The sequence below is a fragment of the Mycobacterium sp. 20KCMC460 genome, from assembly GCF_022179425.1.
Lineage (GTDB): Bacteria > Actinomycetota > Actinomycetes > Mycobacteriales > Mycobacteriaceae > Mycobacterium > Mycobacterium kiyosense.
Map to the genome: position 1 here is coordinate 1884724 of NZ_AP025524.1, position 226076 is coordinate 2110799.

General features: G+C 66.7%; 218 protein-coding genes, 1 tRNA gene, 1 other RNA gene and 12 pseudogenes (2 of these 232 only partly in view). 118 read left to right on the plus strand and 114 right to left on the minus strand.

Annotated elements, in window-relative coordinates:
* Positions 1-581, minus strand: a pseudogene (locus tag MKCMC460_RS31705) (PE family protein) (it extends 1876 nt beyond the left edge of the window).
* Positions 582-740: 159 nt separating this feature from the next.
* Between MKCMC460_RS31705 and MKCMC460_RS08760 the strand changes: the two are divergent.
* Positions 741-1601 (plus strand): oxidoreductase, encoded by an 861-nt coding sequence (locus tag MKCMC460_RS08760; RefSeq protein WP_236981529.1) that lies wholly within the window; start codon positions 741-743, stop codon positions 1599-1601.
* A complete protein-coding gene (locus MKCMC460_RS08765) occupies positions 1601-2140 on the plus strand; it encodes a GNAT family N-acetyltransferase (RefSeq protein ID WP_236981530.1) in 540 nt (179 codons plus the stop codon). Before MKCMC460_RS08760 ends, MKCMC460_RS08765 begins: the two co-directional genes overlap by 1 nt.
* A 56-nt stretch (positions 2141-2196) precedes the next feature.
* Here MKCMC460_RS08765 and MKCMC460_RS08770 read toward each other — a convergent pair whose 3' ends face one another.
* Complete coding sequence (locus tag MKCMC460_RS08770) at positions 2197-3225, minus strand: amidohydrolase family protein (protein WP_236981531.1); 1029 nt, start codon at positions 3223-3225, stop codon at positions 2197-2199.
* A gap of 75 nt (positions 3226-3300) precedes the next feature.
* Between MKCMC460_RS08770 and MKCMC460_RS08775 the strand changes: the two genes are divergently transcribed.
* Positions 3301-3948: a TetR/AcrR family transcriptional regulator gene (locus tag MKCMC460_RS08775; protein ID WP_236981532.1), complete on the plus strand. Its 648-nt coding sequence runs from the start codon at positions 3301-3303 to the stop codon at positions 3946-3948.
* On the opposite strand, the gene MKCMC460_RS08780 is transcribed toward MKCMC460_RS08775, so the two are convergent.
* The 3 genes from MKCMC460_RS08780 to hisN form a co-directional block, all read right to left on the minus strand.
* On the minus strand, positions 3941-5143 hold the full coding sequence (locus tag MKCMC460_RS08780) for an acyl-CoA dehydrogenase family protein (RefSeq protein ID WP_238305560.1): 1203 nt from the start codon (positions 5141-5143) through the stop codon (positions 3941-3943). The two genes, MKCMC460_RS08775 and MKCMC460_RS08780, sit on opposite strands and share 8 nt — an antisense overlap.
* A 55-nt stretch (positions 5144-5198) precedes the next feature.
* Positions 5199-6596, minus strand: a complete 1398-nt coding sequence (locus tag MKCMC460_RS08785) for an acyl-CoA dehydrogenase family protein (RefSeq protein ID WP_236981533.1) — start codon at positions 6594-6596, stop codon at positions 5199-5201.
* Positions 6597-6672: 76 nt separating this feature from the next.
* Positions 6673-7464: a histidinol-phosphatase gene (gene hisN, locus MKCMC460_RS08790; protein WP_236981534.1), complete on the minus strand. Its 792-nt coding sequence runs from the start codon at positions 7462-7464 to the stop codon at positions 6673-6675.
* 23 nt (positions 7465-7487) lie between these two features.
* Between hisN and MKCMC460_RS08795 the strand changes: the two genes are divergently transcribed.
* Positions 7488-7838: a hypothetical protein gene (locus tag MKCMC460_RS08795; protein ID WP_236981535.1), complete on the plus strand. Its 351-nt coding sequence runs from the start codon at positions 7488-7490 to the stop codon at positions 7836-7838.
* Here MKCMC460_RS08795 and MKCMC460_RS08800 read toward each other — a convergent pair.
* The 3 genes from MKCMC460_RS08800 to MKCMC460_RS08810 are packed head-to-tail and all read right to left on the minus strand — an operon-like array spanning position 7826 to position 11571.
* A complete protein-coding gene (locus tag MKCMC460_RS08800) occupies positions 7826-8623 on the minus strand; it encodes a slipin family protein (RefSeq protein ID WP_370653094.1) in 798 nt (265 codons plus the stop codon). The genes MKCMC460_RS08795 and MKCMC460_RS08800 overlap by 13 nt on opposite strands.
* Complete coding sequence (locus MKCMC460_RS08805; RefSeq protein WP_236981536.1) at positions 8620-9243, minus strand: hypothetical protein; 624 nt, start codon at positions 9241-9243, stop codon at positions 8620-8622. Before MKCMC460_RS08805 ends, MKCMC460_RS08800 begins: the two co-directional genes overlap by 4 nt.
* A gap of 3 nt (positions 9244-9246) precedes the next feature.
* Entirely contained in the window at positions 9247-11571 is a 2325-nt protein-coding gene (locus MKCMC460_RS08810; protein ID WP_238305561.1) for a nitric-oxide reductase large subunit, read from the minus strand.
* A 233-nt stretch (positions 11572-11804) separates the two neighbouring features.
* On the opposite strand from MKCMC460_RS08810, the gene MKCMC460_RS08815 reads away from it, so the two are divergent.
* The 3 genes from MKCMC460_RS08815 to MKCMC460_RS08825 are packed head-to-tail and all read left to right on the plus strand — an operon-like array spanning position 11805 to position 15009.
* Positions 11805-12602, plus strand: a complete 798-nt coding sequence (locus MKCMC460_RS08815) for a universal stress protein (RefSeq protein WP_236981537.1) — start codon at positions 11805-11807, stop codon at positions 12600-12602.
* Between the two features lie 36 nt (positions 12603-12638).
* Entirely contained in the window at positions 12639-13289 is a 651-nt protein-coding gene (devR, locus tag MKCMC460_RS08820; RefSeq protein ID WP_236981538.1) for a two-component system response regulator DevR, read from the plus strand.
* Positions 13282-15009: a GAF domain-containing sensor histidine kinase gene (locus MKCMC460_RS08825; RefSeq protein ID WP_238305563.1), complete on the plus strand. Its 1728-nt coding sequence runs from the start codon at positions 13282-13284 to the stop codon at positions 15007-15009. The genes devR and MKCMC460_RS08825 overlap by 8 nt, the downstream gene beginning before the upstream one ends.
* Here the strand turns inward: MKCMC460_RS08825 and MKCMC460_RS08830 are convergent.
* From MKCMC460_RS08830 to MKCMC460_RS08840, 3 genes are all read right to left on the minus strand, one after another.
* A complete protein-coding gene (locus MKCMC460_RS08830) occupies positions 14989-15987 on the minus strand; it encodes an NAD(P)H nitroreductase (RefSeq protein WP_236983900.1) in 999 nt (332 codons plus the stop codon). The genes MKCMC460_RS08825 and MKCMC460_RS08830 overlap by 21 nt on opposite strands.
* A gap of 314 nt (positions 15988-16301) precedes the next feature.
* Positions 16302-16730, minus strand: coding sequence for a pyridoxamine 5'-phosphate oxidase family protein (locus MKCMC460_RS08835; protein ID WP_236981539.1), 429 nt, complete (start codon positions 16728-16730; stop codon positions 16302-16304).
* Positions 16727-17716 (minus strand): NAD(P)H nitroreductase, encoded by a 990-nt coding sequence (locus MKCMC460_RS08840; protein WP_236981540.1) that lies wholly within the window; start codon positions 17714-17716, stop codon positions 16727-16729. The genes MKCMC460_RS08835 and MKCMC460_RS08840 overlap by 4 nt, the downstream gene beginning before the upstream one ends.
* 171 nt (positions 17717-17887) lie before the next feature.
* On the opposite strand from MKCMC460_RS08840, the gene MKCMC460_RS08845 reads away from it, so the two are divergent.
* Positions 17888-18091, plus strand: a complete 204-nt coding sequence (locus MKCMC460_RS08845; RefSeq protein ID WP_236981541.1) for a hypothetical protein — start codon at positions 17888-17890, stop codon at positions 18089-18091.
* Between the two features lie 10 nt (positions 18092-18101).
* On the plus strand, positions 18102-19694 hold the full coding sequence (locus MKCMC460_RS08850; protein WP_236981542.1) for an FAD-binding oxidoreductase: 1593 nt from the start codon (positions 18102-18104) through the stop codon (positions 19692-19694).
* Between the two features lie 11 nt (positions 19695-19705).
* On the opposite strand, the gene MKCMC460_RS08855 is transcribed toward MKCMC460_RS08850, so the two are convergent.
* Complete coding sequence (locus MKCMC460_RS08855; protein ID WP_236981543.1) at positions 19706-21076, minus strand: FAD-dependent oxidoreductase; 1371 nt, start codon at positions 21074-21076, stop codon at positions 19706-19708.
* 121 nt (positions 21077-21197) lie between these two features.
* Here MKCMC460_RS08855 and prfB point away from each other — a divergent pair, with 121 nt between their 5' ends.
* From prfB to MKCMC460_RS08915, 11 genes are all read left to right on the plus strand, one after another.
* On the plus strand, positions 21198-22313 hold the full coding sequence (gene prfB, locus MKCMC460_RS08860; protein ID WP_236981544.1) for a peptide chain release factor 2: 1116 nt from the start codon (positions 21198-21200) through the stop codon (positions 22311-22313).
* The gene (locus tag MKCMC460_RS08865) at positions 22303-23304 is read left to right on the plus strand and encodes a mechanosensitive ion channel family protein (RefSeq protein ID WP_236981545.1); all 1002 of its coding nucleotides are present in this window, start codon (positions 22303-22305) and stop codon (positions 23302-23304) included. The genes prfB and MKCMC460_RS08865 overlap by 11 nt, the downstream gene beginning before the upstream one ends.
* A complete protein-coding gene (locus MKCMC460_RS08870; protein WP_236981546.1) occupies positions 23301-23774 on the plus strand; it encodes a hypothetical protein in 474 nt (157 codons plus the stop codon). The genes MKCMC460_RS08865 and MKCMC460_RS08870 overlap by 4 nt, the downstream gene beginning before the upstream one ends.
* A gap of 44 nt (positions 23775-23818) precedes the next feature.
* A complete protein-coding gene (gene ftsE, locus MKCMC460_RS08875) occupies positions 23819-24511 on the plus strand; it encodes a cell division ATP-binding protein FtsE (protein WP_236983902.1) in 693 nt (230 codons plus the stop codon).
* A complete protein-coding gene (gene ftsX / locus MKCMC460_RS08880) occupies positions 24512-25408 on the plus strand; it encodes a permease-like cell division protein FtsX (RefSeq protein ID WP_236981547.1) in 897 nt (298 codons plus the stop codon).
* A 2-nt stretch (positions 25409-25410) separates the two neighbouring features.
* Positions 25411-25911 (plus strand): SsrA-binding protein SmpB, encoded by a 501-nt coding sequence (smpB, locus tag MKCMC460_RS08885; RefSeq protein ID WP_236981548.1) that lies wholly within the window; start codon positions 25411-25413, stop codon positions 25909-25911.
* Between the two features lie 30 nt (positions 25912-25941).
* The gene (locus tag MKCMC460_RS08890; protein WP_236981549.1) at positions 25942-26787 is read left to right on the plus strand and encodes a maleylpyruvate isomerase family mycothiol-dependent enzyme; all 846 of its coding nucleotides are present in this window, start codon (positions 25942-25944) and stop codon (positions 26785-26787) included.
* A 158-nt stretch (positions 26788-26945) separates the two neighbouring features.
* Complete coding sequence (locus MKCMC460_RS08895) at positions 26946-27908, plus strand: ferritin-like domain-containing protein (RefSeq protein ID WP_238305564.1); 963 nt, start codon at positions 26946-26948, stop codon at positions 27906-27908.
* Positions 27909-28067: 159 nt separating this feature from the next.
* Positions 28068-28435: a transfer-messenger RNA gene (ssrA, locus tag MKCMC460_RS08900) on the plus strand.
* Positions 28436-28865: 430 nt separating this feature from the next.
* Positions 28866-29903 carry an ISL3 family transposase gene (locus MKCMC460_RS08905; protein ID WP_238305566.1) on the plus strand — a complete coding sequence of 346 codons (1038 nt, stop codon included), beginning with the start codon at positions 28866-28868 and terminating at the stop codon, positions 29901-29903.
* 310 nt (positions 29904-30213) lie between these two features.
* Positions 30214-30783, plus strand: coding sequence for a hypothetical protein (locus tag MKCMC460_RS08915; protein WP_236981550.1), 570 nt, complete (start codon positions 30214-30216; stop codon positions 30781-30783).
* A gap of 442 nt (positions 30784-31225) precedes the next feature.
* Here MKCMC460_RS08915 and MKCMC460_RS08920 read toward each other — a convergent pair whose 3' ends face one another.
* The 4 genes from MKCMC460_RS08920 to MKCMC460_RS08935 all read right to left on the minus strand — a co-directional run bounded on the left by MKCMC460_RS08920 (position 31226) and on the right by MKCMC460_RS08935 (position 34721).
* A complete protein-coding gene (locus tag MKCMC460_RS08920; protein ID WP_236981551.1) occupies positions 31226-32545 on the minus strand; it encodes a hypothetical protein in 1320 nt (439 codons plus the stop codon).
* A 30-nt stretch (positions 32546-32575) separates the two neighbouring features.
* Entirely contained in the window at positions 32576-33100 is a 525-nt protein-coding gene (locus MKCMC460_RS08925) for a hypothetical protein (RefSeq protein WP_236981552.1), read from the minus strand.
* A gap of 996 nt (positions 33101-34096) precedes the next feature.
* Complete coding sequence (locus MKCMC460_RS08930) at positions 34097-34531, minus strand: type II toxin-antitoxin system VapC family toxin (RefSeq protein ID WP_236981553.1); 435 nt, start codon at positions 34529-34531, stop codon at positions 34097-34099.
* A complete protein-coding gene (locus MKCMC460_RS08935; protein ID WP_236981554.1) occupies positions 34467-34721 on the minus strand; it encodes a type II toxin-antitoxin system Phd/YefM family antitoxin in 255 nt (84 codons plus the stop codon). The genes MKCMC460_RS08930 and MKCMC460_RS08935 overlap by 65 nt, the downstream gene beginning before the upstream one ends.
* 161 nt (positions 34722-34882) lie before the next feature.
* Between MKCMC460_RS08935 and MKCMC460_RS08940 the strand changes: the two genes are divergently transcribed.
* Positions 34883-36934, plus strand: coding sequence for a M13 family metallopeptidase (locus tag MKCMC460_RS08940; protein WP_238305570.1), 2052 nt, complete (start codon positions 34883-34885; stop codon positions 36932-36934).
* A gap of 198 nt (positions 36935-37132) precedes the next feature.
* Positions 37133-37603, plus strand: a complete 471-nt coding sequence (locus tag MKCMC460_RS08945; protein WP_238305572.1) for a CHAP domain-containing protein — start codon at positions 37133-37135, stop codon at positions 37601-37603.
* A 23-nt stretch (positions 37604-37626) separates the two neighbouring features.
* On the opposite strand, the gene MKCMC460_RS08950 is transcribed toward MKCMC460_RS08945, so the two are convergent.
* Together MKCMC460_RS08950 and MKCMC460_RS08955 are read right to left on the minus strand one after the other, a co-directional pair.
* Entirely contained in the window at positions 37627-38073 is a 447-nt protein-coding gene (locus MKCMC460_RS08950) for a PE family protein (RefSeq protein ID WP_236981557.1), read from the minus strand.
* A 67-nt stretch (positions 38074-38140) separates the two neighbouring features.
* The gene (locus MKCMC460_RS08955) at positions 38141-39028 is read right to left on the minus strand and encodes a universal stress protein (RefSeq protein ID WP_236981558.1); all 888 of its coding nucleotides are present in this window, start codon (positions 39026-39028) and stop codon (positions 38141-38143) included.
* 244 nt (positions 39029-39272) lie between these two features.
* Between MKCMC460_RS08955 and MKCMC460_RS08960 the strand changes: the two genes are divergently transcribed.
* The 7 genes and pseudogenes from MKCMC460_RS08960 to MKCMC460_RS08980 all read left to right on the plus strand — a co-directional run bounded on the left by MKCMC460_RS08960 (position 39273) and on the right by MKCMC460_RS08980 (position 44686).
* On the plus strand, positions 39273-39572 hold the full coding sequence (locus MKCMC460_RS08960) for a DUF732 domain-containing protein (RefSeq protein ID WP_236981559.1): 300 nt from the start codon (positions 39273-39275) through the stop codon (positions 39570-39572).
* A 17-nt stretch (positions 39573-39589) separates the two neighbouring features.
* Positions 39590-39832 carry a hypothetical protein gene (locus tag MKCMC460_RS08965; RefSeq protein WP_236981560.1) on the plus strand — a complete coding sequence of 81 codons (243 nt, stop codon included), beginning with the start codon at positions 39590-39592 and terminating at the stop codon, positions 39830-39832.
* A 220-nt stretch (positions 39833-40052) separates the two neighbouring features.
* Positions 40053-40304: pseudogene (locus MKCMC460_RS31710) on the plus strand (PE family protein); the annotation flags it as partial.
* Positions 40305-40412: 108 nt separating this feature from the next.
* Positions 40413-41438, plus strand: coding sequence for an alpha/beta hydrolase fold domain-containing protein (locus MKCMC460_RS08970; RefSeq protein WP_370653153.1), 1026 nt, complete (start codon positions 40413-40415; stop codon positions 41436-41438).
* Between the two features lie 31 nt (positions 41439-41469).
* Positions 41470-42168 (plus strand): annotated as a pseudogene (locus tag MKCMC460_RS31715) (N-acetylglucosamine kinase); the annotation flags it as partial.
* Positions 42169-42276: 108 nt separating this feature from the next.
* Positions 42277-43179, plus strand: coding sequence for an N-acetylmuramic acid 6-phosphate etherase (murQ, locus tag MKCMC460_RS31720; RefSeq protein WP_370653155.1), 903 nt, complete (start codon positions 42277-42279; stop codon positions 43177-43179).
* The gene (locus tag MKCMC460_RS08980) at positions 43172-44686 is read left to right on the plus strand and encodes a serine hydrolase (RefSeq protein ID WP_236981562.1); all 1515 of its coding nucleotides are present in this window, start codon (positions 43172-43174) and stop codon (positions 44684-44686) included. Before murQ ends, MKCMC460_RS08980 begins: the two co-directional genes overlap by 8 nt.
* Before the next feature lie 11 nt (positions 44687-44697).
* Here the strand turns inward: MKCMC460_RS08980 and MKCMC460_RS08985 are convergent, their stop codons facing one another.
* From MKCMC460_RS08985 to MKCMC460_RS09010, 6 genes are all read right to left on the minus strand, one after another.
* Positions 44698-45420, minus strand: coding sequence for a M15 family metallopeptidase (locus tag MKCMC460_RS08985; RefSeq protein ID WP_238305578.1), 723 nt, complete (start codon positions 45418-45420; stop codon positions 44698-44700).
* Positions 45417-46646 carry an amidohydrolase family protein gene (locus MKCMC460_RS08990; protein ID WP_236981563.1) on the minus strand — a complete coding sequence of 410 codons (1230 nt, stop codon included), beginning with the start codon at positions 46644-46646 and terminating at the stop codon, positions 45417-45419. Before MKCMC460_RS08990 ends, MKCMC460_RS08985 begins: the two co-directional genes overlap by 4 nt.
* A gap of 165 nt (positions 46647-46811) precedes the next feature.
* Positions 46812-48545 carry a serine/threonine-protein kinase gene (locus MKCMC460_RS08995; protein WP_238305581.1) on the minus strand — a complete coding sequence of 578 codons (1734 nt, stop codon included), beginning with the start codon at positions 48543-48545 and terminating at the stop codon, positions 46812-46814.
* A 26-nt stretch (positions 48546-48571) separates the two neighbouring features.
* Positions 48572-49435: a phytanoyl-CoA dioxygenase family protein gene (locus tag MKCMC460_RS09000; RefSeq protein WP_236981564.1), complete on the minus strand. Its 864-nt coding sequence runs from the start codon at positions 49433-49435 to the stop codon at positions 48572-48574.
* 52 nt (positions 49436-49487) lie between these two features.
* On the minus strand, positions 49488-50276 hold the full coding sequence (locus tag MKCMC460_RS09005; RefSeq protein ID WP_236981565.1) for a carboxymuconolactone decarboxylase family protein: 789 nt from the start codon (positions 50274-50276) through the stop codon (positions 49488-49490).
* A 23-nt stretch (positions 50277-50299) separates the two neighbouring features.
* Complete coding sequence (locus MKCMC460_RS09010; RefSeq protein WP_236981566.1) at positions 50300-51073, minus strand: SDR family oxidoreductase; 774 nt, start codon at positions 51071-51073, stop codon at positions 50300-50302.
* Between the two features lie 168 nt (positions 51074-51241).
* On the opposite strand from MKCMC460_RS09010, the gene MKCMC460_RS09015 reads away from it, so the two are divergent.
* Genes MKCMC460_RS09015 through MKCMC460_RS09035 form a run of 5 tightly spaced genes read left to right on the plus strand, consistent with a single transcriptional unit; the run spans position 51242 to position 55706 of the window.
* A complete protein-coding gene (locus tag MKCMC460_RS09015; protein ID WP_238305583.1) occupies positions 51242-52696 on the plus strand; it encodes an aldehyde dehydrogenase in 1455 nt (484 codons plus the stop codon).
* The gene (locus MKCMC460_RS09020; RefSeq protein ID WP_236981567.1) at positions 52693-53496 is read left to right on the plus strand and encodes an SDR family oxidoreductase; all 804 of its coding nucleotides are present in this window, start codon (positions 52693-52695) and stop codon (positions 53494-53496) included. The genes MKCMC460_RS09015 and MKCMC460_RS09020 overlap by 4 nt, the downstream gene beginning before the upstream one ends.
* On the plus strand, positions 53493-54311 hold the full coding sequence (locus tag MKCMC460_RS09025) for an NAD(P)-dependent oxidoreductase (protein WP_236981568.1): 819 nt from the start codon (positions 53493-53495) through the stop codon (positions 54309-54311). The genes MKCMC460_RS09020 and MKCMC460_RS09025 overlap by 4 nt, the downstream gene beginning before the upstream one ends.
* Positions 54308-54958, plus strand: a complete 651-nt coding sequence (locus tag MKCMC460_RS09030) for a TetR/AcrR family transcriptional regulator (protein ID WP_236981569.1) — start codon at positions 54308-54310, stop codon at positions 54956-54958. Before MKCMC460_RS09025 ends, MKCMC460_RS09030 begins: the two co-directional genes overlap by 4 nt.
* Before the next feature lie 43 nt (positions 54959-55001).
* Positions 55002-55706 (plus strand): zf-HC2 domain-containing protein, encoded by a 705-nt coding sequence (locus MKCMC460_RS09035; protein ID WP_236981570.1) that lies wholly within the window; start codon positions 55002-55004, stop codon positions 55704-55706.
* Positions 55707-55728: 22 nt separating this feature from the next.
* On the opposite strand, the gene sigC is transcribed toward MKCMC460_RS09035, so the two are convergent.
* A complete protein-coding gene (gene sigC / locus MKCMC460_RS09040) occupies positions 55729-56289 on the minus strand; it encodes an RNA polymerase sigma factor SigC (protein ID WP_236981571.1) in 561 nt (186 codons plus the stop codon).
* Positions 56290-56404: 115 nt separating this feature from the next.
* Here sigC and MKCMC460_RS09045 point away from each other — a divergent pair, with 115 nt between their 5' ends.
* Entirely contained in the window at positions 56405-58648 is a 2244-nt protein-coding gene (locus MKCMC460_RS09045; protein WP_236981572.1) for a cation-translocating P-type ATPase, read from the plus strand.
* Here the strand turns inward: MKCMC460_RS09045 and MKCMC460_RS09050 are convergent.
* Genes MKCMC460_RS09050 through MKCMC460_RS09075 form a run of 6 tightly spaced genes read right to left on the minus strand, consistent with a single transcriptional unit; the run spans position 58601 to position 67423 of the window.
* Positions 58601-62692, minus strand: coding sequence for an AMP-binding protein (locus tag MKCMC460_RS09050; protein WP_238305585.1), 4092 nt, complete (start codon positions 62690-62692; stop codon positions 58601-58603). The genes MKCMC460_RS09045 and MKCMC460_RS09050 overlap by 48 nt on opposite strands.
* The gene (locus MKCMC460_RS09055; protein WP_236983906.1) at positions 62689-62928 is read right to left on the minus strand and encodes an acyl carrier protein; all 240 of its coding nucleotides are present in this window, start codon (positions 62926-62928) and stop codon (positions 62689-62691) included. Before MKCMC460_RS09055 ends, MKCMC460_RS09050 begins: the two co-directional genes overlap by 4 nt.
* Before the next feature lie 4 nt (positions 62929-62932).
* On the minus strand, positions 62933-64498 hold the full coding sequence (gene fadD10, locus MKCMC460_RS09060) for a fatty acid--CoA ligase FadD10 (protein WP_236981574.1): 1566 nt from the start codon (positions 64496-64498) through the stop codon (positions 62933-62935).
* 25 nt (positions 64499-64523) lie between these two features.
* Positions 64524-65084: an FcoT family thioesterase gene (locus tag MKCMC460_RS09065; RefSeq protein ID WP_236981575.1), complete on the minus strand. Its 561-nt coding sequence runs from the start codon at positions 65082-65084 to the stop codon at positions 64524-64526.
* A complete protein-coding gene (locus MKCMC460_RS09070) occupies positions 65081-65950 on the minus strand; it encodes a TauD/TfdA family dioxygenase (RefSeq protein WP_236981576.1) in 870 nt (289 codons plus the stop codon). The genes MKCMC460_RS09065 and MKCMC460_RS09070 overlap by 4 nt, the downstream gene beginning before the upstream one ends.
* 54 nt (positions 65951-66004) lie before the next feature.
* Positions 66005-67423 (minus strand): PPE domain-containing protein, encoded by a 1419-nt coding sequence (locus tag MKCMC460_RS09075; protein ID WP_238305586.1) that lies wholly within the window; start codon positions 67421-67423, stop codon positions 66005-66007.
* A 146-nt stretch (positions 67424-67569) separates the two neighbouring features.
* Between MKCMC460_RS09075 and MKCMC460_RS09080 the strand changes: the two genes are divergently transcribed.
* The 3 genes from MKCMC460_RS09080 (at position 67570) to MKCMC460_RS09090 (ending at position 71506) form a co-directional block, all read left to right on the plus strand.
* Positions 67570-68379 (plus strand): class I SAM-dependent methyltransferase, encoded by an 810-nt coding sequence (locus MKCMC460_RS09080; RefSeq protein ID WP_238305588.1) that lies wholly within the window; start codon positions 67570-67572, stop codon positions 68377-68379.
* A gap of 10 nt (positions 68380-68389) precedes the next feature.
* A complete protein-coding gene (locus MKCMC460_RS09085; RefSeq protein WP_236981577.1) occupies positions 68390-69271 on the plus strand; it encodes a TIGR03854 family LLM class F420-dependent oxidoreductase in 882 nt (293 codons plus the stop codon).
* 117 nt (positions 69272-69388) lie between these two features.
* Positions 69389-71506, plus strand: a complete 2118-nt coding sequence (locus MKCMC460_RS09090) for a hypothetical protein (RefSeq protein WP_238305589.1) — start codon at positions 69389-69391, stop codon at positions 71504-71506.
* 86 nt (positions 71507-71592) lie between these two features.
* Here the strand turns inward: MKCMC460_RS09090 and MKCMC460_RS09095 are convergent, their stop codons facing one another.
* The gene (locus MKCMC460_RS09095) at positions 71593-72264 is read right to left on the minus strand and encodes an SDR family oxidoreductase (RefSeq protein ID WP_238305591.1); all 672 of its coding nucleotides are present in this window, start codon (positions 72262-72264) and stop codon (positions 71593-71595) included.
* Between the two features lie 382 nt (positions 72265-72646).
* Here MKCMC460_RS09095 and MKCMC460_RS09100 point away from each other — a divergent pair, with 382 nt between their 5' ends.
* The 3 genes from MKCMC460_RS09100 to MKCMC460_RS09110 are packed head-to-tail and all read left to right on the plus strand — an operon-like array spanning position 72647 to position 76318.
* The gene (locus tag MKCMC460_RS09100) at positions 72647-73954 is read left to right on the plus strand and encodes an LLM class flavin-dependent oxidoreductase (RefSeq protein WP_255735595.1); all 1308 of its coding nucleotides are present in this window, start codon (positions 72647-72649) and stop codon (positions 73952-73954) included.
* Positions 73951-74970 carry a 2'-hydroxybiphenyl-2-sulfinate desulfinase gene (locus tag MKCMC460_RS09105; protein ID WP_305071302.1) on the plus strand — a complete coding sequence of 340 codons (1020 nt, stop codon included), beginning with the start codon at positions 73951-73953 and terminating at the stop codon, positions 74968-74970. The genes MKCMC460_RS09100 and MKCMC460_RS09105 overlap by 4 nt, the downstream gene beginning before the upstream one ends.
* Positions 74876-76318 carry an acyl-CoA dehydrogenase family protein gene (locus MKCMC460_RS09110; RefSeq protein WP_305071303.1) on the plus strand — a complete coding sequence of 481 codons (1443 nt, stop codon included), beginning with the start codon at positions 74876-74878 and terminating at the stop codon, positions 76316-76318. Before MKCMC460_RS09105 ends, MKCMC460_RS09110 begins: the two co-directional genes overlap by 95 nt.
* Here MKCMC460_RS09110 and MKCMC460_RS31725 read toward each other — a convergent pair.
* The 6 genes and pseudogenes from MKCMC460_RS31725 to MKCMC460_RS09125 form a co-directional block, all read right to left on the minus strand.
* Complete coding sequence (locus MKCMC460_RS31725; protein ID WP_370653095.1) at positions 76275-76760, minus strand: transposase; 486 nt, start codon at positions 76758-76760, stop codon at positions 76275-76277. The two genes, MKCMC460_RS09110 and MKCMC460_RS31725, sit on opposite strands and share 44 nt — an antisense overlap.
* Entirely contained in the window at positions 76670-77170 is a 501-nt protein-coding gene (locus tag MKCMC460_RS09115) for a transposase (protein WP_255735948.1), read from the minus strand. Before MKCMC460_RS09115 ends, MKCMC460_RS31725 begins: the two co-directional genes overlap by 91 nt.
* A gap of 22 nt (positions 77171-77192) precedes the next feature.
* A pseudogene (locus MKCMC460_RS31730) lies at positions 77193-77345 on the minus strand (transposase); the annotation flags it as partial.
* An 88-nt stretch (positions 77346-77433) separates the two neighbouring features.
* Positions 77434-77691 (minus strand): annotated as a pseudogene (locus tag MKCMC460_RS31735) (hypothetical protein); the annotation flags it as partial.
* A 68-nt stretch (positions 77692-77759) separates the two neighbouring features.
* A pseudogene (locus tag MKCMC460_RS09120) lies at positions 77760-77993 on the minus strand (SDR family NAD(P)-dependent oxidoreductase); the annotation flags it as partial.
* Between the two features lie 54 nt (positions 77994-78047).
* Positions 78048-78869 carry a peptidoglycan recognition family protein gene (locus MKCMC460_RS09125; RefSeq protein ID WP_238305594.1) on the minus strand — a complete coding sequence of 274 codons (822 nt, stop codon included), beginning with the start codon at positions 78867-78869 and terminating at the stop codon, positions 78048-78050.
* 136 nt (positions 78870-79005) lie between these two features.
* On the opposite strand from MKCMC460_RS09125, the gene MKCMC460_RS09130 reads away from it, so the two are divergent.
* From MKCMC460_RS09130 to MKCMC460_RS09140, 3 genes are all read left to right on the plus strand, one after another.
* A complete protein-coding gene (locus MKCMC460_RS09130; protein WP_236981582.1) occupies positions 79006-79626 on the plus strand; it encodes a hypothetical protein in 621 nt (206 codons plus the stop codon).
* An 8-nt stretch (positions 79627-79634) separates the two neighbouring features.
* Positions 79635-80474: an NAD(P)-dependent oxidoreductase gene (locus tag MKCMC460_RS09135; protein ID WP_236981583.1), complete on the plus strand. Its 840-nt coding sequence runs from the start codon at positions 79635-79637 to the stop codon at positions 80472-80474.
* A 95-nt stretch (positions 80475-80569) separates the two neighbouring features.
* Positions 80570-82027: a phospholipase D-like domain-containing protein gene (locus MKCMC460_RS09140; protein WP_236981584.1), complete on the plus strand. Its 1458-nt coding sequence runs from the start codon at positions 80570-80572 to the stop codon at positions 82025-82027.
* Here the strand turns inward: MKCMC460_RS09140 and MKCMC460_RS09145 are convergent.
* Positions 82024-82677 (minus strand): TetR/AcrR family transcriptional regulator, encoded by a 654-nt coding sequence (locus MKCMC460_RS09145; RefSeq protein ID WP_236981585.1) that lies wholly within the window; start codon positions 82675-82677, stop codon positions 82024-82026. The two genes, MKCMC460_RS09140 and MKCMC460_RS09145, sit on opposite strands and share 4 nt — an antisense overlap.
* 172 nt (positions 82678-82849) lie before the next feature.
* Here MKCMC460_RS09145 and MKCMC460_RS09150 point away from each other — a divergent pair, with 172 nt between their 5' ends.
* Positions 82850-83635, plus strand: coding sequence for a spirocyclase AveC family protein (locus MKCMC460_RS09150; protein WP_238305598.1), 786 nt, complete (start codon positions 82850-82852; stop codon positions 83633-83635).
* Positions 83636-83657: 22 nt separating this feature from the next.
* Here MKCMC460_RS09150 and MKCMC460_RS09155 read toward each other — a convergent pair whose 3' ends face one another.
* Positions 83658-85364 carry an NAD-binding protein gene (locus MKCMC460_RS09155; protein ID WP_236981587.1) on the minus strand — a complete coding sequence of 569 codons (1707 nt, stop codon included), beginning with the start codon at positions 85362-85364 and terminating at the stop codon, positions 83658-83660.
* A 373-nt stretch (positions 85365-85737) separates the two neighbouring features.
* Here MKCMC460_RS09155 and MKCMC460_RS09160 point away from each other — a divergent pair, with 373 nt between their 5' ends.
* Positions 85738-86208, plus strand: a complete 471-nt coding sequence (locus MKCMC460_RS09160; protein WP_236981588.1) for an LppP/LprE family lipoprotein — start codon at positions 85738-85740, stop codon at positions 86206-86208.
* 188 nt (positions 86209-86396) lie between these two features.
* Entirely contained in the window at positions 86397-87278 is an 882-nt protein-coding gene (locus MKCMC460_RS09165) for a transglycosylase SLT domain-containing protein (protein WP_370653096.1), read from the plus strand.
* Positions 87279-87286: 8 nt separating this feature from the next.
* On the opposite strand, the gene MKCMC460_RS09170 is transcribed toward MKCMC460_RS09165, so the two are convergent.
* Positions 87287-87511: a hypothetical protein gene (locus tag MKCMC460_RS09170; protein ID WP_236983907.1), complete on the minus strand. Its 225-nt coding sequence runs from the start codon at positions 87509-87511 to the stop codon at positions 87287-87289.
* A 141-nt stretch (positions 87512-87652) separates the two neighbouring features.
* Between MKCMC460_RS09170 and MKCMC460_RS09175 the strand changes: the two genes are divergently transcribed.
* The 5 genes from MKCMC460_RS09175 to MKCMC460_RS09195 all read left to right on the plus strand — a co-directional run bounded on the left by MKCMC460_RS09175 (position 87653) and on the right by MKCMC460_RS09195 (position 92223).
* Complete coding sequence (locus MKCMC460_RS09175) at positions 87653-88573, plus strand: oxygenase MpaB family protein (protein ID WP_236981590.1); 921 nt, start codon at positions 87653-87655, stop codon at positions 88571-88573.
* Positions 88574-88840: a hypothetical protein gene (locus MKCMC460_RS09180; RefSeq protein WP_236981591.1), complete on the plus strand. Its 267-nt coding sequence runs from the start codon at positions 88574-88576 to the stop codon at positions 88838-88840. It abuts the gene before it with no gap.
* A 238-nt stretch (positions 88841-89078) separates the two neighbouring features.
* Complete coding sequence (locus MKCMC460_RS09185; RefSeq protein WP_236981592.1) at positions 89079-90101, plus strand: TIGR03617 family F420-dependent LLM class oxidoreductase; 1023 nt, start codon at positions 89079-89081, stop codon at positions 90099-90101.
* Entirely contained in the window at positions 90098-91255 is a 1158-nt protein-coding gene (locus MKCMC460_RS09190) for an acyl-CoA dehydrogenase family protein (RefSeq protein WP_236981593.1), read from the plus strand. The genes MKCMC460_RS09185 and MKCMC460_RS09190 overlap by 4 nt, the downstream gene beginning before the upstream one ends.
* A gap of 8 nt (positions 91256-91263) precedes the next feature.
* Positions 91264-92223 (plus strand): LLM class F420-dependent oxidoreductase, encoded by a 960-nt coding sequence (locus MKCMC460_RS09195; RefSeq protein WP_236983908.1) that lies wholly within the window; start codon positions 91264-91266, stop codon positions 92221-92223.
* Between the two features lie 30 nt (positions 92224-92253).
* On the opposite strand, the gene MKCMC460_RS09200 is transcribed toward MKCMC460_RS09195, so the two are convergent.
* Entirely contained in the window at positions 92254-93333 is a 1080-nt protein-coding gene (locus tag MKCMC460_RS09200) for a dihydrodipicolinate reductase (protein ID WP_238305602.1), read from the minus strand.
* Between the two features lie 13 nt (positions 93334-93346).
* Complete coding sequence (locus MKCMC460_RS09205; protein WP_236981594.1) at positions 93347-94375, minus strand: Rieske 2Fe-2S domain-containing protein; 1029 nt, start codon at positions 94373-94375, stop codon at positions 93347-93349.
* Between the two features lie 91 nt (positions 94376-94466).
* On the opposite strand from MKCMC460_RS09205, the gene MKCMC460_RS09210 reads away from it, so the two are divergent.
* Positions 94467-95108, plus strand: a complete 642-nt coding sequence (locus MKCMC460_RS09210; protein ID WP_236981595.1) for a TetR/AcrR family transcriptional regulator — start codon at positions 94467-94469, stop codon at positions 95106-95108.
* Here the strand turns inward: MKCMC460_RS09210 and MKCMC460_RS09215 are convergent.
* Entirely contained in the window at positions 95101-96435 is a 1335-nt protein-coding gene (locus MKCMC460_RS09215) for a phenylacetate--CoA ligase family protein (protein ID WP_236981596.1), read from the minus strand. The two genes, MKCMC460_RS09210 and MKCMC460_RS09215, sit on opposite strands and share 8 nt — an antisense overlap.
* Before the next feature lie 26 nt (positions 96436-96461).
* On the minus strand, positions 96462-97073 hold the full coding sequence (locus tag MKCMC460_RS09220; RefSeq protein WP_236981597.1) for a TetR/AcrR family transcriptional regulator: 612 nt from the start codon (positions 97071-97073) through the stop codon (positions 96462-96464).
* A 90-nt stretch (positions 97074-97163) separates the two neighbouring features.
* Here MKCMC460_RS09220 and MKCMC460_RS09225 point away from each other — a divergent pair, with 90 nt between their 5' ends.
* Positions 97164-98144 carry a tocopherol cyclase family protein gene (locus tag MKCMC460_RS09225; protein ID WP_236981598.1) on the plus strand — a complete coding sequence of 327 codons (981 nt, stop codon included), beginning with the start codon at positions 97164-97166 and terminating at the stop codon, positions 98142-98144.
* A 43-nt stretch (positions 98145-98187) separates the two neighbouring features.
* The gene (locus MKCMC460_RS09230) at positions 98188-99102 is read left to right on the plus strand and encodes a DUF808 domain-containing protein (RefSeq protein ID WP_236981599.1); all 915 of its coding nucleotides are present in this window, start codon (positions 98188-98190) and stop codon (positions 99100-99102) included.
* On the opposite strand, the gene MKCMC460_RS09235 is transcribed toward MKCMC460_RS09230, so the two are convergent.
* Positions 99078-99533: a GAF domain-containing protein gene (locus MKCMC460_RS09235; protein WP_236981600.1), complete on the minus strand. Its 456-nt coding sequence runs from the start codon at positions 99531-99533 to the stop codon at positions 99078-99080. The genes MKCMC460_RS09230 and MKCMC460_RS09235 overlap by 25 nt on opposite strands.
* A gap of 47 nt (positions 99534-99580) precedes the next feature.
* Between MKCMC460_RS09235 and MKCMC460_RS09240 the strand changes: the two genes are divergently transcribed.
* On the plus strand, positions 99581-99799 hold the full coding sequence (locus MKCMC460_RS09240) for a hypothetical protein (RefSeq protein ID WP_238305603.1): 219 nt from the start codon (positions 99581-99583) through the stop codon (positions 99797-99799).
* Here the strand turns inward: MKCMC460_RS09240 and MKCMC460_RS09245 are convergent.
* The 4 genes from MKCMC460_RS09245 to MKCMC460_RS09260 all read right to left on the minus strand — a co-directional run bounded on the left by MKCMC460_RS09245 (position 99775) and on the right by MKCMC460_RS09260 (position 103279).
* The gene (locus MKCMC460_RS09245) at positions 99775-101229 is read right to left on the minus strand and encodes a YdiU family protein (protein WP_238305605.1); all 1455 of its coding nucleotides are present in this window, start codon (positions 101227-101229) and stop codon (positions 99775-99777) included. The two genes, MKCMC460_RS09240 and MKCMC460_RS09245, sit on opposite strands and share 25 nt — an antisense overlap.
* A gap of 22 nt (positions 101230-101251) precedes the next feature.
* Positions 101252-101818 carry a hemerythrin domain-containing protein gene (locus MKCMC460_RS09250; RefSeq protein ID WP_236981602.1) on the minus strand — a complete coding sequence of 189 codons (567 nt, stop codon included), beginning with the start codon at positions 101816-101818 and terminating at the stop codon, positions 101252-101254.
* A gap of 74 nt (positions 101819-101892) precedes the next feature.
* Positions 101893-102657: an LLM class F420-dependent oxidoreductase gene (locus MKCMC460_RS09255; RefSeq protein WP_236981603.1), complete on the minus strand. Its 765-nt coding sequence runs from the start codon at positions 102655-102657 to the stop codon at positions 101893-101895.
* A 7-nt stretch (positions 102658-102664) separates the two neighbouring features.
* Positions 102665-103279, minus strand: coding sequence for a TetR/AcrR family transcriptional regulator (locus MKCMC460_RS09260; protein WP_236981604.1), 615 nt, complete (start codon positions 103277-103279; stop codon positions 102665-102667).
* A gap of 70 nt (positions 103280-103349) precedes the next feature.
* Between MKCMC460_RS09260 and MKCMC460_RS09265 the strand changes: the two genes are divergently transcribed.
* Positions 103350-104540, plus strand: coding sequence for a spirocyclase AveC family protein (locus MKCMC460_RS09265; RefSeq protein WP_236981605.1), 1191 nt, complete (start codon positions 103350-103352; stop codon positions 104538-104540).
* Positions 104541-104610: 70 nt separating this feature from the next.
* Here the strand turns inward: MKCMC460_RS09265 and MKCMC460_RS09270 are convergent, their stop codons facing one another.
* The 8 genes from MKCMC460_RS09270 to MKCMC460_RS09300 all read right to left on the minus strand — a co-directional run bounded on the left by MKCMC460_RS09270 (position 104611) and on the right by MKCMC460_RS09300 (position 110860).
* Complete coding sequence (locus tag MKCMC460_RS09270) at positions 104611-105681, minus strand: dihydrodipicolinate reductase (protein ID WP_236981606.1); 1071 nt, start codon at positions 105679-105681, stop codon at positions 104611-104613.
* Positions 105678-106106 (minus strand): hypothetical protein, encoded by a 429-nt coding sequence (locus tag MKCMC460_RS09275; protein WP_236981607.1) that lies wholly within the window; start codon positions 106104-106106, stop codon positions 105678-105680. Before MKCMC460_RS09275 ends, MKCMC460_RS09270 begins: the two co-directional genes overlap by 4 nt.
* Positions 106107-106140: 34 nt before the next feature.
* Positions 106141-106842: a hypothetical protein gene (locus tag MKCMC460_RS09280; RefSeq protein ID WP_236981608.1), complete on the minus strand. Its 702-nt coding sequence runs from the start codon at positions 106840-106842 to the stop codon at positions 106141-106143.
* Positions 106839-106970 carry a hypothetical protein gene (locus MKCMC460_RS31390; RefSeq protein WP_255735617.1) on the minus strand — a complete coding sequence of 44 codons (132 nt, stop codon included), beginning with the start codon at positions 106968-106970 and terminating at the stop codon, positions 106839-106841. Before MKCMC460_RS31390 ends, MKCMC460_RS09280 begins: the two co-directional genes overlap by 4 nt.
* Before the next feature lie 14 nt (positions 106971-106984).
* Entirely contained in the window at positions 106985-107782 is a 798-nt protein-coding gene (locus MKCMC460_RS09285) for a CbbQ/NirQ/NorQ/GpvN family protein (protein ID WP_236981609.1), read from the minus strand.
* A gap of 16 nt (positions 107783-107798) precedes the next feature.
* Positions 107799-109301 (minus strand): nitric oxide reductase activation protein NorD, encoded by a 1503-nt coding sequence (locus MKCMC460_RS09290; RefSeq protein ID WP_370653156.1) that lies wholly within the window; start codon positions 109299-109301, stop codon positions 107799-107801.
* Between the two features lie 167 nt (positions 109302-109468).
* On the minus strand, positions 109469-110197 hold the full coding sequence (locus MKCMC460_RS09295) for a hypothetical protein (protein WP_236981611.1): 729 nt from the start codon (positions 110195-110197) through the stop codon (positions 109469-109471).
* A gap of 60 nt (positions 110198-110257) precedes the next feature.
* Positions 110258-110860 (minus strand): TetR/AcrR family transcriptional regulator, encoded by a 603-nt coding sequence (locus MKCMC460_RS09300; protein ID WP_236981612.1) that lies wholly within the window; start codon positions 110858-110860, stop codon positions 110258-110260.
* A gap of 164 nt (positions 110861-111024) precedes the next feature.
* On the opposite strand from MKCMC460_RS09300, the gene MKCMC460_RS09305 reads away from it, so the two are divergent.
* Positions 111025-112278 carry an HNH endonuclease signature motif containing protein gene (locus MKCMC460_RS09305; protein ID WP_238305607.1) on the plus strand — a complete coding sequence of 418 codons (1254 nt, stop codon included), beginning with the start codon at positions 111025-111027 and terminating at the stop codon, positions 112276-112278.
* A 12-nt stretch (positions 112279-112290) separates the two neighbouring features.
* Here MKCMC460_RS09305 and MKCMC460_RS09310 read toward each other — a convergent pair whose 3' ends face one another.
* Positions 112291-112923, minus strand: a complete 633-nt coding sequence (locus MKCMC460_RS09310) for a TetR/AcrR family transcriptional regulator (protein ID WP_236981634.1) — start codon at positions 112921-112923, stop codon at positions 112291-112293.
* Between the two features lie 41 nt (positions 112924-112964).
* On the opposite strand from MKCMC460_RS09310, the gene MKCMC460_RS09315 reads away from it, so the two are divergent.
* The 3 genes from MKCMC460_RS09315 (at position 112965) to glnA (ending at position 117203) form a co-directional block, all read left to right on the plus strand.
* Positions 112965-114116: an ABC transporter substrate-binding protein gene (locus tag MKCMC460_RS09315; RefSeq protein ID WP_238305608.1), complete on the plus strand. Its 1152-nt coding sequence runs from the start codon at positions 112965-112967 to the stop codon at positions 114114-114116.
* A 95-nt stretch (positions 114117-114211) separates the two neighbouring features.
* The gene (locus MKCMC460_RS09320) at positions 114212-115684 is read left to right on the plus strand and encodes a class I adenylate-forming enzyme family protein (protein ID WP_370653157.1); all 1473 of its coding nucleotides are present in this window, start codon (positions 114212-114214) and stop codon (positions 115682-115684) included.
* 82 nt (positions 115685-115766) lie between these two features.
* Complete coding sequence (gene glnA, locus MKCMC460_RS09325) at positions 115767-117203, plus strand: type I glutamate--ammonia ligase (protein ID WP_236983913.1); 1437 nt, start codon at positions 115767-115769, stop codon at positions 117201-117203.
* Between the two features lie 5 nt (positions 117204-117208).
* On the opposite strand, the gene MKCMC460_RS09330 is transcribed toward glnA, so the two are convergent.
* Complete coding sequence (locus MKCMC460_RS09330) at positions 117209-119017, minus strand: NAD-binding protein (RefSeq protein ID WP_236981635.1); 1809 nt, start codon at positions 119015-119017, stop codon at positions 117209-117211.
* A gap of 187 nt (positions 119018-119204) precedes the next feature.
* A complete protein-coding gene (locus tag MKCMC460_RS09335) occupies positions 119205-120374 on the minus strand; it encodes an NDMA-dependent alcohol dehydrogenase (protein WP_236981636.1) in 1170 nt (389 codons plus the stop codon).
* A 187-nt stretch (positions 120375-120561) separates the two neighbouring features.
* Here MKCMC460_RS09335 and MKCMC460_RS09340 point away from each other — a divergent pair, with 187 nt between their 5' ends.
* Positions 120562-121497 (plus strand): TIGR03619 family F420-dependent LLM class oxidoreductase, encoded by a 936-nt coding sequence (locus MKCMC460_RS09340; RefSeq protein WP_236981637.1) that lies wholly within the window; start codon positions 120562-120564, stop codon positions 121495-121497.
* A gap of 19 nt (positions 121498-121516) precedes the next feature.
* Here MKCMC460_RS09340 and MKCMC460_RS09345 read toward each other — a convergent pair whose 3' ends face one another.
* From MKCMC460_RS09345 to MKCMC460_RS09360, 4 genes are all read right to left on the minus strand, one after another.
* Positions 121517-122113, minus strand: a complete 597-nt coding sequence (locus MKCMC460_RS09345) for a DUF732 domain-containing protein (RefSeq protein WP_236981638.1) — start codon at positions 122111-122113, stop codon at positions 121517-121519.
* Positions 122114-122144: 31 nt separating this feature from the next.
* The gene (locus MKCMC460_RS09350; RefSeq protein ID WP_236981639.1) at positions 122145-123863 is read right to left on the minus strand and encodes a patatin-like phospholipase family protein; all 1719 of its coding nucleotides are present in this window, start codon (positions 123861-123863) and stop codon (positions 122145-122147) included.
* A 151-nt stretch (positions 123864-124014) separates the two neighbouring features.
* Positions 124015-125214, minus strand: a complete 1200-nt coding sequence (locus MKCMC460_RS09355) for a cytochrome P450 (protein ID WP_236981640.1) — start codon at positions 125212-125214, stop codon at positions 124015-124017.
* Positions 125211-126044: a mycofactocin-coupled SDR family oxidoreductase gene (locus MKCMC460_RS09360; protein ID WP_236981641.1), complete on the minus strand. Its 834-nt coding sequence runs from the start codon at positions 126042-126044 to the stop codon at positions 125211-125213. The genes MKCMC460_RS09355 and MKCMC460_RS09360 overlap by 4 nt, the downstream gene beginning before the upstream one ends.
* A gap of 76 nt (positions 126045-126120) precedes the next feature.
* On the opposite strand from MKCMC460_RS09360, the gene MKCMC460_RS09365 reads away from it, so the two are divergent.
* Complete coding sequence (locus MKCMC460_RS09365; RefSeq protein ID WP_236981642.1) at positions 126121-126714, plus strand: TetR family transcriptional regulator; 594 nt, start codon at positions 126121-126123, stop codon at positions 126712-126714.
* Here the strand turns inward: MKCMC460_RS09365 and MKCMC460_RS09370 are convergent.
* Positions 126695-127123 carry a nitroreductase family deazaflavin-dependent oxidoreductase gene (locus MKCMC460_RS09370; protein WP_236983915.1) on the minus strand — a complete coding sequence of 143 codons (429 nt, stop codon included), beginning with the start codon at positions 127121-127123 and terminating at the stop codon, positions 126695-126697. The genes MKCMC460_RS09365 and MKCMC460_RS09370 overlap by 20 nt on opposite strands.
* Before the next feature lie 104 nt (positions 127124-127227).
* Positions 127228-127461: a hypothetical protein gene (locus tag MKCMC460_RS09375; RefSeq protein WP_236981643.1), complete on the minus strand. Its 234-nt coding sequence runs from the start codon at positions 127459-127461 to the stop codon at positions 127228-127230.
* Between the two features lie 268 nt (positions 127462-127729).
* Between MKCMC460_RS09375 and MKCMC460_RS09380 the strand changes: the two genes are divergently transcribed.
* Positions 127730-128194, plus strand: a complete 465-nt coding sequence (locus MKCMC460_RS09380; protein ID WP_236981644.1) for a DUF5994 family protein — start codon at positions 127730-127732, stop codon at positions 128192-128194.
* Between the two features lie 41 nt (positions 128195-128235).
* On the opposite strand, the gene MKCMC460_RS09385 is transcribed toward MKCMC460_RS09380, so the two are convergent.
* Both MKCMC460_RS09385 and MKCMC460_RS09390 read right to left on the minus strand, forming a co-directional pair.
* On the minus strand, positions 128236-130035 hold the full coding sequence (locus MKCMC460_RS09385) for a sulfatase-like hydrolase/transferase (protein ID WP_238305611.1): 1800 nt from the start codon (positions 130033-130035) through the stop codon (positions 128236-128238).
* On the minus strand, positions 130028-130477 hold the full coding sequence (locus MKCMC460_RS09390; RefSeq protein ID WP_236981645.1) for an SRPBCC family protein: 450 nt from the start codon (positions 130475-130477) through the stop codon (positions 130028-130030). The genes MKCMC460_RS09385 and MKCMC460_RS09390 overlap by 8 nt, the downstream gene beginning before the upstream one ends.
* 124 nt (positions 130478-130601) lie before the next feature.
* On the opposite strand from MKCMC460_RS09390, the gene MKCMC460_RS09395 reads away from it, so the two are divergent.
* Together MKCMC460_RS09395 and MKCMC460_RS09400 are read left to right on the plus strand one after the other, a co-directional pair.
* Entirely contained in the window at positions 130602-132056 is a 1455-nt protein-coding gene (locus tag MKCMC460_RS09395; RefSeq protein ID WP_236981646.1) for an aldehyde dehydrogenase, read from the plus strand.
* A 20-nt stretch (positions 132057-132076) separates the two neighbouring features.
* Positions 132077-132994, plus strand: a complete 918-nt coding sequence (locus MKCMC460_RS09400) for a CoA ester lyase (RefSeq protein WP_238305613.1) — start codon at positions 132077-132079, stop codon at positions 132992-132994.
* Here MKCMC460_RS09400 and MKCMC460_RS09405 read toward each other — a convergent pair.
* The 4 genes from MKCMC460_RS09405 to crcB (MKCMC460_RS09420) form a co-directional block, all read right to left on the minus strand.
* Entirely contained in the window at positions 132988-134010 is a 1023-nt protein-coding gene (locus MKCMC460_RS09405) for an ecdysteroid 22-kinase family protein (protein WP_238305987.1), read from the minus strand. The genes MKCMC460_RS09400 and MKCMC460_RS09405 overlap by 7 nt on opposite strands.
* An 87-nt stretch (positions 134011-134097) precedes the next feature.
* Entirely contained in the window at positions 134098-135195 is a 1098-nt protein-coding gene (locus MKCMC460_RS09410; RefSeq protein ID WP_236981647.1) for a DUF190 domain-containing protein, read from the minus strand.
* The gene (gene crcB, locus MKCMC460_RS09415; RefSeq protein WP_236981648.1) at positions 135192-135560 is read right to left on the minus strand and encodes a fluoride efflux transporter CrcB; all 369 of its coding nucleotides are present in this window, start codon (positions 135558-135560) and stop codon (positions 135192-135194) included. Before crcB (MKCMC460_RS09415) ends, MKCMC460_RS09410 begins: the two co-directional genes overlap by 4 nt.
* Positions 135557-135952: a fluoride efflux transporter CrcB gene (gene crcB, locus MKCMC460_RS09420; RefSeq protein WP_236981649.1), complete on the minus strand. Its 396-nt coding sequence runs from the start codon at positions 135950-135952 to the stop codon at positions 135557-135559. The genes crcB (MKCMC460_RS09415) and crcB (MKCMC460_RS09420) overlap by 4 nt, the downstream gene beginning before the upstream one ends.
* Positions 135953-136031: 79 nt before the next feature.
* Between crcB (MKCMC460_RS09420) and pgm the strand changes: the two genes are divergently transcribed.
* The 3 genes from pgm (at position 136032) to MKCMC460_RS09435 (ending at position 138256) form a co-directional block, all read left to right on the plus strand.
* Positions 136032-137660, plus strand: a complete 1629-nt coding sequence (gene pgm / locus MKCMC460_RS09425; RefSeq protein WP_236981650.1) for a phosphoglucomutase (alpha-D-glucose-1,6-bisphosphate-dependent) — start codon at positions 136032-136034, stop codon at positions 137658-137660.
* 129 nt (positions 137661-137789) lie between these two features.
* A tRNA-Ala gene (locus tag MKCMC460_RS09430) sits at positions 137790-137865 on the plus strand.
* A 178-nt stretch (positions 137866-138043) separates the two neighbouring features.
* Positions 138044-138256 (plus strand): hypothetical protein, encoded by a 213-nt coding sequence (locus MKCMC460_RS09435; RefSeq protein WP_236981651.1) that lies wholly within the window; start codon positions 138044-138046, stop codon positions 138254-138256.
* A gap of 258 nt (positions 138257-138514) precedes the next feature.
* Here MKCMC460_RS09435 and MKCMC460_RS09440 read toward each other — a convergent pair.
* Together MKCMC460_RS09440 and MKCMC460_RS09445 are read right to left on the minus strand one after the other, a co-directional pair.
* Positions 138515-139579, minus strand: a pseudogene (locus MKCMC460_RS09440) (recombinase family protein); the annotation flags it as partial.
* Positions 139546-140196 (minus strand): helix-turn-helix domain-containing protein, encoded by a 651-nt coding sequence (locus MKCMC460_RS09445; protein WP_238305988.1) that lies wholly within the window; start codon positions 140194-140196, stop codon positions 139546-139548. The pseudogene MKCMC460_RS09440 and the gene MKCMC460_RS09445, both read right to left, overlap by 34 nt.
* Before the next feature lie 284 nt (positions 140197-140480).
* On the opposite strand from MKCMC460_RS09445, the gene MKCMC460_RS09450 reads away from it, so the two are divergent.
* Positions 140481-141044, plus strand: coding sequence for a DUF4185 domain-containing protein (locus MKCMC460_RS09450; protein WP_238305614.1), 564 nt, complete (start codon positions 140481-140483; stop codon positions 141042-141044).
* A 10-nt stretch (positions 141045-141054) separates the two neighbouring features.
* Complete coding sequence (locus MKCMC460_RS09455) at positions 141055-141570, plus strand: hypothetical protein (protein WP_236981655.1); 516 nt, start codon at positions 141055-141057, stop codon at positions 141568-141570.
* A gap of 691 nt (positions 141571-142261) precedes the next feature.
* On the opposite strand, the gene MKCMC460_RS31740 is transcribed toward MKCMC460_RS09455, so the two are convergent.
* Positions 142262-142717: a GTP-binding protein gene (locus tag MKCMC460_RS31740; RefSeq protein ID WP_370653097.1), complete on the minus strand. Its 456-nt coding sequence runs from the start codon at positions 142715-142717 to the stop codon at positions 142262-142264.
* Between MKCMC460_RS31740 and MKCMC460_RS09465 the strand changes: the two are divergent.
* Positions 142644-143919 (plus strand): annotated as a pseudogene (locus MKCMC460_RS09465) (ISL3 family transposase). The gene MKCMC460_RS31740 and the pseudogene MKCMC460_RS09465 overlap by 74 nt on opposite strands.
* 93 nt (positions 143920-144012) lie before the next feature.
* The gene (locus MKCMC460_RS09470) at positions 144013-144399 is read left to right on the plus strand and encodes a hypothetical protein (RefSeq protein ID WP_238305616.1); all 387 of its coding nucleotides are present in this window, start codon (positions 144013-144015) and stop codon (positions 144397-144399) included.
* 290 nt (positions 144400-144689) lie between these two features.
* Here the strand turns inward: MKCMC460_RS09470 and MKCMC460_RS09475 are convergent, their stop codons facing one another.
* Together MKCMC460_RS09475 and MKCMC460_RS09480 are read right to left on the minus strand one after the other, a co-directional pair.
* Positions 144690-145508 (minus strand): DUF1906 domain-containing protein, encoded by an 819-nt coding sequence (locus tag MKCMC460_RS09475; RefSeq protein ID WP_238305617.1) that lies wholly within the window; start codon positions 145506-145508, stop codon positions 144690-144692.
* A gap of 125 nt (positions 145509-145633) precedes the next feature.
* Positions 145634-146281 (minus strand): DUF732 domain-containing protein, encoded by a 648-nt coding sequence (locus tag MKCMC460_RS09480; protein ID WP_238305619.1) that lies wholly within the window; start codon positions 146279-146281, stop codon positions 145634-145636.
* A gap of 609 nt (positions 146282-146890) precedes the next feature.
* Between MKCMC460_RS09480 and MKCMC460_RS09485 the strand changes: the two genes are divergently transcribed.
* Positions 146891-147637 (plus strand): adenosylcobinamide amidohydrolase, encoded by a 747-nt coding sequence (locus MKCMC460_RS09485; RefSeq protein ID WP_236981659.1) that lies wholly within the window; start codon positions 146891-146893, stop codon positions 147635-147637.
* Between the two features lie 103 nt (positions 147638-147740).
* Here the strand turns inward: MKCMC460_RS09485 and MKCMC460_RS09490 are convergent, their stop codons facing one another.
* Both MKCMC460_RS09490 and MKCMC460_RS09495 read right to left on the minus strand, forming a co-directional pair.
* Positions 147741-148436 carry a DUF4352 domain-containing protein gene (locus tag MKCMC460_RS09490; protein ID WP_236981660.1) on the minus strand — a complete coding sequence of 232 codons (696 nt, stop codon included), beginning with the start codon at positions 148434-148436 and terminating at the stop codon, positions 147741-147743.
* Positions 148437-148990: 554 nt separating this feature from the next.
* The gene (locus tag MKCMC460_RS09495) at positions 148991-149203 is read right to left on the minus strand and encodes an excalibur calcium-binding domain-containing protein (protein WP_236981661.1); all 213 of its coding nucleotides are present in this window, start codon (positions 149201-149203) and stop codon (positions 148991-148993) included.
* A 556-nt stretch (positions 149204-149759) separates the two neighbouring features.
* Here MKCMC460_RS09495 and MKCMC460_RS09500 point away from each other — a divergent pair.
* Positions 149760-151064, plus strand: coding sequence for an FAD-dependent oxidoreductase (locus tag MKCMC460_RS09500; RefSeq protein WP_238305621.1), 1305 nt, complete (start codon positions 149760-149762; stop codon positions 151062-151064).
* Positions 151065-151086: 22 nt separating this feature from the next.
* Here MKCMC460_RS09500 and MKCMC460_RS09505 read toward each other — a convergent pair whose 3' ends face one another.
* Positions 151087-151833, minus strand: coding sequence for an alpha/beta fold hydrolase (locus MKCMC460_RS09505; RefSeq protein WP_236981663.1), 747 nt, complete (start codon positions 151831-151833; stop codon positions 151087-151089).
* A 106-nt stretch (positions 151834-151939) separates the two neighbouring features.
* Here MKCMC460_RS09505 and MKCMC460_RS09510 point away from each other — a divergent pair.
* The 3 genes and pseudogenes from MKCMC460_RS09510 to MKCMC460_RS09520 all read left to right on the plus strand — a co-directional run bounded on the left by MKCMC460_RS09510 (position 151940) and on the right by MKCMC460_RS09520 (position 153486).
* Positions 151940-152217 (plus strand): annotated as a pseudogene (locus tag MKCMC460_RS09510) (TerD family protein).
* A gap of 32 nt (positions 152218-152249) precedes the next feature.
* Complete coding sequence (locus tag MKCMC460_RS09515; RefSeq protein WP_236981664.1) at positions 152250-153134, plus strand: CoA ester lyase; 885 nt, start codon at positions 152250-152252, stop codon at positions 153132-153134.
* A 145-nt stretch (positions 153135-153279) separates the two neighbouring features.
* On the plus strand, positions 153280-153486 hold the full coding sequence (locus tag MKCMC460_RS09520; RefSeq protein ID WP_236981665.1) for a long chain fatty acid-CoA synthetase Faa4p: 207 nt from the start codon (positions 153280-153282) through the stop codon (positions 153484-153486).
* A 31-nt stretch (positions 153487-153517) separates the two neighbouring features.
* Here the strand turns inward: MKCMC460_RS09520 and MKCMC460_RS09525 are convergent, their stop codons facing one another.
* From MKCMC460_RS09525 to MKCMC460_RS09535, 3 genes are all read right to left on the minus strand, one after another.
* A complete protein-coding gene (locus MKCMC460_RS09525; RefSeq protein ID WP_236983917.1) occupies positions 153518-156001 on the minus strand; it encodes a glycogen/starch/alpha-glucan phosphorylase in 2484 nt (827 codons plus the stop codon).
* 176 nt (positions 156002-156177) lie between these two features.
* Complete coding sequence (helR, locus tag MKCMC460_RS09530) at positions 156178-158388, minus strand: RNA polymerase recycling motor ATPase HelR (RefSeq protein WP_236981666.1); 2211 nt, start codon at positions 158386-158388, stop codon at positions 156178-156180.
* 100 nt (positions 158389-158488) lie between these two features.
* Complete coding sequence (locus MKCMC460_RS09535; RefSeq protein WP_236983919.1) at positions 158489-158815, minus strand: multidrug efflux SMR transporter; 327 nt, start codon at positions 158813-158815, stop codon at positions 158489-158491.
* A 94-nt stretch (positions 158816-158909) separates the two neighbouring features.
* Here MKCMC460_RS09535 and MKCMC460_RS09540 point away from each other — a divergent pair, with 94 nt between their 5' ends.
* Positions 158910-159344: a DoxX family protein gene (locus MKCMC460_RS09540; protein WP_236981667.1), complete on the plus strand. Its 435-nt coding sequence runs from the start codon at positions 158910-158912 to the stop codon at positions 159342-159344.
* A 12-nt stretch (positions 159345-159356) separates the two neighbouring features.
* On the opposite strand, the gene MKCMC460_RS09545 is transcribed toward MKCMC460_RS09540, so the two are convergent.
* The 3 genes from MKCMC460_RS09545 to MKCMC460_RS09555 all read right to left on the minus strand — a co-directional run bounded on the left by MKCMC460_RS09545 (position 159357) and on the right by MKCMC460_RS09555 (position 161394).
* A complete protein-coding gene (locus tag MKCMC460_RS09545) occupies positions 159357-160199 on the minus strand; it encodes a hypothetical protein (protein WP_236981668.1) in 843 nt (280 codons plus the stop codon).
* 4 nt (positions 160200-160203) lie between these two features.
* Positions 160204-161034 carry an oxidoreductase gene (locus tag MKCMC460_RS09550; protein ID WP_236981669.1) on the minus strand — a complete coding sequence of 277 codons (831 nt, stop codon included), beginning with the start codon at positions 161032-161034 and terminating at the stop codon, positions 160204-160206.
* An 87-nt stretch (positions 161035-161121) separates the two neighbouring features.
* On the minus strand, positions 161122-161394 hold the full coding sequence (locus tag MKCMC460_RS09555) for a hypothetical protein (RefSeq protein ID WP_236981670.1): 273 nt from the start codon (positions 161392-161394) through the stop codon (positions 161122-161124).
* 183 nt (positions 161395-161577) lie between these two features.
* On the opposite strand from MKCMC460_RS09555, the gene MKCMC460_RS09560 reads away from it, so the two are divergent.
* Positions 161578-162273: an MspA family porin gene (locus tag MKCMC460_RS09560; protein WP_236983921.1), complete on the plus strand. Its 696-nt coding sequence runs from the start codon at positions 161578-161580 to the stop codon at positions 162271-162273.
* Between the two features lie 7 nt (positions 162274-162280).
* On the opposite strand, the gene MKCMC460_RS09565 is transcribed toward MKCMC460_RS09560, so the two are convergent.
* The 4 genes from MKCMC460_RS09565 to MKCMC460_RS09580 form a co-directional block, all read right to left on the minus strand.
* Positions 162281-162946, minus strand: a complete 666-nt coding sequence (locus MKCMC460_RS09565) for a nitroreductase family protein (RefSeq protein ID WP_236981671.1) — start codon at positions 162944-162946, stop codon at positions 162281-162283.
* Between the two features lie 5 nt (positions 162947-162951).
* Positions 162952-164481, minus strand: a complete 1530-nt coding sequence (locus tag MKCMC460_RS09570) for an Hsp70 family protein (RefSeq protein WP_238305623.1) — start codon at positions 164479-164481, stop codon at positions 162952-162954.
* 11 nt (positions 164482-164492) lie between these two features.
* A complete protein-coding gene (locus MKCMC460_RS09575) occupies positions 164493-166742 on the minus strand; it encodes a carbon starvation CstA family protein (RefSeq protein ID WP_370653098.1) in 2250 nt (749 codons plus the stop codon).
* Between the two features lie 89 nt (positions 166743-166831).
* Entirely contained in the window at positions 166832-168355 is a 1524-nt protein-coding gene (locus tag MKCMC460_RS09580; protein ID WP_236981672.1) for an ATP-dependent DNA ligase, read from the minus strand.
* A 112-nt stretch (positions 168356-168467) separates the two neighbouring features.
* Here MKCMC460_RS09580 and MKCMC460_RS09585 point away from each other — a divergent pair, with 112 nt between their 5' ends.
* Both MKCMC460_RS09585 and MKCMC460_RS09590 read left to right on the plus strand, forming a co-directional pair.
* Positions 168468-169226: an SDR family NAD(P)-dependent oxidoreductase gene (locus MKCMC460_RS09585; protein WP_236981673.1), complete on the plus strand. Its 759-nt coding sequence runs from the start codon at positions 168468-168470 to the stop codon at positions 169224-169226.
* 98 nt (positions 169227-169324) lie between these two features.
* The gene (locus MKCMC460_RS09590) at positions 169325-171487 is read left to right on the plus strand and encodes an acyl-CoA dehydrogenase (protein WP_236981674.1); all 2163 of its coding nucleotides are present in this window, start codon (positions 169325-169327) and stop codon (positions 171485-171487) included.
* On the opposite strand, the gene MKCMC460_RS09595 is transcribed toward MKCMC460_RS09590, so the two are convergent.
* Positions 171480-171836 (minus strand): Zn-ribbon domain-containing OB-fold protein, encoded by a 357-nt coding sequence (locus MKCMC460_RS09595; RefSeq protein WP_238305626.1) that lies wholly within the window; start codon positions 171834-171836, stop codon positions 171480-171482. The genes MKCMC460_RS09590 and MKCMC460_RS09595 overlap by 8 nt on opposite strands.
* A gap of 75 nt (positions 171837-171911) precedes the next feature.
* Here MKCMC460_RS09595 and MKCMC460_RS09600 point away from each other — a divergent pair, with 75 nt between their 5' ends.
* Complete coding sequence (locus tag MKCMC460_RS09600; protein WP_238305628.1) at positions 171912-173108, plus strand: thiolase family protein; 1197 nt, start codon at positions 171912-171914, stop codon at positions 173106-173108.
* A 328-nt stretch (positions 173109-173436) separates the two neighbouring features.
* Here MKCMC460_RS09600 and MKCMC460_RS09605 read toward each other — a convergent pair whose 3' ends face one another.
* The gene (locus MKCMC460_RS09605) at positions 173437-173574 is read right to left on the minus strand and encodes a hypothetical protein (protein ID WP_236981676.1); all 138 of its coding nucleotides are present in this window, start codon (positions 173572-173574) and stop codon (positions 173437-173439) included.
* A 325-nt stretch (positions 173575-173899) separates the two neighbouring features.
* Between MKCMC460_RS09605 and MKCMC460_RS09610 the strand changes: the two genes are divergently transcribed.
* On the plus strand, positions 173900-174400 hold the full coding sequence (locus tag MKCMC460_RS09610) for a homocitrate synthase (RefSeq protein WP_236981677.1): 501 nt from the start codon (positions 173900-173902) through the stop codon (positions 174398-174400).
* A 1-nt stretch (position 174401) separates the two neighbouring features.
* Here the strand turns inward: MKCMC460_RS09610 and MKCMC460_RS09615 are convergent, their stop codons facing one another.
* Positions 174402-175883, minus strand: coding sequence for a cytochrome P450 (locus tag MKCMC460_RS09615; protein ID WP_236981678.1), 1482 nt, complete (start codon positions 175881-175883; stop codon positions 174402-174404).
* 116 nt (positions 175884-175999) lie between these two features.
* Between MKCMC460_RS09615 and MKCMC460_RS09620 the strand changes: the two genes are divergently transcribed.
* Positions 176000-176647 (plus strand): TetR/AcrR family transcriptional regulator, encoded by a 648-nt coding sequence (locus MKCMC460_RS09620; protein WP_370653099.1) that lies wholly within the window; start codon positions 176000-176002, stop codon positions 176645-176647.
* 47 nt (positions 176648-176694) lie between these two features.
* Entirely contained in the window at positions 176695-177585 is an 891-nt protein-coding gene (locus MKCMC460_RS09625) for an SDR family oxidoreductase (protein WP_236981679.1), read from the plus strand.
* Here MKCMC460_RS09625 and MKCMC460_RS09630 read toward each other — a convergent pair.
* The gene (locus MKCMC460_RS09630) at positions 177582-178616 is read right to left on the minus strand and encodes a DNA polymerase IV (RefSeq protein ID WP_236983928.1); all 1035 of its coding nucleotides are present in this window, start codon (positions 178614-178616) and stop codon (positions 177582-177584) included. The two genes, MKCMC460_RS09625 and MKCMC460_RS09630, sit on opposite strands and share 4 nt — an antisense overlap.
* Positions 178617-178627: 11 nt before the next feature.
* On the minus strand, positions 178628-179227 hold the full coding sequence (locus MKCMC460_RS09635; protein WP_236981680.1) for a TetR/AcrR family transcriptional regulator: 600 nt from the start codon (positions 179225-179227) through the stop codon (positions 178628-178630).
* 91 nt (positions 179228-179318) lie between these two features.
* Here MKCMC460_RS09635 and MKCMC460_RS09640 point away from each other — a divergent pair, with 91 nt between their 5' ends.
* From MKCMC460_RS09640 to MKCMC460_RS09665, 8 genes and pseudogenes are all read left to right on the plus strand, one after another.
* Positions 179319-179876 carry an NAD(P)H-dependent oxidoreductase gene (locus tag MKCMC460_RS09640; RefSeq protein ID WP_370653100.1) on the plus strand — a complete coding sequence of 186 codons (558 nt, stop codon included), beginning with the start codon at positions 179319-179321 and terminating at the stop codon, positions 179874-179876.
* 480 nt (positions 179877-180356) lie between these two features.
* Positions 180357-180596: a redoxin NrdH gene (locus tag MKCMC460_RS09645; protein ID WP_236981682.1), complete on the plus strand. Its 240-nt coding sequence runs from the start codon at positions 180357-180359 to the stop codon at positions 180594-180596.
* A gap of 29 nt (positions 180597-180625) precedes the next feature.
* Positions 180626-181078, plus strand: a complete 453-nt coding sequence (gene nrdI, locus MKCMC460_RS09650; protein ID WP_236981683.1) for a class Ib ribonucleoside-diphosphate reductase assembly flavoprotein NrdI — start codon at positions 180626-180628, stop codon at positions 181076-181078.
* Positions 181048-181605, plus strand: a pseudogene (locus tag MKCMC460_RS31745) (ribonucleotide reductase N-terminal alpha domain-containing protein); the annotation flags it as partial. The gene nrdI and the pseudogene MKCMC460_RS31745, both read left to right, overlap by 31 nt.
* Before the next feature lie 6 nt (positions 181606-181611).
* Positions 181612-182799: pseudogene (locus MKCMC460_RS31750) on the plus strand (LAGLIDADG family homing endonuclease); the annotation flags it as partial.
* Positions 182800-182823: 24 nt separating this feature from the next.
* A pseudogene (gene nrdE, locus MKCMC460_RS31755) lies at positions 182824-184440 on the plus strand (class 1b ribonucleoside-diphosphate reductase subunit alpha); the annotation flags it as partial.
* A 109-nt stretch (positions 184441-184549) separates the two neighbouring features.
* Complete coding sequence (locus tag MKCMC460_RS09660) at positions 184550-185293, plus strand: TetR/AcrR family transcriptional regulator (protein ID WP_236981685.1); 744 nt, start codon at positions 184550-184552, stop codon at positions 185291-185293.
* Positions 185294-185397: 104 nt separating this feature from the next.
* Positions 185398-186945 carry an NAD(P)/FAD-dependent oxidoreductase gene (locus MKCMC460_RS09665; RefSeq protein ID WP_236981686.1) on the plus strand — a complete coding sequence of 516 codons (1548 nt, stop codon included), beginning with the start codon at positions 185398-185400 and terminating at the stop codon, positions 186943-186945.
* On the opposite strand, the gene MKCMC460_RS09670 is transcribed toward MKCMC460_RS09665, so the two are convergent.
* Positions 186931-187470, minus strand: coding sequence for a TetR/AcrR family transcriptional regulator (locus tag MKCMC460_RS09670; protein ID WP_236981687.1), 540 nt, complete (start codon positions 187468-187470; stop codon positions 186931-186933). The two genes, MKCMC460_RS09665 and MKCMC460_RS09670, sit on opposite strands and share 15 nt — an antisense overlap.
* Positions 187454-187900 carry an SRPBCC family protein gene (locus MKCMC460_RS09675; protein WP_236981688.1) on the minus strand — a complete coding sequence of 149 codons (447 nt, stop codon included), beginning with the start codon at positions 187898-187900 and terminating at the stop codon, positions 187454-187456. The genes MKCMC460_RS09670 and MKCMC460_RS09675 overlap by 17 nt, the downstream gene beginning before the upstream one ends.
* Positions 187901-188080: 180 nt before the next feature.
* On the opposite strand from MKCMC460_RS09675, the gene MKCMC460_RS09680 reads away from it, so the two are divergent.
* A complete protein-coding gene (locus tag MKCMC460_RS09680) occupies positions 188081-189223 on the plus strand; it encodes a glutathione-independent formaldehyde dehydrogenase (protein WP_236981689.1) in 1143 nt (380 codons plus the stop codon).
* A gap of 297 nt (positions 189224-189520) precedes the next feature.
* Complete coding sequence (gene nrdF, locus MKCMC460_RS09685) at positions 189521-190495, plus strand: class 1b ribonucleoside-diphosphate reductase subunit beta (RefSeq protein WP_236981690.1); 975 nt, start codon at positions 189521-189523, stop codon at positions 190493-190495.
* A 55-nt stretch (positions 190496-190550) separates the two neighbouring features.
* Here nrdF and MKCMC460_RS09690 read toward each other — a convergent pair whose 3' ends face one another.
* Positions 190551-191108 (minus strand): restriction endonuclease, encoded by a 558-nt coding sequence (locus MKCMC460_RS09690; protein ID WP_236981691.1) that lies wholly within the window; start codon positions 191106-191108, stop codon positions 190551-190553.
* A 142-nt stretch (positions 191109-191250) separates the two neighbouring features.
* On the opposite strand from MKCMC460_RS09690, the gene MKCMC460_RS09695 reads away from it, so the two are divergent.
* Positions 191251-191667, plus strand: a complete 417-nt coding sequence (locus MKCMC460_RS09695; RefSeq protein WP_236981692.1) for a DUF3349 domain-containing protein — start codon at positions 191251-191253, stop codon at positions 191665-191667.
* On the opposite strand, the gene MKCMC460_RS09700 is transcribed toward MKCMC460_RS09695, so the two are convergent.
* The gene (locus MKCMC460_RS09700; RefSeq protein WP_238305633.1) at positions 191656-192696 is read right to left on the minus strand and encodes an NAD(P)-dependent alcohol dehydrogenase; all 1041 of its coding nucleotides are present in this window, start codon (positions 192694-192696) and stop codon (positions 191656-191658) included. The two genes, MKCMC460_RS09695 and MKCMC460_RS09700, sit on opposite strands and share 12 nt — an antisense overlap.
* Before the next feature lie 219 nt (positions 192697-192915).
* Positions 192916-194013: an iron-siderophore ABC transporter substrate-binding protein gene (locus MKCMC460_RS09705; protein WP_236981694.1), complete on the minus strand. Its 1098-nt coding sequence runs from the start codon at positions 194011-194013 to the stop codon at positions 192916-192918.
* Between the two features lie 185 nt (positions 194014-194198).
* Between MKCMC460_RS09705 and ctaD the strand changes: the two genes are divergently transcribed.
* The 15 genes from ctaD (at position 194199) to MKCMC460_RS09780 (ending at position 210054) form a co-directional block, all read left to right on the plus strand.
* Entirely contained in the window at positions 194199-195944 is a 1746-nt protein-coding gene (ctaD, locus tag MKCMC460_RS09710; protein WP_236981695.1) for a cytochrome c oxidase subunit I, read from the plus strand.
* A 19-nt stretch (positions 195945-195963) separates the two neighbouring features.
* Positions 195964-197193, plus strand: coding sequence for a phosphoserine phosphatase SerB (gene serB / locus MKCMC460_RS09715; RefSeq protein WP_236981696.1), 1230 nt, complete (start codon positions 195964-195966; stop codon positions 197191-197193).
* A 93-nt stretch (positions 197194-197286) separates the two neighbouring features.
* Positions 197287-197634 carry a helix-turn-helix transcriptional regulator gene (locus MKCMC460_RS09720; protein ID WP_236981697.1) on the plus strand — a complete coding sequence of 116 codons (348 nt, stop codon included), beginning with the start codon at positions 197287-197289 and terminating at the stop codon, positions 197632-197634.
* Positions 197635-197645: 11 nt separating this feature from the next.
* Positions 197646-198125 carry an NADH-quinone oxidoreductase subunit B family protein gene (locus tag MKCMC460_RS09725; protein WP_236981698.1) on the plus strand — a complete coding sequence of 160 codons (480 nt, stop codon included), beginning with the start codon at positions 197646-197648 and terminating at the stop codon, positions 198123-198125.
* Positions 198122-200065 carry a proton-conducting transporter membrane subunit gene (locus tag MKCMC460_RS09730; RefSeq protein WP_236981699.1) on the plus strand — a complete coding sequence of 648 codons (1944 nt, stop codon included), beginning with the start codon at positions 198122-198124 and terminating at the stop codon, positions 200063-200065. Before MKCMC460_RS09725 ends, MKCMC460_RS09730 begins: the two co-directional genes overlap by 4 nt.
* Before the next feature lie 5 nt (positions 200066-200070).
* Positions 200071-201024: a respiratory chain complex I subunit 1 family protein gene (locus MKCMC460_RS09735; protein ID WP_236983930.1), complete on the plus strand. Its 954-nt coding sequence runs from the start codon at positions 200071-200073 to the stop codon at positions 201022-201024.
* A gap of 1 nt (position 201025) precedes the next feature.
* Positions 201026-201682, plus strand: coding sequence for a hypothetical protein (locus MKCMC460_RS09740; RefSeq protein ID WP_236981700.1), 657 nt, complete (start codon positions 201026-201028; stop codon positions 201680-201682).
* Entirely contained in the window at positions 201682-203148 is a 1467-nt protein-coding gene (locus tag MKCMC460_RS09745) for a proton-conducting transporter membrane subunit (RefSeq protein WP_236981701.1), read from the plus strand. Before MKCMC460_RS09740 ends, MKCMC460_RS09745 begins: the two co-directional genes overlap by 1 nt.
* Positions 203145-204617: an NADH-quinone oxidoreductase subunit C gene (locus tag MKCMC460_RS09750; RefSeq protein ID WP_370653101.1), complete on the plus strand. Its 1473-nt coding sequence runs from the start codon at positions 203145-203147 to the stop codon at positions 204615-204617. The genes MKCMC460_RS09745 and MKCMC460_RS09750 overlap by 4 nt, the downstream gene beginning before the upstream one ends.
* Positions 204598-205524, plus strand: a complete 927-nt coding sequence (locus MKCMC460_RS09755; protein WP_236981702.1) for an ABC transporter ATP-binding protein — start codon at positions 204598-204600, stop codon at positions 205522-205524. The genes MKCMC460_RS09750 and MKCMC460_RS09755 overlap by 20 nt, the downstream gene beginning before the upstream one ends.
* Positions 205521-206351 (plus strand): NUDIX domain-containing protein, encoded by an 831-nt coding sequence (locus MKCMC460_RS09760; protein WP_238305634.1) that lies wholly within the window; start codon positions 205521-205523, stop codon positions 206349-206351. Before MKCMC460_RS09755 ends, MKCMC460_RS09760 begins: the two co-directional genes overlap by 4 nt.
* Entirely contained in the window at positions 206348-207115 is a 768-nt protein-coding gene (locus tag MKCMC460_RS09765; protein WP_236981704.1) for an enoyl-CoA hydratase, read from the plus strand. The genes MKCMC460_RS09760 and MKCMC460_RS09765 overlap by 4 nt, the downstream gene beginning before the upstream one ends.
* A gap of 11 nt (positions 207116-207126) precedes the next feature.
* Positions 207127-208122 (plus strand): class I SAM-dependent methyltransferase, encoded by a 996-nt coding sequence (locus MKCMC460_RS09770; protein ID WP_236981705.1) that lies wholly within the window; start codon positions 207127-207129, stop codon positions 208120-208122.
* Positions 208123-208124: 2 nt separating this feature from the next.
* Positions 208125-209297 (plus strand): class I SAM-dependent methyltransferase, encoded by a 1173-nt coding sequence (locus MKCMC460_RS09775; RefSeq protein ID WP_236983934.1) that lies wholly within the window; start codon positions 208125-208127, stop codon positions 209295-209297.
* 70 nt (positions 209298-209367) lie between these two features.
* Positions 209368-210054 (plus strand): esterase, encoded by a 687-nt coding sequence (locus tag MKCMC460_RS09780; RefSeq protein ID WP_236981706.1) that lies wholly within the window; start codon positions 209368-209370, stop codon positions 210052-210054.
* 106 nt (positions 210055-210160) lie between these two features.
* Here MKCMC460_RS09780 and MKCMC460_RS09785 read toward each other — a convergent pair whose 3' ends face one another.
* Positions 210161-211450, minus strand: a complete 1290-nt coding sequence (locus MKCMC460_RS09785) for a PQQ-binding-like beta-propeller repeat protein (RefSeq protein ID WP_236981707.1) — start codon at positions 211448-211450, stop codon at positions 210161-210163.
* Between the two features lie 65 nt (positions 211451-211515).
* On the opposite strand from MKCMC460_RS09785, the gene MKCMC460_RS09790 reads away from it, so the two are divergent.
* Complete coding sequence (locus MKCMC460_RS09790) at positions 211516-212256, plus strand: acyltransferase (protein WP_236981708.1); 741 nt, start codon at positions 211516-211518, stop codon at positions 212254-212256.
* A 96-nt stretch (positions 212257-212352) separates the two neighbouring features.
* On the plus strand, positions 212353-212979 hold the full coding sequence (locus tag MKCMC460_RS09795) for a hypothetical protein (protein ID WP_236981709.1): 627 nt from the start codon (positions 212353-212355) through the stop codon (positions 212977-212979).
* Positions 212980-213053: 74 nt separating this feature from the next.
* Here MKCMC460_RS09795 and MKCMC460_RS09800 read toward each other — a convergent pair whose 3' ends face one another.
* Genes MKCMC460_RS09800 through MKCMC460_RS09810 form a run of 3 tightly spaced genes read right to left on the minus strand, consistent with a single transcriptional unit; the run spans position 213054 to position 216946 of the window.
* Positions 213054-214394, minus strand: a complete 1341-nt coding sequence (locus MKCMC460_RS09800) for a deoxyribodipyrimidine photo-lyase (RefSeq protein WP_236981710.1) — start codon at positions 214392-214394, stop codon at positions 213054-213056.
* A 3-nt stretch (positions 214395-214397) separates the two neighbouring features.
* On the minus strand, positions 214398-214877 hold the full coding sequence (locus MKCMC460_RS09805; protein WP_236981711.1) for a TspO/MBR family protein: 480 nt from the start codon (positions 214875-214877) through the stop codon (positions 214398-214400).
* The gene (locus tag MKCMC460_RS09810) at positions 214874-216946 is read right to left on the minus strand and encodes an MMPL family transporter (protein WP_236981712.1); all 2073 of its coding nucleotides are present in this window, start codon (positions 216944-216946) and stop codon (positions 214874-214876) included. Before MKCMC460_RS09810 ends, MKCMC460_RS09805 begins: the two co-directional genes overlap by 4 nt.
* Before the next feature lie 73 nt (positions 216947-217019).
* On the opposite strand from MKCMC460_RS09810, the gene MKCMC460_RS09815 reads away from it, so the two are divergent.
* Complete coding sequence (locus MKCMC460_RS09815) at positions 217020-217514, plus strand: MarR family winged helix-turn-helix transcriptional regulator (protein ID WP_236981713.1); 495 nt, start codon at positions 217020-217022, stop codon at positions 217512-217514.
* A 16-nt stretch (positions 217515-217530) separates the two neighbouring features.
* Here MKCMC460_RS09815 and MKCMC460_RS09820 read toward each other — a convergent pair whose 3' ends face one another.
* Entirely contained in the window at positions 217531-217839 is a 309-nt protein-coding gene (locus MKCMC460_RS09820) for an STAS domain-containing protein (protein WP_236981714.1), read from the minus strand.
* 280 nt (positions 217840-218119) lie between these two features.
* Here MKCMC460_RS09820 and MKCMC460_RS09825 point away from each other — a divergent pair, with 280 nt between their 5' ends.
* Genes MKCMC460_RS09825 through MKCMC460_RS09835 form a run of 3 tightly spaced genes read left to right on the plus strand, consistent with a single transcriptional unit; the run spans position 218120 to position 221139 of the window.
* A complete protein-coding gene (locus tag MKCMC460_RS09825; RefSeq protein WP_236981715.1) occupies positions 218120-218770 on the plus strand; it encodes a heme-binding protein in 651 nt (216 codons plus the stop codon).
* Positions 218767-219810, plus strand: a complete 1044-nt coding sequence (gene fni, locus MKCMC460_RS09830) for a type 2 isopentenyl-diphosphate Delta-isomerase (RefSeq protein ID WP_236981716.1) — start codon at positions 218767-218769, stop codon at positions 219808-219810. The genes MKCMC460_RS09825 and fni overlap by 4 nt, the downstream gene beginning before the upstream one ends.
* 9 nt (positions 219811-219819) lie before the next feature.
* The gene (locus MKCMC460_RS09835; protein WP_236981717.1) at positions 219820-221139 is read left to right on the plus strand and encodes a glycosyltransferase; all 1320 of its coding nucleotides are present in this window, start codon (positions 219820-219822) and stop codon (positions 221137-221139) included.
* Here MKCMC460_RS09835 and MKCMC460_RS09840 read toward each other — a convergent pair.
* The 8 genes in view from MKCMC460_RS09840 to MKCMC460_RS09875 are tightly spaced (at most 45 nt apart) and all read right to left on the minus strand, a layout consistent with a single transcriptional unit that may run on beyond the window.
* Positions 221066-221626 carry a MarR family winged helix-turn-helix transcriptional regulator gene (locus MKCMC460_RS09840; RefSeq protein WP_238305635.1) on the minus strand — a complete coding sequence of 187 codons (561 nt, stop codon included), beginning with the start codon at positions 221624-221626 and terminating at the stop codon, positions 221066-221068. The genes MKCMC460_RS09835 and MKCMC460_RS09840 overlap by 74 nt on opposite strands.
* Positions 221627-221671: 45 nt before the next feature.
* Positions 221672-222058: a DUF2784 domain-containing protein gene (locus tag MKCMC460_RS09845; protein WP_236981719.1), complete on the minus strand. Its 387-nt coding sequence runs from the start codon at positions 222056-222058 to the stop codon at positions 221672-221674.
* Positions 222059-222098: 40 nt separating this feature from the next.
* Positions 222099-223088: a DUF5914 domain-containing protein gene (locus MKCMC460_RS09850; RefSeq protein WP_236981720.1), complete on the minus strand. Its 990-nt coding sequence runs from the start codon at positions 223086-223088 to the stop codon at positions 222099-222101.
* Positions 223085-224608, minus strand: coding sequence for an NAD(P)/FAD-dependent oxidoreductase (locus MKCMC460_RS09855; RefSeq protein ID WP_238305638.1), 1524 nt, complete (start codon positions 224606-224608; stop codon positions 223085-223087). Before MKCMC460_RS09855 ends, MKCMC460_RS09850 begins: the two co-directional genes overlap by 4 nt.
* Positions 224605-225339: a trans-aconitate 2-methyltransferase gene (locus MKCMC460_RS09860; RefSeq protein ID WP_236981721.1), complete on the minus strand. Its 735-nt coding sequence runs from the start codon at positions 225337-225339 to the stop codon at positions 224605-224607. Before MKCMC460_RS09860 ends, MKCMC460_RS09855 begins: the two co-directional genes overlap by 4 nt.
* Entirely contained in the window at positions 225332-225637 is a 306-nt protein-coding gene (locus MKCMC460_RS09865; protein WP_236983936.1) for a lycopene cyclase domain-containing protein, read from the minus strand. Before MKCMC460_RS09865 ends, MKCMC460_RS09860 begins: the two co-directional genes overlap by 8 nt.
* A complete protein-coding gene (locus MKCMC460_RS09870) occupies positions 225634-225957 on the minus strand; it encodes a lycopene cyclase domain-containing protein (protein ID WP_236981722.1) in 324 nt (107 codons plus the stop codon). Before MKCMC460_RS09870 ends, MKCMC460_RS09865 begins: the two co-directional genes overlap by 4 nt.
* A protein-coding gene (locus tag MKCMC460_RS09875; RefSeq protein ID WP_236981723.1) for a phytoene/squalene synthase family protein crosses the window boundary here: on the minus strand, positions 225954-226076 show its end. The gene runs 828 nt beyond the window's last position; 123 of the gene's 951 nt are visible here — the last part of the coding sequence; its start codon lies off the right edge, out of view; its stop codon occupies positions 225954-225956. The genes MKCMC460_RS09870 and MKCMC460_RS09875 overlap by 4 nt, the downstream gene beginning before the upstream one ends.

Below are 226076 nucleotides of genomic sequence, written 5' to 3' on the forward strand. Positions count from 1 at the left end.
GAGTAGCCGGTGCCGCCGTCGCCGAAGAGGAACCCGCCGGCGCCGCCGGTCGGGCTTGCCGCCGTACCGGCGGCACCGTTACCGATCAGCGCCCGCCCGAACAACAAGTTCGTGGGCGCATTGATAATCGGGTCGAGTGCCTGCCCGATCGGGCTATTGATCCAGGCCTGGCCGGCTGAGTGGATCGGACCGTAGACGAAAGTCTGGAAGCCACTCGAGATCGGCGCCCCGAGGCTGGCCAGCTCACCGGCGGCGCTGCCGATCAGCGGCGTCGCCAGCAACGCTTGCACGGAGGCGGCGCTCGCCGCCTCCGCACTCCCATACGATGCGGCCGCCGCGGTCAAGGTTCGCACAAACTGCTGGTGAAAAGCAGCTGCCTGGGCGGACGCGCCTTGATATGCGTGGCCGTGCGCTCCGAAAAGCGCTGCAATGGCCGCCGACACCTCGTCGGCGGCCGCCGCGGCTACCGTCGTCGTCGGCAGGAGTGCAGCGAGATTGCCTTCCTGCAGGGTCGCGGCGATCTGCGCTAAATCTGCCACTGCCGTGTCTAATAATTGCGGTCCTACCAGCACAAATGACATCAAGACTCCATCCCCCGACAGACATCGTTTGTTCGCAATTGTTAGGTCGGGCCGACCGGCCAAAGAAGTGCCGAAAGTCCCAAGAGTGGAGGTTCGGCTGGGCGGATTCGTGGCGAGCGCAAGAAATTACCTGGTGGGCATCGCCGCTAGTGTCGACCTATGGATCGCTTTCCACTCGGTCAGTTTTCAGTCGCCCGCGTCGGCTTCGGGGCGATGCAACTCCCGGGTCCGGGGGTGTTCGGGCCGCCGCGCGACCGCGACGAGGCGCTGGCGGTGCTGCGCCGGGCCGTCGAACTCGGTGTCGACCACATCGACACCGCCCAGTTCTACGGCCCGAAAGTGGCCAACGAGCTGATCCGGGAGGCGCTGCATCCCTATCCGGAAAACCTGGCCCTGGTCAGCAAGGTGGGCGGACGTCGCGATGACGCCGGCGCGTGGCTGCCGTTGTCCGACCCGGCCGAGCTGCGCCGCGACCTGGAAGCTAACCTACGCACCCTCGGCGTCGACCAACTTGCGGCGGTCAATCTGCGACTTTTCGAAAGCGAAGGACCCGACCGGCTTTTCGATGAGCAGCTCTCGGTCCTGATCGCCGCCCGCGACGAAGGTCTGATCGGCGGCATCGGGCTCAGCGAAATCACCCGCGACCACCTGCTGCACGCACTTGAGCGCACCGAAATCGTCTGTGTGCAAAACGTTTTCAACCTCGTGCACCGGGTCTCCAAGCCGGTGCTGGACGAATGCTCAGCTCGGGGAATAGCTTTCGTGCCGTTCTTCCCGCTCGGCTCGGCGTTCAGCGGACCCAACAATCCGGTGCTCAACAACGAGCTGGTGCGCAGCGCCGCGCAGCGGTTGGGACATACCCCGGCTCAGATCGCGCTGGCGTGGACGCTGAGCGTGGCTCCCAACGTGTTGCTGATCCCGGGCACGTCGTCGGTGCGCCACCTGGAAGAGAACCTGGCCGTCGCCGACATCGAACTCGACGACGAGCTGCGCGCCCAGCTCGACTCCGTCGCCGGCTGATGCTGGTCCGGTCGGCGACAGTGGCCGACGCCGCGGCGTGCGTCGAGGTCTATCGGCCATACGTGCTGGACACCGTGATCTCCTTCGAGACCGACGTGCCCACCGTCGAGACCATGGCGGCGCGAATCGAGGCCGCCTTGGCGCGCTACGAATGGCTGGTGCTGGAGATCGACGGCACGGTCGCGGGTTATGCCTATGCGAGCCAATTCCATTCGCGCGACGCCTACCGGTGGGCGGTCGAGACCAGCGTCTACCTGGCGCAGCACCGGGCTCGCGCCGGCGGCGGACGGATGCTCTACACCGAACTACTCGGCCGACTAGCCGCGCGCGGCTTCCGGCGGGCATTCGCCTGCATCGCTCACCCGCACCCGGCCAGCTACGCGTTCCACGAGGCTTTCGGCTTCGAGCCGGTGGGGCACTTCCGCCGGGTCGGATGGAAACACGGTGCCTGGCACGACGTGCAATGGTGGCAGCGCGACCTGCTCGCCGACGAGACCGACCCGCCCACCGAGATCAGAGCTTCGCCGAGCGTGCAATGACGGCGGAAATCGCGAGAAATCGTCCCTCAGTTGACATTTGGTGATAGCGGGTGGTGTCAGCGCGCGTTGATCAGCTTGGTCACGCCGCGCATCACCGAACGGCTCACCGCACGCCGGATCCGCTGACCGACCGGTGCCGGCGTTGCCGGCTGCGGTGGGCCCAGCCGGGGGAACAGTGCGAGCGCATTCGTCCGCTCGATCGCCGTGCGGGTTTGCGGATCGATGCCCGGGTAGGTTTCCAGGCCCGCGGCGAACAGCTTGCCGACCGCAACCGGGGCGAATGGCCAGTCGGATCCGAAGGTGAGGTGTCCCGGCTTGGCGAAGGCCAACAGGCTGGGCAGCGCGGCGGCGCTGGACGACAACGCGGTGTCGAAGTAGAAGCCGGCGAAGTCGTCCAAGGCGTCGGCCGGACTGCGGCCGGTATCGCCGGTGATCGCGATCGCCATCCGGTGGGCGGAGTAGGGCACGAAACCGCCGGCATGGCTCAGGATGAACTTGATATTCGGGTAACGCTGTCGTATCCCGTTGCGCACCAACAAATATGCGGCGCGGGTGGTGTCGAGCAAGAAGTCGACGGCAAACGGCACCACGCCTGGCACCTGCGGTCCGGGCAGGTCGGCGGGATGGATGAAGACCACCGCCGAACGCGCGTCCAGGGCGGCGAACAACTCGTCCTGCCCCTCCTGGCCCAGGTACTGCCCGGCGTTATTGGCAAGCAGCACCACCCCGTCGGCGCGCAACGTGTCCAACGCGCGCACCGCCTCTGCCGAAGCCGCCTCGACGTTTGGCATCGCGACGGTGGCGAAGAAGCCGAAACGTGGTTCGGCGGCCACGAGTTCGGCGCCGTAGTCGTTCAGGTCGCGGGCCAGTGCGACGGCATCAGCGGGTTTGGACAGAAACGTGGTGCCGGGGGTGGACACCGACAGGATGGCAGTGGCGACGTCGAGTTCGGCCATCGTCTGCAGTGACCCCTCGGGGCTCCAGTCCGGCATGGCTCGCCCGCCTGCGGCCTCGATCCCTGCCTTCCGCAATGCGTCGCGGTAGAAGTCGGGAACCATGTGGTGGTGCGTGTCGATCCGGGGCATGCCGCTCCTCAAGCCTGTAGTGTAGTGATCACTACGGTAACTATAGGTGCCGGCGCGGGATCAAGGGGAGGTGGCATGACCGACAAGAGTGCGGCGTCCGAGCAGAAGGCCGAGCGGGCGCGCAAACGCCGCGCCGACGGTGAGCTGTCCCGCACCCGGATCCTGGATGCGGCCACCGAAATCGCAGCCGAACGCGGCTACGAAGGCACCAGCATCGGTCTGGTGAGCAAGAAGTGCGGGTTGCCGGCGAGCTCGATCTACTGGCACTTCAAGGATAAAGACGACCTGATCGCGGCCGTCATCGAGCGCAGTTTCGGCGCGTGGCTGTCCGCCTGGCAGCTCCCCGACGAAGGCAGCCTCGAAGAACGGACCATCGGACTCGCCACGCAAGCCGCCAAGGCGTTCCTGGAGGCACCGGACTTCATCCGGCTCGGGTTGATGCTGGCCCTGGAACGCCGGCCCATCGAACCGCGCGCCCGCACGATGTTCCTTCAGGTTCGCGCCCAGGCGTTCCAGCAGATGGTGCGCAACTTCACCGAGTACGCCGGCGGACTCACCGCCGCCCAGATCCACCATTTGGCGACGTACGCGGTGGCGGGTGCCGACGGACTCTTCATCGCCAGCGAGATCGGCGGTGATGCGGTCGACATGATCGCCCTGTTCGAGATGCACGGGCGCGCCATCTATGGACTGGCCCGCAGCATGCTCGACGGGACTACTTGAGCTCGGCCGACGACAGGCCCAGCAGGCGCCGGGCGACCACCAGTTGCTGGATCTGCTGGGTTCCCTCGAAGATGTCCAGGATCTTGGAGTCGCGTCCCCACTTCTCCAGCAGCATCTGCTCCGAATAGCCTGTGGTGCCGGCCAATTCGACCGACTTCAAGGTGACGTCGGTAGCCATCCGGCCGGCCTTGGCCTTACTCATCGACGCCTCTTTGGAGTTCGGGATGCTGTTGTCGGCCTGCCATGCCGCGCGCAGCGCCAACAAATAGCTGGCCTCCCAGTCCGACTCCATTCGCAGGAACTCCGCGGCGGCCGCGCTCTGGGCGTGCGACGGCCGGTCGTAGTCGATCTCCACTCCGGCCTCAGTGAGAATCCGGCGGATCTCTTCCAGGGCGGCGCGCCCGATCCCCACGGCCATGGCCGCGACGATCGGCCGGGTGTTGTCGAAGGTCTCCATCACCCCGGAAAAGCCCTTGCCTTCTTGGATTTCCGGGTCGCCGAGAATGTTGTCCTTGGGAATGCGGACGTTGTCGAAGCGGATCACCGCGGTGTCGGAGCCCTTGATGCCCAGCTTGTGCTCGAGGCGCTCCACGGTGACACCGGGATGCTCGCGCGGCACGATGAACGACTTGATCGCCGCCCGGCCCTTGGACTTGTCCAGCGTCGCCCACACCACGATGTGGGTGGCGCGCGAACCGGCCGTGACGAAGATCTTCTCGCCGTTGATCACGTACTCGTCGCCGTCGAGGGTCGCGGTCGTCGACACCGCCGCCGAGTCCGAGCCGAAACCTGGTTCGGTGATTGCCATTGCGGCCCATACCTTGCCGAGGCGCTCCAGTTGCTCGTCGGTCGCGACCGCGGAGATGGCCGCATTGCCCAGCCCCTGATAGGGGATGGACAGCATCATCGCCACGTCGCCCCAGCTGGCTTCCATGGTCTGTACCAGCGCGGCCATGTTGGCGCCGTTGTGGTTGTCCTCCTTGGTCGCCGCCCCGCGGAGTTCGTCGGCGCCGGCGAAGCTGAACGACTCCGAGGCCCCCTCGAAGAGGGCGATCAGGGTGTCGAGTTCGACCGGGTAGGCGTGTTCCTTCAGGTCGTACTTGCGGGCGATCGGGCGCACCATCTCGGCGATACCCTGATGCGTCTTGGTGATCACCGCTTGCAACTTGCCCGGAAGCTCCAGATTGATTGCCATGATTGATCTTTCGCTCGAAGAAGTATGTTCTCTAGCCGACCCGTCAGCTGACCACTCAGATGACTACGACGCCCTCGGCGACGCCGATGGCCCGCAGGTCGCGGTACCAGCGTTCGACCGGGTGCTCTTTGGTGTAGCCGTGGCCACCGAGCAACTGCACGCCGTCCAGGCCGATCTGCATGCCCTTGTCGGTGCCGAATCGCTTGGCGAGCGCGGCTTCCCGGGCGAACGGCAGACCCTGCTCGGCACGGGAGGCACCGCGCCAGGTGATCAGGCGCAGCCCGTCCAGCTCGATGGCGATGTTGGCGCACATGAACGCGACGGCTTGACGACGGGCGATCGGCTCGCCGAACGCCTCGCGCTCCTTGACATAGGGGATGACGTAGTCGAGCACCGCGTGCGAGGTACCCACTGCCAGGGCGGCCCACCCCAATCGGGCCAGGGCGATGGCCTCGGAGTAGTCCTCGTCGCACGCCTGGTCCTCGCCGAGACGGGCGCTGCGCGGCACCGTGACGCCGGACAGCTCAACCTGGCCCAGCGCCGCGGCGCGGATACCCATGCTCGGGTCGGACTTGACGGACAGGCCTGTGGCGGACGACTCGACGACGAACAGCGCCGGCTTGCCGTTGAGCTGCGCGCCGATCACGAAGAGTTCGGCCTCGGCCGCGGCGGGCACCAGTGATTTCACACCGTCGAGGCGATAGCCGGACGGGGTGCGCACCGCGGTGGTCCGCAACCGGGTGGGGTCGAACAGCGGATGCGGTTCGGCGATCGCCACGCATGCCTGCGGCACATTCTCGCCGGCAAACTCCTTCAGGTAGGTGGCCTGCTGGTCGGCGCTGCCCCAGTGCGTCAGCGCGGCAGCCACACCGCCGGGGGCCAGGATCGGCAGCGCCTGACCCATGTCGCCGTACGCCAACGCCTCGGCCACCAGCGCGTTGGTCACCGTGGAGCGGTGCTCGGCGATGCCGTCGAAGTCCTCGGGGATGTTGATCGCGGTGATGCCCAACTCGGCGGCCTTGGCGAGCAGGCCGTCCGGGTAGTGGGTGGCCTCGTCGGCGTCGTGCGCGGCCGGACGCAGGATCTCGGCGGCGAATTCTTCGACGGTCTCGACGATCATCTTCTGGTCGTCGTCCGGTGTGAGGTCGAAGTAGTTCTTGCCGCTGGACTTCAGCCGGGTCGGCGCGCCACGCAGGTTCTGCACTCGCTTGAACTGCCGGGTGGCGGCAGTGGTGGTGGAAAACATCTGCTTGGCGCCGTACCGCAGGGTGCGGTTCAGCGGGGCGCGCAGGTGGTGCTTGTCCAGGAATTCCTGGCCGACGACGGGGGTCAGCAACGCCAGCGCGACGTCGATTCCGGTGCGCTTGTGGGGCTTCATCCCGATCGTCGTCTGGTCCTCACCACGCTTTTTGGCGCGGGAACGGGAAGCGGAAGCGGGAAGTGTCTCGGTCATATCGGCAGCCTCTGTCGGTGGGGCGATGCGTACCACCCTATCTTACTGCGGAGTAAGATAGTTAGGGCGGTGTTAGCTAACTCACATCGTCGCGCAGGCGGTTCAGCACCCGCCCGTGCAGCGGGCCGTTGGTGGCAACGGCGCTGCCGCCATGTGGCCCCGGCGTGCCATCGAGGCTGGTGAAACGGCCACCGGCCTCGCGCACCAACACGTCGAGTGCGGCCAGGTCCCATACCGACACTTCCGGTTCGGCGGCGATGTCCACCGCGCCTTCGGCCAGTAGGCAATAAGACAGGAAGTCGCCGTAGCCGCGCACCCGCCACACCGCGTCGGTCAGTTCGATGAACCGGTCGCGCAATCCGAGTTGCGCCCACCCCGACAGGCTGGAGAACGACAGGCTGGCCGAATCCAGTTCAGCCACCGCCGAAACGGACACTCGGCGCGGCTGGGCATCGTCGACCGCGGCGTAGGCGCCGGCGCCTTGCGCGGCCCACCACCGGCGCCGCAACGCCGGCGCGCTCACCACACCGACAATCGGCACGCCGTCCTGCAACAGCGCGATCAAGCTGGCCCACACCGGTACCCCGCGCACGAAGTTCTTGGTGCCGTCGATCGGGTCGATGATCCACTGCCGTCCGGTGAATGCGGGGGTGCCGCCGAACTCCTCGCCGAGCACGTCGTCACCGGGCCGGCCGACCGCGATGGCACCGCGCAGCTCGGATTCCACGTCGCGGTCGGCGTCGGTGACCGGAGTCAGGTCAGGTTTGGTCTCGACCCGCAGGTCCAGTGCGCCGAAGCGGGCCCGGGTCAACTCGTCGGCCCGGTCGGCGAGCTCCAGTGCGAACTCGAGATCATCGTTGCGGCCCATGCCAGCAGTCCTACCATGGCCTGATGTGGGAATTCATGATGCTGCTCCTGCTGGTAGGGGTGTTGGTGCTGCTGCTGGCACCGCGCTTCCGGCGGCCCGGCCCGCGCGGGGCGCGCGCCGGCGGCACGTTGCTGGTGACCGGCGTCAGCCCCCGACCGGACGCCGTCGGTGAGCAGTTCGTGACCATCGCCGGGGTCATCAACGGGCCCACCGTCAACGAACACCCCGTGCACCGGCAGCTGGCCGTCGACGTCGCCCAATGGCCGGTGGTCGGACAGCAATTCCCCGTCGTCTACTCACCGAACAACCCGGACAACTGGAATTTCGCCCCCGCGGAGCCGCCGCCCGGACAAGACCAGGACTACCCGTGGTGATTCACCTTGTCGATCGCGTCCCGCAGCACGTCGGGGTTGCGCAGGAACGGCGTGATGATGTCGACCGGCAGCGGGAAGACCACCGTCGAGTTCTGGTCGGCTCCCAGCTCCAAAAGTGTTTGCAGATAACGCAGTTGCAATGATGCCGGGCTCTTCGAGAGCGTCTCGGCGGCTTCGCGCAGTTCCTCGGATGCCTGTAGTTCACCGCGCGCGTTGATCACCTTCGCGCGCCGCTCCCGCTCGGCTTCGGCTTCGCGCGCCATGGCGCGCTGCATCGACTCGGGGATCTCGACGTCCTTGATCTCGACCACCCGCACCTGCACACCCCACGGCTCGGTCATCTTCTCGATGATGGTGCGCAGGTCGCTGTTGAGGTCCTCGCGATGGGCCAGCAAGGTGTCCAGGTCGACGCGGCCCAGCAGCGACCGCAACGTGGTCTGGGCGATCTGCGAGGTGGCCACCGCGTAGTTCTCCACCGCCAGAATGGCTTTCAGTGGATCGGTCACCGCGAACATGACGACGGCATTCACCCGGGCGGGCACGTTGTCGCGGGTGATCACCTCCTGGGGCGGGATGGTCAGCGTCACCAGCCGCTGGTCGACCCGAATCATCCTGTCCACCAAGGGAATCAGCAGCCGCAAACCGGGCTGGTACAGCGGGCGCACATGGCCCATCCGGAACACCACCCCGCGCTCGTACTCGCGCAGCACCGCCAACGAGACCATGGCGAGCCCCGCCAAGATCACCACGACGACGGCGAGGGCCCCCATCGCCACACCCGTCATGCCTTGTCCTCCTTGCCTTCCCAGCCGCCCCAGCGGGTGGAGTACCGGTCGACCGCGGCCGCCACCTGGTCCTCGATGGCGGTGCGGTGCGGCAGATAGTCGGGCGCGTTGGCCGGGGTGTGCCACAGATGGCGAGCCAACGGCAGGCCCAGCAGCCCGACCACCAGGATGGTACCCGCCAGCACCAGCACGTCGGCGACGGAGTGGTCGGCGAACAACATCGCCGACGGCAGCACGATGCCGAATGCGGCTACAGCGCAGGCGATTCCACGGTGAAAGCGACCCGCCTCCGAATGCGGCCACGGGTCGATCTCCCGGCTGATCTCGCGGCCGTGATCGGAGGTGGTGCAGGTGGACTTGACCGGGCAGCTGTTACACACCACCGGCAGCGCCCGGTACCGCATCACCCGGTGCTTGGGGTCGAACGAACTCGGCCACAGCCAGTGATCCTGCGGGCACACCCAGGCGTCGTGATCCGGGCGGTACCTGAATTGCCCGGTGCGCCACGCCGCCGCACGCGCCGAAGCGTGTCGGGCCATCGCGTCGAAGCACCAACCGATGCCCAACAGCACCAGCGCGTAACCGGCTGTCAGCCAAACCGTGGTCGCCGGTGCGGCCATAACTCAGGCCTTCGCCGCCGGTTGCGCTTGCACCTCGGTGTACAGCGGGTGCTCGGGCAACTCGTCGACGGTGGTGCCGGAGCGGAAGTTACGCAACGCCGTCCACGCGATCCAGACGAACGGCAACACCCCACCGACGATCAGGATGACATCGCCCGGCATTCGCAGCCATTCCAGCACCGCGTTGCCCGGCTTGGTGATGTAACCCAGCGCCCGCGCCTCGTAGTAGCCGTCGCCGACGGAGTGGTAGAGCTGCATCACGCCGAGCGGCAGCAAGGTCACGAACACCATCCAGGCCAGCCCGATGTTCATGCACCAGAACGAGATTCGGGCCAGCTTCTCCGGCCACTTGTCGGCCGGGATGACATAGCGGAATGCGAACATCGCCAGTCCGACGGCGAGCATGCCGTACACGCCCATCATGGCCGCGTGCCCGTGATTGGCCGTCAGCGCCGTGCCGATCTGGTAGTAGGACACCACCGGCAGGTTGATCAGGAACCCGAAGATGCCCGCCCCCAGGAAGTTCCAGAATCCGACCGCCACCAGGAACATCACCGCCCAGCGGTGCGGGAAGGGGTTGGCGTCACCGCTCTGCTGGCGCGCACCGAGCTGCAGGAACGCCCACGCCTCGACCGTCAGGAACGTCAGCGGAATCACTTCAGCCGCGGAGAAGAACGCGCCGAGTGCCATGTGTTCCACCGGAGTTCCGGAGAAGTACAGATGGTGCATGGTCCCGATCACGCCACCAGCCGAGTACAGGATCACATCCAGGAAGATCACGCCCAGCGCGATACGTTCACGCACCACGCCGAGCAACACGAACATGTAGGCCACCATCACGGTGGTGAACAACTCGAGGAAATCCTCGACCCACAGGTGCACCACCCAGAACCGCCAGAAGTCGGCGACGGTGTAATGGGTGTCGCTGGTGGCGAGCAGTCCGACCGCGTAGAACATCGGGATCGCCAGGCCGGAGAAGAAGAACAGCCAGGGCATGTTCATCTTCGACTCGCCCTTGAGCCTGGCCCGCATGCCGCGCCAGATGATCGCGATCCAGATGAACAGGCCGGCCACCAGCAGGATCTGCCACAGCCGCGGCAGGTCGAGGTACTCCCACTGCTGCGACAACAGGCCACCCTCGGGGATCACCCCGTAGATGGACAGCGCTTCACAGGTCAGTGAGCCGAACACCACCAGCGCGACCGCGCCCAACAGGATGTAGGCCAGCAGCCCTTGGCGTTTGGGCTCCCGGCGCGCGATGAACGGCACCAGGAAGATCCCGCCGGCCAGGAATGCGGCCGCCGTCCAGAACAGCGCCAGCTGCAGATGCCAGGTGCGGGCCAGGTTGTAGGGCAGGACGCGGGCCAGGTCGAGCCCGAAGAACGTGGACAGGTCGGCCCGATAATGCTCGGCCGCCGCGCCCAGCAGCGTCTGCGCCAGAAACAGCACGGATACCACCGCGAAGAACCAGATGCAGGCGCGTTGCGCCCGGGTCAACGGCACCTCGCCGGGCTGGCGGAACGACAGCGTCGAGGTCTCGGCACCGTGCCAGCCGACCTTCTGGCTCCAGCGGCCGTAGACGGCGAACATGACCCCGATGCCGCCCAGCAGCGCGATCAGCGACAGCGCCGACCACACGATCACCGCTGCGGTCGGCCCATTGTCCACGCGCTGCTCGGCCGGCCAGTTGTTGGTGTAGGAGTACTTATGGCCGGGCCGTTCGGCCGCCGCGGCCCAGGCGGTCCACGCGAAGAATGCCGTCAACTGCCGGATCTGGGTTTTGTCGGTGATCAGCTGCGGCAACAACCCGTACTTGGTGGAGTTCTCGCCGAAATATGCCGCATAGTGACCCTGGATGCGCTCGAATGCGGCCGTTTGCTTATCGGTGAAGACCAGCGTCTTGGTATCGGGGTTGTAGCGGTTGGTGCGGAACTCGGCGACCACCCGTTCGTGCGGGTTGGCGACACCCTCGGCGCGGAACTGGCCGGTGACGTCGTCGGTGGCCAGCCGCAGATATTCGGCGGTGTAATCGGGTCCCAGGTAGGCGCCGTGGCCCAGCACCGACCCGTACTGCATCAGGCCACGGGCCTGGTACAACTCCTGCCCCCTGGTGATGTCCTCGCTGGTGAACAACACCTGCCCCGATGCACTGACCACCTTGTCCGGCATCGGCATTGCTGCGGTGTAGGTCCGGTAGGCCAGGATTCCCATCACCAGGAAGCCGAAGATCATCACCAGCGCGACGCCCTGAATCCACCCTTTCCCAACCAGCGGTTGAGCCGAGGGATGACCGGAACCGGGCGACGAAGAAACCTCTTGAACAGCCATTCACAGGACTCCTGTCTAGGCGATTTTCTGGGCGATGGGCTGATCGCCGGGACGTCGGTGCGGGATTTTCACAGCGCGTCCGGTGAATATCCAATTCGTATCCGGCGTCCCTCGCAAGAGGAGATTCGCCGGTTTCAAGGACCAATGGCACTGGACGGGTGACCAACGCCCCTGGGACCCGCAGGTCGACCGCAATAACGTTCGAATTGAGCACGGATGGAAGGGAGACGGCGATGAGGAACCTCAAGCCAGGACCGGCCGTCGTCGTCGGTGTCGACGGATCCAGGGCGGCAGTACACGCCGCCGTCTGGGCGGTCGACGAGGCGGCCAGCCGCGACATCCCGTTGCGATTGGTCTGCGTCGTCGATCCGATGCAACCGGCCGGGTCCAGCGTTCTCGACGTGCGGCAGGCGGCCGCGCGTTCGGCCCTCTACGACGCGTACCGGGCGGTCGAGGCCACCGGCACACCGGTCAAGGTCGAAACCGAGATCCTGTGGGGCAAGCCGCTGAACAAGCTGATGGCCGAATCACGCTCGGCGACGATGATCTGCGTCGGCTCGATGGGCATCAACCATGCCCGGTGCGGCAAGGGTTCGGTTGCCGGCGCGCTGGCCGGTGCGGCGCTGTGCCCGGTGGCGGTCATCCACCGCGCGGCCGATGCTGCAGCCCCCCAGATCAAGCGGGTGGTCGCCGAAGTGGACAATGGTGCGGTGTTGCGACACGCGTTCGAGGAGGCGCGGCTACGCGGCGTTCCGCTGCGCGCCATCTCGGTGTGCCCCTCCCACGAGGTCGACACCGGCGACGGAAGCCCGTCGGCTCGGGCGCAACTGGATCGGCGGCTGGCCCGCTGGACCCGGCTCTACCCCGACGTGCGGGTCGAGTCGAAGATCGTCCGGGGACACGCCACCCGTTACATGGCCGAGCAGTCTGAACCGGGCCAGCTGTTCGTCACCGATACGCACGCCGCGCAGGTGTGCAGCGTTTACAACGCGGGTTCATCGGTATTGACTGTGCGGTGCGGGAACTTGTAACGCACCCGGTGAGGGGGACCCAAAAGGAGTGTTGGCTTGGTAAAGGTCTTCTTGGTCGATGACCATGAAGTGGTACGACGAGGCCTGATCGACTTGCTCGGTGCCGACCCCGAACTGGATGTGGTGGGGGAGGCCGGCTCGGTTGCCGAAGCGATGGCGAGGATTCCGGCCGCCAATCCGGACGTCGCGGTCCTCGACGTCCGGCTGCCCGATGGCAACGGCATCGAACTGTGCCGTGACCTGTTGTCGCGCATGCCCGACCTGCGTTGCCTGATCCTCACCTCATACACCTCCGACGAGGCGATGCTGGATGCGATCCTGGCCGGCGCCAGCGGATACGTGGTGAAGGACATCAAGGGGATGGAATTGGCGCGTGCGGTCAAAGACGTGGGTGCCGGCCGGTCGTTGCTGGACAACCGCGCCGCGGCCGCGCTGATGTCCAAGCTGCGCGACGCCAGCGAGCGGCCGGACCCGTTGTCGGGCTTGACCGATCAGGAACGCACCCTGCTGAGCCTGCTCAGTGAGGGCCTGACCAACAAACAGATCGCGGACCGTATGTTCCTGGCCGAGAAGACGGTGAAGAACTACGTCTCGCGGCTGCTGGCGAAGCTGGGTATGGAACGCCGGACGCAAGCCGCAGTGTTCGCCACGGAATTGAAACGCACCCGGCCTCCCGGCAATGCCTGACGAAACCCCCGACTCGGCGCTGCACCCGTTGCGGCAAACGCTGTCCCAGCTTCGGCTGCGCGAGCTGCTGGCCGAGGTGCAGGACCGCGTCGAGCAGATCGTCGAGGGCCGCGACCGCCTCGACGGACTCCTGGACGCGATGCTGGTGGTCACCTCGGGTCTGGAACTCAACGCCACCCTGCGCGCAATCGTGCACTCGGCGACCGAGCTGGTCGACGCCCGCTACGGCGCCCTGGAGGTTCACGACCGCGACAACCGCGTGATGAGCTTCGTCCACGAAGGCATTGACGAAAAGACCGTGCGCCTCATCGGCCACCTGCCCGAGGGGCTGGGCCTGATCCGACTGCTCATCGACGAGCCCAAACCGCTACGGCTGGACGATCTTTCGCAGCACCCGTCCTCGGTGGGCTTTCCGGCGCACCACCCGCCGATGCGAACCTTCCTCGGCGTGCCGGTGCGGGTGCGCGGTCAATCGTTCGGGACGTTGTATCTGACCGACAAGGAAAACGGACAACCGTTCAGCGACGATGACGAGGTGCTGGTGCAGGCACTGGCCGCGGCTGCGGGGATCGCGATTGCCAATGCGCGGCTGTACCAGCAGGCCAAGGCCCGCCAGGCTTGGATCGAGGCCACCCGCGACATCACCACCGAACTGCTCTCCGGCACCGAACCGGCTACGGTTTTCCGGCTGGTCGCCGAGGAAGCGATGAAGTTGACCAAAGCCGACGCCGCGCTGGTCGCCGTACCGCTGGATGAGAGCCTGCCGGCCGCCGAGGTTGCCGAGCTGCTGGTGATCGAAACGGTCGGTAGCGCAGTGGAATTCGTTGAAGGAGAGACGATCTCGATCGCGGATACGGTACTCGGCGAGGTGCTCGTGGACGGGGCGCCGCGCCGGCTCGACCTGATCGATATGGACGGCCTCACCGGGGCCGGCCCGGCGCTGCTGCTGCCGTTGCGGGCCGCCGACGCCGACACGGTCGCGGGCGTCGTGGTGCTGCTGCGCCAAGGTGGTCCGGCACCGTTCGGCAGCGAACAACTCGAGATGATGGCCGCTTTCGCCGACCAGGCGGCGCTGGCGCTACAGCTGGCCACCTCACAGCGCCGGATGCGTGAACTGGACGTGTTGGCCGATCGTGACCGCATCGCTCGCGATCTGCACGACCACGTCATCCAGCGACTGTTCGCCGTCGGGCTGTCGTTGCAGGGAACCGTGCCCAGAACCAGGGAAACTGAAGTGCAACAACGACTTTCAGAGGCAGTCGACGATCTGCAGGCGGTGATCCAGGAGATCCGGACAGCCATTTTCGACCTGCACGGCGCGTCCCAGGGCATCACCCGGTTGCGTCAGCGGATCGACGCCGCGGTCGGGCAGTTCGCCGGATCGGGCTTGCGCACCACGGTGCAGTACATCGGACCAGTGTCGGTGGTCGACAGCGGATTGGCCGACCATGCCGAAGCGGTGGTGCGCGAAGCCGTCAGCAACGCTGCCCGGCATGCGCAGGCCACCACGTTGACCGTCCGGATCAGGGTCGAGGACGATCTGACCATCGAGGTCAGCGACAACGGCTGCGGCATGCCCGACCTGGAATCCGACGGGATAACCACCAGCGGCCTGACCAACCTGCGCCGCCGCGCCGAGGAACTCGGCGGCAAGTTCACCATCACCAAGCAGCCCACTGGGGGAACGTTGCTGCGCTGGTCAGCGCCGCTCGTCCAATAGCTGCTCGGGCCAGTCGACGACCCGCACCAACCGGCGCCGCGGCGTAGCGGGCAGCGGATCGGCGTTGATCGGCGCCCAACCCACCCGGAGCAGCATCTGGGGGTAGCCGCTGGCCCCGAACACGTCGGCGCGTACCGCCGCACGCGTTTCCGGGATTTCCAGCGGTTCGGTGATCGGGCAGCACGCCAGCCCCATCGCCGTCGCGGTCAGCAGCACCACACTGGTCGCCTCGCCGGCGCGCAGTCGCGCCAGCGTGTCGTCGCGCTCGGTGCCGAGCGCCAGCAGCGCGGCACTGTCGTCGGCGGGCGAGATACCGGACGGCTGCGCCAGGCCGGCGCCGGCGAACAAGCGACCGGGAATCGGGGCGGCGGGGTCCGCCTGGGGAGCGCTGCGGGCCGGGACACCGGCCACCGAACCGTACCGCCCGCTCCACGTGGTGAGCTCGCGCATGTACGCGTCATCGGTCATATGGTCCAAACCGGCTTGCGCCACAATGTTTTTCATTCTGTCTACGGAGTCGACCTGGCGCAGCATGACGCCGCAGCGGGCCGCCCGGGCAGCCATCTGGGCGATGTCGCCCCCCGGCACGGGCCAGGAACTGTAGGCGCGCCGGTCGGTGCGTCGACGTGGAATGGCGGCCGCCAGCGCGATGTCGTTCTGGTCGGGAACCTGGGCCACCACCTCGATGGCGGCCAGGTGACGCGGATTGTCGGGGTCGGGAAGCCTACTGACCTTGGCGCGCCAGCCCATCGATGCCAGCGCGACCACACAGTGATGCAGCGCGACGCCGCAACTGATGATCAGATCACGACCGTCGGGGTCGGTGCTCCGCAGTTGCATGTCGGGTTCGCAGAACAGTTGCAGGCTGGTGGGCTCCACCCGCCACCGCCACGGCTGGGTGTTGTGGATCGACGGCGCGCGTGTGGCCAGGGTGAGCACCGTCCGCAGGGTTTCGGCATCCGGAAATCGGGCGTTCATCGCTACCGGGCCTTTCCTGTCGATGACTGTGGTCATCCTCCAAGGATCGTCCGCGGACGGCCGCGGCGGCAGGGCATGAAGCCCCGGCCGGGTGGGACCTTTGGCCCTGCTGGAACCGCCGCCCACCGGCGGCTGGTGGTGCTTAGGAATCCGGCCGGTGCCCGATGACGACCACGGCCGATTTCTCTGGAGGCGGTGCCGTTTCGCGCCCGGCGCCGGCACGCTAGGCGTGCACCAGAATTAACCTCGGAATACCTTCCACCGCAAGCAATTTCGTCCGATGGCTGGGCGGTGCACGCCGAGGCCGGTCCGGCCTACGACACGGTCTCGTTGGCGTCGGGCTCCGGGCCGAAAACGAAACGGCGCCCGGTGATGTCGGTGGGGGTGATCCGCACGTAATTGGGCTTGCGGGTCGCGATCCACGGATACAGCCCCGCGCGATCGGCTTCCTGGATATCGGCATCGGTCTTCAACAGGTGCGCGCGACCCCGGACGATCACACTCCAGCCTTCGGCGACGTTGTGGTCGTCGGCCTCGAAGATGACGGTGCGGTTGCCCACGGCCGAGAACAATTTGGTGCCTTCGGCGGTGCGGAACAGAATGCTCTCGCCCTGCACCACATAGTTGACCGGAAAGATCTCCGGCTCCCCGGCGAAGTTGGTCACCAGGCGGCCCAGCGCGGCCGTGCCCAGCAGATCCCAACTCTCACTTGCTGACAGAACGGTGAACGGCTCGTCGGTCATCGGCTCAACCTATCTTGTGTCTGGCGGATTTCAAGCACGTCATGGAGCGGTCGCCGGGGAGTGGGAGCGCCGAGCGGTTCCATCGCCGGACTGATGCCGACCCGAACCAGGGCCTGTGGCTCGCCCCGGCCGCCGATCAGCGCGCGCACGATGTCCCGGCTCTGCTCCGATTCGATCAAATGGGTCAGGGTGCAGGTCGCCATGCCGGCGATGGTGCATTCCAGTAGCACGGTCGAAAGCACCTCGCCACAGCGCAGCACGTCGGCCGCGGTGTCTTGGGGAGTCGACAGCACAAGGATTTTCGACCAGTCCGCTGCGATTCCGGGGCGCCGGTTTTGGCGGCCGCGGACGGGAAAATCCCGGCCCACCTCGACCCGTCGGTTTTCGGTGTCGGACGCCAGCGCGGCCGGCGGCACCCCTTCGGACAACGCGAACGGCGAAGTCCACCAATCGAGTTCGGCGTGATAGGACGGGTCGTCACGGCGCAGCGCCTCGGTGAGTCGCGACGCCTCGACCAGTTGCCGTCGCTGATGGTCGGCGAGCACGTCGATGGTGGCGACGTCGTCGTCGAACATGCCGCGCAACATCGGTTCGAACCCGTCCCAGAATGCCGGCCGGTCCAGCGGCAGCCGATCGGTTCGACGATGCAGGATCGCCTCGGCGCGATTGCGCTGCGCCGCGGTGACGTCAGTGGTCGGCGTGAAGGCGACGCTGGCGAGCAGACCAGTGTTACCGGGATCGGGAAAGCGAGTGGTGCGCGAGTTCCACCCCAGGGCAGCCATCGCGATGCGGAGGTGGTCGAGCGCGGCACCACAGCTGATGAGCGCCTCTCGACCGGAATGGTCTGTGGCGGGCACGGTTCGGCTGCGGTCGACGAACAGGTGGACGGTGTCGTCCTCGGCCAGGAACTTCCACGGCTGACTGTTGTGCACCGACGGCGCCCGGCCGGCCAGCCGGATCGCGGTCCGCAGGACCTCTGTGTCCATGGCGACGACGTTACGGGGGAGCTCAACAGACCGGTAGAGCCTTTGGTCATCACGTCAAAAACCTTGTGCCTGGCCGGATCTGGGCTATCGCGCTGACGCGTCGAACAGGCGAACCGCTCGATGTGCCGTCGTCGCGCTTGCATTGTGCTGCTGACCTGGCATTCTGAACGGATGGCAGGCAAGGAAATCGACCCGATCCGGGCCAAGAGTGCGTTGGCGGTGATCAGGCAGAACCCGGGGATCGTGCTGTTCGCGGTGTCGCCGCTGGTTGCGCTGGTGGCCGTCACCTGGATCTTCGCCGGCACCGGCTGGGGCATCCTACTGGCGCTGGCGCTGGTGGTCGCCGCCGGCGCCGTCGTCCTGCTCAGGCGCTGACGCCGCCGGGATGCGTTCGTGGTGGGGCTGGGGGACCCTGGAGGAAGCCCTCACCGAGAGGGAGACGAAAGATCTGGTGGCGCGCGTGGCAGCGCTGCTGCCCGGCCATGACCTGACCGACCACCGGCCGCCGGACCCGACCGCGCTCGGGTTACCGGGTCCGCGGATCGCCCCGCCCGCGACGCTGGGCGGGCTGTGCTCGGCGCAGATCGTCGACCGGGCCGGCCATGCGCGGGGCAAGGCGTTTCGCGACGTGGCGCGCAACCTGCAGGGCCGCCTGGATCATCTGCCCGACCTGGTGGTGCGGCCGCGACGCGAGCAGGACGTGGTCGATGTGCTGGATTGGTGTGCGCGCGAAGGGATTCCGGTCATCCCGTACGGCGGCGGCAGTTCGGTGGTGGGTGGGGTGGAGCCGCGCTTCGAGGAACCGGCGGTGACGCTGGACGTCAGCGCGATGAGCGCGGTTGTCGAAGTCGACCAGGTCAGCCGCGCGGCGCGGATCCAGGCCGGGGCGCTGGGCCCGTGGATCGAGGACCAACTCCGCCGGCATGACCTGACGCTGCGGCACTTCCCGCAGTCGTTCGCGTTCTCCAGCCTCGGTGGCTGGTTGGCCACCCGCGCCGGCGGCCACTTCGCCACCCTGTACACCCACATCGACGACCTGACCGAGTCGGTGCGCGTGGTCACCCCCGCCGGGATCAGCGAGTCGCGACGGCTGCCCGGGTCGGGCGCGGGTCCGTCCCCGGACCGGCTGTTCATCGGCTCGGAAGGCACCCTCGGCGTCATCACCGAGGCGTGGATGCGGCTGCAGAACCGGCCGCGCTGGCAGGTCACCGCGTCGGTGTCGTTCGGCAGCTGGGCCGCCGCGGTCGCCGCGACCCGCATCATCGCGCAAGCGGGCCTCTACCCGGCCAACTGCCGACTGCTCGACCCGGCCGAGGCGTTCCTGAACGCCGGCACGTCGGTCAACGGCGGCTTGCTGGTGCTGGCTTTCGAGTCGGCGGATCATCCGATCGACCCGTGGCTGGACCGGGCGCTGGAAATCGCGGCCGACCACGGCGGCACCGTGGTCGCGCGCCGGAGCCGAGACACCGCGGGTGACAACCCCGAACGGGGCGCCGGCGACGCCGCCGCGAACTGGCGCTCGGCGTTCCTGCGGATGCCCTACCAGCGCGACGCCATGGCCCGCCGGGGCGTCATCCTGGAAACCTTCGAAACCGCTTGCACCTGGGGTGGATTCGACGACCTGCACGCCGCGGTCACCAGCGCTGCCCGGGCCGCGATCGAAAAGGTATGCGGCACCGGGGTGGTGACCTGCCGGTTCACCCACGTGTACCCCGACGGGCCCGCACCCTACTACGGCATCTATGCCGCGGGCCGGTGGGGCTCCCTGGACGCGCAGTGGGACGAGATGAAAGCCGCTGTCTCCGAAGCGATCAGCACCACCGGTGGCACCATCACCCATCACCACGCGGTCGGTCGCGACCACCGTCCCTGGTATGACCGGCAACGACCGGGCCCGTTCGCGGCCGCGCTGCGCGCCGTCAAACAAACCCTGGATCCGTCCGGAATCCTCAATCCCGGAGTGCTTTTCGACCCGTGATCGACCGTGCCCTACCCGTGGCCTATGTGCAGCAGCCGGGCCAGGTTGGCCAGCTTCACCCGTGGGCGCCCGTGCGGCTCGCCGGCCGCCCGCTCGAAGGTGTCGATGACCTCCCAGTGCGCCGAGGTGACCACTTTGGGCTGGCGTTCGGTCAGCCAAGCGGCGAGCTGGTCGCGGTGATCGTCGGGGAAGTCGGCCAGGTTGCCTTGCCCGGCCGCGGCGGCCAGATCGGCGAGCAGCGTGTCGACGGTGTCCTGCGAGTCGGATTTGTTGGTGCCGATGACCCCGGTCGGTCCGCGCTTGATCCAGCCGACGACGTACTCGTTGCGGCTCTCCTCGATCCGGCCGTTGCGGTGCGGGATGGTGCCGCGCTTGTCGTCGAACGGCAGCCCGGGAGTGGGTGTGCCGCGGTAGCCGACCGAGCGGACCACCAGCTGCGCCGGAAGTTCTTCGCGCTCACCGGTGTCTTTGGCTGAGACCCAACCACTTTCGTCGGTGACCAGCTCGTTGCGGCCCAGCACGATGCTCTCGACGCGGTCGGTGCCCTTGATCTCGATCGGGGATGTCAAGAAGCGGAACACGATTCGGCGGTGGCCGGGCCGTGGCTCACGCTCGCTGTAACCGCGCAGCACCTTGATGTTCTGTTTGGTGGTCTTGCCGGCCGCCTCGGCATCCTCGTCGGTGATGCCCTCGAACTGCGCCGGGTCGACGATCACGTCCACACCCTCGAGCTCGCCGAGTTCGCGCAGTTCCAGCGTGGTGAACGCGGTCTGCAGCGGTCCGCGCCGACCGATGATCACCACCTCTTCGACGCCCTTGGGACGCAGCGACTCCAGCGCGTGGTCGGCGATGTCGGTCTGTGCCAGCACGTCGGGATCGGTGACCAAAATCCGGGCGACGTCGATGGCGACGTTGCCGTTGCCGACGACCACCGCGCGGGTCCCGGACAGGTTCGGCGTCTTTTCCTCGAAATGCGGGTGCGCGTTGTACCAGCCGACGAAGTCGACCGCGGAGATACTGCCGGGCAGGTCCTCGCCGGGAATGTTGAGCGGCTTGTCGGACTGCGCGCCCACGGCGTAGACCACCGCGTCGTACTTGTCGGCCAGCTCACTGGACTGGACGTGCTCGCCCACCACCACGTTGCCGAAGAACCGGAACCGCGCGTCGGCCGCCGTTTTCTCGAACTGTTTGCTGATCGACTTGATCTTCGGGTGGTCGGGCGCGACGCCGGAACGCACCAACCCCCACGGCGTGGGCAGCATCTCCAGCATGTCGACGACCACCTCGACGTCGTCACCGGCGTCGGCGGCCTTGAGCAGGGAAGCGGCGGCGAAGAATCCGGACGGTCCGGAGCCGACGATCGCAACATGATACGGACGCATGTCGTGCCTTCTGTTCGAGCCCGGCTGCGGCGCAAGGGGGCTGAGCTCGGGCTGAGCGTCGCAGTCGTGCGGTGCACTGGTCTCCTGATGCTAGACCGTGCGGCCGGTAACGTGTTCGCCTGTGGAACCTGACCGTCAAGCCGATATTGCCGCCCTCGACTCCACCCTGACCACGGTGGAACGGGTGCTGGATGTGGAGGGTCTGAAGAGCCGGATCGAGAAACTCGAGCAGCAGGCGTCCGACCCGAATCTGTGGGACGACCAGGCGCACGCGCAGAAGGTAACCAGCGAGTTATCCCACACCCAGGGTGAGCTGCGCCGTATCGAGGAGTTGCGGCAGCGCCTCGACGACCTGCCGGTGCTCTACGAACTGGCCGACGAAGAGGACGGCCCGGCGGCCGAATCCGCGCGTGCCGAGGCCGACGCCGAACTCAAAGCTTTGCGCGCCGACATCGAAGCCACCGAAGTGCGCACTTTGCTGTCCGGTGAGTACGACGAACGTGAGGCTTTGGTCACAATTCGCTCGGGCGCCGGCGGAGTCGACGCCGCCGACTGGGCCGAGATGCTGATGCGGATGTACATCCGCTGGGCTGAGCAGCACAAATACCCCGTCGAGGTGTTCGACACGTCCTACGCGGAAGAGGCCGGGATCAAAAGCGCCACCTTCGCCGTGCACGCGCCGTTCGCCTACGGCACCTTGTCGGTCGAACAGGGCACCCACCGGCTGGTGCGGATCAGCCCGTTCGACAACCAAAGCCGACGTCAGACGTCGTTCGCGGAGGTCGAAGTGCTGCCCGTGGTGGAGACCACCGACCACATCGAAATCCCGGAAGGCGACATCCGCGTCGACGTCTACCGGTCCAGCGGTCCGGGCGGCCAATCGGTGAACACCACCGACTCGGCGGTTCGACTCACCCACATCCCGACCGGTATCGTCGTCACTTGCCAGAACGAGAAGTCGCAACTGCAGAACAAAGTTTCGGCGTTACGAGTGCTTCAGGCAAAGTTGTTGGAGCGCAAGCGTTCCGAGGAACGCGCGGAGCTGGACGCCTTGAAGGGCGACGGCGGCAGCTCCTGGGGCAACCAGATGCGGTCCTACGTACTGCACCCCTATCAGATGGTCAAGGACCTGCGCACCGAGCACGAGGTGGGCAATCCCGCGGCTGTCCTGGACGGAGACATCGACGGGTTCCTGGAAGCAGGGATCCGTTGGCGCAACAGAAAAGATGACGACTAACACCACGTTCCATGCCATGAACCTGGCCACCGCAGCTTCGCGGTGGCACAACTTTTGGCGCGGCCACATCGGCGAGTGGATCCTCACCCGGGGTCTGCGGGTGGCCATGCTGATCATCGCCGCGATCCTGGCGGCCCGATTCGTCAACTGGGTGGCCCAGCGGGTGACCCGCAGCCTCGACGAGGGTTTCGCCGAAAGCGACGCGCTGGTGCGCTCGGAGGCCACCAAACACCGTCAGGCGGTCGCCTCGGTCATCTCGTGGGTGTCGATCGTCATCATCGCCATCTTCGTGATGATGCAGATCAGCGCCATCCTCCAGTTCTCGATCGGCGGCCTGGTCGCGCCGGCGACCGTGGTGGGCGCCGCGCTGGGTTTCGGTGCCCAGCAGCTGGTCAAGGACCTATTGGCGGGTTTCTTCATCATCGTGGAACGGCAATACGGCTTCGGTGACCTGGTGTCGTTGACGGTGTCGGGGATCGCCGCCGAAGCCCGCGGCACCGTCGAGAACGTGACCTTGCGGGTCACCCGGCTGCGGTCGTCGGACGGTGAGCTGTTCACCATTCCGAACGGCACCATCGTCAAGACAGTCAACCTGTCCAAGGACTGGGCGCGCGCGGTGGTGGACATCCCCGTGTCGACCAGCACCGACCTCAACCGCGTCAACGAGGTGCTGCACCAAGAGTGTGAGCGCGCCATGGACAACCCACTGCTGGGCGAACTGCTGTTGGATGCGCCCACCGTGATGGGCGTGGAAAGCATCGAGATCAACACCGTCACGCTGCGGCTGGTGGCCCGCACGCTGCCCGGTAAGCAGTTCGAGGCTGGCCGTCAGTTGCGGGTGCTGGTGATCCGGGCCCTGGCCCGCGCCGGCATCGTCACGGCGGCAGACGCCAAGGTCGGCGTCGTCGACGACGCGGGAATCAGCGCCCCCGACGTCGAGGAGATCGACGCCGACGCGGAGCAGTCCTCGGGTCCGGTGAAGCAGCGATGAAGCTTCAACTGAACCTGCTGCAGCGGCGGCGGGACGCCGAGCGGCGTACCCCGACGCACCTGTTCGGCGGTAGGGTCCGAACCTCGACGCTGGTGCTGATCGTGGCGTTCGCCGCGCTGTGGTGGACCTATGAGACCTACAGCCCGCAGGAAAAACCCGCGAGCACCACGCCCTCCCAGGTGGTGCCGCCGGGCTTTGTGCCCGACCCGAACTACACGTGGGTGCCGCGCACCCGGCTGCAACAGCCCACCACCACGTGGACACCGCCACCTGCCACCACCACGACCACGAAGCCGCCGCCGACGACCACGACGACCACCACGCCGTCGCCGTCGCCGCCCCCGTGCCTGCTGCCGCCGCCGTTCTGCCCGGCGACGTCAACTCCGTCGCCGACCCCCTCGCCTCAGCAACCGGAGCCGGGGCAGACGCCGACGCCCACGTCGGCCCCGGCGGCCCCACCCGGTCGCTGATTTTCGCGCCCGGCTCAGACACCCCGCTACACTGGCGTGCCGTGATGATTGCCCTGGAACATGTCACCAAGCAGTACAAATCGTCGGCACGCCCGGCCTTGGATGACATCAACGTGAAGATCGACAAGGGTGAGTTCGTCTTCCTCATCGGTCCGTCGGGTTCAGGCAAGTCGACGTTCATGCGGCTGCTGCTGGCCGCCGAGACACCGACCTCCGGGGACATCCGGGTATCGAAGTTCCACGTCAACAAGCTGCGCGGGCGCAACGTGCCCAAGCTGCGGCAGGTGATGGGCTGCGTCTTCCAGGACTTCCGGTTGCTGCAGCAGAAGTCGGTTTACGACAACGTCGCGTTCGCGCTGGAAGTCATCGGCAGACGCGCCGACACGATCAACCGGGTGGTGCCGGAAGTGCTCGAAACGGTGGGCCTGTCCGGCAAAGCCAACCGGTTGCCGCACGAGCTGTCCGGCGGCGAGCAGCAACGGGTGGCGATCGCCCGCGCGTACGTCAACAAGCCGCTGGTCCTGCTGGCAGACGAGCCCACCGGCAACCTGGACCCGGACACCAGTAAGGACATCATGGATTTGTTGGAGAAGATCAACCGTATCGGCGGGACGACCGTCGTGATGGCCACCCACGACCACAACATCGTGGACGCGATGCGCCAGCGCGTGGTCGAGTTGTCGCTGGGCAGGCTGGTCCGCGACGAACAGGGCGGCGTCTACGGGATGGATCGCTAAGTGCGCTTCGGATTCCTGGTCAACGAGGTCCTGACGGGGCTTCGCCGCAACGTCACGATGACGATCGCGATGATCCTGACCACCGCGATCTCCATCGGCTTGTTCGGCGGCGGTCTGCTGATGGTCCGGCTCGCCGACAAGTCCCGCGCCATCTATCTCGACCGCGTCGAGACGCAGGTGTTCCTCACCGAGGACATCTCGGCTAACGACCCCGATTGCAGCGGGGCGGTGTGCAAGGCGCTGCGCGACAAGATCGAGCGACGCCAGGACGTCAAGGCGGTGCGGTTCGTCAACCAGGAGGCGGCCTATACCTCGGCGATGAAGAAGTTCCCCGAGTTCAAGGAATACGCCGGAAAGGACTCCTTCCCGGCCTCGTTCATCGTCAAGCTCGCCAGCCCTGACCAGCACACCGAGTTCGCTGCCGCGATGGAGGGCCAACCCGGTGTGCGCGGCACCCTCAACGAGAAACAGCTGATCGACCGGTTGTTCGCGGTGTTGGACGGCTTGAGCAACGCGGCGTTCGCGGTGGCGCTGGTGCAGGCGATCGGAGCGATCCTGCTGATCGCGAACATGGTGCAGGTCGCCGCCTATACCCGAAGAACCGAGATCGGCATCATGCGATTAGTGGGCGCCAGCCGCTGGTATACCCAGCTGCCGTTCCTGGTGGAGGCGGTGTTCGCCGCCACCATCGGGGTGGTGATCGCGATCCTGGGCCTGATCGCGGTCCGCGCTTGGTTCCTCGAAGATGCGCTGAGCGAGTTCTACAACGCCCACCTGATCGCCAGAGTGGACTACGGCGACATCTTCTTCCCGGTCTCGCTGATCCTGCTCGCCCTCGGGGTGGCGATGTCCGGGCTGACGGCCTACACCACGCTGCGCGTCTACATACGGCGGTAGCGGTGGCCAACAAGTCGCAGTCCAAGCGACGCGCAGACGGCAGACAGATCATTGCCAGCAACCGCAAGGCCCGGCACAACTATGCGATCCTCGAGGTGTTCGAGGCCGGTGTGGCCTTGCAGGGCACTGAGGTCAAGAGCCTGCGCGAAGGGCATGCGTCGCTGGTCGACGCGTTCGCAACGGTCGACGACGGCGAGATCTGGCTGCGCAACGTGCACATCCCGGAATACCGGCACGGCAGCTGGACCAATCACGAGCCGCGGCGCAACCGCAAACTGCTGCTGCACCGCCGCCAGATCGACACGCTGATCGGCAAGATCCGCGAAGGCAACTACGCCCTGGTGCCGTTGTCGATGTACTTCTCCGAGGGCAAGGTCAAGGTCGAATTGGCGCTGGGACGAGGCAAGCAGGCGCACGACAAACGTCAGGACATGGCCAAGCGCGACGCCCAGCGCGAGGTGGTCCGGGAGCTGGGCCGGCGGGCCAAGGGGATGGGTTCCTGACCTGCCGCAGCGGGGCCTACTATCCCGAACATGGCCGACCGCCCCCTGACCCTGCTCGACAAGCGCGACGTGCTCGACGGACTTTTCGCCGTGTGGGACGACCTGGATGCGCTGCTGGACGGTTTGGATGAGACGGACTGGCAGGCGCCGAGCGCGCTGGCCGGCTGGGACGTCAAGGCCGTGGTGTCGCACATCATCGGCACGGAGTCGTTTCTGTCCGGGGTGTCCGCGCCCGAACCGGATATCGACGTCAAGGCGCTCGACCACGTGCGCAACGACATCGGCGTGATGAACGAGTGCTGGGTGCGTCACCTGAGCGCAGAACCGGGTGCCGAGGTGCTGCGGCGGTTCCGGGACGTGACCGCTGCACGACGCGGGGTGCTCGAGGCGATGTCTGACGACGAGTGGAACGCGCAGTCGTTCACCCCGGCCGGGCCGGACAGCTACGGACGGTTCATGCGGATCCGGGTGTTCGACTGCTGGATGCATGAGCAGGACATCCGGGTGGGATTGCAGCGGCCACCTACCGACGACGAACTCGTCGGACCGGCCGCCCGACTGTCGCTCGACGAGATGGCGGCGTCAATGGGGTTCGTCGTCGGCAAGCTGGGTAAAGCCCCGGCGGGTTCGCGGGTGTTGTTCGACCTGACCGGTCGGTTGGCGCGCGCCGTGCGGGTCAGCGTAGACGGCCGCGCCCAGGTGGTCGACGACTTCGGTGGTGCCGAGCCGACCGCGACGATCCGGGTGGACGCACTGCAGTTCACCCGGCTGGCCGGGGGACGGCCGATGTGCCCCGCACGCAGCCAAAACATCGAATTGGGCGGGGACGCCGAAGTGGCCCGACGCATCGTTGAAAACCTGAATTACGTTATCTGACAAGCCAAATCGGTGCGGTGGCCGGTGGACGGCCGCATATGCGATACATGTCACAAGATCGCCGCCTGTGTTGATCTTGCGCATTCCTGGGTAGCCGGTCTAGAGGGGCGCCGTTCGGCGCAGACACCCACCAAGTCAATCTAGGAGGCACCACGGTAATGACTGCCACGGATACGACCAAGCTGCTCGCGCAACTGCGAACGCTGCTCGACCTGACCCACACCGAGATCCAGATCGCCGAAACCCGCATTGTGCAGGCCCGCACCGAAGCCGTCCGCCGCGAGCTGGAGCAGAACGCCACCAACGCCCGCGAGCGCGCAGTGGCGATCGGCAACGCCATTCGCGACCTCGGCGGCTTCCCGGACGTGATCGGACCCTTCCTGGGCCGCGCGGCTGCCGCGGTGAAGGCGCTCACCGAGCAGGCGCAACCGTTCGACGAGGCGCTGCTGGGTGACCTCGCGCTCGAGGATCAGCTGCTCGATCGGGCCCGCTACGCCAAGGCCCTGGCCGTGGCCGCCAAGCAGAAGGACATCGAGAGCCTGGCAGACCGCCTGATCACCGCCCACTCGGCGACGGTGGACTGGCTCACCACGGTGCTCGCCGAAGACGCGCTGGGCGGTCCCGCGGCGCTGCGCCGCACCCCGCTGCAAGCAGCCGCGGGCACCGCGGTGAAGCTGGTCAACCTGCCGGTCAACTGGTCGGTTCGCGGGCTGGACCGGGCCTTAGACGCACTGCGCTCCGCCGGCCCGGCGTTCAACGAGCTGGTCGAGCGCAGCGGCAACGCGACCGAGATCGCCGCCAAGGCGCTCACTGCATCCCGGGACGCCGCCCTCGAGGCGGCCGAGAAGGTGACTCGCCGCGAAGGGGCCGACCGGGCCGCCGACGTGCTGCACTCCGGGCGGGCCGCGGCGGGCGTGTTGGATGCCGCGGAGCTGCCGGTCGCCGACTACGACGACCTCAATGTCAGCGAGGCCGTGGCCGCGGTGAAGGAGCTCGACGAGCCGGGGGATCTGCGCGCGATCATCGCCTACGAAGAGGCGCACAAGAACCGTCAGCGCGTCGTCTCGGCGGGCCAGACCAGGGTTGCCGCGATTGCGCAGGAGGTCGTCGGCATCAGTTAGCCGCTGTTGCCACCGAGTGCCCCCAGCCGGCGGGTTGGGGGCACTCGGTTGGGCGCTGTCGGTGCCCGGGAACAAAATGAGGTTGCTGCCGGTTGATGGCGGCGTACCATAGATTGTCCTGCCGAGAATCGGTAGGGATGCTCGAAGTAGTAAAGACAAGGGGCTGAACGGTTTCGACTTCGCGCATCGAATCAAGGGAAGCGTGCCGGTGCAGGCAAGAGACCACCGTAAGCGTCGATGCAACCAATTAAGCGCCGAGTCACATCAGCGCGACTACGCCCTCGCTGCCTAAGCGACGGCTAGTCTGTCGGACCGGGAACGCCCTCGCCCCGGACCCCGGCATCAGCTAGAGGGATCCACCGATGAGTTCGGTCGCGGGACTCATCGGGACACCAACAGCGACTGGGATCGTCATCCTGGCTGGTTCGCGTGACCAGGAGATCCGAGTAGAGGCATAGCGAACTGCGCACGGAGAAGCCTTGAGGGTATGCCGTAGGACCCGGGTTCGATTCCCGGCAGCTCCACCATTAAATAGGCTCTTCGTGAACGAGAGTGCGTCGGTGATCGGCGGATTGCCGGGAATGTTGTCGTGTCGGTGAGCTGAGGTGGGCCCTCGGCGGGTGACGATTCGGGTTCCTACACCTGCCACAACCACCACACCGAGGGAGCCCGTGCCTGAGGCTACTGCCTGCTCGCCGTCTGTTGTTGCCGGCACGATCATGCGCACCATCGAGTTGGGGGTGACGATCACTGACGCCGCAGTCGACGAGAAGCAGACCACGATCTTTTGCACGCCGGTGGCCCGTGATCCCCGCTGCCCGGACTGTGGCCACGACGGCCGCTATCGCGACACGGTCGTGCGGCCGTTGACCGATCTGCCGGTGGCCGGCTGCCCTCCTGGTGCTCAGGGTCGCAATCCCGCGCTACCGTTGTCTCACACCACAGTGCGGGCGGGCGGTGTTCAACCAGAACCTCGACAAACTTGCCGCCCCACGCTCGTCGACGACCCGTCGGTGTGCCCGATATGTATTGCGGCGGTTAATGATCGACCGCACGACCATTTCGGCGATCGCAGGCGAACTCGGGGTGTCCTGGCATACCGTCAGCACGATCGCCGTGCGCACCGTTGCGGCTGTGATCGCCGCGGCCGGACCCGATCGGCTTGACGGTGTGCGGGTCATCGGGGTCGATGAGCACCGCTGGGCTCCACGGCGACGCGGCACCGCAGGGTTCGTCACGTTGATCATCGACCTCACCCCGGTCCGCGACGGCACCGGGCCAGCACGGCTGCTTGACCTTGTCGAAGGGCGCTCCGCTGCAGCACTGAAGGCTTGGCTGGCCGATCAGACTGCCGGCGTTTCGCGAGCAGGTCGAGGTCATCGCCATGGACGGCTTCGGCGGCTACAGACCGCCGCCACCGAGGAACTGCCCGACGCCACCGCGGTCATGGATCCGTTCCACGTCGTCGCGCTGGCGGGCCTGAAGTTGGATCTGTGCCGCCAACGCATCCAGCAGCTGACCTGCGGGCACCGGGGTCGCACCGGCGATCCGCTCTACGGAGTACGCCGCTCCCTGCGCACCCGGGTGCCGTTGCTAAGCGCCCGGCAACGGGCACGATTGGAAGCGGTGTTCGCCGATGACGATCATCTCGGGGTCATGGTGACCTGGAGCGTCTATCAGCGCATCATCGCCGCCTACAGCCACCCCGACCGACGCCGCGGCAAGACCATGATGACCGCGATCATCAACTCGTTACGCCGCGGCGTCCCCGCGATCCTCGCCGAACTGGCCCAACTCGGCCGTACCCTGCACCGCCGCCGCGCCGACATCCTGGCGTTCTTCGACCACCGCGCCTCTAACGGGCCCACCGAGGCCATCAACGGCCGCCTGGAAGCCCTGCGCCGCAACGCCCTTGGCTTCCGAAATCTCCCCCACTACCGATGGCGCTCACTGCTACACAGTGGCGCCTTGCACTCACTGGTCGATGCACTCTGAATTACGAAGAGCCACTAAATATGCAACATACGGGCAGGTCAGGGCATGTTTTCGTCCTGGCCTGTTTCGTTTGTGGGCACATTTTGGGCACACTTTTTCGTCGGTTCGCCTACGAGGTCGTCCATCTTCGTCGCCACGTCGTCTAGATCGTCAGGGAACAGGTGCCCCTATTGATCGAGCGTCATCGTCGCCGTTTTGTGGCCCAACTGGGCCTGCACCGTCTTGACGTTGGCACCGCTGGCAATCATCAACGACGCCGCCAGGCGAATAACCGATGCCGTCGGCACCGAGCTACGCCACGCCCGAGGAAATGACGCACTACATCGGTGAAGCGGTAGCCGCTGATACTGCCGAACTGACCTTGACCGTCGAGACAGCGTCACGGTCGGTAGATCGGGCGTGTGATCGCCAGTTCGGCAGTGTTGATCAGCCGCAAGCCCGGTACTACACCGCCCACTACGACCGGCACCGCCGTGTGTGGATCATTCCGACCGACGACTTCGCCACGACGGACGGCCTGGTGGTCGAAACCGTTGCGGGGAAGCTGTTTACGCCCGTGGCGGGTTATCTGCCTGCGCCGGTCAACGCCGTGGTCGACGGCACGGTCTGGACTAGCCTAGTCATCGGTTCGGGGGCACCCGTGACCCCGAATGGGAGCGAAAACGGCTTGCGAATCACCGCGAAATGGGGTTGGCCGGCAGTCCCGGCACCCGTCAAGCTCGCCACCCTAATTCAAGCGTCCCGGCTCTACGCCCGCAAAAACGCGCCGTTCGGCATCGCGGGCAACCTCGACGTGGGCGAAATGCGGTTACTTGAACGGCTCGACGTGGACCTCATGACCAGCGTCCGACCCTATGCGCGCATCTGGGGAGCGGTGTAGTCATGGCCCGCCAGGTTGGACGACGCCGCGTCGGTAACGCGGTGTTGCGCGGTCATCGTCGTGGTGCGCCGCGCCGGTCGCCGCCGCGTGACAGGCGGGGCCGGTTCGCCTCGACCGGGGCCGCGCCTGCTGGCGGGTCAGCCGAGGCGCACCCGAAGCGCAACCGCCGCCGCGCTGCTGCCGGGACGGTCGTGGCCGTCGGGGCCGTGGCCGCGAGCCAGGCGCGTCGGGGCAGCCGGGTCCGTACCGCGCCCGCACGTCGCCGGGTTCGGCGCGCTCATGAGCGCCGGGTGCTGCGCGATCACGGCGGGATGGCGCTGCATCGAGGCACGCCGTTCGACTACGGGCGTGCGCGCAAGGTAGCCCGTGCCGAGTACAAGTCGCTGGCGAAGCACTACCGGAAACAGGCGCGAATCGACCGGAAACGGGCTCGAAAGCGGCGTTAGGGCTGATCTGCGTCCTCTTCCCCGGGGTCAATATCATCCGGAATTTTCGATGCCAGGTAAGCAAGGAATAACTCAGCCCCGACACCGAGGTCTCGCAACCTGCGATATGCCTCCTGCGGGGTCATTTCGTATTCGACTTTCAGGCGATTAGTCAACCTCCGTTCGCGTGACCGCACGAGGGTGATCAAACTACCGAATGCTGCGTCGTCCTTTGACTGCCGAAAGGTCATGACGATTTGTGCACCCAAAGACAGAATGAAAATCGGTCCGTAGACAGCTGCAATTGTGGCAATCGCAAGTGCAATATCGCCGGCGGCGGTGATCTGCGAAACAGTGTTACCGTAGAGCGAAGTCGTGGAGTAGAACAGGAACCGGATAATCGATGGCGACCCTGTCACGGCATACTGCTCTGGCGCAGCAACGAAAACACAACGGTTTATTAGCGTGAATAGCGCTATGGACTGAAAGAGAAGCCACAGGTACGAAAGAACGTTGAGAAATATAAGAGCGTGACTTCTCCGGTACTGCTGCAGAAGTGAGGCGTAGAAGGACATCACTTTGACAGTAAGAAGCCCCATCGAAACGCTGTTCGAAAACTTCTGCAGTTGCTCGTAATTGAAACGCTCGACCTCATCACTTCGGAGTTCCGGGTCGATCTGCAAACTTTCAAACCGGGTTCTGCCGGTCATGGTGCGCACAATTTTCTGCTGGTAACCCACAAATTTGGATGCGCGGATTCCCGCTGCAATCGTCTGTGCGTAGTGGTAGATCAACGCGATTGACAGCAGAACCGCGCAACCTGCGGCGATCGGTCCCGTCGTAGTCACAATCGCGACAACCACCACGGTGAATTCGACAGCGCGGATGAAGAACCTACGGCGGAAATGTGACGACAACGATGTAACGACGGTTGTCAAAGCTAAGATGACGTTCCAGCTTTTCAGCCAAATCAGAAACCGAGGCAGTTTCCAGAGTAGGACGATAAGGGGGAAAGCTGCGGCGTACGCCACCACAAATAGAGCCTTCTTGTGCGCCAGAAGAATTATTGCAACAACAAGCAGGATTACTAGGAACCGAAATTGAACCAGATAGCTCCACGGGCTGCCCAACTTATTGGCCAGATAGACATCGAAATCAAAGACAAAAAGCTTCAGAAAGCCTAGAACCCAGATGGCCAACCCGGCGAAGTCGCCTAGGCGGGCCATGCGCCGCCATTTTCCGTCGGACAATCCTGTTTTCCAAGGAGGCGCGAAGGGGTTACCCTCCGTCGCCTGCGCTACAGACGCGTCTACTTTGTCCCAAACTGATGATGGCATTACTCGGCCGCCTCCGACGGTTGGCTCGCTTTATCGCTTACGCCTGAAACATGACCATATTTTCCAGGGCCGATAGCTTCTCCATACGAGCGCAGAAACCGACTCGAACATGTCAGCGGGTAAATTTTGCTCTCGTAGATACTGTTGGGTCAGATTGTTGACGCGACGACGATACGTTCGCCATCGAAGTGCCACTATTATAATCACGACCATTATGGCGATCGAGTAGCGCCAGAATGCGCCGGAGTTAGGTGCCGTGAGTGCTGTCAACGCAATGACTCCAGCGAATATTGCGAAGTCGGACAACTCATCAAACGCGATGTAGCGCACGAAACTTTCGGTCGGGAGCAGCAACGCGCGGTTGTCGGCGTACGTTACGAGAACTTCTTTCGCACGCGAACCTTCTGGTAGCTTCTCCGCGATGTCGAGATCCTGAAGAATCTGCGCGCGTTGATCGCGCCGATCTTTCGTGTATCCAATGAAGGCGGCAATAAGAGTCGCCGCTGCGGCGATGATTGCCACCGATACGGGCACGATCCAAGCGCTCGACTGCACTGTATGACGCTATCGACCCGGGCCGACAGCCTGGTTGACCGCCACGCCGCGTTGTCGGGCCTTCAGTCCGCCTATTTAGCTCGGTCCGTGGTCGGACGGCTGGGCTTGCGTCGCACCCGCCAGCAACGTCCGCAGCTTGCTTCGCGATGGTTGTGGGGACGAAATCAACACCGCCGTGGCTAGGCTGTCCACCGTGTGCTGCGAGGTTGATTTGAAGGCAGCGTCGACACCGCGCCATGGGCGCATCCGTGGGCACACTTTGGGCACAGTTACACATAAATCGGGTGCATTCCGGTGAACCCCGGTGAACCTCAAATGCCTGGTCAGCGCGTTTCCAACCCTCTGGCCAGCAGGTCAAAACGGGTTCGATTCCCGGCAGCTCCACCACTCTGACCTGCACATGCTAACAACAGACCAATCAGGCTCCAGCAACAAGATCCTCAGACCGTGGTCGTCGTTCACCCGCCGGTAGCGCAATGAGCAATTTCGCTGTTGCGAAACGGGCTCGGTGGTGGTTCGTCGCTGCCGCGACACTGCTTGCCGGTTCATTGGTGGCGCTATATGTGGGTGCACGGCGAGTTGACGCCTGGGTGCATCAGCTGGAGAGCAATCACTGCGCCACGCCCTGGCCGCCTACACCAAACCTCACCGCGCCGGGGTGGGCGACCGTCGGGCTTGTTGTCCCCAACATGTTCTGCCTAGTTGCTGCGTTAGTGCTAGTCCTTATCGGAGCACACCGGTGGTGGCTGAAAGTTCTTGCGACACTTGGCGTGTTGGGTGTTCTATTGGTGACGCTGTTTATCCTGCTCATCGGGTACAGCGACGCGACCTCCGGTGTGGACCGGTACACGGTGAGTGGCAGCGATGGAGGACCGTTGTGTCCGGCTTCGTCACCGGGCAGAAGTTAGTGGCTTTGGCGGACTCGCTGAAGCGCGAGATGGAATCGACGATCACCAGGTTGGCCGGAACACCGCACGCCGCGGAAGATCGCGCACCTTATCTTGTGGCGTCCAGGATGAACTCCCGGCGAAGACCGAGCAGCACGCTGTCGGCAGTGAGCAGGCGCAATCCGGTCCGCTCGGCTTGGGCGACGAGGAGCCGATCGAACGGGTCGTGCCGGGCCAACTCCGGATAGTCGCGGATTGCTTCGGCGTGCTCGGCTGTGATGTTTAGCAACACCAGACCTTGACCTGTCAGGGCTGCGGACAACTCCGCCGGGACAGAGATCTTGCCGAGCATCGCCTTGATGGTCAATTCCCACACAGTGGCCGCGGATACATGCACACCTTGCGCCGAAGCGATCGCCCTCCGTGCCTCCGGTCCAAGCCGCGGGTTGTCATCGAGCAGCCACAGCAGCGCCTGGCTGTCAAGAAGCAGCATCGCGGCGGTGATCAGGGCCGTAGAACATCTCCTGAATATCAGGGTCCACATCGAAGCAGGAGTCGTCGTAGGCGAGCTGGCCGCGCAAGCCGCCGAACGCCACATCGACCGCTTGATGCGGTACCAGATCCGCCACCGGCTTGCCGGCCTTCGAGATGACGACGCGCTCGCCGGCGGCCACCCGCTCGAGTAGGCGAGAGAGATGTGTCTTCGCCTCGTGGATATTCACGTTCACCGTCACCGATCGATCGTAGGCAAATAGACTAAGTCTGGTCTAGTCGGCGCAGGATGCCGATCGAGGTGACTTCGGCGCCATCGGAGACTCTCCCGCGTATCCCGCCGCTCGCGCACGTCGGTCACGCACAGCTAAGCTTCGTTGGCCTGACGAGGGAGGGGTCTGCGGTGCGCGTGTTCGTACGTACGGCGGCAGTGCCATTGGCTGCCGCTCTGGTGTTCGTCGGCTGCAGCCACAAGACCGAACAGCCGCCCAAACCCAAGGTCGGCAGCTGGGGCGTGGACATGACCCAGATGGACACCTCGGTGCGGCCCGGCAACGACTTCTTCGCCTATGCCGTCGGCTCCTGGGTGAAGAACGCGAAGATCCCCGCCGACAAAGTGTGCGCGGGCGTCAATCTCGACATCCAGAACCAGCTCAACGCCGACCTGCGGGCCATCGTCGAGGGCGCCGCCGCCAAACACGCACCCGCCGGCGACATCGCCCAACAGATCGGCGATCTGTTCGCGTCCTACATGGACGAGGCGACGCTGAACAAGAACGGCGTCGAGCCGGTGCGGCCGCTGCTGGCGTCGATCGACGCCGTCAACGACCGGGTCGCGCTCAACGGGGTGCTGGTGTCGTTCAACGGCAAGACCCGGGTGGACGACCCGTTCCCGGTGTCGGTGGACATCGACCCGAACAACCCGACCCGCTACCTGCCCAATATCTGGCAGGGCGGCCTGTCGCTCGGCGACCGCGGCTACTACGTGAATACCGACCCGGAGTCGGTCGAGCTGCGCAACAAATTCGTCGCTCACGTCGCGCGGCTGCTCGGCCTGGCCGGCTACACCGATTCCCAACAGCAGGCCGAACGGCTGCTGGCGCTGGAAACCAAGCTGGCCCAAGTGCAGCTGCCCCGCGAGGATGCGCGCAACGTCGACAAGACGAACAACATCATGCCGCGCGCCGACGTCGAGCAGCTCGGCCAGGGCGCGCCCCTGCACGACATGTTCGAGGCCCTGAAACTGCCGGCGAACATCGATTTCCGGGTCGGCATGCCCGACGTATTGCGGCAGACCGCACAGCTTTTCGCCACCGAGCCGCTGGACTCGTGGCAGGCCTACATGCGCTACCAGGTTCTCGACGCCTACGGCGGCGACCTGTCGACACCGTTCGCCGACGAGCTGTTCGACTTCTACGGACGAACGATGGGCGGCGCGGAGGAACGCGCCCCACGCGTCGAGCGTGGAGTCACCCGGGTGAGCAACGGACTCGGTGACCCGGTCGGCGAACTCTACGTCGGCGCGCACTTCAGTCAGCAGACTCGCGACAAGGCGCGGGCGCTGGTGGAGAATCTGCGCAAGGCATACAGCCAGCGCATCGACGCCGCGTCGTGGATGGCGCCGGAAACCAAGAAGGAAGCCCAGGCCAAGCTCGCCGCCCTGGTCGCCAAGATCGGCTATCCCGACCACTGGAAGTTTTACGCGTCGGTCAAGATCAGCGCGGCCGACCTGATCGGCAACGACAACGCCCTCGCGGTGTGGTCGTGGAACGACGACGTCAGTAAGCTGCCCAAGCCCATCGACCGCACCGAATGGGACATGACGCCGCAGACCAACAACGCCTACTACTCGCCGCGGCTCAACGACATCGTGTTCCCCGCGGCGATCCTGCAGCCGCCCAACTTCGATCCCGCCGCTGATCCCGCGGCGAACTACGGGGCCATCGGCGCCACCATCGGGCACGAGATGAGCCACGCGTTCGACGACCAGGGTCGCAAGAGCGACGGCACCGGCATGCAGCGCGACTGGTGGACCCCCGCCGACGCCGAACGCTACGTGCGGGAGTCGAACAAGCTCGTCGCGCAGTTCAACGGGTACGAGCCGCTGCCGGGCAACCACATCAACGGGGCGGTCACGCTCGGGGAGAACACCGCCGACCTGGCCGGGCTGCGCATCGCCTACGACGCCTACAAGCTGTCACTCGGCGGCAAGGAGGCCCCGAAGATCGACGGCCTCACCGGTGACCAGCGGTTCTTCCTGGCCTTCGCGGCGAGCTGGCGGGAGATCTGCCGTCCGGAGAGCGAACGAAACCAACTGCTGTCGGACGTGCACAGCCCCGCGAAGTTCCGGGTCAACGGAATCGTCCGCAACATGGACGAGTGGTACGCGGCGTTCAACGTCCAGCCCGGCGACGCTCTGTACCTCAAGCCCGAGGACCGCGTCCGGGTCTGGTGACCCACTTAGCGCGCCCTGGAACGACTTAGCGCACCCTGGAACGACTTAGCGCACCCTGGAACGACTTAGCGCAACCTGAAACGAATTCACGGCGCCAGGCGATAACCCGAACGTACGGTTTCATGCCGCCGCGGTCAGGGAGCGCCGAAGTTGACGAAAACCAAGAGATTCAAGGCGGCCTGCAGAACGACCGTCGCGGTGAGCAGCGCGATCTCACTGGCCGCCGTCATCGCGATCGCCCCCTCCGAAGCGGACACCGCCACCGACCGGACCAAAGGCGCCACCACCGACCACAACCCCTTCAGCGGCGCCTACGAGGGCTATTGCACCTGGGGCGCCCAGGAGCAGATTCGGCTGCACACCGGCTATTACATCGCCGCGCTTACCGGTAATGCCGAAGACTGGGCCGCGCAGGCTCAGCGGGCGGGCTGGACTGTGGTGGACGAGCCGGCGCCCCGGTCGATCGCCGTCTACAGCCGCGCGATCGTGGGCGGCGTCGGACACGTTGCCTGGGTCGAGGCGTTCGACGGCGCGGGCGTCACGATCACCGAAATGAATTCCGGGGTAGGCGCCACGGCGGCCAACGGCTACCGGGGCTCCGGGTTCCACGTATTCGACACCCGCACGGTCCGCGACATCCCGGGGGTGCGCTACATCCTGATCCCGTGAGCGCCGATCCCGTGAGCGGCCGGTCAGCCGAAGGCGGCGCTCAAGAACTGCACGGCCCAGTAGGTGGCCAGGGCAGTGGACAGGGTGCCCAACAGCGCGATGACGATGAACGGCGACAGGACCAGGGCACCCAACTGCACCAGCGTGACCCAGCCGTTGTCCTCGGCGGGCAGCGCGGCCGCCGACAGCGCTGCCACGTTGGCGGCCTCGGCGTTCGCGTAGGTGTTGGCGCCCGCGGTCAGCGTTTGGACGAACTGGTCGTGGAAAGCGGTTGCCTGTCCGACCAGCTTTTGGAAGTCCTCGCCATGTGAGGCGAATACGGTGGCGATCGCCGCCGAGACTTCGTCGGCGGCGGCGGTGGCGATGTTGGTTGTCGGCGCGGCCGCCGAGATCTGGGCGAATTTCACGTCGGACCCGATGGCGGCGAGATCGCGTGCCGTGGTGATCAGGTTCTCTGGGATGACCTGCATCTTCGCGATGCTATCCACCTGGGTGCCACCGTGGCAGCGTATTTGCTGAATCTGTAGGACCGGATCGCTAGGCCGGACGGGCGACGATCACCGGAACCCTGGCCCTGTCGACGACTGCCGCCCCGACCGAGCCCAACAGCATGCCCGCGAACCCGCCCCGACCGTGGCTGCCGACCACGACTAGTTGCGCCCGTTTGGCTGCCTCGATCAGCGGACTCGCCGGGTCGCCGATCTCGATCCTGCGGCGGACGTCCACCTCGGGATACCGTTCCTGCCAGCCCGCCAGCCGCTCGGCGAGCGTCTCCTCCTCTTCGGATAGCTTGGCGTCCCAGTTGACGTTGGAGAACACCTCTTTGAAGTCGGACACGCGCAGATCCGTCCACGCGTGCAGGGCTACCAAACCGACACCTCGTCGCGATGCTTCGTCGAATGCAATCGCGGTTGCCGTTTCGGACGCCGAGGAGCCGTCGATGCCCACCAGCACCGGCGCCCGGGCGGGATCGGCGACCATCGGTTCCCCGTCGTGTACCACCGCGACCGGACAATGCGCGTGATAGACCAGCCCAGAACTCACCGAGCCGAGGAAGTTGCGGACCAGCACGCCGCCGTGTCCTCGGTAGCCCACCACGACCATCTCCGCGCCCTTGGAGAGCTCGACCAGCGTCGGCACGGTGGCCGCACAGACCACCTTGGTGTCGATCCGCAGCTCACCAGAGCGCTGTTCGGCGACTGCGATCGCCGTGTCGATGAAATCGTGCGCCCGCTTGTCCTGCCAGCGCCGCAGACCGGCGGGCGCGGGAAGCTGCGCCCAGGTCAGCGGGGCGTTGACGACATGGACCAAGGTCAGGGGGCTGTTGCGCAGCGCGGCGTCGTTTGCCGCCCAGCGGACGGCGGCCAGCGCGTCTGGCGAACCGTCGACGCCTACCACAACCGCACGACGTGACGGCTGCACCATGTCAGCTCATTTCTGATCGGCGCATCGCCGGCGCCGCGGGTGCATAGTCGGCTCCGGATCCAGGGACTTTGGACACTAGTTGCTGCAGCATCCCGTCGGTAATCTTGCCGTCTGTTGCACAGTTGGGTCTAGCGCCGGGGGTTCAGCCGTGATGGCCACCTTAGGATTCCGGGCCGGTCGAGCGCTTTCGCTGCTGGCTGCCACATTTTTGGTTGCGGTGTCAATCTCGGTCCACGCGGTGCTCATGGCACCTGAAGCTGCGGCGAATTGCAGCCTGAGTGCCGACGAGGCCGCTTTCGTGGCTTTGTTGTCGGAGCGGGGCATCTCTCCGGCTCCCGGGGCGACCGGCTGCGACCTGGCGATGGGTGGACACGTCGTCGCCTACGACATCCGTCACGGCGTGTCACCGGCCGCGGAGGCGCGCAAGGTCTACCTGAACACCAACCTCAGCACGGAGCAGTCCATGTGGTTCGTCGCAACCGCGGTCGTGGTCTTCGCTCCCGAGATGGTTCCCAGCCAGACGTCGACCGTTCCCATCACGTGATCGAGGAGAAGTTTCCGATGAAAAAGTTCGTGGTCAGCGGCGTTGTCGCGGTCGGGATTGCGGTGGGATTGGCGGCAGCCGCGTCAGCCGATCCCGCGCCGAACCCTGAGCCGAACCCGTTCGGCGGCGCCGGCTGCGCCGATCCTGCCGCCTGTGTGCGTCCATACGCCGGCGCACCGGCAGTCGGCGACGACGAGATGAATGCGCAGATGCAGGACGCCCTGGCTGCGCTGCAAGCTCTGCCCCGTCCCGGCAACTGAACCTAGCGCCGAGATATCCACTCCGGATGTAGCGACCGGGGACGAGTCGCGGCGTTCCCGGCTGCGGAAAGCGAACGGGATTCTGCCAATCTGCTGACGGCGCCGCGACGCTGACGATAGATTTTCGTTCGGGTATGCACGACGCGTTTCGTTGAGGCGCTGCAGCTGTCGCTTCTCGAGCGCAACAAAGGGTGGGAGCGGCGCGGTGTCATATGTTTTCGTGGTAACCGAGACGATGTCCGCGGCGGCAGCGGACGCGACCTCGATAGCTTCGGTGGTTGCGACCGCCAACCGGGATGTAGCGGGTGCCACGACCACGGTGCTGGCCGCTGCCGAGGACGAGGTTTCCGCGGCGATCGCGGCGCTGTTCTCCGCCCACGGCCAGGGATATCAGGCCCTCAGCGCGCAAGCCGCCGCCTTCCATCAGCAGTTCGTGCAGGCGCTGACCAACGCCAGTGGGGCATACGCCGCCGCGGAGGCGGCCGGCGCCGCACCCCTGGCGGCGATCGAGGACGTCTTCGCGGTTCTCCAGCAGGACGTTGCCGCTGCCCCTGCGGCGCTGTTCAACGGATTCGCCCGGGTGGGCAACGAGATCTTCACAACCATCTTCGGTGCGCCCGCCGCACCGCCCGTCCCGGCCGGGCAACCCGGGGGTTTCACCGGCACACCGTCGCTGATCACCCGGTTCGAAGAGGCTCTGCTGTACCCGGTGAAGCCGTTGTTGAATTTGTCCGGGCTCGAAACCTATATCGCGACGCCGGGCAACCCGGTATTGCAGCTGCTGGCCAGCGACATCCCGCCGCTTTCGTGGTTCATCGGCAACTCCCCGCCGCCATTGTTGAATCTGCTGCTCGGCGAGACGGTCTCGTATTCCACGTCCAACGGGATGAGCATCGTGCAGATCTCGCCGGCGCACCCGACCGGGGATTACGTGGTCGCCATCCACGGCGGCGCATTCATATTCCCGCCCTCTTTCCTGCACTGGATTCACTACTCGGTGATGGCGTATTCAACCGGGGCGACCATCGAGGTGCCGATCTATCCGTTGCTGCAGCAGGGCGGCACCGCCGGCCTGGTGGTTCCCATGATGGCCAACTTCATCGCGTCGCAAACCCAGTTGCACGGCACCCCGCACGTCAGCGTGATCGGCGACTCCGCGGGCGGCAACCTCGCCCTGGCGGCCGTCGAATACATGGCGCACAACATGACCAATACCGCCCTGCCGTCGTCCATGGTTTTGCTGTCGCCGTGGCTGGACCTGGGTATGACGAATCCGAATATCGGCTTCGTTCAGGATCCGCTGCTGCCGGTGGGACTTGCCCAGCAGTTCGGTAAACAGTGGGCGGGCGGCCTATCCATCACCAACCCCCAGGTGAGCCCGCTGTACGGCAACCTGACCGGCCTGCCGCCGACCACGGTCTACACCGGCAACCTGGACATCTTGTCGCCCGACGCAATCTTGCTGAAGCAGCTTGCAGCCGACCAGCACGTGACCAATATGAGCTTCGTGCTGGCCAACGGCCAAATCCACGACTGGCTGATTCTCACCCTGGACGGCCCGCAGTACTGGTCGCAGATCAACCAGGAACTCGGTATCGCGGCCTGATCCCGGGCCCCGCGCGGCAGACAATGGTCAGGTGATTCTTTCCATCGACCTGGGCAAGACTGCCTGCCGGGCCGCCTGCGCCGGCCGCCGGGTCGACGGTCCGGGCGCGCCGGGACTCGCATTTCCCGGCGGGGTACCGGCGGCCGAAGCTGCCATCCTCAACGTCGCGCGGCAGTTCGGGCCGATCGACGAGCTCATCGTCGGCGCGGCCGGGGCGCTGACGGCGCCCGACGCAACCCGGGCACTCGGCGAGTCGCTGCTGACTTCGTTACGCCCGCAGCGGGTTTCGGTGACCAGCGATGCCGTCATCGCCCACGCCGGAGCTCTGGACGGAAAGCCGGGCACCGTGCTCATCGTCGGTACCGGAGTGGTGGCGCTGGCGGTCGACGCCGACGGCGAACTGCGCACCACCGACGGCTGGGGTCCCTGGCTGGGGGACGAGGGCGGCGGCGCATGGATCGGCTCGGCGGGGCTGCGTGCCGCACTGCGCGCCCTCGACGGTCGTGGCCCCCGCACCGTGCTGACCGATGCCGCCGTCGCCCGGTTCGGGCCGCCCCCCACCTGGCCGGCGCAACTCACCGGTGCTGCGACGCTCGCGTCGTTCGCGCCCGACGTGCTCGCCGCGGATCAGGACCCGGTCGCAGCGGGGATCGTCGAGAAAGCCGCCGCGAAGCTCGCCGCGACCGCCCGCGCGGCCGGCGACGGGCCGGTGGCGATGGTCGGCGGCCTGGCCGGAGTACCGGCGCTGCGCAGCGGGCTCGACCTGATCCCGGCTACCGGCAACGCGCTGGACGGAACGCTGCGGCTGAGCTCGATCCACGAACCGCACGTGATCCGGTTGCACGCGCAACACGCCGGGAACCGGCTCGACACGCTGGCGACCGAGGCCGCCCGCCCCGACCTGGACGACCTCGACGCCCGGCCGGTCGCCGACGTCGTCGCACTGCTGGTCGCCGCGGAAGGGCAGGCGCACGCCGCGATTGCGGCCGCACTTCCGCAGATCACGGCGGCAGCCGAGCGAATCGCCGAACGGCTCGAAGCTGGCGGCCGGCTGATCTACGCCGGCGCCGGCACGCCCGGGCGCCTCGGCGTGCTCGACGCGGCCGAATGCGGGCCGACCTTCGACACCGACCTGGTGCGTGGCGTGATCGCCGGCGGCCCGGCGGCGCTGACCCAGGCGATCGACGGCGCCGAAGACTTCTTCGATCCGGCTGATCTCGCCGGCCTGGCCGCGGCCGACGCCGTGGTCGGAATCACCGCGTCGGGCCGCACACCGTATGTGCTCGGCGCGCTCGACCACGCCCGCAAGACGGGCGCGCTGACCGTCGCGATCGTCAACAACGCGCACAGCGAGGCCGTCGCCGACATCACCATCGAGTTGTTGACCGGACCGGAGGTGCTGGCCGGGTCCACCCGGCTCACTGCGGGGACGGCCCAGAAGGTGGTGCTCAACACGCTCTCGACGGCCGTGATGATCGTGCTCGGCAAGGCATACGGCCCACGGATGGTCGACGTGCGCGCCACCAACGCGAAGCTGCGCCGCCGCATGGTGCGCATCGTCCGGGATGCCGCCGGGGTCGACGAGGAAGCAGCTGCTGCCGCGCTGGCCGCCGCCGACGGGCACGCCAAGACCGCGATCGTCGCGCTGCTGACCGGCACCGACCCGGCCGAGGCCGCCGCGCGGCTGGACCGGGCGCGGGGGCGGGTGCGCGACGCGGTGGCGGGTGAGCCCGATGCGTAAGGCCATCGCGACCGTCCTGATTGCCCTCGTCGCGGCGTGCTCGCACGACAAGCCGGCACATCCGGCAGCAGCCACCCCCGCGCCGCCGCGGGCACCGACCTTGAGCAGCGCACCGGCGGCCAAGCCGCCCGAGCCGGCCCAGGCGCCCACCCCGCCCGCGTTCCAGCCGGTCTCCAAGCTGATCGACGACGCGATCAAGGCGGAGAAGCTGCCGGGAGCGGTGTTGCTGGTCGGGCACGGCGGGGAGATCGCCTTCCATCACGCTTACGGCGTACGCAGACTGGCCAGCGAGCCCGGGCTGGACGGTTCGCCGGCACCCGCGGACCCGATGACCGAGGACACCATCTTCGACCTGGCGTCGTTGACGAAGATTCTCGCCACCGCGACGGCGGTCATGCAGTTCTACGAACAGGGCGCCGTCGCGTTCGACGACCCGGTGCAGCAGTATCTGCCCGACTTCAACCCGGCGAACGATCCGCGGCGGGCGAAGGTGACGATTCGCATGCTGCTCACGCACACCTCGGGCGAGACGGGCGACGTCGAACTCAAAGATCCGTGGGGACTGGAGCACCCCGACAAAGCCGAAGGCTTGCACCGCGCGCTGACCACCCCGCTGGAGTCCGAGCCCGGTACCGGTTTCCGCTACTCCGACATCAACTTCATCCTGCTCGGGGCGCTGGTGGAGAAGCTGGGCGGCGAGCCCGAAGACGTCTACGTCCATCAGCACGTGTTCGCGCCGCTCGGGATGGACGAGACCCGCTATCTGCCGGTGGCCAAAGCCTGCGGCCCGCACACGGTTCGCGGCGCGGCCATCGGCTGGGCCCCCGCGCCGGCTACCGGCTCGACGGTCGACTGTCCCGCGGATTCCTGGAGCACTGAGCTGCTGCCGCGCATCGCACCGACCGCGCGGGACGAAGAGAGCCGAGCCGATCCGGGCAAGAATCCCGACCTCGACCACCTGTTGTGGGGCACCGTGCACGACATGACGGCGCGGCGGATGGGTGGGGTGGCCGGGCATGCCGGGGTGTTCTCGACGGCACACGACGTCGGCGTCTTCGCGCAAGCCTTACTCGACCGGCTGGCCGGCCGGCCGAGCACGTTTCCGTTGACGCAAGCGTCCCTGGAGTTGATGACCAGCCCGCAGCAGCCCGGACACTCTCCCACGCAACTCGACGCGGCCAACGCCGCCACCCGGGAGGCGGTCGCTAAGCGGCCGAATGCCAGGGATCCGCTACTGGCGCCGCGCTATCCGGCGATTCCAGGGCAGAACCTGCGGGGCTTCGGCTGGGACATCGACACGCCCCTGTCCGGGACTCGCGGCCTGATATTCCCGATCGGCAGCTTCGGACACACCGGCTTCACCGGCACCTCGATCTGGATCGACCCGGCTTCGAACACGTACATCGTGCTGTTCGCCAACTCGATCCACACCCGAGGCAGTCCACCGATGTCGGATCTGCGCGGTGAGGTGGCGACCGCGACGGCCCGGGCGCTGGGACTGCGCTAACGGGCGTCGAATCAGGTCCGTTCGAAGTGCTGGTAGTCGGGCGTCCGCCAGTACCCGCCCCACTGCCAGCCGCGATCGGTGAACGCGCGCTCGGCCGGGTCGCCGCCGTGGATGAGACCCGGGTCGGTGCGGCTGCGGTCCAGGTAGACCGCCGCGTTGCGCGGTTCGAAGTACCCGCTGCTGTACAGGCACGGGTTGATCAGGGGGTTGATGTCGACGGCCCGCCCGTAGGCGTGGGGCGACCAGTCGCCGCTGTCGGGGATGCGCCGGCAGTTGAACGCCGAGGTGTTGTTGTCCTCCATCGACAGCTCGTCGTCGGCGTCGGAATAGTTGTCGACGGTGCGGATCTTCTCGACCGGATATCCCAGCCGCAGCAGCTGCCCGAAAATCGCGACCACGTCGGCCACCAGGTCCTCATGCACGATCAGTCCGCCGCGGTGGGTCTGGCCGTCGAAACCCAGGTAGTCGACGTCGACCCGGCGCAGTTGTTCGGGTTGCACCGGACATTCCGGGCGCCAGGTGGTGCCGAGGTCCGCGGCGGTGATCGGCTGCCCGGTCGCCGCTGCGGGAGCGGGCGTTGCGTTGGCTGACGGGCTCGGCGGCACGCTCGTTGAGGTGACGGTGGTCGCCGGCGAGGACGGATGCGGCGGCGCTGCGGCGCACTGCACCAGCAGCACAGCCGCAACCGTCAGCCACGCCGGCAGGGCAACGCGCCGCTGCCCGATGCAGGTCAAGTCAGGACGAGCTCGGGCACGTCCGGCTTGTGGACGATCTCGTTGGGCACCTTGAACAGGTCGATCATGTTGCCGCCCATCACTTTCCGGACGCCTTCTTCGTCCAGGCCGTGCTTTTCCAGGTCGTCGACCAGGCTGATCGGGTCGGACAGCCCCTCCGGGTGCGGCCAGTCCGAGCCGAACATGACGCGGTCGATGCCGCACAGGTCGGCGATCTGCTTGAAGTCGTCCTCCCAGAAGGGGGCGACGTACACGCAGCGCTTGAACGCCTGGATCGGGTCCTCGAGGAAGTCGTGCGGAATCTTGGCGTAGACGCCCTCGAATTGGTGCAACAGATAGGGCACCCAGGAAGCGCCGTTCTCGACCGACAACACGCGCAGGTCGGGGTTGCGGGTCAGGGCTCCGTGGCAGACCAGGGCGGCCATGGTGTCCTCGATGGGCCGCTTACCCATCGCGACCATCCGGAACGCGGTCGGCTTGAACGGTTTGAACTCGTCGCCGGGCTCCCAGTCGTTGAGGTATTCGGAGTAGCCGCTGTCCGAAGCGTGCATCGACACCGGGATCCCGGCCTTGACGCAGGCATCCCAGAACGGGTCGAATTCCGGCAGTCCGAGCGAGCGGGTGCCGCGGAAGCCGGGCACCGGCGCGGGCCGCACCAGGATGGTCTTGGCGCCGCGCTGCAGGCACCAGTCGAGTTCCTCGAGGGCGCGGTCGACGATGGCCAGGTTGATCACCGGAGTGGAGAAGATGCGGTCCTCGTAGTTGAACTGCCAGGTCTCATACATCCACTGGTTGAGCCCGTGGATGATGTCCAGAATCAGTTCGGGATCGTCCTTGAGGCGTTCCTCGACCAGCGAGGCCAGCGTAGGGAACATCAGCGTGTAGTCCAGGCCGAGGCTGTCGAGGACCTCGAGACGGGCCGCGGGATCGCGGAACGCCGGAATGGCCTTCATCGGCTTGCCCATCACCTCGCGGAAGCTCTTGCCGCCGCTGCCGTGCCGGAAGTACTCCTCCTGGGCGCCGGGCCGGGCGACCACCTCGAACGTCGGGTTGGGGATGTAGTCGCTGACCACGTTGCGAACCATGATCTTGGTGCGGCCCCGGACGTCGATGTAGTCGATCACACCTTTGCGGTGGTCCGGCAGGAACTGGGTCAGCGCTTCCTTGGGCTCGTAGAAGTGGTTGTCGGCGTCGAACACCGGGTAGGGAAGGTGGCGTGACGGCATGGCTGTCTCCTGGCGGTCTTGATGGCGCGGAGCGGTAATGGCTGGACGCCGCTCCGGTAATGAGGTTACCACTCCGGGTGGCGATGCAATGCGGGTGTAGGGCAATTTCCGAACGCTATTGACGTAGCGAGAATTGTGTTACCGGCGGATGACCGGTCGGGGGGTTCAGCCGGCGGCCTGCAACGTGATCTCGGAGATCTGCGTACGGCTCTGGCCGTTGGTGGTGCCCAGGGTGGAGATCCATACCAACACGTTGGAAGAAGTCTTGACGCGGCCGTGCACTTCGATCCGGTTGTGGCCCGGCTGCAACGTCGTCGTCGGGGTCAGCTCGGTGGTGTCGGACAGCTTGGCGGGGGACTCCGACGGCGAGGAACGGATCTGCACCTGGGTGCCGGTGCTGGGGACGTCAATGGTCACCACACTCAGCGCCGTCGGTTCGGACAGGTGCAGCAGCAGGCCCATTCCCGAGATGAATTTCGGGAACGGAACGCTGTCCTGATAGGTGACCGTCGACCAGGCCGTGTCGGGGTTTCCGTCGATCGCCAGCTTGGCGTCCTGCGGGTTGTCGGGGGCGCCGTCGGGGGAGAACACCGTGGCGCTGACCGGCTTGACCATCGGTCCCGGACGCGCAGCGGTGCCGAAGAAGTCGGTGAAATAAAGCACCGCGACAGCGGTCAGCGCAAGCACTGCGACGACGGCGCCGACGACCGCGATCCGGGTCCCCCAGCGCGTCGGTGGCTTGCGCGGGGCGTCGTCGGCCGGCGGGAGCCGCGGTTTCGAGCGGTCGGCGGCGGAGAGGTTGACGACTTTATCTGCGTCGAGGGTGTCGCCGTCCCAGACGCCGCTGACCTCGATCTGGTCACCGTCCTCGAGGCGGCCGCCCAGATCGGTCGGCATCTCGACCGGCAGGGGAGCGCGGCGGGATCCCGGGAGATCGTGCTGGACGATCTGGAACGTCAGGACCCCGATCTGATCGTGGCCACCGACGGCGCTCTGCTGCACGTGGCGGGCGGTGCCCTGCACAACGACACGCTCGAGGGGTTGGGTGTGCGGACGGTCGGCGCGGGCGCCACTGCGCAGCGCCGCGGCGAACTCGACGCAACTGGGGTAACGGTCGTCGGGGTCTTTGGCCAGCGCCCGCGCCAGCACCGCGTCCAGATGCGCGAGTTCGGGCCGGCGGTCCGATATCCGCGGCGGCGGCGTGCTGAGGTGGTGGCTGACGACGACGGCGCGATTGGTGTCCTGGAACGGCGGCGCCCCGGTGAGCAGATGAAACGTCGTCGCCGCCAGCGCGTACTGGTCCGCGCGGCCGTCCAGCTGCTTGCCCAGCAGCTGTTCGGGCGCCACGTAGCTGATGGTTCCCATGGCGACGTTGGCGTCGGTGAGGTTGCTGACGTCGTCGATCCGGCGTGCGATGCCGAAGTCGGTCAGCAGCACCCGGCGGCGGTTGCCGTTACCCGCGGTGACCAGGATGTTCTCCGGTTTGACGTCGCGGTGCAGCAGTAGCCGCTCGTGCCCGAAGTCGAGTGCCTCGGCCACCGCCGACACGATTTCGACGACGTCGTTCTCCGGCATGCCGTCGCGGTAGTGCTCCCGGATGAGCCGGCCGGCGTCGGTGCCGTCGACGTATTCCATCGAGATCCACAACCGGCCGTTGAACTCGCCGCGGTCCAGGACGCTGACGATGTGTGGGTTCCACAGCGTGGCCGCCAGTTCGGCTTCCCGGTTGAACCTGGCCCGGAACTCCACATCGTCGGTGGCGGCCAGCGACAAGACCTTGAGGGCGTCGTGTCGGGGGAGGCGGGGATGGTGGGCGAGGTACACCTCGCCCATGCCGCCGGCGCCGAGTAGGCGCTCGATGGTGTAGCCGGCGAAGACCTCGCCGTTGGTCAACGGCATGCCCGAAAGCCTACAAACCGGCGCGGCTACGCGTCGGGGCCGGTTTCCAACAGCCGTAACGGGTGCAGGCCGTCGACGGCGCCGACGAACGGCGGGTGGATGCTGTAGCCGATCATGCGGCGGATGTCCGCGGAGACCGTTCGGGCGATGTCGCGTGAGATCGACAGGGTGTAGGCCTCCATCGGTCGCAGCCACGGCTGGCAGTACTGCGCGGTGATGGCAAGACGCTCACGGTCGGTGGCGTTGGCGCCGCCGCCATGCCAGAGGGTGCCCACGAAGAAGACGCAGGACCCCGCGGGCATCACCACCGGGACCGCGCGGTCACCGGCGCCCGGACGGCGCTTGCCCCAGCGGTGGCTGCCCGGATACAGCACGGTGGCGCCGTTGTCCGCGGTGAAGTCGTCGATCGCCCAGATCGTCGCCGCCGCCAGCGGCCCGCGCGGCCGCGGAATCGGGTAGAACCCGTCGTCGTGGTGGGCCAGCTGCGCGGCCTCGCCGGGCAGGATGTTGATCGCCTGCAACGCCGACAGCAGGTAGTTGGGCATCAACAACCGGTCGAGGCAGGCCAGCACCCGCGGATGGTCGGCGAGCCGGTCGCAGACCCGGGTCCGGCTCAGCACGCTGTAAATGCGCTGGGTGCGCCGGCCTTCGAAGGAATTGCGTCCGGTATGTCCCAACCACGGGCCGACCACCGCGCGGATCTGCCCGCACTGATCGGCGCTGAGCAGGTTCTCCCAGATCACATAACCCTCGCGGTCCAGGGCGGTCAGGTCGGCATCGACGATCGCGGTGTCGACAGAGCTTCCGCCCGTTGGCGTCCGCCGGTGGCGCTGCGCCAGATCGCCGCGCAGATCCTCCAGTGTGGTGACGGGTTCGTCGTCGATCGTCATCGTCAGTCCTACGTCGCAATCAACTGCTCTCCTGCGACCACACTAGGCCCGACTACGGCTTGGCGGTGCCCGCCACGGCGACCAGCAGATCATCCAGTCGCCGCGCCAGGTTCCAGCCTTGATAGACGGCGAAGTGAATCACCAGCTCCGCCAAATCCTTTCGAGTCATATCGCCGAGTTCCAGTGCCGCGCGTAGATGCTCGCGGACCTCTTCGTCGATCGCGCTGGACGCCGCGCTGCAGATGCTGATGATGCGCCGGTCGCGCCGAGTCAGGTACTTGTCCCGGCTCCAGACCTCGCCGTAGAGGTAGTCCAGGCGGGCGCACCCCTGGAAGGCGGTCGAGGCGTCGGGTGGCAACGCGCCATGGACCTGCTGGTAGGCCGCGATCCCGCGGGCCCGGCGCACATCGTCGTCCACCGGTTCGGCCCAGAGCTCGAAGTCGTTGGGGCCCAACGCTTGTCCGGATTCTTCCTGGATCTTATAGGCCGCCATCATCCCGTACATCTGCAGCACCGACGCTTTGGGCCAGCCGGCCTGGGTGGCGAAGTGCAGCACGAACTCGTCGTACTCCGGGTAGCTGACGTCGCCGCTTTTCAGGGCGGCGTAGACGTGCGTCTCGATCGGGACGACGGCGCCGGCCAGCCCGACGCAGGTCAGGGTGATCCAGCGGCGGTCCCGGGGCGTCAGGACGCCTCGGCGCCACATCTCACCGAAGACGAATCCGATCACCCCCGACTCGATGTAGGCGCCGCTGGGCTCGGGGCTCGGGGTGGTCATGATGTGCTCGTACTCGGCTCGCGCGACCGCCTGCCGCTCTTCGCGAGTTGTCCACTCCGCCAACGTTTTTCCTTTCCTAGAAGCCCTCAGAGCCGCATGATCCAGCCGCCGTCGACCGAGATGGTCTGCCCGTTGATCCATTCGCCGGCCGGGGAGCACAGCAACAGCATGGTGCCGACCAGGTCGGCCGGCGGCCCGGAGGTCTTGCCGGGGATCTGCGCGGCGAGAATGTCGCGGAACGGCGAATCCCTGGGCAGGCTGACGTATCCGCTTTCGCTGGCCACCAGACCCGGCGCGATCCCGTTGACGTTGATGCCGCGCGACCCGAGTTCGGTGGCCAGGTTGCAGGTCAAGCCGTGCAGCGCATACTTCGACACACCGTAGATCCCGCCCGGCATGAACGCCCCGGCCGACAAACCGTTGACGACCCGCCCGCCGCCGCGCCGGGTCATCGACTCGATCACGGCCTGTGTGCATACCAGCGGTCCGCGCAGGTTCACGTTCAGCACCCGGTCCCAGTCCGGCATCGGCATGTCGGACAGGCCGAACGGAGGCAGGTCGGTCATGACCGCCGCGTTGTTGATCAGGATGTCGATGCCGCCGAAGGCCGCTACCGCGGCGTCCGCCATCGCCGCCGCCGACTCCGGCGACGTGACGTCCAAGCGCACGGCGATTGCCGAAAATCCCTGTTGCACAAGCCCGTCGGCGCATTCCCGGGCGGCGTCGAGGTTGATGTCGGCGACCACCACCGATGCCCCGGTCGCGCACAGCGCCTCGGCGTAGGTCCGGCCGATGTCGCCGGCGCCGCCGGTGACCACGGCGACCTTGCCGGTGAGGTCGAACAGTTGCGTCACATCCATTCGAGCATTAAGCACCCCTTGACCAATGAAGTCAAGTGCCTTAATGATAAGTAATCTGTCTTAAAAACCGTCCGTTGATTCTGCGCCGAGGGCGTGCTCCATTCGCACCTTTGCGCCGTAGCCGCAGAGTCAACGGCCTTGAGCCCCCTGGGATCGGAGGACCGAACGATGACCGTTGACCTGACCGTTCCCGAAGTGCATCTGCACATCGGCGGCGAGGCACGAACGCAGGGCTCGGGCGGCGTGCACCAGCACGTGTTTCCGGCCACTGGTCAGATCCAGGGACCGGTGCCGTTGGCCGGTCCCGACGACGTCGACGCCGCCGTGCGCGCCGCGCACACCGCGTACCCGACGTGGCGCGGCTGGCGGCCTGCGCAGCGGGCCCGGGTGCTGCGCCGGCTCGGTGAGCTGATGGAGCGCGACGCCGCGGAAATCGCCCGGCTCTCGGTGCTCGACAACGGGATGTCGGTGACCATGAGCCGGCCCCTGGTCGACATCATGGCCAACTGGACGTCCTACTACGCCGGCTGGGCCGACAAGATCGAGGGCCGGGTCACCTCGTTCCCCGCCAACCAGCGCGAATTGGCCTACTCGATGCCCGAACCGTATGGCGTCGTCGGCATCATCCTGACCTGGAACGGCCCGGTCGTCTCGATCGGCATGAAACTCATCCCGGCGCTGGCCGCCGGCAATACCGTGGTGATGAAACCGTCCGAGCTGACGCCGTATGCCACCGAGCACCTGATGGGCCTGATCAAGGAGGCCGAAATCCCGGACGGCGTGGTCAATCTCGTGCTCGGTGGCCCCGACACCGGCGACGCACTGGTGCGCCACCCGCTGGTGCAGAAAGTCAGCTTCACCGGCGGGCCCGCCACCGCCCGCAAGATCCTGGCCGCCTGCGCCGAATCGCTCAAGCCGGCCGTCCTCGAACTCGGCGGCAAGTCCGCCAACGTGCTGTTCCCCGATGCCGACCTGGACACCGCGGTCGCCGTCAACGCCTTCAGTGTGCTGGGCACCCTGGCCGGGCAGGGCTGTGCGATTCCGTCGCGGATGATCGTGCACGACGACATCTACGACGACGTCGTGGGGCGGGTGCTGGGGATCGTCGCGGCCATGCGCTGCGGTGACCCGTTCGACCCGGCGGTGGTGATCAGCCCCGTGGTGACCCGCGCCGCCCAGCAACGGATTCTGGCCATGATCGAGCGGGCCGAGTCCGACGGCGCGAAGCTGCTGACCGGGGGCCGGGCTCCCAGCCAGCTACCGGATGGCTTCTTCGTCGAACCGACCGTGCTCGGGGACGTCGACCCCGATTCCGAACTCGGTCAGGTCGAGGTGTTCGGGCCGGTGCTCTCGCTGATGCGGTTCGACACCGAGGAACAGGCAATCGCGATGGCGAACTGCACCGACTACGGCCTGGCCTCCTACCTGTACACCAAGGACGTGGACCGTATCCAGCGGATGGTGACGGCGTTGCGGGCCGGCGGGGTGTACGTGAACGGCGCCAGCCCGGTGGTCGGCTGCGAGCTCGCATTCGGCGGCATCGGCATCTCCGGGTTCGGCCGGGAAGGCGGGCAGGAAGGCCTGTTCGAATTCCTGCGCACCAAGGCGGTCGGCATCGCATGAGCAGGCCACTACAGCTCGACGGCGCGGTGGCCGTGCTGACCGGCGCAGGCAGCGGCATCGGCCGCGCAACCGCGCTGGAATTCGCTCGGCGCGGCGCATCGGTGGTGGTCAGCGACCTGTCGGCGGACCGCGTCGCCGAGGTCGTCGAGCAGCTCCGGGCGCTCGACCGGCCGGTCGCCGGGCTGCCGGCCGACGTCACCGTCGAAGCAGATCTGGTGCGCCTGCGCGACGCGACCCTCGGCCGCTTCGGCTGCATCGATGTGGTGATGAACAATGTCGGGGTGCTCGCCATCGGCGCCCCGGAAACCCTGCCCGACGAGGCGTGGAACCGCACTCTCGACGTCAACCTGCTCAGCATCGCCCGCAGCAACCGTGTGTTCCTGCCGGGACTGATCGCCCAGGGCAGCGGTCACGTGGTCAACACCGCCTCGGCCTCGGGGCTGCTCAGCTACGGCTTCGACCGGCTGCCCTACCTCGCCTCCAAACACGCGATCGTCGGGATCACCGAGGCGCTGGCGACCTACCTCGGACCCAAAGGCATTGGTGTGACCTGTCTTTGCCCCTCCGGGGTGATCACCAATATCCTCGAGGGCATCACCTGCTACGGGGACGCACCCGCGACGCCGCGGGCTCCGGCGCACCGGATCGTGAGTGCCGAAGACGTTGCAACGCTCACCGCCGACGCGGTCGAACAGGGCCGATTCCTGGTGCTGACCGCACCCGAGGTGCGCGACGAACTGCTGCAGCGGGCCACCGATATCGAGGCCTACGTACGCGCGGCCATCGAGGCGCAATCATGACCGGTCTTCGAATCGGCTTCGTGGGCTTGGGATCTCAGGGCGGCCCGATGGCGCGGCGGATTATCGAGGACGGGTTCCCGACCACGTTGTGGGCGCGCCGGCCGGAGTCGCTGAAGCCCTATGACGGCAGCGGAGCCCACTACGCCGCGGACCGCCGCGCGCTGGGCACCGCCTCGGATGTGTTGTGCCTCTGCGTAGTCGGCGACGTCGACGTCGATGAGGTGTTGCGCGGCGACGACGGGGCGTTGGCGACGATGGCGCCGGGCAGCATCGTGGTGATCCACAGCACCGTGCATCCCGAAACCTGTCGTCGATTGCAAAAAGATTATCCTGCAATACATTTCGTCGACGCTCCGGTCTCCGGCGGCGGGCATGCGGCGGCCGCCAGATCGCTGCTGGTGATGGTGGGTGGCGACGACGAGCCGATCGCGCGGTGCCGCCCGGTGCTGGACACGTTCGCCGACCCGGTGGTCCGGTTGGGACCGTTGGGTGCGGGCCAAGCCGCCAAGCTACTGAACAACTCGCTGTTCACCGCGCAGCTCGGCCTGGCCGCCAGCACCTTCGCGGTCGCCCGCGACCTCGGCGTCGACCTGGACGCGCTGACCGAGATCCTGTCCACCGGCAGCGCCCGCAGCTACGCCGCGGAGGTGATCGCCAATTCGGGCCACACCCTGGCCGTGATGGCGGAGCTGGCCGGAACACTGCTGGCCAAGGATGTCGGGATCCTCACCGACGTGGTCGGGGACCAACCGCCGCCCGAGTTGATCCGAGTAGCCGCCGCCACCATCGCCGCCATGCAGTTGGACGGCCGGTGACCACCCGGACGCCCCCGGCGACGGCGCTGCAGTTGCTGTTGGCCGCCGAGCGGTTGTTCGCCGAGCACGGCCTGGCCGGGGTGTCGCTACGGCAGATCTCGGTGGAAGCGGGCTCGTCGAACAACTCCGCGATCCGCTACCACTTCGGCTCCAAAGACGAGCTGCTGCGCGCGATCTTCGCCTACCGGCTGGGCGACCTGACCCAGCGCCGCGCCCTGCTCAAGGCCCGGGCGAACCCCGATGACCTGCGGGCCCAGCTCGAGGCCCACATCCTTCCGCTGCTGGAGCTGGCCGAGTCGCCCGACAGCTCGTACGTGTCGTTCATCGAGCAACTGCAGCGCGCGGGCGCGGTCGAGGTCTTCCTGCACCAGGCGAACGCGATGAAGTCTCAGGACGAGTTCGGTTCGGTGCTGCGCCGGCTGCTGGCGCACCTGCCGGAACCGGCCCGTACGCTGCGCATCCAGCAGGTCCAGGACCTCGGGGTGCACCTGGCCGCCGAACGAGAGCGCGCGGTCCGCCGCGGCGACGCCGTCGTGCCGTTCGCGTTGTTCGTCAGCGGGGTCGTCGACGGCCTCGCCGGCTTCCTCGGCGCGCCGGCCTCCGCAGAGACCGAACGGCTCGTCGCGCGCGACAATCCGGGGCCCTGACTCGGCGGGAACAAACCACCGGTCGTGCGCGACTATTAGAGACGTGTACTGCGAGGTGGCCCGCGAAGCGCTCTCGGCGCGGCTGGACGGCGAACGCGAGCCGGTCCCGGCGGCGCGGGTCGACGAGCACCTCGAAGGCTGCGCCGAGTGCCGCGCCTGGTTCGAGCAGGTGCAGACCCAGGCCGACGAGCTGAGCCGGATGCTGCAGTCGCGGCCGGTCATCGCGCCGCTCGCCCCGCTCGACCTCGGTCCGGTGCGGGCGCGGCGACGCGTCGGGCTCGGTTGGCGGCGCTGGGCGCTGCTGGGGGTCGGCGCGGCGCAGCTCGCGTTGTCCACTGTGCAGGGGCTCGGCCTCGAGCTGGGTCTGACCCACGAGCACGGCATGGGTCCGGGCCATCATCTGCTCAACGAGTCCACGGCATGGTCGCTGGCGCTGGGCGTGGTCATGGTGGTGGCCGCGCTGTGGCCGGCGGCCGCGGCCGGTCTCGCCGGCGTCCTGACCGTGTTCGTCGGGGTGCTGGCCGTCTACGTCGTGGCCGACGCCCTGTCCGGCGCGGTCACCCTCACCCGGATCGGCACCCACATCCCGGTGCTGCTGGGCGCGGTGCTGGCCACCCTGGTGTGGCGGCGCGACACCGCGCCGCCGCCCGACGGCGTCACCTCAGAGCCCGATATCGTGTTGCCGCCCAACGCATCTCGCGGCCGGCGTCGTGGCCACCTGTGGCCGACGGACGGCTCGGCGGCCTAGCTCGTCGAACCGGCCCGCCTGCTCAACCGACGTCGTCGGTCGCCTGAGCCGCCTGCAGCAGATCGCTGCGGGCCCGCGCCACCCGCGACCGGATGGTGCCGATTGGGCACCCACCGACCTCGGCCGCCTCCGCATAGGACAGGCCCAGCACCTGCGTCAGCACAAAGGCCTCCCGCCGTTCGGGGTCCAGCCCGTCCAGCAGCATCCGGATCTCCACGACGTTCTCGATCCGGCTGGCGTAGCGGCCCTGGCTCAGCACCTCATCGAGATCGCGGACCTGCGTGGTGCGGGGTCGGGCGCTGTTGTGCCGAATCTGGTCGACGACCACCCGCCGCGCGATCGACAGCAGCCAGGTCCGGGCGGTGGACCGGCCGCTGAACCGGGGCAGCGACCGGATCGCCCGCAGAAAGGTCTCCTGAGTCAGGTCGTCGGCGCTGCCCGGGTCGGCCAGGTAGGCCACAGTGCGCCAGACGTCGCGCTGGGTGGCCGCGATGAACTGCGACAGCGCGACCTGGTCGCCCCGTCCCGCAGCTTTCGCGAGCTGCGTGATCAGGTCCTCCTCGCCGACCGTGCCTGTCGCCACGGATACTGAGGGTAGGCCATGGATGGCTGGAACTTATCGCCAGCCCGCAACGACTTATCTCTCTGGATCTCTTTGGATCCGGGATCAGAGGAGGTGGACGGCCACGATGTCGTCGATGACCGCGGCAACAGACGAGCTGCCCGCGCGTGTTCAGCGGGTGCAACTCGAGGTCAGCGGTATGTCCTGCGCCGCGTGCGCGCGGCGGGTGGAGTCGGCGCTGAACAAGGTGGCCGGGGTGCGGGCCTCGGTGAACTTCGCCACCCGGGTGGCGACCGTGGACGCCGGGGAGGACATCGGAGCCGACGAACTCTGCGCGGTGGTGGAGCGTGCCGGATACCGGGCCGAGCCGCGCCGCGCCGGTGCGTTCGACGCCGACCCTGACGCCGACCAGGCGCGCTACCTGCTGATCCGGCTGGCGGTCGCCGCGGTCCTGTTCATCCCGTTGGCGCATCTGTCGGTGATGTTCGCCGTCGTGCCCAGCACCCGGTTCACCGGCTGGGAGTGGGTGCTGACCGCGCTGGCGCTCCCGGTGGTGACCTGGGCGGCGCTGCCATTCCACCGGGTCGCGATGAACAACCTGCACGCCGGCACCGCGTCGATGGAGACGCTGATCTCGGTCGGCATCATCGCCGCCACCGTCTGGTCGTTCTACACCGTCTTCGGCGAGCACCCCCATGTCGAGCATCGCGGCGTGTGGCAGGCGCTGCTGGGCAGCGACGCCATCTACTTCGAGGTCGCCGCCGGCGTCACGGTTTTCGTGTTGGCCGGCCGGTTCTTCGAGGCCCGCGCGAAGTCGAAGACGGGCAGTGCGTTGCGCGCGCTGGCGGCGTTGAGCGCCAAGGACGTCGCGGTGCTGCAGCCCGACGGGTCCGAGCTCGTCATCCCGGCCGACGAGCTCGAGGAGCAGCAGCGTTTCGTGGTGCGTCCGGGTCAGACGATCGCCGCCGACGGCCTGGTGGTCGACGGGTCGGCCGCGGTGGACATGAGCGCGATGACCGGTGAGGCACGCCCGGTGCGGGTGCAGCCCGGCGCGAACGTCATCGGCGGCACCGCGGTGCTCGACGGCCGGCTGATCGTGGAGGCGGCCGCCGTCGGCGCCGACACCCAGTTCGCCGGCATGGTCCGCCTCGTCGAGCAGGCGCAGGCGCAGAAGGCCAATGCGCAGCGGCTGGCCGACCGCATCTCCGCGGTGTTCGTGCCGTGCGTCTTCGCCGTCGCGGCGCTGACGACGCTGGGCTGGCTGGTCGCCGGCGGCGGGCTGGACCGAGCCTTCTCCGCCGGGTTGGCGGTGCTGGTCATCGCGTGCCCGTGCGCGCTGGGACTCGCCACCCCGACGGCCATGCTGGTCGCTTCCGGGCGTGGCGCCCAGCTCGGCATCTTCCTCAAGGGGCACAGTTCGCTGGAGGCGACTCGCGCGGTGGACACCGTGGTGTTCGACAAGACCGGCACCCTGACGTCGGGCCAGTTGGCGGTCGGCGCGGTGGTGGGCGCGCCGGGCTGGGATGCGGCCGAGGTGCAGCGGTTGGCTGCGGCGGTGGAGGCGGCTTCCGAGCACGCGGTGGCGCTGGCGATCGCCGCGTCGACGACGGCGCCGGGGGCACCCGAACCCGTCACCGACTTCCGGGCGGTGCCCGGCCGCGGCGTCAGCGGCACCGTGGCCGGTCGTGCGGTGCGGGTCGGCAAACCGTCCTGGATCGCCCCGGCCTGCACCACCGCCGAACTTCTCAACGCCCGCCGGGACGCCGAATCACGAGGCGAGACACCGGTTTTCGTGGAGGTGGACGGTGTCCCCTGCGGGGTGATCGCGGTGTCGGACGCGGTCAAGGAATCGGCGGCCGGTGCGGTGGCGGCGTTGCATCGGCACGGCTTCCGGACGGTGCTGCTGACCGGTGACAATCCAGCCTCGGCGGCCGCGGTGGCCGCGCAGGTGGGCATCGACGAGGTGATCGCCGATGTGCTGCCCGAAGGCAAGGTCGACATCATCGAGCAACTGCGCGACGGCGGGCGGGTGGTCGCGATGGTCGGCGACGGCATCAACGACGCGCCCGCGCTGGCGTGTGCCGACCTGGGAATGGCCATGGGCCGTGGCACCGACGTGGCGATCGAGGCGGCCGACATCATCCTGGTCCGCGACGACCTGGACGTGGTGCCGCTGGCGCTGGACCTGGCCGCGGCCACCATGCGCACCATCCGGATGAACATGGTGTGGGCGTTCGGCTACAACATCGCCGCGATCCCGGTGGCCGCCGCCGGGCTGCTGAATCCCTTGATCGCCGGTGCCGCGATGGCGTTCTCGTCGTTCTTCGTCGTGTCAAACAGCTTGCGGTTGCGCAACTTTGCTACGTCCGCGCGCCAGTAGGGCGCGCAGTGGCTGCGGCTGAGCGTTGACTTCGGCGACGGTATCGATGGCCAGCTCGACCGTCGGGCGGTCCGACAGGTATTGGGCGTAGCTGCGCTCACCCAAGCGTGCGCCCAGGCTGACCCAGCCGTCCAGCACCGACCACTGCCGCGGGTTGCGCCGGGCCCAGTCGCTGCGATCGAGCCGCGCCTTCCATTCGGCGACCCCGACTTCCTCGAGCCCGTACCCGTCAAGAAATCCGTTGTAGGACACCGGCTCGCCGCGCAGTACGGTGAGCCCGCCGCCCAGCGCGCCCGATCGGGACGCAAGGTCCACGATGGCCGCCGCCGCGGCCGCGCCGGTGGTGATCTCTTCGGTCAGCGTCAGGGCAGGGTAGGCGCCCACCGCCAGACACGCGTCGACCAGCGACACGAATATGTCGGTGGAATTGGCCAATTGGTGTTCGTCACCCAGCACCCGGGGCAGGCGCACGAGGGTGAAATCCAGCGCGGGCGCTGCCGCGGTCACCACGAGTTCGGCGAGCGACTTGGCAGCCGCGTACGGATACGGTGCGTGCCGGGGATCGGTGACGCACGGCTGGGTGACGTCGGCGTTGACGACCAACGTCGACAGATGCACCAATCGGGCACCCTGCCGTGTGCAGGCTGAGGTGAGGGCAGTAACGAATTCGACGTTGGCCGAACGGAGTTCACGGTAGGGCACCAGCACATTGGTGTTGCCGACGCAGTTGATGACGGTGCGCGCGCCGCGCAGCAACGCGTCGAGTTCGTCGGAGTCGAACCGGTCCAGCGGTTGCAGCCGGATCCGGTCGGCGCCGCGCAGCGAATCCCACGGCTCGCGATGGGGGAGGGCGGATCTGGCGGCGAAGACCACGTCGGGCAGGGACGCCCCCGACCGCGTCAGGTCGAGGACCGCGCGCGCGAATCCGGTGCCGAGGATGCCCGAGGCGCCCAGCACCACGATCGACCCCGCGTCGCGATGCTGTGCAAGGCCGGCAGTTTGCGGTCTGCGCAGCAATGCGAGATCGCACTCGATCTGGGCTGCGGTGCCGGCGTCCAGCCAGCCCTGCGCGGCTTGGTCCTCGATCAGGTTGGCGGCGGTGTCGGCGCTGATCAGATCCAGCAGGGTGAGCGGGCGCCCCAGGTATGCGCGGGTCTGCGGCAGGATCCGGATCAGGTCCACCGAACCGACACCCGCCGCGAGCAGCGACGTGTCGGCCCGGATCGGCTGGTCGAGCTGCCGACTCCACATCCCGGCCAGCGCGGCCGCGGTGCCTGACGCGGTATCGGTTGCAGCGCAGTCATTTTGGGGCAAGTCGGGTAGGTTTTCGCTGTCCACCTTGCCGTTGGGCCGGCGCGGGAGGTCGGCGACGGCGACCACGAAGAACGACGGCACCCCAAGGTCGTGCAGCAGCAGCCTGATGCGGGCCGCCGCCGCGGAGTCCGTGCCGGTGCTGCGGGTCTGTCCGGTTTGGAACCAGACCCCGAGCCGACCGTCACGGGGCTCGACCGCAAGGTCGGATACCGCGGGGTCGGCGCAGACGCGCGCGAGGACCTCGGCGGTGTCGACCCGCTTGCCGCCGATCTTGACGATCGCGTCTTTGCGCCCGGAGAAGACCGGGAACCCTGCGGCGTCAAGCGATACCCGATCGGCGGTGGCGAAGGCGCGGCGCAGCGTCCCGTCGGCGGCGGCGACGATGCCGAAGCCACCGCCCTCGATCCCGAGGTAGCCCGCCGAGACCAGGTCGCCTACCACGACGACTTCGCCGAAGGCGGTGAACACCGAGCCGGGCAGCATGGGACGACCCACCCGGTTGCTGCCGGCACCGGTGATCGGCAGGTAGGTGACGACGACCGTCGTTTCGGTCGGGCCGTAGCTGGACACCAGCGAAATCCGCTGTGCTACAGCGTGCGCCAACCATTTGTCGATGGCGGTGGCGCGAACGGGTTCGCCCCCGACGACGAGCTGCCGCAGCGTCGAGCGACTGAGCGCCTCCAGCGCCGCGTCGTCGTCACACAGCAGCTGCCACCCGGCGGTCGGTAGGTCGGCCACCGTCACCCGAAAGGCGAGAAGGTCCCGGATCAGCGTGTCCAGCTCGCCGGACTTCATGCCCGCGGAGCGCACCAGTTCCGCCCCGCAGGACGCGGCGCCGAAGATCTCCTCGACACTGATGTCCGATGTCAGTGGGGCGCTTTGCAGGATGGTGTCGTTCGGCCCCCATCCGTAGGCGCGCCGGACCGCACGGCAGAACGCACCAAGGGAACCGTGCGTCACCCGCACCAGCTTGGGCTGCCCGGTTGATCCCGAGGTGGGCATCACGTAAGCGGTTCCGGTGGCGAGCCCCGGCGCGCGCCGCGCTGTTTCGAGGCGCCCGTCGACGACTTCGCGCCGGGCATCGTCGAGGACGGGCAGAGCAGCGGTTTGCAGATCGACGACGTGTGCGGTGTGCCCGGCGGCGGTGATGGCGGCGGCGCGCGGCGGCAGCTCCTCGACGCGGTCGCACACGCTGTAGCCGCAACCGGCGAGGTGGCAGGCGACCAGCAGGTCGATGGTCCGGTCGGTGTCGTCGTCGCAGCACACCACGACGTCGCCGAGTGCGACGCCGTGGTCGACCAGCCAGCCGACCCAGGGGCGCACGAACATTCGCCGTTGCACGAATCGGTCGACTGCTGGATCGGTGAACCATGCGGTGGCCGTTGGTGTTTCGGGTGGGCTGGCGTGGTTTCCCGGCCGCCGGGCGCCGTCGGCGTCGATGATGAACCAGTCGTCGACCGTCATCGCGATCGGCTGGCGCCACAGCTTGGGCATCGCCTGCAACGCGTCGGCGAGGCGTTGGGCGACCGCGGGTGGTCGCCCGTCACCCGACAGGTCCGCCCGGTCCCAGACGGCCAGCTGCAGGCACCGCTGCGCTTCGTCCTGTACGCATGCCACGGTCATGCCCTCGACGGGGCCGATGCGGGTCGCCACCGGCGCCTCGGTCAGCCACGGTCGAAGCTGCGGCGCGCACGACTGGCGGATGAAGTTGAGCGTCAACGCTTGCACCCCGGTGGTGCGGTTGATCGCCAGGTACATGCGGCGGTACTGCTCCTCGCGCAGCCAGCGCCGCCGGACCGCCTTGACATAGCTGCGGTCCAGCATCGCGACCACGTCGGCGACCGAGGCGAACGGCTGGAACCGGACCGGGTGCGCCACCGAGTTGACCAGGCATGTCGCCACATTCAGCTCGGGATCGCCGAACCGGTTGTCCACTGCGTGGACGACCAGGGATTCGGTGCTCTGGTGCAGGCTCGCGTCCACGGCCACCGCGGCGGCGGCCACCAACACGTTGAGCGGAATGTGCTCGGACTCGGAGAGGGCGACAAGCTCGTCGTAGCGGTCACCGCAGATCTGCACCGATTCGCGCAGCACCGCACGGCCGGCCGACACCGGCGCCCCACCCGGCACCGGCGGCTCCTGGGCCAGTTCGCGCTGCACCGTCGCGGACAGGCGCTGCAATGCGTCCACCACTTTGGTCGCTTCGCGCCGATGAGCCGCCGCAACCTTGGTCAGACCATCTGTGGCGCAGGGCTTCTCGGCGGCCTGCGCCAGGTGGCGGGCCAGGTCGGCCTCGATGATTCCCGTTGCGCCCCCGTCGAGCAGAATGTGGTGGGAGTCGACGTCCATCCCGCACACAGCGCCGTCGCCGTCGGTCCGCACGGTGTACCGCACCAGTGGCCGGCCCAGAATGCCGGACCGCCAGGTGCTGCTGAGTTCGTCGTCGTCCTGCGCGAACCGCACCAGGTCGGCGACCCCCAGCCGCGGCACCAGATCGGGGAAGCCGTCCCCGCCGGGCGCGGCCTGCAGAACGCAAAGCTGAATCGGATTGTCCAGCACCGAGGCTTCCAGCGCGGCGAGGAATCGGGCGGCCGGGAGGGGGCGGAACCGGTACCGCTTGCCGATCAGATACAACGAAGGATCGGCGTCCTGCTGCACCCCGTGATAGATGTTGCGTTGCGAGTAGGTCAGTGGAATGCGTTGCGCGCGAGCATGATCGGATTCGATCACGGCGCGGCTTCCAGCTCGGTCCCGGCCAGCTCCGCGACCCAGCCGGCGATCGACAGATTCTCCGCCAACCGGGCGGGCAACGCCGACTCGCGATCCACCCCAAGCCTTTTCATCAGCAGCACGCATCGCACCGAATCCAACCCGAGATCCCGCAGATCAGTGGCGTCGCCGTCGACGAGGTCGGTTTCGTCCACGTACAGCACCTCACAGACGGCGGCAAGGATGGTGTCGCGCAGGCGCTCAGCCACGGGCCATCGCTCCCACTGGTGCGTCGATCACCTTGGCCGCCAGCGAGGTTCGCATGACTTTGCCGGACTGCGTCCGGGGGATGTCGCTGACCAGCACGATGGTCGACGGACGGGCCGCCGCCTCGGACTCCTGCCGGAAGCGGGCTGCGATGGCCTGCTGCAGCTGTCGCCGGCCGGCTTCGTCGCATGCCGCCGCGGGTACCACCGCCAAACCGACCAGCGCCCCGAATTCGGCGTCGGGAATCTCGTAGCACGCCGCCTCCCGCACGCCCGGCACACACTCCGCGATCCGGTCCACTTCGTCGGGCGCGACGTTCACCCCGCCGCAGATGATCATCTCCGACGAGCGGCCCTTGATGTAGAAGAAGCCGTCGTCGTGGCGCTCCAGCAGGTCGCCGGTGTTCACCCAGCCGTCGCTGAGTACCTCGGCGGTGCGGTCCGGATTGTTCCAGTACCCCAGCATGTTGGCCGGGGACTTGATCCACAGCGTGCCGAACGAAGCCGAATCGGCGGCCCCGAAGCTTGGTGGCCGTTCGCCGTCGGCGGCGAGATAGACCTCGACGCCCGGGTAGGGCCGACCCACGGCGCCCGCCTCGATCCTGGTGATGGAACCGTCGTCGGTGGGCAGACACAATGCGGTGCAACCGGTTTCGCTCAGTCCATATACTTGCGCGGTGCGGACGCCGGTGGCCTCGACGAATCGCACATCGGCCGCGATCGCGCGGGAACCGCCGTAGCCGAGCAGCCGCAGCGACGGCAGCGTCGCGTCGTTAGCCTTGAGCTCCGAGACCAGTTTCGCCAGCAGCGTCGGCACCAGGCAAGTCGATGCCACGGCATTGCTAGCAAGGATCTGCAGCAATGACGTGGTGTTCTCGCCGCCGGTGATACAGCATCCGCCGCGTATCAGGCAGGTCAGAATCCACCAGAGTCCGCCGATATGGGTGGCGGGTAGCGGCGAATACGTGGTTTCGCCGTCCACCCAGCTGATCCAGTTCAATCCCTCGTTGCGCAGAATGTCCGGGATGGCATAGAACGTGCGGTTGGCCAGCAGCACCGCCTTCGGTTCGCCGGTGGTGCCGCTGGTGAAGATCATCGCCAGCGGATCCTCCGCCCCGAGGTCGGGGTAGTCCACGTCCGCGAAGTCCCCGGAAGAGGCGGAACCGGTTTCCACCGCGACGGTCGGCAGGTCGGCCAACGCGTCGGGCATATCCCTGGCGCCGGGGGTTGCCAGAACCGCGGTGGGCCCGGTGATTTCGGCGAAGCGGGTGATGGTTGCCGGCGGCAGGTTCGCATCGACCATGACGGCGATGGCCCCGAGCCTCGCGCAGGTCAGCACCGACAGGTAGGTCTGCGGCCCGTTGTCGGAGACGACCAGCACCCGGTGTCCTCGAGAGACACCTTGCGAGGCAAGGGTTTCAGCGTACCGCTCCAGTTCGGTGAACAGTGTTCCGTAGCGCAACACGGCGGTGCCGTCGACACGGCGCAGCGCGATCGCCTCGGGTCGTAGTCGTGCCTGATCGCGGACACGTTGCAGCACGGTGGGTGCTAACTGGGACATGACGTTTGACTTTTCTGCCGGAGGGTCAGGGGATGTTCAGGGCGGCCAGCTCGACCTCACCGGAGGCCGAACCGCCGTACTCGTCCCAGAACTCGATGGCGCACGGGACCGACAGGTAGCGCAAGGTGCGGTCGATGACTTTGAAGTTCTGGCACAACAGCCGCGCGGAGAACTTCTGGGCGTTGATCGGCCTGCGGAACCGCGAGGCGGTGTTCTTGATAAGCATGCTGGGCAGCTGCAGGTCGAAGTAATCGGAGATCGACCAGCCCCGCAGCACGGGAATCTCCTCGTTGAGGATGGCCGGCGCGAAGGCGCTGTAGGCGAGCTGGTTGAAGCACAGGATCAGCTCGGCGGCGTTGAAATGCCCGGTGCTGCGGATATAGGCGGATTCCTCGATGCGAAAATTGCCGACGGCGTAGACCGAGTCGGCGGTCGCCTGATATTCGGCGTCGAGCAGGTAGCGGCAGCCCTTGTAGGAATACGGCTCGAGTACCCGGACCAGCAGATCCTCGGGAATCGGCGCCGTGACTGCGGATTCCGGCGAAATCGCGGGCTGCGCGGTGGCCGGCACTTCGATGTGAGTCATGCCGCGTACCCCGGCGTCGCAAGGCCGTCCAGCATGGTCAGCCGGTGGGTGGTCAGCGTTCCCGAGGCGGTGCCGTGTTTGGCCCGGTGCATCAGAACCCGGTTGTCCCACAACACGATGTCGCCGACTTCGTAGTGCTGGGTGTGGATGAAGGGGGACTTGTATTCGGTGTCGAGCTGGCCGGTGGCCTCCATCAGCTCCTGCAGCACCGCAGGATCGAGCGGGTCGCCGTTGCGGTCCTCGATCTTGGTGGTGCCCGAGGCGCAGATGTAGAGAATCTCTTCCCCGGTCTTGGGGTGCCGGATGATGGTCGGCCACTTGATCGGCGGTGTGGTCCGGCTGATCTCGGCCCAGACTTCGCCGATCGGCCGGTATACGTCGCTGGGTCGAATCTTGATGTGGCGCCGCGGATCATGGGTGCTGACCGTCCCGCGGACCGGCTGCTGCTTGGCCGCGGGCAGCGACTCCCATACCTGGTTGAGGTCGATGAAGTAGGTGCCGCGGTCGTGGCCGGGCACGGCCAGCGGAACCACCATGGAGAAGGCGAACGGTTCCGGCATGAACATGTAGTCGATGTGCCAGAACGCCCCGGTCTTGGGAACGCCATGGCCTTCCTCGGTGGAGGAGACAAAGATCTCGGGATGCTGCGCGTGGTGGTACATCGGCTCGTAGTAGGGCACGATTTGTCCGACGATCCGTCCGAGCCGGATGAATTGCTCCGGGGTCGGGTGCACGTCCTTGAGGATCACCAGCTTGTTTTGGTAGACGATGTCGCGAATCTCTTCGGTGCTGATGTCGTCCAGGTTGCTGGGATCGATACCCGTGACTTGCGCCCCGAGTCCCTTGCCTTTCACGTTGAGCGTCATATCGTTTTTAACTCCTCGTTTGATTCCGGTTCATCTGCGTAGCGTTTGTGGTGGTCAGCCGGTCCTCCTGTCCGCCGATGTCTCGTCCGGGCGCCAGCCGGCGGGCAGCAGGGGAACGGTGACATCGGTTGCCGTCGAGGATGTTTGGACAATTCCGGTGGCCTGTGCGCCCGGGGCGGGGACGGTTCCGGCGAAACCGAGCGGGCCCGCGCCCCGATCGCTTCCGGTGGGTGCGGCAGCGGGTTGCGAGGCGGGAAGGTCGGCGGCGGCGTCGACGGTCGCGTCCAGGAATTCGTCGCGATGTCCGCGCACGCCCGCCCGGGCGCGCTGCCGGCGCCGGGCACGGACCGCAGCCTGGCTCGTCGTCGCCGCGGCGGCGGACCCGATGCGGTCGGCAACGTCGTCGGACGCTTTCGCCCCGGCCCGCGGGCCGAATCCGGTGCCCGGTGGCGCCAGGCCGGCGACGGCGTAGCTCAGCTCCGGCGGGGCGGGCGGTGTGCTCGCCGAAGCCGTGCCGGGTGTGCCGGGCGCGGAGTTACCGGCGCTGGAGCCGGGGCCCGACACAGTCGAAATACTCTGTACCACAGCGATATTCGGACTCGGCCCGCCGTGCCCGGCGGTCCCCGCCACGGCGGGGGCCTGCAGCGGCTCGGTCACCGGGCTCACATCGAACCGATGGGTCAGCAGGCTCAGGGCGCTCAACGCGCTGAGTGCGGGCGTGAAGAAGGGCAGCAACAGCAGCGAATACGACGCGTAGTACGGGTACCAGAGCACGTCGTACAAGAACAGCGCGATGACCGCCAGCGCGATGGTGGTGGCGGGGCTGAAGCCGAATTGCTGGAAGAAATCCAGGAAATGCTGGTACGGATCGGCGATGAAGTTCGTGATGTTCTGGACCAGTTGACCGAGGCCGCCGACGAGCTGGCTCGGGTCGGCCTGCGCCTCGGCAGCCGGCTTGAGGATCTGCGGTGCGGGCTGAGCCGGCGGGCTCGCCGCGGTCGCCGCTTCGGTCACGGCCTGATACGCCGCCATGGTGTCGGCCGCCTGAACCCACATGCGGGCGTAGTCGGCCTCGTTGACCGCGATCGGGATGGTGTTGATGCCGAAGAAATTCGTGGCCACCAAGGCGCCGTGCAGCAGGTGGTTGGCGGCCAGTTCGGCCAGGGTAGGCATCGCGGCGAGCGCGCTGCCGAACGCGGTGGCGGCCGTCTGATGAGCGGCAGCCCGCAGTGCGCTGTCGGCCGCGGATTGTTCGAGCCAGGCCAGGTAGGGGGCGTGCGCCGCCGCATATGCGGCACCCGAGCTGCCCGCCCAGCTGGCGCCGTGCACCTCGGCCAGCAGGCCGCTCAACTCGGTGGCCGCCAGCGTGTACTGCATGCTGAGCTGCTGCCACTGATCGGCGGCAGCAAGCAGCGCCCCCGGACCGTGCCCAGCGCTCAACAACGCCGAATGCACCTCCGGGGGCGACGCCATCCAAATGGGGGCTGTCAGGACCCGACCTCACTCTCCCGTCTGCGAGGTAGTCGGCCCGGACGAGCAGAAAGTTCCCGGCTTGTCGGTCTCGCGGAGAGTTGCACGCATGTTCCGGACGGCCTCTCGGCGCTCTCTATAGTGCAGCCATGCCAGTGATCGACGCCCGCCATCTGGCAGGCATCTCCGAGACCGCCTTGCTGACGCTGTATCAGCGCGCGAGCGAGGCGGCCCGGCCCGACGGCATCATCGAGGACCCCTTGGCCATCGCACTGCGCGACAGCCTCGACTACGACTACCAGAACTTCGGCAAGACCCATCAAGCAACGGCGTGGCGGTCGGTGATCTTCGACAACGCCGCTCGCGAGTATCTGCAGGCCTATCCCAAGGCCCACGTCGTCGCGTTGGCCGAAGGGTTGCAGACCAGCTTCTGGCGTCTGGACAACGGCGAGTTGTCTTGGTTGTCAGTCGATCTGGAGCCGATCGTGCGGCTTCGCCAGCAGTTGCTGCCCAGTTGCGAACGGCTGCATCATTGCGCGCAGTCCGCGCTGGACTACACCTGGATGGACCGGGTCGAGCGCACCGGCGGTGTGCTGATCACCGTCGAGGGCCTGCTGCAATACCTGCAGCGGGACACCGCTTTCGACCTGATCGCGGCCTGCGCCAAGCGGTTTCCCGGTGGCCGGCTGATCTTCGACAGCGTGCCCCGCTTGTTGAGCGCGTATTCGCGGCGATTCGGCGTCAAGCTCAGCGAGCACTACACGGCTCCGCCGATGCCGTTCTGGTTCACCGCGCGGCAATATGACGAGCTGCGGGCGCTTGCGGGTGTCCGGGCGGTGCGCGAGCTGCCGGTGCCGGCGGTGCGTGGCCGATTCCTGGCGCCGGCTACCGCGCTGCTTTACCGGCGGCCGCAATTCGAACGGTTCCGGGCCGCTCATACACTCGTCGAATTCGGCTGAGGGGTCCGCGGTGAAGGTGCGTTTCGGGGTGGGGCTGGGCGCGGACACCACGCCGGGGCGACTCGCCGACGTGGTCGACGCCCTGGAGTTCAGCGGTGTCGACTCGCTGTGGTTCTCCGAGCTGGTCTACTCACCGGCGGTCGATCCGATCGTCGGGATGGCCTACGCGCTGGCCCGCACCAGCCGGCTGAAGGTGGGCACCTCGGTGGCGGTGCTGCCGGGGCGGCATCCGGTGCTGGTCGCCAAGCAGTTGGCGTCGCTGGCGGCACTCGCCCCCAAACGCGTGTTGCCGGTGTTCGGTCTGCGCTCGGCGATTCCGGCGGAGCGGGAGGTGTTCGTCGTCCCCGACGGCCAGCGCGCGGCGGTGTTCGACGAGTCGCTGCGGGTGCTGCGCGCAGTGCTCGTCGAGGAATCAGCCAGCTACCACGGCAGGTTCTTCACGGTCAGCGCGGCCGCGGTCGCGCCCCGGCCGCAGCCCCCGCTGGACATCTGGGTGGGCGGTTCCTCGGCCGCGGCGTACCGCCGCATCGGCGCCCTGGCCGACGGCTGGCTGGGCAGTTTCCTGACGCCGGCCGAAGCGAGGCAGGGACGCGAAGCGATCCAGCGGGCCGCCGAGGACGCGGGACGGGAGATCGACCCGGACCACCTCGGCATCTCACTGGCCGTCGCCGACGGCGAGTTGCCCACTGAACTGGCCGCGGCCGTTCGGGCGCGCCGCCCCGACGTCGACCCGGCCGAGCTGGTCGCCGCCGGCTGGGATCGGCTGCACCGGCAACTGGACGGCTACCTGGACGCCGGGCTGACCAAGTTCGTCATCAGGCCGGTCGGCCGGGCCCCGCTGGACGGCTTCATCGACCGTTTCGTCGCCGAGTTGGTCGGCCGCCAGAACTGACCGTGGGTGGCACGCCAACGGCGTCGAACGATTCGGCCGGCCGGGCGGATCCGCCGTTGATCGTGGTGCGTTTGCGGGTACAGCATCGGCAAGCGCCGGCCAGGATTGGAGTCAGTCATGCAACGCCCCGACACCATGATCGAGATTCATCGTGAGCGCGTCCAGGATCAGACCGTCGAGATGTTCAGCGGCGACCGGTACACCGAGTCCGTCGACGGCACCGGCTACTCCGCCACCGCCACCCTGGACCTCACCTTGGACCGGGTGTGGTTTCTGCTGGACGCGGGTCAGCGATTGTGGCAGGAGCAAACCGAGGGCGAAACCCGGGATCCACTAAGGCATTTCGCGATCGACCTGGCGATCTTCGACTCGAAAATCGTGATCGACTCGGTGACCTGCATTCCGCTGGTGCAGCTGCCGCCGGCGACGATCACCGTCCCAGACGGTCCGCGGGCCGGGAAGGCACGCGAGATCCCGTACAACGAGATCCCGTTGTTCGGCCGGCTGACCATGCACGACCATGTCGAACCGCACGAGCTGGAGCCGGGTAAGCAGACGATCGCGCTGAACTTCTCCGCGCAGGACGCGCCGGTGCTGGTGGCGCCCGCCCCGGCCGACCCGTACGCGCCACGGCTGTTCGGGCGCGACGTCGAGCGCCTGCCCGACGGCACCACCGCGTTCGGGGGTCAGGACCCGCGGATCTGCTGGGAACTCGACCACGCCCAGGCTTACTGGATCACCCACAGCATCGCCGGGGAGCTGCTGGTGAACCTGGAGAAGGTGCAGCATCCCACCATCTCCGACGACGAAGCCCGGGTCAGGGTGCTCGATTCGCTGGCCGCCCAGATCGCCGACGCGGTCCGCCCGAAGCTGGCCGAGATGGGCGAGGACGGCATCGTGGCGCTGTTGCCGACTCCGGTCGAGGTGGACCCCGACGCGCAGGACGACAGCACGTTCAAGGCCCTCGACGCCGTCGTGCAGCGGTTCGACGTCGGCGAGACCACCCACGAATCGTTGGTGGTCCAGTTGCAGACGTTGCGCTCCCTGCCGGCCGGCGAGGAGTTGCCGGCGTCGATTCTCGCCGAGAACCCCGATGAGAAGGCCGGGTTGGCGGTCACCGGCTGGAGCATCCTGCGGCAGGTGCGCGACAGCGTCCAGAACAGTTTCGGCCTACAGGACAGCGACTTCGCCGCCGACGAACCGTGCCTGCTGGCGGGACCGAAGACCATCAGCGTCGGCGGTCAGGATCGCAGCCTGGACGCCTTGAGCGCCGACATCGTGCCGCGCACTGCGGACGGCCGGTTGGTGATCAACGGCACGGTGAGCGCCGAAACCAATCTCTACGATTTCTCCGCCGCGTTCGAGGTCGTCTACGAGATGGGTCTGGACGACATCCCGCGCGACTGGAAGGAGGGCGAAAACCCGCCCGCCGATCCCGATTCCATCGAAAGCCTCGAGCAGGCGCTGGGCGCCGCCCGCGACAGGAAGCGTGCGGGCGAACTCGGTGACCAGGACTACGAGGCAGAAGTCAAGCGGGTCAACGAGCGGTTCCAGGCGCTACCGCGGACGGTCGGGGTGCGACCGACGCAGCATCCCGCTGAGCCGAAGGTGAACTCGGACTTCAGCCTGACGGTGGCGGGCAAGGCCGCCGCGGCCGTCGGCGCCGCGGCCCTGGTGGGTCTGCTGGCGCTGCCGGTCACCTGGGCCGCCGGGGCCGCCGGGGTGGGGGTGGCCGGCGCGGGCGGCCTGCTCGGCCTGGCGATCGTGCAGTACCTCACCACCGTGCTGAGCATCGACTGGTTCGGCGCGGGAATCGGTTCCCGGCAGGTCAAGAAGTCGCTGGACGACCGTCCCGAGGGCACCTCCCTGCCGCCGATCGGGATGCCGGTGGATGTGGATCTCAACCGTCAGCGGCTGGCCGTCTACTTCCGGCCGGTGCCCGCCAAGTTGTGGCTCGGCTGCGCAGTTCCCGCCGAGGGGCCCGACGCCGATCCCAACGACCTGAGCCTCGTCGGCGGCCGCTGGCCGTCAGATGGGTTGCCCTGGAAGCTTTCTCACGACGACGCGATGTTGTACGTGGATTCTGGGGAGCTGCAGCTGCGCGTCGATCCCGACTGCGTTGACGGCGCGGAGTTCGACGTCCGGGTCGTCACCACCGCCGAGGGGCGCCGGCAACTGCGGGTGGACGGCCAGGCACCCGATTTGTTGCGCGGGCTTCCGCGTTGCCAGGACTGAACCGGGCCCGAACGGCCCACGCGAGTGTGAATCCCACCACGCCGCAACGTGTCGCGTCGTGGAATTCCCGCTCGGCAGGGCGAGTTTCAGAATTTCGCCACGGCGCCGGCGTCGACCGGCAGGGCCGCCCCGGTGATGTACTGCGCTTCGTCGGAGGCCAGGAAGAGCACGGCGTTGCTGACGGCGCGCGCCTCGATCAGTGGTGTGGGCAGCAGGTGGAACTGCCCGATGATCTCCGCGGCGTCGTGCACGGTCGGGTTGGGCAGATCGGGCCGTAGTGTGCGGCAGAACGGCTCGTTGTCCAGCATCGGTGTCAAGATGTTGCCCGGATGAATCGAGTTGACCCGGATCCATTGCGGCGCAAGCTCATTGGCAAGCGAATTCATCAGCCCTACCACCGCGTGTTTGGCCGCTGCGTAGTGGGCCATGTAGCCGCCGCCGCGGATCCCCAGCATCGAGCTGACCAGGATGATCGATCCGCCGCCGTTGGTCATGTGCGGCAACGCCGCTGTCACGGTCTGCCACACCCCGGTCAGGTTGATGTCCAGCATCGTCTGCCACGCGGACCGCTCGATCTGCGCCGCGGGGGCGGGCGAACCGCTGATCCCGGCGTTGGCGACCACGATGTCGACCGGGCCCACGCCGGCCACGCCCTGTTCGAGTGCCGCGCGCAGGCTGTCCAGGTCTCGGACGTCGGCCTTGGCGGTGACGATGCGCCGGCCGGTGATGTCCCAGGAGCGGTGTAAAAGGGGCGTCACGTAGGCTCCCTGTTTTGCGTTGGTGATTTTATGCGATCGCTGACGAATTGGATGCCGCCACGGCGAGCATGTCTTGGTCTTACTTAGATCGCCTCAATGCTCACTGACGCCGGTTTCGGATTGCCGGTCGAATCCGTTGCAGCAGTTGGAAGTCCCGTCGGTGGCAAGTCGACCGTTGTGTCCGACAGACCGTGCATCCGATCACCCCGGCGCGATGGAAAGGAATCACCGGAATCATCGAGGTTTTAACCCTGTGCTGCTGATGGCTCGTGAATAGATACTCGATCGGACCGCCCACTCCTCGAACGGGAGGACATCTTTGACCACGACCGTGCCCCAAGGCCGTCAACTGCACCTCGCTGGGTTTTTCTCGGCTGGCAACGTGACCCACGCCCACGGTGCGTGGCGTCACGTGGGCGCTACGAATGGCTTTCTCAGCGGTGAGTATTACAAGCGGATCGCTCGGACGTTGGAACGCGGGAAGTTCGATTTGTTGTTTTTGCCGGACGGTTTGGCGATCGAAGACAGTTACGGTGGGATCTTCAGACCGGCGTCGGCCTGGGCGGTCAAGGCGCGATCGCCCTGGAACCGACCAGTGTTGTTGCAACAATGGCCGCGGCGACCGACAGATTCGGGTTTGGGCGCGACGGTTTCCACGACGTACTACCCGCCCTACCACGTCGCGCGGATCTTCGCGACGCTGGACCATCTGTCGGATGGCCGGGTGTCCTGGAATGTGGTGACGTCGCTTAACGACTCGGAGGCGCGCAATTTCGGGGTCGACAAGCACCTAGAACACGATATCCGCTACGACCGTGCCGACGAGTTCCTTGAGGTCGTGAAGAAGCTGTGGAACTCCTGGGGCGACGATGCTCTGCTGTTGGACAAGGCGGGCGGGCGGTTTGCCGACCCGAAAAAGGTCCAATACGTTGGGCACCAGGGCAAATGGTTGTCGGTTCGCGGCCCGTTGCAGGTCCCCAGGTCACCGCAGGGCGAGCCGGTTATCCTGCAGGCGGGATTGTCACCGCGCGGTCGGCGCTTCGCCGGGCGGTGGGCCGAAGCGGTGTTTAGTATCTCGCCGAATCTGGACATCATGCGTGCGACCTATCAGGACCTCAAGGCGAATGTGGCCGCCGCTGGCCGCGATCCGGACCAGACGAAGGTTTTCACGGCGATCATGCCGGTCCTCGGAGAGACTGCGGCCATCGCCCGAGACCGGCTGGAATACATCAACTCGCTGGTGCATCCTGAGGTCGGTCTGTCGACCCTGTCGAGTCATAGCGGGATTGATCTCTCGGCGTATCCGTTGGACACCAAGTACGCCGATATCGTGGCCGACCTTGGTGACCGGCATGTGCCGACCATGTTGCAGATGTTTTCCGCGACCGCTGGCGGCAGCGACTTGTCGCTCGGGGAACTGGGACGGCGATACGGGACCAACGTCGGGTTCGTGCCGCAGTGGGCGGGAACAGCCGAGCACATCGCCGAGCAACTCGTCAGCCATTTCGAGGCTGGTGCCGCAGACGGGTTCATCATCTCTGCGGCCTATCTGCCCGGCGTCTACGACGAGTTCGTTGATCAGGTGGTGCCGTTGCTGCAGGAGCGCGGAGTGTTCCGCACCGAGTACGAGGGAACTACCTTGCGCGAGCATCTCGGGTTGAGCCGCCCCACCGGTAGGAGCGTGCAATGACCACGACTCCGGTCGAGCGTGATGTCCTGGCCTACAGTAACTGCCCGGTTCCCAATGCGCTGCTGACCGCCTTGGAAGCGGGTTTGTTGGCGCAGGAGGGTATCGCCCTGGAGGTGTTGAGCGGCGCCCAGGGCGCTTTACACTTCACCTACGACCATCCCGCCTACACCAGGTTCGGTGGGGAGATCCCGCCGTTAGTCAGCGAGGGGCTGCGGGCACCGGGGCGTACCCGCCTGCTGGGCGTCACCCGCTTCGCCGGGCCTCAGGGCTTTTACGTGTGCGCGGACAGTCCGGTGCGGTCGCCCGCCGAGTTGGCGGGCCGCCGGGTCGGGGTCTCGGCGGCGGCGATTCGCATCTTGCGCCGCGAGCTGGGTGACTATCGCCAGCTCGACCCGTGGCGGCAGACATTGATCGCCCTGGGCACCTGGGAGGCTCGGGGCCTGCTGTCCACGCTGGAGCGCGGCGGTGTGAAACTGGGCGATGTCGACCTGGTCGCCATCGAGACTCCCGGCGTGGATCTGCCCGCGGACCGGTTGAGCGCCGCCACCAGCGTCAAGGGCGCCGATCTGTTCCCCGCGGTGGCCCGCCGCCAAGCCGAGCGTCCTGAGACGCTGGCACAGTCGACGCGCTGTTCGAGCTGGTTGCCGTGGGCTGCCGAACTGGAAGATCTCTACGGCGCTCGTGTACTGGCCGACCTCAGCGGCGACCAACGCAACCTATACGCCAGCGTCTGGACGGTCAGCGCGCAGCTGGTCGAGACCCACCCCGATCTGGTGCAGCGGCTCGTCGACGCCGCGGTGCGCGCTGGCCAGTGGTCCCGTCACCACCACGACGAGGTGGTGACAATCCATGCCGCCAACCTCGGCGTGGCGCCCGCGGCGATCGACCGAGGATTCGGCCCCGACTTCGCTGAGCACCTCAGTGCCACGCCTGGACGAATCCGCCATCAACCTGCTGGACCAGACACAGCGGTTCCTCCTCGACAACGACCTGATCGATCACCCGGTCGATCTTGAGCAATGGGCCGCACCGGAGTTCTTCAGCCGCAAGCCTGAACCGATCGACACCAGGAAACGGATCATGACACTGACGACCAACACCGCGAAGCCCCGGCCAGCCGACCTCGCCGACCCCGTTGCCGTAGCGCGTGATCTGGCCCGGACATGGCAGGACGGCCTCATCGAGCGCGACCGTGCCGGCGGATCGGCCACCACCGAACGCGAGGACCTGCGCGCCAGCGGCCTACTGTCGCTGGCAGTTCCGCAACGGTTCGGGGGATGGGGTGCTGACTGGCCCACCATCTTCGAGGTGATCCGCGAGATCGCCAAAGTAGACGGCTCCTTGGGTCATCTGTTCGGGTACCACACCGTGTGCATCGCGTTCATCGAGCTCTTGGGGTCGAGCGAACAGACGGAGCACGTCTACCGCCAGGTGGCGCAACACAACTGGTGGGCCGGCAACGCATCCAGCGAGAACAACAGCCACGTGCTGGACTGGAAGGTCCGTGCCACACCCCACGAAGACGGAAGCTACCGATTTGAAGGCACCAAGCACTTCACCAGCGGCGCCACGGATTCAGACCTGCTGCTCGTCTTTGGAGTAGTTCAAGACGCGTCAGCGCAGCAGGGATCGATCATCACCGCGGTGATCCCGACCGACCGAGCCGGCGTCACAGTCAACGACGACTGGGACGCCCTGGGCATGCGTCGCACCGACAGTGGCACCGTGGAGTTTCACGACGTGGAGGTGCGCGCTGACGAGGTTCTCGGGGGCCCCAACGCCATCATCAATGACTTCTTCCAGTTCCAGCCCGCCAGCCTGTTCGGGCCACTGGTCCAGCTGAGCTTCGCCAACGTCTACCTTGGGATCGCGCAGGGGGCGCTCGACGCCGCGCGCGACTACACCCGAACCCAAGCCCGCCCGTGGACACCAGCCGGTGTCACCCAGGCGGTCGAGGATCCCTACGTCGTGCGCGCCTACGGCGAAATGGGCATTGCCTACCAAGGCGCGGACGCCGCCGCGCGAGACGCCGCGCGACTGTTGCAAACCGTCTGGGACAAAGGCCGACAACTGACCGCCGAGGATCGCGGTGAGCTCATGGTCCGCGTGTCCGGCGTTAAGGCGTTGACCTCACAGGTCGCCCTCGACATCACCAGCCGCATCTTCGAGGTCATCGGAGCCCGCGGCACACGCCCGGTACGGATTCGACCGATTCTGGAAGAACATCCGCACCCATACCCTGCACGACCCGGTCTCCTACAAGATCGCCGAAGTCGGCAACTACATACTCAACGGCCGCTACCCGGTGCCCGGCTTCACGTCATAGCCACGTTCGGGTGGGGAGAAGGCTCGCTCCCCACCTGAAACGAATAGTCGGCCTGTGACAATCGATTCTATGCGGTGGAGGCTGAATCGGTTGGCGCCACGCCGGTTTCGGCGTGAACTCCGAATTCCGTTGCGGGAGTTCGGAAAGTGGGTCATGCAGCGACCTGCGCAGGTTGGCCAGCAGCCGCAGCCCGGCCGGTGTCATGGTGAACCCTCGCCACCCGGCCGAGGCGCGATCGAGCACCGCCCACACCAGCTTCAGACAGGAAACCTCGCCGGGCAGCCGACCGATGACCTTGACCCGGCGGCGGGTCTCACCGAACGTCCGCTCGATGAAATTGGAGTGCCGCACCCGGGTCCAGTGCTCACGCGGGAACCGCAGGTAGGCCGTCAGCGAGTCACGGTCGCTGAGCAGACACCGCACCGCTGCCGGATAGGAGTCGCGCCAACGCCTTTCGAACACGTCGAGCCGCTTCTGCACATACCCGACCGCGTCGGGCCGGGCTCGATCGTGTCGGGCACCTCGAAGATCGACCAGTAGTCGGCCTTGACCTCCGCTTGGGCGTTCTTCGGCACCTTGGCCAACACGTTTCTGGCGCGATGCACCAGACACCGCTGCCGCAGCGCCGCGCCCATGGTGCGCTCGACCGCGCCGATCAACCCGGCCGCACCGTCGCTGACCACCAGCAGCGGACACGCCAACCCACGCTCACCGAGCCCGGTCAAAAAACCCTCCCACGCGTCACCGGACTCGCTTGAAGCGGCCTCCAGCCCGACGAACACCGGGTTGCCGTCGGTGTCGATACCCCACGCGGCCAGCACCGGGTCGGCCGACGCGTTGGCGTGGTATTTGAAGTGGCTGCCGTCGAGGAACAGGTAATCCAGCTCGATGTCGTCGAGCCGAGCGAGCGCTCCAGGCCTCGAACTGGTCGCGGATGTCTTCGCAGATGCGCGACACCGTCGATTTCGACACCGCGGCGGTCTCGCCGAGCGCCTCGGTCAAGGTGGCCTGCACATCGCGTGTCGACAGTCCGCGCACGAACCCGGCGATCACCAGCGACTCCAGCGCGTTGGTCTTCGGTCACCCCCTTACCGAACAACTGGGAGGCGAAGCGCTCGGCGGTGCCGCGCACCTTCGGCCGCTCCAGCGTCACCGGGCCGGCGGTGGTTTTCACCGTGGTCGGGCAGTACCCGTTGCGCATCCCGGCGCGGGCGCCCGCACTGCCTGCGGCCCGCTCATAGCGGTCCCGGCCCAAAAACGCGGTCACCTCGGCCTCGATCGCGGCCTGCAACAGCAACCGGGCGCCGAGCACCGCGACCTGCTCGATCGCACCCGCCAGGTCCTCGCCGCCGGCGAACACCTCATCAATTTCTGCCTGCAACCGCTGCGCAGGCGATATCCTCTTCGACACGGACGTGGGTTCCTTCCTTCAGACTTGCTGGTCTTCGAGGGAACCTACGTCCGAACCCTTTTACACCGCTGGAGGGACACAACCCGCCGGCCCGCCGTTTCCACGAACGCCGCGGTGTCGGCCAGGTCGGCGTCGGTTGCGCCCGGGTAGGTGACACCGTCGATGTCTTCGCAGACGTCGACGGCGATGATGTCGGCGCCCTCCTCGGCCAGCCGGATCGCGTGCTCGCGACCCATGCCGCGCGCCGCGCCGGTGATGAATGCGACCTTGCCGGCGACTCTGCCGACACCGTTGCCTGACATTGGCGACCTTCCACTCGGAAGGACTCATCGTGCCACGCGGGCTACAACGTGCCCTCAGTTGCCCGCCTCGATGGCCCGCACCCGGGCGACCGCCTCGGGCCCGCAGAACGGCTGCAGGTCCACCCCACCGGCGGCCAGCAGCGAGTCGATTTGCGCGCGGAGTTCACCCGAGGACAGCTGGGCGTAGAGATTGGTTCCCGGACAGGAGGTTTCGGCGAAATCGCGGTGGCCCTTCAAGGTGCCGGTCGCAATGCGGTAGGTCTGGGCGGCCCAGGCGAAGGCGATCGCGATGCCACGCACCTGGGCCGGCGATACCGACTCCTGGTTGAAATCGCCTTCGCAGATCACCAGGAAGTGACCCGTGGTGTCGTAGTCGGTCGCGGTGTCGCCGGCGATGCCGGGGTCGCGCAGTTGGTAGATGTTGCCGTTACGGTCGATGCCCAGGTGGTAGGCGATGTCGATCCAGCCGAGCTGGTCCTGGTGATAGCGCTGGTCCTGGCGCAACCGGCCGGGTGCGTTGCTGTTGGCGCCCAGCACCACGCCCGCATGGTGCAAGGTCAGCCGGTTGGGGGTGTGCGGTTTGCCGCCGGGCCGGGCGGCCCGGGCGCCCCAGGCGTCTCGGCAGAGCAACTGTGCCGCGGTCGCACGCGGGGCGGGCGGGCTGGGCTGGGGGTTGACGGTGGGTGGCGTGGGAGTCGCGGCGGTCGGTGTGTCAGCCGAACTCGGAGAGGATTGTCCGGGCAGCGGGCTGGCGGTGGTCTTGGTCGAACATCCGGCCAATGCGCCCGTGAGCCCGACGCCGCCCACGAATCCGAACAGCTGCCGCCGGCTCACCGGTAACGCGTGCTCTGCGGATCGCTCGGGCGGCGCGTTCACAGCCTCACCATAGTGGCCGGCCAGTGGATACGACACGAACAAGACAGGCCAACTCGTAGACACGCGTGTCGCGGTCGAGTCAAATAGGGACTGGATCGGCGACGCCCAGCTGCCGGTTCAGGAGAGGAGTCAGATCATGTCAGCGTTGTCGTACGCGGGGACTGCGAGTTCGGGATCGCCGACTCTGTTGCCGTCGCGGCTCGAGGTCGGGACCCGGACGCGGGTGCTGGCCGTGGTGGCCGCCTTGACAGCGGCGATCGCGCTGGCCGGTGCCCTCTGCCGGCCGCCGACGGCGTCCGCGGCCGGCGGGATCAACCTCGCGCCCGGCATCTCGGTCACGCCGGCGCCGGGTTGGACGGTCGGCGACCGGGGTCGCGGCTGGGTTTCACTGCACAACGCATTCTCCAGCGCTGAGCTGGAAATCCGGGTCAAGCCGGCCGCCGGGTCCGATCCGGTCGCCGCACTGCAATCGGACATCGACCAATTGAGCAGCGTGTCGACGACGGGTCTGACCAATGTCAGGGACCTCAGCGTGCCCAGCCCCAAGCCGGCGCACGGCAACTTCAACGAGGGCGCCTCCATCGACTACACCGCCGACGGGACCTCGCGGATGGGTGCGATTCCCGTCACCGGCTCCTTCGTCGAGTTGCTGAACACCTCGACCCGCCAATCGGCGTTCGTCGTGTACGCCGAGAACGGCGACGCACCCCCCGGCGCGGATGGCGAGGCGCAGCTGATGCTTGACTCGTTGCTGTGACTTCGCCCGTGAGGACGCCCGTACGTGCCGGCGTGATCGGTCTGGGCGAGATCGGCGGCGGGGTCGCGGTCAGCATGGCCCGGCGCGGACGGGTGCCGAGCGTCTACGATGTGCGTCCGGATGCCGCCGCGGATCTGGAAGGCGTTCTGACGCAATTGGATTCGGTCGCCGACGTGACACGCAATTCCGATGTGGTGCTGATCGCGGTGGTCACCGCGGATCAGGCCCGTGATGTGCTGGTGGGCTCCGGGGGACTGCTGGCCGCCGCCGAGCCGGGATTGATCGTGGTGCTGTTGTCGACCGTGTCGATCGCCGAGCTGCACGAACTTGTCGAGCTGTGTCGCGACGCGGGCGTCACGCTGCTCGACTGCGGAGTCACCAACGGCGACAAGGCCGCCCACAACGGCATCGTCGCAATGATCGGCGGTCCCGACGACCAGGTGGCCAGGGCCCGTCCGGTGCTCGACGACTTCGCCAAGGCGGTCGTGCACTGTGGCCCGGTGGGGGCGGGAATGGCGACGAAGATCGCTCGCAACCTGATCCAGTACGGCTGTTGGGCGGTGGTGGACGAAGCGGCGAACCTGGTTGCAGCGCAAGGTGTTTCATTGAGCACTCTGCTGTCGGTCATGCGGGAGGCGGATGCGGACGGCAAGCAGGCCTTGCGGCTGCTCGACGTGCGTGCGGCCGGTATCGCGGTTCCGCCCGACTACGCCGACCGCGTGGCGGCACTGGCCGACAAGGACCTCGATGCCGCGGCCGACCTCGGCGTTGCCTGCGGCGTGCCGACTCCGCTGGCCCGCGCCATCAAGCCGACGATGCGCGACGTCTACTCCGGGCACCGCGCCTGACCATTGCGGCGTTCGTCACGCCACGACATAACCACGGCGCCTAACGGGTAATAAGTCGACATGTCCGCTACCAGCCTGCAGCCGGAAGGGTCCGCGTGGGCGACGAGCGACTGCTGAGGGCTGGGCAGACGTGCTGGCAGGTCGCTCCAGCCGACCGGTTCGCCTGCATCATCGACGCGGCCGACTATTTCCGGCACGTCAAGGCGGCGATGTTGGGCGCCCAGCACCGGATCGTGCTGATCGCTTGGGATCTGGACGCCAGGATGACGTTCGAGCGCGGCGCCAAGACGCTGGCCGGCCCCAACCAGCTCGGGGTTTTCCTGCTCTGGTTGCTGCGCGAGCGACCGGGGTTGGAGATCTACCTGCTGAAGTCCAACCTGCGGCTGCTGCCGGCTTTCGGCGGCATTTGGAATGGGCTGACCCCGGTGTCTCTGCTCAATCAGATCAGCAGTAAGCGAGTCCATTTCGCCGTCGACGGTGCCCACCCGGTCGGCTCGGTGCACCATCAGAAGATCGTGGTGGTCGACGACGCGGTGGCGTTCTGCGGCGGTATCGATCTGACCGTCAACCGGTGGGACACCCGCGCGCACCTGCACGACAGTCGCGGACGACGGACGCTGGGGCGAAGTTACGGACCGCGACACGACGTCGGCGCTGCGGTCGACGGTGCGGCCGCGCGCGGTCTCGCCGAACAGGCCCGGCTGCGCTGGCAGACCGCCACGGGTCGAACTCTGGAACCCGTCACCGATGTGCGCCCGGCCTGGCCCGCTGACTTGGCGCCGACACTGCGCGACGTCGAGATCGGAATCGCCCGTACCCTACCGGAATTGGACGGTCGCGAGGAAGTCCGTGAGGTCGAGGCGCTGAACCTGGCCGCGATCGCCGCGGCACGCCACAGCATCTACCTGGAAAATCAGTACCTGGCGTCGCGGCGCATCGTCGATGCGCTGGCCGCTCGGCTCAGGGAACCCGACGGGCCGGAGATCGTGGTCGTGCTGGCCCGCCGGGGCAACAACCCGATCGAGCGCGGAACGATGGACAGCGCTCGCCACAAGGTCATTCAATTGCTCTGGGCCGCTGACGAACACAGTCGGCTGGGAGTCTATTGGCCGGCCACCGACGGCGGCGCTCCGATCTACGTCCACTCCAAGATCCTGGTGGTCGACGATCGGTTGCTGCGCATCGGGTCGTCGAACCTCAACAACCGATCGCTGGGTTTCGACAGCGAGTGTGACATTGCCGTCGAAGCGGACCCCGGCGACTCCGATCGGGATGCGGTAAGTCAGCAGATCCGTTGTGTGCGTGACGAATTGGTTTCCGAACACCTGGGTGTGTCGACGGCCGAGCTGGACACGGCGATGCGGCGGTACGGGTCGCTGCGCACGGCGATCGAGCAACTTCGCGGACACGGCCGGACGTTGCGCCCGATCACCGGCCGGACCGTCACGAACGAAGCCGGTCCGCTCGCCGAGAACGACCTCGTCGATCCCGACCATGTGCCGAGGTCGCTGACCCGGGGCCTGCAACGGTTGATCGCCGAACTCAGAGCCTAGCCCGGCCGGTGCAGGAACCCGTGCAGGCTCGCCTGGACGAGTTCGTCGACGATCGCATCGCGGCTGGGTTTCTGCTCGGCGAAGAAGGCCGACCGTAGGGCGACCATGCCGACGATCATCGCCACCGTCGAATGTGCGGGCAGCTCCGGACGATTCGAGCGGAGCCCACGCAACTGCATACCCTCCGTGCTGATCCGGCCGAGCAAGGCGATGGCGCGGCGGATGTCGGCGATGCCGGAGTCGGTGATCTCGTCGTCGCTCAACGACTCCGCGGCGGCCAGCGTCAACAGCAAGCCGCGATGTTCGGTGAGCACGTCGTAGAGCTGCCCGACGAACCGGCGGGCGAATTCGTTCTCGTCGGTCTGCTCGGGCACGATGGCCTGCCACGTCCGCCCGAACTCGTCGACGAAGTCCGTAAACGGAACCACGAGGGCCTCGCGGAACAGGCCGGCCTTGGAACCGAAGTTGCGAAACAGCAGGTATTCACTGACGCCGGCCGCCTCGGCGATCTCCCGCGTGGTGGTGGCGCGGTAGTCCTGACGGGCGAACAGCTCGCGGGCGGCCTCGAGCAACAGCCGGCGCGGCTCGCCGCGGGGCCGGCGTGCCGGCTGGGCGGGCGCCTTCGCGGAAGTTCGGTGGGGCAAGCGCATTCACTCCTGGTCGGCCTTGACCTCGCTCTTAGAATAGTATCCACTATTAACCGGGCTTTCGAGGAAGGGCGTGCAGGGTGGGCGCGGTCATCATGCTCGGCACACTGTTCGGTCTGATCGCGCTGATCTATGGCGTGGTCATCTACTTCGACCCCGAGGCGCGGGAAAAGCGGTGAGCAACGAACTGACCCCGTTGCTCACCGGAGCGGTCATCTTCGGCTGGGGCAGTGGCATCGTGTTCACCGCCATAGCGGTGTATCTGAGCATCCGCGATCGACGTATCCACCCGATGCTGCTGCTGTGCATCTCGGCGATGTCGTTCTCCTGGATCGAGGCGCCGTACGACTGGGCGATGTACGCGCAGTTCCCGCCGGCGCTGCCGCGGATGCCGTCGTGGTGGCCGCTGAACATGACCTGGGGTGGGCTGCCCTCGTCGGTGCCCGTGGGCTACATCGGCTATTTCGTGCTGCCCGCGGTGATCGGCGCCGCGATCGGACAGCGGCTCAGTGCCCGGTTTGGATTACGCAGGCCGACAACGCTTCTCACGGTCGGCTTGATCGTGGGATTCTGCTGGGCCTTCGTGTTCAACGCGTTCGTCGGCGCCCGGCTCGGCGTGTTCCACTACGGCTACGTGATTCCCGGGCTCGCCGTGTTCGAGGGGACCACGCATCAGTACCCGGTCTATGACGCCATCGCGATGGGCGTGCAGATGATGGTCTTCACGTATCTGCTCGGGCGCACAGATGCCCGGGGACGCAACGTCATCGAGAGCTGGGCCGAGAAGAAGACGGCCGGCCGGCTGCAATCGTCGCTGCTGTCCGTCGTCACCGTCATCGCGGTCGGAAACCTGATGTACGGCGCGGTCTTCGCCCCGCATCTGGTGACGAAGCTGGGTGGCTGGGTCACCTCGGGGCCCAGCGGACAGCTCTTTCCCGGCGTGCCGAACCAGCCGAGATAGGACGCGGGGTTATCCCGCCGGTTCAACTCGGCACAGCCGACTTGCCCTTACTCAAGGTGTCCAGCAGCTGCCGGTAGGGCCCGAGGAGATAAACGGTGTCACCGGCGCGCAGAGTCGCGTGATGGCGTGGGTGCACGGTGGGTGCGGCGTTGGCCCGCTCGACCGCGACGACCCGGGTGTGGGTGGGCAGTTCGGACAGCCGCACTCCGTCGAGTCCGCTGTCGGGCGCCACGTGAATAGCGCCGACCACGAATGACCGCAGCCCCACCGAGAAGGTGTCCACCACCTGCAGGCCGATGGCGGCGCCGATGAACCAGGGTGCGGCCAGCTCGACCGTGGAGCGGGCATTGACGAAGCCGAATCGGCGCGCCAGCGCGAACCCCAGGGAGCGGTCGAAGACCCGCAACACCAGCGGAATCTCGGGCCACCGATGCAACGGGCCCACCCGGCGGCCGTGCAGCTGGGCCAGGATCATCCCGGTTTCGATGTTGACCATGTCGTCGTGGGTCAGCACGGCGACCGCGCGGGCTCGATCGACCCGCGCGGACAGCAAGGTCTGAGTCAGCTTGGCGTCGCCGATGATGACCGGGACGTCGAGGTCGTGCGCCTCGGCCAGGTACGGGTTTTCCTCGTCGATCTCGATTACCGCGACGTCGTGGCCGGCGGCTACCAGATCGCCGACCACGCGTATCCCCAGCGCGCTCAGACCGATCACGACGATGTGGTTGCGCAGCCGAGCGATCCGGCGGCCGCTGGCGATCCGGACGAATCGGCGCGACAACAGCACGTCGGCCACGAAGGAGACCAGCAGCGCGACGGTGATCAAACCGACGAACATCATCCCGGTGGCGAACAGCCGGAGCCAGGTCGGTTGGTGCATGAAGCTGTAGTCGCCGTAGCCAGTGGTGCTGATCGACTCGACGGTGAAGTACATCGCGTCGATCCACCCCATCCGGGGGTTGCGGTAGCCGAGCCGCAATACCACGGTCGAGGCCAGCATCAGCGCGGCAATCACTCCCACCAGGGGGTAGAACGCCGGGTTGATGTCGTTACGGAACGCGCGGACGCTGTCGACGGCGCGTCGCAGCGCCACCAGATGAGGGCGTTCCCCAGGCGGGCGCGGGACGTCGAAGCCATGAGCGGCCACCTCCTCGGCGGTACCGATCAGCACTGTCCAGTCTCCGCTGTGGACGCTGAGGTCGCGGTCCGGGCATGCCTCCAATTCCCCTGGGGCCGGCGACTTTTCGCCTCGGATGACTGCCACCGGTGTCAGTTCGCCGTAGAGTTCGCGCAGCGTGGCGTTCTTCCTCGCCGAGAGACCGACGACGACGAACCCGGTCCCGGCGATCGTCAGTGGGTGGCAGCCGTGGCCCACGCAGGCTTCGACCACCGACGGCGCCGCGAGTTCGGCCACGTCGAACATCGCCCCCGAGACGTCGCTGTCGGCGAACGCCTTGCGCAGGATGTCATCGGATAACCGGGCCACCACACGGATATCGGGGTTGGCTTTGTCCGCGAGCAGCGCCACCTCGAGATTCACTGAATCGTCACTGCCTGCGCAGACGACGGCGCGCGCCTGCGTGATACCCGCTCGGCCCAGGCCGCTCTTGGTGCCGGTCCGCGTGGTGTCCTCGAGTCTGACGACGGTCGCACCGGCGGCTTGCAGCTCATCGACGATCGTCATGGCCAGCGCGTCGTCGCCGCTGACGATGATGTGGTCGGTGCGCATCTGGAAGCCGCTCTTACTCCCGCCAGTGCGGAGCCGAAGTTGGGATGGGGGCCTCATCGTTTGATGAATTGAGAACCTGACTTTACACCTGCCGGCCCAGCGGTCGCCGGGAGCTGGGCAACTACAACGTCGTGCTGGTCGGCACGAGAACGCCGTCCTGATCGTGGTGGGCGATGTCGACACCAACTCGCTGGTCGGCGAGGCGCTCGGATCGGTGCCCGGGGCCGTCTCCACGCGCCAAGGCCGAAGTGCCGACCGAAGACCGAGGTCACTTCTTCGACACAATCTCGCTACGGTCCTACCCCGCCGGCAGCACTGGGCGCCACCATGAATGCAGCCGACAGGGGAGGCATTCTTGATACGGAAAGTGATCTTGGCGACGCTCGTTGCCGGCTGCCTGCTGAATCCACTGTCCGCGCCGGCCAAGGCGGACCCGACGTGTGCGGTGAACCTCGCCGCTCCCGAGATCACGGCGGCGATCAAGACGCTGCCGGCCCTGCCGAACAACGCCCCGTGGGATGCCAAGCCAAACAGCTTCGACCCGAGTAGCAACTACAACCCTTGCTCCACCTTGTCGACGGTGATCATCACCGTCACCGGTGCCACCGGGAGTTCACCCGATCTGGCGTTGCTGTTCCACAAGGGCGCCTTCGCCGGCGTCGCCACCTCGAAGGCCTACCCGTTCACCTCGCTGAACAAGGCCAAGACCACCGATGACACCGTCGCCCTGGACTACAAAGACGGCAGCAACGTCTGCACCGCGTGTCCCGGACCCACCACCACGGTGCGGTTCCAATGGCGTGGCAGTCAGGCGGTGGCGCTGGACCCGCTGCCGACGTGGTAGAGCCACCGGCCTGACCCGGCGCTTGGACATTCGGTCCGGGCCGGACAAGATGTAGGCGGAATGGATGCATGTGCGCCTGACGGTGTCGGGCGCACACCTGCCGCAGCGCTGAGGTCAAGATCATGTACGTTCGCCACCAAGCCCGACCGGATCGGAGCCTACTTCAGCGTGTGAGGCGTTGCAGCGCAGTGCTGTCCGTGGCCGTCGCCGCGCTGGGGCTGATACCCCGGGCGGAATCGGCCGCGACCACGCTGCCCGCTGCCCCGCCGCCGCCCGCCGCCCCGGCCGTCCCTGCCGCCCCCGCCCTGGCGTCGGACCCGGCGCTGCTGGCCCGGGACCTGGTGGCAGACGAGCAGACGCTGCGTGACCCGTCGGCGTCGGAGGCCGCGCTGCAGGCGGCGGCGATCCGTGAGCAGGCTGCCTACCGTGCCATCGGGCGCCACCCCGAGTGGGACTCGACGGTGCGCTCCGTCGTTCCGGCCTCGCTCTCTGGAATCTACGACCTCAACATCGATGCTCGTCACCACCTGCAGGCCCTCAACGCCGGTGAAGCCAAACCCACCCTGCCCGCGTGGCGCATCGACCCGCCGGCCCCCGCCGACGAACTGCTGGGTTACTACCGCGCCGCGGAGGCAGCCACCGGCGTCAACTGGAATTACCTGGCGGCGATCAACATGGTCGAAACCGACTTCGGCCGCATCTCCGGAACCAGCACCGCCGGCGCGCAGGGCCCTATGCAGTTCCTGCCCTCGACGTTCGCCTCTTACGGCGACGGCGGAGACATCCATTCGCCGCGGGACAGCATCATGGCGGCCGGTCGCATGCTGGCGGCCAACGGTTTCGCCGCCGACCACGACCGCGCCATCTTCAGCTACAACCACTCGAACAATTACGTCGGAGCGGTCGACGACTATGCCGCCGCGATGGCCGCCGACCCGGCCGCCTTCGCCGCCTACCATCGCTGGGACGTCTACTATCTGACCACTTCGGGTGACGTGCTGCTGCCGGTGGGATACGTTGCATCCGAGCGGATCCCGGCGACCGACTACCTCGCGTCACACCCGCAGTAGTCGTGCGGTCAGGTCATGCAGACGTTGGAGAACAGCAGCACCGGCCACGACACGATCGAGCCCAGGAAGGAGACAACCAGGTCGGCGCCGTGCATCTGATGCAGGTGCTCGGTGTGCGTCGACGACCAGATCAGTCCCACGATGAAGTACGGGATGCCGAGCATGATGGCCAGGCCTATCAGCTCGGCGATGGTCAGCTTGTAGTTGAGTAGGTCACGAAGCCTGCTGAGCATGGTCTGCATCGGTGCACAATGTCCTGATCTGCGGCGGTCAGTTTCTATGTTAATGATAATTCCGCAGGCTGATTGCTCGCCACCCCGCGCTCGCGATAGGTTTGATCAGTCCGAAGTGTCGTCAAGCTGGGGGTTGGGTTAATGACTGTTTCGCGCGAGCCCGCCGATCCCGCAGCTCCCGCTGTCGCGCGGTCCGCGCTCACCCTCGAGGAGACGCGGATCCGCGCCAGGCGGCAAACGGCTCGCTGGACCGACGCGCCGGTGGACGTCCGCGAGGCGATGGACTTCTGGGCGTTCGCCGCCGGGGCTGCGAACGTGATCATGCAGCTGTCGTGGCCCGAGGTGGGCCACGGCGTGGTGGAGTCGAAAGTGGATTCGGGCAACCTGCTCAAGCATCCCTGGAAGCGCGCCCGCACCACTTTCCAGTATCTGGCGGTCGCGGTCTTCGGATCCGAGCGCGATCGAGCCGCGTACCGCGCTGCCGTCGACGGGGCGCACCGGCAGGTCAGGTCAACGCCGGACAGTCCGGTTCGCTACAACGCGTTCGACCCCGAACTGCAGATGTGGGTGGCGGCGTGCCTTTTCGTGGGGCTGGAAGACACGTATCAGCTGCTGCGCGGACCGATGAATTCCGAACAGGCCGAACAGTTCTATCGATCCGCCTGGACGCTGGGTACCACCCTGCAAGTCCGCGAGGAGCAGTGGCCACCGACGCGCGCGGCCTTCGACGACTACTGGGTCAACGCCTGCGCGCGTGTGCACATCGACGACGTGGTCGGCGACTATCTGCGGCAGCTGATCGACCTGCGGATGATCAACCCGTTGCTGCGGTTGCCTTTTCACCGTTTACTGAAGTTCCTCACGGTCGGCTTTCTGGCCCCGGTGTTTCGGGAGGCACTCGGGGTCTCATGGAGCGTTGCCAAACAACGGCGCTTCGAATGGCTGTTCCTGCTGGTGGCTTTCGTCAACCGCTTCCTGCCGCCGTTCGTCCGGCAGGGCGGCAGTCATGTGTTGTTGGCCGACGTCCGCCACCGGGTGCGCCGGAACCGTCGGTTGATCTGAATGGAGCACGCGACGATGGATCGGCTCCGCCGGATTTTGAGCTACCAGGTCAGCATCGCCGCGCTGATCGAGGTGGCACTGTGGCTGGCGCTGCCCTACCTGACCATCGGGTTGGTCTGGGCCGCACTGCATCCCACGCAGGTCGAGCAGATCGAGGAGCGGCTGGCCAGGGTGGCGCCGGCCGGTGCCGACCTCGGCGCGTTCGGGTTGGTGACGGTCTTGTGGCCGGCTTCGCTGCAGATCGCTGCGGCCTGCCCCGCGTCCTGAATTCGGTTGGTAGAAGGAATACAAACTAACGACCATGTTCGCGGGGATGCCGTGGCGGGCGCCGTCGTCGTGAAGTGCTGCCGTTGCTGCGGAATCGTCTCGATTGACGGCTACTTGGCATAGTGTGACGTCACACCGACCCTCGGGCTAGCGCTGATTGCCGTCATCGCGATCATTGTGGTGATGTACGCCAGCAGTATCTTCCACTGAGCGGCACGTCAGTCGAGGAGAGGCGGGGATGAAAGTACATCTGCAAGTCGAAGGCCACCCGGACAAAGTCCGTGCCAGCGCCCGGGCGATCGCCGACACCGGAGCCGACGGTCTGTTCACCTTCGAGGGCCCGCACGACGTCTTCTTCCCGCTGGTCGTGGCGGCGGGGGAGACCGAGCTGGAGCTGATGACCAACGTCGCGATCGCCGGCCCGCGCAGCCCCGTTCATCTCGCGCATTCCGCTTACGACCTGCAGGTTTACAGTCGCGGCCGGTTCCGGCTCGGCCTGGGCTCGCAGATCCGGGCGCACATCGAGAAGCGGTACGGCAGCCAGTGGGGTAGGCCGGCGGCCCGGATGGCCGAGACCGTCTCGGCGATCAAGGCGATCTTCGCCAACTGGGAGGGCCAGGCGCCGCTGAAGTTTCGTGGCGAGTTCCACACCCACACCTTGATGCCACCCAACTTCAATCCGGGCCCGAACCCGTACGGTCCGCCGCCGGTGCTGCTGGGCGCGCTCGGTCCGGTGATGACCCGTAAGGCGGCCGAAGTCGCCGACGGGCTGCTGATGATGCCGTTCAACAGTGCGCGGCACCTGGCGCAGCGGACTTCGCCCGCACTGGCCGAAGGCCTGCAAAGCTCCGGGCGAGCCCTGACCGACCTGCAGGTGATCGCGCAGGCGATGGTGGCCGTCGGCGGTACCGAGACCGAGCTGGCGACTGCGATCGACGGCGTGGCGACGCTGATCGCCTTCTACGGTTCGACGCCCAATTATCGGCCGGTGCTCGACGTGGAGGGCTGGGGGGAGCTGCAACCGCGCCTCAACGCACTGTCCAAGGTGGGTGATTACGCTGCCATGCGCGCCTTGATCAGTGACGACATGGTGCGCACCATCGGCATCGTCGGCACCCCGCACGACTGCGCAGCCGAGATCGAGAAGCGGTTCGGTGCAATGGCTTCCGATATCTGTTGCTACTTCCCGGGCTACACGCCCAGCGCGCGGGACCTCGCCGACCTGGTCGCCGGGCTGCACGCCGGCCAGGTGCTGACATGAACCCGGCCAACCCGGAGCCGCCGACGGATCGCCGGGACACCGAGATCGAGCGGCTCGCCGAGAAGATCGCGCTGACGGCCCGGGAGATGGCGCCGCAGATCGACCGGGAGCGCCGGCTCCCGTCGCCATTGGTGACGCAGTTGACCGAGGCCGGGTTGCTGCGGGCCACCATGCCGCGCGAAGTCGACGCGCTGGAGCTCTCGCCGGCGACGGCACTGCGGTGTGCCGAAACCCTCGCCCGCGGTGACGCGGCGACCGGCTGGTGTGTGTCGATCGCAATCACCAGCGCGTTACTGGTCGCCTATCTGCCGGACGGCACCCGCGGCGAGATGTTCGGTGGCGGCGGGGGTATCGCCGCCGGGGTGTGGGCCCCACGCGGCACCGCGACGTCGGTCGACGGCGGGGTGCGGGTGACCGGCCGCTGGCCCTTCTGCAGCGGAATCACCCACGCCGACATGATGTTTGCCGGCTGCATCGTCGACGAAGCGCCGGTCCCGTCGGTCGTCGCACTGCCCAAGGCGGATTTGCAGGTCCTGGACACCTGGCACACTCTGGGCCTGCGCGGCACCGGCAGCCACGACACCGTCGCCAACGACGTCTTCGTGCCGGCCGACCGGGTGTTGTCGCTGTTCGACGGCCCGGTGCTCGACCGTCCGCTCTATCGCTTCCCGGTCTTCGGGTTCTTCGCGTTGTCGATCGGTGCGGCGGCGCTGGGCAATGCCCGGGCAGCGATCGACGACCTGGTCGAACTGGCCGGGGCGAAAAAGGGACTCGGGTCGACCCGCACCCTGGCCCAGCGCCCGGCAACGCAGGCCGCCGTCGCGACGGCCGACGCGGCCCTGAGCGCGGCACGGCTGTTCTACTACCAGGCGATCGAGGAGGCGTGGCAGGCCAGCCAGCAGCCCGGCCCGGTGTCGGTACAGTTGCGCAACCGGTTGCGCCTGGCAGCCACCCACGCCACCCGGACTGCCGCCGACGTGGTGCGCAGCATGTACGAAATGGCAGGTGGCACAGCGATTTACGACACTTCTGCGCTGCAGCGACGGTTTCGCGACGCCTTTACCGCCACCGCGCACTTTCAGGTCAACGAGGCGTCCCGCGAGCTGCCCGGACGTATCCTGCTCGGCCAGCAGGCCGACGCTTCGATGTTGTGAGACATGTGATGAACGCCGTCGAGGTTGTGCTGCCGTTCTGGCTCGACCGACCCGACCGGGAAGCACTCGAGGTGGCGCAATCCGCTTCCGACAACGGTTTCGGCGCGCTGTGGATCGGGGAGATGGCCACCTACGATGCGTTCGCGCTGGCGACCGCGATCGGGTTGCGTGCGCCGGATTTGACGCTGAACATCGGACCGCTGGCGGTCGGGGTGCGCGGGCCGGTGACCCTGGCGCTGGGCGCCAGCTCGGTGGCCTCCCTCACCGGCAACCCGGTGCACCTCGCGCTGGGGGCGTCCAGCCCGATGATCGTTGCCGGCTGGCACAACCGCGGCTGGGCGCAGCACGTGTCCGTCATGCGCGAAACCATCGAATGTCTGCGCCCGATGCTGGCGGGTGACCGCGTCGACTACACGGGCCGGCATGTCGGCAGCCACGGTTTCCGGCTACGCACACCCATCCCTGAGGCGCGAATCGCGTTGGGGGCGTTCGGCCCCGCCATGATCAGGCTGGCGGCGCAGCTGGCCGACGAGGTGGTGCTCAACCTGGCGTCGCCGGCGCGTGTCGCGCAGGTCCGGGCGGCGATCGAGGAGGCCACCTCGCCTGGTCGCCCGGCGCCGCGGCTGACCGTCTGGGTGCCGGTCGCACTGAATCCGGGCGCCGCTGCTCGCGCGCAGCTGGCCGGACAGCTGGCGGTGTACCTTGCCCCGCCGGGTTACGGAGAGATGTTCAGCGACTTGGGTTTCGGCGATCTCGTCGGCAAGGCCCGGGCCGGCGCCGCCCGGCGCGAAGTGGCGGCTGCGGTGCCCGTCGAACTGCTGGATGCGGTGTCGGCCTTGGGCTCAGCCGAGCGGATCGCCGAACGGCTGGGCGCCTACGCGCAGGCCGGTGCCGACTGTGTCGCGCTGGTGCCCGCCACCGCGGAAGATCCCGGCGCCCGGGCAACGCTGAGGACGCTGGCGCCCTGAAGGGTGCCTACGTGGTGCCGCGACACGTCGTCACCTGTCGATCTTGAAGCGGCCGGCGAACGCGCGCAGCGGCAGGTCGGCGCTGGTGATCAGGCCGGGGGGAGCGGCGACGACCGACTTGATGGAGTTCAGCGCGGGCAGGCCGGTCACGGTCATGCCGATCGAGGCGAAGTTGTCCGGGTTGGACAGGTCGACGCCCGGCTTCGGGAAGATCATGTGCTTGTTGTAGATGCAGGGGTCGCCCTTGATCTGGGTGATGTAGCAGCCCTTGATATCCCAGTTCGGGTCGGTGTGCGGGGTCATCTGCCATTCCAGGTGCGTCTCGACCCTGGGGATGCCGTCGACCATGCCCTGGTACTTGATGTAGTTGCCGCCCAGCGAACCCTTGGGCAGCGTGTACCAGCCCAGGTCGACGTCTTTGGTGCAGGCGCCCAGCTCGTAGCTGAACTTCACCTCGTCGAGTTCGATTTCGAAGCAGTCGGCCATCATCAGCACGCTGTCGGCGAACACCCGGGTGTACTTCTCCAGCTTCGAGGGGATCGACGGATCATCCACCGGCAGGCCGTAACCCACCTCGATCCAGGTGTCCTTGGAGTGGTGGCAGGACACGTCGACGGATTCGATGGTGGTGACGTTCTCGATCTCGGCGACGTCGGCCGAACACACCACCCCCAGGATCTGGTTGACGCCGGGGTTCATGCCGGTCCCGTAGAACGTCGTGCCGCCCTTCGCGCAGGCTTCTGCCAAGAGCTGGGTGACCGGCTTGCCGGAGTGGTGCGGGTGATTGCGGTCCCGGTGCCATCCGGTGATCCAGTCGGCGGTGGTCACGATGTTGATGCCGGCCTCGAGGACTTTCACGTAGAGGTCTTCGTCGGGGAAGACGCCGTGGAAGGTCAGCACGTCGGGTCTGGCGGCGATGATCTCCTCGACGGTGCCGGTGGCCTTGACTCCGTTGGCCGGCAGGCCGACCAGCTCGCCGACGTCTTTGCCGACCTTCTCCGGTGAATAACAGTGCACGCCAATGAGTTCGAGATCGGGGTGGGTGGCGATGCGCTTGATCATCTCCGAACCGACATTGCCGGTGGCAACCTGGAAAACCTTGATCGTCATGGGTGGCCCTTCACTAGGAGTTGGCTGCAGCCAGTTCGGCGGCGGTGCCGCCCTTGCCGTCGGGATAGAACCTCTTGGCCCAGTTGCGAATTGCGGTGAACCCTTCGTACTCCGCGGACGCCAGGGCGGGTGGGTCGGAGTAGCGCTGGTGCGCCCAGATATGGATGTCCTGGGTGAACTGCCGGATCACTTCCGCACCGAACGAGCGGGCGTTGGCCTCGTCGCGTTCGGCGCGCTCCGCCGGCCGGCCCGGGACCCGCCCGATGTAGACCATGAACCGGACGTCGGAGGTGCGCTCGTCGACCGGCGTGATCGCCGAGATGGTGCGGTTGTCGATCATTCCCCAACTCTTGGTGACCGCGATGCCCAGACCGCCGTTGATGGCCTCCACACCACTTTTGACGTCATCGATGCTCTGCTGGTCATCGCCTTCGAAGGTGATGGTGAAGTCCACGTAGGACACCGCGTCGTCGAAGTCGTGCCGGGTGAAGACGGGCACGATCGGCGTGTTGTGGACGTACTTGAAGTGGGCGAAGTCGACCCCGTTCTCCAGCACGTACTGCGGGTGCATCTCCAGGCCCTGCCGAAACAGCCGCTGCTGCGGATAGTAGTCGGCTGGCCCGCTGCCGTCGGCGAAGCTGGCGAAGACGTCGGGCGCGTCGAAAAACGGTGGGCGGCACTCGATGTCGTGCCAGATGTAGACCGACTCGTTGCGCTCCACCACGGGGTAGGTGCGGATGCGACGGCCGCGGTTGGGGCGGTCCTGGTAGGGGATGCAGACGTTGCGTCCCTGCTGGCTCCACTGCCAGCCGTGGAACGGGCACTGCAGCACGTCGCCGACCACTTTGCCGCCGTAGCCCAGGTGGGCGCCCAGGTGTTCGCAGTAGGCGTTCATCACGGTCAGCTGACCCGATTCGGCGCGCCAGGCGACCATTTCCTGGTCGAAGTACTTCATGGTGTGGACATCGCCGATGCCGATCTCGTCAGACCACGCAACCTGGAACCATCCGGTTGGTTTCATCGACAACGGCGGCTTGGCCATACGTGCGGTCCTCCCGATTCGTCACGGAGAACTCTAGGAAAAAGTCATAAAGGTGTCAACGAAACTTCTCTGATGGCGTTACGATGCGGGGATGGCGGTGGCGGACAGCGCGGGTCGCAGATCGAACAGGCGAGGTGTGGCCACCCGCGAGGCGATGTTGCAGGCGGCGGTGAGCGCGCTGGCGTCCGGCGATCCCGGCGCGGTTTCGGCCAACCGCATCGCCAAGCAGATCGGTGTCACCTGGGGCACCGTGCAATATCAGTTCGGCGACGCCGACGGATTCTGGGCGGCGGTGCTGCATCACACCGCCGAACGGCGGGCCAACGTGTTCACCCAACCCGATACCGGGGCGCCGTTGCAGGCGCGGGTCGCGCAGATCATCGACACCCTCTACGACGGCCTGAACGCACCGGACTCCCGGGCCATCGAGAACCTGCGCGCAGCCTTACCGCGCGAGCCCGGCGAGCTGGATCGGCTCTATCCGCGCACCGCGGCCGAACTGCGCTCCTGGGGGCAGGGCTGGCATGCGACCTGTCAGAAGGCGTTCGCCGACCTGCAGGTCGATCCGCAGCGGGTGCGCGAGATGGCTACGCTGATCCCCGGCGCGATGCGCGGCCTGGTGTCCGAGCGGCAATTGGGCAGTTACGCGGACCTGGACGAGGCCCGCCGCGGGCTGACCAACGCCATCGTGTCCTATCTGGCTGAATCTGTTGTGGTGCAACGTATTAAATAAGGGGGACAAAGCGGCGCAACTTGCCGCTGACGGGATGACGATCAACCCGGTCCACCGCATGGACGGTCACCTCGGGGCGGTTCAGGCCGGCATCGACCAGCGCCCGGCGCAGCCGTCCCGCCAATCCGTACTGTACCCGATCGTCCTCGAAAATCGCGAAAACTTCTATCCCACATACAGTTTGGTGTACCTGGTAATCGGTCACCCCGGGGGTTGTGGCCAGCACCGAGCGGATGGCAATGGGGTGAATGGTGGTGTGCTGGTATCGCAGCACGTCGTCACTGCGTCCCTGAACACGAGCCCGCAGATGGCCGTGTTCGTCGGCGTCGGGCTGGCGGGTGAAGATGTCGGTGAGCTCGTAGCGGATCAGCGGCTGGACGAGATTATAGAGATTGGTTACCAACACTTTGGCCGACGGGACGCCGGGTGCCACGGGCCGGTTGTCGGCATCGACGAGTTCGACGATGCACATGTCGGTGTTGAACGCGAACACGTCATCGTCCGGGCCGGTCTTGCCCACCAGTCCTTCCGTCGAGCCGAAGCCGTCAAAGACCGGTACCCCGAACGCTTCCCGGATCGAGACACGCATTTCGGGAAGCAGCGTCTCGCTGGTGGTGTTGACCTCCGTTGGTGCGATCCGCAGTCGGCCCGCGCCGGCCTCGACGGCAAGGCGGACCAGCATGCTCGCATACCCGCCCAACACCTCGGGCTGCCACGCGTTGAGCCGGTCGACAATTTCCCAGATCGGTTGTGTCGCGGGCACGAGATCGACATGGGCGGGTGCATCGCCGCCCTCGGTCAGCGCCGCCAGTAAACCCGTGGCGTGCACGGCCGACGGCGCGGCCACCATCGCGATGCGCGGCGGCTTGGTCGGCGCCGTCGCGCAGCGCAGTGATTCCACCGGCGGCCGGGCAAGAGCGGAGAGGAACCCGGCGGTCGCGGCACGATCGTAGACGAACAGGCCGCGTCGCCCCGAGCATCCACCCGTGCTCAGTGCGATGTAGTCGTCGAGGATCGGCACCGGCCGTTCTACCGTTGCCGCAAGCGATGATTCGATGTCGCCGCGCCTGAGGCGAGGATCGGTGAAGACGTCGTCTAGGGCTTCCATCATCTCGGCTTTTGTCATCACCGGCAGCGCCGAAAGGTCGGTGGGGTCGATGTCGGTGACATCGATGTCGCCAAGCCGGCGGCGATGAAACGGCGAGTGCTCGACGGCGTGCGACAGCAACGTGTGCAGGCTGCGACGCTGTGCAGCGAGGATTTCGTCGGTGCTGAAGAACAGGGCGTTAAACTGTTCTGGCGCAGCGATATTCACGGCGGTGATCACGTCGTTGCGGAACCGGTGCCATGGGGTCACTTCGAGCTCCCGTCCTCGGCGAGTCCGAGGGCACGGATCAACAATTGCGTGGCGTGCTCGTCGGGTATCGCGTCCGGATTGGCGGCACGCTCCAGCGCCAGGCCGGCGGTGCCCGCTTGAAGAAACTCGGCGACCGACCGTAACGGCACCGTCGGTCGCACACCGGTCGGCTCGAAGAGACGTTCCAGCGCTGTCGCGATGCCCTCGATCGTGCGGGCGTGAGCTTCGGCGTATCGCCGGTTCAGCTCGGCATCGCGAAGTGCCAGGGCGCGGAATTCGACCAGTAGCTGGGCCCAGCCGGGTTCCGCGGCGGCATCTCGTTGCCCGGCACGAATCAGCTCCCGCAGCCCTTCGGCCCCGGCGAACTCTTTGGCCAGGCGCTCGTTCTCGGCAGCCCGCTCGGTAATCCGTCGCTCCAGCAACGCTAAGAACATGTCGGCTTTGCTGCCGAACTGCGAGTAGACGACGCCCCGGGAGAAGCCTGCCTCGTCGGCGATGGTCTCCAGGCTGGCGCCGCCGTACCCCCGTGCCACGAAGACCCGCTGTGCGGCGACGAGCACCTTTTCGCGATTCCGTTCGACCTGTTGGACCCTGGTTAACCTGGGCATATCCGGAATTAGATACTGATGTTATTCGAATGTCAATGGTATCTAATCTGGTGACGAGTCAAAGCGAGTGGCCGTGGGTAACACACTGCTGTGAATATCGTCGACGCTGTTGGTCAGCGCCTGGTCTCTCTATATCGCCGTACCGGGGCCGATGTGCCGTTCGGCGATCCGACGCCCTCGCACGGCACCGAGATGGAGGGCTGGTTCTGGCGACTGTCCGATCCGGCCGACGGTCGCGTGGTGGTTGCTTTGTGCAGTGAGAACCGCCATCCCGACGGCAACTGGTCCACGGCGGCGATCGCGCTGCACCCCGGCGGGGTGGTGCGCTCGGCGGCGGTCGACGGCGTACTGGCCGATCGGCAAGAATTCTCGGTGCAGGCCGACGCCGCCGGCAATGTGATCGATGCGACCCGCGACCGGCTCAAGATGGTGCTAGGCGACACCGCCGTCGATCTGAAATTCACTGATGCGTTCCAGTGGCCCAAGGCATTCGGCGGCGGGGGAGTGTTCTCGGCGGTGCCGTTTCTGAACCAGTACTGGCACCCCTACCGGTTGGACGGCAAGGCCTCCGGGACCGTCACGCACGGCGACCAGCGCTGGACGTTCAACAACGCCACGCTGTACTGCGAACGCAACTGGGGAGCGGGTTTCCCGGTGCGGTGGTGGTGGGGCCAGGCCCACGACTTCGGTGACGCCGATGTGTCGGTGGCTTTCTCCGGCGGCCTGCTCGAGCTCGGGCCGCTCAAGCGAGACGTCGGCGGAGTCGTTGTGCGACTGGGAAATCGGGTGCTGCGCGTCACGTCCCCGGCGTTGGTGTCGTCGGAGTGCGACGTGGAGCACTGGCACGTCGACGCGCGCAACGCACGTTTCCGGGTGGAGCTGGACGGACACGGAACGGGCGACGGTCCGCACGTGCTGCCAGTGCCGCTGCCGGCCGAGCGCCGCAACATCGACACCGACTACGAGTACCTGGCGGGGACGCTGCACTGCCGGGTCCGGGAATGGGGTCGCACCATCTTCGAGGGCACCTCGACGCTGGCCGGGCTGGAGGTCGGCGACCGACCCGCATGACGGGCCCGACGGCGGTAGTCTGCAACGCCATGGGGCAGACGCGATGAGTGGGGGTCTGTTCGCCCTGCTCGACGACGTTGCGATGCTGGCGCGGCTGACTGCGGCCTCGCTGCACGACGTGGGTCCCGCGGCCGGCCGCGCCACCACCAAAGCCGCCGGCGTGGTCATCGACGACACCGCGGTGACGCCGCAGTTCGTCGAGGGAATCTCCGCCGAGCGCGAGTTGCCGATCATCAAGCGCATCGCCCTCGGTTCGCTGCGCAACAAGCTGGTGTTCATCCTGCCAGGGGCCATGTTGCTCAGTCAGTTCGCGCCCTGGCTGCTGAGTCCGATCCTGATGCTGGGCGCCACGTATCTGTGTTACGAAGGCGCCGAGAAGGTTTGGGGCAGTGTGCGTGGCCACGGCCATGCCGCCGACGAGCCGCAGAGCGAGCGACACGTGGTGAGCGGCGCGGTCCGCACCGACTTCATCCTGTCCGCCGAGATCATGGTGATCGCGCTCAACGAGGTCGCCAAGTCCGCGTTCGTCCCGCGCTTGGTGATCCTGGTGATCGTCGCGTTCGTCATCACCGTCGCGGTCTACGGGGTCGTCGCCGCCATCGTGAAGATGGACGATGTCGGCCTGCATCTCACCCAAACCGGTTCCCGCCTGGGCGGGGTGGTCGGTCGGGCTCTGGTGGGCGGGATGCCGAAGCTGCTCTCGGCGCTGTCGGTGATCGGGACGGTGGCGATGCTGTGGGTGGGCGGTCACATCCTGCTCACCAACAGCGAGCACCTGGGCTGGCATGCCCCGCACGCGCTGGTGGCGCACGCGCAGGAAGCGGTCCGGCACGGACCGGTGGGTGGTGTGCTGGCGTGGTTGGTCGACACCGGGATCTCGGCGGTGATCGGCGCGGTGGTCGGCGCCGTCGCGCTGGCCCTGGTGCATATGGTTCAGCGGCTGCGACGACGGCGCTGATCGTCCCAGATCCGTTGTGTCTCTTGGCTGACCGACGGGTGGTGGATCCGCTGAAAGTTGCGACCCCCGCGGCCGAATGTCGCGACCACTGCGTCGGGAACCTCAGGTTCCAGCAGCGGTTCGGAAAGCCAGTCGCAGGGCCGCACGTGCACCAGATCCGCGGCTGAGGCGGTGTCGACATCGTCGTAGAAGTAGGGGCCGGCGATCCGCCCGAGCCAGAACAATCCGTCCGGATCCCGGGTCCACACAAAAGAGCCGTTCTCCACCTCGGCGAAGCGGGCAACCCGGCGCTCCAGCCGGCCGGACTCGGCGGGGTCGCGCAGCAACCGACCGAAGCCGCACAGGCCCAGCCGGCGGGCGCGTTCGATGGTGAGCCCAGGGTCGACGTCGTCGCTGCGGGACCGCAGCGGAGCGCGATACACGTCGGTCATGGCCGCGTTATGCTCCGAAGGCCCAACGGGCGGGAGTCAACAACACGGTGTCCACCTTCCGGCGCTACCTCGTCGTCCAGTCGATGACCTTCGTGTGCGGCATCGTCGGGCCCGTCTTTTTGATCATGTTCTTTGCCTCCCAACCGGATCCGCAACTGAAGTGGGCATTCTGGGCCGGCCTGTTCGTCACCTATGCCGACATCATGATCGCGCTGGGTATCACCGCTGCCACCCGTGGCGTTCAGGTGCCGCAGAAGGTGCGGTAGGTTCCGAAATCCGCTGGGGCGGGTTTGGCGTAGCGTTCCAGTCCGGTCCGTTCGGTATAGGGGGCGCGGATAGCCTCGAGAAGCCGGTGGACCGGATCAAGGTCTCCCGTCGTCGCCGCTTCCAGCGCCTCCTCGACCAGGTGGTTGCGCGGGATGTAGACCGGGTTGACCCGTGCCATCAACAGCGGGTCGGGTTCCAGCGCCCGCCACCGGGCGGCCCAGTCGTCGAACAAGGCGGGGTCGACGAACAGGTCGCGCGCTGGTCCGGAGTCCCCGCGCGCGGCGTCCGCCAGCCGGGTGAAAAACGACGTGTAGTCGACGTGACTCTCCTGCAGCAACGACAGCAGTTCTTCGAGCAACGGCGTCAGTTCCTCGATGTCACCGGTGAACCCGAGCTTGGCGTGCATACCCGAGCGCCACGCTGCGTGGTAGTCGTGGAATCCATCAAATGCGTTCTCTACCAATGAAACTGATTCCTCGACATCGTCGCCGATCAACGGGAGCAGGGTCTCGGCGAAGCGGGCCAGGTTCCACGCCGCGATGGTCGGTTGATTGCTGTAGGCGTAGCGGCCCCACGCGTCAATCGAACTGAAAACGGTGTCGGGGTCGTAGGCCTCCATGAACGCGCACGGTCCGTAGTCAATGGTCTCCCCGGAGATGGTCATGTTGTCGGTGTTCATCACGCCGTGCACGAACCCGACCAGCATCCACCGCGCCACCAGCGTCGCCTGGGCGCCGACCACCGCTTCGAACAGCGCGAGATAGGGCCGCTCGGCGTCGGCAGCGCCGGGGTGATGGCGCGCGATCGCGTGGTCCGCCAGGCGTCGCAGCAGGTCGAGATTGCCTGTGGCAGCAGCATATTGAAAACTGCCGACCCGTAGATGGCTGCTGGCCACGCGGACCAGCAGCGCGCCCGGCAGCAGCGTTTCGCGGGCTACCGGGCGCCCGGTGGCCACCACGGCCAGGGAGCGTGTCGTCGGCACGCCCAGCGCGTGCATCGCCTCGCTGATGATGTATTCGCGCAGCATCGGTCCGGTGGCGGCCAGGCCGTCCCCGTTGCGCGCGAACGGAGTGCGTCCCGAGCCCTTGAGGTGGATGTCGCGAAGGCGTTGCCGCTCGTCGAGCAGTTCGCCCAGTAGCAGCGCGCGACCGTCACCCAACCGCGGCACGTACCCGCCGAACTGATGACCGGCGTAGGCCTGGGCCACCGGCGTGGCGCCGTCGGGTACCAAATTGCCCACTAAGAAACGCAGGCCGTCGGGGCTGCGCAGCCAGTCCGCACTCAGTCCGAGTTCGTCCGCCAGCGATTCGTTGAGCACCAACAACTTGGGCTCGGGCGTCGGCTCGGCCTGCCACGCCACCGCCAGCTCGGGCAGCTCTCGGAAGAACCGATCCTGAAGGGCGACCGGGCGGTCAGATGTGACGCTCACGCCACTGAGCCTACGGAGCGACTCAGCCAAGCGCTTGGTGCATCAGGTCGCGGGCACGGTCGAGCATCGCGGCGAACGGTCCTACGGCGAAATTCAGCTTCGCCGATTCCACGCCGGCGTGCGGCCGAGTGGGCGCGATAGCTTCGGCCACCTTCACCGCCGTGCCCATCCGCTTCTGCTCGTTGGCGTCGAGGTTGCGCTGCAGTTTCGTGAACTCCTCGAGTTCTTCATGCTCGGCGTGGGCCAGCACCGCATCCCGCAGCTTGGTCAGTTCGTCGACGAACTCCTGGGAGGTGATGTCGAGGCTTTCGATCTTCGTCAGCTGCTCTTTGGCGTCGTGCTCTTCGTGCAGCAGCTCGTCGACGATCGCGTCGCCGGCGTCGAATTCGCGACGCACGCGGGGATGCACCAACATCTCCTCGGCCGTCTCGTGCACGGCCAGCAGCTGACGGAGTGCGACGAACGGCTCGTCGCGCGCCTGGGGGTCGGAGGCCAGCAGTACCTCGTCGAACATGTCCTCGATCAGCGCGTGCTGCGCCTTGAGGAAGGCAACCACCTCGTCGGGTGTCTGAACAATCATCTCGGTCACCAGCGTGACCTCCAATCGGGAAAGCGTTTGAACTCGGGCTGCGCTCCTGTTTCGCATACCCGAGCAGACATTTGCTAAACCGCGCGCCGGGCCGCCACCAGCCGCTCCACTGCGCCGAGGTCATACGGTGCACGCAAACCCAGGATCAGATGGTCGGCGCCGGCCTCGACGAGTGATGCCACCAGGTCCGGCTCGACCCGCTCGATCCACACAGTGCGTTCGATCTCGCCCGGATCCCGGCCGATTTCGCCGCACCAACGGTCGATGGCCCGGTTCTTGGCGCGGATCGTGGCGGCGTCGCCGTAGCCGTTCCACATGTCCGCGTGTTCGGCGACCAGGCGCAGGGTGCGCCGCTCGCCGTTGCCGCCGATCAGGATCGGCAGCCGTCCGAGGGGGCCGGGCTGTAGTAACCCGATCCGGCGCCGGATGCGCGGCAGCGCCTCGCCGAGCGCATCGAGACGTTGTGCGGGTGTCCGCACCGGATAGCCGTATTCGATCTCGTCGCGGTCCATCCATCCCGATCCGATTCCCAATACCGCCCGACCGCCGCTGAGGTGATCGAGTGTGCGGGCCATATCGGCCAGCAGGTCGGGATTGCGGTAGCAGCAACCGGTCACCAACATGCCGATCTGGGTGACGTTGGCGGTGGTGACGGCCATGGCCGCCAGGATCTGCCAACCTTCGAAGTGCGATTCCGCGGCCGACCCGTACAGCGGCGGGAAGAAGTGATCCCAGGTCCACAGGCTGTCGACGCCGAGCTGGTCGACACCCTGCCAGCCCGCGCGAAGCGCCGCCATGGTGGTGTTCTGCGGGTGGATCTGGACGCCGATCTTGACCATGCCGGTCCTACTGCCGCGGCGAGGGCAGTTTGATCGCCGACACATACATCTCGACGATCGGCCGGTAGAGGTCGATGTCGTCGAGCTCGCTGCCCAACATCACCGAATCGCTGGTGGCCACCAGCACGTGCGCGAACGTCAGCGGCGGGATCCGCAAAGCCCCGCCGAGCCGTTCGACGCCGGCAACGATGAATTCCGCTAGTGCCGCAACGACTTCCAGCCTTTTGGCCGCAACCCGCTCGCGCGCTTCGGGATTCCGCAGAAGATACAGCGTGAATTCGTGTCCCAGCGCGGCGTGCTCGGCGCCGCGGTCGCGGCCCAGTTGGCGCCAGCGCAGGGCAATGTCGTCGAGTTCACGGTCACCGACCTGGGTCGCCGTCGACATCACCTCGGCGAAGTTGTCGAAGTAGCGGCGCCAGTACCGGTCGCTGACCGCCAGGAACAGGTCCTCCTTGGTGGCGAAATGCTTGTAGATGGCGCCCTTGGTGTATCCCGCAGTGTGTGCGATGTCGTCGAGAGTCGCCGGCGTGAAGCCCTTTTCGGCAAACACGGCTTCCGCGGCATCGAGCAACAACGTGCGGGTCTGCTCTAGTCGCCGTTCGCGGGTGAAGCGCTCTACCACAGCCCGATTGTGCCAGAGTAACTCTAGATTCCGGCTCGACTCTCAGATACCAGCTGGTATATTCGCTGCGATGAGCAAAGAGGGAAACCGAAAAGGCGCATCCGCCGTCACCGAGCCGCCCGGTCGCGCAATCCAGCCGGGCGCTGGGGCCAGGCCCGCTGTGCAGCCCGTCCGGACGGTCAAGCCCGTCCAGATCTGGGCCGCGATCGGTGGTGCGCTGCTCGTACTGGAGCTCTACGTGTGGATCCGCTGGGTCAGCGGGCCCTATTTCCAGCGGGTGCCCGCCGGCCCCTCCGAGCCGCCGTGGCTGATGAAAGTGCCGCTGATGGCCAACGCGATCATTCTCTGGATAGCCGCGCCGTTCGCCTTGTGGTGGTTCATCATTCGGCCGTGGCGACGCGAGAGACGGATCACCCTGGACGGGATGCTGCTGGCGTCAATGGGTTTGATGTTCTTTCAGGATCCGCTGCTGAACTATTTCAACACCTGGTGCACCTACAACACCTGGCTGTTCAACCGGGGCTCCTGGTCATCGCACATTCCGGGTTGGGTATCACCGGAGGAACCGGGCCGGCAGGTCGCCGAGCCGCTGTTGACCAATGCGCCGGGTTACGCGTACGGGGTGCTGCTGATCACGATCGTCGGCTGTTGGGTGATGCGCAGGATCAAGGCGCGCTGGCCCGACATCAGCAACCTGCGGTTGATCGCGGTGACCTACGCATTCACCTTCGTGCTGGACCTCCTCATGGAGGGCTGCATTCTGCTGCCCATCGGCTTCTACACGTATCCCGGTGCGATTCGCGCTGTTTCGCTCAATGCCGGCCATTATTACCAGTGGCCGGTCTACGAAGGGCTGATGTGGGGCGGCGTCCAGGCCGCGCTGTGCTGCCTGCGCTATTTCACCGATGACCGCGGCCGAACCGTCGTCGAGCGCGGATTGGACAGTGTGCGAGGCGGCGTGGTGCAACAGCAGTTCATCCGCTTCCTGGCGATCTTCGCCGGGGTCAGCGCGTGCTTCTTCGTTTTCTACAACATTCCGGCCCAATGGTTCGGCATGCATGCCGACCCGTGGCCCGAGGACGTCCAGCGGCGCTCTTACTTCAATGGTGGTATCTGTGGCGACGGCACCCGTCAGCCGTGTCCCAATCCGGTACTGCCGTTGCCCACCAAACGCTCGGGCTATGTCGACTTCGACGGCCGCTTCGTCCCCCCCGACGGCGCGCAGTTGCCGACGAGTGTTCCGTTCGAACGCGGGAAGTGACTGTCGCACAACGTTGTTCGACGCGCTGAGATCGGCCCACGCACACCCCGGCATCGCCGGACACTCGAACTCAACCGAGCCTGTTCGACAACACCCCGCGTCCCACGATCGTGGGTAGGTCGAGGAAGGTCCGGATGCCCGGCGGTGCGGCGCACACCGGTGCGATCGCATGCACCGCGTGCATCGCGGTGCCGAGGCAGCCCTGGTCGGTGTCGTCCTCGCCGTGGATGGCGATCCGGGATTCCAGAACCATGGACGGCGACCCTTCCACCGTCACCTTCCAGCCGCGTCCGTTGGGCCAGTCGGATGCCTGCTCGGCGCCCAGCCTGGTGATGTGCTCGACGGTCAGTGCCGGCCGGCCGCCGATGATCGCGGTGTAGCTGAAGCGCTGGGCTGACACGGTGCCCTTCTCGACGCGCCCGGCTTTCACTTCGATCGGTGCGTCGGCGACGGCAACCTCACGGTGGTAGGTGAATTCGTCGATCGCCGCGCCGAGTCCGTCGGCCAGCAGCATCAGCGGAGCCTTGAAAGCCATGGCGCCCACGGCCGGTTCGGACATCGGCACCGGCTCGTCCGGATGCTTGCCGAAGCCCATCACGTCGAACAGCACGAACCCCACGTCGTAGGTGCTGTAATCCATCAGCTCCTGCACCACTAGCGAGTCGATCCGCCGGAACAGGCCCGACATGGTCAGGGGCAAAACCTCAGCGGCCCAACCAGGTTCGATGCCGGTGCCGTGGAACGACGTCGTTCCCTCGGCGCACGCGGCCTCCAGCTGCTCGGCCACCGGCCCGTCGCAACTCTTCGGATAGATCAGCGCGGTCACCGCGGTGGACACCACGTTCTTACCCGAGGCGAGGAGCCGGCGGATGTCCCCGACCGCGGCCGGTGGATTCCAGTCGCCCATCGCGTTGTACAGCACACAGTCGGCATCCAGGGCGAGGATCTCCTCGACGTCTTTGGTTGCGACGACGCCGATTTCACCGATGCCGCAAATCTCACCGACGTCTCTGCCGGCCTTGTCGTCGCTGTAGACCAGCGCGCCGATGAGTTCCAGGTCCGGGTGCTCGTGCACGGCGGCCACCGCGTGCCGGCCGACATTGCCGGTAGCCCATTGGATGACCCGCAGCTTCCCGGTCACGGCTTCGGGGCCTGCTGCGCGTGCTGGGCCTGCTGGCGGGCGATTCGCGCGTCGTGGATTCGCACGAGTTCACGAAAGCCCAGCCGGTGATACCGGGGCACCGGTTGGATGCCCCAGTCGTCGCGCGCGGTGCCCTTGCCGGCGACCCCTTCCGGTGGCCCGAGTGGCGGGTACGGGTACTTGCATTCCAGGGTGTCGTTGGAGTACCGGACTTTGAGCAGTTCGCTGCAGATTTCGGTGAGGCTCAGCGTCGGATAGCCGTAGTAGACGGCCATGAACGGCAGCGTGAACGCGCCCTCGAGGACCAGTGCCACCAGGCAGACCAGCACGGCGCGCTTGATCCACTTGTGCATGCGTGCGTAGTACGGCGTGGTGCCCGGCGGAAGTTCTTCGGCGGCGGTGTCTTCCGATGACGGTGTGGTCACGGGTCTGCTCCTTGGTGGGCTCGTGGGTCAGTCTTCAGTCGGAGAAGATTTCGCGATTGACGGTGTGCAGGTAGGGGATGGCCAAAAACGGGGTGATGTAGAAGATGTCGTAGAGCCACCAGCCGATCACCGGGAACACGACTCCGGCGTAGCGCACGTCGGCGTACATGGTCATGTTGAACACGTAGGCCATCCAGATCATTACGCCCATCCAGCAGGTGACCACCATCCACTGGTGACCCCAGCGCTTCATCTGCAGGAAGCCGATCGCCGCGGCGACCCGCATCGAGAACACCGTGAGGATCAGGCCTGCGACATAAGACTTTTCACCCGGCCCGGCTGCGCCACCCACCCACAGCTCGTTGTAGTGCCAGAAGTAACCGGCGTCGAACATGTTGCCCCAGCCCACCATCAGCACCCGGTTGATCAGGGTGTGATTGGCGACCAAGTCCAGCGCCCAGCCCAGACTGTTGAGCATGCCGTCGATCAGCACCAGATAGCCGATCAGCGTGACGATCATCGGCCGAACCGACAGGCCCGCGCGCAGCGCCTGACGTTGCAGCCATACTCCGCGCATGAAGATGGGGAACCCGAGCAGTCCGGGAGCCCAGCAGCCCATCAGCCCGGCGCCGACGATCATCCACCTGTCTGCCCGCCGCTGGGCCTCGCGCGATGCATCGTAGTGCTCGTCGAGACCGGGCGTGTCCGAACGGCGGTGCAACAGCGGCAGATTCATAGATTCCACCAGCCCCGGGCGAACGACATGTACAGCTGGATGCCGAACATCACCAGCAGGTACCCGTAGATGAAGACCTGGAAGACGATGAGTGCCCGCTTGCGCTTGCGCTCTTGCTGATCGACCATGCTGGTGCCTTTCTCTATCGGTTCGCGGGGTCCTGGGACGCGAGCAGGGTCGCCGCGGCGACTTCACGCAGACCGTCGTTGACAGCGCCGTCGGTGCTCAGCGGTGCGAGTATGCAGGCTTCGGCCGCGTCGATCTCCGAGGCTCCGGCGGCGATCAGCTTGGCCGCGGTGACCAGCACCCGGGTCGACGGCGGCTCGAAGTGAAACGCGTCGTCGGCAGTGCGAATAGCGTTGGCGCATTGCACCAGTCGCTGGGCGGTTCTGATCTCGACGGCCGCTTCGGCGACGATCACCTCGGCTTCACGGTCGGCGGGCAGATAGTTCATCGGGAGGGTGGCGAAGCGCTGCCGGAATGACGGCTTCAGCTCTTTGAGCGAGCTACGGTAGGCCGGATTGTAGGAACACACCAGCATGAACGATTCCGGAGCATGCACCACCTCGTCGGCGCGATCAAGGTACAGGGCGCGACGGTGGTCGGTGAGGGAGTGCAGGATCGCCAGCGAGTCATGTCGGGCTTCCACCACCTCGTCGAGATAGCAGATCGCCCCGGCTTTGACGGCTCGGGTCAGCGGACCGTCGTTCCACACCACGTCGCCCCCGGTGACGATGAACCGGCCGACCAGATCGGAGCTGGTCAGGTCGTCGTGGCAGCTGATGGTGACCACCGGCTGGCCGAGCAGGGCGCCCATATGCTCGACCAAGCGCGTCTTTCCGCAGCCGGTGGGGCCGGTGAGCATCACCGGAATGTGTTCGCGGTGAGCCTGTTCGAACAGCTGCACTTCGTTGCCACCGGCGATGTAGGTGTCGGTCATCTTCCCCCTCGGTCTCCTACGCGGCGACGAGTTCGCGGTGGACGTGGGCCAGCACGCGCGGCAATTCCTCGATGCGCTTGATCCGCCTGGACCGGCGTGCCCCGAACACCTCGGGTAGCGGGTCGACCCGCGTCGGTCCGACGCCGACGTAGTACACCGAGACGCCGGCATCGTTGGCTTCGTCGACCGCGTGTGCCACGTCGGCCCAGGCGTAGCGGCCCTCATAGCCTTCGTCGGACATCAGACCGTCGCCGATCACGATCAGCAGACGCCGCTCCGAGGGTTGTGCCAGCAGGCGCGACGTCAGGTGCCGAATCGGCGCGCCGAGTCGGGTGTAGCCCGCGGTCTGCAACCCCAGGCTGCCTGGCGCGATGAAGTGGCCGTCACGAAAGTCCTTGAGACAGTGCACTTCCACCCGATGGCGGGTATTGCCGGTGAACACGAAGATGCCGTGTCTTTCCCGCGCCAGGGTCATCGCGCGCGAGAGTGCGTCGGCGCATTGCAGCTCCAGCCGGAAGATCTGTCCAGCGTGGACGCCGAGTGATGAACTCCCGTCGAGCAAGAGCGCGGTGGTGACGTCGCGGCCGCTGGGCCGCAGCTCGCGGAAGATCCTGGGTTCGGTGGCGCGCTGTATGGTCGAGTCGACGTAGTGCCGGACGTACTCGTCGACATCGAGGTCGGACCCGTCGTCGAGCCGGTTGGTCATCGCGCGATGGGTGTGTTCCTCGAACCATTTTCGCAGATTCGCCGCCACCGGCGCAGGGTGACGGTCCTGGGTTCGCGGCGGGATCTCAAGGACCGCAACGTGATTCGGCAGAAACGCGTTGGTCCAAGCGTTCCACTCCGGATACGGGATGCCATGGCGCCGTTGCGGGCTGATGTCAAGGTCGTTGTCCTCCGGCCGGCTCGGCGGCGGCAGGTTCGGGTTGCGCACGCCGCCGTCGCCGCCCACCGGCACCGAGTAGGGACGCGGGTGGCGCTGCTGGGTGCTGGTCCACGGCATCCTGCCGAATCGCTTGATCGCACTGGCCAAGCCACGTTCAGTCGCACTGGTGCGGGGCAGCATGCCCAGCAGCGGGTGTTCAGCGATCGGGTGTCCGGTCCGGGCCAGGTCGATCGCACGGTCGAACATCGAGGGGGCGTCCAGATCCGGGTCGCCGACCGGTACGTCGGGTAGCAGCCTGTCGATCTCCGGCATCAGGCCAGGCCATCGCGAGGCGATCCAGCCCACCGCGACACCCGCCTCGATCAAGGTGAGGGCCCGGTTCTCGCGCGGGGTGAGGTCGGTCAACCGGTAGTGCGCCAGGCGTTCCTTGGACGGCGAGCATTGCAGCGCGACACCACATGTCAACGTCCGGCGCGTCCAGTCGTGCACCAGTGGTGGGTAGGGGACGTGCACCAGGTCCAGTGCCGGGCTCACACCGAAGCCGCGTTTGGTCCCCGTCGTCAAGCGGGCGCCACCGCGGCGCCGTTCACTGAGCGCCACTGCGGTCAGCGCGCAACTGCGCTCGATTGCCATCGCCGACGGATTGGTCGTCGCGGTCACGGAATCAGAAGGTTCCGATGTTGGAGAACATCCAGTACCAGAACCAGATGATCAACCCGGTCCCGCCCCAGGCCGCGACGTAGCGCAGCAATTCCCACACCATGTCCATACGTTGCAGCTCCTTTGGAATTGAAAGACGGTCAGTCGGAGAAGATTTCGCGGTTTACGGTGTGCAGGTAGGGAATGGCCAGGAACGGGGTGATGTAGAAGATGTCGTAGAGCCACCAGCCGACGACCGGAACTACGACCCCGGCGAACCGCACGTCGGCGTACATGGTCATGTTGAAGACGTAACCGATCCAGATCACCGCGCCCATCCAGCAGGTCACCACCATCCACTGGTGGCCCCAGCGCTTCATCTGTAGAAAACCGATGCCCGCCGCGATCCGCATGGTGAAGACGGTGAAGATCAGCCCGACCTCCCAGCCCTTCTCGCCGGGGCCGGCGGCACCGCCGATCCAGAGTTCGTTGAAGTGCCAGAAATAGCCGGCATCGAACATGTTTCCCCAGCCCACCAACAACACTCGGCCGAGCAGGGTGTGGTTGCCCACCATGTCCAGTGCCCAGCCGACGGTGTTGATGGCGGCGTCGATGACGACCAGATAGCCCAGCAGGGTGACCAGCATCGGCCGCACCGACAGCCCGGCCCGTTGCGCTCGGCGCAACAGCCAGACCCCGCGCAGGAACAGCGGCAGGCCGAAGACGCCCAACGCGGCGGTGCCGATCAACAGGGAACCCGAGATCAACCACTTGTCCGCCTGTCGCTGCGCGAGCTGCGATTCGTCCAGGTGCTCGTCCAGACCCAGACCATCCCGGGTTGCGGGAGTCTCCCCGGCTGCGCGGCGGAAGTTCACCGTAGGCAGATTCAAATTCGCCTCCCTCGACCCGCCAGTTCTAACCCAGAAACTGACTGAGGTCAATAACGAGGGCTAGCGAGCCGCCAGGCTCCGCATCGTCGTGGTCAGGTAATCATCGAGCATCGCGTCGCGGTTCGGCCAGGTGTTCGTCGTGATCAGCAGCGCATACAACCCGAGTAGGAAGAAGACCGCACTGTTCATCGGGATCACGTCGGCGGCCACTGTCCCGCGTTCTTGCGCTTGCTCGATCTCGCGGGCGACCGCGACGATGATGGGGTGGTCCCGGCCGTCTTCGACCGGCGGCCGGGTTTGGGAAAAATGCAGTGCGAGAAAGTCTTTGAATAACTCTTCGCCCAACCGGCGCTCCAATCCGGCGATCAGCCTCACGGCTTCGCCGAGGGCGTCCGCAAGGTCGGGTTCGGATTCCAGGAACCGGGTGAACTGGCCGGCGATGCGCTGTTCTTCGCGGTGCTCCAATTCGAGGAGCACGTGTTCCTTGGTGGGAAAGTGAAAGAAGAAGGTGCCGTGCGCAACTCCGGCGGCACTGACGATCGCGCCGACATCCGCGTCGGCCATCCCGGACCGCTTGAATTCGGCAACGGCCGCTCCCAGCAGTCGCTCTCGGGTCTGCAGACGTTTTGTCTCGCGCGCGGAGTTCTTGTTGGTTGCCGCCATCATTCCGTTCTGTTTCGTCGATGGGACGTGAGTGCAAAGGGTAGCGCGGCGCGTCCGTCCGGGCCAGGAATCGGCTAGTGCGGACTCGGCCCGTATTTGGATGACTTGAGTCAGTTAAAACGATCCTTGACCGGGTTGTCGGTGGTGGCTGCTTGGATGTTGTTATGTCCTCTTGCACCGTTGAGCCTCGGGCGGTTTCGCCTGGTGAGCGGTTGGAGGGGTTGTTCGAGGAGCTGGCGGAGCTGACCGGTCAGCGCAATGCGATCGATGGGCGGATCGTGGAGATCGTCGCCGAGATCGACCGTGACGAACTGTGGGGGTCCACCGGCGCACGCTCGGTCTCGGCGTTGGTGGCCTGGCGCACCGGCGTGTCCCCGCGCAACGCGAAAAGCATCGCCGCGGTGGCCCATCGCGCGCAGGAGTTCCCGCGCTGCGTGGCCGGTCTGCGCGACGGCCGGCTCTCGCTGGATCAGGTCGGGGTCATCGCCGAACGCGCCGCCGACGGCTCCGACGAGCACTACGCCGAGCTGGCCGCGGTAGCCACCGTCTCCCAGTTGTGCACCGCGATCAAACTCGAACCCCGCCCCGAGGACCCCTGCCCCAAGCCACGCCCGGGTCCGCAGCGCTCGATCTCCCAGACCGGCGACGAGCAATCCACCACCTGGCGGATCACCCTGCCCCACGCCGAAGCCGCCCTGTTCGACACCACCCTACAGGCACACCTGGACGCGCTGGTAACCGACTGGAAACGCGACCACGCCGCCACCGCAGCATCCCAGCGCCCCCCGCTGCCCGACACCGTGGATGCGTTCCTAAGCCTGGTGACCGCCGGCTGGGACACCGAAATCGCGCGCCGCCCGCACGCCCAACACACCACCGTGATCGTGCACCTCGACCTCGACAAACCCGCCGCCGCCCTGCACCTGGGGCCACTCCTGTCGGCGGCCGAACGCCAATACCTGACCTGCGATGCCACCTGGGAAGCCTGGTTTCAGCGCGACGGACAGCTCATCGGCACCGGGCGGGAGACCCGCCAGAACAGCCGCCGGCTGCGCCGCGCCCTAGAACACCGCGACCGCTGCTGCGTGGTACCCGGCTGCGCCGCCACCCGCGGCCTACACGCCCACCACCTGCAGCACTGGGAAGACGGCGGGCCCACCGAACTGCACAATCTGGCCCTGGTCTGCCCCTACCACCACCGCGCACATCACCGCGGCCTGATCACCCTCACCGGCCCCGCCGACCAACTCACCGTCACCGACAGCAACGGCCGACCCCTGCCCACCGGCTCACTGGCCCGACCCCCCACCACCGCACCACCCGACGTCAAACCCTGCACCGGCCCCACCGGCGAACGCGCCCAATGGTGGTGGTACACACCCTTCCAACCCCAACCACCACCCACCGCGACGAACTAGGCGGGCCTTTTACTAACGCCGCAATGCTTTTCGATCGTCCACCGCAAAACTCAGCAGCAGGCGATCGAGTACCTTGGCCGCCCGTCGGCGCGCCCGGGCGGGATCGTCGGCGTGCGCCACCAGTAGCGAGGCCTCCTCGAGCGCCGCCACCAACATGTGGGTCAGCTCCGCGACCGGTTCATCGTCGATGATGCCGTCCGCGATCGCCTCCCGGACTTTGTCGTTGATCAGCGCGAAGCTGTTGCTCTCCTGAATGGTGCGCAGCGCCCGCCAACCCAGCACCACCGGGCCGTCCAGGAGCATGATCCGCTGCACTTCGGGTTCCAGTGCGGCGTCGAGAAACTCGTGTAACCCCCGGCTCAGCCGCTGCCATGGGTCGGCGTCAGCAGGCCGCGCGGCGATGGACCGTAAGGTGAGGTCGTTCTCCACTTCTTCGAACACCGCCCGAAACAGTTCGGTCTTGTCCTTGAAATGGTGGTAGAACGCGCCGCGGGTGCCCACGCCGGATTTGCTCACCAGGTCGGCGATGCTGGTCTTGAAATACCCCGGCGCCACGAACAGTTCCCGGCCGGCGTCGATGAGGTCACGGCGAGTTCGGTCGCCACGCGCGCGACGATCATCGTCGGACCCGCCGCGCTTCGCCATGGCGGCGATCCTATCAACATGCGTGCTGTATGTTGCCGACTATGGCAGACGACGTCCCTCGCGCGTATGGGTCGGTGGCCCCGGTGAAAGTCGGATTGCTCAATGATTATCCGACCAGTGGCGCCGTGGACAACGACACCGTCGCCACACTGCAATTGGTGATGGAAGAAGCGCTCGCGTCGAACCTGATCGACCGCCCGGTCCAGCTTGTCCAGCGCAACGTCGTCGGGTTGCCGAACGGCACCTATCAAGCGGTCGCGCGTGCCTTCGACGAACTGGTCGAGGAGGGGTGCCTGGTCATCTTCGGACCGTGGGTCTCCGACAACGTGGTGCCGCTGCGCGCACGCGTCGACGCGACGGCCAAGGTGCCGATCATCACGCTGTCGGGATCCGAAGGCGCGCTGGGCGAATGGTGCTTCGCACTGAACAACGGCTCGATGGCCGAGGAACCGGTGATGCTGGCCGCGGTGCTGCTCGGCGATGGCCGCTCGCGGATCGCGATCGCCCACGAAGCGTCGCTGATCGGCAAGGAATACCTATCCTTCGCCGAAAAGGCCTATGCCGCAGCAGGGTTGAAGATCGTGACAACTGTGGGGATCCCGCAGGTGGAGGCCGACAAGGCTGCGGCGGTGGCGGCGCTGCGCGCGGGGGACCCAGATGCCCTTGTGCATGTGGGTTTCGGGCACGGGCTGTGGGGATTCACCGACGCGCTGCTCGCCGCGGGCTGGGATCCGCCCCGGTACACCACCACCGCCTTCGAGATGGCCCACATCAATGCCGAATGGATGCGCCAACTTTCGGGCTGGATCGGACTGGACAGTTACGACGAGCGCAACGAGGTCGGTCAGGCGTTCCTGGACCGATTCGAAGCCGAATACGGCCGGCGGCCGGGACATTCGATGCCCTGCCTGTGCCGTGACGCGGCAACCGTCATCGTGCGGGCCCTCGCTGCCGCGCGCCCGCTGACGGGGGAGGGAGTCAAGCTGGGACTCGAACAGGTCAAGTTGATTCCGGCGGCCAGCGGCGCGCCCGGAACGTTCCTGCGGTTCGGGCGCTACGTCCGCCAGGGCTGGTTGGGCTCGGACTATCTGATCGCCCGCCGGATACTGCCGGACGGTTCGGGGCACGTGTTTTACGCCGCGCCGAGCACGCACATCGCACGAGCGGTCGGCGCCGGCCTCGGCAAGAGGTGATTTTCATTCGCAGGAACGTTGACGCCGAAACACTTTCGCAGACGGACACTTTCTGGGGGTTGGTCGAGACTGCCGCGACAGCGCATCCCGACCGCGTGGTGCTCGCCGACGACTACGGACGCACCCTCACCACGACTCAACTGCGATCGGCCGCTCTGGACACCGCCGCTGCCTTCGCCGCGAACGGCATCGGGGCGGGCTCCATGGTGTCCTGGCAGCTGCCTACCACGCTGGAAACCATGGTGGCGATGGCTGCGTTGTCCCGGTTGGGCGCCGTGCAGAATCCGATCCTGCCGCTCTGGCGTGATCACGAGGTTGGGTTCGTCACCGCGCAACTCAACACCGAAGTGATGATCGTGCCGGGCCTCTGGCGGGGATATGACCATGTGGCTTTGGCGCATTCGGTCACCAGCGGCACAATCATCGTGGTGGACCACGGCGCGGTACCCGACACCGGCGCGCTGCGGCTACCTCGGGGGGACGCCGGTGCACTACCCGCCCCGCCCGCGTCGGCCGACGAACCGCGGTGGATCTACTACTCCTCGGGTACCACCGCCGCGCCCAAGGGCATCCGGCATACCGACCGGTCGGTGATTGCCGGCTCGGCCGGCGTAGTCGAGATGGTCGGGGCGACAAGCGATGACGTGAACCCGATAGCGTTTCCCATCTCGCATATCGGCGGCGCGGCCATGCTGGCTGCCAGCCTGGTGACCGGAATGCGCCTGGTGCTGTTCGACGAGTTCGACCCCGTGACCACGCCGCGCGCCATTGCCGCCCATCATCCCACCCTGCTGGGCACCGCCACTCCGTTCTTCGTCGCCTACCTCGCGGCCCAGCGTGCGCACGGTGCCGAGCGGCTCTTCCCGAAGCTGCGTGCCTGCCTGGCTGGGGGCGCGCCGATCACCCCCGAACTCGGACAACAAGTGCGCGAGACGCTTTCGGTGCCCGGCGTGGCCAATTCCTGGGGCTTGACGGAGTTCCCGGTGGTCACTTCCCCGGCATTCGACGCTGACGCTGCGGTCCTCGATCACACCGTCGGACCACCGGTTCGCGGGGTGCGGGTTCGCGTCGTCGGCAGCGCCGGGGAACAGCTACCTGCGGGCGAGGAGGGTGAACTGAGACTCAAAGGCCCGCAATGCTTCCTCGGCTATGTGGATCCGGCTCTGGACGTGGCCGCCTTCGACGGCGACGGGTGGTTCCGCAGCGGCGATCGGGGCCGCCTAGACACCGACGGAAACGTCCGCATTACCGGCCGCATCAAGGACGCGATCATCCGGAACGCCGAGAACATCTCGGCGCTGGAGATCGAGGGAATTCTGGCCTCCCACCCCGCGGTCGCCGACGTCGCCGTGATCGGCGTTCCCGATCAGCGCACCGGTGAACGGGTCTGCGCGATTGTGGTCGCCGAGCCCGGGAGCCAAGTCACGCTCTCGTCGCTGGCACGCCACTGTGCGCAGCTCGGGCTGAGCCGGCACAAGACCCCCGAGCGGCTCGAGTTGGTACCGGCATTGCCGCGCAACTCGACCGGAAAGGTGCTCAAGGCGCAGCTGCGCGCGAGGTTCAGCTGAGCCGCCTGGACATGCAGAAACCACCGCGACGTGCGTGAATGGGAGGGTGCCGCGCAGGTCGAGCACAGCAAGGGAGCATTTCGTGTCCGACAAGACGCCCGACGACATCTTCAGGCTCATCGAAGAAGAACACGTCGAGTATGTCGACGTGCGCTTCTGCGACCTGCCAGGCACCATGCAGCACTTCACAATTCCGATCTATGCATTCGACGGCAACGTGTTCGAGGAGGGTCTGGCCTTCGACGGTTCCTCGATCCGCGGCTTCCAATCCATCCACGAGTCCGACATGTTGCTGCTGCCCGATCCCGAGACCGCGACCATCGACCCGTTCCGGCATGCCAAGACGCTGAACGTGAACTTCTTCGTGCACGACCCGCTCACCCTGGAGTTGTACTCACGCGACCCGCGCAACGTAGCCCGCAAGGCGGAGAACTATCTGGTCAGCTCGGGTATCGCGGACACCGCCTACTTCGGCCCCGAAGCCGAGTTCTACATCTTCGACACGGTCAAGTTCGACTCGAATATCAACGGCTCCTTCTACAAGGTGGATGCGACCTCCGGGTGGTGGAACACCGGGGAGGAGACCGAGGCCGACGGCCGTCCCAACCGGGGTTACAAGGTGCGCCCGAAGGGTGGTTACTTCCCGGTCGCGCCCGCCGACCACTACGTCGACCTGCGCGACGAGATGCTCACGAATCTGACCAACGCCGGATTCATTCTGGAGAAGGGCCATCACGAGGTTGGCAGCGGCGGTCAGGCCGAGATCAACTACAAGTTCAACACGTTGCTGCACGCGGCCGACGACCACCAGATGTACAAGTACATCGTCAAGCAAACCGCTTGGCAGGCAGGCAAAACCGTCACCTTCATGCCTAAGCCGCTGTTCGGTGACAACGGGTCGGGCATGCACTGCCACCAGTCGCTGTGGAAGGACGGCGTGCCGCTGATGTACGACCAGTCCGGGTACGCCGGTTTGTCGGACACCGCGCGCCATTACATCGGTGGTCTGCTCTACCACGCCCCGTCGCTGCTGGCGTTCACCAACCCGACGGTGAACTCCTACAAGCGGTTGGTGCCCGGCTACGAAGCGCCGATCAACCTGGTCTACAGCCAGCGCAATCGCTCTGCGTGCGTGCGGATCCCGATCACCGGTGCCAACCCGAAGGCCAAACGTCTGGAGTTCCGCTGTCCGGACGCATCCGGCAACCCGTACCTGTCGTTCGCGGCCATGTTGATGGCCGGGCTGGACGGCATCAAGAATAAAATTGAGCCACCGCCTCCGATCGACAAAGACCTCTACGAACTACCGCCCGAGGAGGCCGCGGAGATCGCCCAGGCGCCCACCTCGCTGTCCGCGGTGATCGACAGACTCGAGGAAGACAGCGAATACCTCACCGAGGGAGGCGTTTTCACGCCCGACCTGATCGCCACCTGGATCAACTACAAGCGCGACTACGAGATCGCGCCGCTGAACCTGCGACCAACGCCCGGCGAATTCGCGCTCTATTACGACGTCTGAGGAGATCATTGTTCGGCGTCCTGCGCCCACCTCGGCGGCCGCTTCGACGGCCGGCGCGGTGAGCGCGCCGCGGCCAGGGCCGCCGCGCGCTCACCGGTGATCACCGTCAGCGGCGGCGGCTGGCCCTTGCGCAGCGTGGCGATCAGCTCGCGGTACGGGCCGATCAGGTAGACGGTGTCGCCGGCGGTCAGCCGGGAATCGCGGCGCGGCCGCAGGCTGACCGGGCCCTCCGGTCTGGTGATGGCGATGACACGGGTTTGGGTGGACAGGTCCATCATCCGCAGTCCGTCCAGCTCGCTTCCCGCCGCTACCAGCATTCCGCCGACCATGAACGAGCGCTGACCGACCCAGAACGTGCCCAGCACCTGCAAACCCATCGCCGCGCCGATGAACCAGGGGGCCGCTAGGTCCACGATGGACCGCACGTTCTCAAAGCCGAACCGGCGATTCACCGCGGTGCCCAGCGCGCGGCCTTGCACCCGCATCACGATCGGCACCTCGGTGTCGGAGCCGAGGATCTCCAGCAGCACGATGCCGGTCTCGATGTTGCTCATGTCATCCTGGGTCACCACCGCCACACCGCGGGCATGGTCGACGCGGGCCTGCTCGAGCGTTCGGCGCATCGTCGGGTCGCCGAAGATGACCGGCACGTCGAGTTCGGCTGCGGTGGAGAGGAATCGGTTGTTCTCGTCGCGCTCGATGACCAGGACGTCGTAACCCCCGGCGGTCAGTTCGGTGACCACCCGGATGCCCACCGAACCGAGCCCGACCACCACGACGTGGCGGCGCAGATGGCGGGCCCGCCGGATTCCGGCCAATTGGACGAAGCGGCGCGACAGCAGCAGATCGGCGATGAACGCGACCAGGATCGCGGTGACAATCACGCCCGCCCACATCAACGCGATGGCGAACAGCTGCAGGAAGGTGGACTGCTGGGCGAAGCTGAAGTCGCCATAGCCCACGGTCGTGATCGTCTCGGTGGCGAAGTACAGCGCGTGGATCCACGACATCCGCGGGTGCTGGTAGGAGAAGCGCACGACCGCCGCCGAACCGAGGGTCAACAACAGCGTCAGCGCCAGCGAAGGGAACAGCAGCGGATTGAGGTCGTCGCGCATGGCGCGGGCGGCGTCGACCATGCGCCGGGCCCGGGAGTGGTGCGAACGCGTCGCGGTCGTGGGTGGCACCGCGATCCCGCGGGCGGCCAATTCTTCTTTGACGCCGATCATCGAGACCCAGTCGCGGGTGAAGACGGGCAGGTCCCGGCCCGGACAGGCCGCCACCTCGCCGGGCGCCGGCGCGTTGTGGCCGTGGACCACCGCAACCGGTGCCAGGTCACCGTAAATCTCCCGTAGCGTCCCGGTGTGCGGGACCTCGGCGCCCCAGACCACGAAGTCGATTCCGCCGGCGTTGAACTGGTGCGCGTTGCGCGACAGCACTGCCTCGACAAGAGACGGTGTGGCAAGTTCGGCGACGTCCAGGATCGCACCGGGACCGCTGACGTCGGCCACCGCTTCGCGCAGCACGTCGTTGGCCAGCCGGGCCACCACCCGCACGGTGGGGCTGTATTCTCGTGCCAGCAAGGCGATTTCGAGGTTTTCGGCATCGTTGGGGCCGGCGCAGACGACCGCGCGGGCACGGTGCACGCCGGCGCCGAGCAGGTCGGCGGCGGTATTGATCTTGACGATCCGGGCCCCGGCGCCGCGGAGTTCCTCGGCAATGGTCTTCGACAGCGTGTCGTCGCCGCTGACGATGATCTCGCGGTGGAAGACCTCGTCCGGCGCTGCCGCCGAATTGTTGTGGGCCTTGATATTCATCGCTGTGACCATGGCGCGCCGATACCTGCGTTTCACTCAAATTCTTTGCTGTCGCTATGACTATCGGTCACCGCACCGCATCGTGCCACCGGAACGGCGACAATGAGCAGCCAACGGCAATGTCGCGCAACAGGTTCGACTCAAGCAGGAAACACCGGCGAAACGGGGAGGGCGTACGCCGCACGAATCAGGTCAGCGCGAAATCGATCACGCCACGGATGTTCTGCCCGGACTGCAAGTCCTTCATCGCCACGTTGACGTCGTCCAGCTTGTAGCGCGCGGTGATCAGTTCGTCGAGTTTGAGAGCGCCGGCCTCATACATCGACAACAGCATCGGCATGGCTTCCCTGGGGTTCATCTCGCCGTACAGGGCACCCTTGAGCGTCTTGCAGGAATACACCATGTCGGTCATCGACAGCGGCACCATCAGGTCAGTGGTCTTGGCCACCCCGGTGATCACACATGTACCGCCCTTGCGCACCAGCATCATCGCCAGGATCACCATGTCCGCCGGTACCACCCCCGGCGTCAGGATGACCCGGTCGGCCATCACACCCCAGGTGATCTCCTTGACCAGGTCCAGCGCCGCGATGATGTCGATCGCGGTGTGGGTGGCGCCGAACGACGGTGCCACTTCCCGCTTGAACTCGACCGGATCGACCGCGACGACGTGCTTGGCGCCCGCCGCGCGTGCCCCCTGGACCGCATTCATGCCGACGCCACCCACTCCGACGACGACCACCGTTTCGCCGACCCTGGTGCCCGCGGCCACTGCAGCGGAGCCGAATCCCGTTGTCACACCACAGGAAACCAGCGAGGCAACCTCCAGCGGTATCCAATCGTGCACCTTGACCACGGAGCGCTCGGAGGCCACGACGTACTCGGCGAACGTACCGACCTGCATCATGGCCATCAGGTCCGCGTCCCCGAGATGGCGGCGCGGGGTGCCGTCGGTGGTCATGCCGGTGCTGTAGATCTCGGCACCCACGTCGCAGAGATAGGTGTGCCCAGAGGCGCACCAACGGCAATCTCCGCAGGCCGGCAGGAACGAGAACGCCACGTGGTCACCGGGTTTGACCGTTCGCACCTCGGGTCCCACTGCTGCGATGACGCCTGCGCCTTCGTGCCCGCCGAGCAACGGAAACCAGTCCGGCACCCGCTGGCCCGCGGCGCGCATCATGTCTTCCATCTCCTTGGTGGGCACCGCATCGCCGGTGGCGAAATGCGCGTCGGAATGGCAGACACCGGCGAACGCCATCTTGACCAGTACCTCGCCGGCGTGCGGCGGGTCCAGTTCGATGTCGGATACCTCCCAGTCCATGCCTACCCCGTGCAGCACCGCACCCCTGGTTTTCATGGACGTGCCCTCTCGCCGTTGCCGCGCCTGAACGTGCCCGGATCATAACAACATGCATGCTGTAGGTTGCGGTCGCGTCGGACGGCGAATCGCGTGTCGACGATCCCGCCCCGGCGGCGGAGGCGACGGAGTTCGCCCACTAGCGTGGGGCCTACCGGAATGCTCGACACGCGACGGGAACTGCCTCATGACGGATCGTCCGAAACTCTCGCTGTATGTGCGTAACTTCAGCGACCACGCCGGCACCGACTGGAACACGACACTGGAGACCGTGCGAGTCATGGACGCCGTGGGTGTCGACCGCGTCGTGGTGTCCGACCACGTCGTCTTCGGGGAGAACCTGTCCGCCTACGCCGACCCGGCGGTGGGCGGAACGATCGGCGGCAAGCAGCCGACGGGACCGGACGGCGAGTGGATGGAGCCGCTGATCTTCCTGACCGCGGTGGCGGCCACCACCAGCCGGATCCGGTTGGGGACCGGCGTGCTGCTCGCCGCGCTGCGCCGGCCGGCAGTGCTGGCCAAGCAATTGGCCACCATGGACGCCCTGTCCGGCGGGAGGGTCGACCTCGGCGTCGGAATAGGTTGGCAGCGTGAGGAATACGAAGCCACCGGGTTGCCGTTCCAGCGCCGCGGGCGGCTGCTCGACCACACTCTGGAAGTGTGCCGGACATTGTGGACCCAGCAGCGCGCCTCCTACAGCTCGCCCGAGCTGACCTTCGACGGCATCCATCAGATGCCCAAGCCGGTGCAGCCCGGCGGCGTGCCGATCTGGGTCAGCGGAACGGTCAACCCGGCGGTGGCCCGACGGTTGAGCCGGTTCGGAAATCGTTGGATCCCATGGGGTCCGGCCATCACCGACCTCAAGGGTTCGATCCCGGCGATGAGGCAGGCGATCGCCGACGCCGGGGGAGACCCGGACGGCCTTCAGGTTCAGGGCTCGGCAGGGCTGGTGCGCGGTGCGGATCGCTCCATCGACGTGCGGGCCTCGGTCGCCGTAATTCCGCAGCTGGTGGCCGACGGCGCCACCGACATCCGGTTCAGCGGGTCGCTGCCCGCTGATCCCGCGCAGGCGCGCGCCGTGTTGGCGGAGCTGGTCAGCGCCTTCCGGGCGGCTGCCGGCTGAGAGCGTGCCGCGGCGCTTCCTAGATTCCTGCGACGAGCTTGCTGTACTGCGGACAGTAGGCACGAACCGACACCGCGACGATGTCGTCGGCGTGATCGCTGAAGTCGGGACTGACCTGCTGGAACTGCGCCACCACCTGCTCCAGCGAAAGATTCGCCGCGAAGCTCTGGCACACCGCCTTGCCGTTGGCGACGGCGGCATCGGGGTTCTTGAAGACGATGCCCTTTTCGTTCAGGGCCGCGATGAACCGGCGGTCCTGTTCGGGTGTGGAGACGATCTCGGTGGTGGTGGCCGGCGCCTGCGGCGCCTTGCTGGTGGGTTGTGTCGCGGTGACGGTCGGCGTCGAGTCGTTGCTGGCCAGCAGCAGACCTGCTACCACGATGACCGCTGCCAGACCCAGACAGATCAGCAGCACCGCCAGGGCTCGGCCCCAGGCGGTGCCCCAGGACTGCTCGACGACGGCGGGTTCGGCCGCGGGGACATCGCGGGAATCCCGTGCGTCACCCGCTGGCGTGCTCTGGATGTCGGGGACCTCGGTGCCGCTTGACCACGCCAAACTCGACGAATCCGCATTGGCGCCGGTGTTGGAGTCGGCGCCCCCGACCGGGTCGACCATGACGTCATCGTAGTCCGCGGCTGTTGGTGCTTCAGGTCAGGTGGCGGTCGCGCCACCGGGCCAACCGGCCGCCCGGTGCCTGGATGGCGGCCATCACCGAACTCATCGACGACGCCGCCGACTTTGCCCGTTGATGCTGGCCCGCCCGGGTGGCCGCGGGCGCGTCACCCTCCCACCAGGTCGGCCGCAACAGGGCGGTGGTGATCGGCAGGGCCTGCTCGACGCTGTTGCGTCCCCATCGACACGCGCGGTCAATGGCCGCCGCGGAAGGGGCCAGGTTAAGCGGTGACAGGGTGGGCTCAAACCGCACCAGGCGATCGGCGTAGGGCAGATTCCGCAGCATCTGCAGCTGGATCGCCTGCAGGATCGGGGCCATCCACAGGTGTCGCGAATCCCATTGCGGGTGAAAACAATCGAACGCCAGATAGCAGGCGTTGCGGGAGCCTAGCTTGCCGTCGCGTACCCGCTTCCAGGCCAGCTCGACCGGTACGTTACTGGCCGCTCCGCCGTCGACGAGGGCGGCGATGTCGCGTTCGGCGCACAACTCGTCGAGCAGGGGCACCATCCGTGGATCGCTCGATTCATGGTGCAGCACACCGGGAATCGCTGAGGAGAAGGAAGCCGCGTCGAGCACGTCGAAGTCCAGCGCGGGATCGTCGCCGCTGACCACGATGGGTTTGACCACCCGCAGGTCGATGAACGCCGCGACCCGCCACATACGCGCCGCAACCACCGGCCCGGCCCCGATGGGCCGGAACGGAAGTGCCCGCCCTTGCAGCGCGGCCAGCTCGGGGCGGCGGAAGCGCGACGGCAGCGCGGCGTACGGCTGCTTGCGCACCCCGGCGATCACCACGTCGAAGGGGATCGCCAGGTCCGACATCCGCATGCGTTCGCCGTCCTCGCGGCTGAGCAGTGCCTGGGCGAACTTGTCGAAACGCAATGCGAACAGGCCGGCCATGCCGTGCCGGCGGCGCAGCCGCTCGGGTCCCAGGATGGCCCGGTAGGACACCGTCTTGGCCCAGGCGATGTACTCGTCGACCGGCACCGGCAGTTCGCGGGCGACCAGGCTGCCGATGATCGATCCGAACGACGACCCGATGATGTAGTCGGGCAACTGGTCGGCCTGCAGCAGCCGCTGTATGCCGCCGATGTAGACGAAGCCGGCGCCGCCGCCACCGCCCATGATCGTGACGAGCTTCTTGTAACCGACCTCGGCGTCGAGTTCGGCGGCGGAGAAGTCGTTGCGGTGCCGATCGATCAGGACGCACCGCTGGTCGTCCTGGTCGTCGCTCAACGCGTCCAGCACGGCGCGCGCCGCCGTCAAGGCCTTGACCGGGTCGGGCTCCTCGCGCAGCGGCTCGAACAGCGAGTCGACCACGCGGGAGCGCCACGGGCCGATCTCCGCGCCCACCGACACGTCGCCGCGCCCACGCTGCCCACCGGGTCCGGCCGCCCCGGGTTCGAAGTCGCCGAGCCGGGCGAAGTTGAGGATGTAGCGCAGCCGACGCAGCTGGTCCGCATTGAGCACGTCGTTGGCCAGATGGTGGCGGACCAGCCGGTTCTCCATCTTCTGCAGCAGCAGCACCGGATCGGCGGACGGCAGGTCGACGGTGTCCAGCGCGGCGTCGGTGGCTTTGGTTTCCTCGTCCTCGAACTGGGTCTCGGCGTCCTCGAACTCTTCGCGGCCGTGGACCGAGGGCGCGCGCCGGCCTAACCGGCCGCGCACCGCGTCTGCGAACGGGTTCTGCATGAGTGCCACCTTCTCATGGCGGCAGCCCGTGGCCGCCGTCGAGAACGGTCCTTTTCTGCGCGGGTGAGTCCCACGCCAAGCTCGCGTCGCGTGGCGATCGATCGAGCCGCGCTGATCCCCTCAGCCAGGTGACCTTTCCGGCCGAAGCGGATCAGACCTTGATGCGCAGCCGCTCCCACCCGCGGACGGTGGATGTCGGTGCCAGCCTGAGGCTTTCGTAGTCGACCTCCCATTCGGGCCAGCGGTTCAGCAGTTCGTCGAGCGCGACCCGGCCCTCCAGCCGCGCCAGGTTGGCGCCCAGGCAGTAGTGCACGCCCTTGCCGAAGGTGAGATGCGAGATGTTGTCGCGGTGCAGGTTGAAGGTGTCGGGATCCTTGTAGCGCAACGGATCCCGGTTGGCCGCACCGAACAGCAACAGGATGGCACTGCCTTTCGGCACCGTGGTGCCGTAGAGCTCGAAGTCCCGGATGGTGTAGCGCCCCACGTGCGGGCCGGTGGGCTCGAAGCGCAACGTCTCGTCGACCGCGCGGGTCAACAGTGAACGGTCCCGCTCGATTTCGCGGCGCTGGTCAGGATGTTCGGCCAAGACCTTGGCCAGCCAGCCGATCAACCGGCCCGTCGTCTCGTTGCCGGCACCCGCCACCACCTGGGTGTAGTGCAGAACCTCCGTGCGAGTCAGCTTTCGCAGCACACCGTGCTCGTCCTCGAATTCGACGTTGAGCAGTGCGGTCATCAGGTCGTCGGAGGGGTTCTTGGCGCGCCAGTCCACGTAGTCGGCGTAGATGCGCCCATCGGCGATCGCCTCGGGATCGGCCACTTTCATCGGTGTTCCGGCTCTGGTGCGCAGGTTGGCGTCGTTGGCGTCGCGCACGCCGATCTGCTCTTCCTCGGGAATGCCCAGCAGCATGCCGATCACCCGCATCGGCATCATCGACGCCAGTTCGGCGATGATGTCGAAACTGTCCGAACCGACCAGGGGGTCCAGGCAGCGCACACAGTAGCGCCGGATCTGGTCCTCGATCGCGGCCATCCGTCGCGGCGTGAACACCCGGGACATGACGCCGCGCAACATGGTGTGCTTCGGTGGGTCCTCGAACATCATCACCCCGGGCGGCATGTCGAATTTCGACTGGATGAGCTCCAGGATGTCGCTGCGGCTGTTGGAGAACGTCTCCCAATTCGACAGTGCCGCTTCGACATCGGTGTGCCGCGAGATCGCCCAGAAGTTGTAGCGCTCGTTGTGATAGAGCGGAGCCTCGTCGCGCAACCGGGCATAGGTGGGGTAGGGGTTCGCGACGATGTCGACGTCGTAGGGGTCGTAGTAGACGTCGGTGTCGTGCGTCGTGGTCATTTCAGGCAGCTTCCTGCGTCCACGGGCAGGGTGACTCCGGTGATGTAACGCGCTTCGTCGGAGGCCAGGAACAGCACCGCGTTGCTGATGTCCTCGGCGTTGACCCAGGGGATGGGCAGGATGTGGAAGCTTTGGCAGATCGGGGCGAGGTCGTCGGGCCCGGGGTTTTGCAGGTCGGGCCGGAAGAGGTGAAACGTCTGCTCGTTGATGAGCAGTGGGGTGTTTACGTGGGTGGGATGGACCGTGTTCACCCGAATGTTCCTGGGCCCCAATTCGACTGCGAAGGACCGCATCAGCCCCACCACGCCGTGCTTGGCGGCGTTGTAGTGGCCGGTGTGCGCGTAGGCCTTGAGTCCGGCAACCGAACTGGTCAGCACGACCGAGCCACCTCCCGCCGCCAGCAGATGCGGAACGGCCGCTTTGACCGACTTCCAGACACCGCTGAGGTTGACGTCGATCATCTGCTGCCAGAGGTCCTCGTCCATCCGGTCCAGGCGGGGAGCAACGGTGCCGATACCGGCGTTGGCCACGACGATGTCCAGCCGGCCGAGTTGCTCGACCCCGGCGTCAACCGCCGCCCTGAGCGCGTCGTAGTCGCGGACGTCGACTTCGGCGGTGACGATCCGCCGGTTCAGGCCCTTGACCAGAGCTGCCGTCTCGGCCAGGTCTTCGGGCGTCGACGCCGGCGCCGGGGAGTTGTCGAACGGCTGACAGATATCGACCGCGATGATGTCGGCACCCTCCTGCGCCAGCCGCAATGCGTGACTGCGGCCTTGCCCGCGCGCCGCGCCGGTGACGAATGCGACCTTGCCTGCAACTCGGCCGGGCATGGTGTCCTCCTCGTTGAGCCGTTGAGTAACCTTGTTACTGCAGGTACCGTAACCGTGTTACCCGACGAAGGCAAGGATGAGTGTGGCAAGCGCTGAAGCGGTCACCGGCGGCTCGGAGAGCCGTCACGACCGCATCATCGAGATCGTCGTGGACATCCTGGAAACCGACGGCTACGACGCCGTGCAGCTGCGTGAGGTCGCCAAGCGGGCACGCACCTCACTGGCGACCATCTACAAGCGTTTTCCCACCCGTGACGCACTGATCCTGGCCGCTCTTGAATGCTGGATGGAGGAGAACCGGTACGCGGCGCTGGCGGGCCTGACACCCGATCCGGACGAATCGGTCTACGCCGGGCTGATGCGAGTGTTCCGGACGATCTTCGAACCGTGGGAACGCCATCCGGACATGCTGCGGGCCTACTTCCGGGCACGCTCGGCGCCCGGTGGGCAGCGGTTGGTGACCCGGGGCGTCGATGCGGTCATCCCGGCCACGGCCGCCGTACTCGCCGGCGCGGACCCCGAGCTGGTCGAAGAACTGCCGCCGATCGTGTCCAATCTCGCCTATGGCCTGGTGGCACGGTTCGCCGCGGGCGAGATCGCCATCACCGAGATCTTGCCGACGCTGGATCGCGCGCTATTCCGGTTGACGGCTAACGCGGCGAAAGAATGACGACCGGAATCTCGCGCTCCGTCCAATGCTGATACTTCGCGAAGTCGGCATAGAGATCGACCAATCTCGGCCACAGTGCGGCACGCTCCGCAGGCGTGGCGACGTGCGCGGAAACCTCGATGTTGCGCCGGCCCGGCACGTGTACCCGGGTCGCGGGGTGTGTCTTGAGGTTGAAGTACCACTGCGGATTCTTCGGGTGACCGCCTTGCGACGCGACGATCACGTAGTCGTCGCCGTCCTGCAGATACACCAGGGGGGTGGTGAACAGCTTGTTGGATTTGCGGCCGCGGTGCTCGAGCAACAGTGTCGGCACCGGCTTATGGAAACCGGCCCCGATCCGCCACTTGTTGCCGACCCGGCCGTTGGTCAGTTTGAACACCGCGACGTGCGCCTTGGCGGCGTACTTCATCACTTTGGTCGTCACCGGTGACGCAAGGCCCTGGGGCGCCTCTTCGGGCAGCGAGAACTTGGAAATCCTTATCTCCTTGTTCGAGAAGGCTTTTCAGTAGGAGGTCACGAAGCCTTGGCGTACCGGCGAACCAGGTCGTGGTCGCCGAACGTGCCGTTGTGCTGCTGGCCGTGGGTGTCGCTGCCGAAGAACGTCCATTTCTTCGGTCCGGTCTGCGGACCGCTGATCATCTTGACCACGTAACGCAATTCGGTGGGGCGCAGCGTGCCGATCGTGTCGCCGACTCGGATTTCCGATGGATGAATTTCGGGCGCGTCGGACCAATTTTCGATAACCATCTCTACCCGTCCTCATCGTTGTTGCCGCTACTTTACCCCCGATGTGCGAAGCGGCCCATCGCGGTCGGGGTTGCGGCGATGGCGTACCATCAGCAGCGAGCCGTTTCGTTGTCAGCGGTGGTCTGCTGTGGATCAGGCCCACGGGCAATGTGATTCCTCCGTCGTCCCGCACCCGTGGGACGGTCGAGTTCGACCGTGAAGGAATAGCACCCGTGAGAACTCCGCATTCGCGCCAGCTGATGTGCGCGCCGCTGATCGCAGCGATCCGGTGACTTACCCGTTGAGCGGGCGACGCCGCGCCACCCCCATCCGGCTCACCCTGGCCGGCGAACTCGGGCGTGACATCGACGGCGCATGGTGGCCCCGGACCGATCGGATCAGTGGCGAATTGCCCGATCTCGTCGCAGCCCTGGGCTCCCGGCTCGGCGAAATCTGCGGAATCACCATCAACTGGCCGCACCTGCAGCGGCCACCAGACTTGAATTGGCAAGGTTGGCAGCACAAGAACCAACATGTGATCGTCCTGCAGAGCGAAAAAGGTTGTGCCAACGTATTGATCGTGCCGTACACCACCAACAGCGCACTGGCGATGATGGTGCTGCGTCGCGCTGCGAACCTTCCCATCGCCCTCGCCGAGCAGGAAAGCACGCCGTTTCGCACCGCTGGGTCGATCCTCTGCGCCGCACAGCAACAACGTGCCGCGGACGGTGCGGTACCTGTACCGGCCACCTGAGTGTCCGGGCCGCCGGGCCCCATTCCTGCTGGGTGCGTTGTTCAGCGGTGGAAGCGGCCGAACACGCGCCGCACCAGGCTTTCGCCGACGGCGGGCTGGCGGTCGGCGTACGGCCACGGCTGATTGCGTTCGGGCACCGACGCCGCCCTGGCCTGCTTGAGCTGCATCCGTAGGTGCTGACGCAGGTCGTGCAGTTGCGGCTCGTCCCAACGGTTTTGGGCTTCTGTCGGGTCATTCGTCAGGTCGTAGAGTTCCCACTGGTCGTCGATCGGATCGGTTCGGTAGGCTTCGCCGCCGATTCCGTTGGCGGCCAAGTGGCGCACGCCGGGCTCGGTCCAGGTGCCCGGGTCGTCAAAGGTGCGCACCAGTTTCCACAGGTGGCCGGCCCCGCCGTCGGCGTCGTCGACGCGGACCACCAGGCCCTCGAAGTTGGACGCGACATGGGCTGGCAACTTGATGCGAAGCGGCGCAGGCGGGTTCGCGTTTCTGCCGAGCATGCGGGCAAATGCCGAAGCGCTGGAGTCGCCTTCCAGCATGTTGTCACGCGTCAGCAGATAGACCGCGCGATCCTCGTCGGCCGCTGCCCCCGCCACCACCGGCATCAGGTCCCGCCCCGGCAGTGGGTGAACCTCGGAGAACGACTCGGCCAGCTCCGCCGCCACGGAATCGACGTCGATACCGGCCGCGCTCAGCAGCGTCGGCACCAGGTCCACGTGCGACGTCGGCGCCGAAACTGACCGCGGCGCAGTGGCTTTCGTACCGATACGGGCGACGACGAACGGCACCCGGGTGGCCTCGTCGTAGAGGTTGAACCATTTCTGATGCAGTCCGCCGTGCGCCCCCAGCAAGTCGCCGTGATCGGACGTGCGCACCAGCACGGCGTCCTCGGAGCCGCCCTCGGTGACGGCGCGGCGCACTCGGTCGATCGGCCCGTCGACCTCGGCGTGCAGCCGGTAGTAGAGGTCGCGGTAGCGCTGCGCGCCGCGCTTGTAGGTGCGGCTGACCGCCGGTGACGGGCCGTAGCCGGAGTAGTAGGCCTCGCGGAACGCGATCTGCGCGGCCGGTTTGGCGGAGAGGTCTTCCTCGGCGGTGGGCGCGGCCGCGACCGGCGGCGGGTCCACCGGCGACGGCTGCACGGGGCAGCGCAGCACCCAGCCCGGGAACAGCACGATGTCGTGCGGGTTGACGAAGCTGGCCACCAACAGAAACGGCCGCTGGGCGGCCGGGTCCCCGGCCCGGCGCCGGGCGTAGCGGTCTTCCAGCCAGGCCACCACGCGGTCGGCGATCAGCGGGTCGCGTCGGTAGCCGCTGTTGGCGTCGCCCGCGCCGTGCGGCTCCGGGCCTACCCAGCCCGAAAAGCCATATGGGGCAAGGGGATCGGCATCGAGGTAACGCTGAACCGCGTCTGGGTCGACGATGCCGTCGTCGTCGTTGGTGGCCAGCGGGCCACCGGTCTTCGGGTCCTCGAGGTCGGCGTGCGAGATGTGCCACTTGCCGTCGTAGTGGGTGTCATAGCCGGCCGCCCGGAACCAGTTGCCCAGGGTGGGTACCTCGCCGGCGCGCAGCCAGCGCAGCCGCGAATCGTCGAAGCGCTTGCCGATGCCGTCGGTCTGGGTGACGCCGTGCAGGTCGGGATAGTGGCCGGTGAAGATCGTGGGACGACTCGGCACGCAGGCCAGCGACCCGGTGTAGTGGCGGGTGAAGTTGACGCCGTGCTCGTCGAACCACCGACGCCCGGTCAGGGTGCGCTGCCGCCAGTCCCGCAGCTCGGCCGATTCGTAGGGCGGGATCGCGCGTTCCTCGTCGGTCATCAGGATGACGATGTCGGGGCGCTCAGACATGGGTGGTCTCCAATCGTCGTGCCAGCCCGGCGAGCAGCTTGTCGGATTGCTTGGCCAGGACGCGCAGCGTCACCCACTCGGCCATCCGGGCGGGCCGGCTTGCGCCGACCTCGACGCTGGTGTCCAAGCTGACCAGGGTTTCCGGTCCCGACGGGCGTAGTGTCCAGCGGTTGGTGACCGTGCCCAACCTTTTGGGCAGGCCGTCGATCTGATAGGCGAGGGCGACGGGCGGATCGAACTCAGTGATGCGTTCCACCAGCGCATTGGGACCCACCTGTACGCGGCGGGTGGTGCCCACGGGATTGCCGTCCGGGCCCCTGTTGAGCACACAGGAGTGGTCGACGCCGTCGGCCCAGCTGCTCAGGTGACCGAAGTCGGCCAGGACATCCCAGATCTGCTGGGGAGGTGCCGCTATGGTCCGGCTCCGGCTGATGGCTGCCACCTCGACATCCAAGCACCTTTCGGCGAGGAAAATGTCGAACGGGGTTCGGCGAGCGCCGCCTTGACCCCACACTATCGATAATGCTAAGCAAGTGCTCAGCATCCGATGATGGAAGGGATCGACGATGACCCTGCAGGCAGTGCTGGACGAGCTTCGCGACCGCCCGGGTACCGGCGATGTCATTCCGGTCATCGACCCGGCGACCGAAGAGCGGATCACCGAGTTCACCGACTGCGGCCAAGAAGCGGTCAACGAGGCCGTTGCGCGGGCGAAGGCCTCCTTCGAGTCGGGTGTGTGGTCGGAGCTGCCGGGCCGGCAACGGGCCAAGATCATGTGGCGCATCGCGGATTTGATCGACGAGCACGCCGAGGAATTCGCCCAGCTCGATTCGCTGAACACCGGCATGCCGTTGATGCAGGCGCAGTTGCAGATGTCCACGTGTTCGGAGTTCTTCCGCTACTACGCCGGCTGGTGTTCGAAGATCAACGGCGTCGCCTACGACGTCAAGACCGACGGCATCGCGACCGACGCTTTCGTCAACATGCACGCCTACACGCTCAAAGAGCCCTACGGCGTGGTGGGGCTGATCTTCCCGTGGAACGGCCCGATCTTCAATGCGAGCGCAAAGCTGGCTCCGGCGCTGGCGGCCGGCTGCAGCATGGTGGTCAAACCGGCAGAGGAGACGCCGCTGTCGGCGCTGCTGCTGGACCGGTTGATCCACCAGGCGGGCGTGCCCGACGGCGTCGCCAACCTGCTGACCGGCTACGGCCACACCGCGGGGGCGGCGATCACCGCGCATCCCGATGTCCAGAAGGTTGCGTTCACCGGCTCCACCGAGGTCGGTAAGGAGATCGTGCGCGCTTCCGCCGGAAACCTGAAGAAGGTCACGCTCGAACTCGGCGGGAAGTCGCCGGTGCTGATCTTCGACGACGCCGACATGGACAAGGCCATCCTGATGGCGTCGCTGGGCATCTTCGTACACTCCGGCCAGGGCTGCGTGTGCGGGTCGCGGATCTTCGCCCAGCGCGGCGTGTACGACCGTGTGGTCGAAGGCATCGCGATGATGGCCGACACCTTCAAGCTGGGCGCACCCAGCGAGGAGGGCTGCGTCAGCGGGCCGCTGATCAGCCAGAAGCAGCTGACCCGGGTGATGGGCTTCATCGACGAAGGCAAGAGCGACGGCGTCGAGGTGGTCACCGGCGGCTACCGCTTGGACCGCAAAGGGTACTTCGTGCATCCGACCGTGCTCACCAACGTCGATCCCGGCATGCGGCTCTACCAGCAGGAGATCTTCGGGCCGGTGGTCAGCATCCTGCCGTTCGATGACGAAGACGAGGCCGTTGCTATGGCGAACGACACCACCTACGGGCTGGCGGCTACCGCCTGGACGGAGAATCTGGGCCGGGCCCACCGGATCGTCAAGCGGCTGCAGGCGGGCAGCGTGCAGGTGAACTGCCAATTGGTGTTCGACCACGATGTGCCGTTCGGCGGACACAAGCAGTCGGGCTGGGGTCAGGAGTTCGGCCGGGAAGGCATCGAGATGTACATGAAGTCGAAGTCGGTCTGGGCCCAGCTCTAGCTGTCGCTACGGTTAGGGGCGTGTACGAACAGGTCAGCACCGACACCACACACCCCGCCGACATCGGCTCGCGCATCGACCCCGTCCTGGCGCGCAGTTGGCTGCTGGTCAACGGGACGCACGCCGACAGATTCGAGGCCGCGTCGCATTCGCGGGCGGACATCGTGGTGTTGGACATCGAGGACGCGGTGGCGCCCAAGGACAAGGTGACGGCCCGCGACAACGTGGTGCGGTGGCTGTCCGAAGGCAACGACGACTGGGTGCGGATCAACGGCTTCGGCACTCCATGGTGGGCCGAGGATCTCGCGCAGCTGGCGAATACCTCGGTGGGTGGCGTGATGCTGGCGATGGTCGAGTCCGTCGACCACGTCACCGAGACCGCCAAGCGGCTACCCAACGTGCCGATCGTGGCATTGGTGGAAACCGCGCGCGGGCTGGAGCGCATCACCGAGATCGCCTCCGCCAAAGGCACTTTCCGGCTGGCGTTCGGAATCGGGGACTTCCGGCGCGACACCGGTTTCGGCGAGGAACCCGCGACGCTGGCCTACGCACGGTCCCGGTTCACCATCGCGGCCAAGGCCGCCGGTCTGCCCAGCGCGATCGACGGGCCGACCATCGGTTCCAATCCGCTCAAGCTGATCGAGGCGTCCGCCGTCTCGGTCGAGTTCGGGATGACCGGCAAGATCTGCCTGTCGCCGGACCAGTGTGCGGTGGTGAACGAGGGTTTGTCGCCTTCACAAGAGGAAATCGGTTGGGCGAAAGAGTTTTTCGCCGAGTTCGAACGTGACGGGGGAGAGATCCGCAACGGCTCGGACCTGCCCCGCATCGCGCGGGCGACCAAGATCCTCGACCTGGCCCGGTCCTACGGGATCGTGCCCTCGGAGTTCGAGGACGACCAGGTGCATTCACCGGCGCCGTCGGACACCTACCACTACTGAGCGCCGGTGATCTCGGCCAGCGCCCCCGCGGTGTCCAGGTCGGCGTAGGCCGCCGAATAGCGTTGCGCCAGTGCGACGGCGATGTCCGGGCGCTGCCACAGGTCGCCGGCGCTGGCCGTGCACAGCCAGATGGCCAACCCGTGTGCCACCGACGCCCGGTAGCGCAGCCAGACCTCGTCGCTGCTCGGCATCTCCGGCCCGGGCAGCCCGAGCGACGCGCGATACTGTTCCAGGAGTTCACGTTCGCTGCTGCGCCGGTCTTCGATGGTCAGGGCGCCCTGCAGAAAATAACCCACATCCAGCGACCAGTTGCCGTGCCGGGCAACCTGCCAATCCAGGAACCCCACCTCTCCGCCGGGCAGCAGATAGGTGTTGCCGATGTGCGGGTCGCCGTGCAGCAGCGTCTGCGGCCCGGCGGTGAGGGTGCGGATGTACGGCTTCCAGGTTGCTTCGATGAGATCGTCGATACTCATTTCCAGCACCGCGGGCGGAGCCTCGTCGCCCAGCCGTGACTTCGCTTCATGCAGCGGCGCGTATTGCATTCCGTCCCAAGGCAGATATGGTTCGAGCCAGTTCAGCTCGGGGTATTGCCGCAGCCGGTCGCCCCAGAAGCGGCCGTGCATGCGGGCCAAACCCCTGATGCCCGAAGCGACCTGCTCGACCGACATCGGCCGGGTCGCGTCGCGCGGGTCGGCGCCGCGTGCGGTGAGATCCTCCATGATCATCACGAAGTCGTAGTCGTCCTCGTCGATCAGCGCGGTATAGACGACGGGATGTTCCACAGGCAGTTCCACGCCGCACGTGAACAGCCGCGGTTCGTGGAACATACCGCTGGTCATCCGGATCATCTCTTTGTGCGCGGGGTCGGCGGCCTTGGCGAACACCGTCGCCGGTCCGGTGCCCGACGAGTAGGTGAGAGCGAGCCGGGCGCGCCGGTTGGTGCCGTCGTCGCGGCCGGCCACGATGACCGACTCGACCCGCGCGCCCGGATGCCGGTTGGCCAGCGCCTCCGTCATCCACGCGGGGGTGATGTCGTCCCAGGTCTGGGGCACCGACAGGGAAGCGGTCACGCGCGGTCCTTTCGTCGCTGTTGGGCTCGGCACTCAGTAGTCGTACTCGGCCAGTGAAGTTTCAGGCCGGTGTCCGGGCCCGTCCACCGTCATCGCGGCCGGCACCATTTCGCTGGTGACCAGTCCGTGGTGGGTGGTGAGTTCGTCGATGATGTCGAAGCTGCGGGCGATGGCCTGGGGTGTGTCGACGACGATCGTCGTCACCGGAACCTGGCGGGCAAGCTGGAATAGCTTGTCCCCGTGCGGTTTATGGTCGCCGTAGAAGCCCCAGGTGCCACGCAGCACCGTGGCCCCGCGCGCCGCGTGGGATTGCATCAGCTGCTGGATAATGGCGCGGTGGATCGGTTGCTCCCCGTCGTGGCCCGTCGCGGCGGTGTGCACCATCAGCTTCTGCCACAGCGTGCGCCCCTGGCTGTCGGTCGGCGGCAGTTCCTGTGGGCGGGCGAACAATTCACCGTCACGTTTGCACAGACGCACCCGTTCGATGGTGAGCAGGGGATTAGTCAGCAGTTCGGCCAGTTCGGTTGCGGCCGCCGACACCTGCTGCGGCAACCCGACGGCAATGATCATTTGCGGCACGTTGACGTTGCGGCCGAAGAACCTGGCCCGTTGGCGCTGGCCGTGCACTGTTCCGTCGACACCGAGAAGCACTGTTGCACCGGCGAATCCGTGTCGATACAGCAGTTCGCAGATCGCGTAGTGGGCCGGCGCTCCGAGAACCCGTACCTGACGGCCGACGTACACGGTCATTTTGGCGGCGTCGCCGGTCCGGCTGTCGATTTCGCTGAAGGCGTCGGTGCCACTGTCTTTGGTGACCAGTCGCGCACGTTCCAGCGTCACCAGGCCGCGACCGGTCATCGCCATCGTTTGCTCGACCACCGCACGGATCTTCGACTCGACGTCGACGGCGGCGATCGTGACCGGGGGATCCTCGGACAGGCTCAGCGAACTGTCGCTGCGCAGATCGCCCTTCGGCCCGAAACTTGTTATGCCACGCAGCATTACGCTAGTAGCGATGTCCCGCGAGCCGAACAGGTCCAGCAGGCCATCGGCCAGGAATCGCCTCGGTTCGCCGACCACTCGCTCGCGTTCGCCGAAATAGGCGGTGAGTTTGAGGCTCTGCTCGCTCATATCAGCTCTGCGATCCATTGCCCTAGCAGTACCGCGGCCAACCCGAGGACGACACTGACGGCGAGATTGGCGCACGCCGCGAACAACTGTCGTTCTTCGCTGAGCCGCTGGGTTTCCAGCATCCAGGTGGAAAAGGTGGTGTAGGCGCCGACGAACGCGGTGCCGGCCAGCAGCGCGACATCTTTGGGCAACGCCAGGTTGGCCAGAAAGCCGAGCAGTGCGGCGCCGGTGACGTTCACCGTGAGCGTGCCGTACGGGAAGGGGCGGGCCACGCGGCGGGCAACGGTGCGATCCACCAGAAACCGCGATACCGAGCCGACGCCCCCGATCAGCATGACCCCGAGCCAGACCAGAGCCGTCGTCATCGCAAGCGCACCCGGCGTACCAGGGCGGTGGCCAGATACACCGCCAGTAGGCCGAGCACGATGCTGACGACGGTGTAGGTGACGGCCAGCACCCAATGGCCGTGCTGGACCATCCTGACCGTCTCGACCTGCATGGTGGAGAAGGTGGTCAGCCCGCCGCACAATCCGGTGCCCAGCATCGGGCGCCGGTAGCTGGACAGCGGCAGTCGTTCGAGTAATCGGGTGGTGAAATAGCCGACCAGGAAGGCGCCCAGGATGTTGACGGTGAACGTCGGCCACGGCCAGCGCGCCGGATCGGGGACGGCGAGGGTGGCCAGCGCCGCGCGGGCCAGCGACCCCAGGGCTCCGCCGGCGAAGATCGCGGCCAGCTCCCGATAGTCGTGGCGTGCCACCGGTTGTTTCCCTTCGGTATTTCAACTGTGCGCCTACGTAGCGTAGGGCGCGGTGCGGCGTATGGGCAGAATTGGTCCCATGGCTCACCCGCGCGCCGGTCAACCGGCCCAGCCCGAAGACCTCGTCGACCTGCCCCACCTGGTGACTGCGTACTACTCGGTGGTGCCCGATCCCGACGAGGTCGCCCAGCAGGTGGTGTTCGGCACGTCGGGTCACCGCGGGTCGGCGTTGAACGGCGCGTTCAACGAAGCGCACATTCTGGCGACCACCCAGGCGATCGTCGAGCACCGCACCGCGCAGGGGGTGACGGGGCCGTTGTTCATCGGCCGGGACACCCACGGGCTGTCCGAGCCGGCGTGGGTGTCGGCGCTGGAGGTGTTGGTCGCCAATGACGTTGTGACCGTTGTCGATTCACGCGACCGGTACACCCCGACGCCGGCTGTGAGCCACGCCATCCTCACTTACAACCGCGGGCGCACTGAGGGATTGGCCGACGGGATCGTGGTGACACCGTCGCACAACCCGCCCTCGGATGGCGGTTTCAAGTACAACCCGCCCAACGGCGGCCCGGCGGATTCGGCGGCGACCAACGTGATTGCCAAGCGCGCCAACGAAATTCTGCGGGACCTTTCTGCGGTGCGCAGGGTACCGCTGGCGCGGGCGCTGGGTGCGGCGCAGCGGCACGACTACCTGGGTTCGTACGTCGACGACCTGGTGAACGTCGTGGACGTCGACGCGGTGCGCGCAGCCGGGGTGCGGATCGGGGCCGATCCGTTGGGTGGAGCAAGCGTCGACTACTGGGGCGCTATCGCTGATCGGCACGGTCTGGACCTGACCGTGGTCAACCCGCTGGTCGATGCGACCTGGCGGTTCATGACGCTGGACCACGACGGCAAGATCCGGATGGACTGCAGCTCGCCGGATGCGATGGCGTCGTTGATTGCCAACCGGGATCGCTATCAAATCGCCACCGGTAACGACGCCGACTCCGACCGGCACGGCATCGTCACTCCGGATGGGGGACTGCTCAACCCGAATCACTATCTGGCCGTGGCCATCGATTACCTGTTCACGCACCGGCCGTCCTGGCCTGCGGACGTCGGCGTGGGCAAGACGGCGGTGAGCTCGTCGATCATCGACCGGGTGGTGGCCGGTCTGGGCCGGACGTTGGTGGAGGTGCCGGTCGGCTTCAAGTGGTTCGTCGACGGATTAATCGGCGGCACAATCGGTTTCGGCGGTGAGGAGTCGGCGGGGGCGTCGTTCCTGCGTCGGGACGGATCGGTGTGGACGACGGACAAGGACGGCATCATTCTGGCGCTGCTGGCCTCGGAGATGTTGGCGGTAACCGGTCGGACGCCGTCGCAGCGGTATACGGAGCTGACGGGGCGCTACGGTGCGCCGGTGTACGCGCGGGTGGACGCGCCGGCTTCCCGCGAGCAGAAGGCTCGGTTGTCGCGGCTATCGGCTGCTGAGGTGACGGCCACCGAGCTGGCGGGGGAGCCGATCGTGGCGAAGCTGACCTCCGCGCCGGGCAACGGCGCGGCGCTGGGCGGGCTGAAGGTGGTTACCGAGAACGCGTGGTTCGCCGCGCGGCCGTCGGGCACCGAGGACGTCTACAAGATCTACGCCGAGTCGTTTCGGGGTCCCGAGCACCTCGCTGAGGTGCAGCAGGTGGCCCGGGAGGTGGTCAACCAGGCCATCGAGTAGGGGCTGGTGGCGGCCGGTGTCTTGCTTTCGCAGAAGCGGGCCCGCTGTTCGGAACGGGTCCGTGCCGCCGCCCTGGCCAGCGGTTTTGAACCCGTGTGGCCGGTGGTGTAGCTTCGATGAGCACGACTTGGGGCTATGGCGCAGCTGGTAGCGCACCACACTGGCAGTGTGGGGGTCAGGGGTTCGAGTCCCCTTAGCTCCACCAGACCGGCCTTACTCGAACCGCTGGCCAAAAAAATGCCAGCGAGTCCGAGTGGGGCCGTTTTGTTGTTATTGACTGAATCCGCAGTTGTGGCGTCCCGGAATCGGGCGTCCGCTGTGCCTAAGGCCATCATTGCCCTCTTTGCTTCGGCGATTTCGGCGAAAAGCGGCTTCAGTTCGTCATGGACAACCTCGCAGTCGTCGATGTAGAGCTTCTGGAAGAACGTGTCGTTGAGGTTGCGGCGGACTTGATTACTTCCGTTCTGGTACAGCGCGTGGGTGTCGGCGACGAGGTGCAGCGCATCACGCAGCACTCCCGCGCCGAGCGACAGCTGATCGGCGGTGGTCGCGAGGCCAGCTTCGATGCGGGCGCGGTCGATCTTGACCTCGTTTAGCTTGGCGCGGATCTTTGCGGCCGGCAATGTGCCGTCGGCGGCAAGATCGATGAGCCGGGACTCTTTCTCGCTGAGTTCCCTCAGGCGCCGCGTGAGTGCTGCGTGCACTTCTCGCTCGCTGCCCTGGGCGTCGGCGAGTGCTGCGTCGAGCTTCTCCCGACATTCGTTCGCGAATTCCTCGCCGAGTTGGAAAGTGATGTAGTGGTCGACGACCGCCTGCTCCACGCGCTCGATGGCGATGTGCGGCAGGTCGCAGAGCCCGTCTTGTCGTGCTCGGCACAGGAAGTACCCGTAGCGTCTGCTGCGGCCTTTGGCCTCGGTATAGATGAGCCGCGAGGTCCGGCCATGTTCGTCACATCGGTCGCAGAACAGCAGTCCCTTGAGGTAATGGTTGAGAACACGATCGCGAGTTCCGCGGCCGCTGCGGGCGGCCTGAACTTCACGGACGCGCTCGAAGAGGTCCTGCCCGATGATCGGTTCGTGTCGCCCGGGGTAGATATCACCCTTGTAGACGACGAAGCCGGCGTAATAGGCGTCGCCGAGCATCCGGTGCAATTGCGTGTCGGACATCGGTCTGCCTGCTGGCCAGCGGCCGGTTGGTTTGCTGGTCAAGCCCAGGTCGGCCATCGTGGCCGTGAGTCGTTCGATTGAATAGTCGCCCGTGGAATACAGCTCCCAGGCTTTCAGTACCAGAGGTGCACGGAGGGGGTCGAGGCTGACAGTATTGATCAGTCGCCCCTCGACTTCGGTCCTGGTGTTGAGGTAGCCGATTGGGGCTCGTCCTGTGGTGCCTCCGTTAATGGCCTTGTGCTGCAATTTGATTCGGATGTCTTCACCGCTGAGCTTGTTTTGAACGTCGTTGAAGATATCGGTAACGGCCTCCATCATGTCGGCGTAGACACCGTCGCCGAAATCTTCACGCGCAGAGACGAGTTTGACATTGAGCTTATCGAGAAGGCGTTTGGTGATGGCTGCGTCGATGTAGTTGCGGAAGGCGCGGGAGCGGGCGTATACGATGACGTAGCGCACGTCGCTGTGCTCGCGCAGGAACGTCAGCATGTCTTGGAATGCTTGGCGTTTCTCGATCGTCGACGCAGAAACACCTGGCTCGACGAATTCCTTCACGACATCAGCACCCAGGTTGTTGGCCTTGCGGCTGGCTACTTCCCGTTGCGTGGCAATGGAATTGCCATCCGGGTCGATGTCGACGGCGGTGTCCATCTGCTTCTTGGATGACACCCGGAGGTAAAGGACGGCCTTGGTGGGCTCCTCAAACTTGGTTGATCTGTTCATGTCAGCACTCCTTCGGGGCGCGGGGGGCATTGTGGACAGTGGTTGTAGTGCCTCAGGCTTTGGTGAGGGGACGAGCGCCGCGTGTGGGCATCCAGGGTCTTGTCGACGTATTGCTCGATGTCTTCGACCGCAGCTTCGGGTATGCCTTCGAACTTGGTGCTGAGGTAAGTGCCGAAATCCGGTAGGTCGTCGGCGGTAAACCAGCCTGCGGTGGTGAACAGTTCCATCGGGCTGATGGCGAGGACGCGGCCGATTGCGACCAGGTTCTCGACCCGTGGGTTCGCGATCAATCCCTGCTCGATTCTCCAAACAGTGCCAGGATCGACCTTGGCGCGCTTGGCGACCTCATTGGCGCTCAGGCGCAATTCCGTCCGCTTGATTTTGAGCAGGTTGATAAGTTTTGCAATTTGTTCTGGTGTCATTCGAATGGCGCCCCTTTGTACCATTAATTGTACAATGGAATATTGCACAAAATCAATACAAATACGCATTTCTGCGACGCATGAATTCATTGAATGGCCGTCAATTATTGCAAACTTTAAAAACGCTGGTCTCGGCTTGCGACGCCTTCCGAGCAACTGCAACTGCAACTGCAAGCGCAACAGAGGTTTGCCCGCGAGTCTCGGCTGGACGGGCATTGTGGTCATCACGAGCCATTTCTATAGTGTGGATCTGGCCGTGATGTGGGTTATGCGACTCCATAGCAGACAGGGGGCTCACGTGGCTGATCTGGTCAAAATGGATCTGGATGCGATGGCGCTGCTGCAGCCGCAGGTTCAAGCGGTGGTGAACGACATTACCAATGACATCAAGACCGACCCCGTTCCCGAGGCGGGCGCCGGTGCGTCTCCGGCGCTGGCGGCAGCCCACGACCTGGCGCTGACTGCTGGCGGTGTGCAGTTAACGGTGGCGCGGGCCGAACCACCTGGCGGTGGGCACCAAACCGGACAGCGCGCCCACCCAGATCAGCGGCTACCAAGCCAGCAACGGCCATATCTACATCGCCGCCGACGCCTTCGACCGCAGCCTGGGCATCACGATGTACGAGGTCGACAACCCCGCCGACATCACCAACCGCGACTCCTGGAAGCCCTGGACCGGCGACGATTTTGGCCAAGCAGGCCCAGACTCCGCAGCGCGCGCGGTCCCACTGACAGACCGTGGCGTTCACTACGGAGAAATCAGCTTTCGCGAGGTCGGTGGCCGCCCCGTCTTGTCGGGCTGGAACGGGGCTACCGGGGGAACTGAAATCCAAGTTGGCAACGGAGCGCCCGTCCAGATTTTTGATCCCAACAACTCACTAAACACTGTGGTCGCACAGGCAGGTATCTGGCCGACGGCGCTGACTCCTGGGACGGGTTACCCGCAGAATTACGGCGGATTCATCGTGCCTGGTTCTACGCTGGATAATTTCGGGGTACTGGTCAGTCAATGGGACACCGGTACCGGCGACACCTATACCGTCGAGCAATTCCAGGTGAACCCACATAAATAGGACATTAGACATGCTTACCAGAGCGCTCTGCACCGCTATCGTAATCCTCACGACCTCGCTGCTGACCGCATGCGATGGACACGCCGAACCACTGAAGTTTCCTGACCTCAGCGGCTACACACCTGTCGACATCGCCAATTATGAAATTGCGTTCGATAACCCGGGACGACAACCCACGCGGACTGACTATTTCCTCTCACCGGACGGTGTCGTCTGCCTGATCGATAACGGAGGTGCAGCGTGTTTGGGAAACAATCTCCCAGGCGTTGCCCCGGTGGCCAATCCCGTCACGACCGTGCACTACATGGACACCCAAAAAGGCCTCTACGAATCGGCAAGTCCACGCTACATCGTGAACAACACGATCCACGACCAGCCCATTAAGACTCTGCCGCCACTGCATTCGATCACCGTCGGCGGGGTCGTATGTGGGGTTGACGACAAGAAGACAACGGCATGCAAGGATCCGCAGGGGCGCGGCTTCGTCCTGTCCCCGTCGGGGTCCGGTTGGCTTCCTCACGTATAAAGCTCCTCATGCCCGATCTCTCAGATTCTTAGCCGCTCGTGCAGGTCGGCTAGGATCGGTCACGCTCTAGCTGGCGAATATTGGCCTTTATCAGCGAATTCCGCTCGTCGTGCGTCCACTCTCTGATCTCGGGCAAAGTCAGTACCTGACCGAACGGATGCTGCGCACAGGCCGGCTTCTGACGCGTCGGCTTCGCCAGCGCTGCGCCTGTTGGCGCAGGCGCCAGCTGGCGAGGATGCCGACACTACCGAACCCGAGCGTGAGAACCCCGGGCAGCAGCAACTCCGCACCAAGTACTGCTGCCTCGTGGCCTGCATGAACGCAGAATGGCTGGCGGAGCATTTCATACTCGACAACCGCGTCCCTGGCAATGTGTACGAAGGCATGAAGGACTGGCGCCAGCGACGGATACAGCAGGAGCTGACGGAGCGAAAATCGTTTGGCGGACCGTCGACATGCGACGATGATTGGGAGCGCTACTATGGGCGCGTTGCGGATGCGTCAGATTAGCCGGTCGCCACAGATGCTGCCGCCGCTCCTCCGGGCGCCTGTCTGTATAGCGAATGAGCTAAAAGCTGAACACTTTTCAGCACTGCCGAGCCATTCGACCGAAGCGATCACTTCATGTAATCGTCGGTCGGTCGAGCACGATAGCCGATCGGGATTTGAACGCCGATATTCCCAATTCTGCTCATTTGCAATATAATTGACTGTAGATATGACGCACGATGAATTCTCCAAACTGTATCGGTACATGACCGAACGCTTCGACACGATCGACGCGGCGCTCGAAGCAAAACCCCTTGCTGCGCAATAATCCTCGCATCTCGTCAAGCACCGAATTCAATCGTTGCGGATGAAACGGCCGATCTGCACGGAAGGTAAAGCGGCTCTTCGTGAACGAGAGTGCGTCGGTGATCGGCGGATTGCCGGGAATGTTGTCGTGTCGGTGAGCTGAGGTGGGCCCTCGGCGGGTGACGATTCGGGTTCCTACACCTGCCACAACCACCACACCGAGGGAACCCGTGCCTGAGGCTACTGCCTGCTCGCCGTCTGTTGTTGCCGACACGATCATGCGCACCATCGAGTTGGGGGTGACGATCACTGACGCCGCAGTCGACGAGAAGCAGACCACGATCTTTTGCACGCCGGTGGCCCGTGATCCCCGCTGCCCGGACTGTGGCCACGACGGCCGCTATCGCGACACGGTCGTGCGGCCGTTGACCGATCTGCCGGTGGCCGGCTGCCCTCCTGGTGCTCAGGGTCGCAATCCCGCGCTACCGTTGTCTCACACCACAGTGCGGGCGGGCGGTGTTCAACCAGAACCTCGACAAACTTGCCGCCCCACGCTCGTCGACGACCCGTCGGTGTGCCCGATATGTATTGCGGCGGTTAATGATCGACCGCACGACCATTTCGGCGATCGCAGGCGAACTCGGGGTGTCCTGGCATACCGTCAGCACGATCGCCGTGCGCACCGTTGCGGCTGTGATCGCCGCGGCCGGACCCGATCGGCTTGACGGTGTGCGGGTCATCGGGGTCGATGAGCACCGCTGGGCTCCACGGCGACGCGGCACCGCAGGGTTCGTCACGTTGATCATCGACCTCACCCCGGTCCGCGACGGCACCGGGCCAGCACGGCTGCTTGACCTTGTCGAAGGGCGCTCCGCTGCAGCACTGAAGGCTTGGCTGGCCGATCAGCTGCCGGCGTTTCGCGAGCAGGTCGAGGTCATCGCCATGGACGGCTTCGGCGGCTACAAGACCGCCGCCACCGAGGAACTGCCCGACGCCACCGCGGTCATGGATCCGTTCCACGTCGTCGCGCTGGCGGGCCTGAAGTTGGATCTGTGCCGCCAACGCATCCAGCAGCTGACCTGCGGGCACCGGGGTCGCACCGGCGATCCGCTCTACGGAGTACGCCGCTCCCTGCGCACCCGGGTGCCGTTGCTAAGCGCCCGGCAACGGGCACGATTGGAAGCGGTGTTCGCCGATGACGATCATCTCGGGGTCATGGTGACCTGGAGCGTCTATCAGCGCATCATCGCCGCCTACAGCCACCCCGACCGACGCCGCGCCAAGACCATGATGACCGCGATCATCAACTCGTTACGCCGCGGCGTCCCCGCGATCCTCGCCGAACTGGCCCAACTCGGCCGTACCCTGCACCGCCGCCGCGCCGACATCCTGGCGTTCTTCGACCACCGCGCCTCTAACGGGCCCACCGAGGCCATCAACGGCCGCCTGGAAGCCCTGCGCCGCAACGCCCTTGGCTTCCGAAATCTCACCCACTACCGATGGCGCTCACTGCTACACAGTGGCGCCTTGCACTCACTGGTCGATGCACTCTGAATTACGAAGAGCCGGTAAAGCTGCTGATGCCGTACTCCTCGTTCTCTGGGGTGCAACGGCGGTTGGCAACCGAGATCGACCGGGCCAGACGCGATGACCGTCCCACACCGGACCGACCGACCTTTCACCGTCATCGTCTGCAACGCCTGCTCGGGCGATCCTGCTCTGTCGGTGATCGATGAACTGCGCCCGACGATCCAACGCTGCCCGCACGGCATGCTGGTCTCCGCTGCGTGCATCCTCGGGCCAGTGGCCTGTGCATCTCGGCAATCCGGATGCGGGGTTATGGCGCTGCTGCAGCCCTGCACGGTGGACCGCCACGCGTGCGGACCGGCCCACTGGATCGGCCCGATCGACGGTGACGGTGACGCTGCCGCGCTACGCGACTGGCTCGAACACGGTCAATGGGAGAGCACTCCGCTGCCCACGCGGCTCGCCAGACATTCACGGTGGGTCAACACCGCTAACGAGAGCAATTGACCTGCGCCACATCAAGGTCCAATTGACGGTGGTGCCCAAGTGGTTAGGCGGCGCGTCAATGTGACTGACCGCGGTGGCCACCAGCAACGGAATCGCCGCTGATTGAGCCGTGCGCATCAGCAGCTCCGGCAGCGACACCTCCGGAACGATACCCGCGGGAGACGGCGAAAAATGCCGATTGGCAGCCGCATTCGACACCGTGATCGCAGAATGGATCGACGACGGGCTCAGTGGCGGAGGGCCTGACGAAGGTCAACTTCAACCGTTTTCATCAGGCTGATGCGAGGGTCTCAGGGATGCAAACTCCACTGGCCGAAATCCTGGGCAAGGACATCGTTGACGTCGACTTCGAATCCGCCGACACGTGGGCCTGGATTCGACGCCGTACTCACCACGCGTTGGTAGAGGACGGCGGCGGGGTCGATCCGCGTGCCCGACCAAGCTTTCGTCTGCCAGGCCCACCGGCGGCCGGGAGTGCGCGAATTCCCGATGACACCGTCTGCGGCGGCCCACTGGCACACGTCGATGCCGCCGTAGACGCCGGTGCGCTGCACTCCCAACACGGAGTTGATTCCGCGAAACCACTTCAGCGCCACGTTGTTCCAGGTGTCGTGGTTGATGTCTTCGTCGATGGTGAAGAAGATCGGCGCACTTTGACCGCCACCCGCCGCGGTATGCAGCTTCCACGCGGTGCGCGCATCGGCGACGCCGCCGTCGAACCCGCGCTTGAAGTCCGATGATGCTGACCCGCCCGGCTTGCCGTACTGGTAGTTGCTGACGATCATCAACCCGGCTGCTTTCAGCTGCTCGGCGTAGGGCCGCGTAATCGGTTTGGCGCCGAAGGACGAGCCGGGACGCGACAGCGAGACGTAGTTGATGACGCCGGCGTAGCCGGCAGCCCGAATTTGCTCCGCGGGAATTTGGTTCATGGCGAAGTCGATCAGTTTCGGAGTGGAAGTAGCCGCCGTGGGGACTGCGGCGGCGGGTGCCATTGTCGAGGCCGCAAACAATCCCGGCACTGCCGACATTGCGATGCTGTAGCGCAAAACATCACGCCGGGAAATCGGGCGTGATCGTCGAAGGTGTGAATACACCGCCAGGTCCTGCATCGCAGTGATGTTAACAATGTGACAGCTGTTGAACGGCAGCGTAATTGTGTTGATACCAAAACGATCTCGTGTCGTGTGCCGACGAAATCAGCGTGCCCGCCCGACATGGCCGGCTGACTGGGCGGTTACGGCGCGAGCGCGATGATGCCGGGTTCCATGGGCGGTGGCGGGCCCACGCCGCCCGCCCCACCACCATTGACGCCTCCGCCTCCGCCGGCGCCCGGCGGCGGACCAGTTACCGTCGGTGCCAACGTTCTTGGCGGAGCGGGAGCAGGTGCCTGCGGCGGTATCACACTTTGGACGTCCGGTCCCGGTGCCGGCTGCGTCGGGTTTTCCGGATTGCTCACTTTGATCAGCGAGGCGAGGAGCACCCGGTGCCTCGGTCCGTTCCATCGCGCAGGGATAGCAGCTGCCTGTGCCAGATGGTTCGGACAGTAGGCCTCCACTGCGGCAGCGAAAAAGCGGGCCTGGGTACGCGCGAGCCGATCTCGGTCGGCACCGGGAGTGACGTTGTTGGCATTGTCTACCAGCGCGTCCACCAGGGCACCCGCTGACATCCCGTCGTCGAGATTGCGGCAGATCTGATGCGCTGTGGCGATGAGGCTTGGCACTCCCGACAGGGCAGCTACGCCTTTTTGGCTGAGCAGTCCCAGGAACTGGTCGTCCTGGTTCGGGTCGGCTGATGCTGCGCCGCCGCCCAGGATTGCCGCGCCGGTGAGCGCAACGGCCGCGGTCAACACAGAGCGAGCGGAAACGGTGATGTGGGTGGACATAGCAGGGGCTCCGTTCTGCTAGTCCCCGACGGTTTGACGGTGGTATGCGGGCCACGGGACGATCCGTCGGGCAGTGGGACACCGGGAGTTCGTGGGCAGTTTACCTGAAGTTCACCATTAAAATCATGCTGCGCGGAAATTGGTCGTGTCTCTTTTGTGGGGTAACGCCACGGTGGGCCTTCGATCAATCGTGTGACGCGCCGCCTTTGCCGATCGGCGAGCTAACTGTGCCGCGGAGAAATCGCGGGCGGCTCACTTCATGGTTGGGCGACCTGATCGGACCTTCTCCATGTCGGCCGAAAGGGTTAGCACGCAACGTTTTTCGTGAAGTCATCACGCAGGGCTCTTGCGACCCACGGCAACTACACCGGTGCCGGCGTACCGGCCCGCGGCTCAATCGACTCTTTCACGGGCGTTGCTGAACGACCTAACCAGCCGGAGTCGGAAACGGGGGTCGCAGCTTTGCCGAACCTGGGGAAGTGTCGGTCGGTGCCCGTCGCCAGCTGCAACCTCTTGACATCCGCGCTGCCGCGATGCTCCGTCGCGCAGTCTTGGCAGCTTCCGAGCGGCGTGTGTAGGAGGCTCGTGACAGTACGCGAGGATGAGACGGTGCATCCAAGATTGACTGCCCGGGTGGAACGGGCTCGGTCGCTGCCGGTTCTTGTTTGGCAATTCGCCGAGCCCCGACTGTGCATTTCGTCGGGCCCGCTCGGCGGCGGTATCGGGGTTCGGGGCTGGGTGGTCAACGCGACGGTTCCGCTCGATTACGACCGGACCGACCCGGACCGTCACCTAATCGAAATAGCCGCCGGCTTCGAGCTCATCGGCACCGGCTGCGGGCTGCTTACCGCCGTCGACGTGTCCCGCTACCACGTTGCCGCCGACACCGGCGTTGTTGCCGCCGCGACGGTCGGACTCTCCCACCCGACCTGGGCGGCAGCGCCCGATCGGCACTTCCGCGGCGAGTTGCCGTCCGGCGCCGGAACGGCTGGATTCGCCGACTTCCAGACCGTCGAGTACCGACCGCTCATAGCCGGTGACGAGCACCGGGTGGGCACGATCAACATCGTGGTTGCGGTGCCGGTACGGCTGTCTGAGGCAGCTCTCGTCAACGCCGTGGCCACTGCCACGGAGGCGAAAGTGCAGGCGTTGTACGAGGCCGGGGTGCGGGCCACCGGAACAGCCTCGGACGCGATCGTCGTGCACTGCCCGACGGACGGAACTCCGGAAACCTACGGTGGGCCGCGCTCGGAGTTCGGCGCCCGGATCGCGCGAGCGGTGCACGCGGCTGTGCTTGCCGGTGCCCAGGGCTGGATTTCAGATCCGCCCGGCCGGCTCTCCATCTCGGGTACGTGAGAACCCGGCTGCGCGCGGAGGGCATCGAAGTCGGCGCCGACGCAGGTTGCGGGCGGGAAACCGGCTATGCCGGAGGCCTGATCGGGTTCGGATGGCCTAACTGCTATTGAATCGCTACGTCGACGCCCTTCGATAGGATGGACTCGCGCAAATTCACGGTGCCGTTGAGAGGGGTATTTGTCGGCACATCGAAAGACACGACCGCCTGAATACTGTTGCCCGGGTTGATGCTTACGTTCATGGAGTCGGTCCACAGGGCGGCGGAGTTGTTGGGTTCGTACGTGTTGCCGCCAAGGGTCAGTTTCTGATTTGCCGCCATAAAGGTGAGCGGTTTGTTTCCGGCGTTGCGAACCGTCAGGTGCACGTTCAGGAACTGACCCTGCGCAGTGACCTGCATGTAGGGATTGGACGAGTTGCCGGCGACCCTTGACTGATCGACTGAGGTGACCATGAAGACCATTTCACCGTCTCTGGCTTCCTGGCCTATTGCTGCTGCTGGCACCGTTGGTTGCGCAGTGATTGACGGCAACGTTGGGACCGAAGCGCTAGGGGGCCTCAACTGCGCGCTGTGCTCGGCGAGTTTGCTCTTGCCGTGGTTTGCTACCGATCCGATCGCGATGAGTGTTCCGCAGCCTCCAAGAAATAGCGCCGCCGTGCCGACCAAGATCCAGGGCCAGATGAGCCGCTTCCGTGTTGGCACCCCGGACTCGACGACGGTCCACCGGCTTCCATCCCAATAGCGCGTGCCGGGACGTCCGGACGGGTCCGGATACCATCCTGGCGAAACCGGTTGCGTCATGCTTGAACCGTCCTGTTTGGCACGCGGATACAACGGTGTCGCTTAACGGAAGGCAACTCAGCCCCTCGCAAACCTTCCTCGACCGTTGGCGCCATCGCCGCGGCAGAAGCCACGATTGCTGCTGACACTTGGTCAGAATTGTTAACCATGCCCGCGCGCTGGGTCGCCGAGCAGGCCGCCTCCCGTAGGACGCTGCCGAACATGCCAGTTCCTCCCTCGGTTGCTTTCCGAATAAGTAGCCGGTATCCGCTCTACAAAATAGGGCTTCGTCGATGCCCGCATGGCAAAGTCCGGAGGCATACTCGTGTGACGAAAAGCACAGGCAGCCAACAACTCCCACCATTGATCATGTCAAACACATACATTACGCAAATGTTGTCGCATTCTACTGCGCGCGGTTTGTGACTGATGGCGCTGCTGATCTCGCGTGGTGTGGGGATTATTTGGGGTCGTCGAAATCACCGAACGCGTCCATCGGCAAACGCCGCGAATTGCGTCTCGCAGGCCACGGCGGCCCGGCGCCGGCCTGCTCCGGCGTGAAGCGAGACGGTCGCTCAGCGGGACTCGCAGGCGATTCCGTCATTGTCGCGGTCCAGCTTGGGCGAGTAGGCCGGGTCCCCTTTGGGAATGTTGTACCGGCCGTCGTTGTGGGCCTGGGTGCAGTTGGCGTACGGGGGGTCGGCCTGTGCATCCGGCGCGACCGTCAAGCCGATGCCGAGAACTCCGACGCCTGCGGCCACCGACGCCAGGAGAACGCGAACGGTCATATTCCTCAACCTCCACTTGAGTTTGCGTGAGGCAGCCTACGGCGAGTCGATGTCGCAAGAAGCGGAATTGACAACTTCGCCTTACGTTTTCATATCTCGGTTCAGTGGAGGTGACGGCCGGCAGCGGCGACCCACCTGCCGACGGTAGGTGGGCACAACGGTCCCATCAGGTCAGCTTCATAGGGAACGCAGACCCAACGCCAACAACTTGAGGCATCCGTCCTGGCGCGGAGAATCTGCGGCTCGATTCAGGCTCAGGACGCTATAGCCTGCTATTCGGGGGCTGGCGACGAACCACCCCTGCTGTGCTCGCCGGCCTGAAACGGAGGGACACCAGGAATGGCGATCGACTACACCAAGCGGCCGAACCGGGGCGGCCCGCACCGTTCGCCCGATCGCCGTCACCGCGAGCCGAGGGGACACCCGACGGTCCGCTGTCCGAATACGGCGTGGCGGCGGGCGCCGGTGGCCTGACAACACGGCGGGCGGTGTCCGGCGGATCGGTTCCCTGAAGCCGCGAATCCCGTTCCAGAACACCAGATTTGGAGAAAAATCGATGACGGACTGCGCCACCGTGGCGGTCGTCGGGGCCGGAATGTCCGGCTTGGTCGCGGCGCGCGATCTGCACCGTCAGGGAATCGACGTCGTGGTGCTCGAAGCCGCCGACCGGGTCGGCGGACGCATGATGGGCGAAACCTCCGCGCTCGGGTCCAGACTGGACCTCGGCGGACAATGGATCGGCCACGGGCACCATCGATTCGCGGCTCTCGCCGCCGAACTCGGCACGACGAAGTTCGACATGCGTACCCCGAAAAGCCCGGCGATCCTCGACGGTGGCCACGCGGTCTCGTTGCTCTCGCCGCCGGTGCTGATGGCGTTCGCCGCACTGGCCGGAGTCGAGGCCATGTCCCGGCTACCCGCACCAGACCGGTGGGACACCACAACGGTCGAGGATTGGCTGCGGCGGGTCCCCTCGTCGCGAGCGCGACGGCTACTCGAGTTGATCACCGTCGTCAGCTCCACCGCCGACCCCGACCGCTGTTCGATTCGGGCACTTATCTCGCTGATCCGGTATGAGGGCGGGCTCACTAAAATGTTGAAAACCAAAGGAGGAGCCCAGGAATCGCTGCTTGTCGAGGCAGCGGCGACTCTGCCCGAGCGGCTCGCGGCCGACCTGGGTGAGCGGGTGTACACCGGTTGCGGGGTCACCGCCGTCCGCCAGGGAGCCGACGAAGTTTCACTGGCAACCAGCACGGGGCAGGTGCGTGCCGCCCGGGCCGTCATCACCGTGCCACCTCCCATGGCGCGGCGGATCGCTTTCGAACCGGCGCTGCCGCCGGAGCGAATCGCTTTGCAACGCAGCACATATATGGGCTCGGTGTTCAAAGCGATCGCGGTATACGACACCCCGTTCTGGCGTGCGCGCACCCATGCCGAGTGCCTCGTCCTGGGAGACCCCGGCTTCGCCGTGTTCGACTCTTCGCCGCCGGATGGACCCGGGCACCTCTGCCTGCTGGTCGCCGGACCCGACGCCCGCGCCCTCGACACGGACACAGATCGTCGTGCCACACTGCTGGGCCAGTTGCGGGCGCATCTCGGCCCGCAGGTAGTCCAACCGGCCAGCTGGCACGAAAAGGCTTGGCATTCGGATTCTTTCGTCGGCGGCGGATACATTGCGCTGCCGGACAAGGGCACCCGCGCCGGCTTCCTGCCCTTCAGCTCGCAACCGAGCGGGCACATTCACTGGGCGGGGGCGGAGACCGCCGCGGAGCACGCCGGTTACATCGACGGCGCCATCGAAGCCGGCGCCCGGGCGGCACGAGAAGTCGCCGAGTCGCTGCAAGGCGCGGGCGCCACCTAGCCGGGCCGGCGCCGCCGAGAACTCAAGCCAGCGTCTCCCAGAACCCGGTGAGGGCCGCCGCGCCGCGATGCGGATCCTGCAGCATCCACCAATGTCCCAGCCCGTCGAGGACTTCCGTCCGCGCGCCCGCGCGCGCCGCCGCCCGCCGCCGGATCTGCTCGGATCCGACGTAGCTGTCCTCGGTGGCCAGGATGGACAGTCCGGGACGAGCCGCCGCGTTCTCCAGTGCCCGGCCGGCCTCAGCTGTTGCCGGCTGCGCCGCCGAACGGTACAGCGCCAGGATGGCTCGCCCCATCTCGGGGCCGTGCGCCTGGCCGATCGCGGCCGCGATGTCGGCCGGTATTCCCAATTCCGCGGTCTGGGCCACCCAATCCTCGATCGATCCACCCATCATGGTGTCGACGAGCTCCTCACCGGCACCCGGCGTCTGCCACACCTGGGCGAGGTCGTGCCAGACGTAGTCCTGGTCGAACACGCCGACGATGTCACTGACCCAGCTGCGCACCAATTCGGGGCGGTGCATCACCACGTTCAGCACGTGTCCACCGCCCCAGTCGTGTCCGACCAGGTCGATCGGCTCGTCGATGCGTTCCAGCTCTTCTTCGAGCCAATCACGGTAGGCCAGGTAGGTCGCCGCGAAGTCGTCGGGCAACGGGGCCCCGAACCCCGGCGGCGAAAGAAGCACCACGTCGTCGCGGTCGAGAGCCGCGACCAGCGGGCCCCAGATCGCGTCGGTCTCTGGATTGCCATGTACGAAAACGGCCGGCATGGTCTGCTCCTTGGCTGTGCGGGGTCTGGTTTCATAGGGTTCTACACCCGGACGGGGCCGGGAGCGGGCACTCCAGGATTTTCACATCGCGCGGAAGGTGATCGTCATGGGCGTCAGTCTGAACAAGGGCGGCAACGTCTCCCTCACCAAGCAGGCACCACACCTGACCGCCGTGGCCGTGGGTTTGGGCTGGGACAGCACCTACGACCTCGATGCCAGTGCGCTCGCATGCGGCGCGAACAGGAAGATGCCGGAACCGAAACGGCAATGGTGTTCGGCGAGCTCTACCGGCGCGACGGCGAGTGGAAGTTTCGCGCCATCGGCCAGGGTTACGCCTCGGGACTGCGCGGCATAGCGCTCGACTACGGCGTGAACGTAAATTAGCTGCCGCCCACCGGACGGAAGGGAACGTGCTCATGGCGCCGACGCTGCGCCCGCGCCGATCGGCGCTCTACCTGCCCGGCAACAACGCCCGAGCGCTGGAAAAGGGCAAATCCCTGCCTGCTGACGTGTTGATCTTCGATCTCGAGGACGCGGTCGGGCCGGATGCGAAAGCAGACTCGCGGCGCCGAGTGTGCGATGCCGTCGCGTCGCGCGCCTACCGCCCCCGCGAGATCGTGGTGCGCATCAACGGTTTGGACACCGAATGGCACGACGACGACCTCGCCGCTGTGGCGGATTCGGTCGCCGACGGCGTGCTGGTGCCGAAAGTCGAGACGGGACAAAAGGTCCGGGCTCTGGCCGACCGGCTCGACGGACTCGGGGCCCCGGAGTCGCTGCAGCTGTGGGTGATGGTGGAGACGCCCAGGGCCTTCCTGCGCATGGAAGAAGTCGCCTCGGCCAGCGAGCGGTTGGCGGCACTCGTCGTCGGCACCAACGATCTGGTCAACGAGCTGCACGCATTGCACGTCCCCGGACGGGCGTCCGTCGTCCCGGCGCTGGCGCTGGCCGTACTGGGCGCGCGTGCGGCCGGAAAGGTGGTGCTGGACGGCGTGTTCAACGCCATCAAGGACGAAGACGGCTTCAGGACCGAGGCGCAGCAGGGCCGCGAGATGGGATTCGACGGCAAGACGCTGATCCATCCCTCGCAGGTCGGGCCGGCCAACGAGATATTCGGGCCATCGCAAGGCGAGCTCGCCCACGCCAACAAGGTCGTCGAGGCCTATGAGCAGGCGCAGGCCGCCGGGGAGAGCGTCATCACCGTCGACGGTCGCATGATCGAAAGCCTGCATGTGCGCGATGCCCAGCGCATCCTGGCCCTGGCAGAACGCATTGCCGAACTGGGTTCGCAAACCCAATAGCAGGCTGCGGACAGGTTGCGATTAGGTATTGCCGCCAAATCGCACTAGTCTTGCCCGCGGCCCATCATCGTCCCAGGAAAACACCATGCCTCTTCAGCCCACTCTGCGGCATGCACGTCCGTCGCGCAGGGTTCGCAGCCATTTCGTGAAATGCGTAACCGTTGGCCAGTGCTTCGACATCGACATCGTCCGCGACGCGGACGGTTGGACGGTCCGGATACCCGAGGTCGACGAGGTCACCCGGGCGCCCGATCGCGCCGCGGTCGAACTGGCAGCGCGCAGATGCATCGCCGCTCGGACCGGCATCCCCATCGGGTACGTCGCCGTCTACGTCAACAGCGAGATCGGTTAGCCCCGAACAGCTTCCGGGTAAGCCGCGATCGTCAGATCTTGACGGTCAGCGGCCACACCTTCCAAATGTCTTCGCAATACTCGGCGATGGCGCGATCCGACGAGAACTTGCCGCTGCGTGCGGTATTCAAAATCGACATCTTCGTCCAGGCGTCCCGATCTTCCCACGCCGCGCTCACCCGCTCCTGACACGCGACGTACGAGGCGAAGTCGGCGCACACCAGGAACGAGTCGTGGTGGCGCAAGTTGTCCACCAGCGGCCGGAACACCTCGGGGTCGCCGTGTGAGAACATTCCGCCGGCGATGAGGTCGAGCACCGCGCTCAACTCCTCGTTGCTGTCGATGTAGTCCGCCGGGCGGTAGCCGTTTGCCTTCAGGGCTTCCACCTCCTCGACGGTGAGACCGAACAAGAAGAAGTTCTCCGGCCCGGCCTCTTCCCGAATCTCGACATTGGCCCCGTCCAAGGTGCCGACGGTGAGTGCGCCGTTGATCATGAACTTCATGTTCCCGGTACCGGAGGCTTCCTTGCCGGCGGTGGAAATCTGTTCGGAGACATTGGCGGCCGGGTAGATCAGGTGCGCGTTCTGCACGTTGAAGTTCGGGATGAACGCCACTTTCAGAGTCTTGTTGACCTCTGGGTCGGCGTTGATGGTCTCGGCGACCGCGTTGATCAGCTTGATGATTCGCTTGGCCAGGAAATAACCGGGTGCCGCCTTGCCGCCGAAGATGAATGCGCGCGGCGGAATTGACAGACCGGGATTCTGCTTGAGCCGGTAGTACAGCGCGATGATGTGCAGCACGTTGAGGTGCTGGCGCTTGTATTCGTGGATGCGCTTGACCTGGATGTCGAAGATCCATTCCGGGTTCAGTTCGACACCGGTCGCCGAGCGAACGAAAGCGGCGAGGCGCGCCTTGTTGTTGCGTTTGATGTCGCGCCACTGCTCCCGGAAGCTTGCGTCGTCGACGAATTGCTCCAGGCCGCGCAGCCGCCCCAGATCGGTCAGCCAACCGTCACCGATGGTGCGGTCCAGGAGTTCTCGCAGTCCTGGGTTGGCCAGCGCCAGGAAGCGGCGCGGCGTCACACCGTTGGTCTTGTTGCTGAAGCGCTCCGGCCACATCTCGTAGAAGTCTTTGAGCACACTGTCTTTCAGCAGTTCGCTGTGTAGGGCGGCGACCCCATTTATGGCGTGGCTGCCGACGGTGGCCAGGTGCGCCATCCGGACGAACTTGGCGCCGTCTTCGCCGATCAGCGACATCCTCTTGACCCGGTCGGCGTCGCCCAGGAACTTGATGCGCACCTCGTCGAGGAACCGGCGGTTGATCTCGTAGATGATCTCCAGGTGCCGGGGCAGCGACTCGCCGAACAGCTCCAGCGGCCAGGTCTCCAATGCCTCGGGTAGCAGCGTGTGGTTGGTGTAGGCGAACGTCGCGACCGTGATCTGCCACGCCTCCTCCCAGTCCAGCTGACGCTCGTCGATCAGCAGCCGCATCAGCTCGGCGACCCCGATCGAAGGGTGAGTGTCGTTGAGCTGCAACGCGAATCGCTGAGGGAGTTCGCGCACCGAAACGTCGGCGAGGTCGTCCATGATGTGCAGCACGTGCTGCAGCGAACAGGACACGAAGAAGTGCTGCTGCAACAGTCGCAGCCGTTTGCCGGCCTCCGGTTCGTCGTTGGGGTAGAGCACCTTGGTAACGGTCTCCGAGGTGACCTCGTCCTCGACCGCCTTGTAGTAGTCCCCGGTGTTGAAGGCATCCAGAGCGAACGACTTGACCGCCCGGGCGCTCCACAACGTCAAGACGTTGCAGGTGTTGACGCCGTAGCCCTGGATCGGGGTGTCGTAGGCGACTCCTTTGAGCATCAGCCCGGGCACCCAGCGTGCCCGGTCGCGTCCGGAGTCATCGGTGTAGTGCTCGACGTAACCGTTCCACTTCACCAGGTAGTTGACATCGGGTTTGGCTATCTCCCAAGGGTTTCCGCTGTCCAGCCAGTTGTCGGTCTGCTCGACCTGCCAGCCGTCGCGGATCTCCTGGTCGAAGATGCCGAACTCGTAGCGGATGCCGTAGCCGATCGCCGGGCGCTCCAGGGTGGCAAGCGAGTCCAGGTAGCACGCCGCGAGGCGGCCCAGGCCGCCGTTGCCCAGTCCCGGCTCCTCTTCGCAGGCCAGCACCTCGTCGTAGTTCTGGCCCATCGCGGCCAGCGCCGTTCTGGCCGCCCGCTCCATCCGCAGGTTCAGCAGGTTGTTGCCCAGCTGCGGCCCCATCAGGAACTCCGCCGACAGATAACAGGTCACCTTGCGGCCCAGGTCGAGGGAGAGCTGCGTGGAGGCCACCCGCCGGTCCTGCATGCGGTCGCGCACGGCCAGCGCCAGCGCCCGGTAGTAGTGCTCGGGCCGCAGGGCGGCGGCCGGACGGCCGATCGAATACCGCAGATGGTCGGTGATGGCCCGCTGCAGGGCGGCCGCGCCCATGCCGGTACGGGAGTGCTCGATCAGTTCGGCCCTTGCGGTGGCGGGCATTTCGTCGGCGGGCGTGCGGTCCAGATCGGTCATGGTGAGCGTGTACTCCCTCGAGTCTTCTTCAGCGGAGCCGACGAACCCGGCGGCAGGCAGGAGGTCAGTCTGGCAGCGATGTTTGCACACCTGGCGCGCAATTGCCGTCCGAAACGTGAACGCGACATCACGGTCGCGCGACATCACGACGAAATGACACCGTCGGCGGCCAGACCACTCAGGAACGCCGGGAGCGGACCCTGGTGCAGAATTCCCAGACGCTGGGTCGCGCGGGTGAGGGCGACGTAGAGTTCGGCCGCCCCGCGCGAGCCCTCGGACAGGATCCGCTGCGGGTCCACGACGAGAACCGCGTCGAACTCGAGTCCCTTGGTTTGCGCCGGCGGCACCGTGCCGGGCACACCGGGGGGCCCGATCACCACACTGGTGCCTTCCCGGCCCGCCTCGTCTTGGACGAATTCATCGATGGCGGAGGGTAATTCGTCGGCTGTGACACGCCGGGACCAGGGCTTCACCCCGGCCGCGCGCACCGACTCCGGCGGCACGACGTCGGGCGCGAACTCGGTGAGTAGCGCCGCGGCGACGCTCATGATCTCCGCCGGGGTGCGGTAGTTCACCGACAGCAGCCGGTACACCCAGCGGCCGGGCACGTACGGCCGCAGCATCGCGTCCCACGATGTCGCTCCGGCCTCCGAGCGGCGCTGAGCCAGATCGCCCACCACCGTGAACGACCTCGCGGGACAGCGGCGCATCAGCACCCGCCAGTCCATCTCGGACAGTTCCTGGGCCTCGTCGACGACGACGTGCCGATAGGTCCAATTGCGGTCCGCGGCGGCGCGTTCGGCCAATTCGCGGGTGTCGCGCTCGACGAATCGCTCGGCCAGTTCCGCACCGTAGAGCAGATCCTGGGCCAGTAGGTGATCTTCGTCGTCCATCAAATCTTCCCGGTCGCCCATCAGGTCCAACACCCCGGCGGCGTAAGCGGCCTCCTCGCGCTGCTCCTGTTCGGCGATCTGCCGGGCCCGCGCGGTGGTCACCGTGTCGACGCCCAGCAGGTCGACCAGTTCGTCCAGTAGTGGCACGTCGGAGACGGTCCAGGCGTCGCCGACCGCGCGCAACATGGCCAGATCCCCGCCGGCGGCCTGTAACCGCTCGCGCGACTCCAGCAGCGACGCCAGCAGTGTCTCCGGGGTGAGAATCGGCCAGAGTTCGTCCAGCGCGGCGGCGAAGCCGGCGTGCTCAGCAAGTTCTTCGATCAGGTCCTCCCGCACCGCCTCCCAGGCGCCCGTGTCCGACCGGTCCAGCCAGCCGCGGCCGATCTTGGCGATCGCCCGCTCGGTGAGCGTCCAGGTAACGATCTCGGCGAACACGGCGCGGGCCTCGTTGTGCGGCAGTTTGCTGGTGCGTGCCTCCTCCCGGGCCCACTGCGCGGTGTCGGCGTCGATGCGCACGGCGGCATCCGACAGCTCGATCGGGATCGGCTCGGGCGGCAGCCGCTGGTGATCGGCGATGGCCGCGGCCAGCACGTCGAGGATCTGCAACGAACCCTTCAGACGCGCAGCGGCCGGGGTGTCTTCGGTGGTGACGCGCAGCCCGGGCACCAGGCGGCCGGTGGTCGCGAACACCACCGTGGACTCGCCCAGTGCGGGCAGCACCTGGCTGATGTGGTTGAGGAACTCCGGGCTGGGCCCGATCACCAGCACCCCGTGTCGTTCCATCCGCTCCCGCTGGGTGTAAAGCAGGTAGGCGACGCGATGCAACGCCACCACGGTCTTGCCGGTGCCGGGCCCACCCTCGATCACCAGGACGCCCGGATGGTCAAGTCGGATGATCTCGTCCTGCTCGGCCTGGATGGTCGCCACGATGTCGCGCATCCCCTCACCGCGGGGTGCGCTGACAGCAGCCAGCAGGGCGGCGTCGGTCGAGCTGCCAACCTGGTCGCCGTCGCGCAGTTCGCCGAGGACCTCGTCGGTGAAGTCAAGGATCCGGCGCCCGCGGGTGTGGAACTGGCGGCGCCGGCGGATGCCCTCGGGGTGTGCCGCGGTGGCCGTGTAGAACGCGCGCGCCGCCGGCGCCCGCCAATCGAGCAACAGCGGTTCGTATTCGTCGCCCTCGTCGAGCAGCCCGATGCGTCCGATGTAGGTGCGCTCCCCCGCAACGCTGTCCAGCCGACCGAAACACAAGCCGTCGTCGGCGACGTCGAGACGCTTCATCCGTCGAGACAGGGCCCGCACCTCGACGTCGCGATCCATCGGCGTCTCGCTGTCCTCGCCCCGCAACGCGGTGCGGTATCTGTCCGTGGCACGCGCGCGCTCGTCGTCGAGTCGCGCGTAGAGCTCGTCCACATAGCTCTGCTCGAAGCGCAATTCGTCCTCGTACCCGGTGTCGCGAGGCACCCGCGTCCCCCTCTTCTTACGTGCTCGGCCAACGATTGCGCGTCGCCACCCCCACCCGTGCCGCAAGCCCCAAGCGCCGGATGTCGGCAGGGCCAGCAGCTCAGTGGGGGAGTCCGCCCAGGTTCAGGGTGACCACTCCGGCGATGATCAACCCCACACCGACCACCTTGGCAACCGAAATCGGCGAGCCGAGAAACGTCACGGCGATGAACACGATCGCAGCCGTGCCGATCGCCGACCACAGCGCATAGGCGACATCGGTCTGCATGCCGCGGGAGATCGACAGCGACAGCAGCGCGAACGAAATGCCGTAACCCAACAGGCAGACGACGGTCGGCCACAACCTGGTGAAGCCGTCGGTGCTCTTGAGCAGGCTGGTCGCCACCACCTCCGCGGCGATCGCGACCAGCAAGAACAGGTAGGCCAACACCCGTCTCATTCTGTACACATGCCGAAACGTGCCGGGAACCGGCCGCGATTCCGGCCCGGGACGCGGCGTGGTGGACATTAACGTGGAGCGCATGACGAACGATCTCAACGTGCGCATGGCCGGCTACTCGCCAGCCGTGCTGAGCCTGTTCCGGCTGGTCTACGGCTTCCTGTTCGCCGGTTACGGCTCGATGATCCTGTTCGGCTGGCCCGTCGCGTCGGGGCATCCAGTGCGCGTGGGCGATTGGCCAGGTTGGTACGCCGGGCTGATCGAGTTTGTCACCGGGCTGCTGATCGGGGCCGGGCTGTGCACCCGCGCCGCCGCGTTCCTGGCGTCCGGCACCATGGCGGTCGCGTATTTCTGGATGCACCAACCGAATTCACTGTGGCCCATCGGCGGCCCGCCCGACGGCAACGGCGGCACCCCGTCGATACTGTTCTGCTTCGGATTCTTCCTGCTGGTGTTCCTCGGACCGGGCAGGTATTCGCTCGACGCGCTGCGCGAAGCGAAAACACCACGCCGGTAACGGTTTTCAGGTTCAGATCGCACCCTGTACGCGTTCGGTGCAGTAGGTCCGTTGGGGTTGCGGGAACGTGACACCGTGTGTGTTCGGGGGGCAGGCCGCGGCGTCGGTTGCGCCGTCGACCCGCTTCACCACCCGAATGACCTTGCCGGCGGTGGCGCAGCTCACCGTGCGGACGGTTTCGTCGTTGCGTTCGGGCGCATAGCAATGTGACTCGAGAAGATTGGGTACGAAACAGCGGCGGGTGCCGTCGCGTTCGACCGAGAGATAGCCGCTGTGGTTGAGTTTGCCGTCCGGACAGTTGCCGTCGGAGTCGGTGGTCGCGGCGAACTCGAGAACAGCGTCGGGATTTTGGCAGCTGGTCGATTTCCATCGCGAGCTGTCCAGGATTTCGTTGGTGAAGCAGTCGCCGATCGACATATGCGGGTGAGACTGCCGGCCGGCGGCCAGCGCCGCCGTGCCCAGGACCCCGAGACCGCCCAGTGCCAGCAACACCACGCCGGTGATGATCAAGCCGGTGCCGACGCTCTTGGGCCGCAGGGGCGCCGGCGCGGGGTAGTAGCCCGGCGGAGCGACCGGGTAGCCCGGCGGGGCGACCGGGTAGCCCGGCGGGGCGACAGGGTAGCCCGGCGGCGCCGGCGGATAACCCGGCGGGGCGGGCGGATAGCCCGGTAGCTGCGGGTACGGGGCCGGATAGCCTGGCGGATAGCCGCTCATGGCCCGTTTGCGCGCCACCGCACGGTTACGCAGTCCGACAAGCAGCAAGGTCAAGCCCAACGCCGGCAAGATCAGCATGCCGACGATGCGGCCTGCCAGGTAGGCACCGCCCGTCTGGTCCGCGAGGTAAGCCAGGCTCATCGCGTCAGACGTCCAGACTGGTGCTGTTGGTGTGCGATTCCCAGGTGGCGACCTCCTTGGCGCGTCGCTCCACAATGTGGCGGTACGAGAAGAGGGCGTCCTGGCCCAGTAGCAGGAACGCCGGAGGCTCGTCCGATTCGACCGCGGCGACGATCGCCGCGCCGGCCTTGGCGGGGTCGCCGGGCTGGCTGCCGTGCATGGTGTCGTTCTCCTTACGGCGCCGCCCTGCGGTATCGGCGTAGTCGTCGATGACCGTCGACGACTGCCTGAGCGAGCGTCCGGCGAAGTCGGTGCGGAAGGCCCCCGGCTCCACCACGGTCACCGAAATGCCAAGTGGCGCAATCTCTCCGTGTAACGCTCCGCTCATCCCCTCCAGAGCGGCCTTGGCCGCGGAGTAGTAGCCCGATCCCACCGGGGTCAGTTGCACGCCGATCGAGGAGATGTTGACGATCGCACCCGAGCGGCGCTTACGCATGTCGGGCAGCACCGCTTTGATCATCGCCACCGCACCGAAGAAGTGCGTCTCGAACAGGGCTCGTATCTCGGCGTCGTCACCTTCCTCGACGGCCGCCCGGTAGCCGTAGCCTGCGTTGTTGACCAGGACGTCGATGCCGTCGAACCGGTCCTGAGCCTTGCGCACGGCGTCGGTGACCTGTTCCGGTTTGGTGACATCCAGCGTGACGGCCAGCACCCGGTCCGGGTTGGCCTCGGCGAGGTCCGCGACCTTGGTGACGTCCCGTGCGGTGACGACGGCATTGTGGCCGGCTTCGATGACCGCTTCCGACAGTGACCGGCCGATGCCGGTGGAACAGCCGGTGATGAGCCAGGTGGACAACCCAAAGTTCCTTCCATCGCGATCGCCAGTCAGTCGGCCGAAACTACGATTGTGCTGGCAGTCAGGCGATTTCGGCGGGTTCTGCTGCTAGAAACCCATCTTCTGGCACTTAGCGTTTCGATTCTGGCAATACATTCCGCTGCCGGTCCAGTCCTTGGCGTTGGGCACGCCGAAGTTGTTGGGCGTGTCCGTCGAGCGATAGTCCTGAGCCAAGCCTGGTGATATGACGGTGAGGAAATCTTCGATCAGAGGCGGCGCCGTATCGTCGGGATCCGCGCTGGCTACTCCGGCGCCGCAGAAGACAGCGGCACCACCGATCAGGCCGGCGCCGAGCCCCGCAATGAATATCCGAAGGCTCATTGGTCGCCCTCTCTGCTTCTTCGCGCGAATCACGGGCCCGTAGTCGAGCCTACCCGCAAATGGTCGTGCGGTATGAGCCTGCCGAGTGTTCGTCGCAAACCGGCTACAAACCCGCAACGACTCCGATCAGGTCAGCTGGCAATGCGCGCAGCGGCTGGGACCGTCCTTAGCGTGAAACCCGTGATGCCGAATTCCGCGGTCGTTCGCCGCGCTGCGGCCTTCGCGGTCTCGCTTGCGTTGTTGAACACACCTCCGGCGACTGCTGAGCCGGAACCGGCGCATCCTGTCGGCGCGGCTACCTCGGCCGACGGTTCGGTGCCTCCTGGCACGCCGGCCCGGGTGACCACGCCGGACGGTTGGGTCCTGGCACTCGGCGCCAGGGACGAGAAACACGTGCCGGTGGCGCCGCTGACCACCGCCGCATCGTCTCGCGAATACCTCTCCAGCGGAGTTTTCGTCGCTTCCCTGACCGGGCCGGAAACCCCGCACGGCATCCTCGAGGTGGGATATGAGATCGGCTGCGGCATCGACATGAGCACGGCCAACGGCGTCACGATGGCCAACGGTGGGGGCGTTTCTCCATCACTCGGCGCGGTGGTGCCGTTTGGGCCCGGCGAGCCGTTCCAGCTCTTGCCGTTGATCAGCGCTCAGTACAACTCGGTGGTCAGCGTGGGTCTCAAGCCCGGATTCGTGGTGGTGGTGCCGGTGGTTAGGAAAGAGTTCAAAGGCCCCAACCCGTGGATCATGATCAACGAGTTCCACATGAAGATCGATGGTTGCGTCGGCCAGTCCTTCGTCCGCTCGTATTCGACCCTGACTCGCATCACCGACGAATCCGATGTGGTGGTTTCCTACGTCGGCGCCACCAAGGCGGTTTAAGCCCGGTTCAGACGTCGAAGGCTTTGCCGTCGAAACGATCCCGGGTGACGAACTCCGAGACGGGCCGGCGGCGCAACCTGCTCAGTTGCCGGGTGGGCTTGCCCAGCGGCACCACCGCGGCCACCGCATGTGTGGACGGAATCCCTAGCAGCGCAAGAATATTTGGCTCCTGCGGGATGGACATGGTGGTGATGGTGCCGCCGTAGCCTTCGTTGCGCGCGGCCAGCAGGATGCTCCACACCAGGGGGTACACTGACGCGCCGGCGGCCATCCCGACGCGGTCGAGGTCCTGGTCGAGGGCGGCGACCACACTCAGGTCGACGGTCACGACCAGGGCGACCGGCGCGGTGGCGACCGGCTTGGTGAACGTGTCGGGAATCTCGGTCGCGTCGATCACGTCCTGCGGGACCTGAGTGGGAGTGATTGTGTTCCAAGGGTTTTCACCAGCATTGAGCTGTGCGAAGTAGCGGCGGGCGGAAGCGATGCCGAACTCGGCCAGCTGGCTGCGGGTTTGGGCGTCGCGGACCACGGTGATGTGTGCGCCTTGTCGATTCCCGCCGCTCGGAGCGAACCGGGCGTTGTCGAGTATGCGGTACAGCACGTCGTCGGGCAGCGGGTCCTGGGTGTATTCGCGCGCCGCGAACGTGGTGCGCATGACGTCATAGAGGTCCATGATCGTCAGTTGCGCGCCGAGGCGCGCCGCTCCAGGCGGTAGGTGCGGGTGAATCCGGCGGGCTGGGTTGTGAGTGTGACCTCGACGGCGCCACCGGGCCCGACGGTGTAGCGCTCCTCGACTTCAGGGCCCTCGCCCCAGCGGCCGACCGGCTGGTGTCCCAGATCGTCGCGGTCGTGCAGGGCCGGGTCGAACGGAAACAGGACCGGATCGTAGGGCGTGACATCGCCGTCGGGGCGCCCGTCGACCAGCCGGCTGCATTCGACGAAGCGGAAGTGTCCGATGTTGTGCGCCGCGCGGTACCTGCGGCTCACGGTCAGCGGGGTGTGCCCGTCGACGGGCAGGCACGCGTCTTTGGGGACGATTGGGTCGAAGACGACGTCGGAGCCCGACCGGGCTTCCCGGAAGACACCGAAATGCCGCGAGAAGCGTTCGGAGAGAACGAAACCAGACTCGTTGTCGAGGAAGACCGCCAGGCCGATGGCCGTCGCGGCGAACGGGTGCGGAGACCGCTTGACGCGTTTCTCGCCGAACTCCGCTCGCAGCATCCGGGCGATCAGCGGGAAGCCGCCGGCGCCGCCGACCACGTAGATGCCCGCCACCTCCGACCACGGGACGTCTCTGCCGTCGCCGGCCGGGTCGTGCAGGACGCGCGCCAGCAATTCGGTGGTCCGGTCGACGAGCGGGGCGCACGCAGCGTAGACGTCGTCGATCGGGCAGGAGAACGGCGGACGATCGGCACCGTCGACAGCCGTCAGATCCACCAGGAAGCGACGGGTCTGCGGCCCGACGGCCTCCTTTCGGGCCGCGCACTCCTCGACCAGCAGCGCCCGGCGCTGCGCGTCGAGGCCGGGCAGCTGTGACCCGGCCAGGACCAACTGTGCGATCGCCTCGTCGAAGTCGTCGCCGCCGAGCCGCTGAATGCCTTCGCTGACCACGACTTCGTTCACCTGCCCGGCCATCTTCAGCAGGGAGGCGTCGAAGGTGCCGCCACCGAGGTCGTAGATCAACACGTACTCGCGCTTGGCGGTAATCGTGGAGCGGTATCGGTGGGCGTATTCCAGCCCCGCGGCCGACGGTTCGTTCAACAGCGCGACAACCTGAAAACCCGCCGCCAGGAACGCATCCAGGGTGAGGAAGCGCTGGGCGCTGGAGGCGTTGGCGGGCACGCTGATGGCGGCCTGAATGGCTTCGCCCGCGGCCGCGCCGGCATTGGACCGGTGATAGAGGTCGGTCTTGAGTTGGCTCAGAAACCCGGTGAGCAGCTCGGCCAGCGGGTAGTCGCGGCCGGCGAGGGTGACCTGCGTCTGGGGACCGGCATCGTTGAACAGTCGCTTGACGGACCGCAGCAGTTCCCAGCCGGGCTGGTGCCGCACGGCTGCCGCGTCCGGGCCGTAGCGCAGTTCCCCGGCGGCGTTCGCCGCGATCAGCGACGGCCATGCATCGACGCCGTCGAAGGAAACGACGGGATAGTTGCCGCGGTCGACGAGCGCCGCGACGGTATGTGTGGTGCCGAAGTCGATTCCGACCTTCATCGGATCCGATTCTAGGGGTCTTGCGGCACCGCTACCGCATTCCAACGCCGCTGCACGTCACGCTCAGCGGTGGTGGGGATCAGGCCAGCCGGTGCGAACCGCTTGGACAGCACCGGGTCGTCCTCTGCCAACGGCCGGCCGGAACCACGAAATGCCTTGATCGACACGATGATTCCCGCAACGAACACCACTACGACTACGGTCGCGAACACGATCGACAGCGTGCCCTGCACCAACGCATTGCGGATGACCTCATCAAGTTGATGGCGGGTGGTGGCCGAGCCGAACGCGGTCTTGCCGGCGTCCCGAGCGGCCGAGTACTGGGAGTACTGCCGCCAGTAGCCGACTTTGGGGTCGGCGGAGAAGATCTTCTGCCACGATGCGGTGAGGGTGACGGCCAGATCCCACAGCAGCGGGACGCCCGGGATCCAGCACCATTTCGCCCGCCCCTTCTTGATCACGATGACGGTGAGGATGGTCAGCGAAATCGCGGCGAGCAACTGGTTGGCGATCCCGAACAGCGGGAACAGCGAGTTGATGCCGCCCAGTGGATCGGTGACCCCGAGCAGCAGCATGCTGCCCCACGCGGCCACCACCACCAGGCTGCACAGCCAGGCGCCAGGACGCCACCTGGCGTCTTCAAACCTGCGCAGCGGACCACCGAGGTTGGCCAGCGCGTCGGCGACCATGAACCGCGTCGTGCGGGTGCCGGCGTCGACGGTGGTCAGGATGAACAGCGCCTCGAACATGATCGCGAAGTGATACCAGAAAGCCCGCAGGCGCGCGCCGCCGAAGGCCCGCTGCAGCATCTCGGACATGCCGAACGCCAGGGTCGGCGCGCCGCCGGTGCGCGACACGATGCTCGCCTCGCCCACACCCGCGGCGGCCTGATCGATCTGCTGAGCGGTCACCGGCCGGCCGGACAATCCGAGGCTGTTGACGTATTGTGCTGCGGTGCTTGCCTTTTCGCCGGTCAGGGCGCCGGGTGCATTCAGGGTGAAGTACAGGTGCTGGTCCAGGATCGTCGCCGTGACCAAGGCGATGACCGCGACGAACGATTCGGTGAGCATGCCGCCGTAGCCGATCAGGCGCATCTGGCCTTCCTTCTCCAGCATCTTCGGCGTGGTTCCGGAACAGATGAGCGCGTGGAACCCGGACAGCGCGCCGCACGCGATGGTGATGAACAGGAACGGAAACAGCGTGCCGGCGAACACCGGGCCGTCGCCGCGGCCGGCGAACCCGGACACCGCCGGCGCCTGGATGACCGGGCGCACCACGCACACGCCGACAGCCAGCAGCGCGATGGTGCCGACCTTCATGAACGTCGACAGGTAGTCACGCGGGGCGAGCAGCAGCCACACCGGCAACACCGATGCGGCGAACCCGTAGCCGATCAGCAGCCAGGTCAAGGTGACCGGAGACAAGCTGAACCACGCAGCACCCCAGGAGGTTTCGGCTACCCATCCGCCGGATAGCACGGCGAGCAGCAGCATTCCGCAGCCGATCGCCGAAACTTCCGACACCCGCCCCGGCCGCAGAAACCTCAGGTAGCAGCCCATGAACAGGGCGATCGGGATGGTCATCGCGATCGAGAAAACTCCCCAAGGGCTCTTCGCCAGCGCACGCACGACCACCAGCGCCAGTACGGCGATGACGATGACGACGATGGCCGGGATGCCGACGAGGGCGGCCACGCCGGCGACGCCACCGAGTTCGTCGCGCACCATCTGGCCCAGCGAGCGGCCGCGCCGGCGGGTGGAGATCCACAACACCAGGTAGTCCTGCACGGCCCCGGCCAGCACGGCGCCCACCACGATCCAGATCGCGCTGGGCAGGTAGCCCATCTGCGCGGCCAGCACCGGGCCGACCAGCGGTCCCGCCCCGGCGATGGCGGCGAAGTGATGGCCGAATACCACGCGCCGGTCGGTGGGCACGTAATCGGTGCCGTCGTCCAGGATTTCGGCCGGGGTGGCGCGGTCGTCGCGGGGACGGACGATCTTGCGTTCGATCAGCCGTGCATAGAACCGGAAGGCGATCAGGTAGCTGCAGACCGCGGCGACCACCATCCAGACCGCGTTCACCGTCTCACCGCGGGCGACCGCGAGTATCGCCCAGGCGACGGCGCCGACGACCGCGACGACACCGAAGAACATCTTGTGCCGCAACGTGATCGGGGAGCGGTCGATGATCGCGACGGGCGGCAGGTCGGGCTCGGTTTGGACGTAGCTGGTCTGCTCGTGGCCCACCCGGACTCCCTTCACCGCCGCAGCGACAGTGAATCTACCTACGCCCGACCGGCGTGTCGCGTCGTGAGGTTCCCTTCGCGCTGCCGATGCCGCACGGGTGGCGCTCAGTACATCGCGCGGACGGTGTCGATGGTGTCGGCTTCGTCGGCACGTTTGTCGTCGCGGTAACGCACCACCCGCGCGAACCGCAGCGCCACCCCGCCGGGGTAGCGCGACGAGCCCTGTACCCCGTCCAGCGCGATCTCGACCACCTGCTCGGGCCGCACCTGCACGACGTAGCCGTCCGTCCCGCCCACCGCAAGCTCGCTGAACCGCCTGGTCTGCCAATCCAGCGTGGCGTCGGTCATGCCCTTGAACGTCTTGCCCACCATCACGAAGCCCCCGGTGTCGGGATCGCGGGCGCCCAGGTGAATGTTGGACAACTTGCCGCGCCGACGGCCCGAACCCCACTCGACGGCCAACACCACCAGGTCCAGCGTGTGCACCGGCTTCACCTTCAACCAGCCCGCGCCGCGGCGGCCCGCCTGATACGGCGCCGCCGGGGCCTTGGCCATCACCCCCTCGTGACCCGCGGCCAACGTGGCGTCCAGGAACGCGGTGGCCTCGGCCTCGTCGGAGGTGGCCAGCCGGTCGACCCGCTGAGTAGCCGGCACCAGCGCGTCCAGAGCGGCCAGCCGTTCGGCGGTCGGCGCGTCCAGCAGGTCCACCCCGTCGCTGTGCAGGATGTCGAAGAAGAACACCGACAGCGGCTGCGTGGCGCGCGCGGCGGCAACGTCGACCGACCGCCCGAACCGCGACGCAGTGACCTGGAAGCGGTGCGGACGGTTGTCCGGGCGCAGCGCGATCGCCTCGCCGTCGGCGATCAGCGTGCTGACCGGCAACGCCAGCGCAGCCTCGACCACTTCGGGCAGCCGGGCGGTGACGTCGTCGAGGCTGCGGGTGTAAACGGTGACCTGGTCTCCGGACCGGTGGATCTGCACCCGCGCACCGTCCAGCTTGGCTTCGAAGATCGCGCTGCCGCCGTGGCGTTGCAGCGCGTCGGCGACATCGCCGGCGGTCTGGGCCAGCATCGGGCCGACCGGACGCCCCACCCGCAGCGTGAACGCGTCCAGCGACGCTCCGCTCAGCGCCGCGGCCGCGACGGCCGGCAGATCCCCACCCAGCATCGCCGCCCGCTGCACGGTGGCGGCCGGCAGCCCGGCGGCCTTGGCCACGGCGTCGGTCATGATGCCGACCAGCGCGCCCTGGCGCAGCTCACCCCCGAGCAGCCGCAGCAGGAACGTCTGCTCGGTCTCGGTCGCCGCGCTGAACAGCCCCGCGACCAGCGCCGCGCGCCGCGCCTGCGACCCCTTACCCGCGACGGCCCCGATCTCGGCGAACGCGGCGTCCACCCCGGCGACCGTCAGCACCGGCTGCGAGGCCGGCGGGGGAGGCGACCGCAGCGCCGCCCAGCCAACCCCGATCTGGCGTTGCCGCAGCTCACCGGAGAGCCACGACACGATGGTGGCGACCAGCTCCGCATCCCCAGCCGACCGGCTCAACAGACTGGCGATGTGGGCGACCTTGGTCAGCCGCGACGAGGTGCCGGCCACCTCGAGCGAGGTGCCGGCGACGTCCAGGAGGAGCACGCTTGCCAGCTTGGCATGGCTCGCCGACAACCCCGCCTGACCGACGCGATAGCGTGCCTGGTTAACGTTACAAATTCAAGACAATCTGACAAGCCGAAAATGGAGGTCCGGGATGGAGATCAGCGGGAAGAAGGTCGTCGTCATCGGCGGTGCTTCGGGAATGGGACGGGCCAGCGCAGAATTGCTGCACCAGCGCGGCGCGCAGGTCGCCATCCTGGACCGGGAGAACTCGGACGGCAAGGCCGTAGCCGAAGGTGTCGGCGGCAAGTTCTACCCCGTCGACGTCACCGACTTCACCGGCACCGAGGAGACGCTGCAGGCAGCTGTCGACGACCTGGGTGGCTTGCACGTCACGGTGACCACTGCCGGCGGCGGCATCGCCAAGCGGACCATGACCAAGACCGGGCCGCATGATCTCGAGTCGTTCCAGTCCGTCATCGATCTGAACTTGATCGCCACCTTCAACATCAGCCGGCTGGCCGCCGCGCACATGAGCAAGAACGAGCCCGAGGACGAGGAGCGCGGCGTCATCATCAACACCGCCTCCATCGCCGCCTACGAAGGACAGATCGGTCAGGTCGCCTACACCGCCGCCAAGGCGGGCATCGCGGGCATGTGCCTGACCATGGCGCGGGACCTGGGCTCGCTGGGGATCCGGGTGCTCGCGATCGCGCCGAGCCTGTTCGCCACGGGGCTCACCCAGGGCATTCCGGACGAGTTCGCGGCGGCGCTGACCAAGGACGCCGCCTTCCCGAAGCGACTGGGCCGGCCCGAGGAATACGCCAAGCTGGTCGCGGCGATCGTGGAGAACCCGATGCTCAACGGCCAATGCCTGCGGCTGGACGCCGGGCAGCGGTTCGCGCCCAAGTAAGCGCCCGGCTGCCCTCCCGGAGGCATTGAGTAGTCTCATAAACCGATCCAGGATTCCGCAACGACGCGGGTTCTGTAGTGCTGCGAGGAGGGGCCCGCATGGGTATCGCACTGACCGACGACCATCGCGAACTCGCCGAGGTAGCTCGCGGGTTCCTGACCTCGCAGAAGGCCCGGGCGGCCGCCCGGGCACTGCTGGATGCGCCGGAGGAGGCACGCCCTTCGTTCTGGCCGGGCATCGTCGAACTGGGCTGGCTCGGGCTGCACATCGACGAGGAGCACGGCGGCTCCGGCTTCGGACTGCCCGAATTGGTGGTGGTGGTCGAGGAACTCGGCCGCGCGGTCGCGCCCGGACCGTTCGTACCCACCGTGATCGCGTCGGCGGTGATCGCCAGCGAGGGCACCCCGGAGCAGAAGGCGCTGCTACCCGGGCTGATCGACGGCACATCCACCGCCGGAATCGGTTTGGGCGGGCATGTGCTCATCGACAACGGCGTAGCCGACGGTGACGCCGGCGTGGTGCTGGGTGCCGGACTGGCCGACCTGTTGCTCATCGCGGCAGGCAACGACGTGCTGCTGCTGGAACGCGGGCGTGCCGGGGTCTCGGTGGAGACGCCGGAGAACCTCGACCCGACCCGGCGCTCCGGGCGGGTCCGGCTGCAGAACGTGTCCGTGTCCGCCGACGACATCCTGCCGGGCGCAAGGGAATCCGCGTTGGCCCGCGCTCGGACATTGCTCGCCGCCGAGGCCGTCGGCGGTGCCGCCGACTGCGTGGAGGCCGCCGTCGACTACGCCAAGGTGCGTCAGCAGTTCGGCCGCACCATCGCGACTTTCCAAGCGGTCAAACATCATTGCGCGAACATGCTGGTGGCCACGGAATCGGCGCTGGCCGCGGTGTGGGACGCATCCCGCGCCGCCGCTGAGGACGAGGAGCAATTCCGGCTGGCCGCCGCCGTGGCTGCCGCCCTGACGTTCCCCGCCTACGCCCGCAACGCCGAACTCAACATTCAGGTGCACGGCGGCATCGGGTTCACCTGGGAGCACGACGCGCACCTGCATCTGCGCCGTGCGCTGGTGACCACGGCGCTGTTCGGCGGTGACGTGCCCGCGCGGGATGTGTTCGAGCGCACCGCTTCCGGCGCCAAGCGGGACAACAGCCTGGACCTGCCGCCCGAGGCGGAACAGTTGCGCACCGTCATCCGCGCCGACGCCGCCGAGATCGCCGCGCTGGACAAGGATGCACAACTCGACAAGCTGATCGAGACGGGCTACGTGATGCCGCACTGGCCCAAGCCGTGGGGCCGGGCCGCCGATGCGGTCGCGCAGTTGGTGATCGACGAGGAATTCCGTGCCGCGGGCATCAAGCGCCCCGACTACGGCATCACCGGCTGGGTGATCCTGACTCTGATACAGCACGGAACCCCTTGGCAGATCGAAAGATTCGTCGAGAAGGCGTTGCGCAAGGACGAGATCTGGTGCCAGCTGTTCTCCGAGCCGGACGCCGGCTCGGACGCTGCGTCGATCAAGACCCGGGCTACCCGCGTCGACGGGGGCTGGAAGATCAACGGCCAGAAGGTGTGGACCAGTGGGGCGCACTACTGTGCGCGTGGTCTGGCGACCGTACGCACCGACCCGGACGCGCCCAAGCACGCGGGCATCACCACGGTGATCGTCGACATGAAGGCGCCGGAAGTCGAGGTGCGACCGCTGCGCCAGATCACCGGCGGCTCGGACTTCAACGAGGTGTTCTTCAACGACCTGTTCGTGCCCGACGAGGACGTCGTCGGGGCACCCAACTCGGGCTGGACGGTCGCCCGTGCCACGCTGGGCAACGAGCGGGTGAGCATCGGTGGCAGCGGATCGTTCTACGAGGGCCTGGCGGACCAACTGGTGCAGCTGGCGCGGCAACACGCGGACCGGTTGGCGGGCGCAGACGTGCGAGTGGGAACCTATCTGGCGAACGAGAATTCGCTGCGGTTACTGAACCTGCGTCGCGCGGCCCGCAGTGTCGAGGGCGCCGGCCCGGGACCTGAGGGCAACGTCACCAAACTCAAGCTCGCCGAGCACATGGTCGAGGGCGCGGCGATCATGGCCGCGCTGCAGGGGCCCGAGGTCGCGCTACTGGACGGCCCCGGCGCGCTGTCCGGCCGGTTGATCATGGGCGCGCGCGGAATGGCGATCGCCGGCGGTACCTCGGAGGTGGCCCGCAATCAGATCGCCGAGCGGATCCTCGGCATGCCGCGCGATCCGCTGATCAACTAGTCGCGGCGGGCGCGAACAGTGGCGCGCCGCCCGCGCCCTTCTCCGGCCGGATCTCGACAGGCATCCCGCATGTCACCGAATCTGGTTCGCAGCCAACGATATTGGCGGCCACCCGCAGCCCGCTCTGCTCGCTGAGTTCCACCAGCGCGATGACGTACGGAACGGGGATCTCCGGGTTATAGGGGTGGTAGTTCACGGTGTAGGTGAACACGGTCCCGGTGCCGCAGACCGGCTTGGCCGTCAATGCGGCACCGCAGTCTGGGCAGGTCCCGGTCGCGGGGTGCACCCAGCGTGCGCAGTCTTCGCAATGCTCAACCAGCAGTGGGGAGGTGGTCGACTCGGTTGTCACCACCAATACAGTACGCTCTACTGGATCCCCCATTAATAGGTTGGATGCGGCGCGTAGATGCTACGGACGGTGCAGATGGAGTACTTCGAAAAAGACGCGATTCTGTCCGGCATCGGCATTTCCCGGATCGGCCGCCGCACCGGAATCCCGGGGCTGGACCTGACCATGGAAGCGGTGCGGGCCGCCATCGACGACGCCGGGTTGGTGGCCGCCGACATCGACGGCATCGCCACGCTGGGCGACACCCCGGCCGCCGAGGTCAACGCCGAACTGGGGATCGAGGCGGGCGACTGCGGCAGTGGATTCGGTACCGGCGGCCTGCTGAGCCCGGTGATGTCGGCGTGCCGCGCCGTCGCCGAGAAGCGCGCCCGGCACGTGGTCATCTACCGCACCATCCAGATGCTGGGCGGCACGGTCCCGGTGAAGCAGGAGGAGAAGAATGCGCCGGCGCCTCCGCTGGCGCGCATGTTCGAAACCGCCGAAGGAGTCGAGAGGCCCGCCGTCGGGGCGATGGACGACATCAATGATCTTGTTGCGGCCCAAGCTTATTCGGCTGCCAACTGGCTCGCGCTCAACTGCCGCCGGCACATGGAGCTGTACGGGACCACCAAAGAGCAGCTGGGCTGGATCGCGCTCAACGGTCGCCGCAATGCGGCGCTCAATCCGCTTGCCGTCTACCGCGATCCGATGACCATGGACGACTACCTGGGTGCGCGGCTGGTGTCGACACCGTTCGGACTGCTGGATTGCGACGTGCCCATCGACGGGTCGATCGCGGTGGTGGTGTCACACGCGGACTACGCCGGCGATTGCCCGCACCGCGCGGTGCGCGTCGAAGCGGTCGGCGGTTCCGATGGCTCCGGCGGATGGTTTCACCGCCCCGACTACCCGAAGATGGCGATGTCGGATGCCACCGCGCAGATGTGGTCGCGTACCGAACTGACCCCCGCCGACATCGCGGTCGCCGAACTCTACGACGGATTCACGTTCCTCACGCTGGCCTGGCTGGAGGCGCTCGGAGTGTGCGGCGACGGCGAGGCGGGTCCGTTCGTGCAGGGGGGCACGCGGATCGCGCGCGACGGGCGACTGCCGCTCAACACCTACGGCGGTCAGCTCTCGGCCGGTCGGATGCACGGCTACTGGGCGCTGCACGAGGGATGTCTGCAGCTACGCGGCGAAGCCGGTGAGCGTCAGGTTGTCCGGCGGCCCGAGGTGGGTGTGGTCGCGGTGGGCGGTGGGCCCGTCGCCGGGTGCATGCTGCTCACCTGCTGAGCGCGGCGTCCGGCGCAGTGTTAGGACGTCGGCACACCGGTGATCGGTGGTGTCTCGGTGGGTGGGCCTACCGGCACTGTTATCGGCACCGGCGCCGGTCCCGAAGGTGCGTTGGGCTGCGTAAAGTTGCAGCCGGCCGCCAGCGCGGCGAACGAGGTCACCAGTATTGCCCCCACAATGCGGCCTACCCACCGCTTCCCCGTAGCACTCATAGCCAGTGCCCTTCCGACGTAGTGCACATGCTCTGGCGGCTGCAGCCGCCGCCGTCTGGAATGTTAGCTACGTCATACCGGCGCAGTGGGCGCTTTCGACAGAATTGACGCCGGTGTCAGCCCGACGGGACCGCGGTTACCTCCGGCGTGATCGCATCCCCGCCCATGGTTTTCGAGCAGCCGGTCGCCAACAATGCGTAGGCCGCGAAAATCGCAGCGGCGATTGCGGTGATGACTTTCTTCTTCGCCCTCATCTGCCTGGCCTTTCCCCGCAGCGCACAAACGGTCGATCCGCGAACAGCCCCTGAATGCTATCGCCGTGCGCCCAGATCGCGAGGCACTTTCTGGTCAACCCCGACAAAGCGAATGCGGCGTATCGACGGGTTGATCCGGTCGCAGATTTCGGCAAAGCAACTTGCGCGCCAGCCGACGGGAGGTCTAGTGTCGTCGCTCGTGCGTCTTCTTCAGCGTGCCGTAGTAGCCAGCACCCGCAGCGGGGTCTGATCCAGACCGACCCCCCGCTGTGGGTCGGAAGCTACTACCGTCGGTCGCTCCTTCGAGCCAAAGAAGACCGGCACCATGACTCTCCTCTCTCACGATTCCGACCACTTCGGCGACACCGCGGATGGGTGGTTCGAACGCCATTTCGGCGTCGCACTGCCCCGGGGCTTGCGCGATCGGGGTTCGGCGATGCCGTGGCAGAGCTTCGCCGCGAGTCTCGGCCGCAGCACCGGCCCGCTGCGGCTGGGGCACTGGGAGTGCACCGACTCGGCGCGCCCGGGTACCAGGCTGGGGCCGCAGGCCCGCAACTTCCGCGCCGTGATCGCATTCGGTGATCGCATCGACACCTCGACCGCGGCCGCCGGTGGACCCGTCGCGGCGCTCACCGCGATGCTGCACGAACGCGGAATTATGCTGGAAACACTGAACTTTCACCAGATGCGCGCAGGCCGGGACATCGTCACGTTCGTGCGCGGCACCGACGGCGTCGGCGCCGAATGGGCGATGGGCTGGGCGGACGATCCGACGCAGTCGGCGCTGCGTGCGGTGATCGCCTGTGCGAACCTATTGGTCGGCTGACCTACAGCGGCCGCAGCACGATTGGCATGCCGTCCATCGGGATGGGAATCGTGCGGTAGTCCCACTTGGCCTCGTAACCCGGTCGCGCCAGCTCCAGGCGATACCGCCGCAGCAGCCGATGCATGATCGTCTTGATCTCCAGCTGCCCGAATGTCATACCGATGCATTTGTGTGCACCGCCGCCAAAGGGAGTGAACGCGTAGCGGTGTCGCTTGTGCTCGCTACGCGGTTCGGCAAACCGGTCTGGGTCGAACTTCAACGGATCGGTCCACAGCTCGGGCAGCCGGTGGTTCACCCCGGGAAATGCGGTGACATTGGTGCCGGCCGGTATGTAGTGCCCGAGCAACTCGGTGTCGCGTACCGTTCGCCGCATCGCCCACTGCACCGGGGACACCAGACGAATCGCCTCGTTCATCACCAGGTCCAGCGACTCCAGCTTTTCCAGGGATTCGATGTCCAGCGGTCCATCGCCGAGCCGGTCGGATTCGTCCCGGCAACGCTGTTGCCAGTCGGGGTTGGCGGCGAGCTGATACGCCATATTGGTCGCGGTGGTGGTCGAGGTGTCGTGCGCGGCCATCATCAAGAAGATCATGTGGTTGACGATGTCTTCGTCGGAGAAGCGATTACCGTCCTCGTCCTCGGTTTGGCACAACACGCTCAGCAGGTCGTTGCCGCTCTTTCCGCGCTGCTCCTTGACCCGCTCGGCGAAGTAGTCCTCGAGCAGTTGCCGGGCCTTGAGGCCGCGCCACCAGGTGAACGGCGGGATGCCGGTGCGGATCACGGCGTTGCCGGCGCGGACCGTCATCGTGAAAGCCTTGTTGACCTTCGTCACCAGTTCGCGGTCGGTGCCCGGCTCGTGACCCATGAACACCATCGAGGCGATGTCGAGGGTGAGTTCTTTCATCGCCGGATACAGCAGGAAGCGTGCATCGTTGACAACCCAGTCGTCGGCGATCACCTGCGATACGACCTGGTCCATCTGTTCGACATAGTTCACCAGCCGGGACCGGATGAAGGCCTCCTGCATGATCCGACGGTGGAACAGGTGCTCTTCGAAGTCGAGCAGCATCAGTCCGCGGTTGAAGAACGCGCCGATCACCGGTGTCCAACCCTGCTGCGAGTAGTCCTTGTTGCGGTTGGAGTAGATCACCTGGGCGGCATCCGGGCCGAGCGCAGCGACGAACGGCAGCACCGGCGAGTCCCCGAAGATGAGCGGGCCCTTCGTTTCGTACAGAAACTGCAGATATTCCGGTCCGCCGCGCAACATCTCGATCATGTGCCCGAGGATCGGCAGTCCCCGGTCGCCGACGACCGGCTTGAGCCCACTGCCCGGTGGAGGCTCGGCCAGTCGGCGTTCCGGGAACTGGGTCTCCCGCAACCGGCGCTCCAGCAGCCCCATCCCGGGAATGTTGTTGACCGACGGGGTCAACCGACGTCGTGCTTGGTCGAGGACGTATTCGGGGGTGCTGATGGTGGCTGTCATGACACTCCTTACCGGCCGTGGCGGCGGTCACTTTCTCTTAATATCTCGGTCAAACTTGACGCCTGTCAAGTTTTCTTTTGGAACGGCGTGGTGCATGGTCAGGATGTGATCGAGAAGTGAGTAGTCAGGCTGCCGAGGACGGGCAGGGCTCGGCCGGACAGCGCCGGCGCGGCGACAAGCACCGGCAGGCGATCATGCAGGCGGTGCGCGACTTGTTGCAGGAGCGACCTTTTGCCGAACTCTCGGTCAGCACCATCAGCGTGCGGGCCGGGGTGGCCAGGTCCGGCTTCTACTTCTACTTCGATTCCAAGTACTCGGTGCTGGCCCAGATCCTTGCCGAGGCGGCCGAGGAACTCGACGAACTCACGCAGTACTTCGCGCCGCGCCAGCCGGGAGAGTCGCCCGAGCAGTTCGCCAAACGAATGGTGGGCAGCGCTGCGGCGGTGTACGCGCAGCACGACCCGGTGGTGCAGGCGTGTAACGAGGCCCGGCACACCGATCTCGAGATCCGCGAGATTCTGGAGCGGCAATTCCAGGTGGTGCTCGGCCAGATCGTCAACATCGTCGACGCCGAAGTGAAGGCCGGCACCGCGCAACCGATCAGTGACGACCTGCCGACCCTGATTCGCACGCTGACCGGCACCACCGCACTGATGCTCACCGGTGACCCGCTGCTCGTCGGGCGCGACAGCGAGTTGCCGAACCGGGTGCGCGTGCTCGAACAGCTGTGGCTCAACGCGCTGTGGGGTGGTCGGGCGCGTTAGGAATGCCGCACGCGGATTCGGACCGGACCGCCGGTATCGTCTCGACCATGGCGCAGCGGGGCTCCGAGCACTATTTCACGGGTAAGCGGTGTTTTGTGACGGGTGCGGCCAGCGGTATCGGCCGGGCCACCGCACTGCGGCTGGCGGCACGAGGCGCCGAGCTCTATCTGACCGATCGCGACGCCGAGGGCCTGGAGAAAACGGTGGCTGACGCGCGCGCACTCGGCGCGCAGGTGCCCGCCTATCGCGTGCTGGATGTTTCGGACTACGACCAGGTGGCTGCGTTCGCCGTCGACATCCACACCAGCCACTCCAGCATGGACGTGGTGTTCAATATCGCCGGAGTGTCGGCCTGGGGGACCGTCGACCGGCTTTCCCACGACCAGTGGACCAAGATGGTAGCGATCAACCTGATGGGCCCGATCCACGTGATCGAGTCGTTCGTGCCGCAGATGGTGGCGGCCGGCCGCGGCGGGCGGCTGGTCAATGTGTCCTCGGCGGCGGGGATCGTGGCGCTGCCCTGGCATGCGGCCTATAGCGCCAGCAAATACGGTCTGCGTGGATTGTCCGAGGTGCTGCGTTTCGACCTGGCCAAGCATGGCATCGGGGTGAACGTCGTGGTGCCGGGCGCCGTGCGGACCCCGTTGGTCAACACTGTGGAGATCGCGGGCGTCGATCGTGAGGACCCGCAGGTCGCCCGCTGGGTCGACCGCTTCAGCGGGCACGCCGTCTCACCGGAACGGGCGGCGGAGAAGATCCTGGACGGCGTGGCGAAGAACCGGTACCTGGTCTACACCTCGCCGGACATTCGGGCGTTGTATGCGTTCAAGCGGTTGGCGTGGTGGCCTTACAGCGTGGCGATGCGCCAGGTCAATGCGGTCTTCACCCGTGCGCTGCGGCCCGGTCCCCCGACGCGGGGAATCCCGTCGGGTAATTAACCCGGCATCATCAGTTCAAGACGGACTCCGAGCAGGCGGACGGGCCGGTCCAGTTCGAACAGGTCCAGGACGCGCAGGGCGGCGGTGACGATGACGTCGGGGTCGGTGGTCGGGGCGTCGAGTTTGCGGATCTTGGTGCGGGTGTAGAACGTCGAGGTGCGCACGGTGACCGCGACTCGCGTGACGATGCGCGCCTCGGCCAGCACGTCAGCGAGTGCTCGTCGAGCCAATTCCGTGACGGCCGTATTCATTTCGCCACGTTCGGTCAGGTCGCGGGGAAAGGTGACGACGTGGCTGCGCGATCGCGCTACCCACGGTTCGGCGCTGACGTCGGTGTCGCCGCCACCCTTGGCCAGCAGCAACAGCCACAGGCCGGTGCGCGGGCCGAATGTCGAGGTGAGCAGCTCGCCGTCGCTGTAGGCGAGGTCCCGGACCGTCGAGATACCGGCGGCAGCAAGCTTTTTGGCGGTCTTGGGGCCGACACCCCACAGTGCGTCGACCGGCCGGTCGGCCATCATGGCCATCCAGTTGGCGTCGGTGAGGGTGAAGATGCCGGCGGGCTTGGCGAATCCCGTGGCGACCTTGGCGCGCTGCTTGTTGTCGCTGATGCCGACCGAGCAGGACAGCCCGGTTTGCGTCGCGACGACGTGGCGGATCTGTTCGGCGACCGCGGCGGGATCGGCCGGCGGGGTCACGCCGACGTAGGCCTCGTCCCAGCCCCAGACCTCGACGGGGTGGCCGAGGTCCCGCAACAGGCCCATGACCTGTTCGGATGCCGCGTCGTAGGCGGTTGGGTCGGAGGGGAGAAAGGTGGCTTCCGGGCAGCGCCGGGCGGCGGTGCGCAGCGGCATGCCGGCGTGCACGCCGAACTCACGGGCCTCGTAAGAGGCGCAGGTGACGACTTTGCGTGGTTCGGTGGGATCGCCGCTGCCGCCGACGATGACCGGCAGGCCCACCAGTTCGGGGCGTCGGCGCAGTTCGACTGAGGCCAGAAACTGGTCGAGGTCGACGTGTAAGACCCAGGACGGCATTCGGGTCCCGATCACCTGCCGCACAGCTTGCGGGCCAGGCCGGCCCACGCGTCGGCCAGGGATTCTTGGGTGTGGCCGCCGTCGCGGAGTTGATGCTCGACGTAGTCGACGTCGAGCAGGGCCAGCAGGGCGTCGGTCTGCACGGCCAGATCGCCGGTGGTGTCGGCGGCCCGAAGTAGCACCTGGACGTGTCTGCGCTGCACGGCGGCCGCACCGACCCGGCGCGTCTGCGGGTCGCGGTTGGCCGCGGACAACAACTCGTGGTGGGTATGGACAAAGCAGATCCGTTCCCGGCCGAATGCGATCAGGCGCTCCAACGGCGGCGCATCGGGACCCAGCGGCGGCGGACCGAACAGGAATGCCTGCTGGCTTTCCTTCTCGTCCTCGTCGAGCAGCACCGTCATCAGCCCGGCCCGGCTGCCGAAGCGCCGGAACACGGTGCCTTTACCGACTCCGGCGGCGGCGGCGACGTCGTCCATGGTGACCGCCTCGGCGCCACGCTGCCGGACCAGCTCGCGGGCCGCAGCCAGCAGCAGCGCTCGGTTTCGTGCGGCGTCGCTGCGTTCCTGCTGCCGTTGCGGAGCCGATACCGGTAGTTCGATCCCGGTCATCCCTGTACTCTAACTCGATCGGAATAAAATGGACTATAGTCCGGTTAATCCGTGCAAGGATATGGACCAACGAGCAAAGGGGACGACAGAAGTGACCGAGACCAAGATCCTGGCCCTGGTGGGCAGCCTGCGCACGGCGTCGGTCAACCGCCAGATCGCCGAACTTGCCGCCCAGGTCGCTCCTGAGGGCGCCACCGTCACCGTGTTCGACGCGCTGGCCGAGTTGCCGTTCTACAACGAGGACGTCGACCCCGCGGTCGGCGCGCAGCACGACGAGCCGGCTGCGGTGGCTGCGCTGCGTGCCGCGGCGCGCGAGGCGGACGCCGCGCTGGTGGTCACCCCGGAATACAACGGCACCATCCCCGCGGTACTCAAGAACGCGATCGACTGGCTGTCCCGGCCGTTCGGCAGCGGCGCGCTGAAAGGCAAGCCGCTGGCGGTGATCGGGGGTTCGCTGGGCCAGTACGGCGGCGTGTGGGCACACGACGAGACCCGCAAGTCGTTCGGCATCGCCGGGGCGCGGGTGGTCGAGTCGATCAAGCTGTCGGTGCCCTTCAAGTCGCTGGACGGCAAGGCGCCGGCCGAGCACGAGGAGCTCACGGCCAATGTGCGCGACGTGGTCGGCAAGCTCGTCGCCGAGGTCGGCTGACGCAGTCCCGTCAAAGCCGCCGACGGTCTCGTCGGCGGCTTTGCTGGTAGGGGGCGCCCTGCGCTGTGGCGCCGGATTTGTCGGTGGCCGCTGATATACCCATTGGCATGCGTAGCCCATCTACCCCGTCGCTGGCCGGTTGTGATCTGCGACACGCCGACGACACGCCCGGCAATAGCTTACGACCTGCGAATTTCAAGAATGTTGTTTCGAACATCTTGTATCTCTTCTCGTTGTCACCCCCTAGGTGTAGTGTTTCGAGGACCGGCAGATCCCAGGTTCACCAAATCCAGACCAGGTCCTCACCGACCCGGCAGGAGGCGGTGATCCTCCCGGAATCGGCATCACCAGCTCGCGCGACCTGGTGGCCGCGGACGGGAATCTGGGGTCCTCCCGGGGCGCTGAACACAGTGCGGACCCACCACTCAAGCCGTTGCCAGTCCCGTTAACCCCTCACTCCCGCAAAGGAGCGGTACGCCCATGAGCATCATCGTCTACAGCAAGCCAGCATGCGTGCAGTGCGTCGCCACCTACAAGGCGCTGGACAAGCAGGGCATCGCCTATGAAACGGTCGACATCACCCTGGACCCCGAGGCGCGTGACTACGTGATGGCGCTCGGCTACCTGCAGGCGCCCGTCGTGGTGGCCGACAACGCCCACTGGTCGGGTTTCCGTCCCGACCGCATCAAGGCGCTCGCGGAATCGGCGCTGAGCGCCTAGACAGCGGTAGACGAACAGGGGCTGCGGTCATGGAGAGCTTGGGGCACAGCCTGGTCTATTTCTCCTCCGTGTCGGAGAACACCCACCGCTTCGTGCAGAAGCTGGGTGTTCCCGCCACGCGGATACCGCTGCACGGCCGCATCGAGGTCGACGAGCCGTACGTGCTGATCCTGCCGACCTACGGCGGCGGCCGGGCAACCCCCGACATCAACAACGGGGGATACGTCCCGAAGCAGGTCATCGCGTTCTTGAACAACGAGCACAACCGCTCACTGCTCCGCGGCGTCATCGCCGCGGGCAACAACAACTTCGGTGCCGAATTCGCCTACGCGGGCAATGTGGTGTCCCGCAAGTGCGCAGTTCCGTACCTGTACCGATTCGAACTCATGGGCACTCCGGACGACGTGGTTGCCGTTCGCTCAGGTCTTGCCGAATTCTGGAAGGAACAGACGTGTCACCAACCGTCACTGCAGAGCCTGTAACCGCCGGCACGCACGGGTCGCAGAACGAAACGGATTACCACGCGCTCAACGCGATGCTGAATCTGTACGACGCCGAGGGCAAGATTCAGTTCGACAAGGACGTCTTGGCGGCGCGCCAGTACTTCCTGGAGCACGTCAACCAGAACACCGTGTTCTTCCACAATCAGGACGAAAAACTCGACTACCTGATTCGCGAGAACTACTACGAGCGTGAGGTTCTCGACCAGTACTCGCGCAACTTCGTCAAGACGCTGCTGGATCGCGCCTACGCCAAGAAGTTCCGCTTCCCGACGTTCCTGGGCGCGTTCAAGTACTACACGTCCTACACGCTGAAGACCTTCGACGGGAAGCGCTACCTGGAGCGCTTCGAAGACCGCGTCGTCATGGTCGCCTTGACGTTGGCCTCCGGTGACACCGGACTGGCCGAGAAGCTGGTCGACGAGATCATCGACGGCCGGTTCCAGCCGGCCACCCCGACGTTCCTGAATTCGGGCAAAAAGCAACGCGGAGAGCCGGTTTCGTGCTTTCCCGCCGGAACACCAGTAGATACCCCTGACGGTCCGCGGGCGATTGAGAGTCTGCGCACAGGGGACAAGGTGCTTTCGCACGACGGGTCCTTCTCCGTGGTCGAGGCCGTCATCGAGAACCCCAACGAACAAGCGCTCATATCCATCTCGCACTTCGGGCACAAGGAGCCCCTGCTGTGCACCCCCGAGCATCCCATCCTGGTGTGGACCACGCGCGACGTGCAGACCCTCATCGAGGGTGACGGGGCCGACCCGTTCAACGGCTTTGTCTGGTTGGCTGCCAAAGACATTCGTCCTTCGGATTTCATCGTGACGGCAGCACCTCGGGGCGGACGACCGCGGCGGACCTTCGACCTGATGGAATACGTGGGCGAGGGCGAATACGAAGAGGTTGATGGCCTCATCCGCAAGGTCAACACCGATCGAAAGCACCGCAACAAGCAGCGCCACCACATGCGCTTCATCTCGGTGAATCGCTATGTCGAAGAGTCGTACGATCTAGGGCTTCTCCTTGGTTGGTACGTTGCCGAGGGGCATATTTCCAAGCGATCAGATCACGCAGGGCGCAATCCCAACGGCATCCATTTCACGATCGGCACGCACGAACTCGAATACCAGCATCAGCTGGCGGCGGCTTTCAAGCGGGTGTTCGCCGCCGACCTCGCCGTTCACCAGAGCATGTCCGACCAGTCGGTGCGCATGATCTGCAACAGCAAGGTCGTTGCGTCACTGTTCTTCTCGTTGGTCGGCACGGGATACAACTTGAAACGGTTGTCCCACGAAGTTCTAACGGCCGACGAAGAGTTCCAACGCGGATTGCTGGCCGGGTTGTTCCGCGGTGACGGGTGCAGCACCACCGGCGGCATGGTGCTCGACCTGGTCAATCCGAGTCTGGTCGATCAGGTGCAACTCCTGCTGCGCCGAAACGGGATCATGTCCAGGGTTCGCCAGTACGTCAACCAGTCGGGTAACACGACCGGGCAGGTGTTTGTGCCCGGTCTGCCCGGCGCCAACGAGGACTTCATCTTTGACGTCGGCAAGAATCTGCACAATTACGTCGGCCAGAAGGGGACGTCGCGCACCACCTATCAGGTCGTACACGGACGGCACGTGTACGGCATCCGGGAACTGCGGCACACACAGGAAGTTCCCGCCAAGGTCTACAACCTGCATGTCGAGGACACGCACACATACACGATTCGCGGAACCGTCGTGCACAATTGCTTCCTCCTTCGCATCGAGGACAACATGGAGTCCATCGGGCGCTCCATCAACTCCGCGCTGCAGCTGTCCAAGCGTGGTGGGGGAGTTGCGTTGCTGCTGACCAACATTCGCGAACACGGTGCGCCGATCAAGAACATCGAGAACCAGTCCTCGGGCGTCATCCCGATCATGAAGCTGCTCGAGGACTCCTTCTCCTACGCGAACCAGCTGGGTGCGCGTCAGGGCGCCGGCGCGGTGTACCTCAACGCGCATCACCCCGACATCTACCGCTTCCTGGACACCAAGCGGGAGAACGCCGACGAGAAGATCCGCATCAAGACGCTCAGCCTGGGCGTGGTGATCCCGGACATCACCTTCGAGCTGGCCAAGAAGAACGAGGACATGTACCTGTTCTCGCCGTACGACGTCGAACGTGTCTACGGCAAGGCGTTCGCCGACATCTCGGTCACCGAGAAGTACTACGAGATGGTCGACGACGCGCGCATCCGCAAGACCAAGATCAAGGCGCGCGAGTTCTTCCAGACGCTGGCCGAGCTGCAGTTCGAGTCCGGCTACCCCTACATCATGTTCGAGGACACGGTGAACCGGGCCAATCCCATCGAGGGCAAGATCACCCACTCGAACCTGTGCTCGGAGATCCTGCAGGTCTCCACCCCATCGCTGTTCAACGACGACTTGTCGTATGCCAAAGTGGGCAAAGACATTTCGTGCAACCTGGGGTCGCTGAACATCGCCAAGACGATGGACTCGCCGGACTTCGCGCAGACCATCGAGGTGGCCATCCGGGCGCTGACCGCCGTCAGCGACCAGACGCACATCACCTCGGTGCCGTCAATCGAGCAGGGCAACAACGACTCTCACGCGATCGGGCTCGGGCAGATGAACCTGCACGGATACCTGGCGCGGGAGGGCATCTTCTACGGTTCCGAAGAGGGCATCGACTTCACCAACATTTACTTCTACACCGTGCTCTACCACGCGCTGCGCGCGTCGAACCGCATCGCGATCGAACGAGGCACGCACTTCAAGGGATTCGAGCGGTCCAAATACGCCTCGGGAGAGTTCTTCGACAAGTACACCGAGCAGATGTGGGAGCCGGCCACCGACAAAGTGCGCCAACTCTTCGCCGACGCCGGCATCCGGATCCCGACCCAGGACGACTGGAAGCGGCTCAAGGAGTCGGTGCAGCAGCACGGCATCTACAACCAGAACCTGCAGGCGGTGCCGCCGACCGGGTCGATCTCCTACATCAACCACTCCACGTCGTCGATCCACCCGATCGTGTCGAAGGTGGAGATTCGCAAGGAAGGCAAGATCGGTCGCGTCTACTACCCGGCGCCCTACATGACCAACGAAAACCTGGAGTACTACCAGGACGCCTACGAGATCGGCTACGAGAAGATCATCGACACCTACGCCGCGGCCACCCAGCACGTGGATCAAGGGCTGTCGCTGACGCTGTTCTTCAAGGACACCGCCACCACGCGCGATGTGAACAAGGCGCAGATCTATGCCTGGCGCAAGGGCATCAAGACGCTGTACTACATCCGGTTGCGGCAGATGGCGCTGGAAGGCACTGAGGTAGAGGGTTGCGTCAGCTGCATGTTGTGACGGCCGGTCGCTGAAGGCGGCGACCGGGTCGGTGCGCGAGCAGCGCGTGGGCCGGGACTTGCCGCCCGTATCGCCAGGTCAGCCGACTCCACGCGGTAAGGTGCATGACGTGGTGAGAATGCCTCGACCCGCAATACCGCACCCCGGTGCCAAGCCCGGGGTCAAGGTCGACGCGCGCAGCGAGCGCTGGCGCGAGCACCGCAAGAAAGTGCGCGCCGAGATCGTCGAGGCGGCGTTCCGGGCCATCGATCGCCTGGGCCCCGAGCTGAGCGTGCGGGAGATCGCCGAGGAAGCCGGCACCGCGAAGCCGAAGATCTACCGGCACTTCACCGACAAGTCGGACCTGTTCCTGGCCATCGGGGAACGGCTGCGCGACATGCTCTGGGCAGCGATCTTCCCCTCCATCAACCTGGCCACCGACTCCGCGCGCGAAGTGATCCACCGCGCCGTCGAAGAGTTCGTCACGCTGCTCGACCAGCATCCCAACGTGATGCGGGTGTTCATCCAAGGCAGCTCCAGCGCCCAGTCCAAGGCAACCGTGCGGACCCTCAACGAAGGCCGCGAGATCACGCTGACCATCGCCGAGATGTTCAACAACGAGCTGCGGGACATGGAGCTCAACCGTGACGCGCTGGAACTGGCCGCGTTCGCGGCATTCGGCTCGGCGGCCTCCGCCACCGAGTGGTGGCTGGGTCCCGACCCGGACAGTCCGCGGTCGATGACGCGGGAGCAATTCGTCGCCCAGCTGACGACGATCATGATGGGCATCATTGTCGGGACCGCCGACACCCTGGGCATCAAGATGGACCCCGAGAAGCCCATTCACGACGCGCTGCCCGCCGCCTCGGCGTGAGCTGGGCCTCAGCAACGTTGACATCACGGTAGCGATCGACAACACTCGGATTATCCGATACCCCGGGTACTGGGTATTTTTCAAGTAAGGAAGACCGACCTCCCATGACAGACGTCGTGACCCCGGCCGTCGACGAGACCGGCAAACCACAATCCGACCAGCCCCCGGTGCACACCCGTGCGGTCATCATCGGCACCGGATTCTCCGGCTTGGGCATGGCGATCGAGCTGCAGAAGCAGGGCGTGGACTTCGTCATCCTGGAGAAGGCCGACGACGTCGGCGGCACCTGGCGCGACAACAGCTACCCCGGTTGCGCCTGCGACATCCCGTCGCACCTGTACTCCTACTCCTTCGAGCCCAAGCCGGACTGGAAAAACCCGTTCTCCTTCCAACCTGAAATCTGGGACTACCTCAAGGGCGTCACCGACAAATACGGGTTGCGCCGCTACATCAAGTTCAACTCGCTGGTGGACCGCGGCTACTGGGACGACGACGAGTACCGCTGGCACGTGTTCACCACCGACGGTCGCGAGTACATCGCGCAGTTCCTGATCTCCGGGGCCGGCGCGCTACATATCCCGTCCTTCCCCGAGATCGAGGGCCGACACGAATTCGCCGGTCCCGCTTTCCATTCCGCGGAGTGGGACCACAGCGTCGACCTGACCGGCAAGCGGGTCGCCATCATCGGCACCGGTGCCAGCGCCATCCAGATCGTGCCCGAGATCGTCGACCGGGTCGCCGAACTGAAGCTCTATCAGCGCACCCCGCCGTGGGTGGTACCGCGGTCGAACCCGGAGATACCGCCCCGGCTGCGGGCGGCCATGCAGAACGTCCCCGGCCTGCGGGCCCTGACTCGTCTGGCCATCTACTGGGGCCAGGAAGCGCTGGCGTTCGGCATGACCAAGCGACCGAATGCGCTGAAATTCATTGAGCTGTATGCGAAGTACAACATCCGCCGCTCGGTCAAGGATCGCGAGCTGCGGCGCAAGCTGACGCCGAACTACCGCATCGGCTGCAAGCGAATCCTGAACTCCACCACGTACTACCGGGCGGTCGCGAACCCGAAGACCGAGGTGGTGACCGAGGGCATCACCCGGATCACCCGCGACGGCATCGTCACCGCCGACGGTCGCGAACGCCAGGTGGACGTGATCGTGTACGCCACCGGCTTCCACGTCACCGACTCCTACACCTATGTGCAGATCAAGGGTCAGCACGGCGAGGATCTGGTGGACCGGTGGAACCGGGAGGGTATCGGCGCCCACCGCGGGATCACCGTCGCCGACGTGCCGAACCTGTTCTTCCTGTTGGGGCCCAACACCGGCCTGGGGCACAACTCGGTGGTGTTCATGATCGAGTCGCAGATCCACTACGTCGCCGACGCGATCGCCAAGTGCGACAAGATGAAAGCGCAAGCGTTGGCGCCCACCCGCGAGGCGCAGGATCGGTTCAACGACGAACTGCAGGAAAAGCTGACCCACTCGGTGTGGAACACCGGCGGTTGTGCCAGCTGGTACCTCGACGAGCACGGCAAGAACACCGTGTTGTGGGGCGGCTACACCTGGCAGTATTGGCGGGCCACCCGCTCGGTGAAGCCCGAGGAATACCGGTTCTTCGGGGTCGGCAAGCGCCCTGCGCTAGCCGCTGAGTAGCCGCGCAAAGGCTTTCGCCGCCGCGTCGACGCCGGCGTCGTCATCGGTGGCCACCAGATCCAGCAGTAGTCCGCGGATCACCGCGAGGCCCAGGCGCGCTTGGGCGGGATCGACGGAGCCTTCCGTGACGGCGTCGGCCGCGTCCAGCCAGCCGGTGACGGCGCCGGGAAGCATTGCGGCGAAAGATCTCTCGTCTTGCGCGGCCCGCGCGTAGCACTCGAAGAACAGCCGCTCCAACTGCCGTAGTTCGGGGCGGCTCACGTCGGCCCAGATGGCGCTGAAATGTTCGGCCGGGTTCGTCGGAAGCTCGGGGAGCAGGTTCATCTGCCGGCGCTCCACCTCCTCGACCACTGCCAGCAGCAGCTTGTCCCGGGAACCGAAGTGGTGCAACAGCATTCGATGGCTGGTGCCGACCGCGGCTGCGACGTCGCGCAGCGACCGCTCGCCCACGCCGTGGGCGGCGAACTCCTCGACCAATGCGTCCAGGAGTTGCCGGCGCCGGTCGGCGTCAGGCGTGCGGACCACACGCGCCCCGGCGCTGTTCCGAGCGCATGGTCAGGCCGCGGGCTTCCATGTCGAGGTAGCGCTTGGTCATGTTCGTCATCAATCGGCCGACCAGAGCGCCGATCACGCCTTGCTGGTCGATGCGCTGGCGCACCAGAGTGCGGTCGCCGGGCTGGGGGATGACCTCGTGGCTTGCTTTCGCCAAGGCGCCGGGGGCGCGCTGCTCCCAGGTCCAGGACGTGCCCGGTTCGATCTCGGTGACCTTCCAGACAAGGTTGCCCATCCTTGGCTGCTTGATCGCGAAGCGGTTTCCGACCGCGAGTTCGGGGCCGTCGAGGGCCTTGAGGGAAGTCACCGAGTCGGTCCACTCGGGCCAGCGTTCGACGTCGCTGAAGACCTCCCAGACGATGTCCGGCCGAGCGTCGATCTCAAAGCTGTGTTCGGTAATCATGTACCAAATGGTACATGTCGTCGCAGCTGATGTCAGCCGGGTTTTCGGCCCCATACGGCGACGATCAAGCCGCCCCGGTAGAGAAATGAAGTGTCGGCGAAGGCCCGCTGCGCGTCGGATGCATCCGCCCGCGTCACGACCCCGAGGTTGAAACGTGCGGGGCCGGGTACCCGCCCGAGCATGAAAGCTGTTGTCTACAAAGGACCCCGTGACGTAGCCGTCGAAGAAGTCCCCGACGCCGCGATCGAGAAGCCCACCGACGCCGTCGTCAAGATCACTGCCACCAATATCTGCGGCTCCGACCTGCACATGTACGAAGGCCGCACCGATCTCGAGCCCGGAACCGTGATCGGGCACGAAAACCTCGGGGAAGTGGTCGAAGTCGGGCCCGGCGTGCAGAGCCTGAAAGCCGGGGATCGAGTGTGCCTGCCGTTCAACGTGAGTTGCGGATTCTGCAAGAACTGTGATCGTGGCTTGACCGCGTTCTGCCTGACCGTCAACCCCGGTGTGGCCGGCGGCGCCTACGGATACGCCAATATGGGCCCCTACCGCGGCGGCCAGGCCGAATACCTGCGGGTGCCGTTCGCCGACTTCAACGCGCTGCAACTGCCCGACGACAGTGTGGACAAAGAGAACGACTACGTGATGCTGGCCGACATCTTTCCGACCGGCTGGCACGGCACCCGGCTGGCCAAGGTGCAGCCCGGCGACAGCGTGGCGGTCTGGGGCGCCGGCCCGGTGGGGCTGATGGCTGCCTATTCCGCGGTAATCCAAGGTGCCGCAGCGGTTTTCGTCGTCGACCATATCGCCGAGCGTCTGGCGCTGGCAGAGAAGTTCGGCGCCGTAGGCGTGGATTCGTCGAAGACCGATCCGGTCGAAAGCATCACCGAGGCCACGGGCGGAGAGGGCGTGGACCGTGGCGTGGAAGCCGTCGGCTACCAGGCCCATGACGCGTCGGGCAACGAGCGGTCGAATCTGACCATGAACGCGCTCGTCGAGGTGGTCCGGCCCACCGGCGGCATCGGTGTGGTGGGGGTGTTCCTGCCCGAAGATCCGGGCGCCGCAGACGAATTGGCCAAACAGGGCAAGATGGCGTTCGACTTCGGCAAGTTCTTCTTCAAGGGCCAGACCATCGCGACCGGGCAGGCGAACGTCAAGAACTACAACCGCTACCTGCGTGAGTTGATCCATCACGACAGGGCCGCGCCGTCACGGCTGGTGTCGCACAATCTGGGCCTGGGCGAGGCGCCGGATGCCTACCGGCACTTCGACAATCGCGACCAGGGCTGGACCAAGGTCGTGCTCAATCCGGGGAAGCGCTGAGCCGCTGTTCGGCATCCACGCCGGCAATGCCGGGCGAGGGAATTGAGCTTCGCCGGCGGCATTGCACTCAGCCGAGTCGAGCTAACGGGCTGCGACGGGGTTCAGCGGCGGCGACGTCGACCTGGGACCAGAGCGTGCCCGAAGCCGCCGCCGCGGCACTCTGCCGGGCCCCGGATCGTTGACCTTTCGCGACACGCGAACACAACTTATTGTGTTACGACGGCTTGTCGGCCCCCAGGGGTAGTGTTTGTGGCCTACGCAACACAGCCCCATTCGTCCTGGTGAAGTGGAGTTCCGGTGACTGGAAATGCAAAGCTGATCGACCGCGTCTCGGCGATCAACTGGAACCGTCTGCAAGACGACAAAGACGCCGAGGTCTGGGACCGGCTGACCGGCAACTTCTGGCTGCCCGAGAAGGTGCCGGTGTCCAACGACATCCCGTCCTGGGGCACGCTGACCGCCCACGAGAAGCAGCTGACCATGCGGGTCTTCACCGGCCTGACCATGCTGGACACCATTCAGGGCACCGTCGGAGCGGTCAGCCTGATCCCCGACGCGCTGACCCCGCACGAGGAGGCGGTGTACACCAACATCGCGTTCATGGAGTCGGTGCACGCCAAGAGCTACAGCCAGATCTTCTCTACGTTGTGCTCGACCGCCGAGATCGACGACGCGTTCCGCTGGTCGGAGGAGAACCCCAACCTGCAGCGCAAAGCCGAAATCGTGCTGGAGTACTACCGGGGCGACGAGCCGCTGAAGCGCAAAGTGGCCTCCACGCTGCTGGAGAGCTTCCTGTTCTACTCCGGCTTCTACCTGCCGATGTACTGGTCGAGCCGGGCCAAGCTGACCAACACCGCCGACATGATCCGGCTGATCATCCGCGACGAGGCCGTGCACGGCTACTACATCGGCTACAAGTACCAGCGCGGCCTGGCGCTCGAAGACGAGGCCAAGCGTGCCGAGCTCAAGGACTACACCTATGAGCTGCTCTTCGAGCTGTACGACAACGAGGTGGAGTACACCCAGGATCTCTACGACGAGGTCGGGCTCACCGAGGACGTCAAGAAGTTCCTGCGCTACAACGCCAATAAGGCGCTGATGAACCTCGGTTACGAGGCGTTGTTCCCGCGCGACGAGACCGATGTGAACCCGGCGATACTGTCGGCGCTGTCCCCGAATGCCGACGAGAACCACGACTTCTTCTCCGGCTCGGGCTCGTCGTATGTGATCGGCAAGGCCGTCGTCACCGAGGACGAGGACTGGGACTTCTAGCCGGGCGCCGAGCGTGAGTTTCACGACGCTCCCGCGGCGTGTTGCGTCGTAAACTTCAGTTTCGGCGGATGCGCGTCCCGGGTTGCGGCGTCGGCTTTGCCGGTGGCGGCACCCAACTCTGCAGCACCCCGCGCCCGATCAGCTGGCACCGGTGAGTGAACGCCAATTTCCTTGCGGCGCTGGTGAATTCCTGATTGCTCACCACAATGCTGCGGGCACAGCCGTGGAGTCGGGCACCCGAGACCACCTGCTGCACGGCCGCGACGCCCACCGGTTTGCCGTATCGCTTGCATTGCACCGCGACGGATTCGTCGCCTTTCTCGGCGATCAAGTCGACCCCGTAGTCGCCCACCGGCGGAGTGAACCTGACTTCCCAGCCGGCCCGGACCAGGCGGGTGGCGACGTAGTCCTCGAACTCGACGCCGTCCATTGCGTCGATCGCGTCCAGCGTGCCGTTCATGCGACGTCGCAGCCACTCCCGCCTGGCCGCCCATCCCAGCGCCTCGGCAAGCAGCGCCAGGTAGAACGCCACGACACCGGCGCCCGGGTGGTGCCGCATGACACCGACGACGATCCCGCACAACAACGGGACGACGACGACGGCGCTGCCCACGAGCCGATGATAGGGACGAACACCGACACCACCGGCGCGCCGGAAAGCTCGACGTGTTCAGGCGGTGAACGCCGCGTGAATTGTCGTCGGGGCCAGCCGCCGTCGGTGGCGCCGGTACCGTCCCGGCCAGGAGACTGTCTGGGTGACGACAGACCACACGCACTGCAATCACCCACACTTCCTGCGGTCGGTGATCCGCTGGCTGCAGGCCGGCTACCCCGAAGGTGTGCCGGGCCCGGACCGCGTCCCGCTGTTCGCACTGCTGCGCAGCACGCCACTCACCCCTGAACAGCTCAAAGAAGTGATCGACAACCTCACTGCCAAAGGATCGCCGGCGGCAGCCGACGGTGTGATCGACGGCAACGAGATTGCCGAGTCGATCGCCGAGCTGACCCACCACGACCCCGGACCCGAGAACGTCCGTCGCGTCGCCGCGACCCTGGCCGCGGCCGGTTGGCCGCTGGCCGGGATCGACGTCAGCGAGGTCATTCCCGGAGACGAGGACGGCGAAGCAGCCGAAGAGGTTGCGGCCCGGCTCCGGGCTGTCTCACAAAGTTGAGATGTCGATGACGAAGCGGTACCGCACGTCACTGGCCAGCACCCGCTCGTAGGCCTCGTTGACGTAATCGGCTTCGATGACCTCGATTTCGGGCGTCACGTCGTGTTCGGCGCAGAAGTCGAGCATCTCCTGGGTCTCGGCGATGCCGCCGATGTTCGACCCGGACAGGCTGCGCCGCGCCGCCGCCAACGCAAACGCATGCACCTCCATGGGGTGCTCGGGGATGCCGAGTTCCACCATGGTGCCGTCGACGTCGAGCAGGCCCATGTACTGCCCGAGATCCAAGTTGGCCGAGACGGTGTTGAGGATCAGGTCGAAGCCGCCGCGCAGTTTCTTGAAGGTGTCGGGGTCCGACGTCGCGTAGTAATTGCTTGCGCCCAAACGCAATCCGTCTTCCATCTTCTTCAGCGACTGGGACAGCACGCTGACCTGGCAGCCCATCGCCGCGCCCAGCTTGACGCCCATGTGCCCCAGGCCGCCCAGCCCGACGATAGCCAGGCGGGTGTCCTGCCCGGCCTTCCAGTGTCGCAGCGGGGAGAACAGAGTGATGCCCGCGCACAGCAGCGGCGCGGCCTTGTCCAGCGGCAGCGACTTGGGAATGCGCACCACGAAGTTCTCGTCGACGACGACGGCCTGGCTGTACCCACCGTGGGTGGGGGTGCCGTCCTTGTCGATGGAGTTGTAAGTGAACGTGGCGCCGTTCTTGCAGTACTGCTCGAGTCCGGCCTTACAGCTGCTGCATCGACCGCACGAGTTCACCATGCACCCGACGCCGACGTGGTCGCCGACCTTGTGCTTGGTCACCTCGGAGCCGACGGCGCTCACCACGCCGGCAATCTCGTGGCCCGGCACCACGGGATAGTTGGGCACGCCCCATTCGGCCTTGACGGTGTGGATGTCGGAGTGGCAGATGCCGGCGAACTTGATGTCGATGGCTACGTCGTGCGGGCCGGGGTCGCGGCGTTCAATCGTGGTCTTGGTCAGCGGCTCTTTGGCGGACGTGGCCGCGTAAGCGTTAACAGTGCTCATATATCCATCCCTCTTCGATCGCGTACGCAATAAGTTTAGCTAAGGTAACGTTTTCGGGCCAACCGGGCCCACTCAGCCCTGGTCATCAGCTTAGGACGCTCTTCGACGACAGCGTCGACCCGAAGCGTCTAGCTCGCCAGGGGCGGCGTTGACTCTGCGGTGCGGGCGCGATCTTCTCGCACTTTCGCGCCGTGGACGCAGAGTCGACGAGAGGGTCGCTCAGTTGATCGGGGCGTTGATCCAGCGCAGGTCGTTGACGATGCCGCGGGCGGCGATCAAGCCCTGGCCGGTCTGCCAGATCTCGTCGTTGACGACGAACACCCGGTTGTCGCGGTTGGCGCCCAGCTTGCGCCACGGGCCGCTGTCCAGCACGGTCGCGGCGCGGTCGGTGGCCGCCTGTGATGCGCACGACACATAGACGATGTCGCCGTCGGCGGCGGAGAGGTCAGGGTTCTTGGCCAGGTCGGCGTCGGTGGCGCCGAACTCGAGGTAGGGCTTGTCGGTGAACCGCTGTGGGGCCGGCCGGTCCACCTTGACCGCAGCCAGCACGCTGGCCGGAAAATTGTCGGCGCCGTACACCCGCAGGGTGGTGGCCGTCAGCTGGACCACCGACACCTGGAAGTGGGCCGAGTCGTGTTTGGTCCCCACTTCGGTGGCGCGCTGGGTGAAGCCGTTGATCAGGGCGTCCATCGCGGCGCCCCGAGCCGTCGCGGCGCCGATCTGACGCAGGTTGTCCTGCCATGCTGCGCCCGCCGCAGCGGTGAACACCGTCGGCGCGATCGCGGCCAGCGCGGAATACAGCGTCGGCGTCAACGCGGCCGAACCCAGGATCAGGTCCGGGTGTGCCGCGGCGATGGCGTTCAGATCCGGCATGCTGCGGGTGCCGACTCCGGGCACGTCGTGCAGCACTTTGCCCAGGTACGACGGTTGGCCCTGGGTGCCGTCGGCCAACGCGGCACCGACCACCCGGGACTGCAGTCCCAACGCGCACAGCGCGTCCAGCTGGTCGCCGGAGAGCACCACGATGCGTTGCGGATCGGCTGGCACCTGCGCGGTGTCGGGGGTGACGCCCGCGGCGTTGCGTGCCGGGCGGGTGGCCGGCCCGGGATCGGGCGCGGCCGCGTCCTTGGCGCACGATTCGTCGGGCTTACGGTCGTTGCCCAGCACCCCGGCGCCGGCGATCTGGGTGGTGGGTGTCACCAGCGGCCGCGACGACACCGGTTTGTCGGAGCCGCAGGCCCCGCAGGTCAGCACGATTGCTGCCAGGGTGATCACGGCCAAGGTGGGGCGCAGACCGCCGGAATGCGTCGAAGACATTGCGGCGAGCGTAACCCCACCGCGAAATCCGACGCTGATAACCGCAGCCAGGTGGCATGGGCGGCCGGCGGGGAGAGCCAATTACGACAGTTTGTAGGACCAGACCTTCCACGAACCTGATCGGGGGCTAAGATTCCACTCATATCGTTGTGCGCCCCTGTCCGGATGGATGTTTGGAGGAGCTGTTGACAGCCGAAGCGCCCCCTCGGGGAGAACTCGAGGCCGTCCGTCCCTACCCGGCTCGGACGGGTCCCAAAGGGAACCTGATCTACAAGCTGATCACCACCACCGATCACAAGCTGATCGGCATCATGTACTGCGTCGCGTGCTTCATCTTCTTCCTGATCGGCGGTCTGCTGGCGCTGCTGATGCGGACGGAGCTGGCCGCGCCGGGACTGCAGTTCCTGTCGAATGAGCAGTTCAACCAGCTGTTCACCATGCACGGCACGATCATGCTGCTGTTCTATGCGACGCCGATCGTGTTCGGCTTCGCGAACCTGGTACTGCCGCTGCAGATCGGGGCGCCCGATGTGGCGTTCCCGCGGCTGAACGCCTTCTCGTTCTGGCTGTTCCTGTTCGGCGCCACGATCGGTATGGCCGGCTTCATCACCCCCGGCGGCGCCGCCGACTTCGGCTGGACCGCCTACACCCCGCTGACCGACGCCATCCACTCACCGGGCGTCGGCGGTGACCTGTGGATCATGGGCATCGCCGTCGGTGGTCTGGGCACCATCCTGGGCGCCGTCAACATGATCACCACCGTGGTCTGCATGCGCGCCCCCGGCATGACGATGTTCCGGATGCCGATCTTCACCTGGAACATCCTGGTCACCTCGATCCTGGTGCTGATCGCGTTCCCGCTGCTGACCGCGGCGCTGTTCGGGCTGTTCGCCGACCGCCACCTGGGTGCGCACATCTACGACCCGGCCAACGGCGGCGTGCTGTTGTGGCAGCACCTGTTCTGGTTCTTCGGTCACCCAGAGGTGTACATCCTGGCGCTGCCGTTCTTCGGGGTGGTCTCCGAGATCTTCCCGGTGTTCTCCCGCAAGCCGATCTTCGGTTACACCACGCTGGTGTACGCCACGCTCTCGATCGCCGCGCTGTCGGTCGCGGTGTGGGCACACCACATGTTCGCCACCGGCGCGGTGCTGCTGCCCTTCTTCTCGTTCATGACGTTCCTGATCGCGGTGCCCACCGGCATCAAGTTCTTCAACTGGGTCGGCACCATGTGGCGAGGTCAGTTGACGTTCGAGACGCCCATGCTGTTCTCGGTCGGCTTCGCGGTCACCTTCCTGCTCGGCGGGCTCAGCGGTGTGCTGCTGGCCAGCCCGCCGCTGGACTTCCACGTCACCGACAGCTACTTCGTGGTCGCGCACTTCCACTACGTGCTGTTCGGCACCATCGTGTTCTCCACCTTCGCCGGCCTGTACTTCTGGTTCCCGAAGATGACCGGGCGACTGCTGGACGAGCGGCTGGGCAAGGTGCACTTCTGGCTGACGTTCATCGGCTTCCACACCACCTTCCTGGTCCAGCACTGGTTGGGCGACCAGGGCATGCCGCGTCGGTACGCCGACTACCTGCCCACCGACAACTTCCAGACGCTCAACATCATCTCCACGGTCGGCGCGTTCATCCTGGGCATCGGGATGATCCCGTTTGTGTGGAACGTGTTCAAGAGTTGGCGTTACGGCGAGGTTGTGACGGTCGACGACCCATGGGGCTACGGCAACTCGCTGGAATGGGCGACCAGTTGCCCGCCGCCGCGGCACAACTTCACCGAGCTGCCCCGGATCCGTTCGGAGCGCCCGGCGTTCGAGCTGCACTACCCGCACATGGTGGAACGGATGCGTGCCGAGTCCCACGTCGGTCGCGCACACGGCAAGGAAGGGCACGACGTCACCCGCCTAGACGACGCCAACGTCCGCTCTTGATGATCGGCGGCATCCGCGGGTGACTCTTTCACCCAAGGTGTCGGTGCTGATCACGGTCACCGGCATCGACCAACCGGGGGTGACGTCTGCGCTCTTCGAGGTGCTCGGCCGGCACGGCGTCGAACTGCTCAATGTCGAGCAGGTGGTCATCCGAGGCCGGCTCACCCTGGGCGTGCTGGTGACCTGTGCTCTGGACGTCGCCGACGGCACCGAGTTGCGCGACGACGTCGAGGGCGCCATCCGCGGGGTGGGCCTGGACGTGACGATCGAGCGCAGCAACGACCTGCCGATCATTCAGGACCCCTCCACCCACACCATCTTCGTGCTGGGACGGCCGATCACCGCCGGAGCGTTCGGGGCGGTCGCTCGGGAAGTCGCCGCGCTGGGCGTCAACATCGACTTCATCCGCGGTGTCTCCGACTACCCGGTGACCGGCCTCGAGTTGCGGGTTTCGGTGCCACGGGGTGCCATCGGACCATTGCAGACGGCGCTGACCAGGGTGGCCGGCGACGAGCACATCGACGTGGCCGTGGAGGACTACGGCCTGGCCTGGCGGACTAAACGGCTCATCGTGTTCGACGTCGACTCCACCCTGGTCCAGGGTGAGGTCATCGAGATGCTGGCGGCCCGCGCCGGCGCGCAGGGAAAAGTCGCAGCGATCACCGAGGCCGCGATGCGCGGTGAGCTGGACTTCGCCGAGTCGCTGCAACAGCGGGTGGCCACCCTGGCGGGCCTGCCCGCGTCGGTGATCCAGGAGGTCGCTGACCAGCTGGAGTTGATGCCCGGCGCCCGCACGACGATACGGACGTTGCAGCGCTTGGGTTTCCGCTGCGGTGTGGTATCCGGCGGGTTCCGGCCGATCATCGAGCCGCTCGCCGAGGAACTGAAGCTGGACTACGTCGCGGCCAACGAGCTGGAGATCGTCGACGGCCTGCTCACCGGTCGGGTGCTCGGGACCATCGTCGACCGGGCCGGCAAAGCCACCGCGCTGCGTGAGTTCGCCGACCAGTACGGCGTTCCGATGGAGCAGACGGTCGCCGTCGGTGACGGCGCCAACGACATCGACATGCTGGCCGCAGCCGGGATGGGGATCGCGTTCAACGCCAAGCCCGCGCTGCGTGAGGTCGCCGACGCGTCGCTGAGCCATCCGTACCTGGACACCGTGCTGTTTCTGCTGGGAGTTACCCGCGGGGAGATCGAAGCCGCCGACGCGGTGGACGGTGTGGTGCGGCGGGTGGAGATTCCCTAGTGCGGGGCAGCCGCGGCTCGGCGCGCGCTTGTATACACCATATGATAAATTCTTCAACTGTTAAGTTGATGGATTGGTGAGTGGGGTCCCGGGGTGTCCAAGCAGCCGCTGTACCAACTGAAGGCGGAGTTCTTCAAGACGCTCGCACATCCGGCGCGGGTCAGGATCCTGGAAATGCTCTCCGAGCGCGATCACACGGTGGCCGAGTTGTTGCCCGAGGTGGGCCTGGAGTCATCCAACCTGTCCCAGCAGCTCGGTGTGCTGCGCCGGGCAGGCGTGGTGACCGCCACCAAGGACGGCAACACGGTGATCTACTCGATTACCTCGCCGCTGATCGCCGAGCTCATGGCGGTCGCCCGTCAGGTACTCACCGGCATGCTCACCGGGCAGGTCGCCGTACTCGAAGACCTGCGCGCGGGCAGCCCCACGGACCAGCGGTAGGCGCGCGAAAAGTGAGTTGGCTCAGCAGAATTCTGCGACTTCGCCGCGTGACCGAACCCGCGGGTGAGACGCCCGCGGCCGCCGCGGCCGCCCCGGCCGGGGTACGCGGATCCCTGCAGGTGCGTCACGTCGACGCCGGCTCCTGCAACGGCTGCGAGGTAGAGATCTCCGGGGCGTTCGGGCCGGTGTACGACGCCGAGCGGTTCGGTGCCCGGCTGGTGGCATCGCCGCGGCACGCGGACGCACTGCTGGTCACCGGGGTGGTCACCCGCAACATGGCGCAGCCGCTGCGAAATACCTTGGCCGCCACACCTTTACCCCGGGTGGTGATCGCCTGCGGCGACTGCGCACTGAACCGCGGAGTGTTCGCCGAGGCCTACGGGGTGGTGGGCGCGGTCGGCGAGGTCGTCCCGGTCGACGTCGAGATTCCCGGCTGTCCGCCCACGCCCGACCAGGTGGTCGCGGCCCTGCGGTCGGTGACGGGCCGGTGACCGGCACTCACGCCACCACGATCGGTCCGTTGGTGAGCGGCGCGGCGACCACGGTCCTCGGCGCGGCGGGGACGGTACTGGGGTTGACCGCCATCTTCGAGCCGCTGCCGCGAGTGTGCCTACCCTGGCTGTTACCGCTGAGCGGGGTGGAATTCGAAGTCAGTCGACTCGGCGGGTTCTTCATGGCGCTGACCGGCGCGGTGGCACTCGTCGTCGGGGTGTACAGCGTCGGGTACCTGCGCCACGAGCGACTGGGATCAGTCGCGCAGGTGATGCTGCCTGCGTTCGTCGCCGCGATGCTGCTGGTGCCCGCCGCAGGTTCGGTGGCCACCTTCCTGCTGTGCTGGGAGTTGATGGCGCTCAGCTCGCTGGTGCTGCTGGCTGCCGATCACCGACGGCCCCAAGTACGTTCGGCCGCAGTCTATTACGCGGTGATGACGCAGCTGGGCTTCACCGCCGTGCTGGTCGGGCTGATGGTGTTGGCCGCGGCCGCGGGGACCGGTCGATTCGCCGGCATGGACATCGCATCGGTCTCGGGTCCGCTGCGCAATGTGATATTCCTGTTGACCCTGCTGGGATTCGGCTCCAAGGCGGGCCTGCTGCCGCTGCACGCCTGGCTGCCGCGGGCACACCCGGAAGCGCCGAGTCCGGTCTCGGCGTTGATGAGCGCGGCGATGGTCAACCTGGGTGTCTACGGGATCCTGCGGATCGACTTGCAGCTGCTCGGGCCGGGGCCGCGCTGGTGGGGTGCCACGCTGCTCGCGGTCGGGGCGGCCTCCGCCCTCTACGGCGTACTGCAGGCTTCGGTGGCCGCGGATCTCAAACGGCTGCTGGGCTATTCGACGATCGAAAACATGGGCCTGGTCACCCTGGCGCTGGGCGCTGCCACGCTGTTGTCGGCGGCCGGCGCGGGCGCGGCTGCGGTGGTCGCGATGACGGCGGCGCTGCTGCATCTGCTCGCCCATGCCGCGTTCAAGTGCCTGGGGTTCATGGCCGCGGGGTCGGTGCTGCTGGGCGCCGGCGAACGTGACCTGGACCGGATGGGCGGGCTGGCCCGCCGAATGCCCGCCACCACAACGCTGTTCGGTGTCGCAGCACTCGGCGCGTCCGGGCTGCCGCTGGGCGCGGGATTCGTCAGCGAATGGCTGCTGGTGCAGTCGTTGATCCACGCCCGGTCCCAGCACACCTTCCTCGGCCTGGTCACACCGCTGGGGGTCGGCGCGGTGGCGTTGACGGCGGGTCTCGGGGTGGCCGCGATGGTGAAGGCTTTCGGCACCGGGTTTTTAGCGCGGGCCCGCTCCGACGGGGCCGCTGCGGCGCGCGAGGCGCCGGTGAGCATGCTCGCCGGGATGGTGGTCGCGGCGCTGGGTTGCGTCGTGGTCGCGGTGACGCCGTTCGTGTTCGTCGGCCCGTTGCAGTCGGTGCTGCAAAGCCTGCCGGCCTCAAGTGGCGCCGACCTGGCCGGGCTGGGCCTGATGCTGCACCTGCCGGGCATGGACGGCTCGATCTCACCCACCCTGCTCGCCGGGGCCCTGATCGTCGCGGTGCTGTTGGTGCTGTGCCTGGCCCGCTGGGGAGCCCGGCACCGGCCGCAGCCGGCGCAGTTGCCGTTATGGGCCTGCGGTGCAGACGAACTCAGCCCGCGGATGCAGTACACCGCTACCTCGTTCGCCCAGCCGCTGCAACGCGTCTTCGACGACCTGCTGCGGCCGGACACCGGCATCGAGGTGACGCACCTGGAGGGAACCCGCTACCACGTCGACAAGATCGCCTACCACGCCAAGTTGGCCGACGCCGTCGAAGAGCGCCTCTATGCTCCCGTGCTGTCCGCTATCGCCGGGTGCGCACGGGCGGTCCGGTTCGCGCACAACGGAAGTATTCACCTGTACCTGGGTTACGGCGCCCTTGGTGTGCTGATCGTTCTGGTGGTGGCGCGATGAACCTCATGTCGGCTCTGGCCGGCCTCGCCCAGATCGGTGGGGTGATGCTCGGCGCGCCGCTGGTGATCGGGCTGATGCGCCAGGTGCGGGCCCGCTTGGAAGGTCGTTGCGGCGCAGGCATTCTGCAGCCGTGGCGCGATCTACGCAAACAACTGCGCAAACAGCAGGTCAGACCGGAGGGCACCACGCTGGTCTTCGCGGCTGCCCCGGTATTGCTGGCGGCCACGACGCTGCTGATCGCCGCAATCGTCCCGCTGGTCGCGACCGGTTCACCGCTGGACCCGGTCGCGGACCTGTTCGCCGTGGTGGGCCTGCTGTTCCTCGGCACGGTGGCGCTGACCTTGGCCGGCATCGACACCGGAACCTCTTTCGGCGGGATGGGCGCCAGCCGTGAGATCACCATCGCCGCGCTGGTCGAGCCCACCATCCTGCTCGCGGTGTTCGCGCTGTCCATCCCTGCCCGCTCGGCCAATCTGGGCGCCATCGTCGGGTTCAGCCTGCACAACCCCGGCGAGGTGGTGTCGCTGAGCGGAATCCTGGCGTTCGTCGCCCTGGTGATCGTCGTCATCGCCGAGACCGGGCGGCTACCCGTCGACAACCCGGCCACCCACCTGGAGCTGACCATGGTGCACGAGGCGATGGTGCTCGAATATGCGGGGCCGAGGTTGGCGCTGGTCGAATGGGCAAGCGCGATGCGTCTCACCGTGCTGCTGGCGCTACTGGCGAATCTGTTCGCCCCATGGGGGATCGCGGGGCAGCGGCCGACCCTGATCGGCGTCGGGATCGGTATCGTCGCCATAGCTTTGAAGGTGGTGCTGGCCGCCGCGGTACTGGGCGGTGCCGAGGTATTCATCGCGAAACTGCGCCTGTTCCGGGTGCCCGAATTGCTGGCCGGCTCGTTCCTGATGGCGCTGCTGGCGGTCAGCGCGGCCAATTTCTTTGCCGGACAAGCGGGATGACATGACTGCACTGAACTATGGAAGTGTGCTCGACCTGGCGCCGGGCGGGTTGGTGCTGACCGCTGTGCTGATCGTGTGGCGGCGCGACCTGCGTTCCATCGTGCGCCTGCTCGCCGCCCAGGGCATCGCCCTGGCCATCATCCCGGTCATTCTCGGTGTGCACGAACACAATTGGGAACTGATCGGTATCGGCGTGGCACTGTTCGTGCTGCGCGGCGTCGTCCTGCCGATGCTGCTCTCCCGCGCACTGGACGCCGATGAGCATCGCGAAGCGACACCGCTGGTGAACACCACTGCCTCGCTGCTCATCGCGGCGGGACTGACGGTGATCGCGCTGGCCGTCACCCGCCCGTTGGTGCGGCTGGATCCCGGCGCCGAGGTCAGCGCCGCTCCGGCGGGGCTGGCGGTGGTGCTGATCGCCTTGTTCGTGATGGCGACCAGGCGACACGCCATTTCGCAGGCCGCCGGATTCCTCATGCTGGACAACGGAATCGTCGCCACCGCGTTCCTGCTCACCGCCGGTGTACCGCTGATCGTCGAACTGGGCGGCTCGCTCGACGTGCTGTTCGCGCTGATCGTCCTGGGCGTCCTGACCGGACAGCTGCGACGGATGTTCGGCGGCACCGGCCTGGACCAGCTACAGCGATTGCGAGACTGATGACCATCCTGATTCTGGTGCCGATCCTGGCACCGGCCGCTGCCGCAGTGGCCGGCTGGATCGGTGGGTGGCGCCGCGCGACGGCCACCCTGACCGTGCTTTCGGCGATTGCGGTGCTCGGATCGGCTGTGGCGCTGGGCATTCAGACGGGCGGGCGGCCCGGCGTGGTGCTGGACGGACTGCTGCGCTCCGACGCCTTGTCGGTGACGATGCTGATCGTCATCGGCGTCGTCGGCACCCTGGCCACCTGGGCGAGCATCGGCTACATCGACGCCGAACTCGAGCACGGCCACACCGACCGCGGCGACGCCCGGCTGTATGGGACGCTGACGCCGGCGTTCGTATCCGCGATGGCACTGGCGGTGTCCGCCAACAACATCGGGGTGACCTGGGTAGCCGTGGAAGCCACCACGGTGATCACGGCTTTCCTGGTCGGGCACCGTCGCACCCGCACCGCGCTGGAGGCTACCTGGAAGTACGTGGTGATCTGCTCGGTCGGGATCGCCGTCGCGTTCCTGGGCACCGTGCTGCTGTATTTCGCGGTGCGCCACGCCGGCGCCGACAGCGCGACCGCCCTCGATCTCGACGTGCTGGTGGCTCGCGCCGGCCAACTCGACCCGTCGGTGGCCAGGCTGGCGGGTGGGCTGCTGCTGATCGGATACGGCGCCAAGGTGGGATTGGTGCCGTTCCACGGCTGGCTGGCCGACGCGCACAGCCAGGCGCCGGCCCCGGTGTCGGCGCTGATGAGCGGAGTGCTGCTCTCGGTGGCGTTTTCGGTGCTGATCCGGTTGCGCGGGGTCATCGACGCCGCGGTGGGCAGCGGCTTCCTGCGGGCCGGCTTCCTGACCCTTGGACTAGCCACCGTCCTGATCGCCGCGCTGTTGCTCACCGTGGCAACGGACCTCAAGCGGATGCTGGCCTACTCGTCGATGGAGAACATGGGCCTGATCGCGATCGCGGCGGCCGCGGGAACCAAACTGGCCATCGCCGCGCTGCTGCTGCATGTGCTGGCGCACGGCGTCGGAAAGACGGTGCTGTTCCTGGCCGGCGGTCAGTTGCAGGCCGCACACGATTCCACCGCCATCGCCGACATCAGCGCGGTGCTGACCCGCTCGCGCCTGATCGGCACCTCGTTTGCCATCGGAGTTGTTGCGCTGCTTGGGTTTCCGCCGTTCGCGATGTTCGCCAGCGAGTTGGCCATCGCCAGGTCGCTGGCCGATGCCCGGCTCGTCTGGGCGATGGGCGCCGCGCTGCTGCTGATGGTGGTGGCATTTGCGGCGCTGGTCGGCAACGCCCGACGCATCCTGCTCGGGTCGCCGAGCGTGGACGCCCCGCCCATCGTGGTGCCCGCCTCGGTGGCCGCCGCATTGCTGGCCGGCGTCGCGGCCTCGCTGGTGCTGGGCGTGTCCGCCGGACCGCTGACGGGGCTGTTCAGCACGGCGGCCAGTCAGTTCGGGGCCGGATGATGCCGCCGGAACGGCTGTGCCGCAACGTATCTGACGATAGCCTTGCCGGTGCCGTCGGGACCCTGTTGGACGACGGATTCAGATTGGCGCTGGTGGCCGCCCACGACGACGGCGCCGTGCTGCGGGTCGTCTACCTGCTGCTGGCCGGGCAGCCGGACCGCCGCGTCGAACTCACCCTGACCATCGACGCCGGCGATCCGGCGGTGCCTTCGCTTGCCCACTTGTCCATCCCCGCCGGCCGCTTCGAACGCGAGATGATGGACCTGTACGGGATCGCGCCGCAAGGACATCCGCAGCCGCGACGATTGGTGAGCCACGCGCACTGGCCGTCGGACTGGTATCCGATGCGCCATAACGCGTCCGCACCAACAGAATTCGCGACCGTGGGGGGGTTTCCGTTCGTCACCGTCGAAGGCCCCGGGGTGTACGAGATCCCGGTCGGGCCGGTCCACGCCGGACTGATCGAGCCCGGGCACTTCCGCTTTTCGGTGATCGGGGAATCGGTGTTGCGTCTCAAGGCGCGGCTGTGGTTCGTGCACCGGGGCATCGAGAAGCTGTTCGAGGGGCGACCCGCCGCGGGGGCGGTGGGGATGGCCGAACGGATCAGCGGCGACACCTCGGCCGCCCACGCGCTGGCCCACAGTTTGGCGGTGGAGGAGGCGCTCGGTTACCAGGCGCCCGACGCGCTGCACCGGCTGCGGGCGCTGCTCGTCGAACTCGAACGGCTCTACAACCATGCCACCGACCTGGGGGCGCTGGCCAACGACGTCGGATTCGCACTGGCCAACTCCCATGCCCAGCGAGTGCGCGAACTGGTGCTGCGCATCAACCACCGTGTCACCGGGCACCGGCTGCTGCGCGGCGCGATCCGGCCCGGAGGCGTTGTCCTGCAACAGCTTCCAGAGCCGGTCGAGCTACGGGCGCTGGCCGTCGACGTCGCCGAGATCGCCGCGCTCACCCTGGGCAACTCGGTGATCTACGACCGCTTCGCCGACACCGCCGTGCTGAAGCGCGACGACGCCTGCGCGATGGGTTGCCTGGGCTACGTCGCACGCGCCAGCGGCATCGGCACCGATGCGCGCCTGGACCACCCGACGACGCCGCTGCCGGTCGAGCCGGTGGGCCGCGCCGACGGCGACGTGCTGGCCCGCTACCTGATTCGCCGCGACGAGTTCGCGGCATCGGTCGCGCTGGCCTGCACCTTGATCGAGGAACACCACGGCCCGCTGCAACAGGTGGCGTCGCTGCCGGCGGCCGGTGGGTCGGGTGTGGGGATCGTGGAGGGCTGGCGGGGCACCATCGTGCACCGCGTGGAGGTCGACGCCGGTGTGATCACCCGCGCCAAGGTGGTGGATCCGTCCTGGTTCAACTGGCCCGCGCTGCCGGTCGCGATGGCCGACACGATCGTCCCGGACTTCCCGCTGGCCAACAAGAGCTTCAACCTGTCCTATGCCGGCAACGACTTGTGAGGGCTGGCGACCCAAGGTGAGCCGCGTCGTCGCGGTACGGCACGATGGTCGGGTGCCCGAAACCGGCCCCGAAACCGATGCTGTAGAGGCCGATCCCGACCTGCTGATCGACTTCCGAAACGTCGCGCTGCGCCGCGGCGGGCGCACCCTGGTCGGGCCCTTGGACTGGGCCGTCGAACTCGACGAACGCTGGGTCATCATCGGCCCCAACGGCGCCGGCAAGACGTCGCTGCTGCGCATCGCGGCGGCCACCGAGCACCCGTCCAGTGGCATCGCGTTCGTGCTGGGGGAGCGGCTGGGCCGGGTCGACGTCAGCGAACTGCGCGCCCGGATCGGCCTGAGCTCCTCGGCCCTGGCCCAGCGCATCCCCAGCGACGAGGTGGTGCGCGACCTCGTCGTCTCGGCCGGTTATTCGGTGCTGGGCCGCTGGCGCGAGCGCTACGACGACGTCGACTACCAGCGCGCGCTGGACATGCTGGAGAGCCTCGGTGCCGAGCACCTGGCCGACCGCGACTACGGAACGCTGTCCGAAGGCGAGCGCAAACGGGTGCTGATCGCCCGCGCGCTGATGACCGACCCGGAGTTGCTGCTGCTCGACGAGCCCGCCGCCGGGCTGGACCTGGGCGGCCGCGAGGAGCTGGTGGCCCGGTTGGCCGACCTGGCCGCCGACCCCGACGCCCCCGCCCTGGTGCTGGTCACCCACCATGTGGAAGAGGTGCCGCCGGGATTCAGCCACTGCCTGCTGCTCTCCGAGGCCCAGGTGGTGGCGTCCGGTCTGCTGCCCGATGTGCTGACCGCGGAGAATCTCTCCGCGGCGTTCGGGCAGCGGATCGCCCTGGACGTCGTCGACGGACGCTACTTCGCCCGCCGGGTACGTACCCGGGCAGCTCATCGGAGGCAGCCATGACCGAACCGCACGTGCCGCTGCCCGCGCGCCCGGCAGCGACCGTGATGCTGATCCGCGACGCACCCGGTGGCCTGAACATCTTCCTGATGCGTAGGCATTCGCAGATGGAGTTCGCGCCCGGCGTCATCGTGTTCCCCGGCGGTGGTGTCGACGATCGCGACCGCACCGCCGAGATCGCCTGGGCGGGCCCGCCGCCGCAGTGGTGGGCCGAGCGGTTCGGCGTCGACGCCGACCTGGCCGAGGCCCTGGTGTGCGCAGCGGCGCGGGAGACCTTCGAGGAGTCCGGCGTGCTGTTCGCCGGGCCCGCCGCGGATCCGGACGGGATCGTTCGGGATGCGTCGGTGTACCGCGAGGAGCGCCACGCGCTGGCCGACCGCACCCTGTCCTTCGCTGATTTTTTGCGCACCGAGAACCTGGTGCTGCGCTCGGACCTGTTGCGTCCGTGGGCGAACTGGGTCACCCCCGAGGCCGAGCCGACCCGCCGCTACGACACCTACTTCTTCGTCGGCGCGTTGCCCGAAGGTCAGCGAGCCGACGGCGAGAACACCGAATCCGACCGGGCCGGCTGGGAGTCGCCGCGCAAAGCCATCGACGACTTCGAGGCCGGCCGCAACGTGCTGCTGCCGCCGACCTGGACGCAGCTGGACTCGCTGGACGGGCGCAGTGTCGCCGACGTCCTCGCCGTCGAGCGCCAGATCGTGCCCGTGCAGCCGCTGCTGGAGAAGCGGGGCGACAACTGGGTCTTCGAGTTCTTCGACTCCGACCGCTACCACGCGGCTCGGGAGAAGGGCGGATCCATGCAGTGGCCCCTGGGCATGCCCAAGTGAGCGAGTTCGTCAGTGTCGTGGTCAGCGACGGCTCTCAGGATGCCGGCCTGGCCATGCTGCTGCTGTCGCGGTCGCCCACCAACGCGATGACCCGGCAGTTCTACCGCGAGATCATCGACGCCGCCGACGAACTGGGCCGCCGCGACGACGTGAGCGCGGTGATCCTGTTCGGCGGCCACGAGATTTTCTCCGCCGGCGACGACATTCCCGAACTGCGCACGCTGGATGCTGCCGGGGCCGGCACGGCCGCTCGGGTGCGCTGTGAGGCCATCGACGCCGTCGCCGCGATCCCGAAACCCACCGTGGCCGCGATCACCGGATACGCGCTGGGCGCCGGCCTCACGCTGGCGCTGGCCGCGGACTGGCGGGTCAGCGGCGACAACGTGAAGTTCGGCGCCACCGAAATCCTGGCGGGGCTGGTGCCCGGCGGCGACGGGATGGCCCGCCTCACCCATGTGGTCGGAGCCAGCCGGGCCAAGGAGTTGGTGTTCAGCGGCCGCTTCTTCGACGCCGAGGAGGCGCTGGCGCTGGGTCTGATCGACGACATGGTGGCCCCCGACGACGTCTACGACGCCGCCGCGGCGTGGGCGCGCCGGTTCCTGGAAGGTCCGGCTCCCGCGCTGGCAGCGGCGAAGGCCGGCATCAACGACGTGTATTCGGGATCCGGCGGATCCGAGCGCCGCGCCGCCGAGCAGCGCCGCTACGTCGAGGTATTCGCCGCTGGTCAGGGCGGTGGCACCGACAGGAATTCCGAAGAAGGTTAGGCTTGCCCCTCATGACGAGGAGTACCACCAAGAGCCCTGGCCCTGACGCCGACGCCGTCCCCAATCCGCACGCCACCGCGGAACAGGTGGAGGCCGCGCGTCACGACAGCAAGCTCGCCCAGGTGCTCTACCACGACTGGGAAGCCGAGAACTACGACGAGAAGTGGTCGATCTCCTACGACCAGCGTTGCGTGGACTACGCCCGCGGCCGGTTCGACGCGATCGTCCCCGACGAGGTGATCCGCGAACTGCCCTACGACCGTGCCCTGGAACTGGGCTGCGGCACCGGCTTCTTCCTGCTCAACCTGATCCAGGCCGGGGTGGCCCGGCGCGGCTCGGTCACCGACCTGTCACCCGGCATGGTCAAGGTCGCCACCCGCAACGGCCAGTCGCTGGGCCTGGACATCGACGGCCGGGTCGCCGACGCCGAAGGCATCCCGTACGACGACAACACCTTCGACCTGGTGGTCGGGCACGCCGTCCTGCACCACATTCCCGACGTCGAACTCTCGCTGCGCGAGGTGATCCGGGTGCTCAAGCCGGGCGGCCGGTTTGTCTTCGCCGGTGAGCCGACCAGCGCCGGCAATGTCTACGCGCGCGGCCTGTCGACGCTGACCTGGCGGGTGGCCACCAACGTCACCAAGCTGCCCGGGCTGGGCAGTTGGCGCCGCCCGCAGGAAGAACTCGACGAGTCGAGCCGCGCTGCGGCGCTGGAGGCGATCGTGGACCTGCACACCTTCGCCCCCGAGGACCTGGAGCGGATGGCCGCCAGCGCCGGCGCGGTGGACGTCGAGACCGCCAGCGAGGAGTTCACCGCCGCGATGTTCGGCTGGCCGGTACGCACGTTCGAGGCCTCGGTGCCGCCCGGCCGGCTGGGCTGGGGCTGGGCGAAGTTCGCGTTCACCGGCTGGAAGGCGCTGAGCTGGGTGGACGCCAACGTCTGGCGGCACGTCGCGCCGAAGGGGTGGTTCTACAACGTGATGGTCACCGGGGTCAAACCCTCCTGAGCCTGTTCGACGTCGACGACGTCAGCTATCTGCGCTCGGATGCCGGCGCGGCGGCGCTGGCGGTGGTCGCCGATTTCGAGTTCGGTGCGGCCACCCGGATCGCCGACGTCGCCGCGGTGCGCTCCCGGTTCGGCGACCGGACCCCGCTTCTGGTGGAGACGACGCTGCTGCGCCGCAAGGCCGCCGGCAAGCTCGACGGACTCGGTGACGTGGCGAGCTGGTTGTTCACCGACGAGGCGCTGCAGCAGGCCACCGCGGCCCCGGTCGCCCTGCACCGCGCGGACCGGCTGGCCGGGCGGGTGGTGCACGACGCAACCTGTTCGATCGGCACCGAGTTGGCGGCGCTGCGGCCCGTGGCGGCCAGGACGATCGGCAGCGACCTCGACGCGGTCCGGCTGGCGATGGCACGGCACAACCTCGGCGCCGACGTGGATCTGTGCCGCGCCGACGCCCTGCGCCCGGTGACCCGCGGCGCCGTCGTCGTCGTCGACCCGGCGCGGCGCAGCGGTGGGCGGCGCCGGTTCAACCCGGCCGAGTACCAGCCGGCCCTGGATTCGCTGCTGCACACCTATCGGCGCTATGAGCTGGTCGTAAAATGTTCTCCCGGAATAGATTTCGACGAAGTTGGCCGGTTGGGGTTCGACGGCGAGATCGAGGTGACGTCCTGGCGCGGTTCGGTTCGCGAGGCCTGCCTGTGGTCGGCCGGACTGGCCGAGCCGGGCGTGCGCCGGCGCGCGACCGTCCTGGACCGCGGTGAGCAGGTCGCCGACACCGATCCCGACGACAGCGAGGTGCGGCCGGCCGGACGCTGGATCGTCGACCCCGACGGGGCCGTGGTGCGGGCGGGGCTGGTCCGGCAGTACGCGGCGCGGCACGGGTTGTGGCAACTCGACCCCGACATCGCCTACCTGTCCGGCGACCGGCTACCGCCCGGGGTGCGCGGCTTCGAGGTGCTCGATCAACTGGCCTACGACGAACGGCGCCTGCGCGCCGCGCTGTGGGCGCTGGACTGCGGGTCGGCCGAGATCCTGGTCCGCGGCGTGGGCGTGGACCCCGACGCGCTGCGCCGACGACTACGGCTGCGGGGAAGCAGTGCACTGTCGGTGGTGATCGCTCGCATCGGCACCGGCGCTGCCGGACGGCCGGTCGCCTACGTTTGCCGGGCCTCACGGTAACGCCGGGTACGCTGACGGCGAATTACAACTCAAGACACCTCCCTTCCTGGTCTGCGAGGACATTTCGACGATGCGTTACCGGATGGCGACCGCGGCGATGGCTGCTGCGCTCCTGTTGGGATGGCCGGCGGGCACCGCAGCGGCGGCGCCGCCGACGTGCGCCAACCTCGGTGGCTCGCTCGAGGGCCAGACCTGCCACATCCACCAGTCGGGTGGCACCTACACGCTGGACATCACCTATCCCGCTGACTACCCCGACCAGCAGGCGCTGACCGACTACATCACCCAGAACCGCGACGGGTTCGTCAACGTCGCCCAGGGATCTGGTCGGCGTGATCAGCCCTACCAGATGGATGCCACCAACGACCAGCACAGTTCCGGCCAGCCCCCGCACACCCGCAGCGTGGTGCTGAAGTTCTTCCAGGACCTCGGCGGGGCCCGCCCGTCGAACTGGTTCAAGTCGTTCAACTACAACCTGGTGTCCAAGCAGCCGATCACCTTCGACACTTTGTTCGCGCCCAACGCCAATGCGCTGGACACCATCTTCCCGATCGTGCAGCGTGAGCTGGAACATCAGAGCGGGCTGGGGCTGGCCATCTCGCCGGGCGCCGGACACGACCCGACCAATTACCAGAACTTCGCGATCACCGACGACGCGCTGATCTTCTATTTCGCGCAGGGCGAGCTGCTGCCGTCGTTCGCCGGTGCGACCCAGGTGCCGGTGCCGCGCAACGCCATCCCGCCGCTGGCGATCTAGCCACGGTGTTTGGCCGGCGCGCGGATTCGATTCTGCGGCCATGGCGAGAAAGTGCGAGTGGCCCACGCCCTGAGCGCAGCGTCGACGCGGTGCGTTTCGCCTGCGGTCACGCCGGTTCGAAGCTGTAGACCTGGCCGTCGCTGGTGCACACCACCACGCGGCGGTCCTTGCCGACCGACACCCCGACCGGCGTGCCGGTGGCCGCGGGCAGCGGATAGCTGTTGGTGGTTTGACCGTTCGACGGGTCGAACACCTGCAGCGACATACCCGGGTCGTTGTCGTGCGGCGGACCGCCGACCACCGCGTAGCCGACCCCGTCACCGGCCAGGCTCGACGTCGACAGCGCGGTGACGTCCTCGCGTCGCCAGGCCACTTCCGCGTGGTCGCCCTTGTCCCGGAATGCCGTCAGCCGCGCCTCGGGGCCACCACCGGACACGATCAGGCCCTGCGGGGTGACCGCGGGCGGTGTCTGCGGCGAAAAGCTCAGTGGCGCAGACCATTTCGGCTTTCCATCGGTGGAGTGCAGTGCCCACAGGCGCTGGTCGCGGCCGTTGACGTAGACCGTCGATCCGTCGGCGGACAGCACCGGCGAGCCCAGCACGCCGGCCCCCACCGCATCGGAGGTCCATTCGCGGGAGAGTTGGCCCGCGTGATATTTCAGCCCGACCAGTCCCGCGGCCGGCGCCCCCGGCTGCCAGACGCCGATCACCACCATCTCGGTGGCTTTCGAGAACGCGGGCGCGGCCGCCACCGGGCAGGCCGGGCGCGCCGGCGCGCAGTCGGCCAGCCCGCGCGCCGCATCGGCGGGGTCAACACCGTCCACCAGATCGATCGACGTGCCCACCACGGCGCCGCGGTGGGTGTCGAAGACCAGCAACTGTCCCAGGTGCGTACTGACCAGCAGGCGGCCGTCACCCAGGAACCGCGGAGTAGTCGGCATGCCGATCACCGGTTTGCGCCAGCGCGTCCACTGTGTCGGCGGGAACGAGATGATCGACCCCGGCTGCCCCACATACAGATTGTCGAAGCCGTCGAACAGCGGGCCGCCGAAGCCACCGCCCTGGACCAGCCGCAGGCACCAGCGTTGCCGCCCGTTGCCGATTTCCCACTCCATGAACGAACAGCCGCCCGGGGTCTGGGAATTGAGGGCCAGGAAACCTCGCGCACCCAGCGCCGGGCCGGCCGTCAGGCTGCCTTTGACCGAACGCGTCCAGCGCAGGGTCAGTTTGGCGGCGCCATTGGTCGGGGTGTAGCTGCTGTTGGCAGCGTCCGCGTACGGTGCGGGCCAGCCCAGCGCGGGCGCCGCGTCCACCCAGGAGTCGGTGTTGCCGCAACCGCCGAGCGCGAGGGTGAGCACAGCCACCAGAACGGCCGTCAGCAGGCGTCGGGCGAGCACGGGTTCCTTTCACGGTCGAGTCCAGGTGAGGGTAACGCGTGAGGCTATAGGTAGGCTTTCGGGCCATGACGAGCATGTGGGGTGCGCCGCTGCATCGCCGGTGGCGCGGCGGCCGGCTCAGGGACCCGCGCCAGGCCAAATTCCTCACCCTGGCATCGCTGCGATGGGTGTTGCGCAACAAGGCCTACACGCCGTGGTACCTGGTGCGCTACTGGCGGCTGCTGAAGTTCAAGCTGCAGAACCCCCACATCATCACCCGCGGCATGGTGTTCCTCGGCAAGGGCGTGGAGATCCACTGCACGCCCGAGCTTGCGCAGCTCGAGATCGGCCGCTGGGTGCACATCGGAGACAAGAACACCATCCGCGCCCACGAGGGTTCGCTGCGCTTCGGCGACAAGGTGGTGCTCGGCCGCGACAACGTCGTCAACTGCTATCTGGACATCGAGCTCGGCGACTCCGCGCTGATGGCCGACTGGTGCTACATCTGCGATTTCGACCACCGCATGGACGACATCACGCTGCCGATCAAGGACCAGGGCATCATCAAGTCGCCGGTGCGGATCGGCCCGGACACCTGGATCGGTGTGAAGGTGTCGGTATTGCGCGGCACCTCCGTCGGGCGCGGCTGCGTGCTCGGATCGCACGCCGTGGTGCGCGGTGTCATCCCGGACTATTCGATCGCCGTCGGCGCCCCGGCGAAAGTGGTGAAGAACCGCAAGCTGTCCTGGGAGACCTCGGCCGCGCAACGCGCCGAGTTGGCCGCCGCCCTGGCCGATATCGAGCGCAAGAAAGCGTCCCATTCCTGAGGCTGATCAGGGGTTGCGGGTCATACCGCGATGCTGTTCGATCAACCGTGTCGGGCGCGGTAATTCGCCCAAATCCAGCGGTAGAAGGGAGCCCGGATGAAGCCGGCAAATGCAGTGGTGGGCTTGGCGGCGGCCGTGGCGCTGAGTGTGTTGGCCCCCGCGTGCGGCAGCAACGACGAAAAGGCTCCGGCCTCGTCCTCCTCGACGACGTCGGCGACCGGTTCGAGCAGCGCATCGGCAACCGCAACATCGTCCACCGCGGCGTCCGCCGACTACACCAACCTGCTGGTACCGCTCACCGATCTGCAGCCGCTCTCGGGTGACCCGCTGCAGGTCGGGCAGCCGGCCTCCCCGACCAACGATCCTCCCGGTGTGGAAGGAACGTTCCGGAACGCCAAGGGCGACAACATCATCAGCTTCAATATCGCCGTCCTGCCGGACGCTGCGGCCGCGGTCAAGGCGATGAGTGGCACGGTGGGGATTCTGGACAATTGGGTGGTCGGCGGCACCCCGCAACCCGTCGCGGTAGGCAACGGGGGAACCGCGGCGCTGGGTACATCGCCGGACAAGACCAAAGCCGTGACCGTGCTGCTGTTCACCGAAGGGAGGGCGTCGGTGACGATTCACTTCGAAGGCCCCCCGGGCGACGCCGCCCCGATCGATTTCGCCACCGCGGTAGCCGAGAAGCAGGACGCCACCATCAAGAAGAACTTGCCGGCGTAGTACTCGCCGCGTCGCAAGCGGCGGTGCTGGACGGCTGGCCGCACCCCCGGAACCGGGCCGCGAACCGGATGCCCTCAGCTGATGTCACCGTAGCGCCGCAACGCCTCTTGACGTTCTCTGGCATGGTCGACGATCGGCGCAGGGTATCCGTCGGGTCGGTCGCCCTTGATCAGATGGACATCGTCGACGTCGGCCAACTCGGGTACCCAGCGCCGGATGTAAGCGCCGGTCGGGTCGAACTTCTCGCCCTGCTTGGTCGGGTTGAACACCCGGAAGTACGGCGCGGCGTCGGTGCCGCTGCCCGCGCACCACTGCCAGCCGTGCTGGTTGTTGGCCATATCGCCGTCGACGAGTTGCCGCAGAAACCAGCGCGCGCCCCACTGCCACGGCAGGTGCAGATCCTTGACCAGAAACGACGCAACGATCATGCGCACCCGATTGTGCATGAACCCGGTCTCGCGTAGCTGCCGCATGCCTGCGTCGACGATCGGGAACCCGGTTTTGCCGGCAGTCCAGGACTCGAAGCGCTGGTCGGCATCCTGGCCGGTGTCGGTTCGGATGGCGTCGAAGTCGCCGTTCCAGTTGTGCCACACACTGTCCGGCCAGTGATAGAGCACTGCGGCGTAGAAGTCGCGAAAAGCCAACTGCCGCAAGTATTCCTGAGTGCCGTTGCGTCTCATGTCCAGGGCGGCGGCCATGGTCCGGGGATGGATGGTGCCGAACTTGAGGTGCGCCGACATCCGGCTGGTGCCCGCCAGATCCGGCCGGTTGCGGTCCTTGCCGTAGCGGTCCATGCCGTCGCCCACGAACTCTGCCCACTGCGAAAGTGCCTGCGCTTCGCCGGCGGCGACGTCCAACGTCACGCCCGGGTTCGGGATCTCGGCCGGCTGGAGTGCCTTACCCTGCACCCGGGACGGGTCGAGCCAGGACGCCGTTTCCGTGCCTGTCTGGGCCGGCGCCCGCCACCCGGCGTCGCGCCATCTGCCGTAGAACGGCGTGAACACCTTGTACGGGGTGCCGTCGTCCTTGGTCACCCGGCCCGGGGAAACCAGGTACGGCGAGCCCGTCGGCACCAGCGGCACCTCGCCCAGCGCTTCGCGCACCCGCTCGTCGCGGCGTCGCCCGAACGGTGCGAAGTCCTCGGAGATGTGCACTGCCGATGCGTCGATCTCGTTGGCCAACTGGGGGATTCGTTGCTCTGGCGGTCCCCGGACCACCAGCAGGCGCCCGTCCAGATCTTGTTGCAACTGACGCAGCGAGTCACCCAGAAACTGCAGGCGGCGCTGGCCGGAGGATTTCTCCAACTGCGGGTCGAGCACGAAACAGGCCAGCGTGTGGTCGCTTTCGGCGGCGGCGGCCAGCGCGGGATGGTCCCGCAAGCGCAGGTCGCGACGAAACCACAGCAGGCTGACCATTATTCAGCGGTTGAGCTGCCAGACCCGGGTGGCCAGCAAGGTGGCGAACACGCACCACAACGGGTAGGGGAGCAATGCCAGGCCGGCTCTGCGGTCCGCGGCGGCGGTGCGCCGGGTGAGGTCGGCGCTGCTGGCGGTCAGCGCGACGGCGCCCAACGCCGCGGCGCCGAGCTTGTGCCAGCCGAAGAACAGCCAACTCCACACCGCATTGATCGCCAGGTTCACGCTCAGGGCCGCAACGTATTTGCGTGCTTCGTCGTCCTGGCCGGTCTCGCGGTACCGATCGATGGCCGTCGCGGAACTGACCGCGATGTCGGTGTAGAGCGAAGTCCACGCGACCGGAAACACCGGACCGGGCGGCACGTAGGACGGCTTGCGCAGCCCCTCATACCAACCGGGAGTGCGTGCCGGGCTGGCCACCGTTCCCGAGACGGCGACCGCCGCAACGGCCAGCCCAGTGGCGGCGAGTGTCTTTCGATTCATATCGACTCCTTCCGGTTCAGGGCGGCAGGCCACCAGATGCGGTCCCCGATCAGCGCGAACAGCGCCGGGATCACCAGGGTGCGCACCACGAAGGTGTCCAGCAGAATGCCCAGTCCAACAATGATGCCCAACTGGGTCATCACGATCAGCGGCAACACTCCCAACACGCAAAAGACCGCTGCCAGAACAATTCCCGCGCTGGTGATGACGCCGCCGGTGACCGAGACCGCGCGGACCATCCCGTCCCGTGCGCCGTGTTCGGCGGCCTCCTCGCGGGCGCGGGTGACCAGGAAGATGGTGTAGTCGACACCGAGTGCGGCCAGAAACAGGAAGGCGTACAGCGGGGCGATGTTGTCCAGCGCGGGAAAACCGACCACATGCATGCTCGCCCAGCCGCCGAGGCCCAGCGCCGCCAGCGCCCCGAGGATCGTCGCCGCCAGCAGCGTCGGCGGCGCCAGGGCCGAGCGCAGCAGCACGTAGAGCACCAGCAGGATGACCGCCAGGATCGCCGGGATGAGCAGATCTCTATCGTGTACCGCCGCATCGCGCGCGTCCAGCGCCTGCGCGTCGGGGCCGCCCACCACGGAGTTAAACGACGCGGTCGAATTACGCAGCGCCGCAATCGTTTTGAAAGCCTGCGGGGAGGACGGCGCGGCATCGGTCACCACGGACCATTTCGTCAGCCCGGCCGGCGACGTGCCGGCGGGACGGGCCGAGACCACGCCGGGAGTGGCGGTGATGGCCTGCTGCACCTGCGCCGATCGGTCGGTGGGGGCGATCACCTCGGTCGGGTTGGCCGACCCTGCCGGAAAGTGCGCAGCCACGACGTCGTACCCGGTCACCGAATCCGCCCGGACGCGGAATTGTTCGGTTTGGGTGAGACCGATGCGCACGCTCAGCAGTCCGGTCGCCAGCGCGGCCAGCACTACGACGGTGAGGGAGGCGACCAGCGCCGGCCGGCGTGCCACCGATTCGGCGACGCGGTGCCAGACGCCGGACTCAGACGGTGCCGGGTCGTCCTGCTGCTCGGGTTGCGGGACGAACGGCCAGAACAGGCGCCGCCCGCACAACGCCAGCAACGGCGGCAGCAGCAGCAGGACCGACAGCACGGCGACCAGCAGTCCGCACGCGGCTAGCGCACCCAGGCTGCGGGTGCTCGGTGTCCAGGCGGCGATCAGCGTGAGCAGCGCCAGTACCACGGTGGCGTTGCTCGCCACGATCGCCGGCCCGGCCGCCCGCACCGCCCGGGCCAGCGCGTCGCGATGGTCGCTGTGACGCCGAAGTTCTTGGCGGTAGCGCGAAATCAGCAGCAGCGCATAGTTGGTGCCCGCGCCGAACACCAACACGCTGGTGATGCCGGACGTGGAACCGTCGAAGCTGAGCCCGGTCAGCGACGCCACCGCGGTGCCCACCGCAGCGGCCATCCGGTCGGCGAAGGCGATCACCAGCAACGGCACCAGCCACAGCACGGGGGAGCGGTAGGTGGCGATCAACAGCAGAGCCACCACCGATGCGGTGACCGCGAGCAGCGTGATGTTGGCTCCGGCGAACGCGTTCGCGATGTCGGCACCGAACGCCGGCCCGCCGGTGACGTGTGCGGCCATGCCCGCCGGTAGACCCGTCGCGGCTGCATCGCGTTGCGCAGCTACGGCGTCGTTGAGGGACATGCCGGACAGGTCGGCGCTGATCGGAACCACTGCGATGGCGGCCCTCCCGTCTTCTGACACCAGCACCGGGGCGGCGGCGCCGCCGGGTTGGCCTGCGCCGGCGGCGGCCAACATCCGATTGCGGGCGTCCTCACCCGCCTGCTGGAGCGCGGCGCGGTCGGCGGCGCCGTCGACCCGATTGACCACCACGATCAGCGGGACCCGGTCACCACCGGGAAACTGTTTGGACAGCGTCTGTACCTTCGCGGAATCTGAATCGGTTGGCACCACAGGCGGCGCCTGGCCTGCTGCGGCATTCCCCCCGATCAGCACCATGAAACCGACGGACACCAGAAAAACGCCCAAGGCGAGCAGCCACGAGCGACGGCCCGTGACCGCGGTCGCGAGTCTCTGCCAGATCACCGATCAAGTATTTCAGTAGCTGAAACTTTAATCAACTGAAGTGAACCTGACATAGGGATATGCTGCTGGCGTAATGGACCCTGATGAGCAGTCCTCCGGACGCGCTGCGTTGGAGGAGATGATCGCGGCCGATCTGCGCGAGATGTCGACCGAATCCGACCAGATCGGCCGCCTTTTCGCGGTCTCACATGCCGTGCGACCCACCGACTTTCGTGCCCTGCTCCATATCATGGTCGCCGAGACGGCCGGCCGGCCGATGACTTCCGGCGACCTGAGCGAACAAATGGGCATGTCGGGAGCCGCCATCACCTATCTGGTGGACAGGCTCATCGATTCGGGTCATATCCGGCGTGATTCGCATCCGGCCGACCGGCGAAAAGTCGTGCTGCGCTACGCCGATCCCGGGCTGCAGACCGCCCGCTCGTTCTTCACCCCGCTGGGCGGTCACGTGCACCGCGGCTTGAGCGAACTGTCCGATGCGGACCTGGCCGCCGCGCACCGGGTTTTCGGAGCCCTCATCGGTTCGATGCGCGACTTTCGCACGGAGTTGCGCTCCGCTAAGCCGTGATGGGTTGGACGCGTCGTCAGGAAGCGTCACCGAGGAGCTGCAACGCCTCCGGAACCGATCTGACCAGCGGCAGGCAGTGGTCGCTCACGACGCGCAGCAACGGCCGCATCGCGATGCCACTCACCATGCTGCACGCCGTGCTCAGAGACAGCAGCTCCTGGAAACCTTCCATGCCGATGAAACGCAGGTGGCTCAGGTCCAGGATCAGCGGGCGTTTCGCGTTGCTCGCGTGGCGAACCGCGGCTCCGACGAGTTCGGCGTTGGACGCGTCTATCTCACCGTCGACGCGAAGTACGGTGGCAAGGTTGCGCGAATAGTGGCACATGCGGGCCCGGCCTGAGTCGAAGACCGGCCGGCATGGGGGATGATCTGGTATTTCCGTTGAATCGACAGCGTGCATCACAAGGGTCATCCGGTATCTGGAAACGAGCGGGCCTGCTCAGTGGGTTCAGCTGTGTCATCAACTGCCGATAGTCTAGCGCGCTCCAGCTGGTGGCGGCCGGATTCGCTACCGGGACAACCGAAAATGTGGACACCGTTCGCTTAAATTGATGAATCATTCACTTACTGAAATACCTAACGGCAGTGCGGGTAGACTCGGCCCGATGGCACTACCACTGGGTTCGGTTGTTCAAGGCATCGGCAAGATCATCACCGGGGCGGCTTCGGTGGTGGGTTACCGGCACGGCACCGAGGAACCTGCATACAGCTCCGAGGACCTGGCCGGCGGTGTCCAGATCCGGCGCTACGGCGCTCGGGTGGCCGCCGAGACCACGGTCCGCGCCGACGAAGTCGCCGCCCGCAGCCGAGGATTCCGGACGTTGGCCCGCTACATTTTCGGCGGCAACCACACCCGGTCCGAGATCGCGATGACGGCTCCGGTGCAGCAGCAGGGCGCCGGACGGCCGGGTCGCAAAATCGCGATGACGGCGCCGGTCGCCCAAGAGTCCCGCGGCGACCGAGAATGGGTCATCCGATTCTTCATGCCGGCCGACCAGACGCTGGACACCCTGCCCGAACCCGACGACCCCGCAGTCAGGCTGGTAGAAGTCCCGCCGCAGACGGTCGCGGTGCGGCGCTTCACCGGCAGTCGCAGCAGCCGTGCGGTGGCCGCGCAGACCGACAAGCTGCTGAACACGCTGCGCGATTTCGGATTCCAGACCACCGACACCCCGGTGGCGTGGTTCTACGACCCACCCTGGACGCTTCCGCTGCTGCGCCGCAACGAGATCGCTGTTCCGGTTTCCACCGCATGAGCGCCGAGCAGGCCGAAATGGCGTTTCGCAAACGCCGGCACATCGACGTGTGCCGCTACGAAGACGTCGACTTCGCCTCCGTGACCACCGGATTGGAGCGCTATCGGCTGTCCTACAACGCGCTGACGCAGACCAGCCTCGACGACATCGATTTGTCCGCCGAATTCCTCGGCGCCCGATTGCGGGCACCCGTCCTGGTGGGTGCGATGACCGGTGGCGCGGAGTTGTCCCGCACCATCAACCGGAACCTGGCCACCGCCGCCCAGCGACTCGGCATCGGGATGATGCTCGGGTCGCAACGCGTCATGCTGGACAGCGTCCGCGGTGAACGCGCGGCGGCCAGCTTCACGGTGCGCGACGTTGCCCCCGACGTGCTGCTGATCGGCAACATCGGCTTGTCCCAGTTCACCAAGGACGCGGTACCGGACATCGTGCAGGCGCTGGACCGGGTCGAGGCCAATATCCTTGCCGTGCATGCCAATCCGTTGCAGGAGGCGGTGCAGCACGACGGCGACACCGACTTCGCCGGCTCCATCGACCGGCTGCACGACGTGACCGCGATGCTGGACTATCCGGTGCTGCTCAAGGAGGTCGGTCACGGCATCGGCGCGCACGCGGTGGCCGAACTGTTGGGTCGCACCGGTGAACCGCCGGTGGCGGCCATCGACGTCGCCGGCGCCGGTGGCACGTCCTGGTCGCGCGTCGAGCAACTGGTCCGCTACGGCGAACTGCGGTATCCCGACCTCGCCGAATGGGGAATACCGACCGCGCAGGCGCTGCTCGAGGTGCGCGCCGCGCTGCCGGCCATCCCGCTGGTCGCCTCCGGGGGCATCCGGTCCGGCATGGACGCGGCGAAGGCGATCGCGCTGGGCGCCGACGTCGTCGCCGTCGCGCGCCCCCTGCTATCGGCGGCCATCGAGTCCGCGGCGGCGGCCACCGCCTGGTTGCAGCACTTCATCGACGAGCTTCGGATCTGCTTACACGGCTGCGGCGCAGCAGATTTGGCGGCGCTGCGCGCGCTCGGCGCGACCTCCGCCTAGGCTGACCCCATGGCGGTGATCCTGGCCTACGGTTCGCCCGCGCTCGGCCACCTGTACCCCATGGCTGCGCTGCTGCGCGAGCTCGCAGTGCGGGGACACCGAGTTCACTTGCGCACCATGGCTTCTGGCGTCGGTGCGATGCGCCGGCACGGACTGCACGCCGAGCCCGTCGATCCGCGGATCGAGGCGATCGTCAGCCGGGACTGGCTGGCGCCGGACTCGTTGAGCGTGCTGAAGATGACGCTGGACGTGCTGTGCCGGCGCGCCGTGCTAGAAGTCGAGGAGCTCAATAACGCGATCGAACGGGTGCGCCCCGACGCGCTCGTCGTCGACGCCAACTGCTGGGGCGCGATCTCGGCGGCCGAGGCCAGTGCCTCCAATGGGCCTGCCTGGTGCGTCTTTTCGCCGTTCACACCGTATCTGAGCTCCCGGTACGCGCCGCCGTTCGGGCCCGGCCTGCGCCCGCTGCCCGGTCTCGTCGGCCGGGTCCGCGACGCGTCCATGCGGCCCTTCGTCCGCCACCTGCTCGACCGGCCGGTGTCGCCGCGTATCAACACCATTCGACGTCAACTGGGCATACCGCCGATCGACTCGGTGGATGCGCTGATGCGCCGGGCGCCGATGCTGCTCGCGGTGGGTGGCGAACCGTTCGAATACCCGCACCCGGACTGGGGCGACGCCGTGCACTTCCTCGGCGCGTGCGCGTTCGAACCGGACGCGGCCGCGGCCGCCCCGGCCTGGCTGTCCGCGATCGAGCGGCCGATCGTGTTGGTCAGCACATCGTCGGTGGCCCAGGCCGACGCCAAACTCGGCGAGGTGGCGCTGCGGGCACTGGCCGATGCGCCGGTCCACGTCGTCGCCACCTTCCCCGCAGGCATCCCCACCGGCTTACCGCGGACGCCGAACGCCACGGTGTGCCGGTTCGTCCCGCACTCCGCGGTGCTGGACCGGGCGATCTGCGCCGTCACCCACGGCGGCATGGGCACCACGGTGAAAGCTTTGGATCGCGGCGTTCCGGTGTGCGCGGTGCCCTTCGCGCGCGACCAGGCCGAGGTCGCGCGCCGGGTGCAGGTCGCCGGCTGCGGGACCCGGCTGCCCGCGAAGCATCTCACGGTCAAGAGGTTGCGACGTGCGGTCCTGACGGCAGCGACGCTGGGCGAGGGTGCTCGCCGGGTGGCCGCAGGTTTCGCGGCCACCGGAGGGGTGGCCCGCGGCGCGGACCTGATCGAGCAGCGCCTGCTGTCCGGGATCGGCGCTACTTCGGCGCTCCCTGACGCCGGCCGGCGGTTTTCTTCCGGGGCTGAGCGGAAGCTTGCGGGCTGGGGGTGACCAGGTCGGCCTCGAACTCCGACATGGCGGTCACCATCGCCGTGAACACCCGATGGGCGGCGATGAGGTCCCGGTCGCTGAGGTCGGACAAGGCGTCGCTGAGACGAGCGCCGAGCGGCTGGAAAAAGCCCTGCGCCAGCGACATGCCGCGGGTCTGGTATCGCAGCAACCACTTGCGCCGATCGTCGGGATCGGGATCGCGACGGATGTGGCCCGACTCGATCATCCGGTCCACCAGATAGGTGATTGCGGCGGGGGAGACGTCCATGCGTTGTCGCAACTGCGCGAGGGTCAGCGGCTCACCGACCGTCTCGGCCACCATGATGTGCAGCAACGCATGGAAGTCGCTGCTGCTGACGTCGTTCATGCGGGCGAAATGGCGACCGATGCGGTCGGACTGCGCGGTGATCGCCCGCATGTCGGCCGACAGCATTTTCTCCAGCTCAACGCGGCTGGACGGCGCTTCGCTAGCGCGGCGTTTGGTCACCTAACTGTGTCCCTCATCAGCTACCCACAGTACGGCGTCGCGGATTCACCGTCCGCCTAACCGGCCCCCACCGCGTGCGCGCCGCTGAACAGCCAAGACGATCCACGACACCGCGGCCGCCAGGAAGGCAAACGACTGGGCGGCGCCGATCCGATTTGCCGGCAGCATCACCCCGTCCACGTAATGGCCGATGAAACCCGCCGCCGGTAGGGGGTCCATGCCCGCCCGGTCCCGCGCCCACTTCTCCAGCGAGGTCAGCGGACAGGGGAGTTCCAGTGCCACCACCGCCGCGCCCCAGCACACCGTGGGCACGTGCAGCCAGAACGTTCGAGGCCAGCGCATCGCGAGAAAGCCGCCGCTGGGCAGGTAAACCAGGTAGGCGATGTGGGTCGCGACAGCGCCGGCCACCATCGCTGTGTAGGGCTTTTTCATCGCTTTTCCAGCCTAATGGCACGTCGGGGAGCCAATCGGTTCAGGTGCGCAGCCGGTAGCGGCGCTCGGCGTATTCGATGTCGTCTCGCCACAACCGGTTGGCGGTGCGGCGCATCAACGGCCGGATCAGCGGCGCGAAATTACGTGCCGCGTGAAATCCCGGGCGCTGCGACTGCGCGACGACGGCCTCGATCACGGCGACGCGGGGAAGGCCGTCCGGCCCCGGACCGATCGGGGTGGCGTGCGTTTCGACGACACTGCCCGTTCCTTCGCCCTCCACGATGCGCATCACGATCGTTCGCGCATCCGGGCAGGTGAACTCCGCGATGGTCGGCACCCCCAACCGCCCGACCCGGAAGGTGACCGAGACGAGAAAACGATCATCCGCCGCCGTCGGGGTGGTGAGGACCTCCAGCTGGGTGAACGAATGCGGGTGGAACCAGGCGCCATGCCACGGGTCGAGCCGGTTGGCGATGATGTCGTCCGGTTCGCACACCCCGACGACCCGGGTGACCGCGGCCAGGGCAGCGCCGGTGGGCCGGTCCGGGATCACGGGTTCGTCCAGCGGCGCCTCGCCGCCGACGCCGTCGAGTCGTACCCAGGCCAGCACACCGTCGTCGAAGCTGGGCAGCGGCGCCCAGCCCATCGTGCAGGTGTCGCCGTCCAGAGACAGTCCGTGCCATCGGCAGAACAGGGCACCGTCTGCAACCGTGCCGGTGGCCAGGTCGGCGCCCAGGTGCGGGCAGGCTCCGGGACCGACCTTCAGCCGGCCGAGACGATCGCGCCACGCGACCAATTCCACGCCGGCGACCGACGATCCGAGCGGAGCGCGGGCGCGCACATCGCTGCTCGCGGCGAACGCATACCAGTTACCGGTCGGCCGGCGCCGGGTCCGGTCGAGTGCACCGGCGATGATGCTCGGCTTAGCGGCGCCATAGCTGGGTTGCTGTCGGGTCCACGCGACGCGCGGGATCACCTGTAGCGGCCAGTCTTTCGGCCACCGGTCACGCAACTGGTCGCCGAGACTCATGGCTGCCCGCGTCGTTGGCGGTCGGCCAGCGACCGCAGCAACTTGGACCGGCCGCGGGTGGGAACGGTGGACAGCGGATGGCCGGCCAGACCCCACTGGGCCAGCAGGTGGTTGGCGGCTGTCCAGCCGGTGGTGGCCGCGCGTTCCATCAACGCCACCGGCAGGTCGACTCGGACCGAGTCCCCGGCCAGGACGAGCCCGGGTTGCGGGGTCGCGACGGTGGGGCGGCGGAGGTAGGTGCCCGGCGTGAACAGCGGGCAGTCGCTGCGGCGCAGTATTCGTTCGTGTACCACCTGCGCCGAAGCCGTCTCCGGATAGAGCCGATGCAGCTGCCGGACGGCGTGTCCACTCGATTGTGCGGAATCTACTGCGTAGGAATGCAATTCGACCACCGAACCGCCGTTGGAAGCCGCCCACGCCGCGGCTTGGCGCTCGTAGCGTTCCAGCACGCTGATGTTGTCCAGCGGCGGGTGGCCCGCGGTGCCCAGGAACGCGGGCCGCTGCGGCTTGACCGGCCGGTCGAGCCAGAGTCGCTGGACGACGAAGGGGGGCGCGGCGCGCAATCCCGCTATCTGGGTGCGCCACAACTGGGCGCCCAGGCCGTCGGACTCGGCGACGATGCTCTGCAAGCCGTTGACGTCGACCGCGAGCACCACCGCGTCCGCGTCGGTGGACTCACCTGAATCATCTTGAACGCTAAAGAGTTTCGTGGTCCCGGTCTCGACTCGCCGGACCGGGGTGCCGAGGCGGAACTCGACGCCGAGATCGGTCAGGTAGTCGCGCAGCGGATTCCACAGGCTGTCGTCGAAGTTCGAGTTCGCCACGTCGAAGATCAAGCCTTCGCTGGATCCCAGGAAGTAGATGTGGAACATCGTGGCCAGCTCACCCGCCGACAGCTGAGACGGTTCGGCGAAGAAACTGCGGGAGAACACCTCGAAGGCCAGGTGACGCGCCGAATCGGGGAAATTGATGCTCTTCAAGAACGTTTCGGCGTCGATGTGGTCCAGCTGGTGATAAATCTCGGGCACCGACACCGCGGCCAGCGGCGCGGCTGCCCGGGCATCGATACGCGCCAGGTCGGAGAGCCGGAACGTGGGGCTGCGCAACGCAAAGGCCAGGGCATTCCACGGTGGGATGCGGGGCAGACCACGGAAACTGTCGCGCCGACCCGCGCCGTCGACCAGAGGGTAGTCCCGCACCGGCGTCAGCATCCGCAGTTGCGGGTCGACCCGGCGCAGCAACTCCCGCAGGTTGTAGTACTGGCGGAAGAACGCGTGGAAGCCGCGGTTCATCGCCAGTTCGGTGCCGTCCTGCTGCTCGGTCCAGCCACCTACCCGTCCCCCGAGATAGTCCTCGCGCTCGACGACGGTGACGGCGACCCCGCGCTCGGCCAGCCCGGTGGCGGCGGCCAGGCCGGCGATGCCGGCTCCCACCACCACCGCGCGCGGTCGCCACGACAACGCGGAGGCATCGGCGTAACCGGGCGAAGCCGGATGGATCTGGCGGTGCCGGTCGGTCATCGCGGGTCCTCTCCGGTAGGCGCCTTTCCAACGAAAGTGTGGACGATGTTCTTCTCCCAGCCTGGCACGGTCTCGCTGTGCACCGCCACGTATCCGGCGTCGGACATCCGGCGGCGGACCGCGGCCGCCCCGTCGAAGGCCAGCACGCTGCGCCACAAGTGGCGGTACAGGATGCTACTGCGGGTTCGCCACCAACCGGCGGGGATGATGATTCCCCAGCAGACCGCGGACCAGATGCGGGTGGCCGCGCGCGAATCACGCACCGAATACTCGTGGGCCACCAGCGTGCCGCCCGGGCGCAGCAGGTCTCGGAAAGCGCGCAACTGGCGGTCGGGATCATCGAGGTTGCGCAGCAGATAGGCGGCGAAAATGCCGTCGAAGGGCCCGGTGACCCCGTGCTCGGCGAGTTCTTCGATACGGGAGTGCACAAATCGCACCGACGACGGCCACGACTTCGCTCTGGCCGCTTCCAGCATGCCGCCGGCGGCGTCGACCGCGACGATCTGCGCCTCCGGGGCGGCGGCCAGCAGTGCGGCCGTCGATGCGCCGGTGCCGCAGCCGGCGTCGAGCAGCCGCAACCCGGCACCGTTGCGCGGCAGACCCATCCGGCGCGCCGAGAGCCTCAGGTTGGTGTGATAGCCGGGGTTGGCGCCCACCAGGCGGTCATAAGCCGCGGCGCCCACGTCGAAGGCCCCCGGCACCTCATCACGCGCCAGACCGGCCCTATCCACGCTGGTACTCCCACACCAGCAGCACCGCGGTGACCAGGGCGAAACCGAACAGGAAGTCCTCGACCGGAATGTCGAACGGAAACCGCAGCCCGCTGGTCTGGCGCTCGTTGTAGATCACCACCGGTGCACTGAGCTTGGTCAGCCAGCCGTCGACCGGAATCTGGAAACCCAACACGATCACCATCGACAACCAGTAGGCCGCCTTGCGAAACAGGCCGGTGCGCAACAGCTTCCACTCCAGCGCCAGCACCGCCAGCACCGACAGGACGGCGGGCACGGTGTAGCCCAGGCCGGTCATCGACGTTTGCTCCACTGCAGAATCGTGGACACGGCGTTGTAGGTCAGCAGTCCGCACACCGGGATCACCAGGAAGAACAACACCTCCTCGATCGGAATGTCGGGCGGCACGTCGAAACCACTGAGGTACCTGCCGTCGTAGGCCCAGACGCCGGCCGCGATCGCCACCGCGTCCCACACCAGGAACACCGCCGCCACCGGCAGCACCGCGCGCAGCGTCCGGTGCAGTCGACGGTAGACGCCGCCGCCGAACACCTCCAGCGGCGCGGTGATCAACAGACACAGCCCGAGCAGGATCAGGTACTGCCAGTGGTCGCTCACGCCGCACGCGGCTTGCGCTGCTCGTGCGCACGGCGGGCGCGCCAGGACTGCACCAGGGCGCTGCCGGCGACCTGGATCCGGCGCGCGGTGCCGACCGTGGCGCGTTGAGAGAACACCGC

Coding starts and splice junctions, on each gene's coding strand:
- MKCMC460_RS09130 (WP_236981582.1), top strand. CDS start 79,006: ATGTCAGCGTTGTCGTACGCGGGGACTGCGAGTTCGGGATCGCCGACT.
- MKCMC460_RS09800 (WP_236981710.1), bottom strand. CDS start 214,394: ATGGTCAGCCTGCTGTGGTTTCGTCGCGACCTGCGCTTGCGGGACCAT.
- MKCMC460_RS31390 (WP_255735617.1), bottom strand. CDS start 106,970: ATGGTCGATCAGCAAGAGCGCAAGCGCAAGCGGGCACTCATCGTCTTC.
- MKCMC460_RS09490 (WP_236981660.1), bottom strand. CDS start 148,436: ATGACGCAACCGGTTTCGCCAGGATGGTATCCGGACCCGTCCGGACGT.
- MKCMC460_RS09200 (WP_238305602.1), bottom strand. CDS start 93,333: ATGACGATCAAGGTTTTCCAGGTTGCCACCGGCAATGTCGGTTCGGAG.
- nrdI (WP_236981683.1), top strand. CDS start 180,626: ATGGAGAGCTTGGGGCACAGCCTGGTCTATTTCTCCTCCGTGTCGGAG.
- MKCMC460_RS08780 (WP_238305560.1), bottom strand. CDS start 5,143: ATGGCAATCAATCTGGAGCTTCCGGGCAAGTTGCAAGCGGTGATCACC.
- MKCMC460_RS09045 (WP_236981572.1), top strand. CDS start 56,405: ATGACCGCGGCAACAGACGAGCTGCCCGCGCGTGTTCAGCGGGTGCAA.
- MKCMC460_RS09105 (WP_305071302.1), top strand. CDS start 73,951: ATGACCACGACTCCGGTCGAGCGTGATGTCCTGGCCTACAGTAACTGC.
- MKCMC460_RS09645 (WP_236981682.1), top strand. CDS start 180,357: ATGAGCATCATCGTCTACAGCAAGCCAGCATGCGTGCAGTGCGTCGCC.
- MKCMC460_RS08870 (WP_236981546.1), top strand. CDS start 23,301: ATGAAGCTTCAACTGAACCTGCTGCAGCGGCGGCGGGACGCCGAGCGG.
- MKCMC460_RS09395 (WP_236981646.1), top strand. CDS start 130,602: ATGACCCTGCAGGCAGTGCTGGACGAGCTTCGCGACCGCCCGGGTACC.
- MKCMC460_RS08795 (WP_236981535.1), top strand. CDS start 7,488: ATGTGGGAATTCATGATGCTGCTCCTGCTGGTAGGGGTGTTGGTGCTG.
- MKCMC460_RS09845 (WP_236981719.1), bottom strand. CDS start 222,058: ATGAAAAAGCCCTACACAGCGATGGTGGCCGGCGCTGTCGCGACCCAC.
- MKCMC460_RS09385 (WP_238305611.1), bottom strand. CDS start 130,035: ATGTCTGAGCGCCCCGACATCGTCATCCTGATGACCGACGAGGAACGC.
- MKCMC460_RS09505 (WP_236981663.1), bottom strand. CDS start 151,833: ATGCCGGCCGTTTTCGTACATGGCAATCCAGAGACCGACGCGATCTGG.
- MKCMC460_RS08840 (WP_236981540.1), bottom strand. CDS start 17,716: ATGGACACAGAGGTCCTGCGGACCGCGATCCGGCTGGCCGGCCGGGCG.
- MKCMC460_RS09375 (WP_236981643.1), bottom strand. CDS start 127,461: ATGGTTATCGAAAATTGGTCCGACGCGCCCGAAATTCATCCATCGGAA.
- MKCMC460_RS09585 (WP_236981673.1), top strand. CDS start 168,468: ATGGAGATCAGCGGGAAGAAGGTCGTCGTCATCGGCGGTGCTTCGGGA.
- MKCMC460_RS09740 (WP_236981700.1), top strand. CDS start 201,026: ATGACTGCACTGAACTATGGAAGTGTGCTCGACCTGGCGCCGGGCGGG.
- MKCMC460_RS09700 (WP_238305633.1), bottom strand. CDS start 192,696: ATGAGCACTGTTAACGCTTACGCGGCCACGTCCGCCAAAGAGCCGCTG.
- MKCMC460_RS09445 (WP_238305988.1), bottom strand. CDS start 140,196: ATGACCACAATGCCCGTCCAGCCGAGACTCGCGGGCAAACCTCTGTTG.
- MKCMC460_RS09525 (WP_236983917.1), bottom strand. CDS start 156,001: ATGCCCGCCACCGCAAGGGCCGAACTGATCGAGCACTCCCGTACCGGC.
- MKCMC460_RS09790 (WP_236981708.1), top strand. CDS start 211,516: ATGACGAGCATGTGGGGTGCGCCGCTGCATCGCCGGTGGCGCGGCGGC.
- MKCMC460_RS09705 (WP_236981694.1), bottom strand. CDS start 194,013: ATGTCTTCGACGCATTCCGGCGGTCTGCGCCCCACCTTGGCCGTGATC.
- MKCMC460_RS09625 (WP_236981679.1), top strand. CDS start 176,695: ATGGCGCAGCGGGGCTCCGAGCACTATTTCACGGGTAAGCGGTGTTTT.
- MKCMC460_RS09455 (WP_236981655.1), top strand. CDS start 141,055: ATGCTTACCAGAGCGCTCTGCACCGCTATCGTAATCCTCACGACCTCG.
- MKCMC460_RS09470 (WP_238305616.1), top strand. CDS start 144,013: ATGACCGTCCCACACCGGACCGACCGACCTTTCACCGTCATCGTCTGC.
- MKCMC460_RS09185 (WP_236981592.1), top strand. CDS start 89,079: ATGAAAGTACATCTGCAAGTCGAAGGCCACCCGGACAAAGTCCGTGCC.
- MKCMC460_RS09760 (WP_238305634.1), top strand. CDS start 205,521: ATGACCGAACCGCACGTGCCGCTGCCCGCGCGCCCGGCAGCGACCGTG.
- MKCMC460_RS09370 (WP_236983915.1), bottom strand. CDS start 127,123: ATGAAGTACGCCGCCAAGGCGCACGTCGCGGTGTTCAAACTGACCAAC.
- MKCMC460_RS09600 (WP_238305628.1), top strand. CDS start 171,912: ATGGAGTACTTCGAAAAAGACGCGATTCTGTCCGGCATCGGCATTTCC.
- MKCMC460_RS09755 (WP_236981702.1), top strand. CDS start 204,598: ATGCCGGCAACGACTTGTGAGGGCTGGCGACCCAAGGTGAGCCGCGTC.
- ftsE (WP_236983902.1), top strand. CDS start 23,819: ATGATTGCCCTGGAACATGTCACCAAGCAGTACAAATCGTCGGCACGC.
- MKCMC460_RS09145 (WP_236981585.1), bottom strand. CDS start 82,677: ATGCGCTTGCCCCACCGAACTTCCGCGAAGGCGCCCGCCCAGCCGGCA.
- MKCMC460_RS09190 (WP_236981593.1), top strand. CDS start 90,098: ATGAACCCGGCCAACCCGGAGCCGCCGACGGATCGCCGGGACACCGAG.
- MKCMC460_RS08960 (WP_236981559.1), top strand. CDS start 39,273: ATGGCACCTGAAGCTGCGGCGAATTGCAGCCTGAGTGCCGACGAGGCC.
- MKCMC460_RS08950 (WP_236981557.1), bottom strand. CDS start 38,073: ATGCAGGTCATCCCAGAGAACCTGATCACCACGGCACGCGATCTCGCC.
- MKCMC460_RS09340 (WP_236981637.1), top strand. CDS start 120,562: ATGACGGATCGTCCGAAACTCTCGCTGTATGTGCGTAACTTCAGCGAC.
- MKCMC460_RS08890 (WP_236981549.1), top strand. CDS start 25,942: ATGGCCGACCGCCCCCTGACCCTGCTCGACAAGCGCGACGTGCTCGAC.
- MKCMC460_RS09000 (WP_236981564.1), bottom strand. CDS start 49,435: ATGACGATCGACGACGAACCCGTCACCACACTGGAGGATCTGCGCGGC.
- MKCMC460_RS09235 (WP_236981600.1), bottom strand. CDS start 99,533: ATGACCGACGTGTATCGCGCTCCGCTGCGGTCCCGCAGCGACGACGTC.
- MKCMC460_RS09255 (WP_236981603.1), bottom strand. CDS start 102,657: ATGGTCAAGATCGGCGTCCAGATCCACCCGCAGAACACCACCATGGCG.
- MKCMC460_RS09350 (WP_236981639.1), bottom strand. CDS start 123,863: ATGCAGAACCCGTTCGCAGACGCGGTGCGCGGCCGGTTAGGCCGGCGC.
- MKCMC460_RS09565 (WP_236981671.1), bottom strand. CDS start 162,946: ATGGACCTCTATGACGTCATGCGCACCACGTTCGCGGCGCGCGAATAC.
- MKCMC460_RS09285 (WP_236981609.1), bottom strand. CDS start 107,782: ATGACCGACACCTACATCGCCGGTGGCAACGAAGTGCAGCTGTTCGAA.
- MKCMC460_RS09540 (WP_236981667.1), top strand. CDS start 158,910: ATGACGAACGATCTCAACGTGCGCATGGCCGGCTACTCGCCAGCCGTG.
- MKCMC460_RS08845 (WP_236981541.1), top strand. CDS start 17,888: ATGGCAGGCAAGGAAATCGACCCGATCCGGGCCAAGAGTGCGTTGGCG.
- MKCMC460_RS09090 (WP_238305589.1), top strand. CDS start 69,389: ATGCAACGCCCCGACACCATGATCGAGATTCATCGTGAGCGCGTCCAG.
- MKCMC460_RS09170 (WP_236983907.1), bottom strand. CDS start 87,511: ATGCTCAGCAGGCTTCGTGACCTACTCAACTACAAGCTGACCATCGCC.
- MKCMC460_RS09590 (WP_236981674.1), top strand. CDS start 169,325: ATGGGTATCGCACTGACCGACGACCATCGCGAACTCGCCGAGGTAGCT.
- MKCMC460_RS09570 (WP_238305623.1), bottom strand. CDS start 164,481: ATGAAGGTCGGAATCGACTTCGGCACCACACATACCGTCGCGGCGCTC.
- MKCMC460_RS09855 (WP_238305638.1), bottom strand. CDS start 224,608: ATGACCGACCGGCACCGCCAGATCCATCCGGCTTCGCCCGGTTACGCC.
- MKCMC460_RS09605 (WP_236981676.1), bottom strand. CDS start 173,574: ATGAGGGCGAAGAAGAAAGTCATCACCGCAATCGCCGCTGCGATTTTC.
- MKCMC460_RS08805 (WP_236981536.1), bottom strand. CDS start 9,243: ATGGCCGCACCGGCGACCACGGTTTGGCTGACAGCCGGTTACGCGCTG.
- MKCMC460_RS09305 (WP_238305607.1), top strand. CDS start 111,025: ATGTCCTCTTGCACCGTTGAGCCTCGGGCGGTTTCGCCTGGTGAGCGG.
- MKCMC460_RS09220 (WP_236981597.1), bottom strand. CDS start 97,073: ATGCCCAGGTTAACCAGGGTCCAACAGGTCGAACGGAATCGCGAAAAG.
- MKCMC460_RS08765 (WP_236981530.1), top strand. CDS start 1,601: ATGCTGGTCCGGTCGGCGACAGTGGCCGACGCCGCGGCGTGCGTCGAG.
- MKCMC460_RS09675 (WP_236981688.1), bottom strand. CDS start 187,900: ATGATTACCGAACACAGCTTTGAGATCGACGCTCGGCCGGACATCGTC.
- MKCMC460_RS08915 (WP_236981550.1), top strand. CDS start 30,214: ATGACGCACTACATCGGTGAAGCGGTAGCCGCTGATACTGCCGAACTG.
- fni (WP_236981716.1), top strand. CDS start 218,767: ATGAGCGCCGAGCAGGCCGAAATGGCGTTTCGCAAACGCCGGCACATC.
- MKCMC460_RS08815 (WP_236981537.1), top strand. CDS start 11,805: ATGAGGAACCTCAAGCCAGGACCGGCCGTCGTCGTCGGTGTCGACGGA.
- MKCMC460_RS09025 (WP_236981568.1), top strand. CDS start 53,493: ATGACCGGTCTTCGAATCGGCTTCGTGGGCTTGGGATCTCAGGGCGGC.
- fadD10 (WP_236981574.1), bottom strand. CDS start 64,498: ATGTCCCAGTTAGCACCCACCGTGCTGCAACGTGTCCGCGATCAGGCA.
- MKCMC460_RS09155 (WP_236981587.1), bottom strand. CDS start 85,364: ATGCGCACCGACCACATCATCGTCAGCGGCGACGACGCGCTGGCCATG.
- MKCMC460_RS09310 (WP_236981634.1), bottom strand. CDS start 112,923: ATGGCGAAGCGCGGCGGGTCCGACGATGATCGTCGCGCGCGTGGCGAC.
- MKCMC460_RS09835 (WP_236981717.1), top strand. CDS start 219,820: ATGGCGGTGATCCTGGCCTACGGTTCGCCCGCGCTCGGCCACCTGTAC.
- MKCMC460_RS09175 (WP_236981590.1), top strand. CDS start 87,653: ATGACTGTTTCGCGCGAGCCCGCCGATCCCGCAGCTCCCGCTGTCGCG.
- MKCMC460_RS09805 (WP_236981711.1), bottom strand. CDS start 214,877: ATGAATCGAAAGACACTCGCCGCCACTGGGCTGGCCGTTGCGGCGGTC.
- MKCMC460_RS09500 (WP_238305621.1), top strand. CDS start 149,760: ATGACGGACTGCGCCACCGTGGCGGTCGTCGGGGCCGGAATGTCCGGC.
- MKCMC460_RS09745 (WP_236981701.1), top strand. CDS start 201,682: ATGACCATCCTGATTCTGGTGCCGATCCTGGCACCGGCCGCTGCCGCA.
- MKCMC460_RS09195 (WP_236983908.1), top strand. CDS start 91,264: ATGAACGCCGTCGAGGTTGTGCTGCCGTTCTGGCTCGACCGACCCGAC.
- MKCMC460_RS09205 (WP_236981594.1), bottom strand. CDS start 94,375: ATGGCCAAGCCGCCGTTGTCGATGAAACCAACCGGATGGTTCCAGGTT.
- MKCMC460_RS09795 (WP_236981709.1), top strand. CDS start 212,353: ATGAAGCCGGCAAATGCAGTGGTGGGCTTGGCGGCGGCCGTGGCGCTG.
- MKCMC460_RS08920 (WP_236981551.1), bottom strand. CDS start 32,545: ATGCCATCATCAGTTTGGGACAAAGTAGACGCGTCTGTAGCGCAGGCG.
- MKCMC460_RS09410 (WP_236981647.1), bottom strand. CDS start 135,195: ATGAGCGAGCAGAGCCTCAAACTCACCGCCTATTTCGGCGAACGCGAG.
- MKCMC460_RS09080 (WP_238305588.1), top strand. CDS start 67,570: ATGCCAGTGATCGACGCCCGCCATCTGGCAGGCATCTCCGAGACCGCC.
- MKCMC460_RS09345 (WP_236981638.1), bottom strand. CDS start 122,113: ATGGTCGACCCGGTCGGGGGCGCCGACTCCAACACCGGCGCCAATGCG.
- MKCMC460_RS09290 (WP_370653156.1), bottom strand. CDS start 109,301: ATGGCAATCGAGCGCAGTTGCGCGCTGACCGCAGTGGCGCTCAGTGAA.
- MKCMC460_RS08810 (WP_238305561.1), bottom strand. CDS start 11,571: ATGGCTGTTCAAGAGGTTTCTTCGTCGCCCGGTTCCGGTCATCCCTCG.
- MKCMC460_RS09265 (WP_236981605.1), top strand. CDS start 103,350: ATGAGCAAAGAGGGAAACCGAAAAGGCGCATCCGCCGTCACCGAGCCG.
- MKCMC460_RS09180 (WP_236981591.1), top strand. CDS start 88,574: ATGGAGCACGCGACGATGGATCGGCTCCGCCGGATTTTGAGCTACCAG.
- crcB (WP_236981648.1), bottom strand. CDS start 135,560: ATGACGACGGCTCTGGTCTGGCTCGGGGTCATGCTGATCGGGGGCGTC.
- MKCMC460_RS09560 (WP_236983921.1), top strand. CDS start 161,578: ATGCCGAATTCCGCGGTCGTTCGCCGCGCTGCGGCCTTCGCGGTCTCG.
- MKCMC460_RS08865 (WP_236981545.1), top strand. CDS start 22,303: ATGACGACTAACACCACGTTCCATGCCATGAACCTGGCCACCGCAGCT.
- MKCMC460_RS08980 (WP_236981562.1), top strand. CDS start 43,172: ATGCGTAAGGCCATCGCGACCGTCCTGATTGCCCTCGTCGCGGCGTGC.
- MKCMC460_RS09545 (WP_236981668.1), bottom strand. CDS start 160,199: ATGAGCCTGGCTTACCTCGCGGACCAGACGGGCGGTGCCTACCTGGCA.
- pgm (WP_236981650.1), top strand. CDS start 136,032: ATGGCTCACCCGCGCGCCGGTCAACCGGCCCAGCCCGAAGACCTCGTC.
- MKCMC460_RS09435 (WP_236981651.1), top strand. CDS start 138,044: ATGGACAACCTCGCAGTCGTCGATGTAGAGCTTCTGGAAGAACGTGTC.
- MKCMC460_RS08775 (WP_236981532.1), top strand. CDS start 3,301: ATGACCGACAAGAGTGCGGCGTCCGAGCAGAAGGCCGAGCGGGCGCGC.
- MKCMC460_RS09280 (WP_236981608.1), bottom strand. CDS start 106,842: ATGAATCTGCCGCTGTTGCACCGCCGTTCGGACACGCCCGGTCTCGAC.
- MKCMC460_RS08930 (WP_236981553.1), bottom strand. CDS start 34,531: ATGTGGACCCTGATATTCAGGAGATGTTCTACGGCCCTGATCACCGCC.
- MKCMC460_RS09330 (WP_236981635.1), bottom strand. CDS start 119,017: ATGAATATCAAGGCCCACAACAATTCGGCGGCAGCGCCGGACGAGGTC.
- MKCMC460_RS08850 (WP_236981542.1), top strand. CDS start 18,102: ATGCGTTCGTGGTGGGGCTGGGGGACCCTGGAGGAAGCCCTCACCGAG.
- MKCMC460_RS09230 (WP_236981599.1), top strand. CDS start 98,188: ATGAGTGGGGGTCTGTTCGCCCTGCTCGACGACGTTGCGATGCTGGCG.
- MKCMC460_RS09365 (WP_236981642.1), top strand. CDS start 126,121: ATGAGTGTGGCAAGCGCTGAAGCGGTCACCGGCGGCTCGGAGAGCCGT.
- MKCMC460_RS08995 (WP_238305581.1), bottom strand. CDS start 48,545: ATGCCGTTGACCAACGGCGAGGTCTTCGCCGGCTACACCATCGAGCGC.
- MKCMC460_RS09475 (WP_238305617.1), bottom strand. CDS start 145,508: ATGCAGGACCTGGCGGTGTATTCACACCTTCGACGATCACGCCCGATT.
- MKCMC460_RS09865 (WP_236983936.1), bottom strand. CDS start 225,637: ATGACCGGCCTGGGCTACACCGTGCCCGCCGTCCTGTCGGTGCTGGCG.
- MKCMC460_RS08990 (WP_236981563.1), bottom strand. CDS start 46,646: ATGCCGTCACGCCACCTTCCCTACCCGGTGTTCGACGCCGACAACCAC.
- MKCMC460_RS09480 (WP_238305619.1), bottom strand. CDS start 146,281: ATGTCCACCCACATCACCGTTTCCGCTCGCTCTGTGTTGACCGCGGCC.
- MKCMC460_RS09735 (WP_236983930.1), top strand. CDS start 200,071: ATGTCGGCTCTGGCCGGCCTCGCCCAGATCGGTGGGGTGATGCTCGGC.
- MKCMC460_RS09515 (WP_236981664.1), top strand. CDS start 152,250: ATGGCGCCGACGCTGCGCCCGCGCCGATCGGCGCTCTACCTGCCCGGC.
- MKCMC460_RS09495 (WP_236981661.1), bottom strand. CDS start 149,203: ATGACCGTTCGCGTTCTCCTGGCGTCGGTGGCCGCAGGCGTCGGAGTT.
- MKCMC460_RS09610 (WP_236981677.1), top strand. CDS start 173,900: ATGACTCTCCTCTCTCACGATTCCGACCACTTCGGCGACACCGCGGAT.
- MKCMC460_RS09335 (WP_236981636.1), bottom strand. CDS start 120,374: ATGAAAACCAGGGGTGCGGTGCTGCACGGGGTAGGCATGGACTGGGAG.
- MKCMC460_RS09750 (WP_370653101.1), top strand. CDS start 203,145: ATGATGCCGCCGGAACGGCTGTGCCGCAACGTATCTGACGATAGCCTT.
- MKCMC460_RS09615 (WP_236981678.1), bottom strand. CDS start 175,883: ATGACAGCCACCATCAGCACCCCCGAATACGTCCTCGACCAAGCACGA.
- MKCMC460_RS09680 (WP_236981689.1), top strand. CDS start 188,081: ATGAAAGCTGTTGTCTACAAAGGACCCCGTGACGTAGCCGTCGAAGAA.
- MKCMC460_RS09630 (WP_236983928.1), bottom strand. CDS start 178,616: ATGCCGTCCTGGGTCTTACACGTCGACCTCGACCAGTTTCTGGCCTCA.
- MKCMC460_RS08965 (WP_236981560.1), top strand. CDS start 39,590: ATGAAAAAGTTCGTGGTCAGCGGCGTTGTCGCGGTCGGGATTGCGGTG.
- MKCMC460_RS09010 (WP_236981566.1), bottom strand. CDS start 51,073: ATGGATGTGACGCAACTGTTCGACCTCACCGGCAAGGTCGCCGTGGTC.
- MKCMC460_RS09355 (WP_236981640.1), bottom strand. CDS start 125,214: ATGACCACGACGCACGACACCGACGTCTACTACGACCCCTACGACGTC.
- MKCMC460_RS09315 (WP_238305608.1), top strand. CDS start 112,965: ATGGCAGACGACGTCCCTCGCGCGTATGGGTCGGTGGCCCCGGTGAAA.
- MKCMC460_RS08830 (WP_236983900.1), bottom strand. CDS start 15,987: ATGAACGCCCGATTTCCGGATGCCGAAACCCTGCGGACGGTGCTCACC.
- MKCMC460_RS08785 (WP_236981533.1), bottom strand. CDS start 6,596: ATGACCGAGACACTTCCCGCTTCCGCTTCCCGTTCCCGCGCCAAAAAG.
- MKCMC460_RS08760 (WP_236981529.1), top strand. CDS start 741: ATGGATCGCTTTCCACTCGGTCAGTTTTCAGTCGCCCGCGTCGGCTTC.
- MKCMC460_RS08855 (WP_236981543.1), bottom strand. CDS start 21,076: ATGCGTCCGTATCATGTTGCGATCGTCGGCTCCGGACCGTCCGGATTC.
- MKCMC460_RS08835 (WP_236981539.1), bottom strand. CDS start 16,730: ATGACCGACGAGCCGTTCACCGTTCTGTCAGCAAGTGAGAGTTGGGAT.
- MKCMC460_RS08895 (WP_238305564.1), top strand. CDS start 26,946: ATGACTGCCACGGATACGACCAAGCTGCTCGCGCAACTGCGAACGCTG.
- MKCMC460_RS09555 (WP_236981670.1), bottom strand. CDS start 161,394: ATGAGCCTTCGGATATTCATTGCGGGGCTCGGCGCCGGCCTGATCGGT.
- MKCMC460_RS09070 (WP_236981576.1), bottom strand. CDS start 65,950: ATGACGCTCAACGTGAAAGGCAAGGGACTCGGGGCGCAAGTCACGGGT.
- MKCMC460_RS08825 (WP_238305563.1), top strand. CDS start 13,282: ATGCCTGACGAAACCCCCGACTCGGCGCTGCACCCGTTGCGGCAAACG.
- MKCMC460_RS09015 (WP_238305583.1), top strand. CDS start 51,242: ATGACCGTTGACCTGACCGTTCCCGAAGTGCATCTGCACATCGGCGGC.
- MKCMC460_RS09780 (WP_236981706.1), top strand. CDS start 209,368: ATGCGTTACCGGATGGCGACCGCGGCGATGGCTGCTGCGCTCCTGTTG.
- MKCMC460_RS09020 (WP_236981567.1), top strand. CDS start 52,693: ATGAGCAGGCCACTACAGCTCGACGGCGCGGTGGCCGTGCTGACCGGC.
- MKCMC460_RS09815 (WP_236981713.1), top strand. CDS start 217,020: ATGGACCCTGATGAGCAGTCCTCCGGACGCGCTGCGTTGGAGGAGATG.
- MKCMC460_RS09820 (WP_236981714.1), bottom strand. CDS start 217,839: ATGTGCCACTATTCGCGCAACCTTGCCACCGTACTTCGCGTCGACGGT.
- MKCMC460_RS08770 (WP_236981531.1), bottom strand. CDS start 3,225: ATGCCCCGGATCGACACGCACCACCACATGGTTCCCGACTTCTACCGC.
- MKCMC460_RS09850 (WP_236981720.1), bottom strand. CDS start 223,088: ATGAGTCTCGGCGACCAGTTGCGTGACCGGTGGCCGAAAGACTGGCCG.
- MKCMC460_RS09360 (WP_236981641.1), bottom strand. CDS start 126,044: ATGCCCGGCCGAGTTGCAGGCAAGGTCGCATTCGTCACCGGCGCGGCG.
- MKCMC460_RS09405 (WP_238305987.1), bottom strand. CDS start 134,010: ATGACGGAGGCGCTGGCCAACCGGCATCCGGGCGCGCGGGTCGAGTCG.
- MKCMC460_RS08800 (WP_370653094.1), bottom strand. CDS start 8,623: ATGACGGGTGTGGCGATGGGGGCCCTCGCCGTCGTCGTGGTGATCTTG.
- MKCMC460_RS09075 (WP_238305586.1), bottom strand. CDS start 67,423: ATGGCGTCGCCCCCGGAGGTGCATTCGGCGTTGTTGAGCGCTGGGCAC.
- MKCMC460_RS09065 (WP_236981575.1), bottom strand. CDS start 65,084: ATGACTCACATCGAAGTGCCGGCCACCGCGCAGCCCGCGATTTCGCCG.
- MKCMC460_RS09210 (WP_236981595.1), top strand. CDS start 94,467: ATGGCGGTGGCGGACAGCGCGGGTCGCAGATCGAACAGGCGAGGTGTG.
- MKCMC460_RS09300 (WP_236981612.1), bottom strand. CDS start 110,860: ATGGCGGCAACCAACAAGAACTCCGCGCGCGAGACAAAACGTCTGCAG.
- MKCMC460_RS08955 (WP_236981558.1), bottom strand. CDS start 39,028: ATGGTGCAGCCGTCACGTCGTGCGGTTGTGGTAGGCGTCGACGGTTCG.
- MKCMC460_RS09825 (WP_236981715.1), top strand. CDS start 218,120: ATGGCACTACCACTGGGTTCGGTTGTTCAAGGCATCGGCAAGATCATC.
- MKCMC460_RS09665 (WP_236981686.1), top strand. CDS start 185,398: ATGACAGACGTCGTGACCCCGGCCGTCGACGAGACCGGCAAACCACAA.
- MKCMC460_RS09770 (WP_236981705.1), top strand. CDS start 207,127: ATGACGAGGAGTACCACCAAGAGCCCTGGCCCTGACGCCGACGCCGTC.
- MKCMC460_RS09635 (WP_236981680.1), bottom strand. CDS start 179,227: ATGACCGGGATCGAACTACCGGTATCGGCTCCGCAACGGCAGCAGGAA.
- hisN (WP_236981534.1), bottom strand. CDS start 7,464: ATGGGCCGCAACGATGATCTCGAGTTCGCACTGGAGCTCGCCGACCGG.